Source organism: Streptomyces malachitofuscus (assembly GCF_055571035.1).
This window is the reverse complement of record NZ_JBVIGA010000020.1, coordinates 1-182,400: the sequence shown is the minus strand read 5'-3', so window position 1 is coordinate 182,400 and position 182,400 is coordinate 1. Positions and strand designations below refer to the sequence as shown.

The following is a 182,400-nucleotide window of genomic DNA, read 5'->3' as shown; positions in this document are numbered from 1 at the left end:
CAGCTCGGCCTTCGGCCGTCCCGTCCTCGCCACCCGGCCATCATGCCGAACCAGCACTGACTTACGAAGCGAATTCCCGACTCAGGACACTAGGGGGTGCGTGCCGCCCCCGGTGCCCCGGTGCCCGGGGGTGCGCGACCCCACCCGGCCGGGGGAACCCCGGCTACCGTGAACAGCCGTGAGCACCCTGACACGCGCCCGGTGCCGACTCCGGGCGCACCCGTTCGCACTGGACGCCGCCATCGCCACCGGCGTCCTCGTGTGCATGATCGCCGGATCCTTCGTCGCCCCGCACGGCTCCGACGGCGTCAGCTGGCAGCTCCGCACCCCCGACCCGCTCAGCCTGGTCCTGATGACCCTCGGCGCCGCCGCGCTCGTCTTCCGCCGCCGCGCCCCCCGCACGGTGCTCGCGCTGGCCGGCGTCGCCTCCGTGACCGAGTCCGTCACCGGCGACCCCCGCGCCCCCGTCGTCATGTGCGCCGTCGTCGCGCTCTACACCGTCGCCTCCGCCACCGACCGCCCCACCACATGGAGGATCGGCCTGCTCACCATGACCGTCCTCACCGGCACCGCGATGGCGGTCGGCCCACTGCCCTGGTACGCCCAGGAGAACCTGGCGATCTTCGCCTGGACCGGTATCGGCGCCACCGCCGGCGACGCCGTACGCAGCCGGCGCGCCTTCGTCCAGGCGATCCGCGAACGCGCGGAACGGGCCGAGCGCACCCGCGAGGAGGAGGCCCGCCGCCGGGTCGCCGAGGAGCGCCTGCGCATCGCCCGCGACCTGCACGACGTGGTCGCCCACCACATCGCCCTCGTCAACGTCCAGGCCGGGGTCGCCGCCCATGTCATGGACAAGCGGCCCGACCAGGCCAAGGAGGCCCTCGCCCATGTGCGCGAGGCCAGCCGCTCCGCGCTGGGCGAGCTGCGCGCCACCGTCGGCCTGCTGCGCCAGTCCGGCGACCCCGCGGCACCCACCGAGCCCGCGCCCGGCCTGGACCGCCTCGACGAGCTCGCGGGGACCTTCCGCAGCGCGGGACTGCGCGTCGAGGTCGCCCGCGCCGACCAGGGCACCGAACTTCCCGCCGCCGTCGACCTGGCCGCCTACCGGATCGTGCAGGAGGCCCTGACCAACGTGCAGAAACACGCCGGCACCGAGGCCCGGGCGGAGATCAGCGTCGTACGGGTCGGACCGCACATCGAGATCACGGTCCTCGACGACGGCAGCGGCGACGACCACGACCCGGCACCCGGCGGCGGACACGGCCTGCTCGGCATGCGCGAGCGCGTCACCGCCCTGCGCGGCACCCTCACCACCGGTCCCCGCTTCGGCGGCGGTTTCCGCGTCCATGCGATCCTTCCCGTCAAGACCCGCACGTCCGCAGTCGAGGACGGCCACCCGTGACCACCGCGCCGCTGGAGCCCGTATGACGATCCGTGTCCTGCTCGCCGACGACCAGGCGCTGCTGCGCAGCGCCTTCCGCGTGCTCGTCGACTCCGAGCCGGACATGGAGGTGGTCGGGGAGGCGTCCGACGGCGCTGAGGCGGTCCGGCTGGCCCGGGAGCAGCGCGCCGACGTCGTCCTCATGGACATCCGGATGCCCGGCACCGACGGGCTCGCCGCCACCCGCATGATCAGCGCGGATCCCGAACTCGCCGGGGTCCGGGTGGTGATACTGACGACCTTCGAGGTCGACGACTACGTGGTGCAGTCGCTGCGGGCCGGCGCCTCCGGCTTCCTCGGCAAGGGATCCGAACCCGACGAGATGCTGAACGCCATCCGGATCGCCGCCGAGGGGGAGGCGCTGCTGTCCCCGGTGGCCACCAAGGGCCTGATCGCCCGCTTCCTCGCCCAGGAGGGCCCCGGCGGCGACGGGGACCCGGCCCGCGCCGAACGGCTCGAGTCGCTCACCGTGCGCGAGCGGGAGGTGCTGGTGCAGGTGGCCGGCGGGCACTCCAACGACGAGATCGCCGAACGCCTCGAGGTCAGTCCGCTGACCGTGAAGACCCACGTCAATCGCGCCATGGCCAAACTGGGTGCCCGTGACCGGGCCCAGCTGGTGGTCACCGCCTACGAGTCGGGGCTGGTCCGTCCAAGGGTGGAGTGAACCCCAAGGGGAGTACTGCGGCGGGAGTATGCGCCGCATAAGGAATTGGACCTCGGGACCACGGATCGGCCCCGGGCGATGGCCCAGGGTGTAGAGCGGGCGCCCGCTTGCGCGCGCGCCCGCTCCCGGACTTCTGCCGCTCCACGGAAAAGAGACCCTGACCATGTCCTGGCTGTCCAGATTCAGCCTCGCGCAACGAGCGCTGATCGGACTGATGTCGATCATCGCGCTCGTCTTCGGGGCGATCGCGATACCCCAGCTCAAGCAGCAGCTGCTGCCGACCATCGAACTGCCCATGGTGTCCGTGATCGCGCCGTACCAGGGCGCGTCCCCGGACGTGGTCGAGGCGCAGGTCGTCGAACCCATCGAGGACAGCCTGGAGGCCGTCGACGGCATCTCCGGCGTCACCTCGACGGCGAGCGAGGGCAACGCCGTGATCATGGCGTCCTTCGACTACGGCAACAACACGCAGCAGCTCGTCGCCGACGTCCAGCAGGCCGTCAACCGGGCCGGCGCCCGCCTCCCGGACGACGTCGACCCGCAGGTCGTCGCCGGTTCCACCGACGACATCCCGACCGTGGTGCTCGCGGTCTCCTCCGACCAGGACCAGCAGGCGCTCGCCGACGAGCTGGACCGGACCGTGGTGCCCGCGCTGGAGGGCATCGACGGCGTCGGCCAGGTCTCGGTGGAGGGCGTGCGCGACCTCCAGGTCACCGTCGCCCCGAACACCGCGAAGCTGGCGAAGGCGGGTCTCACCACGCAGTCGCTGGCGCAGGCCCTCCAGGCCGGCGGGGCGACCGTCCCGGCCGGCTCCTTCGACGAGGACGGCGCCAACCGCACCGTCCAGGTCGGCGGCGGCTTCACCTCGCTGAAGCAGATCGAGGACCTGATGGTCACCGGTGAGCCCGGCAAGGGCGAGCCGGTCCGCCTCGGCGACGTCGCCACCGTGACCGAGGAGGAGGCCAGGGCCGACTCCCTCACCCGCACCAACGGCAAGCCCAGCCTCGCCGTCATGGCGACGATGGACCACGACGGCAGCGCCGTCGCCATCTCCGACGCCGTCCAGGACAAGCTTCCCGAGCTGCGCGAGGACCTGGGCGACGGCGCCACCCTGACCGTCGTCAGCGACCAGGGCCCGGCCGTGGCCAAGGCCATCGAAGGCCTGACCACCGAGGGCGCGCTCGGTCTGCTCTTCGCCGTCCTGGTGATCCTGGTCTTCCTGGCCTCGGTCCGCTCCACCCTCGTCACGGCGGTGTCCATCCCGCTGTCCGTGGTCCTCGCCCTGATCGTGCTGTGGACCCGCGACCTGTCGCTGAACATGCTGACGCTGGGTGCCCTGACCATCGCCATCGGCCGGGTCGTGGACGACTCCATCGTCGTCCTGGAGAACATCAAGCGGCACCTCGGCTACGGCGAGGAGCGCCAAGAGGCGATCATGAAGGCGGTGCGCGAGGTGGCCGGCGCGGTCACGTCCGCGACGCTCACCACGGTCGCCGTCTTCCTCCCGATCGGCCTGGTCGGCGGCATGGTGGGCGAGCTGTTCGGCTCCTTCAGCCTCACCGTCACCGCCGCGCTGCTGGCGTCCCTGCTGGTCTCCCTGACCGTCGTCCCGGTGCTGTCGTACTGGTTCCTGCGCGCGCCGAAGGGCACACCGGAGGACGCCGAGGAGGCGCGCCGCGTCGCCGAGGAGAAGGAGGCCAGGAGCCGCCTCCAGCGCATGTACCTCTCCGTGCTGCGCTTCGCCACCCGCCGCAGGCTGGCGAGCCTCGCCATCGCGGTCGTCGTGCTGATCGGCACCTTCGCCATGGCGCCGCTGCTGAAGACGAACTTCTTCGACCCGGGCCAGCAGCAGGTCCTCACCGTCCGTCAGGAGCTGGAGCCCGGCACCAGCCTGGCCGCGACCGACGCCCAGGCCGCGAAGGTCGAGAAGCTCCTCGCGGAGACCGAGGGCGTCAAGGACTACCAGGTGACGGTCGGCTCGTCCGGCTTCATGGCGGCCTTCGGCGGCGGTACGGACACCAACCAGGCCACGTACCAGGTGATGCTGGAGGACGACGCGTCCTCCGAGGACGTGACGGACGGCATCGAGAAGGGCCTCGGGGAGCTCGACGGCATCGGCACCACCACCGTCGCCGCCGGTGACGGCTTCGGGAACCAGGACCTCAGCGTGGTCGTCAAGGCGGCCGACGCGCAGGTGCTGCGCAAGGCGGCGGACCAGGTCCGGGACGCGGTCGCCTCCCTGGACGACGTGACGGACGTCACCAGCGACCTGGCGCAGAGCGTCCCGCGCATCTCCGTGAAGGCCAACGACCGGGCCGCAGAGGCCGGGTTCAACGACCAGACCCTCGGTGCGGCCGTCGCCCAGGCGGTGCGCGGCACCCCGGCCACCAAGGCCGTCCTCGACGACACCGAGCGCGACGTCGTCATCCGTTCGGCGAAGCCGGCCACCACCGTGGCCGAGCTGAAGAACCTGCGCCTCGGCCCGGTGAAGCTGAGCGACGTCGCCACCGTCGACGTGGTGGACGGCCCGGTCTCCATGACCCGCATCGACGGCCAGCGCGCGGCCACGATCACCGCGAAGCCGGCCGGGGACAACACGGGCGCGGTGGGCACGGAGCTCCAGCAGAAGATCGACGGGCTGACGCTGCCCGCGGGCGCCACGGCGGAGATCGGCGGCGTGACCGAGGACCAGGACGAGGCGTTCCTCAACCTGGGCCTGGCGATGCTGGCCGCGATCGCGATCGTCTTCATGCTGCTGGTCGGCACCTTCCGGTCGCTCGCCCAGCCGCTGATCCTGCTGGTCTCCATCCCGTTCGCGGCGACCGGCGCCATCGGCCTGCTGCTGGTCACCGGCACGCCGATGGGCGTCCCGGCGATGATCGGCATGCTGATGCTGATCGGCATCGTGGTCACCAACGCGATCGTGCTGATCGACCTCATCAACCAGTACCGCAAGCAGGGGTACGGCGTTGTCGAGGCCGTACTGGAGGGTGGCCGCCACCGTCTGCGGCCGATCCTGATGACGGCGCTGGCGACCATCTTCGCCCTGCTGCCGATGGCGCTGGGCGTCACCGGTGAGGGCGGCTTCATCGCCCAGCCGCTGGCCGTGGTGGTGATCGGCGGTCTGGTCACGTCGACGCTGCTGACCCTGCTGCTGGTGCCGACGCTCTACGCGATGCTGGAGCTCCGCAAGGAGCGGCGCGCGAAGAAGCGCGCGGCGAAGAAGGGCGGGGCGGCGCAGGGAGAGGCCTCCCAGGACCCCGCACCCGCGCAGGTCTGACACACCGGCACGGCGAAGGCCCCGCCCGCATTCACCTCGGTGATGCGGGCGGGGCCTTCCGTCATGGGGTCATGCGGTTCCCGCTACGGCAGCGCCAGCATCCGCTCCAGCGCCAGCTTCGCGAACGCCTCCGTCTCCTTGTCCACCTCGATGCGGTTGACCAGGTTGCCCTCGGCGAGGGACTCCAGGGCCCACACGAGGTGCGGGAGGTCGATGCGGTTCATGGTGGAGCAGAAGCAGACCGTCTTGTCGAGGAAGACGATCTCCTTGCCCTCGGGCGCGAAACGGTTCGCCAGGCGGCGGACGAGGTTCAGCTCGGTCCCGATGGCCCACTTGGAGCCGGCCGGGGCCGCCTCCAGCGTCTTGATGATGTACTCCGTCGAGCCGACGTAGTCCGCCGCGGCCACGACCTCGTGCTTGCACTCGGGGTGGACCAGCACGTTCACCCCCGGCATGCGGTCGCGCACGTCGTTGACCGAGTCCAGGCTGAACCGGCCGTGCACCGAGCAGTGGCCGCGCCACAGGATCATCTTCGCGCCGCGCAGCTCGTCCGTGGTCAGCCCGCCGTTCGGCTTGTGCGGGTTGTAGACGACGCAGTCCTCCAGGGACATCCCCATGTCCCGCACCGCCGTGTTGCGGCCCAGGTGCTGATCGGGGAGGAAGAGCACCTTCTCACCCTGCTCGAAGGCCCAGTCGAGGGCGCGGCGGGCGTTGGAGGAGGTGCAGATGGTGCCGCCGTGCTTGCCCGTGAAGGCCTTGATGTCGGCGGAGGAGTTCATGTACGAGACGGGGACGACCTGCTCGGCGATCCCGGCCTCGGTCAGCACGTCCCAGCACTCGGCGACCTGCTCGGCGGTGGCCATGTCGGCCATGGAGCAGCCGGCCGCGAGGTCGGGCAGGACGACCTTCTGGTCGTCACCGGTGAGGATGTCCGCCGACTCGGCCATGAAGTGCACACCGCAGAAGACGATGTACTCGGCCTCCGGGCGCGCGGCGGCGTCCCGGGCCAGCTTGAAGGAGTCGCCCGTGACGTCGGCGAACTGGATGACCTCGTCGCGCTGGTAGTGGTGGCCGAGCACGAAGACCTTGTCCCCGAGCTTCTCCTTGGCCGCGCGGGCACGCTCCACCAGGTCCGGGTCGGACGGGGAGGGGAGGTCGCCGGGACACTCCACACCGCGCTCGCTCTTCGGGTCGGCCTCACGGCCGAGGAGCAGCAGGGCGAGGGGCGTCGGCTGTACGTCGAGCTCCTGGGTCTGGGCGGTGGTCACGACACGCACCCTTTCTGTTCTGGCGACTTCTCGTCGAAATGACGCTATCTATCATAACCGGTTCACGTCACTTTGACGACGGCCATAGCGTCCATGTGACGTGAATCCCGGACGCCGCCCGTTCATTCCCCGGAGGCCCCACAAGGGCCGGTTTCCGCTCCGCACCGCGTGTGCGAGCATGAAGAGCGAGGCGAGGAAAACACGCGCCCGGCCCGGAATGAATCCGCGGTCCCGCCGGTTGCAACCGTCGGCAAGCAGTCTCCGTACAACCCGGGAGAGATGTAGATGTCCGTATCGGACGAGACCACCACCGTCACCGACGGCATCGTCCTGACCGACGCCGCCGCGTCCAAGGTCAAGGCCCTGCTCGACCAGGAAGGCCGTGACGACCTCGCCCTGCGCGTCGCCGTCCAGCCCGGCGGCTGCTCCGGCCTGCGCTACCAGCTCTTCTTCGACGAGCGCTCGCTCGACGGCGACGTGGTGAAGGACTTCGGCGGTGTGAAGGTCGTCACCGACCGCATGAGCGCCCCGTACCTGGGCGGCGCCACCATCGACTTCGTCGACACCATCGAGAAGCAGGGCTTCACGATCGACAACCCGAACGCCACCGGCTCCTGCGCCTGCGGCGACTCCTTCAGCTGAGCCGGGTCCATTCCAGGCAGCACCGCACGAAGGCGGCGGCCCCACCAGTGGGGCCGCCGCCTTCGCGTTGCTCCGTCCGCTGCTACCGGGTGGGCGGTGCCGGCAGCCGGGCACCGTCCTTGTGCAGCGGCACCGGCTCGCCGTCCGGGTCCACCACCTTCCGGTCCCCGAGCGGCGCGTCCAGCTCCACCGTCTCCTGGTACTGCTTGGCGATCAGGATGCACACCTTGTCCGGCCACGGCGTCTCGGTCACCCGCACCGTCACCCGGTCCCCGCTCCCGCGCGCCGTCACCTTGTAGTCGGCGCACACACCGCCCGTGAAGACCACGGTCAGCTCCTTGCCCTGGGCGGTGTAACCCTCGACCTCCACCTCCCGGGTCGACGGCGCCGCGGTCGGCTCGTCACCCGGCTCCGAAGGCCGCGGGCTCTCCTCACCGGACTGCGACCGTGGCGCGAGGAACTCCGGGTCGACCGCCGGATGCGTCACCGTGAACGCCTCCTGCGCGCCCGCCGGCCGCACCTCGAACAGCCACGACGGCACGAGGGCGGGCCGCCCGTCCACGGAGTGCGCGGCCAGCCCGAACACCGCGGCGTCGACCGCGACGGTGTCCCCGGCCGGCTTCGTCGCCGGACCGCACTCCTCCTGCTGCCGGTCCTCCTCCAGCGGCACGGAGGTGGCACAGCCGCCGATGTCCGCGGTACGCCCGGCGCCCGGCGCCGCGTTCATCAGCTCCAGCGCCTCCTTGGCGTCCACCACCGGGTAGACGTCCCCCTTCACCGGCTCCGCGAGCCGGCCGTTGGCCCCGACCACCTCGCCCGCGGCGCCGACGACCACGCCGGTCGTCCAGCCGTACGTCGGCAGCCCGCCGACCTCGGGATCGGCGTTCACCACCCGCTTTCCGCCCATGATCCGGCTCGCGTCCAGCTTCGCGTCGTCCTGCCCCGCGGCCTTCAGCACGGGCGCCGCGGCCTTCTTCGCGGCGGCCTCGCTCACCACGGGGCCCTCACCGCCGGACGGCTTGCACGTGGCGCCCTTGCAGTTGTCGGTGCCCGGGGTGTTCCGGCTGAACGTCCACGAACCGGGAGCCTGCCGGTCCACCCGCAGCGTGGGCCCGGAGCCGTCCTGTCCGCCGATCCGCCAGGCCGCGCCCTCCGCGACCGGCTTGCCGTCGAGCCCCAGCGCCTTCGCCAGCGTGAGGACCTGCTGCTGGGTGACCTGGCCGCGGGCCCGGTACACGGGAGCGGAGCCGGGGCCCTCCGGGAGCGTGCCGTCGGCGCGGTAGGTGGCGCCGTAGGGGTTGGGCTCACCCGGCGCGATGCCGTTCGCGGCCTCCTCGGAGGGGCCGTCGAGGGCGAGCGGCGGGGGAGTGGCGTCACCGTTGGCGCCCGGGACCGTGGAGCCGCCTCCACCGTCACCGGAGGCGCTCGCGGCCAGATAGGCCCCGCCGCCTCCGACGAGCAGCACGGCGGCGGCCACCGAGGCGATCAGCGCGGGCGAACGCCGCCGCGCCGGGCCCTCGGCGGACTCCGCACCGGAGCGGGGGCCGCCGGCCGGGTGGCCCCCGACGACGGTCTCGTCGGCATCGGACTCGGGACGGGTCTCGGGACGGGTCTCGGGATCCGCCGCGGGACCGTCCTCCGCGGGCTCCTCGGCAGCGGCTTCCGGCTCGGTCGTCTCCGGCTGGGTGGCGTCCGGCTCCGGGGTGTCGGGCTCGGTCGCGTCCGGCTTCGTCGCCTCCGGCTCCGGGGTGTCCGGCTCCCCGGTCCTGCCCGATGCGCCCCCGGTGTCGCGCGTGCTGCCGGCGGCGGCGCGCGCCTCGGCGTCGTCGTTGTCGGGTCGCTCGGTGTTCACCGCATCGCTCCTTCGGCTGCACAACTGTCCCGGTAGACCCATGCCCGGTCGTACCGGAGCTGCTGAAGGGTCGTATCCCGCATCCCCTTTACGGGGGACAGCGATGGGACGCAGCGGGGGAGCGCACGGTTCCCCGGCGTCGGCTCAGTCGCCGTACTCCGACATCGCGTCCAGCAGCCGGGCGGACGCGGGCGGCACGCTCACGCCGTGGATCAGGGACGGCGACACCGGCCGGGCCGCCGCCCGCTCCGGCACCGTCCAGTGGGGAACCATCCGGGCGCAGTCACCGCGCAGCGACGCCAGGCCGCCTTCGAGATCGGCCGGGACGGAGGCGTGGACCTTGATGTTCGTCATGTCGGCACCGTATGCACGATGAAGGTCACGAAGAAAGATCTACTATCGGGTAGTTTTGGCTGCTTCTGCGGGTCGCTCCCACCCGGTAGCGTGAAGTGTCAACCCGCCTCCCCCCAGGAGAATCCACGCCGTGCGCATCGCAGTCACCGGCTCCATCGCCACCGACCACCTCATGACCTTCCCCGGCCGCTTCGCCGACCAGTTCGTAGCGGACCAGCTGCACACGGTCTCGCTGTCCTTCCTGGTCGACAACCTCGACGTGCGCCGGGGCGGCGTGGGCGCGAACATCGCCTTCGGGATGGGCCAGCTCGGTACCCGCCCGATCCTCGTCGGGGCCGCGGGCTTCGACTTCGACGAGTACCGGGCCTGGCTGGACCGGCACGGCGTCGACACCGACTCCGTCCGCATCTCCGACACCCTGCACACCGCGCGCTTCGTGTGCACCACGGACGCCGACCACAACCAGATCGGCTCCTTCTACACGGGCGCGATGAGCGAGGCCCGCCTCATCGAGCTGAAGACCGTCGCCGACCGCGTGGGCGGACTCGACCTGGTCCTCATCGGCGCGGACGACCCGGAGGGCATGCTCCGGCACACCGAGGAGTGCCGCTCCCGGGGCATTCCGTTCGCCGCCGACTTCTCCCAGCAGATCGCCCGGATGAACGGCGAGGAGATCCGGATACTGCTGGAGGGTGCGACGTACCTCTTCTCCAACGAGTACGAGAAGGGGCTCATCGAGACGAAGACCGGCTGGAGCGACGCGGAGATCCTCGACCGGGTCGGCCACCGCGTCACCACGCTCGGCGCGCGCGGGGTCCGCATCGAGCGGGCCGGCGAGGAGACGATCGAGGTCGGCTGCCCCGACGAGGAGCGCAAGGCCGACCCGACCGGCGTGGGCGACGCCTTCCGTGCGGGGTTCCTGTCCGGGCTGGCGTGGGGAGTCTCGCTGGAGCGGGCGGCGCAGGTCGGCTGCATGCTGGCGACGCTCGTCATCGAGACGGTCGGCACGCAGGAGTACCAGCTGCGCCGGGGGCACTTCATGGAGCGCTTCACGAAGGCGTACGGGGACGAGGCGGCGCAGGAGGTGCGGGCGCACCTGAGCTGAACCGGCCGCGCGGGTGCGGGTGCGGGTGCGTGGGGGCTGGTCGCGCAGTTCCCCGCGCCCCTGGTTGGGGCGTGGGCCGTGTTGTCCTGGCGTGCGCGGTTCCTCGCGCCCCCGAGATGCGCGGTTCCTCGCGCCCCCGAGATGCGGAGTTTCCCGCGCTCCTGGTTGGGGCGTGGGCCGTGTTGTCCTGGCGTGCGCGGTTCCTCGCGCCCCCAAGGTGCGCGGTTCCTCGCGCCCCCGAGATGGGGAGAAACCCGCGGCCCCGAGGTGCGCGGTTCCTCGCGGTCCTGGTTGGGGCGTGGGTCGTGTTGTCGCGGCGTGCGCGGTTCTCCGAGCCCTCAGGGGGTCAGCCGGTCCTGCGGATCAGGTAGGCGGTGCCTTGGGGGGCCGGTTCCTCGCCCAGGTACTCCTGGCCGCGCATCTCGCACCACGCCGGGATGTCCAGCCGGGCCGCCTCGTCGTCGGACAGGACGCGGACCGTGCCGCCCACCGGGACGTCCCCGATCACCTTGGCCAGCTCGATCACCGGGATCGGACAGCGTCGGCCCAGCGCGTCCACCACCAGGACGTCGTCCCGCTCCTGCGTCACCAGGCCGCCCGCGGACACCGGCGCACCCAGCTTCTCGCGCACCCCGGCCACCAGCCCCGGCAGCACGGTCAGGAACCGCTCGACGTCCTCCTCCCGCGTCCCCGCCGGCAGCGAGACCCGGACGTTGCCCTCGCTGAGCACCCCCATCGCCCTGAGCACATGGCTCGGCGTCAGCGTGCTGCTCGTGCACGACGACCCGGAGGACACGGAGAAGTCCGCACGGTCCAGCTCGTGCAGCAGCGTCTCCCCGTCGACGTACAGACAGGAGAACGTGACGATCCCGGGCAGCCGCCGCCGCGGATCGCCGACCACCTCCACGTCCGGCACCAGCCGGGGCACCCGCACCCGGATCCGCTCCGTCAGTTCCCGCAGCCGTGCCGACTCCTCGGCCGCCTCCGCCCGCACCGCCCGCAGGGACGCCGCCGCGGCCACGATCGCCGGCAGGTTCTCGAACCCGGCCGCCCGCCCCGACTCCCGTTCGTCGCGCGGCCCCTGGGGCGCGAAGCGCACCCCCTTGCGTACGACGAGCAGCCCCACCCCCGACGGCCCGCCCCACTTGTGCGCGCTCGCCGCGAGCAGCGACCAGCCGCCCTCCACCGGCCCCCAGCCCAGCGACTGGGCCGCGTCCACCAGCAGCGGCACCCCCGCCGCCCGGCAGGCCTCGGCCACCTCCGCGACCGGCTGCACCGTCCCCACCTCGTGGTTGGCCGACTGCAGACACGCCAGCGCGGTGTCCGGCCGCAGCGCCTCGGCGTACCCGGACGGGCTCACCGCTCCCGTGCGGTCCACCGCGACCTCGGTGACCGACCCGCCGGCGACCTCGTGAACCTCCGCCGTATGGAGCACAGAAGAGTGTTCGACCGCGGACACGATCAGGTGACGCCCGGCGCGCCGCCGCCCGGCCAGCGCCCCCGCGATCCCGTCGTGCACCGCCCGGGTCCCGGACGACGTGAACACCAACTCGTCCGGCCGGCACCCCACCGCCTCCGCCGCGGCCTCCCGCGCCGCGTCCAGCAGCAACCGCGCCCGCCGCCCTTCCCGGTAGAGCCGCGCCGGATCGGCCCACCCCTCGTCCAGAGAGGCCATCAACGCCTGACGGGCAACGGGATGAAGGGGAGCACCGGAAGCAGCATCGAAGTAGGACACACAGCAACGCTAGACCCCGGTCGGAGCGGCGTCCTCAGGGGCGCGGGGCTGTTTCACCTTGCGCCTCCGCCGCGTGGGCGCGACAAGCCACATACAGCTCGCACCCGCCAAATCAGCGAACCGCCCCACCCACTAGGCCCCCCTCCCCTCAACCCCCCGGAGGGCGTCGGCTAGGGTTTGGTCCGCATAAACATCCAAACCCCTGCCCGACGCAGGGCGGCGACCGACCAGCGAGAAGGCCGCAGCCGATCCGCGCGGGCGAGACTCTCGGGAAGGCGCTACGTGAGTCCCAACGGCTCCGACCTCCCCCACGGCCCGAAGGGCGTGGGAGGTACCCCCATGCCGCGGCGCCCGATGCGGCGGAAGCTGCTGCAGGCACTGACCGCGGGCCTGGTCCTGGCGACCGCCACCGGTTGCACATGGGAGGACTTCCCCCGCCTTGGTATGCCCACCCCCACCACGGAAGAGGCTCCGCGGATCCTCTCCCTGTGGCAGGGATCCTGGGCCGCCGCGCTCGTCGTCGGCGTGCTGGTGTGGGGCCTGATCCTGTGGAGTGCTTTCTTCCACCGGCGCAGCCGCACCAAGGTGGAGGTTCCTCCGCAGACCCGGTACAACATGCCCATCGAGGCGCTGTACACGGTGGTTCCGCTCATCATCGTCTCGGTGTTCTTCTACTTCACCGCGCGTGACGAATCCGAGCTGATGAAGCTCGAGAAGAGTCCCGACGTCACCGTCAACGTGGTCGGCTTCCAGTGGAGCTGGTGCTTCAACTACGTCGAGAACGTCGACGGTTCCACGGGCGACGCCAAGACGTCCAAGGAACTCGAAGCGATTCCGGACCGCTACAAGGACGCCTTCCCGGCCGACGCCGGCGGTGTCTTCGACTGCGGTGTCCCCGGTACCCGGAACCCGCAGACCAACAACCCGGGCCCCACCCTGTGGCTGCCCGAGGGCAAGCGGGTCCGCTTCGTGCTGACGTCGCGTGATGTCATCCACTCCTTCTGGGTGGTGCCGTTCCTGATGAAGCAGGACGTCATCCCGGGCCACACCAACGCCTTCGAGGTGACCCCCAACCGTGAGGGCACCTTCCTCGGCAAGTGTGCCGAGCTCTGCGGCGTCGACCACTCCCGGATGCTGTTCAACGTGAAGGTCGTCTCCCCCGAGCGCTACGAGCAGCACCTCAAGGACCTCGCGAAGAAGGGGCAGACCGGTTACGTTCCCGCCGGCATCGCGCAGACGAGCCACGAGAAGAACCGGGAGACGAACAACCTGTGAGCATCCTCAATGAACCCCAGGGTGCCGCGGCAGCAGGGTCCCACTACGAGGACGAGCTGCCGGTACGGCGCCAGAGCCGTGGCGAGGTCGTCGTCAAGTGGCTGACGACCACGGACCACAAGACGATCGGCACGCTGTACCTGGTGACGTCGTTCGTGTTCTTCGTCATCGGTGGTGTCATGGCCCTGGTCATGCGCGCCGAGCTGGCCCGCCCGGGCCTGCAGATCGTGTCGAACGAACAGTTCAACCAGGCGTTCACGATGCACGGCACGATCATGCTGCTGATGTTCGCGACGCCGCTGTTCGCCGGTTTCGCCAACTGGATCATGCCGCTGCAGATCGGCGCGCCCGACGTGGCGTTCCCGCGGCTGAACATGTTCGCCTACTGGCTGTACCTCTTCGGCTCGCTGATCGCGGTCGGTGGCTTCCTCACCCCGGACGGCGCGGCCGACTTCGGCTGGTTCGCCTACTCCCCGCTGTCGGACGCGGTCCGCTCGCCGGGCATCGGCGCCGACATGTGGATCATGGGTCTGGCCTTCTCCGGCTTCGGCACGATCCTCGGCTCGGTCAACTTCATCACCACGATCATCTGCATGCGCGCTCCGGGCATGACGATGTTCCGCATGCCGATCTTCACCTGGAACGTGCTGCTGACCGGTGTGCTGGTCCTGCTCGCCTTCCCGGTCCTCGCCGCCGCGCTGTTCGCGCTGGAGGCCGACCGTAAGTTCGGCGCACACATCTTCGACTCGGCCAACGGCGGTGCGCTGCTCTGGCAGCACCTGTTCTGGTTCTTCGGCCATCCCGAGGTGTACATCATCGCGCTGCCGTTCTTCGGCATCGTCTCCGAGATCATCCCGGTCTTCTCCCGCAAGCCGATGTTCGGCTACATGGGTCTGATCGGCGCGACCATCGCGATCGCGGGTCTGTCGGTGACGGTGTGGGCGCACCACATGTACGTCACGGGCGGTGTGCTGCTGCCGTTCTTCTCCTTCATGACCTTCCTGATCGCGGTCCCGACCGGTGTGAAGTTCTTCAACTGGATCGGCACCATGTGGAAGGGCAGTCTCTCCTTCGAGACACCGATGCTGTGGACGCTGGGCTTCCTGGTCACCTTCACCTTCGGTGGTCTGACCGGCGTCATCCTGGCCTCGCCGCCGCTGGACTTCCACGTCTCCGACTCCTACTTCGTGGTGGCGCACTTCCACTACGTGGTGTTCGGCACCGTGGTGTTCGCGATGTTCGCCGGCTTCCACTTCTGGTGGCCGAAGTTCACCGGCAAGCTGCTCGACGAGCGGCTCGGCAAGATCACCTTCTGGACGCTGTTCATCGGCTTCCACGGCACCTTCCTCGTCCAGCACTGGCTGGGTGTCGAGGGCATGCCGCGCCGGTACGCCGACTACCTGGCGGCCGACGGCTTCACCGCCCTGAACACGGTGTCCACGATCGCCTCGTTCCTGCTCGGCCTGTCGCTGCTGCCGTTCTTCTACAACGTCTGGAAGACGGCCAAGTACGGCAAGCCGGTCGGCGTCGACGACCCGTGGGGCTACGGCCGCTCCCTGGAGTGGGCGACCTCCAGCCCGCCGCCGCGGCACAACTTCATCACCCTGCCGCGCATCCGCAGCGAATCGCCGGCGTTCGACCTGCACCACCCGGAGATCGCCGCCCTCGACGAGCTCGAGAACGCCGGTCACGGTGAGAAGGCCCTCTCCGGCGGCAAGGAGGCCGGCAAGTGAAGATCCAGGGCAAGATGTTCATGTGGCTGAGCGTCTTCTTCCTCCTCATCGCCGTGGTCTACGGCGTGTGGTCGAAGGAGCCGGTCGGGACCACCGCCCTCTTCCTGGCGTTCGGCCTGAGCATCATGATCGGCTTCTACCTGGGCTTCACCGCCCGGCGGGTCGACGTGGGCGCGCAGGACAACAAGGAAGCGGACGTCGCCGACGACTCCGGCGAGGTCGGGTTCTTCAGCCCGCACAGCTGGCAGCCGCTGTCCCTCGCCGTGGGTGGCGCCCTGGCCTTCATGGGTGTCGCGGTCGGCTGGTGGCTGATGTACTTCTCGGCGCCGCTGCTCCTGATCGGCATCTGGGGCTGGGTCTTCGAGTACTACCGCGGTGAGAACCGCACCCAGTAACACGCCGCACGGCACTTCGGGGCCCGGACACTCCGTCAGGAGCGTCCGGGCCCCGGCTTTTGCGCCCGGCCTCACCCGTTCGGGCCGTCCAGTGAGCCAAGGCCCGCGCCGCTTCCTAGCGTGAGGTCATGAGACACACGAAGTCCCCCCGTGGCGCGGGCGCCGGCCGGAGCCGCCTCGCCGGCTGCACGCTGCTGGTGATCGCCCTCGGCGCGGGCGTCACCGGCTGCTCCTCCGACGGCCACCCGCTGTCCGCCGAGCCGTACGACGCGGCCGACCAGATCTCCTTCAGCGTCTCCGCCGACGAGGGCAAGCCGGCCGACCCCGACCAGCCCCTGGAGATCGTCGCCGAGGACTCCGACGGGCGGATCACGGACGTCACCGCCGTGGACGCCGCGGGACGCCACGTGGCGGGCGAACTGGCCGCCGACGGCAGCCGCTGGCACAGCACCACCCCGCTGGCCGCCGGCGCCCAGTACACGGTCCGGGTGAGCACCGAGGACGAGGACGGGGCCCCCGGCCGCAAGGTCCTCACCTTCACGACGGGCAGGCCCGCCGCCACCAAGCGCCTGGCCGTCACCTTCGGCCCCGAGGCGGGCACGTACGGCGTCGGCCAGCCCGTCACCGCCGAGCTCAACGAACCCGTCAGGGAACCGGCCCAGCGAGCCGTCGTGGAACGCGCCCTCAAGGTCGACTCCACACCCGCCGTGACCGGCACCTGGCACTGGGTCGACGACAAGAAGCTGCACTACCGGCCGAAGGACTACTGGCCCGCCCACGCCACCATCGAGGTCCGCAGCAACCTGGAGGGCATCAAGGTCGGCGACCGGCTCCGGGGCGCCGCGTCCAAGCCGCTGACGCTGCGCACCGGCGACCGGGTCATAGCCCTCACCGACGCCGCCGCGCACCGGCTGACGGTCCTCAAGAACGGCGAGGAGATCAAGCAGCTCCCGGTCACCACCGGCAAGCCCGGCTTCGAGACCCGCAACGGCGTCAAGGTGGTGCTCGCCAAGGAACCCCTCGTACGCATGCGCAGCAGCACCGTCGGCATCGCCGAGGGCTCGGCGGAGTCGTACGACCTGGACGTCCGCTTCGCCACCCGGGTGACCTGGAGCGGCGAGTACGTGCACGCCGCCCCGTGGTCCGTGGGCTCCCAGGGTTACGCCAACGTCAGCCACGGCTGCGTCGGCATGAGCACCGCCAACGCCGAGTGGTTCTTCGACACCGTCCGTCAGGGCGACATCGTCGAGGTGGTCAACTCGGCCGGCGACACGATGGAACCCTTCGGCAACGGCTACGGCGACTGGAACCTCGACTGGCCCGCATGGCAAGCGGGCAGCGCCCTGACCACGAACAAAGCCCCGGGTGCTCGGGACACCGCACGCCTCAGGCCAACGGCTGTATAAGCCCCCTGGGGCGCGGGGAACCGCGCGACCAGCCCCCACTGCCCCGCAGCCGCCCCCGACCGGAGGGACCGAGCTCCTAGGCGCTCTGCAAATGCTTCTGCCGCAGCAGGGACGCCAACGCCGACGCAAACTCCACCGGCTCGACCGGCAAGGTCACCGCCGCCTCCGCCCGACTCCACGTCGCCAGCCACGCATCCTGCGGCCGCCCGATCAGCACCAGCACCGGCGGGGCGTTGAACACCTCGTCCTTGATCTGGCGGCACAGCCCCATGCCCCCCATCGGCACGGCCTCACCATCCAGCACACACACGTCGATGCCACCCCGCTCCAGCTCCGTGAGGACCGCGGCATGGGTGGCACACTCCACGAACTCCACTACGGGCACGTCCGGAGCCGGGCGCCGCCCGGTGGCGAGGCGCACCTGCTCCCGGGTGTTGGCGTCGTCGCTGTAGACCAGCACCGTGGCGGTCGCCTGCATTGTTCCTCCACGCGTAAGAGAGAGGGCACGGCTCTGTCGGGAACTTCGGGTACCGATGGCGCGGATGCTACCCCCTCGGACCGCTTGTCAACACTGGTTCGGACACCTCTTCGACGGCCCCCGGCGAGGGCCCCCGGTGGGCCATCCGGGCAGTCCAGGAGGGGGGAACACACCGAACGGCACCCCCGGGAGTGAGGGCGGGATAAGCGACCGACATAATGTCGGCGTGGCGACAGCAACGACAGTAGATACCGGGCACGCGCACCCGTCGGTCAACCGACCGAACCTCACCAGCGTCGGAACCATCATCTGGCTGAGTTCCGAGCTGATGTTCTTCGCGGCCCTCTTCGCGATGTACTTCACCCTGCGATCGGTGACCGGACCCGACTTCTGGTCGGAGAAGGCCGACCTGCTGAACTTCCCGTTCTCGGCGACGAACACCACGATCCTGGTGCTCTCCTCGCTCACCTGCCAGCTCGGCGTGTTCGCCGCCGAGCGGGGTGACGTGAAGAAGCTCCGGATGTGGTTCATCGTCACCTTCATCATGGGCGCCGTCTTCATCGGCGGTCAGGTGTTCGAGTACACCGAGCTGGTCAAGCACGAGGGCCTGTCCCTCTCCTCCGACCCCTACGGCTCGGCGTTCTACCTGACCACCGGCTTCCACGGCCTGCACGTGACGGGCGGTCTCATTGCCTTCCTGCTGGTCCTGGGCCGCACCTACGCGGCCCGGCGGTTCACGCATGACCAGGCGACCGCGGCCATCGTCGTGTCCTATTACTGGCACTTCGTCGATGTCGTCTGGATCGGCCTCTTCGCCACGATCTACATGATCAAGTAGCGGGCCACATCCGCGCGCGCTGCACGCAGCGCACCAACCAGAAGCATCGACGCAGAAGATCCTGACACCGGGGTAATCCGTGAAAAAGCTCTCCGCACGACGACGCCACCCGCTGGCGGCGCTCGTCGTCCTACTCCTCGCGCTGGCATGCACCGGGGGGCTCTACGCCGTGTTCGCACCCGCGGACAAGGCGCAGGCCGACGAAACCGCCCAGTCCCTCACCATCGAGGAGGGCAAGAAGCTCTACGCGGTCGGCTGCGCCAGCTGCCACGGCACCGGCGGTCAGGGCACCTCCGACGGTCCGAGCCTGGTGGGCGTGGGCGCCGCCGCGGTCGACTTCCAGGTGAGCACCGGGCGTATGCCGGCCGCCACCTCGCAGGGCGCGCAGGTCCCGAAGAAGCCGGCCGTCTACACCCAGGCCGAGATCGACCAGCTGGCGGCGTACATCGCCTCCCTGGGCGCCGGCCCGGCCGTCCCCACCGAGGAGCAGTACGGCCCCGAGGGCGCCGACAGCGCCAAGGGCGGTGAACTGTTCCGCAACAACTGCGCGCAGTGCCACAACTTCACCGGCAAGGGCGGTGCGCTCACGCACGGCAAGTACGCCCCGAGCCTTGAGGACGTCGCGCCGAAGCACATCTACGAGGCCATGCTCACCGGCCCGCAGAACATGCCCTCCTTCCCCGACAGCACGCTGTCGGAGCAGAACAAGAAGGACATCATCGCGTACCTGAACGCGGTCAACAGCGATGAGACCGACAGCCCCGGCGGCCTTTCGCTCGGCGGACTGGGCCCGGTCTCCGAGGGTCTGTTCGCGTGGGTCTTCGGACTGGGCGCGCTGATCGCGGTCGCCGTCTGGGTCGCCGCTCGGACCGCAAAGGCCAAGAAGTCATGAGTAGCCAAGACATTCCCGAAGAGAACCTGCCCGCAGCGCAGGACACCGCCCACGGCGCCGTGAAGCTGGCGGACGAGAAGAACCCGTTCGCCGACCCGGGCCTGCCCCCGCACGAGCACCGGGTCCAGGACATCGACGAGCGGGCCGCCAAGCGGTCCGAGCGCACGGTCGCCCTGCTGTTCACGCTGTCGATGCTGGCCACCGTCGGCTTCATCGCCGCGTACGTGACGATCCCGGTCGACAAGTCGGTCTTCATCTGGCCGCTCGGTCACATCAGCGCGCTGAACTTCGCGCTCGGCATGACCCTCGGTGTCGCCCTGTTCGCCATCGGCGCCGGCGCGGTCCACTGGGCCCGCACGCTGATGTCGGACCACGAGATCGCCGACGAGCGTCACCCGATCGAGGCCTCCCCCGAGGTCAAGGCGAAGGTCATGGACGACTTCCGCCAGGGTGCCAAGGAGTCCGCGCTCGGCCGCCGCAAGCTGATCCGCAACACGATGTTCGGCGCGCTCGCCCTGTTCCCGCTCTCCGGCGTGGTGCTGCTGCGCGACCTCGGGCCGCTGCCCGGGACCAAGCTGCGCCACACCCTGTGGTCCAAGGGCAAGCTGCTCGTCAACATGAACACGAACGAGCCGCTGCGGCCGTCCGACCTCATCGTGGGCTCGCTGACCTTCGCCAAACCCGAGGGCCTGGAGGAGCACGACCACGGCTTCCAGACCGAGATCGCCAAGGCCGCGCTGATGCTGGTCCGCATCCAGCCGGACAACATCAAGGACAAGCGGTCGCTCGAGTGGTCCCACGAGGGCATCCTCGCCTACTCGAAGATCTGCACCCATGTCGGTTGCCCGATCTCCCTGTACGAGCAGCAGACGCATCACGCGCTGTGCCCCTGTCACCAGTCCACCTTCGACCTCGCCGACGGTGCCCGGGTCATCTTCGGTCCCGCCGGTCACGCCCTGCCGCAGCTGCGCATCGGCGTGAACGACGAGGGCTACCTCGAAGCGCTCGGCGACTTCGACGAGCCCGTCGGTCCTGCCTTCTGGGAGCGCGGATGAGTACCACAACGACCCCCGAGTCCCGCTCGCGCGGGAAGGCACCGGCCGGCGAAAAGGTCGCCGACTGGGCTGACGGCCGACTGGGGATCTACTCCCTGGCCAAGGCCAACATGCGCAAGATCTTCCCCGACCACTGGTCGTTCATGCTGGGTGAGGTCTGCCTCTACAGCTTCCTCATCATCATCCTCACGGGTGTGTACCTGACGCTGTTCTTCCACCCGTCGATGAACGAGGTGGAGTACCACGGCAGCTACGTGCCGCTGCAGGGCCAGCTGATGAGTGAGGCCTACAAGTCGACGCTGGACATCAGCTTCGACGTCCGTGGCGGTCTGCTGATCCGGCAGATCCACCACTGGGCCGCGCTGGTCTTCCTGGCCGGCATGTTCGTGCACATGATGCGTGTGTTCTTCACCGGCGCGTTCCGCAAGCCGCGTGAGATCAACTGGCTGTTCGGCTTCCTGCTGTTCGTCCTGGGCATGTTCACCGGCTTCACCGGCTACTCGCTCCCGGACGACCTGCTCTCCGGCACCGGTATCCGCTTCATGGAGGGCGCGATCCTGTCCGTGCCGATCGTCGGCACGTACATCTCGTTCTTCCTCTTCGGCGGCGAGTTCCCCGGCGACGACTTCGTGGCCAGGTTCTTCTCGATCCACGTCCTGCTGCTGCCGGGCATCATGCTCGGCCTCGTGGTGGCGCACCTGATCCTGGTCTTCTACCACAAGCACACGCAGTTCGCGGGCCCCGGCAAGACGAACAAGAACGTCGTCGGCATGCCGCTGCTCCCGGTGTACATGGCCAAGGCCGGAGGCTTCTTCTTCCTGGTCTTCGGTGTGCTCGCGGCCGTCTCGGCGATCGCCACGATCAACCCGATCTGGTCCATCGGCCCCTACCGGCCCGACATGGTGTCCACGGGCGCCCAGCCGGACTGGTACATGGGCTTCTCCGAGGGCCTGATCCGTGTCATGCCGGGCTGGGAGATCAACTTCTGGGGTCACACGCTCGTCCTGGGTGTGTTCATCCCGCTGCTGATCTTCCCGCTGGTCCTGGTCGCCATCGCCGTGTACCCGTTCATCGAGTCCTGGATCACCGGTGACAAGCGCGAGCACCATATCCTGGACCGCCCGCGCAACGCCCCGACGCGCACCGCCTTCGGCGTCGCCTGGATCACGCTGTACTTCGTGCTCCTCGTCGGTGGTGGCAACGACATCTGGGCCACCCACTTCCACCTGTCGATCAACGCCATCACCTGGTTCGTGCGGGTCGCGTTCTTCGTTGCTCCGGTCCTGGCGTTCATCGTCACCAAGCGGATCTGCCTCGGCCTCCAGCGCCGGGACAAGGACAAGGTGCTGCACGGCCGCGAGTCGGGCATCATCAAGCGCCTGCCGCACGGCGAGTTCATCGAGGTGCACGAGCCGCTCAGCCAGGAGCAGCTGCACACCCTCACCGCGCACGAGCAGTACAAGCCGCTCGAGCTCGGCCCGGAGGTCGACGAGAACGGCGTCCGGCGCAAGGTGAAGATGACCGAGAAGCTGCGCGCCAAGCTCAGCAAGGGGTACTACGGCGAGGAGTCGCAGATCCCGAAGCCGACCGTCGAGGAGTACAAGGAGATCACGAGCGGCCACGGCCACCACTGATCGCCTTCAGCGCCTCACCTCAGTCGCCACACGACGGCGAAGGGCCCCCGTCCGTTCTGCGGACGGGGGCCCTTCGCCGTCCCCGGAGCTGGATAGGGTGGAGCCCGGGACCCCTCCGGTCCCCAGGACCCACATCCACGACCATCAGGAGCGGCCATGAGCGCTGTGACCCCCGCTGGAGGCGACACCGCGGCGGGCCGCTCCTGGCCCGCCCTGCTGAACGGACTGCTGGACGGCCGGGACCTGTCCGCCGACGACACCGCCTGGGCGATGGACCTGATCATGCGCGGCGAGGCGACCGACGCGCAGATCGCCGGCTTCGCGGTCTCCCTGCGGGCCAAGGGCGAGACGGTCGAGGAGATCACCGGCTGTGTACGGGCGCTGTACGACCACGCCAATGTGATCGAGGTGCCGGGCGCGACGGTCGACATCGTCGGCACCGGCGGCGACGGCGCCAAGACGGTCAACATCTCCACGATGTCGTCGATCGTGGTGGCCGGCACCGGCGCCAAGGTCGTCAAGCACGGCAACCGGGCCGCGTCCTCGGCCTCCGGCGCCTCCGACGTCCTGGAGAAGCTCGGCGTCAACCTCGAACTGACCCCGCGACGGGTCGCCGAGGTCGCCGAGGAGGCCGGGATCACCTTCTGCTTCGCCGTGAAGTTCCACCCGGCGCTGCGCCACGTCGCCGCCGCCCGCGGTCAGCTGGGCATCCGCACGGTGTTCAACTTCCTCGGCCCGCTGGCCAATCCGGCGAAGGTCAAGGCCCAGGCGGTCGGGGTCGCCGACCCCCGGATGGCGCCCATCATGGCGGGAGTCTTCGCCGGACGCGGACACTCCTCGCTGGTGTTCCGCGGCGACGACGGCCTGGACGAGCTGACCACCACCGCCACCTCCAAGGTGTGGGTGGTCCGCGACGGCAAGGTCGCCGAGGAGACCTTCGACCCGCGCGACGTCGGGATCGACCTCGTGCCCGTCGAGGCCCTGCGCGGCGCCGACGCCTCCTACAACGCGGAGGTCGCCCGCCGCCTGCTGGACGGCGAACAGGGCCCGGTGCGGGACGCGGTGCTGCTGAACTCGGCGGCGGCGCTGGTCGCCCTGGAGCCGGGCCCGGGCACCCTGACCGAACAGCTCCGTGCCGGGATGGCGAAGGCGGCCGAGGCGATCGACTCGGGGGCCGCCAAGCGGGTCTTGGAGCGCTGGGTGGCCGTCAGCAACGCGTGAGCCGCCCCCACGGTGTGATGTCCCGCGATCCGGACACGGGTTGCGGGACATCGATCACCTCACGTATTTTCCTGACCAGGTCATGAGCGACAGCCATCAGGCCCCGGCCGGCTGTCCGGCAACCCTCCGTCCGTGGCGGGGTGCCCCGGGTGAGGACCAGGCCGTGAGCAGCAAGGCCCACGGCAAGCGCGGACCCCTCGAAACACCAGGGGTCCTGGTCGTCGAGGAGCCTTCCGTGAGCAAGCGAATGCGTTAGGGCTGCCGAGCCCCGCCTCCGCACACCCTCTTTCCCTCTTCTCCTGCGCGCTGGAGCGACGCCCGCTCGCGCGAGGATTCCGCCTGCCCCACGGGAGTTCCGCCATGTCCGTCTCCACCGTCGCCGCCGACCCGACCGTCCGTGCCCCGCTGCCCGTCCTGGGCCGGGACGTCACCGTCCCCCTCGTCACCGGCGGCGAAGTCACCTACGCCGCCCTCGACTACGCCGCCAGCGCGCCCGCCCTCCAGCGCGTGTGGGACGACGTGGCCGCCTACGCGCCGTACTACGGCAGCGTCCACCGGGGCGCCGGCTACCTCTCCCAGCTCTCCACCGACCTGTTCGAGAACGCCCGCAGGACCGTCGCCGAGTTCCTCGACTGCCGTACCGGGGACCAGGTGGTCTTCACCCGGTCCACCACCGACTCCCTGAACCTGCTCGCCTCGGCGCTCCCCGACGGCTGCGAGGTCTTCGTCTTCGAGACCGAGCACCACGCCTCCCTGCTGCCCTGGCGCGACGCCCGCGTCACCTACCTCGACGCCCCGGACGGCCCGCGCCGGGCCGTGGAGACCCTCGAGCGCGCCCTCGCCGGCCGGGACCCGCACGGCCCGGCCCTGGTCTGTGTCACCGGCGCCTCCAACGTCACCGGTGAGCTGTGGCCGGTACGGGAACTGGCCGCCGCCGCCCACGCGCACGGCGCGCGCATCGTGCTGGACGCCGCCCAGCTCGCCCCGCACCACCCGGTGAGCGTGAGCGGCCTCGACGTCGACTGGGTCGCCTTCTCCGGGCACAAGCTGTACGCGCCCTTCGGCTCGGGTGTGCTGGCCGGACGTGCCGACTGGCTGCGGGCGGCCGAGCCCTACCTCGCGGGCGGCGGCGCCAGCCGCACGGTCACCCGGCGCGCGGACGGGGGAGTGGACGTGGTGTGGCACGACAGCGCCGCCCGCCACGAGGCCGGCTCGCCCAACGTCATCGGCGCCTACGCCCTCGCCTCCGCGTGCCGGGCGCTCACCGAGGCCGGCTTCGAGGCGCTGGCCGTGCGCGAGGAGCGGCTGATCCGCACGGTGCGCGAAGGGCTCGCGGACGTTCCCGAGGTGCGGTTCCTGTCGCTGTTCGGGGACGACGCCCCGCGCGTCGGCGTGCTGTCCTTCGTCGTCGAGGGCTGGAACAGCTCGCACTTCGCCGCCGCGCTGTCCGCCGAGTACGGCATCGGCGTACGGGACGGGCTCTTCTGCGCGCACCCGCTGGTGCGGCGGCTGCTCGGCAGCGATCCGGGGGCGCAGGGCGAGTGCGGGGCGCCCGAGGCGGCGGCGCCGGGGGAGAAGTCGCTCAACGCGATCCGGGTCAGCTTCGGTGCGGGTACGCCGGACGAGCACGTGGAGCGTTTCGTGCGGGCGGTACGGGAACTGGTCCGGGACGGGGCGCGCTGGACCTACCACACGGTCGACGGCCGCTGCGTCCCCGACCCCTCTGCCTGAGAGTTTCCTCGCCCCCGCCGCCCCTTCCCGTCCCGACCTGGGGCTCCGCCCCAGACCCCGCTCCTCAAACGCCGGAGGGGCTGGATTGTGCCGGACGGGCTGAATACTTCAGCCCGTCCGGCGTTTGAGGACGAGGCCCGAAGGGCCGAAAGGGGGGTCTGGGGGCGCAGCCCCCAGGGTCGGGACGGGAAGGGGCGGCGGGGGCGGAAGAATCAGCCGCGGGCCGGCACGGGCAGACGGGCGCCCAGGACGATCATGCGCAGGGCGCGCTCCGTCGCGTCGGTGAGCAGCTCCGCGCCGCGGACCAACGCCTCCCCCAGCGCCATCGGCGCGGGCAGAATGCCATGACAGGCATCCACCCCCGGCACCTCCCCCGCCCCCTCACCCAACGTCCCCGCCAACGCCAGCACCGGCCGCCCCGACAGTTTGGCGCGCCGCGCCACCTCCGCCGGGACCTTGCCGCGCGGCGTCTGGTGGTCCAGCGCACCCTCCGCGGTGACGACCAGATCGGCACGCGCCAGCCGGGCGTCCAGGTCGAGATGGTCCAGCAGGACGTGGAAGCGCGGCAGGAGCGACGCACCCAGGGCGGCGAGTCCGGCACCCAGCCCGCCCGAGGCGCCCGTGCCCCGCCCGAGCCGCAGATCGACGCCGGTGACGGCGAGATCGCGGGTGAGGACCCGCGCCCAGTTCTCCAGCCCCGCCGACAGCTCCTCGACCTGTGCCGGCGTCGCCCCCTTCTGCGGACCGAACACCCGGGCCACGCCCCGCTCCCCGCACAGCACGTTGTAGGGGTTGCAGGCGACCAGGAACTCCACGTCCGCGATGCGGGGATCGAGACCGGTGGGATCGATCCGCGCCAACCGGGTCAACTCACCGCCTCCCGGGCCCAGTTCGAAGCCGTCCGCGTCCACCAGCCTGGCGCCGAGCGCCTGGAGCGCCCCCGCACCCCCGTCGGAGGTGCCCGAGTCACCGCAGCCGACCAGGATCCGCCGCACGCCCTGGTCGAGCGCGGCGCGGATCAGTTCCCCGACGCCGTACGTGGTGGTGGCGCCCGGGTCGCGCCGGGTGCGGGGGACGAGGGAGAGGCCGGCGACCGCCGCCATCTCCACGACCGCCGTGTCCCGGGAGCCGAGCAGCGCGAAGTGGGTGCCGACCGGTTCGCCGACCGGGCCGGTGGCGGCCAGCGCGACCAGCCGCCCGCCGGTCGCCGAGGCCAGCGCGGAGGCCGTGCCCTCACCGCCGTCCACCAGGGGGATCCGGTCGATCTCGGCGTCCGGAAGCACCCGGCGCACGCCCGCCGCGATGGCGTCGGCGGCGGCCCGGGCGGACAGTGACTCCTTGAAGCCGCTGGGGGCGACCACGACACGGTTCAGCATGAGGGGAACTCCTTATCGAGTCACGGGGACGCCGAGCAGCGGCCACACCGCGACGGCGAACAGCAGGACCAGGGCGGCGGTGAGCGGTGCCAGCACGGCGGACAGCCGCAGCAGGTCGCGCGGCGTGTAGGTGGGGGTGCCGGGGATCTCCGCGAAGAGCGTGACCGGCTTCGCGGAGGCCGGGAGCGTGTGGCAGAAGCCCGCGGCGGCGGTGGAGGCGAGCGCCGCCGCGACCGGGTTCACCCCGGCGCCCACGGCGGCCGCGACCACCAGCGGGACCAGCACGGAGGAACGGGCGGAGCGGGACTGGAGCAGCAGATGGGCCGCCGTGCTGACCGCGACGACGACCGCCAGGAACGTCACCGGGCCGATCCCCGCCGGCAATCCGCCGACCAGCCATGCCGCCGCCCCCGACTCGGCGAGCGCGACACCCATCGCCATCGTCGCCGCCATGAACAGCAGCAGCGACCAGGGCACCGTCTTCAGCGCGTCCTTCAGCCGTACGGTGCCCAGCGCCGGCGAGGCGGCCACCACCGCGCCTATCAGTGCGACCACGGCCGGCGACACCCGGTGCAGCGGCTCGCTGCACCACAGGGCGACGACCGTGGCCAGCAGCAGGGCGCAGCGCTTCTCGGCCTGGGTCCAGGGACCGGTGACCGGACGGTCGCTGTGCCGCTGGATCTCCTCGGCGCTGATGTGCACGGGTGCCGTGCGGTCGACGCGCCGGGTGGTGGTCGCCAGCACGGCCTCCGCGGCGAGATGGGAGGAGGCCACGGCCAGTGGCAACCCCAGCAACAGCCACTCCGTGAAGCCGACCCGGTCTCCGGTGGCCTCCCACAGCACGGACACGGTGATCAGATGCGCACCCGCACCGATCAGTGTCGCCACCGCGGACAGCAGGATCACGGTCGGGAACAGCAGCGCCAGCATCACGACCAGTCGTTTCCGGTCGGCGAGCGCCTTGGCGAGGGCCAGGAACACCGGCAGGGCCAGCGCGGCCCGGCCCGAGGTGGCGGGCACCGCGAAGGCCGTGACGACGAGCGCGGCCGTCGTCAGGTGCGTCAACTGCCGCACCGTACGCGCCCCGCCGACCAGAAAGGCCGCCGCCCGGCCCGCGAGCCCGGTCCGGGTGACCGCGGCCGCCAGCACGAAGGCGCAGATCAGCAGCCACACCGTCGAGTCGCCCAGGGTGCCGAACAGGGTGTCGCTGCTGATCACCCCGGTCACCGTCAGCGCGAGTCCGGCGCCCAGCGCGATGTAGGTGTCGTCGATCGGCGTACCGATCCACGCGCAGGTCGCCAGCGCGAACACGGCGAGGGTGAACCGCGCGTCCCCGCCGAGGCCGGGGAAGTTGCCGGGGACCGCCAGCAGGGCGCACAGCGACAGGGCCGCGCACAGCACGGCGGTCAGTCGGGGATTCAGCGTCACGTCATCGACGATTCACCTGGGCCATGAGCCGTCGATGAGCCGAAGATGAAGGGAACTTCACCCAACGGCGGGAGCACTCACGCGGGAAGCCGGTAGCCCATTCCGCGGACCGTCTCCACCTTCTCCGCGCCGAGTTTCTTGCGCAGCGCCCGCACGTACACGTCCACGATGTTGGAGCCCGGGTCGAAGTCGTAGCCCCACACGTGGGAGAGGATCTGTTCGCGGGAGAGTACCTGCCCGGGGTGCCTCAGGAACAGTTCCAGGAGCACGAATTCACGGGCCGTCAGATCCACGGTGCGGTCCCCGGCGCGGGCCCGGCGGGTGCGCAGGTCCAGGCTCAGCGAACCGGACCGCAGCACCGTCACCTCCGGTGCCCGGGCCGCCGTACGCAGCCGCAGCCGTACCCGTGCGAGCAGTTCCTCGAAACGGAACGGCTTGGTCATCCAGTCGTCGGCGCCGCCCTCCAGACCGGCCACCGTGTCCCGCACGGAGTCCCGCGCGGTCAGCACGATCACCGGGGTGGTCACCCGGGACTCGCGCAGCTCGCGCAGCACCGTGAAGCCGTCCCGGCCGGGCAGCCCGATGTCCAGGACGATCAGGTCGAACCCGCCGGTGAGCGCGTACGCGTGGCCGGCCTCGCCGTCACCGACGACGGTGGTGGTGAAGCCGTTCGCGCGCAGGCCCTTCTCCACGAAGGAGGCGATGCGCTCCTCGTCCTCGACGATCAGAATCCGGTTCACCTGTGTGCCTCTTCCAGCGTCAGTACGAAGGTGGCGCCGCCGCCCTCGGTGTCGTGCAGACGGACCCGCCCGCCGTGGCCCTCGGCGATCGCCCTGACGATCGACAGGCCGAGCCCCGCTCCCGAACCCCGCGCGCCCCGCCGGGAGGTGCCGCGCCGGAAGCGTTCGAAGATCAGCTCCCGGTCCTGCGGCCGGACCCCGGGCCCGGCGTCGGCCACGTACAGCTCGATGCGCGAGCCCTCGGCGCGGGAGCCGATGCGGATGGTCTGCCCGGCCGTGGTGTGCTGCACCGCGTTCTGCGCCAGCTGCACCATCGCCTGGGTGATCCGCTGCGGATCCAGCTCCGCCTCCCGGTCGGCTATGTCCGTGAGCTGCCAGTCGCGTTCGCCCAGGGTGCGCGCCTTGACGTAGACGTCGGCGGTGAGTTCGGCGAGCTGCACCGGCTCGGGGGTGACGAAGTCGGGGCGTTCGGCCTTGGCGAGCAGCAGCAGGTCCTCCACGATGCGGCTCATCCGGTCCAGTTCGTCGGTGACGAGGCGCACCGTCTCCTCGCGCTCGGCCGGGTCGTCGCCCATCAGCTCGAGATGGCCGCGCACGATGGTGATCGGGGTGCGCAGCTCGTGTCCGGCGTCGTCGACGAACTGGCGCTGGGCGGCGAAGGCCCGCTCCAGCCGGTCGAGCATCGCGTTGAACGTCTCGGCGAGGGCCGCGATGTCGTCGTGGCCGCGCACCGCGATGCGGCGGGTGAGATCCTGCTCGGTGAGCTGTGCGGCGGCGGTGCGCACCAGCCGTACGGGCTGCAGGATGCGTCCGGCGACCGCCCAGCCGATGCCGGTGGTCAGCAGCAGGGCGACCCCGGAGATGGCGAGCAGGACGCGGAACACCTCGTTCACCCGGGCCACTTCGCGCTCGGGGTGAAAGGCCACGACGAACGCCGCCTCCGGGTCGCCGCCGCCGTGCCGGGCCACGGACACCTTGGCCCAGCGGATCTCGCCCTCGGGCCGGTGCAGCACCCCGGACGCGTCGGGGGAGGCGAAGATGCGGCGCCGGGCGTCGGGATCCCGGTGCAGGGGGAGCGCGACGGGGAGGTCGCGCGGCTGGATGATCTGCGCCGGGCCCCCGCTCCCGCGGGCCACGAGACCGATCAGCTCCTCGTCGGGGTCGGCGTACTGGCGTTCCAGGAAGACCCGCAGCAGCCGGTCGGGGGCGGTGAAGGGCGCGCCCGTCTCCGGGTCGAAGCCCCGCTGCTCGAAGTTGGCGAACTCGCCGGTCTCCTGGGTGAGCAGCCCGTTGATCCGGTCGTCGACGTCCCGCAGCAGGAAGGAACGGGTGGTCATGGCGACCGAGGCGAGCGCGACCGCCATGACGAACAGCAGCCAGAGCAGGATGCGGACCCGGGCGGAGATCCGCCGGCGGACACGGTCAGCCGTCGTCGTCCGGTCAGCCGTCGTGGTCCGGTCCGTCGTCCTGGTCCGGTCCGTCGTCGCCGCCGGGGCCGTTGTCATCGTCATCACCCGCTGGGCTGTCGGTCACCGGGGGCCGGGAGACGACCTCGTCGCTCGGCGTCGGCTCGGGGCCTGTGGAGGAGGCCGTGGGGGTCGGAGTGGGCGATCCGCTGTCCAGTTCGACCCGCGGCGGCACCTTGGGCGGTTCGGGCGAGTCGGCGAGCGCGAAGCTGGTCGCGGCGACGCCCAGCGGAATCAGCACGACGGCGGCGAGGGCCGCCATCCGGCGAGTGAAAACCATGCCCCGATCCTGCGCACCGCACCGGAGCCCCGTGATGAATCCCAGATGAAGAACTCTTCATCCCCCATTGCGTCCAGCCCCTCCGGCGAACCAGCCGCTCCGGGACGATCCAGCCCTTCTGGGGGTGCCCCCTCCGGGGGAGCTTGAGAAGCGGGGTCCGGGGCGGAGCCCCGGGTCGGGACGGGAAGGGGCGGCGGGGGCGAAGAACGACCGGGCCACCCCCCGCCGCGAGAGGCCCTAGCTGTCCAGCCCGATGGCGAACGCCGCCTCCAGGTCGTGCTGCGAGTACGTCCGGAACGCCACATGAGTGTCGGTCCCCTCGACCCCCGGAATCTTGCTGATCCGGCCGGGGATGACCTCCGCCAGATCCTCGTGCTCCCGCACCCGGACCATGGCGATGAGGTCGTACGTCCCGGTGACGGAGAACACCTCGCTGACGCTGTCCAGCGCGGCGATCTGTTCCGCGATCTCGGGGATCCGGTCCACGCTGGTCTTGATGAGGACGATCGCGGTGATCACGGCTGGTTCTCTCCCTCGGGGGCCGGAGCAGGGGCGGACGCGGACTTCACTGTAGTCGCCCTGCCGCAGCACACCCACGCACAGCCGAAGCCCAGCCCGAACCCCACCAGGTGCGCCAGATACGCCACCCCCGGCCCGCCGTCCGCCCGTCCCGCCGCCGCCCACTGCAGCGCCGCCCAGAACGGCAGCACCACCCACGCCGGCAGGCGCACCGGCAGGAAGAACAGGAACGGCAGAAGACTGGTGACCCGCGCCCGCGGGAACAGGAAGAGGAACGCGCCGAGCACCGCCGAGATCGCCCCGGAGGCACCGACCAGGGAGCGGTCGGAGTCCGCGTTGGCGGCGGCGTATCCCAGCAGTGCCAGATAACCGCACCCGGCGTAGCACAGGGTGAACCGCACCCGGCCCATCCGTGCCTCGGCCATCGCTCCGAAGACGTGGAGGAACAGCATGTTGCCGAGCAGATGCACCCAGCTTCCGTGCACGAACAGCGCCGTGGCCGGCGTGAGAACGGCCCCGGGGGATCCTTCGAACAGGTCTGCGGGGATCACGCCCCAGCGCCGGAAATAGGCCCGCTGCGCCGCCAGCAGCTCCTCCCCGGATCCGTCGGCCGGATTCAGGCCCGAGGCCGGGCCGATCAGGAAGACCAGGCAGCACAGCACGATGAGGGTGCGGGTCACCGGCGCGGAGGTGCACCGGATCGCCGTGGCGGCCGACGCGCCCCAGTTTCGGATCATGGACACAGAGCATGGCGTAACCGGGCGCAACCGCACATACTGCCTCGCCGCCGTGGACGGGCGGGCGGCGAGGACCCGCCAGGCCGTAGGGTTACGTGCCACACGCACCGGGCGGCCCGGTGCGTCACGGACACTGGAAGGAAGGCGAACAGCCACGATGACGGTTCCTCTGCCGACCGCCTCGACGCGGTGGCGCTGCACCCTCTGCGGCAACCTCACCCGCTTCGACGTGACCCGCTCGTCGAAGGTCGTCGAGTACGTCCACCTCGACCTGGCCGGAGAGCCCAAGGTCGAGGAGCGCGAGGTGCTCGACGAGACGATCGAGTCGGTGCGATGCCGCTGGTGCAACGCCGTGGACCAGGTGGAACTCGTGGACAGGCCGGGCGCCGGCTCCTGACACGGAGCGGGCCCGCTGACGGCGACCCCGCGCACGGGGCCGCACAGGCATTGGGGTGTGACGGATGGTGGAGACCACGGGCGGGGGGCCGCAGGACGGCGCCGCCGAGGTGCTCGACCGTCCGCTGCCCGACGGAGTGCGCCGCCGGGTCGTCCAGATCGTCGCCGACGGCTTCGGCGGGCTCACGGTCGCCGAGCTGCCCGCCCAGCTCCGGCAGTACGCCCGGTTCGCCCCGAACCGCCGCGCCAAGTTCGCCGGCAACGCCATGGCGGCGGCACTGGAGACCGATCCGCTGTTCCGGCAGCGCATCGGGGAGAAGCTCAGGGAAGCCCAGCCGGAACTGACCGGCGCCCTCGACTCCGGCTCCCCGCCCCCGGCCGCGGACCCGCTCGACGTGGCGGCCGCGGCCTATGTGCTCCGCCCGGCCGGCTGGGTCAAGCTGGTGACCGCCGCCGGCGAGGAGGCCCAGCGCGCCCACGCCGAACGCGCCGACGAGGAGACCCGCGCCGAGCTGGAGCGGCTGCGCGACGAACTCGCCCGGGCCCGTGAGCACACCAGGTCGGAGACCGAGCGGCTGCGCGCCGAACTGGAGGCGGCGAAGAAGGAGGCCGAGTCGCTGCACCGCAAGCTGCGCTCCGCCCACAGCGACGTCAAGCGCGGCGAGGCCGCCCTGCGCAAACTGCGGGGCGAGATGGAGTCGGTGCGCGCCGAGAGCCACGCCCAGGTGTCGGCCGCCGAGAGCGAGAGCCGGCGGCTCAAGGCGCGGCTCGGCGAGACCGAGGCCGCGCTGGAGGCCGCGCGCCGGGCCGCCCGCGAGGGCCGCAGCGTCGAGGACATGCGGGTGCGGCTGCTGCTGGACACCGTGCTGGACGCCGCCCAGGGGCTGCGGCGCGAGCTGGCGCTGCCTCCTGTCTCCGTCCGGCCCGCCGAGACCGTGGACGCCGTGGAACCGGGGCGCATGACCCCCAAGGACATCGCCGCCCGCGCGCTGTCCGAGGACGATCCGGCCATCCTGAACCAGCTGCTGGCACTGCCGCAGGCCCATCTGGTCGTCGACGGCTACAACGTCACCAAGACCGGCTACCCCCAGATGCCCCTGGAGAAGCAGCGCCTGCGCCTGCTGGGCCAGCTCGCCCAGCTCGCCGCACAGACCGGCGCCGAGGTCACCTGCGTCTTCGACGGCGCCGAACTGGCCGCGCCGGTGCTGCTGGCGCCGCCGCGCGGCGTGCGCGTGCTGTTCTCCAAGCCCGGCGTCACCGCCGACGAACTGATCCGCCAGCTGGTGCGCGCGGAGCCGCCGGGGCGGCCCGTCATCGTCGTCTCCACCGACCGGGAGGTCGCCGACGGGGTCGCCCGCGCCGGCGCACGCCCCGTCGCGTCGGCGGTGCTCCTCAAGAGGCTTTCCTAGTATCTGATTCACATCCGTCCCCCGTGCAACGTAACGGGTCTATGCCCGAATTGACGGAACCGTCACGCAACGTAGCGTCAATCGGACATCACTGCAGGTGAGTTGAGGCCAAATAAACCCGCTGTAACGGAGATTTTGTGTCCGGGGATTTGAACTGATCACAAGAGAATCACTAGGGTCTGCCTTCGAACCCGCGCTCGCGCGATCACTCTCGAGAAGGAGCTCGTCTCCGTGGCGTCCCACCGTCGTCCCAAGCAGCCGAGCCGCGCACGTGTGACCGTGCTCACCACCGCTGCCGCAGCTGCCGTCGTCATGAGCTCGCAGGCCGCCAACGCCGCTCCCAGCGAGAAGCCGAGCAAGGACGAGGTCAAGGCCAAGGTCGACAAGCTCTACGAGCAGGCGGAACAGGCCACCGAGAAGTACAACGGCGCCAAGGAGAAGCAGGAGAAGCTCCAGAAGGAGATCTCCACGATCCAGGACAACGTCGCCAAGGGCCAGCAGGAGCTCAACGACCTGCGCGACGGCCTCGGCACGATGGCCAGCGCCCAGTACCGCAGCGGCGGCATAGACCCCTCCCTGCAGCTCTTCCTCTCCGCCGACCCGGACGACTACCTCGACAAGGCGTCCACCCTCGACCAGCTGAGCACGCAGCAGGTCGACGCGCTGAAGAAGATCCAGGAGAAGCAGCGCGAACTCGCCCAGCAGCGCTCCGAGGCGTCCGAGAAGCTCAAGGACCTCGCCTCCACCCGCACCGAACTGGGCAAGAAGAAGAAGGAAGTCCAGGGCAAGCTCTCCTCCGCGCAGAAGCTGCTCAACAGCCTCACCGCCGAGGAGAAGGCCCAGCTCGCCGAGGAGCAGAACCGCGCCACCCGCGCCAGCGAGCGCGACGCCCTCTCGGTCAACGTCCCGCCCGGCTCCGGACGCGCCGCCGCGGCCTTCGCCGCCGCCCAGAGCAAGCTCGGCTCGCCCTACGTGTACGGCGCCACCGGCCCGTCCTCCTTCGACTGCTCCGGCCTCACCTCCTGGGCGTACGCGCAGGCCGGTGTCGGACTGCCGCGCACCTCACAGGCCCAGACCGGCGCCGGCACCAAGATCTACTCGACGAGCCAGCTCAAGGTCGGCGACCTGGTCTTCTTCTTCAACGACCTGCACCACGTGGGCCTCTACGCGGGCAACGGCCAGATCATCCACGCCCCCCGCACCGGCACGGTCGTGCGCTACGAGTCGATGAACACCATCGGCGGCCCGTTCATGTTCGGCGTCCGCGTCTAGCGTTCGCCCGCAGCAGGTCCCGACCCCTTCCCGGTGGCCCGGTGCGCCCGTTAGGGGGAATCGCACCGGTGCCGATCGGCCCCACGCCCCGCCTTCGACGCAGGTCACAGGCGGGGCGTCACCGTTTGTGCGTGCTCCGGCCGTTGGTCCGGGCTCCGTCGCCGACGCTACTGTCTGCCGCGTTTCCCTGTCCGCCAGCGGAAGGAGCGCGGCTTCCCGTGGGGTCCCATCGCCGTACCGCACCGTCCTCCGGATCCGACCGGAGCACCGTCGTCGCCCTCGGCCTGCTGTCCGCGGCGGCCACCACCCTCGGCGCGGTCCCGGCCGCGGCGACGCCGCACGACGACACCCGGTCCGAGGTGGACCGCCTCTACCAGGAGGCCGAGAAGGCCACCGAGGCGTACAACGCGGCCGACGAGCGCGCCGACGGACTGCGCCGGCAGATCGCCACCGCGCAGGACGGGATCGCCCGCAAGCAGCACCGCGTCAACACCATGCGCGAGTCGCTGGGCTCGCTGGCCGGCGCCCAGTACCGCTCCGGCGGCCTGGAACCCGCCGTCGCCCTGCTGCTCTCCGACGACCCGGAGGACTACCTGGAGCGGGCCTCCGTCCTCGACCGGATCACCGTCCACCAGGCCGGTGAGCTGAGCAGGCTCCGGGCGGCCCTGCGGTCCCTCGCCCAGGACCGCGCGGAGGCGGCCGGCAAGCTCCGGGCGCTGGAGAAGAGCCGCAAGGCCGTCGCCGCCCACAAGCGGACCGTCGAGAGCAAGCTCGCCGAGGCCCGCCGGCTGCTCAACTCCCTCCCGGCCGGCGAACGCGCCGCCTGGGACCGGGCCGGCCGCTCCGCCCGCACGGACCTGCTCGGCCCCGGCGGCACCTCCGCCTCGGGCCGTGCGGCAGCCGCCGTCGCCGCCGCCCGCTCCGCCCTCGGCAAGCCCTACGTGTGGGGCGCCAACGGCCCCGGCGGCTTCGACTGCTCCGGACTCACCCAGTGGTCGTACGCCCAGGCCGGGGTCGCCCTGCCGCGCACCTCGCAGGCCCAGCGGTACGCCGGCCGGCAGGTCCCGCTCTCCGAGGCGCGCCCCGGCGACCTGGTCGTCTACCGCTCCGACGCCTCCCACGTCGGGATGTACATGGGCAACGGCCAGGTGATCCACGCGCCCTACCCCGGCGCCCCCGTGCGCTACGACCCGGTCGGGATGATGCCCGTCTCGTCGGTCACCAGGGTCTGACCGGGACGGCTCCACGCCCGTACCCTCGGAAAGGTGGCTGATCGACGGCGGGTGACGGGAGCGTCCTTGGTGACGCTGTGTCTGCTGCTGGTCTCCCTGGTCTCGTGCGGCGGCGGCAGCACCGTCGACGGCGCCCGCGCGGAGGTGCAGTCGCTCCTCGACCGGCGCGCGGAGGCGGTCCTCGAACGGGACGCCACCGCCTACGCCCGCACCGGCACCCGGGCCGGGTTCGACAACCTGCGCGCGGTCCCGCTCGCGGACTGGTCCTACCGGGTCACGTCCCTGGACCGCACCGGCGACAGCGCCACCGTCTCCGCCGACCTCAGCTACCGCGTGGAGGGCCACGACCGTTCGCCGGTCGTCACCGCCCGCTCCCTCGGCCTGAGCCGGGACCGGGACGGCCACTGGACCGTCGATTCCGACCGCCCCGCGCGGAAGTCCGGCCAGCAGCTGTGGGACCAGGGCCCGGCGCGGGCCGTCCGGGGCGAACGCAGCCTGGTGCTGGGCGTCGGACAGCCCGCCGGCAAGCTGCGCGACTACGCCGCGCTGGCCGACCGCGCGGTGCCCGCCGTGTCCGACGCCTGGGGCCCGGAATGGACCGGGCGCGTCCTCGTCATGGTCCCGGAGTCCCTGGAGGGCATGGCGGGCCTGCTGGGCTCACCCGCCTCCTCCTACCGGGGCATCGCCGCCGTCACCACCGGCGCCACCGGCACGGACGGGCGGGCACCGGCGGACCGGGTCATCGTCAACCCGGACGCCTTCGGGCTGCTCGGCGACTCGGGACGGCAGGTCGTCCTCACCCACGAGACCACCCACGTCGCCACCCGCGCCCACACCTCGCCCGCGACCCCGCTCTGGCTGTCCGAGGGGTACGCCGACTGGGTCGGCTACCGCGACGGCGGCCGGGGTCCCGCCGAGGCCGCACCGGAGCTCGCCCACGCGGTGAGCCAGGGCGAGGTGCCCGGCGCCCTGCCCACCGACGAGGACTTCGGCTTCTCGGGCGACGCGGACGGCCTCGCCCGCGCCTACGAGGGCGGCTGGCTGGCCTGCCGCCTGATCGCCGACCGCTGGGGCGAGCAGCGCCTCGGCGAGTTCTACCGCGCGGTGGGCGCGCACGAGGACCGCGAGGGCGCGGTCGAGTCCGCGATGAACAGCGTGCTGGGCACCACCCCGGAGGACTTCACCCTCCAATGGCACGACTACATGAAAGCCACCCTGTCCTGACCCTCCCTCGACCGCCTGCGGGGCGGCTGCGGGGCGGCTGCGGGTAGGGGTCGTATGCCTGCGGCGCAGCAGCGGGTGGGTGCGGGCTTGGGTAGCGCCCACGGCCGGTGGGTGGTGCGGGGCCGGGTCGGGGGTGTCCGTCCTCGGACCGGCGCGACTGTGTCGCTCGGGGAGGCCGAGGGCGCGGACGCGCCGGCCACTGCGGGCGAACACCCCCGCCCCGACCCCTCCCCGCCGTAGGCGGGTTCCCACGGTCAGCCGCGCCGCCGCTCCCGCGGCTCCTGCGGTTGCCGCGGGCAGTCGTGCCTCCCCCAGTGCCTCAAGGGCCTGGGAGGTACCCCCAGGGCGGCACGGGTGGGCGCGACGGCACCCCGCATGCGCCGGGCTGCGCACGCATCCCCCCGGGTCCACCGCCACGCCGCGGCACCCACAAGCGCCGGGCCGCGCAAACCCGCACCCGGCGTCAGGACGAGACCGGCGTCTCCGCCGCACGGGCCGGTCCCGGCACCGACGGAATCTCCCGCCGCCGCGGCACCGTCGTGCACCACAGCACCCGAGCCGCGCTCACCGTCGCCACGACCAGCAACCCGTTGCGAACCACCAGCAACGAAATCCCCAGCGCGTCGCTCGCCACGACATGCGCGAACCACAACGGAAACTCCAGCACCGTCACCAGGCAGGCCCCCAGCACCAGCCCCACCGGCACCCCCATCCGGCTCCCACGGAAGCACAGACAGACCGCCCCCAGCCCCACCAGCCACACCATGTACTGCGGGCTGATCACCCGGCTCGTGGTCGTGAACATCAGCACCCCCACGAACGCGGCATCAGCGACCGTGTGCGCCTCGAAACGCTTCGCCAGCACCCGCCACAGCACCAGCCACCCCAGCGCCACCCCCGTCAGGAACAGCGCCCCCGTGCTCACCCAGTCCACATACGGCCCGAGGAACTCCACCGAGCCGTAGTTGAGCAGCACCTCGCCCTCCCAGCCGTGATGCCGCGCCACATGGAAGACCAGCGCCCCCAGCGACTCCACCTCCGTCCCCCGGTCCCGCTGGAACCCGAGGAACGCGAACGCCCCCGGCATCAGCACGGCGAACAGCACGGCCACGCCGACACCCGTCACCCCCGCCGACACCCACGCCCCGCGCCGCCGCACCGCGAGCAGGAGCAATGCCGGCCACACCTTCACCAGCGCCCCGAACGCCGCCAGCGCCCCCAGCACCCGCGGATGCCGGCCGGCGGCGAGCAGCCCGGCCACCGCCACCGCCGTCACCATCACGTCGTACCGCGCGTACACCGTCGGCCCGAGCAGCGGCACGCCCGCCACCCACACCCAGGCCCCGCGACGCGTCCGCCCGGGGCCGCGCCCGGCGTACAGCAGCATCGCCAGCGTGATCAGGTCGGCGGCGCAGGCCAGCACGAAGAACGCGGTCGCGTACTCCAGGAACGGCAGCAGAGCGGGGGAGAGGATTGCCAGCGCCGCCGCGGGCGGGTACTGCCAGGTCACGTCGTTCAGCGGAAACGTTCCGGTACGCAGGACGTCGTACCAGCCCTGGTAGATCACCGACACGTCGCTGGTGACGTCGGGGCCCGGGAAGACGATCACCTTGAGCACGCACAGCAGCAGTGCCGTTCGCGTCAGCGCCCAGATGATCAGGAGCCATGCCAGGGACCCTCGTGCGGCCGTCGTCTCCACGTGATCCCTGCCCGTTCGGTGTGCCGTCGTGAGGGGCCATGATGTCCCGGACACGGGTGTACGTGCCACAGAGCACCGCCGTGGCGTACGGCGAAAGCACCGTTCGGTAGGGTCTGCGACGATGCACAAGACCCTGATCGTGACCAACGACTTCCCGCCCCGGCCCGGCGGCATCCAGGCGTTCCTGCACAACATGGCGCTGCGGCTCGACCCGGAGCGCCTCGTCGTCTACGCCTCCACCTGGAAGCGCTCCCGGGAGGGCGTCGAGGCGACCGCCGCCTTCGACGCCGAGCAGCCCTTCACCGTCGTACGCGACCGTACGACGATGCTGCTGCCGACCCCGGCCGCCACCCGGCGGGCCGTCGGGCTGCTGCGCGAGCACGGGTGCACCTCGGTGTGGTTCGGGGCGGCGGCGCCGCTCGGCCTGATGGCACCGGCCCTGCGCCGCGCGGGCGCGCAGCGGATCGTCGCCACCACCCACGGCCACGAGGCCGGCTGGGCCCAGCTCCCGGCCGCACGGCAACTGCTGCGCCGGATAGGGGAGTCCACGGACACGATCACCTACCTCGGTGAGTACACGCGCTCCCGGATCGCCTCGGCGCTGACCCCCGAAGCCGCCGCGCGGATGGTGCAGCTGCCGCCCGGCGTCGACGAGAAGACCTTCCACCCCGGCTCGGGCGGCGACGAGGTGCGGGCGCGTCTCGGGCTGACCGACCGCCCGGTGGTCGTGTGCGTCTCGCGGCTGGTGCCGCGCAAGGGCCAGGACACGCTGATCCGGGCCATGCCCGCGATCCTGGCCGCCGAACCGGACGCCGTGCTGCTGATCGTCGGCGGCGGCCCCTACGAGAAGGACCTGCGCCGCCTCGCCCACGACACGGGCGTCGGCGCCTCCGTCCGCTTCACCGGCTCCGTCCCCTGGTCCGAGCTGCCCGCCCACTACGGCGCCGGCGACGTCTTCGCGATGCCGTGCCGTACCCGGCGCGGGGGCCTGGACGTCGAGGGCCTCGGCATCGTCTACCTGGAGGCGTCCGCGACGGGTCTCCCCGTCGTGGCCGGCGACTCCGGCGGCGCCCCCGACGCGGTCCTCGACGGCGAAACCGGCTGGGTCGTCCCCGGCGGCTCCCCGACCGACACGGCCGACCGCATCACCACGCTCCTCGCCGACGAGGAACTCCGCCGGCGCATGGGAGAGCGCGGCAGAGAATGGGTCGAACAGAAATGGCGCTGGGACCTACTGGCGGACGAACTGCGAAAGCTGCTCTGAAGCGGCTTCCCCGCAGACTCCGCCGAGGGCAGCTCCCCAGGGGCGCGGGGAACTGCGCGACAAGCCACGCGCCCTACTTCGCGTAAATCGCCTCGATCTCGTGCGCGTAATCCTTGGCGACAACATTCCGCTTCAGCTTCAGCGACGGAGTCAGATGCCCCGACTCCTCCGTGAACTGCGCCGGCAGAATCCGGAACTTCCGCACCGACTCCGCCTTCGACACCGCGGCGTTCCCGTCGTCGATCGCCGACTGGATCGCCGCGAGCAGGTCCGGGTCCTCGCTCAACGAGGCCGCCGTCGACCCGGCGGGCTTCCCGTGCTCCTCGGCCCACCGGACCAGGAACTCCTCGTCGATGGTGACCAGCGCGCCCACGAACGGCCGCCCGTCGCCCACCACCATGCACTCCGCCACCAGCGCGTGTGCGCGGATCCGGTCCTCGATGACCGCCGGGGCGACGTTCTTGCCGCCCGCCGTCACCAGTATTTCCTTCTTCCGGCCGGTGATCCGCAGATAGCCGTCCTCGTCCAGCGTGCCGATGTCCCCGGTGTGGAACCAGCCGTCGGCCAGCGCCTCGGCCGTGGCGCCCGGGTTGTTCCAGTACTCCTTGAACAGGTGCTCGCCGTGCAGCAGCACCTCACCGTCGTCCGCTATCCGGACGACGGAGCCGGGCAGCGGCTGGCCGACCGTGCCGATCTTCTGCCGGTCCCACGGGTTGAACGCGGTGGCCGCGCAGGACTCGGTCAGACCGTAGCCCTCCAGCACGCTGAAGCCGATGCCGCGGAAGAAGTGGCCCAGCCGCTCGCCCAGCGGGGCACCGCCCGAGATGGCGTACTCGCCGCGCCCGCCCAGCACCGCGCGCAGCTTGCCGTAGACGAGCCTGTCGAACACCTTGTGCTTGATCTTCAGGCCCACCGACGGCCCGGACGGCGTGTCCAGCGCCTGGCTGTAGGCGATCGCCGTGTCGGCCGCCTTGTCGAAGATCTTGCCCTTGCCGTCGGCCTGCGCCTTGGCCCGCGCCGAGTTGTAGACCTTTTCGAACACCCGGGGCACGCCGAGGATCAGCGTCGGGCGGAACGAGGCCAGTTCATCGGTGAGGTTCTTGATGTCGGGCACGCAGCCCAGCTTGATCGGCGCCATCATGGGCGCGATCTGCACCAGCCGCCCGAAGACGTGCGCGAGCGGGAGGAACAGCAGCACCGAGCACTCGCCGGTGCGGAACAGCGGACGCAGCCGCTCCACGATGTTGCCGCACTCCGCGAAGAAGCTGCGGTGGGTGAGCACACACCCCTTGGGACGGCCGGTGGTGCCGGAGGTGTAGACGATGGTCGCCGGGTCGTCCGCCTTCGCGACCGAGCTGCGCTCCTCGACCGTCTCGTTCGTGACGCCCTGTCCGAGCCGGCCCAGCTCCTCCAGGCCGCCGGCCTCGATCTGCCACAGGTTCTTCAGCGCGGGCAGCCGGTCGCGCACCGATTCCACGGTCGCCGCGTGGGCGTCGAGCTCCACGAAGCAGGCGGTGGCGCCGGAGTCGCCGAGGATCCACGCCACCTGCTCGGGCGAGCTGGTCTCGTACACGGGCACGGTGACCGCGCCGGCGCTCCAGATCGCGAAGTCCAGCAGCGTCCACTCGTAGCGGGTCCGGGACATCAGGCCCACCCGGTCGCCGGGCTGCACACCCGCGGCGATCATGCCCTTGGCGGCCGCCCGTACCTCCGCGAGGAAGGTGGTGGCCGTCACGTCCTGCCACGTCCCGCCGACCTTGCGGGCGATGACGGCCACATCGGGATGCTGCGCGGCGTTTCTGCGGACGATGTCGGTCAGATTGCCGTCCGCAGGGACCTCGTACAGGGCCGGAAGGCTGAACTCGCGCAAGACTGCTGCTCCTCTTAGGGCGCCGGCGCCACGACGTTGTGCGATGCGACGGTGCGGTCCAAGGCTCGGGCGGGTGCTCGCGAATTCACAAGTTGAAATCCCGAGCACGACTGGACTGCCCGGACGTTACCCGCCGGTATGGCTTCTACGACAGGGGGTCCCCGCCAGATGTTCGCTGCGTCACACAGGTTGGTGTTCCATTGCGCACAGTAGTCCACCCCTGAACCGACGAGCCAGTAACCGCAGGTCCGCCCGCCATTGTTCACGCCTGCCGCACACGCTTACCCTTGATCGCCATGGCAGCGACAGCAGGCGGCAACCGGCGGACCCGCGTTCACGTGGTCAGTGATGTGCACGGCAACGCCCGTGACCTCGCGCGGGCCGGCGAAGGCGCCGACGCCCTCGTCTGCCTGGGCGACCTGGTGCTCTTCCTCGACTACGCCGACCACTCGCGCGGCATCTTCCCCGACCTGTTCGGCACCGAGAACGCCGACCGCATCGTGGAGCTGCGCACCGCCCGCCGCTTCGAGGAGGCGCGCGAGTTCCAGCGCCGGCTCTGGGCCGGGATCGAGATGGACAGGGCCGCGGCGATCGAGAAAGCGGTGCGCAAGCAGTACGCCGAGCTGTTCGCCGCCTTTCCCACTCCTACGTACGCCACATACGGCAACGTCGACATCCCGCCCCTGTGGCCGGAGTACGCGGGCCCCGGCACCACCGTCCTCGACGGACAGCGGGTGGAGATCGGCGGCCGGACCTTCGGCTTCGTCGGCGGCGGCCTGCGCACACCCATGCGCACGCCGTACGAGATCGACGACGAGGAGTACGCGGCGAAGATCGAGGCCGTCGGCGAGGTCGACGTGCTGTGCAGCCACATCCCCCCGGAGGTGCCGGACCTCGTCTACGACACCGTCGCCCGCCGCTTCGAGCGCGGCAGCCGGGCCCTGCTGGAGGCGATCCGCCGCACCCGGCCCCGCTACTCCCTCTTCGGTCATGTCCACCAGCCGCTGGTGCGGCGCATGCGCATCGGCGCCACCGAATGCGTCAACGTGGGCCACTTCGCGAGCACCGGACGGCCCTGGGCGCTCGAATGGTGAGGCCGGAAGGGTGCGGACGCCCCAGGTCGGGTGAGTTCGGCCGGTCCGGCGCACGGTAGCCTTCCGCTGCACGCGCGTGTGCTGCGCGGCGACGACGACTACCGGCCCGCATCTGGAGGAGCCACGGCGATGGCGGAACACACCAGCTCGAGCATCACGATCGAGGCGGCACCGGCCGACGTCATGGGGGTGATCGCGGACTTCGCCCGCTATCCCGACTGGACGGGCGAGGTGAAGGAGGCGGAGGTCCTCGAGACCGACGCGGAGGGCCGCGCCGAGCAGGTGCGTCTCGTCATGGACGCGGGCGCGATCAAGGACGACCAGGTCCTGGCGTACACCTGGACCGGCGGACACGAGGTCTCCTGGACCCTGGTGAAGTCCCAGATGCTCCGCTCCCTCGACGGCTCCTACGTCCTCACCTCGACCGCCCCGGGCACGACGGAGGTCACCTACCGCCTCACCGTCGACGTCAAGATCCCCATGCTCGGCATGATCAAGCGCAAGGCGGAAAAGGTCATCATCGACCGAGCCCTGGCCGGCCTGAAGAAGCGCGTGGAGTCGGAAAGGTAGCCCTTGGGGCGGGCAGTCGTGCCGCAGGGCGGCACGGGTGGGCGCACCGGCACCCCGCAGGCGCCGGGCTGCGCACCACCCCCGCCCAGCGTCCACTACCGTTCACCCCCATGCGCACCCTCCTGATCACGGGCCCCGGTGGCGGCGGCCGCACCACAACCGCCGCCGCCACCGCGCTGACCGCAGCCTGCGAGGGCACCCGCACCCTGCTCCTCGGCACCGACCGCACGGACACCGTCCGTCCCCTGCTGGGCACCGACCTCCCACCCCACCTCACCGTCCGCCACGTCGACCCCGCCCCCGCCTTCCGCGCCGACCTCGCCGCCCTCCAGACCCGAGCCGCCCCCGCCCTGGACCTCCTCGGCGCCGCCCGCCTCGAACCCGACGAGATCAGCCCTCTCCCCGGCGCCGAGGAACTCGCCGTCCTCCGCGCCCTGCGCGACGCCACCCTGGCCGACGAGCCCCACGACCTCGTCGTCGTGGACCTCCCGCCGGCCCCCCGCGCCCTCTCCCTCCTCGCCCTTCCCGAGGAACTCCGCCGCCACCTGCGCCGCCTCCTCCCACCCGAGCGCCAAGCGGCCCGCGCCCTGCGCCCCGTGCTCGGCCGCCTCGCCGGCGTCCCGCTGCCCGCCGACTGGCTGTACGCGACGGCAGCCCGCCTGGACCTGCAGCTCGCCGCCGTCGAGGCCGTGCTCGCCGACCGCGGCACCGTCGTACGCCTGGTCGCCGAACCCGGCCCCGCCGGCGCCGAGGCCGTCCGCACCGCGACCCTCGGACTGGCCCTGCGCGGACTGCGCACCGACAGGCTCCTCGCAAACCGCGTCCTCCCGGAGAGCGACGGCGACAGCTGGCTCGCCGCCCCCGTCGCCCAGCAGCGCAAGACGCTGGAGGAGTGGCGCGAGTCCTACGACGTCCACCCGGTCCCCCACCTCGGCCGCGACCCGCGCGGCACGGACGACCTCGCCGCGCTCGCGGTACCGGGCGTTCCGACGGCGGCCGGCACGGTGGACTGGCCGGTCACCGACCACCTCGCCGAGGAGGGCGTCCTCGTCTGGCACCTCCCCCTCCCCGGCGCCCGCCGCGACGAACTCGACCTCATACGGCGCGGCGACGACATCGTCGTCACCGTCGGCCCGTTCCGCCGCACGGTCCCCCTGCCGTCCGCCCTGCGCCGCTGCAGCGTCGACGGCGCGGCCCTGCGCGAGGGCGAGCTGCGCATCCGGTTCCGGCCGGATCCCGCGCTGTGGCCCCGTACCCGCTGAAGCGACCAGGCCCGTTCGGGTAACGTCGATGGGGCCACCGCTGTCGAAGGAGTCCGTCATGAGCGAACAGCTCCCCCCGCCCGAAGACGCCGGGGACGAGATCGTCGACAAGCCGGTGGACGACGTACAGGCGGCCACCCCCGAAACCCACGCCGACGCCTGGGCGACCGCCGCCGCCGAGGACCTGGAGGCGGAGAGGGCCCGTCGCCGCGCCCAGCACGGCCCGCCCGCCGGTTCCGCCGCCGAGGAACTGAAGAAGCTGGTCGACGCGGTCGCCGACAAGCTCTCCGGCCTGCAGTCGCCGCTCTTCGGCGCCGTCGCCGGGCCCGCCGCGCAGCAGGTGGTGCGGCAGGTCGTCCAGCAGGCCAAGGCCGCCGTCGAACCCGTCATCGAACGCAACCCCGACGTCTTCGACCACCTGGCCGCCGCCGGCAACGAACTCCTCGCCGCCTACCGCTCCGCCGTGCAGGACCAGGAGCGCCGCTGGACCTCCCGCGACACCGATCCGCGCGACCTGGACGAGCGCCGGGACCGCGGCGACGACCCCGGTACCGCCCCCGGCGAGCACATCGACCTCGACTGACCGCACGGTCCCCGGCGGGGCCCATGATCCCCGCCGGGCCGCCCACCGTGCGGACACCGGGCTTCCCGGCCCGGCGGCTCGGGTACCGTTGGCGGTAGCGGGGCTCGACCGAACTGAGGGATTCATGGGACTCACCATCGGCGTCGATATCGGCGGCACCAAGATCGCGGCCGGAGTGGTCGACGAGGACGGCAACATCCTCTCGACCCACAAGGTGCCGACCCCGGGCACGCCCGAGGGGATCGTGGACGCCATCGCCTCCGCGGTGGAAGGAGCACGCGCCGGACACGACATCGTCGGCGTGGGCATCGGCGCGGCCGGATACGTCAACCGCCAGCGCTCCGAGGTCTACTTCGCCCCCAACATCCACTGGCGCAACGAGCCGCTCAAGGAAAAGGTCGAGGCCCGCGTGGGTCTCCCGGTGGTCGTGGAGAACGACGCCAACGCCGCAGCCTGGGGCGAGTACAAGTTCGGCGCCGGCAAGGGCCACCGCAACGTCATCTGCATCACGCTCGGCACCGGCCTCGGCGGCGGCGTGATCATCGGCAACAAGCTGCGCCGGGGCCACTTCGGTGTGGCCGCCGAGTTCGGCCACATCCGCATGGTGCCGGACGGCCTGCTGTGCGGCTGCGGCTCGCAGGGCTGCTGGGAGCAGTACGCCTCCGGCCGCGCCCTCGTCCGCTACGCCAAGCAGCGCGCCAACGCCACCCCCGAGAACGCCGAGACACTGCTGTCCCTCGGCAACGGCACCCCGGAGGGCATCGAGGGCAAGCACGTCTCCATGGCCGCCCGCCAGGGCGACCGGGTGGCCGTCGACTCCTACCGCGAGCTGGCCCGCTGGGTCGGCGCCGGCCTCGCCGACCTGGCCTCCCTCTTCGACCCCTCCGCCTTCATCGTCGGCGGCGGCCTCTCCGACGAGGGCGAACTGGTCCTCGGCCCGATCCGCAAGTCCTACAAGCGCTGGCTGGTCGGCGGCAACTGGCGCCCGGTCGCCGACGTCCTCGGCGCCCAGCTCGGCAACAAGGCGGGTCTGGTGGGCGCAGCGGACCTGGCCCGCGAACCGGACCCCATCATGTGACCCCACCCGTCACACGCACGGAAGCGCCCGCCCGATCCCCCGAGGGACGGCGGGCGCAGCCATTTCACGGGCGGCTTCGGGGGACCGGCATCCCGGCAACGTGCCCCGGCCCGTGGAGCGCGGAGCCGTGTTCCACCGGGTGGGGCGGCGTATCTTGATCCGTATGGCGACGACTCCGCTGCTGCCCGACTCCCGGACCGAGTCCGATGGTTCGGCCGTGATCCGGGTGCTGAGCTACAACATCCGTTCGATGCGGGACGACACCGGTGCGCTCGCCCGGGTGATCACCGCCTGTGCGCCCGATCTGGTCCTGCTGCAGGAGGCGCCGCGGTTCTTCCGGTGGCGGAAGAAGCTCGCGGCGCTGGCGTCCGAGTCCGGGCTGGTGATCCTCTCCGGGGGTGCCACCGCCGCAGGGCCCGCGATCCTGTGCTCGCTGCGGGCGACCGTCGAGCGGACCGAGGACGTGCTGCTGCCGCTCACCCCGGGGCAGCACCGGCGTGGGTTCGCCACCGCCGTCGTACGGTTCGGCGGGGCGCGGGTCGGGGTGCTGAGCTGTCATCTGTCGCTGCGGAAGGACGAGCGGTACGAGCAGGGCGGCATGCTGCTCGACCGGCTCGCGGGGATGGACGTCGAGCACGCCGTCGCCGGGGGCGACCTCAACGAGCGGCCGGGCGGGCGTACCTTCCGGCGGCTGGCGGAGTCGCTGACCGACTGCTGGGCCGCGGCGCCCTGGGGCGGCGAGCACACCTGGACCCGGGACGAACCGCACCGGCGGATCGACGCCCTCTTCGTCACCAAGGGCGTCGAGGTGCTGGGGTGCGGGGTGCCGCTGGAGCAGCCCGGGGTGAGTGAGCGCGATCTGGCGGCGGCCACTGATCATCTGCCGGTTCTGGCCGCTCTCCGGGTGCCGGCCGCCGCATAGCCGCCCGCGGTCAGACCACCGCGCCCCGGCCCGGGTCGTCGTCGTCCTCGTCGTCCGTGCGCATGCGCATCACCAGCGTGGCGAAGCCGCCCAGGAAGCCGCCGATGCACACGGTGGTCAGCCACCAGGTCATCTCCCAGCCGAGCAGGATCGCCACCAGGAGCAACACCGGGCCGCCGAGCACACCGAGCCAGGCGAACTTCGACGTGACGTCCGTCTCGGGCAGCGGCGGCGGCTCCGGCGGTACGAAGTGGCCCTCGTCCGTCTCGTCGAGGTCGTCGTCCGACGGCTCGGCCACGCTGTAGTCGCGCGGGCCGCCGACCCCGGGGGCGAAGGAGACGGAGCCGCCGAGCGGCTTGGCGGGCTTGTCCTCGGCCTTCCGGGGCGCCTCGGACTCCACCTCGTCGTTGTTCTCGGACTCCAGCAGCGCCAGGTCCTCGATCGACTTGAACGGCTTGGCGCCCGGCGGGTCCGGCGGCTCGTCGCCGTACCCGGCGACGATCGCCTCCCAGGCGGCGGCCTCGTCGAGGGGGACGCCCTTCTCCTCCGGCTCGCGGCCTTCTCGGTCCGAGTCGTGCTCAGCCACCTGTGGTCGTCCCTTCCTTGCCGAGACCGGGCCCCTGCTCCTTGACGGCGCCGGGCGCCAGTCGGCCGATGAACGCGGTGCTCTCCTCGAAGATCCGCTCCGCGTCATGGTCCAACGTCGCCACGTGGTAGCTCTGTTCCAGCAGGATCTCCGTGACGTCCGTCGACGACACCCGGCCGAGGATGCGCGCCGAGTCCGCGGGGGGTACCACATGGTCCTGCGGGCTGCGCATCAGCAGCAGCGGCTGCGTGACCTGGGGCAGCTCGCCGTCGACGAGACGGAAGAAGTTCCGCAGCGAGTGCGCCGCGTGCAGCGGCACCCGGTCGTAGCCGAGCTCCCTGCTCTGCGGCTTGGCGATGTCGCTCGCGATGCCCTTCGTGGCCGGGACGAGATGCCGGAGCACGGGCAGGGCGTGCGCGGCCACGCCGTGCACCTTGTTCGCAGGGTTGACGACCATCACCCCGCTCACCGCGTCCCCGTGCCGCGCGGCCAGCCGCAGCGCCAGCGCGCCGCCCATCGACAGCCCGGCCACGAAGACCCGCGCGCTGCGGTCCCGCAGCAGCCGCAGCTCGCGGTCCACCTCCGCGTACCAGTCCTCCCAGCCGGTGACCCCGAGGTCCTGCCAGCGGGTGCCGTGCCCGGGCAGCAACGGCAGCGAGACGGTCAGGCCGCGCTCGGCGAGGTGCTCCGCCCAGGGGCGCAGCGACTGCGGCGAACCGGTGAAGCCGTGGCAGAGGAGAACGGCGGTCTCCCCGCCCTCGTGGCGGTACGGCTCGGCTCCGGTCAGGAGCGGCACCTTCGGCCTCCTGTTCGTATGAGGACGCGCTTGCAGGCTCGTATGGGCTCTTCAGGGAGAGCACAGGCGGCACACGGATTGCAGGACCTTCACCGTACGCGACCGCACTGACACCGACCAGGGCCGTCGGGTCCTTTCACGGTCCTCCGGGATATGGTCTGACCAACACGCACAGGAGGCACTCGGTTGTTGTACGGCACGATGAAGGTCGCCATCGGAGGGCCGCTGAAGCTCGCCTTCAGGCCCTGGGTGGAGGGCCTGGAGAACATCCCCGCCGAGGGCCCGGCCATCCTGGCCAGCAATCACCTGTCGTTCTCGGACTCCTTCTTCCTGCCGGCCGTGCTGGACCGCAAGGTCACCTTCATCGCCAAGGCCGAGTACTTCACCACGCCGGGCGTGAAGGGCCGGATGACGGCCGCCTTCTTCAAAGGCGTGGGCCAGCTCCCGGTGGACCGCTCCGGTGCGCGAGGCGCCGGTGAGGCCGCGATCAAGAGCGGCATAGAGGTGCTGGAGCGCGGCGAGCTGTTCGGGATCTACCCGGAGGGCACCCGCTCGCCCGACGGCCGCCTCTACCGCGGCAAGCCGGGCGGCCTCGCGCGCGTGGCGCTGGCCACCGGGGCGCCGGTGATCCCGGTCGCCATGATCGACACGGAGAAGATCCAGCCGCCCGGGCAGGTCATGCCGAAGCTGATGCGGCCCGGCATCCGGATCGGCAGGCCGCTGGACTTCAGCCGTTACCAGGGCATGGAGCACGACCGCTTCGTCCTCCGCGCGGTGACCGACGAGGTCATGTACGAGATCATGAAGCTCTCCGGCCAGGAGTACGTCGACATGTACGCCACCGCAATGAAGCGGCAGCTGGCGGAGGCGGCCAAGGCGGAGAAGGAAGCGGAGAAGGCGGCGAAGGCCGCCCTCGCCCGCACGGAGAAGGAACAGGCCGAGAAGCTGAGGGCCGCGATGGAGCAGGCCGACCGGGAGCGGACCGAGAGACAGTCCGGCCCCTAGCAGAGTCTCGGGGCGGGAGTTTGGGGGGACCATGGCCAAGCGCGAGAGAGTCATGCGCATGTCGGTCGAGCAGCCGCTGTGGCGCGCGCTCGCCGGTTACCGGGTCCTCACCATGATGTACGCGGTCGGCCTGTTCGTCGCCGCGTACGACGAGTTCGCCCGCCCCTGGCTCGCCGCCGGGTTCTTCGCGGTCCTGGTGGTGTGGACCCTGGCCACCCTGCCCAAGGTCGCGAGCGCCGCCGCCTGCACCAAGGGCTTCCTGACCGCCGACCTGACCATCGCCCTCACCGGCATCCTGCTCACCCCCGTCGCCGACGCCGCCGAACGCGTTCACTCGGGCGGCCCGACCCTGCCCTCCATCTGGACCGCCGGATCGGTGCTCGCCTTCGCCATCAAGGGCGGCTGGCGCTGGGCAGCCGTCGCGTCCACCCTCGTCGCCGTCGCCAACCTGATCGAGCGCGGCAGCCCCGCCCGCGACACCGTGCACAACGTGATCCTGGTCTGGGTCGCCTCCATCGCCATCGGCTACGTCGTCGAGGTGGCCCGGGCCTCCGAGCGCACCCTCGCCCGCGCCCTGGAGATCGAGGCCGCCACCCGGGAGCGGGAACGCCTCGCGCGGGACATCCACGACAGCGTCCTCCAGGTGCTGGCCATGGTGCAGCGGCGCGGTGCCGTGATCGGCGGCGAGGCCGCGGAACTCGGGCGGCTGGCCGGCGAGCAGGAGGTGGCGCTGCGCACCCTGGTCTCCGGCGGCCTCGTACCGGTCTCCCGGGTCTCGGAGGACGCCGCGCAGGGCGCCGTCGTACGCATCGTGGACGAGGGCGGTACGGAGGAGGACGGGCCCGTGGACCTGCGCGCCCTGCTCGCCCCCCACGCCGGGGCCCTGGTCAGCCTCGCCGAGCCGGGAGCGCCGGTCCTGCTGGCACCGGCCGCCGCGCGGGAGGTCGCCGCCGCCGTCGGAGCCGCCCTGGACAATGTCCGCCAGCACGCGGGCGGGCAGGCCCGCGCGTGGATCCTGGTCGAGGACGAACCGGACGAGGTGATCGTCACCGTCCGCGACGACGGACCCGGCATCCCCGAGGGACGGCTCGCCCAGGCCGAGGGGGAGGGCCGGCTCGGCGTGGCCCTGTCCATCCGGGGCCGGCTGCGCGACCTCGGCGGCAGCGCGGAACTGGTCTCGGTACCGGGCCAGGGCACGGAGGTCGAGCTGAAGGTGCCCAAGGAGACGCAGAACGTGAACGACCCGCGGGGGAAGGCGGAACAGCGATGACGGACACCACCGGGAAGCACGGGGACCCGATCAAGGTGATGGTGGTCGACGACCACCCCATGTGGCGCGACGCCGTCGCCCGCGACCTGTCCGAGTCGGGCTTCGAGGTCGTCGCCACCGCCGGCGACGGGGAGCAGGCGGTGCGCCGCGCCAAGGCCGCCGCGCCGGACGTCCTCGTCCTCGACCTGAACCTGCCCGGCAAGCCCGGCGTCCAGGTCTGCAAGGAGGTCGTCGCCGCGAACGGCGCCGTCCGCGTGCTCGTCCTGTCGGCCAGCGGAGAGCACGCCGACGTGCTGGAGGCCGTGAAGTCCGGCGCCACCGGCTACCTGCTGAAGTCCGCGTCCACCGAGGAACTGCGGGACGCCGTACGCCGTACCGCCGTCGGTGACCCGGTGTTCACCCCCGGCCTCGCCGGACTGGTCCTCGGCGAGTACCGGCGCCTCGCCTCCGAACCGGCCGGTGCCGCGCCCGCCGACGGCGAACCGGGGACGCCCCGGCTCACCGACCGCGAGACCGAGGTGCTGCGCCTGGTCGCCAAGGGGCTGAGCTACAAGCAGATCGCCGAACGGCTCGTCATCTCCCACCGCACCGTGCAGAACCACGTCCAGAACACCCTCGGCAAGCTGCAGCTGCACAACCGCGTGGAGCTCGTCCGCTACGCCATAGAGCGCGGCCTGGACGACGCGTAGCCCCGAGGCCCGACCCAACATCCTCCGCCCGTACAGGAATTGACCGCGCCGACCATGTCGATGTGACCCGGATCACCCTTACCGTGCCAGGTGGGAACGAACGGCATGTCGGCAACCATGGCGAAGGGACTCTTCCACATGCGGGTCGGAGTACTGACCGGAGGCGGCGACTGCCCCGGGCTCAACGCCGTCATCCGGGCCATCGTCCGCAAGGGCGTCCAGGAGTACGGCTACGACTTCACCGGATTCCGGGACGGCTGGCGCGGCCTCCTCGACGGGCACACCGTCCCCCTCGACATCCCCGCCGTGCGCGGCATCCTGCCCCGCGGCGGCACGATCCTCGGCTCCTCCCGGACCAATCCGCTGAACGAGGAGGACGGCATCCGGCGGATCAAGGACAACCTCGCCGCACTCGGTGTGGACGCCCTCATCACCATCGGCGGCGAGGACACCCTCGGCGTCGCCACCCACCTCCACGACGCGTACGGCATTCCGTGCGTGGGCGTGCCCAAGACCATCGACAACGACCTCTCCGCCACCGACTACACCTTCGGCTTCGACACCGCCGTCGGTATCGCCACCGAGGCCATCGACCGGCTGCACACCACCGCGGAGTCGCACATGCGGGTCCTGGTGGTGGATGTGATGGGGCGTCACGCGGGCTGGATCGCCCTCCACTCGGGACTGGCCGGCGGTGCCAACGTCATCCTCATCCCCGAGCACCCCTTCGACGTCGACGAGGTGTGCGCCTGGGTGACGTCCCGGTTCCGCGCCTCGTACGCGCCGATCGTGGTCGTCGCCGAGGGGGCCGTGCCGAGGGACGGCGACATGGTGCTCAAGGACCAGTCGCTGGACTCCTTCGGACACGTCCGGCTCTCCGGGGTCGGCGAATGGCTCGCCAAGCAGATCGAGAAACGCACCGGCAACGAGGCCCGCACCACCGTGCTCGGGCACGTCCAGCGGGGCGGCACGCCCAGCGCCTTCGACCGCTGGCTGGCCACCCGCTTCGGGCTGCACGCCGTCGACTGCGTCCGCGACGGGGACTTCGGCAGGATGGTCGCGCTGAGCGGCACGGACATCGTGCGGGTGCCGATCGCGGCGGCCACGGCCCAGCTGAAGACGGTGAAACCGGACCTCTACGCAGAGGTGGGTGTCTTCTTCGGCTGACTCCCACGTTGACCGACTCGGTGCTGGGCGGGGGTGTTCGCGCAGCCCGGCGCCGACGGGGCGCCGTCGCGCCCACCCGTGCCTCCCCCAGGCCCTTGAGGCACTGGGGGAGGCACGGGTGCCCGCGGGAGCGGCGGCCCCGGACACTGCCCCGTTCGGCCCAGGCACCCCCACCAAGTCCCCCGTATATTCGCCGGTAAGGCAGCAAACCCGGCACAACCCCGGAGGGACCCCGTGGAGATCCTCGCGTTCGGCGTACAAGCAGACGAGAGGCCCCTGGTGCAGCGAGCCTTCGAGGGCCACCACCACGTGCACGCCGTGGACGTCTTCCTCAACACGGACACCGCCCCCATCGCCGCCGGCCACGAGATCGTCTCCACCAGCGTCAACTGCGACCTCGGCGCCGAGGTGCTCTCCGATCTCGCGGCCGGCGGCACCCGGATGGTCGCCCAACGCTCCACCGGTTTCAACAACATCGACCTGGAGGTCGCCGAGCGGCTCGGCCTGACGATCGCCCGGGTCTCGTACTACTCGCCCCACTCGGTCGCCGAGTTCGCCTGGACCCTCGCGATGGCGGTCAACCGCCGCGTCGTCCGCGCCGCCATCCGCACCCGCGACTTCGACTTCCGGCTCGACGGACTGATGGGCCGCGACATGCACGGCCGCACCGTGGGCATCCTCGGCACCGGCAAGATCGGCGAGGCGTTCGCCCGGATCGCCCACGGCTTCGGCATGCGCCTCCTGGGCTGGGACGTCGCCGAGAACCCCGCCTGCCGGGACCTCGGCATGACCTACGTCCCCAAGGACCAGCTCCTCGCCGAGTCCGACCTGGTCAGTCTGCACGTCCCGCTGCTGCCCGCCACCCAGCACCTCATCGACGCCGCCGCCCTGAAGACCATGCGGGACGACGCGATCCTGGTGAACTCCAGCCGGGGCGGTCTCATCGACACCGCGGCCCTCGTCGCCGAACTGCGCGAGGGCCGCTTCACGGGCGTCGGCCTGGACGTGTACGAGGCGGAGGCGGGCCTGTTCTTCCTCGACAAGTCGCTGGAGGCCGTCGACGACGACACCCTGGCCCGCCTGGTCACCTTCCCGAACGTCCTCGTGACCTCCCACCAGGCGTACTACACCGAGGACGCCGTCGGGCAGATCGTCGAGACGACGGTGAGCAACGTCCTCGACTACACCGCCGGCCGCCGCTCCGAGAACGTGCTGGTGCCGCGCAGCTGACCCATCAGCTCCCGCACGACCGCCGCGCCGTTCAGGGTCAGCACCGACTCGGGATGGAACTGCAGCGACGCGAACCCCGCGCCCCGCAGCGCGTGCACCTCGCCGTTGGCGGCGCGGCTCACCTCGACGCCGTGTGCGGCCAGTTCCCGCGCGGCGTCCTCGCCGCAGTGCGCCACGAAGCTGTTGTAGAAGCCGACCGTCTCCGGCCGCCCGAACAGATCGACCTCCGTCTGCGCCCCCTGGTACGGCACCTCCTTGCGTACGATCTCCAGGCCCAGCTCGGCCGCGATCAGCTCGTGGCCGAGGCAGACGCCGAGGACGCCGTGCCGGTTGCCGCCGACGACCTCGGCGGTCAGCGCGCGCAGGAACCGCATCTTCGGGTCGGCCGTGTCGGAGGGGTCGCCCGGCCCGGGACCCAGCACCAGCGGCCCCTCGTGTGCGAGCACCGTCTCCCGCAGGCCCGGCTCGTCGTACCGGCGCACGGTCACCTCCAGACCGGCGGCGCGCAGCACGTGGGCGAGCATCGCGGTGAAGGTGTCCTCCCCGTCGACGACCAGCGCATGACCGGTCAGCGTGTCGGACCGCTCCTGCATCCGCAGCCAGAACGGGGCCAGCGAGGCCCGGCGCCCGTCCAGCGCCGCCCGCACCCGCGGGTCGTCGGCGAGCCCCGGCCGTACGGACTCCGCGCGCGGCCGTCCCGGGCGCACGCCCAGCGCGGCCAGCACCCCGGCCGCCTTGGCGTGGGTCTCCGCCACCTCGCCCGCCGGGTCGGAGCCGCGCACCAGCGTGGCCCCGACCGGCACCCGCAGCCGCCCGTCCGCGTCGATGTCGGCGGTGCGGATCAGGATGGGGGAGTCCAGGGTCTGGGCGCCGCCCTCGTCGCGGCCGATGAGGGCGAGCGCGCCCGCGTAGTAGCGCCGTCCGCCGGTCTCGTGCCGCTCGATCACCCGGCAGGCGTTCTGCACCGGCGACCCGGTGACGGTCGCCGCGAACATCGTCTCGCGCAGCACCTCGCGCACATCCAGCGAGCTCCGGCCGCGCAGTTCGTACTCGGTGTGCGCGAGGTGCGCCATCTCCTTGAGGCGGGGGCCGATCACGACCCCGCCCATGTCGCCGACGGTGCACATCATCTTGAGCTCCTCGTCGACGACCATCGACAGCTCCTCGATCTCCTTGCCGTCGGCGAGGAAGTCCAGCAGGTGCTCGGGGGTCGGCCCCTCGGCCGGATAGCGGTACGTCCCGCTGATCGGGTTCATCACGACCGTCCCGCCGGACGCCCTCACGTGCACCTCGGGGCTGGCCCCGACCAGGGTCCGCTCCCCGGTGTGCACGACGAACGTCCAGTACGCGCCCCGCTCGCCTTCCAGGAGCCGCCGGAACAGCGCCAGCGCGTCGGCCCGCCCGAACCCGGGGATCTCGCCCTCGTAGGTCCGCCGGATCACGAAGTTGGCGCCCTCGCCCCGGCCGATCTCCTCGTCGAGGACCCGCCCGACGATCCGCGCGTACTCCTCGTCGCCGACGTCGAAGCCGCCGCCCTCGACGCGGACGTCGTGGGCGGGGAGCCGGTCGAGGGCCTCGGCGAGCGGGATCTCGTGGCGCTCCTCGGGCGTCAGCACCAGCAGCGGGGTGCCGTCGTCACGGACGTCGAAGCCGCGCTCGCGGATCTGCCGGAAGGGGACGAGCGCCAGCCCCTCGTCGGGCAGGTCGGCCAGGCGCTCCCGGTCGGTGACCGGTCCGATCAGCAGCTCGACCACCTCGTGGTCGTGCCCCGGGGTGCGGCGGCGCAGCAGGGCGAAGGGGCGGTCGTCGTGGGGAAGCTGTGCCAGGTCCATGGGGGGCGTTCCTCGTTTCGTCTCGGTCATGAGCGGGCGGTCGGAGCGGGCTGTCACGACCGTCGGAGGAACGACCCCGGGAAACACCGAAGGCCGCCCCTCGGGCGGCCTTCGCGAAGTCTGTGCGTACGCGCAGTCAGTGGGCCGCCGGGAGAGCGGTCCACCACCAGGTGCGGGTCGAGTGCGCGAACATGGCCCCGACACTAGCGCATCTCGGACCGATGCGGCCCTTGTCTCATTTGTTGAGCGCCGGGATGGACGACCGATCCGACCCCGTAATGTGGGTTCCGTGACCGTGAACGCTAAGACCAGCGCGAGCGCTGGCAACACCTGGCGAAACCTGCCCGCGGCGCAGCAGCCCGAGTACCCCGACGCCGAGGCTCTGCGCGCAGTGATCGCGGACCTCGAGTCGTATCCGCCGCTCGTCTTCGCGGGCGAGTGCGACCAGCTGCGCGCCCGGATGGCGGCCGTCGCCAAGGGAGAGGCGTTCCTCCTCCAGGGCGGCGACTGCGCCGAGGCCTTCGACGCGGTGTCCGCCGACCACATCCGCAACAAGCTGAAGACGCTGCTCCAGATGGGCGCCGTGCTCACGTACGCCGCCTCCGTGCCCGTGGTGAAGGTGGGCCGGATCGCCGGGCAGTACTCCAAGCCGCGCTCCAAGCCCACCGAGACCCGCGACGGCGTGACGCTGCCCACCTACCGGGGCGACTCCGTCAACGGGTTCGACTTCACCGAGGAGGCCCGGGTCCCGGACCCCGAGCGGCTGAAGCGCATGTACCACGCGTCGGCGTCCACGCTGAACCTGGTGCGCGCCTTCACCACCGGCGGGTACGCCGACCTGCGCCAGGTGCACGCCTGGAACCAGGACTTCGTGAAGTCGTCCCCGTCCGGCCAGCGCTACGAGCAGCTGGCCCGGGAGATCGACCAGGCGCTGAACTTCATGCAGGCCTGCGGCGCGGAGCCGGAGGAGTTCAAGACCGTCGAGTTCTTCTCCTCGCACGAGGCGCTGCTGCTCGACTACGAGTCCGCGCTCACCCGCGTCGACTCGCGCACCGGACATCTGTACGACGTCTCCGGGCACATGGTGTGGATCGGTGAGCGCACCCGGCAGCTGGACCACGCGCACATCGAGTTCGCGTCCCGGATCCGCAACCCGATCGGCATCAAGCTCGGCCCGAGCACGACGGCCGAGGAGGCGCTGCAGTACATCGAGCGCCTCGACCCCGAGCGTGAGCCCGGCCGGCTGACCTTCATCGTCCGGATGGGCGCGGACAAGATCCGTGACAAGCTCCCCGAGCTGGTCGAGAAGGTCACCGCGTCCGGTGCCGCCGTGGCCTGGGTGACCGACCCGATGCACGGCAACACCTTCGAGGCGGCCTCCGGCCACAAGACCCGCCGCTTCGACGACGTGCTCGACGAGGTGAAGGGCTTCTTCGAGGTCCACAAGGAGCTCGGCACCCACCCGGGCGGCATCCATGTGGAGCTCACGGGCGACGACGTCACCGAGTGCGTCGGCGGCGGCGACGAGATCTTCGTCGACGATCTGCACCAGCGCTACGAGACGGCCTGCGACCCGCGGCTCAACCGCAGCCAGTCGCTGGACCTCGCGTTCCTCGTCGCGGAGATGTACCGCGACCAGTAGCGGAACCGGCCGGTGGCACGGCGGACGGGGTGGGGCGTGTATCACACAGGATGCCGCCCCACCCCCCTTTTTTGTGTCTTCGGGTGCCGGGTAAGGTTAGGTTAGCCTCACCGATCAGGGGTCGGTACGGCTCGACCCAGCACTTCGTCGGGAGGTGACCCGCGTGTTCGTCTGCAGTTGCTTCGGCGTGACCGAGGAACAGGTGAAGGGGCACGCGGAGGCCGGAGCGTGCACGCCCCGGCAGATCGCCTCCGCCTGCAAGGCCGGCACCGACTGCGGCGGCTGCGTACGGCGCATCCAGGCGCTGCTCGGCCGCGGCGCGTGCCCCCGTCGGCAACTGATCGACCAGGGCGAGCCGCCGCTCACCACGGAGCTTCCGGAAGCCGCCTGAGCGCGTCCCGGGGGCCGTCGGTCAGTGCGTCGTGCCCGGGCCCGAGGCGTCGGGCTGGGACTGCTCGATGACCGTCGACAGGTAGAGCGCCTCGCCCAGCTTCTCGATCAGTTCCAGCTGGGTGTCCAGATAGTCGATGTGGTGCTCCTCGTCGGCCAGGATCGCCTCGAAGACGTTGGCCGACGTGATGTCGCCCTTGTTGCGCATGACCTCCACGCCGCGGCGCAGCCGGTCGATCGCCTCCACCTCGATCTCCCGGTCGGCCTGGAACATCTCGGTGACGGTCTGCCCGACCCGGACGTGGAACAGCCGCTGGTAGTTCGGCAGGCCGTCGAGCAGCAGGATGCGGTCGGTGAGCAGCTCCGCGTGCCGCATCTCGTCGAAGGACTCGGCGCGCGTGTACTCGGCGAGTTTCGTCCAGCCCTTGTGGTCCTGCAGCTTCGAGTGCAGGAAGTACTGGTTGATCGCCGTGAGCTCGGCGGTCAGCTGCTCGTTGAGGAATTCGATGACCTCGGGGTCGCCCTGCATCGCATGGGCTCCTTCCGCGCGGGGAACTGGCAGGTTGGGCCGCATGATTGCACCGGCGAGGAAGATCGTCCAGTAAGTCTTGACTTAGTAAGTAAGTACATGCTTAGTCGTTTCTGTGTTTGATTGCCCGATTGTTCCTGGCCCGGTTCAGGGGCATCACCCCCGGTCTGTCAGGATGGAGACATGGGTCAGCCGGCGGAACGCGAATCGGGGGAGCGCGCATCAGAAGGAGCGGCGCGGTTCGAGCTCCCGCCGGGGCAGCGACTGCAGAAGGGCTGGCCGGTCACGCACTACGGGCCGGTCCCCAAGTTCCGGCCCGAGCGGTGGGAGTTCCGGGTCTTCGGCGCCACCGCCGACGGTGAGAAGCACTGCTGGAACCACGAGGAGTTCACGGCCCTGCCGTACGCCACCGTCGTGGCCGATCTGCACTGCGTCACCAAGTTCAGCATGGTCGGCGCCGAGTGGGGCGGCATCCCGGCACGCACCGTCGTCGACCTCGCCCCGCCCGCACCCGACGTCACCCATGTGATGGTGTGGGCGGAGTACGGATTCAGCTCCAACCTCCGGCTCGCCGACTTCATGTCCTCGCGTGCCCTCTTCGCCACCCACAAGGACGGCGAGCTGCTGACCGCCGAGCACGGCTTCCCGCTGCGGCTCATCGTCCCCCATCTGTACGCCTGGAAGGGCCCCAAATGGGTGCGCGGCGTGGAGTACATGACCACGGACCGGCGTGGCTTCTGGGAGGAACGCGGCTACCACAACCTCGGCGACCCCTGGAAGGAACAGCGCTACTCCTACCAGGAGGGACCCGGCGACGGCCCCGAGCTCTGACCGCCGGGCGCCTCAGGCGTCCCGGAGCTTCTTCAGCCGCTCCACGTCCGCCGCGTGTCCCTCCTTGCCGCCGGGCGTCTCGATGACCAGCGGTACGCCCTCGGTCGCCGGGTGCGTCATCAGCGCCCGGAACGGGTCCTCGCCGATGTGTCCGGCGCCGATGTTCGCGTGGCGGTCCTTGTGGGCGCCCACCACATCCATGGAGTCGTTGGCGTGGATCAGCTTCAGCCGCCCCTCGCCGACGGTCTCCACCAGCAGATCCAGCGTCTGACGCATTCCGTCCGGCCCGGTCAGATCGTGCCCGGCCGCGAAGACATGGCAGGTGTCCAGGCAGACCCCCAGCTTCGGATGGGCGTCCAGCGCCTCGAAGTACGGCCCGAAGTCCCAGGTCCGTGAGCACAGCGAGGAGCCCTGGCCCGCGGTCGACTCCAGCAGCAGGAACGGATCGTCGTCCTGGGTGAGCTCCTCGAGCAGCGGCAGCATCCGCTCCCGCACCTGCCTCAGCGCCACCGACCGCTCACGTCCGCCGGTCGCGCTGCCCGTGTGGACCACCACGCCCAGCGCGCCGATCTCCCGCCCGCGCCGCAGCGAGTGCCGCAGCGACTCCACGGACCGCTCCACGGTCGCCTCGGTGTGCGAACCGAAGTTGATCAGATACGGGGCGTGCACGTACGCCGGGATCGACTCGGCGGCGCAGGCCGCGCGGAACGCCTCGTCCTGCCTGGGGTTGCCGGCCGGGGTGGCCCAGCCGCGCGGATTGGCGACGAAGACCTGCACGGTCTCGGCGCGCAGCTCACGGGCGTAGGACAGGCCGACGGAATGCAGACCGCCGGCCACGGGCACATGGCCGCCGATCGGGTTGCGGACGCGGCCGGACGGGTGACTCTTCACCCGTCAAGGGTGTCATGCGCGGGCGCGTCCCCGGACGGCCCCTCCCGTCAGCGGATCTCGATGGTGATCGTCGAACCCTTGGGTGCGGTGTCGCCGCCGTCCACGGACTGACCCTTCACGGTGTCGCCGAACAGGCCGAGCAGCCCGCGGTCCTCGTCCACCTGGAACCCGGCGCCCTCCAGCTTCTCCTTGGCCTCGTCCACGCTGTCGCCGACCACGTCCGGCACCTCGACCATCTCGGGGCCCTTGGACAGCGTCAGCGTCACGGTGTCGCCCTCGGCGGCCCGGCTGCCGGAGCCCGGATTCTGCCGGGCCACCTCGCCCGCGTCGTACTCGGAGGTGACCCGCTCGCCGGCGATCTCCACCTTCAGGCCGGCCTCCTCCAGCTCGGCACGCGCGTCCTCCGGGTCGTCGCCGGTCACATCGGGCACGTCCACGGGGCTGCCCTTGCTCACGGTCAGCGCCACCGCGGAGCCCGCCCGGACCTCGGTGCCCTTGCCCGGCTCCGTGGAGATCACCGAGCCGGCCGGCACGGTCTCGCTGAACTCCCAGGTCGCCATACCCGGCTCCAGACCCTCGTCCTTCAGCAGCGACCGCGCCTTGTCCAGCGGATAGCCGTCCAGGTCCGGCACCCGCACGGTCTGCGGGCCCTTCGAGATCGTCAGCGACACCGAGTCGTTGCTGCGGATGCGGTCGCCGGCCTTCGGATCGGTGGCGACCACCTTGCCCCGCTCCACCGTGTCGCTGTACGTCTCCTTCACCTCGCCGATGTCCAGCCCGGCGTCCGCCAGCCGGTCCCGGGCCTCCTTCTCGGTCTTCGCCAGCAGCGGCGGGACCTTGGTGAACTGGCCGGAGTTGATGTACCACACGCCCGCGCCGAGCCCGAGCACCAGCAGCACGGCCACGACGATCGCCGTCGGGCCGCGCCGCAGCGCCGTGCGCCGCCTCGGCGGCAGCGGCGGCGGGGACCGGAACCGGCTGGTGTGGTGCACCCGGTCAGAGCCCTCGTCCTCGTTGACGGGCAGCGGGCGGGGCATCGTCAGCGCGCGCGGGATGACGCTCGTACGGTCGTCCGCGTTGTCATGGCCGTCGTGCTCCGACATCAGCGCCTGCGGCGGCACCGCGTCGAGCTGCTCGTCACCCAGCCGGCCGCGCGTGTCGCGGGCCTGCGCGAGCAGCGCCACCGCGTCGTGCGGGCGCACCTCGGGGTGGCGCGCGGTCGCCGAGGCGACCAGTTCGTCCAGCTCGTACGCCATACCCGGCACGGCGGCCGAGGGCGGCGGCACGTCGTCGTGGAGATGCTTGTAGAGCACGATCGCGGGGGAGTCGCCGTCGTGCGGCTTCTCGCCGGTCAGCATCTCGTACAGCAGGATCCCGCAGGCGTAGACGTCCACGCGCGGGTCGGCGGTGCCGTGCTCGATCTGCTCCGGGGCCAGGTACGAGACCGTGCCCAGCACGGTGCCCGTGGTGTTCGTCACCGAGTCCACCGCGCGGACCAGCCCGAAGTCGGCGACCTTGACCCGGCCGTCGTCCCCGATCAGCACGTTCTCCGGCTTCATGTCCCGGTGCACGAACCCGGCCCGGTGCGCGGCACCGAGCGCGGCCAGCACCGGCTCCAGGATGTCCAGGGCGGCCCGCGGCTGGAGCGCCCCGCGCTCGCGCAGCACGTCACGCAGGGTGCAGCCGGCGATGTACTCCATCGCCAGGTAGACGTACGCGCCGTCGGTGCCCTGGTCGAAGACCTGCACCACGTTCGGGTGGGCCAGGCGGGCCACCGACTTCGCCTCGCGGATGAAGCGCTCGACGAAGGAGGCGTCGGCGGCGAGCGAGGGGTGCATCACCTTGAGCGCGAGGATCCGGTCGAGGCGGGTGTCCACGGCCCGGTAGACCGTGGCCATCCCGCCGACCGCGATCCGCGCGTCGACGCGGTAGCGGCCGTCGAGCACCTGCCCGACCAGAGGGTCCTGAAGGGTCGTGTCCACGCAGCGAGTCTACGAGGCACGACGGACACTCCCGACCGGTTGATCCCCTGTTGAAGCGGACCTGTGACGTGTGTCGCGCCGCTGTCACTGTGGGCGCTCCGCGCCGCAGCTGCGGGCAGTCGTGCCTCCCCCAGTGCCTCAAGGGCCTGGGAGGTACCCCCAGGGCGATGGGGGTCCCCGCTCATGGGGGTACCTCCCGCTCGAGCGAAGTCGAGAGTGGGGGAGAAGCCGAGAGTGGGGGAGGGTGGGCGGTGGGGGTACCTCCCGCTCATGGGGGTCCCCCCGCCCGAGCGCAGCCGAGGGTGGGGGAGAAGCCGAGAGTGGGGGAGGCACCCTGCAGCGCCGGAAAGCGATCCCACCCCCGCCCGGCCACAGCTCCGGCACCGTCAGAACGCCGGCCGCTCCGGATCCAGCACCGCCAAGCCCTCCGCGGGAGACGACGCCGTCGCGAACCACCGCCGCGGAATCCGCCCCGCCAGCCGCGCGAGCCGCCCTGCCTCCACCGCCCCCCGCATGGCGGCGGCCATCACCACCGGCTCCTGCGCCCGCGTCACGGCCGACGCCAGCATCACCCCCGCACACCCCAGCTCCATCGCCAGCGCCACGTCGGACGCCGTCCCCGCCCCCGCGTCGAGGATCACCGGCACCCCCGCCCGCTCCACGATCAGCTCGAAGTTGTGCGGGTTGCGGATCCCCAGTCCGGACCCGATCGGCGACCCCAACGGCATGACCGCCGCGCACCCGGCGTCCTCCAGCTTCCGCGCCAGCACCGGATCGTCGTTCGTGTACGGCAGCACGGTGAACCCGTCGTCGACCAGCGTCTCCGCCGCGTCCAGCAGCTCCACCGGGTCCGGCAGCAGGGTCCGCTCGTCCGCGATCACCTCCAGCTTGACCAGGTCCGTGCCGAGCGCCTCCCGCGCGAGCCGCGCCGTCAGCACGGCCTCCCCGGCGGTGAAGCACCCCGCGGTGTTGGGCAGCACCCGGATCCCGAGCTTCTCCAGCACCGACAGCACGGACCCCTGCACCGAGGGGTCGACCCGCCGCATCGCGACGGTCGTCAGCTCCGTACCGGACGCCACCAGCGCCCGCTCCAGCACGTCGAGGCTCGGCGCCCCTCCCGTGCCCATGATCAGACGGGACGTGAAGGACGTACCGCCGAGGACGAACGGATCGTCGGCCATGGTCAGCCTCCTTGGACGGCGGTGAGGACCTCCACCCGGTCCCCCTCCGCGAGGGGGGTGGTGGGCCACTGCGCGCGGGGGACGACGGTTTCGTTGAGGGCGGCGGCCACACCCGAGGGCGCCGCGGTGAGCGTGGTGACCACGGTGTCCAGGGCCGTGCCGGGCTCGATCCGCCGGCGCTCCCCGTTGACGGAGATGTTCATGCGGGCTGCTCCGTGAGGACGGCGGCGCCGAAGCGCCGGGGGGTGAAGGGACGTGCCTCCTCCGGCAGTTCACCGGTGGTGAGGACATCCGCGATGGCGTCGCCGGTGACCGGCGTCAGCAGCACACCGTTGCGGTAGTGGCCGGTTGCCAGCACGAGCCCCTCGAGCTCCGTCGGACCGAGCAGCGGCGCGTTGTCGGGGGACCCGGGGCGCAGTCCGGCCCGGGTGTCGACGAGCGGCAGTTCGGTGATCCCGGGAACCAGCTCATGGGCGTCGCGCAGCAGTGTGTACACGCCGCCCGCGGTCACCGTGGTGTCCCAGCCCAGCTCCTCGCTCGTCGCGCCGATCACCAGCTCGCCGTTCTCCCGCGGCACGAGGTAGACATGGCTGCCGCGCACGACAGCCCGCACGGTCCGGCTCAGGAAAGGGCCGTGGCGTTCGGGCATCGTCAGCCGCAGCACCTGCCCCTTCACGGGGCGCACGGGCGGCAGCACGTCCTCCGGGACGCCCGTGAGCCGTCCGCTGAGGCTGCCGGCGGCGAGGACCACCTGGCCGGCACCCAGCCCGACGCCGTCGGCGGTGACGACCCCCGTCGCGCGGTCACCCGCGACGACGAGCCGCTCGGCCCACGCGCGGTGCACGGTCACGCCGGCCCGCTCACAGGCGGTGACGAGGGCGGCCGCCAGCCGGCGTGGATCGATCTGGTGGTCGCCGTCCACCCGCAGCCCGCCGCGCACCCCCGGCGCGAGCATCGGCTCCAGGCGCCGGCACTCGCGCCCGGACAGCCACTGCGCGTCCAGGCCCGAGCGCTGCTGGAGCGCGTGCAGTTCCCGCAGATGGGCGCGGTCGTCGGCGTCCAGGGCCACCGCGAGGGTGCCGCACCTGCGGTAGCCGAGGTCGTGGCCGGTGAGTTCGGTCAGCTCGGCCGCGAAATCGGGATAGCGCCGCGCGGAGGCGAGGTTCAGACCGAGCAGGGTCTCCTCGCCGTAGTGCAGTTCCGTGACGGCGGCCAGCATCCCGGCGGCCACCCGGGCGGCGCCGCCGCCCGGCTCGGGGTCCACGACGGTCGTGGCGAGACCGCGCTGTGCGGCCCGCCAGGCGGTGACCAGTCCGATGATTCCGCCCCCGACGACGAGGACGTCTGAGGTACGCGTGGGCGACATGGGCGTCCAGCCCCTCCCTTCGCCGGCATGACCCGGATCAGGTTCGTACGGTCGGAGGCCGCCAGCCTCCCTCTCAGCCCGGTGCGTCCGGGCTCCCGCGAGTGCTTTACGTTGGCCACCCTAGCCCTCGGGACAACGCGCTTGTAAGGGAGCCTCCGCGTGGCACGATCGCTCGACGGACTCGTCCTCGCCCCCGTGGCCGACCAGGCGCCGGGCCAGGTCGGCACCCGCACCCGGTTCGTCTACCACGAGCGGGACGGCGAGATCTGGGCCGACTACGCGGGCGGCGACGTCGTGCGCGGGCACCTGGTCGGCACCCGCGCGGGGGACCGGCTCGACTTCCGTTACGTGCAGCTCAAGCGGGACGGATCCACATCCTCGGGGCACTGTGTGTCGACCGTCGTGGAGCTGCCCGACGGGCGGGTGCGGCTGGAGGAGACCTGGGAGTGGGAGTCGCAGCCGGGCAGCGGGACGAGTGTGGTGGAGGAGCTCGAACCCGTCGATGCCGGGCCGGGTGTCCAAGGTGACCGGGTGAGCGAGCAGACGCAGGAACCGGGACGTTCCCAGCCGCGGCGTGTCGTGGTGGCGGGGGCGGGCATGGCCGGTGTGCAGACGGCGGCAGCCCTGCGGGAGCAGGGCTTCACCGGCACCGTGACCCTGATCGGCGCGGAGCCCCACCAGCCCTACGACCGGCCGCCGTTGTCCAAGGCGGTCCTGCTCGGCACGGCCGAGAGTTCCGCCTTCGACGTGGACTTCGAGGAACTCGGCGTCGAACTGCGCCTCGGCTGCGAGGTGCTGGGTCTGCGTCCCGCGGACCACGAGCTGGACACGGAAGCCGGGCCCGTCCCCTACGACGTCCTGGTGATCGCCACCGGCGCGGAACCGGTCCGGCTGCCGGGCACCGACGGCGTCCCCGGTGTGCATCTGCTGCGCACCCTGGACGACGCCGAACGCCTGCGGCCGGTGCTCGCGCGGCAGCACGACATCGTGGTGGTCGGCGCCGGCTGGATCGGCGCGGAGTTCGCCACGGCGGCCCGCGGGGCGGGCTGCGCGGTCACCGTCGTGGAGGCCGAGGAACGGCCGCTGGCCGGGGTGCTGCCCGCCGAGGTGGCCGCCCCCATGACCGCCTGGTACGCCGAGGCGGGCGTCACCCTGCGCACCCGCGCGCGCGTGGAGCGCGTCGAGCCCGGTGAGGTCGTCCTGGACGACGGGACGCGGCTGCCCGCGGGTGCGGTGGTCGTCGGCATCGGGGCCCGGCCCGCCACGGCCTGGCTGGCGGGCTCCGGGGTCGAGCTCGGCGCCCGGGGCGAGGTCGTGGCCGACCGCGCTCTGCTGACCTCGGTGCCGGACGTGTACGCGGTCGGCGACTGCGCGTCCTTCCCGTCCGGCCGCTACGGCGAGCGCCTGCTGGTCCACCACTGGGACAACGCCCTGCAGGGGCCCCGCACGGTCGCCGCGAACATCCTCGGCGTACCCGCCGGCCGGGCCCCGGCGGTGTACGACCCGGTGCCGTACTTCTGGTCCGAGCAGTTCGGGCGCTTCGTCCAGTACGCGGGCCACCACGCGGACGCCGACCGGACCGTGTGGCGTGGCGACCCGGCTGAGCCGGCGTGGAGCGTGTGCTGGCTGCGCGGCTCCCGCCTGGTCGCGCTGCTCGCGGTGGGGCGGCCCCGGGACCTGGCACAGGGGCGCCGGCTCATCGAGGCGGGGACGGCCATGGACGCGGAGCTGATCGCCGACCCCGGCCGGCCCCTGAAGTCGGCGACGGCGTGAACCGTGGGCGTACGTCGCGTGGCCGACGCGTCCGCCCGGGTGGCGGGGGCTGACTTCCGACTGTCAGTGGCAGGTGGCAGGCTTGTCCCGTGACCGAGATTGACGCAAAGATCGATGCTCTCGTCCCCGCCTGGCTCACTCTCCCCGACATCGCCGAACGGTTCGGCGTCGAGGTGACGCGCGTCCGGCAGCTGGTCAAGGAGGGCCAGCTCATCGCCGTACGCCGAGGTGAGAACCGCGCGCTGCACGTTCCCGCCGCCTTCATCGACGGGGACAAGGTGGTCAAGGGCCTGAGCGGCACCCTGACGCTCCTGCGGGACGACGGCTTCACGGTCGAGGAAATGCTGGAGTGGCTCTTCACCCCCGACCCGACCCTGCCGGGCACGCCCGCGCAGGCGCTCGGCGAGAACCGCGGTACGGAGGTGAAGCGCCGGGCCCAGGCGCTCGCGGTCTGACCCGCACCCGACCGACAGACGACCGGACAGCAGCCCCGTCGGCCGGGGCACGCGCCCCGGCCGACGGGCGCCCCTGCCCGCGCGGGTGGGCGTGCCGCGGCCGGCCGGGGCGGCATAGGGTCCGTTGCGGTGTGCGCTCCCTCGCCCCTGGCGGGCGGGTGCGCCCCGACGACGCACCGGGTCCCGCCCGGTCGTGCCACACCGACATCCCGGGGGGACACCCGTATGACCGACACCGTCCGAGACCGGCTCGCCGACGCCCGGGTCTATCTCTGCACCGACGCCCGCAAGCGGCAGGGGGACCTCCCGGAGTTCCTGGACGCGGTCCTGGCGGGCGGGGTCGACATCGTGCAGCTGCGGGACAAGGGCATGGAGGCCGGTGAGGAGCTGGAGCATCTGGCGGTCCTCGCCGACGCCTGCGCCCGCCACGGCAAGCTGCTCGCGGTCAACGACCGCGCGGACGTCGCCCACGCCGCAGGCGCCGACGTTCTCCACCTCGGCCAGGGCGACCTGCCCGTTCCCGCCGCGCGGGCCCTCCTCGGCCCGGACCTCCTGATCGGCCGCTCGACCCACGCCGAGTCCGAGGCCGCCGCGGCCGCCGTCCAGCCCGGCGTGGACTACTTCTGCACCGGCCCCTGCTGGCCCACCCCCACCAAGCCGGGCCGGCACGCCCCCGGCCTCGGCCTGGTCCGCCACACCGCCGCCCTCGGCACCGACCGCCCCTGGTTCGCCATCGGCGGCATCGACCTCGGCAACCTCGACCAGGTGCTGGAGGCCGGAGCCCGACGGGTCGTCGTGGTGCGTGCCCTCACCGAGGCGGACGACCCGGGTGCCGCGGCCGCCGCCTTCGCCGAGCGCCTGCGGGAAGTCGCCCCGGACGTGGGATGACGCCCCGCCGGACCCCCGGTCGTCTCAAGTTCGTCCACACTGTGGACAGCAAGTCGGCAAATCGGACAAAATCCCTGCTTCTGGTTGGGGGACCGCCGCCCCCTGGCTAACCTGCCGGTATGGCCCTCGGAACCGCATCCACCAGGACTGATCGCGCCCGCACCGTGCGCGACATGCTCGCCGCCGGAAAGACGACGTACTCGTTCGAGTTCTGGGCCCCCAAGACGGAGAAGGGCGAGCGCAACCTCTGGAACGCGCTCCGCAGGGTCGAGGCCGTCGCCCCCAGCTTCGTCTCCGTCACCTACGGCGCGGGCGGTTCCACCCGCGCCGGCACGGTCAAGGCGACCGAGCAGATCGCCGCCGACACCACCCTCACCCCGGTCGCCCACCTCACGGCCGTCGACCACTCCATCGCCGAGCTGCGCAACATCATCGGCCAGTACGCCGACGCCGGGATCCGCAACATGCTCGCCGTGCGCGGGGACCCGCCCGGCGACCCCATGGGCGACTGGGTGCCGCACCCGCAGGGCCTTACCTATGCCGCCGAACTCGTCCAGCTCATCAAGGAGTCGGGCGACTTCTGCGTCGGCGTCGCCGCCTTCCCGGAGATGCACCCGCGCTCGGCGGACTGGGACACCGACGTCGCCCACTTCGTCGACAAGTGCCGGGCCGGCGCCGACTACGCGATCACGCAGATGTTCTTCCAGCCCGAGTCCTACCTGCGCCTGCGTGACCGAGTACACGCGGCGGGCTGCGAAACCCCCGTGATCCCCGAGGTCATGCCGGTGACCAGCGTGAAGATGCTGGAACGGTTGCCAAAGCTCAGTAATGCCTCGTTCCCCGACGCCCTCAAAGAGCGCATCCTCACAGCGAAGGACGATCCGGCGGCGGTACGCTCCATCGGTATCGACTTCGCCACGGAGTTCTGCGCGCGGTTGCTGGCCGAGGGAGTGCCGGGACTGCATTTCATCACGCTGAACAACTCCACGGCGACGCTGGAAATCTACGAGAACCTGGGCCTGCACCACCCACCGCGGGCCTAGACCGGTCGCACGGACATACGACACACTGCGTAGCGACCACTGGGAGAGGGGCGTACATGGGCTGGACGGTCCTCTACATCGCGTTCGGCATCGTCGCGCTGTGGTTGCTCGGCGAGGTGCTGCTGCAGTACAAGGCGCGCCTGCGCTGGCGGCTGCTCGCCTTCGCGGGCTTCCTCGGCGTCGTGCTCGGTGTGCTGATCCCCTCCGTGATCGTCATCGGTCTCGGCGCCGCGGCCTTCGCCGTCGGCCAGACCTACGTCACGCTGTCGTTCCGCCGCGGCTTCCAGGCGGGCTGGGCGGTCAACGCGCCGCTGCTGGCCGGCGCCAAGGGGCGTCGCGGCGACCCCGGGCGCCAGGAGCCCACCCTGGAGGTCTCCGACCTGGAGACGTCCCACGGCGGCCACGGCGACGACGAGGGCCACGACCGCGCCGCCTACGGCCCGGACGACGACTACGAGCGCGACGACGTGTTCACCCCCGCCCGGCCGACGGCGGCCGAGACCACGTCCGTCTACGAGCCGCAGCCCATGCCCGACGACACCGGCTCCTACGGCGTCTACGGCGACCAGGGGTACGCGGCCCCGTCCCAGGACCAGTACGCGGCGGCCGCCCAGGGCGCCGACCAGAACTACGCCTACGACTACTCCGGCTACGGCCAGCAGCAGGGCTACGACACCACGGGCCAGCAGTACGCCGCCTACTCCGACCCGTACATCGGCAACACGACCTACGGCGGCACGTCGTACGACACCGGGTACACCGACCAGCAGCAGTACGGCCAGCAGGGCTACACCCAGGACCCGTACGCCGCGGGCTACGGAGGCGAGACCCCGGCCGGCGGCCTGTGGGTCCCGCAGCAGCGCAGCACCGACGACCCGTACGGCGGTGAACTGCCCCCGGAGCAGCAGCAGTACCCGTACCAGGGCGACGGACAGACCCACGGCAACGGGTACGACGAGCAGTACCGTTTCTGACGGGCGCTCACTGCGACCCGCGGAACTCCGGCCCCTCCACGATCAGCCCGGCGACCAGCGCCCCCGACATCCCGGCGTGCGGCAGCCCGCCGCCCGGATGGGACCACCCGCCGACCGTGAACAGCCCCGGCAGCCGGGTGCTGTTGGACGGCTGGAGCAGCCGCCCGCCCGCGGCGGCCAGCGCCGGCACCGGCACGGCACCGCCTTCCGCGCCCGTCTCTCCGGCGATGTCGGCCGGGGTGCGCACCTCGTGCCGCAGCAGGCGGTCACGCAGCCCGGGTATCGCCCGCCCGGCGGCGGTGATCAGCGTCTCGGCATGGGCCTCCAAAGCGCCCCCGGCGCCCACGGGCACCACCGCCGTGACCGTCGCCGCCTCGTGGCCGGCGTCCGGGACCAGCGCCGGATCGTCCGGTCTGTGGACCGTCACCGTGGGGTGCGCGGGCAGTCCGCCCGACGCACCGGACAGCGACTCCAGTTCCGCCCCGCGGTCCTCCGCGTGCACCACCGTGCGGTGCGGTGTGCCCTCCGGGCGCCCGCCCCGCAGCGCCAGCAGCACCGTCACGCGGCTCGCCGGCCCGCGCCGGCCGGGAACCTCGCCGTCACCGCGCACCCGCGTCCCTGGGACCAGCCGGTCCAGAACCTCGGGCGCCACCCCGGCGACCACGAGGTCCGCCCCCGCCACCGTGCCGTCGGCGAGCTCCAGCCCCGCCGCCCTGCCGTCCTTCTCCAGCACCCCGGTGACCTCTGTGCCGAAGCGGAACTCCACCCGGCGGGCCAGACACCGCTCGTACACAGCCCGCGCCAGCTCCCGCATACCGCCCCGGACGTACCAGGTGCCGAACGCGTGCTCCATGTAGGGCAGCACGGCCGCGCTCGCCGGGGCCTCCCGGGGGTCGAGACCGTGCGCGAGCGCGTAACTCTCCAGGAGGGCGGTCAGCCGGGGATCGCGCAGCTCCCACGCCCCCACCTCGGCCAGCGTGCCCGCCGTGCGCGTGCGCAGCAGCCTCTTGTGCGGGACCGCCGGATACGGCTCGCGCTCGGCCAGGACCTGCCAGTTGGGCCACAGCGGCTCCTCCAGCAGCGGCCGGCGCGCACGGTCCCAGGCCTCCCGGGCCCGCACCAGGAAGTCGCCCCAGCGCCGGGCGGCGGCCGGGCCGAGGCTCTCCTCCAGGGCGGAGACGACGCCCGCGCGGGAGGCATTGGGCAGCGACACACGCGTACCGTCCGCGAACACGTGGTGCGACGACGGATCCACCTGGACGAGCTCGACGCACGCCTCCAGCGGCTCCTTGCCCGTCTTCACGAACAGATCGCGGTACACCGCGGGCAGCGGGAGCAGCCCCGGCCCGGTGTCGAAGGAGAACCCGTCCCACTCCACCCGGCGCAGGGCGCCGCCGTACGTCTCCGTCCGCTCGTGCACCACCACCCGGTGGCCCGCGACGGCCAGCCGGGCGGCGGCCGCCATCGCGCCCATCCCGGCGCCGATCACCGCAATCCGTGCCATGTCAGGGACTTTATCCGCCCGCACCGACAGTCCGTCCCCGAGTACCCGCGCGCCCGCCGGGGTGACCACCCGGCGACAGGGAGGGGTGGGCGCGGGTGCGCAGGAGTGAGTACCCGTACCTAGCCGCGCAGTTGAGTACGGGCGCGGATGGGGGTCGCCCCGCGGGAACGAGAGAGTGGAGACCACGGAGAGGGGCACGTCTCCGGAACCGGCGACACGGGGCGCCGGAACGGGGACGGGCCCGCGATCCGCTCCTTCCGCCGGCGCCGTCGGCGGGAGCGAGGCACGGGGGAATCCGGGGGACGACCGCAACGGGGGTCCACGGGGGACGTACGGGGGAGCAAGGAAGGCGCCGGTCCGGCCGGTGGCCCGCGGGGGACGCGGCCACCACGGGCCGGCGCTTTCGTGTGCCGGGGGCTCAGCGGCGGCCGCTGACCCGCCCCTGCAGCAGCCGGGACAGCGCCGCGTGCACGTCGTCCAGCGACCGCTCCGGCTGGAAGGACTGCCAGTCCAGCGCGGCCACCAGCACCATGCCCACCAGCGCGGCGGCCGTCAGCGGGACGTCGATCTCCTCGCTGAACTCGCCGTTCGCCACGCCCTCGCGCAGTACCTCCTCGACCACCGCCACGGCCTGCTGGCGCACCACCATCAGCGTGGACTGCCAGGCCCGGTTGGTGCGCCACAGCTCGGCCACGTACAGCTGGGTGAAGGCCGGGTAGCGGTCGATGAAGACCAGCCCCGCGCGGATCATCGCGTCCAGGGCGTCGACCCTGCTGCCGCCCTTGGCGGCGGTCGTCTCGGCCGCGTCCCGCAGCGAGGCGGTCAGCAGACCGACCCCGTGCCGCAGCAGCTCCTCGAAGAGGACCGACTTGCTCGCGAAGTTGTAGTAGACCGTGCCCTTCGCGACTCCCGCCCGTTCGGCGATCTCGTCCACGGTGGTGGCCGAGAAGCCCTGCTCGGCGATGAGGGTGACGGCCGCCTCGTAGAGCTTCTGCCGGGTGGCCTCGCGGCGGGCACTGCCGCCCGGCGTGGTGCTGCTGCTTTCCATGGCCCTGATTCTCACAGGAGCCCCGGCGCGCCCGTTCACAGGCTCAGCTCCGGGTGCAGCCGGGAAGGCGTCCACACCTGACGGCGGCGGGCCGACAGCGCGGTCAGCGCCACGGCGCCCGCGGTGAAGGCCGTCAGTACGGCGCAGGCCTGCCACACCGGTCCGAGGCCGCCGCCCGTGATGAGCCGCCGGAGCGCCTCGACGACGTGGGTCATCGGCAGGAAGGGGTGCAGCGCGTTGAAGAACGGCGGGCTCGTCTGAACGGGGTACGTGCCGCCCGCGGAGGTCAGCTGGAGCATCAGCAGCGCGAGAACGAGGATCCGGCCGGCCGCGCCGAAGCGCGCGTTCAGCCACTGCACGAGCGCCGCGAAACACGCCGCCACCAGGAACAGGAAGCCCACCGTCCCGGCCGCCCGGGCCATCTGCAGCCCGAGCGCCCAGTGCAGCACCGACATCAGCGCCAGCGTCTGCAGCACCCCGATCGCCACCACGGGCAGCCAGCCCGCGAGCGCGATCCGCCACGCCGAGGCGCCCGCCGCGAGGGCACGCCGGTTCATCGGCGCGATCAGCATGTACGCCACCATCGCGCCCACCCACAGCGACAGCGGGATGAAGTACGGGGCGAATCCGGTGCCGTAGTTGGGCGCCTTGTGCGGATCGCTCGAGACCAGCCGCACCGGGTCGGCCATCACCTCGGTGCGCAGGTCGCGGTCCTGCTTGTCGTAGTCGGGGATCTTCCCGGCGCCGTCGTGCAGGCCGCCGGCGAGGTCACCGGAGCCGTCGACGAGCTTGTACAGACCGCCCTTGAGATCGTCGGCGCCCGTCTTCAGCTCGCCGACGCCCTTGTCGAGGTCCCGGGCGCCGGTCTCGGCGGTGCCGAGCCCCTTGTTCAGCTTCTTCGCGCCCGCGGCGACCTTGCCGGCGCCCGTGTTGAGCTTGTTGATCCGGGTCACGGCATCCTCGAGGTCCTCGGAGAGGTGCGGGGCGCGGCCGGCGAGCGTCCGGGCCTGCTTCTCCAGGGTGGCGAGCCGGCCGTCGAGCTTCTTCAGGTCGTCGCGGTGGTCGGTGACCAGGGCACTGACGTCGTCGGCGACGGTCGCCGCCGCGGCCACCGCGTCCTTGGCCTTCTTCAGGTCCGCGCAGGCGGCGTCGGGCACGGCGGCATCCTCGCAGCGCGTCTTGTGGACGCCGTCCACGGTGGCGGACGCCGCGCGGGCGTCCTTCGCGGCGGCCGGTGCCCCTTCCTCGAGCGCGTCGAGATCGTCGCGGAGGTCGCCGGCCGAGTCGGCGACGAACCGCGCGGTCTCCCCGATGGCCTTCTCGTTGTCCTTCAGGAAGGGACCCGCTTCGGCGTCGACCGCGTTCACCTTCTCGGCGAGCCTCCGCGTCCCGTCCGCGACCTTCTTGGAACCGTCCTCCAGGTCGCCGGCGCCGTTGTGGAGGTCCTTGAGGCCCTTGGACAGCTTGCCGCTGCCCTTGCGGGCGTCCGACAGGCCGTCGGCGAGGTCCTTGGAGCCCTTCTCCGCCTTCCCGATGCCGCCGTTCAGCTTGTCGGCGCCCTTCGCCGCCTTCACGGTCTCGCCGTGGATGTCGGAGAACGAGACGAAGATCCGGTCGAGGAAGGACCGCGACGTCTTCGTGGACGCCGCCCGGCGCACCTCGCCGAAGACCGTCCGGGAAATCTGTCCGACGATGTAGTTGTTGGCGTCGTTCGTCCGCACCCGCAGCGCTCCGGTCTCGGGGGAGTCGCCCGAACTGGAGGCGATACGGCGGCTGAAGTCGGCCGGCAGGGTCAGCGACAGGTAGTAGGTGCCGTCCTCGACGCCTCGCCGGGCCTCCTCGGCGCTCACCTCCCGCCAGTCGAAGGTGCCGCTGTCGCGCAGCCCGTCGGCGATGTCGTCGCCCGCGGTGATGCGTTCGCCGTCGCCGGTCGCCCCCTCGTCGTCGTTCACCAGCGCCACCGGGATCCGGTCCAGACGGTCGTACGGATCCCAGAACGACCACAGGTACAGGGCGCCGTACAGCAGCGGCAGCACCAGCAGGGCGACCAGCGCCGCGCGGGGCAGCGTGCCCCGGCCGAAGCGCCGGAGCTCAAGAGCGGCCAGTTTCGGCGAGCGCATCGGCCGCCGCCTCCTTCTCCTCGTCGTGCCGGGCGGCTCCGGTGCGGACGGTCACCGCGTCGCCCGGTGCCTCGCTGCACACGGCCAGCACGGTGGTGCCGGTTTCGGTGACGGACCTCAGCAGGGCCCAGATCTCGTCCCGTTCGGCGGGGGAGAGCTTCAGGTCGGTGTCGTCCACACCGAGCAGTCCGGGGCGGCCCAGCAGCGCCAGCGCGAGCGACAGCCGCAGCGCCTCCACCCGCTCCAGGTCCCGTACGGCCGTCCGCGGGCCCTTGGGCAGGGTCGCGAGGTCGAGCCCGGCGGTGGTCAGCGCGGTGTCGAGCCGCCGCTTCTCCTCCCGCGTGCGCTCTCCGCGCCGCAGCGGGGCGAGCGGGAACGGGCCCCCGAAGCGCCGTTGCAGCAGCGCCTGTTCACGCAGGTGCTCCCCGACGGTGAGCGCCGGGTCGAGATCGGTCACGCCGGTGACGTGGGCGAGGGCGCTGCGGCGGCGGACGGCGGCCATGCGCCTGGGCAGTTCGAGCCCGCCGACCGCGGCCGCGCCCTCCGTGGGCCGCATCCGCCCGGTGAGCGCGAGCAGCAGGCAGGTGCGGCCCGAACCGGACGGCCCCTCCACCGCGATCAGCGAGCCGGGTCCCGCGTCGGCCGAGACCCCGCGGAACACCCAGCCGCGTGGTCCCTCGAGGCCGAAGCCGTCGGCCGTGACGGCAAGTCCGGGCGGACCGTCCACCAGCGCCCCCTTGTTCCCCTTTTTGAACTGACTGGTCAGTGCAAAAACTAGCTCGAACTGTCGGTCGAAGCAAAAGCGCAGGTCAGAACGGATTGTCAGTGGCATACCTCACGATGTGTACATACGGCACCCCGTCTCGGGGCGTGCCGTCACGAAGACGACAGGAGGTTCGTCATGGCCAACTCGTCCGCAGCCGCCGCCCGTCGGCGCCGCGCATCCGGCCCTGCCCCCTCACTGAACGGCCCGGCGAGCGACATCCACCCCGTGCTGCGCCGCGCCGCGGCCCCGCCCGCCGCCCTCGACCTGCTCGCCCAGGCCCGTGCCGGACTCGACGAGGCCACCGTCCTCGAGACATCGAACGAGCGCTATGCGACGGCCCACCTGGCCGCCCTGCGCACCGCCGCCGCCGTGCTCGCCGCGCGCGGCCGGCCCGAGACTTCGCCGCGCAGCCGGGCCAGGATACGGAGCGCCTGGGAAGTGCTCCCCGAGATCGCGCCCGAGCTCACCGAATGGAGCGCCCTGTTCGCCTCGGGGGCCGGGCGCCGCGCCCGCGCCGAGGCGGGCATCCAGGGCGCGGCGAGCGCCCGCGACGCCGACGACCTGATACGGGACGTGGCGATGTTCCTCCGCCTGGTGGAACGCATGCTGGTCCTCCAGCCGATCCTTCCCCCGCCCCGCACCGACCCCGAGGACCCGGGCGACATGCCGGACGCGGGCTGATTCCCCCCGGGGGCGGCCAGGTGACCGGTGCCCACGCCGCAGGCCATAGGGTGGACAGCACTGAAGCCCAACCGCCCCGCCACCACACCAGGCGGTGCCCCGCCGAGGAGTCACTACCGTGTCGGACCCGATGCGACCCCGCGCCGCTCTCCGTACCGCCGTGGTCTGGGAGGTCCTCCAGGACGCCCTGGAACGCCGGGTCAAGGCGACCGGACGCCAGGTGCTGGACGTCCTCGACACCGGCGGCGGCAGCGGTAACTTCGCGGTGCCGCTCGCCCGCCTCGGCCACCGCGTGACCGTCGTCGACCCCAGCCCCAACGCCCTGTTCGCCCTGGAGCGCCGCGCCGCCGAGGACGGCGTCGCCGACCGGGTCACGGGCGTCCAGGGCGACGCCCACGGTCTCTTCGACGTGGCCGAGCGCGGCGGCTACGACGTCGTGCTGTGCCACGGCGTCCTGGAGTACGTCGACGACCCGGCCGAGGGCGTCCGCAACGCGGTGGCGGCCCTGCGCCCCGAGGGCGTCCTCAGCCTGCTCGCCGCGGGTCTCGGCGGCGCCGTGCTCGCCCGGGCCCTCGCCGGTCACTTCTCCGAGGCCCAGCAGGCGCTCGACGACCCGAACGGCCGATGGGGCACGGGCGACCCCATGCCGCGCCGCTTCACGGCCGAGCAGCTCACCGGACTCGTGGAGGGCGCGGGCCTCAGGGTCGGCGCCGTGCACGGCGTGCGGGTCTTCGCCGATCTCGTCCCCGGCGTCCTCGTGGACACCGAGCCCGGGGCACTGGACGCCCTGCTGAAGCTGGAGGCCGCCGCGGCCGAGCTGACCGCCTTCCGCTCCGTGGCGACCCAGCTCCATGTGCTCGGTGAGACGCAGGAGACCTCCGGGGCTTGAGTGAACACAGTGACGCGCCCGCTGATCAGCGGCGCGTCCGGTGGTCCCGCGGCGCATGGAGTGCGCCACAGGCCCCCCGAATGGCGGCCGGTCGCCGTATGATCGAGGGAGACCGCCCGGCATGACGGGTCGGCCGCCGGGGAATGAGAAGCCTCAGTGGGCCGGGACGTGATGGCTGGTACCGGTTGGCCAATTGGCGTAGAGGGGCGGGTTTCACGGGGGCGATTCCCTGCCTATCCTGAAGGGACCCCCCGGGTCGCCCCGGCGACTGCACGATGAGGAGGACTCCGTGCCGCTCTCGGAGCACGAGCAGCGCATGCTCGAGCAAATGGAGCGAGCGCTGTACGCCGAAGATCCCAAGTTCGCGACGGCGCTCGAGGGAAGCGGACTGCGTACGTACACCCGGCGACGGGTCTACCAGGCGGTCGCGGGCTTCCTCGTGGGTATTGCGCTCCTCATGGCCGGTATGGTCGCCCAGCAGGTCTGGCTCAGTGTCGTGGGATTCCTTGTGATGCTGGGCTGCGCGGTACTCGCCGTGACCGGCTGGCGCAAGGCACCCAAGCCGGGCGAGCAGGGCGCCGGTGCCACAGGTACCCCACAGGCGAGTCGTCAGGGGAGACAGCGTCGCTCCATGATGGACCGCATCGAAGAGCGTTGGCAGCGGCGCCGTGACGAGCAGGGCGGCGGCCGCTAGATCCCGCTCCCACCCCACGAAGACACCGTTCAGGGGGTGACCACCGAGCTGGTGGTCACCCCCTGAGCCATGTCCACGGCCTGCTCCGAGCTCCGCGCCCTCGCGACCCCGGCCGCCCTTCGCGGGCAGTCGTGCCTCCCCCCAGTGCCTTGAAAGCCTGGCAGGTACCCCCATGGCGATGGGGGTCCCCCCCGCTCGAGCGAAGCCGAGCGTGGGGGAGGCACCCCGCCGGCGCCGGGCTGCGCGAACACCCCCCGGCCTGCAAACGAAGGGCCCCCGCAAAGCACCGGGTGGTGCAACCCACCGGCGCCTGCAAGGGCCCTGCGCCCAGCGTTCAGCCCTGCTGCCGGAACGGCCGCCGCCAGGCCGGCCGCGCCGCGAGCAGCCGGTCGCGGACACCCGACCACCACGCCGACACGGCCCAGCCGACCCGTACCACCGACCGCGGAGCGACCACCGCACGCACCCGCGCCCGCCGTCCCGCTGCCGCCCGCAGCCCCGCGATCGCCTGACGCACATCGTCCGTTGGACCCGCGGCCGGCCGCGGTCGCGGTGCGTACAGCACCTGCTCCACGGCGTCCGCGACCCGGTGCACCGATGCCGCTCCGCTCTCGTCGAGACGGCCGAGCCGCACGATTCGGGCGGCCGCCTTGCGCGGGGTCAGCGACTCGTCCGGCGAGATGCCGTGGTCCCAGGCCGAGTCGGTCAGCTCCTCCCACACGGCGAGGATGTGCGGCGCCGCGTCCGCCTCCGACCTGCCGTGCCCGCCCAGCCGCACCGCCCGGGTCCGCAGCCGCCACAGCATCGGCGACAGAGGCACCAGCAGGACGGCGAGACCGGCCAGCGCCCACAACAGCACCGTGTACCACTTCGGTCCGTCGCCACCGGTGGGCAGGGCCGCCTGCGGCGACTCGCTCCCGCACCCGTCCAGCAGCCTGCGCTGCGCCGTGCAGCTCGCACTCTCCGAGGGCGCCGTGGACGGCTCCTCGGGCGCCGCCTCGGACGGCCGGGCCGGATCGGGCGCCGTGCTGTCCGCCGGGTCCGGCACCGTGTACGGCGGTGTGGACCCACGGGTCGGGGTCGGCTCGAAGCGGGTCCAGCCGACGCCCTCGAAGTACAGCTCCGGCCAGGCGTGCGCGTCCCGCAGCCCGACCGAGATGGTGCCGTCCGCCTGCGGCGTACCGGGCGCGAAGCCCACTGCGACCCGCGCCGGTATGCCCAGCGAGCGGGCCATCGACGCCATCGCGAAGGAGAAGTGCACACAGAAGCCCTGCTTGTCCCGCAGGAACCGGGCGATCGCCCGGGGGCCGCTGCCGACGTCCACCTCGGTGTCGTACTCGAAACCGCCCTTCAGCGTGAAGTACTCCTGCAGCGCCACCGCCTGGTCATAGGCGTTGTCCGCGCCCGCGGTGACCTCACGGGCGGTCTCGGCCACCACGGCCGGCAGCGAGCCAGGCAGCTCGGTGTACTCGCGCTTCAGGGCCGGCGGCGGCTCCGGCGCACCGGCCAGCTGCTCCGCCGTCGGCTGGACGTTCAGGCTGCGCACCTGGTACGTCACACCGCGCGTGTCCTGGCCGTGGTCGCCCACCAGCGTCATGCCGACCGGTTCGTAGCGCCAGTCGCCCCGGATGCTGACCCCGCTCGGCGGGTACGGCATCGGAAGCCAGGTCTGGCCGTACCAGTCGGCCACGGAGATCGACGTGGCGACCTCCGTGCGCCCTGTGCCGGGACCGAGGCCGGGCGGGGTGGGGAAGGTGCCGTCGGGCACCGCGGTGATGGACCGCTTCGACGGCTTCCACGTGGTGCCGTCGAAGTCGTCCAGGGACACGATCCGCAGATACAGGTCCGAGGTGTCCGCCATCTCGGAGCGCACCGACAGCACCTGGCGGTCGTCTTCCACGTTCAGCGAGTCGCGCAGCGACACCAGCGGGTTCACCGCGGAGATGGTGCCGCCCCCGCCACCGCCCGAGCCGACGCCCGAGCCGGCCGGGTCCAGCAGGCCGCCGTTCATCGCGGGCAGACCGAGCGGTGCCACCAGGGCGATGCCCAGCGCGAGCACACCGATCCGCCGTCCGGTGCGCACGGGAGCCATGGCGCCCGGCCGGTCGTCGTGGGGCGCGCGGCCCGGCCCGGCGAACACCCGCCCCCACTGGGAGAGCCGGTCGCGCCCCTCGGCGAGCAGCAGCATCAGATAGCCGGCCGCCGCCAGCAGGAACCACAGCCAGTCGATGCCGTCGTCGGACAGCCCCGCGGCCACCGAGTACAGGGCGAGCAGCGGCAACCCTGCCGGGGCCGCGCTGCGGAAGGTCACCGCGAGGGTGTCCACCAGCAGCCCGATGATCAGGACCCCGCCGACCAGCATCAGCCGGATGCCGTCGGACAGCGGCGCCGGGATCGAGTACCGGCTGACGTCGTCGCCGCCCTGCTCCAGGAGCTCGGCGAAGTAGCGGAAGGCGTCCGGGCCGGGTATCAGCCCCCCGAGGGCGTGCTCCCGCGCGAAGGCCAGGGTCAGCAGCACCAGCGTCACCAGGACCTGCGCGGCCACCGTCACCGGACGCGCCAGCGGCACCCTGCGGGTGGCCGCGCCCACGCCCGACTGCACGGCCAGCAGGAACGCCGCCTGGACGAGCCACGTCGACGGTTCGACCAGCGGCAGCAGGGCACACGCCGCCAGCAGCGTCGCCGCCCAGGCACAGATGGTCAGCCTCGCCACCCCGCTGATCACGGTCCCTCCCCACCGCTCGCCGCGGCCAGGCCCGACCGGTCCCGGTCCGCCTGCCGCCACAGCTCGTCCAGCGAGGCACCGCGCGGCACGCCCAGGGCCGTCCAGCCCGCCTCGCGCAGCATCCGCAGCCGCCCCTCGCCACTGTCCAACGGACCGGACACGTCGGCCGGTTCCCGCAGCCACGTCTCACTGTTCAGCACGAAGGCCAGGGCGCCTCCGCTGCGCTGCCGCATCCGGGCGAGCACCGCGGCCTGCTCCTCGTCGAGATCGCCGAGGAAGGCCACCAACAGCCCTTCGTTCCCGCCGCGCAGCACGTCGTAGGCGCGCGACAGGCCGTCCTCGTCGGAGTGGTCCACCACGGCGAGGGTGTCCATCATCAGCCCGGCCGCGTCCGCCGACTCCTGGTTCACCCCGGCGAAGCCGTCGGAGCCCTCGCCCGGTACCGAGGTGCCGGTGTCGGTCAGCAGCCGCACCGAATAGCCCCGCTCCAGCATGTGCACCAGCACGGAGGCCGCGCCGGACACCGCCCACTCGAACGCCGAGTCCGGTCCCGCGCCCTCGTAGGCGATGGCCCGGGTGTCCAGGAGCACGGTGCACCGGGCGCGCTGCGGCTGCTCCTCGCGGCGCACCATCAGTTCGCCGTAGCGCGCGGTGGAACGCCAGTGCACCCGGCGCAGATCGTCGCCGTAGCGGTAGCCGCGCGGGATCACGTCGTCCTCGCCGGCCAGTGCCAGCGAACGCTGCCGCCCGTCGCCGTAGCCCATCGCCTCGCCGCTCAGCCGCACCGGTGGCAGCGGCTCCACGCGCGGTATCACCGTGAGCGTGTCGTACGTGGAGAAGGAGCGGCTCAGCTCGCACATGCCGAACGGGTCGGACAGCCGCAGTTGGAGGGGGCCCAGCGGATAGCGGCCGCGCAGGTCGGAGCGGACCCGGTAGGACACCTCGCGGCGGCCGCCCGCCTCCACCCGGTCCAGCACGAACCGCGGGCGCGGACCGAGCACGTAGGGCACCCGGTCCTGGAGCATCAGCAGGCCGGTCGGCAGCCGCGAGACGTTGTCCATCCGCAGATGGACCCGCGCCTCGGAGCCGGCCGGCACCCGCCCGGGGGAGAGCCGGCGGCTGCCCGCGACCCGGTAGCGGGTGCGGTACAGCACGGCCGCGCACACCAGCGGCAGCACCGCCAGCAGCAGTCCGACGCGCAGCAGATCGCTCTGCCCGAGCACATACGCGCAGATCGCGGCGGCCACGCCGGCGGCCAGGAAGGAGCGCCCGCGGGTGGTGAGCCCCGCCAGAGCGGTCCTGACACCGCTCCGGTCACCCGTGTCGCCGTCCGTGTGGACGGCGCCGGCGGTGGTCATCACAGCCTCCGGGGCGGCTGCTGGCCGTAGCCCGGACCGCCACGGCCGAGGCCCGTCCGCTGCGGGGTGTCCGCGGGCACCGCGGTGTGCTGGAGGATCTCCTGCACCACCTGCTCGGCGGTGCGGCGGTTGAGCTGGGCCTGAGCGGTGGGCAGCAGCCGGTGGGCGAGTACGGCGACGGCGAGCGCCTGCACATCGTCCGGCAGTGCGTAGTCCCGGCCGCCGAGGGCCGCCGAGGCCTTCGCAGCGCGCAGCAGATGCAGCGTCGCACGCGGCGAGGCGCCGAGTCTGAGATCGGGATGCGTGCGGGTGGCGGCGACCAGGTCCACCGCGTACCGGCGGATCGGGTCGGCCACGTACACGTCGCGCACCGCCTCGATCAGCTTCAGTATCTCGTGCGCGTGCGCCACCGGCTGGAGGCTCTCCAGCGGGGAGACGCCGCCGTGCACGTCGAGCATCTGCAGCTCGGCCTCCGCGCTCGGGTAGCCGACCGAGACGCGGGCCATGAAGCGGTCGCGCTGGGCCTCCGGCAGCGGGTAGGTGCCCTCCATCTCGACCGGGTTCTGCGTGGCCACGACCATGAACGGGCTGGGCAGCTCGTAGGTCTTGCCGTCGATGGTGACCTGGCGCTCCTCCATCGACTCCAGCAGCGCGGACTGCGTCTTCGGCGACGCGCGGTTGATCTCGTCGCCGATCACCACCTGCGCGAAGATGGCACCCGGCTTGAACTCGAAGTCACGGCGCTGCTGGTCCCAGATGGACACACCGGTGATGTCCGAGGGCAGCAGGTCCGGCGTGAACTGGATCCGCCGCACCGAACAGTCGATCGACCGTGCCAGTGCCTTGGCCAGCATCGTCTTGCCGACTCCCGGGACATCCTCGATGAGCAGATGTCCCTCGGCGAGCAGTACGGTCAGCGAGAGCCGTACGACCTCGGGCTTTCCCTCGATCACGCCTTCCACCGAATCCCGCACGCGCTCCACGACGGCGGTCAGATCAGTGAGGCTCGCTCGATCGTCATAGGTCGTCACCCGGCCCTCCTCGGCCTTTCCCCACGCTCCGCGAAGGAGCGGGGAACCCCAAATGTCCCGGGCCGACGCCTGCTGTGCGGGCCGGCCCACCCCGAATCACGGACACCACGCGGGAAAAGTTCCGCGTGGCACCACTCCCGCATTCTTGCCGCCGTTACCGATTCGTGTCACTCGCCTGTGGACAACTGACAGCGATATGTCAGGTCTTACGACCGGAAACGGCTCCGGAACTCAGATCGTCCCCGGGGCGGGCGGCCGGGTCACGCCGGGTCGACCTCGCGCAGCAGGCCCGACTTCACGTCGAAGACGAATCCGCGCACGTCGTCGGTGTGCAGCAGGAACGGCGAGGTGCGCACCCGCTGCATCGACTGGCGCACGTCCTGGTCGACGTCCCGGAAGGCCTCGACGGCCCAGGCGGGACGCTGGCCCACCTCCATCTCCAGCTCGTGCCGGAACTCCTCCGTGAGGGACTCCAGGCCGCAGTTGGTGTGGTGGATGAGGACGACGCTGCGGGTGCCGAGCGCCCGCTGGCTGATGGTCAGCGAGCGGATCACGTCGTCGGTGACGACTCCGCCCGCGTTGCGGATGGTGTGGCAGTCGCCGAGCGCGAGGCCCAGCGCGGCGTGCAGGTCCAGTCGTGCGTCCATGCAGGCCACCACGGCCACGTTCAGCACGGGGCGGGCGTCCATCCCGGGATCGGTGAAGGCGGCCGCGTACTGCTCGTTGGCCTCGACCAGACGGTCGGTGACCGTGTCGGAGGAGGTGGTGGCGTTCGTGGAGCCGGCGGGAACCGAGGCGGAAGTCGTCATACTCATGACGGTAATGGTCGTGAGGGCGACAGGCCCGTCGTGAGAGGGGACAAAGAACGCCAGTGATCGTTGTTGTGAGGCAATCCACAGGAGTGGTGTGACCCCCCTCCCAAGGGTGATTCACCCGGTACATCCCTTGACTCGCCGCGGGGGCCGCGACGCGCAGGCCGGTTGATTGACCGGGCGGGGCCGTGGACTAAAGTGACGCGAAGCGGGAGGCGAGACTGCCCGCTGCACTGATTTCTCCCCGGAGACCCCGGCCACGACCGGGGGATCTCCCCGCGTGCGCGGCGCGTACGTACGGCTCGGCCTTCTCCCGCCGCCGCTCGGCCGACGCCTCCGGCGCCGGCCGCCCCTTCACCGGGGGAGGGCGGGGACCCGGCGGTGCGTGGACGCCCGCCGAGTTTGAGAGGGCCACTTGAGCCAGAGTCGACACGTCCCGGTGATGCTCCAGCGGTGCCTGGACCTGCTGGCGCCCGCCCTGGAGCGGCCGGGATCGGTGGTCGTCGACTGCACCCTCGGCCTCGGCGGCCACAGCGAGGCCCTGCTCCGGCGGTTCCCCGAGGCGCGGCTCGTCGCCCTCGACCGTGACAAGGAGGCCCTGCGCCTGTCCGGCGAGCGGCTCGCCCCCTTCGGCGAGCGGGCCACCCTGGTGCACGCCGTCTACGACGAGCTCCCCGACGTGCTCGCCCGGCTCGGCATCGCCCGCGTGGCGGGCGTCCTGTTCGACCTCGGCGTGTCCTCCATGCAGCTCGACGAGGCCGACCGCGGTTTCGCCTACGCCCAGGACGCCCCCCTGGACATGCGCATGGACCAGACGACCGGCGTCAGCGCCGCCGAGGTCCTCAACACCTACCCGCCCGGCGAACTCGTCCGCATCCTGCGCGCCTACGGCGAGGAGAAGCAGGCCAAGCGGATCGTGTCCGCCGTGGTGCGCGAGCGCGAGAAGGAGCCCTTCACCAACAGCGCGCGCCTGGTCGAGCTGATCCGCGACGCGCTGCCCCAGGCCGCCAAGCGCACCGGAGGCAACCCGGCCAAGCGCACCTTCCAGGCCCTGCGGATCGAGGTCAACGGTGAGCTGTCGGTGCTGGAGCGGGCGATCCCGGCGGCCGTGAAGGCCCTCGCCGTGGGCGGACGGATCGCCGTGCTGTCGTACCACTCCCTGGAGGACCGCCTCGTCAAGCAGGTGTTCGCGGCGGGCGCCGCCACCACCGCCCCGCCCGGGCTCCCGGTCGTCCCCGAGCAGTACCAGCCCCGGCTCAAGCTGCTCACGCGCGGTGCCGAACTTCCCACCGAGGAGGAGATCGCGGAGAACCGCCGCGCGGCTCCCGCGCGGCTGCGCGGCGCCGAGCGGATCCGGGAGGACGTCGGGTGAGGTGCGGACGGTGAGACCCGGACGGTGAGGAACCGGCCGCGCAGGCGGCGGGTGACGGGCCGGGCGGCGTACGGGTGGGACAGGCGAACTCAGGGGAGCGTGAGTGAGTAGGAAACCCGAACTGAAGGGGCGACCTGAGCTGAAGGGGAGGGCGGCCCGGCTCGCGCGGCTCCTGCCCACCGGACGCGCCCAGGCGGCACGCACCCCGTTCGTCCTCCTCGTCGTCCTGCTCCTCGGCGGCGGCCTGATCGGCCTGCTGGTGCTGAACTCCGCGCTCAGCGAGGGCGCCTTCCAGCTCGACGACCTCAAGCGGGAGACCAAGAACCTCACCGACGAGGAACAGGCCCTGCAACGGGACATCGACGCCTACTCCGCGCCCGACGCCCTCCAGCGCCGCGCCCGCGAACTCGGCATGGTGCCCGGCGGCGACCCCGCCTTCCTCGGCCCCGACGGCAAGGTCAAGGGCGTGCCCAGCGCCGCCTCCGCCGCCCGCGCCCCCCTGGTCCTCGCCCCCGAGGCCCTGGCCACCGCGACGGTCCCGCCGCCCGCTTCGGCGCCGAGCCCCCGTCCCACCCCCTCCTCATCGACCCCCGGCAGGTGACGGAAGTGTCCGACAGGGAACCGCCCCGCCGCCGGGTGCCCGGACCCGCCAGGCCCGCCCGGCAGGGCGCCGCCCGGCGCCCGGGACCCGGCGCCCGCCCGGCCCGCAGGCCCGCCGGACCCCGTCCCGCGGCGCCCAAGGTCATCCGCCTGGGCAGCCACCGGCCCCGGCTGCGCCTGATCGGTGTCGCCCTGACCCTGGTCATGCTCGCCTTCGTCGTACGCCTGTTCCAGGTGCAGGCCGTCGACGCGAGCACCTACGCGGGCAAGGCGGAGCAGAACCGCTACGTCGGCCAGGTGCTGGCCGCGGAACGCGGGGAGATCACCGACCGCAACGGCGTGGCCCTCGCGACCAGCGAGGACGCCTACGACATCACCGCCGACCCGACGATGTTCACCCCGGACGAGCTGGAGGTCGCCGACGGTCCCGAGCAGGCCGCCGCCCTCCTCGCACCTATCCTCGGCGAGGACCAGGAGGACCTGGTCAGGAAGCTCCGGCCGGAGAACAGGACACTGCGCTACGTCAAGCTGGCCGGCCGCCAGACCCCGCAGGTCTGGAAGCAGATCAAGGACCTGAAGGCCGCCCTCGCGAAGAAGGCGGAGAGCGACGACTCCACGGCCAACGTCCTGGCCGGCGTCTTCTCCGTGCCCACCAGCAAGCGGGTGTACCCCAACAACGAACTCGCCGCGGGGATACTGGGCTGGGTCAACGCCGCGGGCAAGGGCGCCGGCGGCATCGAGCTCCAGTTGGACAAGCGGCTGGCCGGCGAGGACGGCAAGATCCGTTACGCCCAGTCCGGCGGCCGTCTGGTCCCGACCGCGGGCTCCACCGAGACCCCGGCCGTGCCCGGCAGCGACGTCGAGCTCACCATCCACCGCGACATCCAGTGGGCCGCCCAGAACGCCATCAGCAAGCAGGTGAGGGAGTCCGCGGCCGACCGCGGCTACGTCATCGTCCAGGACACCCGCACCGGCGAGGTCCTCGCGATGGCCAACGCGCCCGGATTCGACCCCAACAACCTCTCCGAGGCCGATCCGAAGGCGCTCGGCAACGCGGCCGTCCAGGACGCCTTCGAACCCGGCTCCACGGCCAAGGTCCTCTCCATGGCCGCCGTCCTCGAGGAGAACGTCGCCACCCCGGGAACCCATGTGGTCGTGCCCAACCGGCTGCACCGCGGCGACCGGCTCTTCAAGGACGACATCGACCACCCGACGTGGTACCTCACGCTCAACGGCGTGCTCGCCAAGTCCAGCAACATCGGCACCATCCTCGCCACCGGCCAGCTGGGCAGGACCCAGTCCCAGGCCAACAAGGTGCTCTACGACTACCTGCGCAAGTTCGGCCTCGGCAGCCACACCGGACTGGGCTTCCCCGGCGAGACCAAGGGCATCCTCGCCCCGCCCGGCGCGTGGTCCACCTCGCAGCAGTACACGATTCCTTTCGGCCAGGGCGTCTCCATCAACGCCATGCAGGCCGCCTCCATCTACTCGACCATCGCCAACGGCGGCGTCCGCGTCGAACCCACCCTCGTCCGCGGCTCCAAGGGGCCCGACGGACGCTTCACCCCCGCCCCGAAGCCCAAGGAGACCCGGGTCGTCAGCGAGAAGACGGCGAAGACGCTCGCCCGGATGCTGGAGTCGGTCGTGGACGACGAGGAGGGCACCGGCACCAAGGCGCGCATCCCGGGTTACCGGGTCGCGGGGAAGACCGGTACGGCGAACCGCGTGGATCCGGCCACCGGCAAGTACCACGGCTACACCTCGTCCTTCGCCGGGTTCGCGCCCGCCGACAAGCCCAGGATCACCGTCTACTGCGTCATCCAGAACGCCACCGAGGGCAGCTACTTCGGCGGCCAGATCTGCGGCCCGGTGTACAAGCAGGTCATGGCGTTCGCCCTGAAGACTCTCCAGGTGCCGCCCACCGGCGCCGCCCCCGCCGACCTCCCGGTCACCTTCAAGCCCTGACCCGTACCGAGCACCGAGCCACCAGGAACCACCTCGTGACAACGATCACCCCGGATCCCGGGAACCAGAGCACCTCCCGCACCTCGCTTGGCTCACCTGCCGGTGGGCCCGGTACGCTCACCGCCGTGCCACACGCTGATCAGTCCCAATCCACCCAGAAGGGCCACCCCGTGACATATCCGGGACCGCCCCGGCCGGTTCAGGTCTCCGCCACACCCCTCGCGGAACTCGCCGGTCAGCTGGGCACCCCCGCGCCGGAACGGACCGCCGAGGTCACGGGCATCACCCATGACTCGCGCGCCGTCCGCCCGGGCGACCTGTACGCAGCCCTCCCCGGCGCCCGCGCCCACGGCGCCGACTTCGTCACCCAGGCCGCCGGCCTCGGCGCGGTCGCCGTGCTGACCGACCCGTCCGGCGTCGAGCGCGTCGCCCGGACCGGACTGCCGGCGCTGGTGGTGGACGACCCCCGCGCGCGGATGGGCGAGCTGGCCGCCACCATCTACGGCCATCCGGGCCGCGATCTGCTCCAGATCGGCATCACCGGCACCTCGGGCAAGACCACCACCGCCTATCTGGTCGAGGGCGGCCTGAAGACCGTCCGGAGCACCGGTCTGATCGGCACCGTGGAGATGCGCATCGGCGACGAGCGCATCAAGTCCGAACGCACCACGCCCGAGGCCACCGACCTCCAGGCGCTGTTCGCCGTCATGCGTGAGCGCGGCACCGACGCGGTCGCCATGGAGGTCTCCAGCCACGCCCTGGTCCTCGGGCGGGTCGACGGCTGTGTCTTCGACATCGCCGTCTTCACCAACCTCAGCCCGGAGCACATGGAGTTCCACTCCGGGATGGAGGACTACTTCCAGGCCAAGGCGCAGCTGTTCACGCCCGCCCGCAGCAGGCTCGGCGTGGTCAACGTGGACGACGAGTACGGCCGCCGCCTCGCCAAGGAGGCAGGCGTCCCGGTCGTCACCTACTCCGCCGAGGGCCACCCCGACGCCGACTGGCGCGCCGAGGACGTCGAGGTCGGCCCGCTGGACTCGACGTTCACCGTCGTCGGCCCCAAGGACGAGCGGGTCACCGCCCGCTCCCCGCTGCCGGGCCCCTTCAACGTGGCCAACACCCTCGCCGCGGTCGTCGCCCTCGCCGCCGCCGGCCTCGACCCGCAGGCCGCCGCCGACGGCGTCGCCGCCGTGCCGGGCGTGCCCGGCCGGCTCGAGCGCGTCGACGTGGGCCAGCCGTACCTGGCGGTCGTCGACTACGCCCACAAGACCGACGCGGTGGAATCGGTGCTGCGCGCCCTGCGCAAGGTCACCGAGGGCCGGGTGCACGTCGTGCTCGGTTGCGGCGGCGACCGCGACACGACCAAGCGGGAGCCCATGGGCGCCGCCGTCGCGCGGCTCGCCGACACCGCCGTACTGACCTCCGACAACCCCCGCTCCGAGGACCCCCTGGCGATCCTCGCCGCCATGCTCCAGGGCGCGGCCTCCGTGCCCGCCCACGAGCGCGGCGAGGTGCAGGTCTTCGAGGACCGGGCCGCCGCGATCGCCGCCGCCGTCGCCCGGGCCGAGCCCGGCGACACGGTGCTGGTCGCGGGCAAGGGCCACGAGCAGGGACAGGACATCGCCGGGGTGGTGCGTCCCTTCGACGACCGCCAGGTGCTTCGCGAAGCCATCAAGAAGACCCAGGGATGAACTTGTGATCGCCCTCTCCCTCGCCGAGATCGCAGAAGTCGTCGGCGGGCAGACGCACGACATACCGGACCCGTCCGTGCAGGTCACCGGGCCGGTGGTCCGGGACTCGCGGGAGGCGGGCCCCGGCAGCCTGTTCGTCGCCTTCGTCGGCGAGCGCGTGGACGGACACGACTACGCGGCCGCGGTCGTCGAGGCGGGAGCGGCCGCCGTGCTGGCCTCCCGCCCCGTCGGCGTGCCCGCGATCGTCGTGGAGGACGTCCAGGCCGCGCTCGGGGCCCTCGCCCGGCATGTCGTCGGCCGGCTCGGCGCCACCCTCGTCGCGCTGACCGGATCGGCCGGCAAGACCAGTACCAAGGACCTCATCGCCCAGGTGCTGCGGAGCAAGGCGCCGACCGTCTTCACCCCCGGATCCCTCAACAACGAGATCGGGCTGCCGCTCACCGCGCTCACCGCCACCGAGGAGACGAAGTTCCTCGTGCTGGAGATGGGAGCGCGCGGAATCGGCCATATCCGGTACCTCACCGGTCTGACCCCGCCGAGGGTCGGTCTGGTCCTGAACGTCGGCTCCGCCCACATCGGGGAGTTCGGCGGCCGGGAGCAGATCGCCGAGGCCAAGGGCGAACTGGTCGAGGCCCTGCCCCCGGCCGAGGAGGGGGGCGCCGCGATCCTCAACGCGGACGACCCCTTCGTCAGGGCCATGGCCGCCCGTACGAAGGCGAAGGTGATCCTTTTCGGAGAGTCCGACGAAGCGGACGTCTCCGCCGAGAACGTGCGACTCACGGACAGCGGACAGCCCTCCTTCAGGCTTCACACACCCTCCGGTGCATCCGATGTGACCATGCGCCTGTACGGTGAGCATCACGTGTCGAACGCGCTCGCCGCGGCCGCCGTCGCCCACGAGTTGGGCATGTCCGCAGACGAGATCGCCCGCGCGCTCTCCGAGGCGGGCTCCCTCTCCCGCTGGCGGATGGAGGTCACCGAGCGCCCGGACGGCGTGACGGTCGTCAACGACGCCTACAACGCGAACCCCGAGTCCATGAAGGCCGCGCTGCGCGCGCTGGTGGCCATGGGCAAAGGGCGTCGTACGTGGGCGGTGCTCGGCAAGATGGCCGAGCTCGGGGACGAGGCGCTCGCCGAGCACGACGCGGTCGGACGGCTCGCCGTCCGGCTCAACGTCAGCAAGCTCGTCGCGGTCGGGGGCAGGGAAGCCGCCTGGCTGCAACTGGGCGCATATAACGAGGGTTCGTGGGGTGAGGAGTCGGTGCACGTGTCCGACGCACAGGCGGCGGTCGACCTGTTGCGCAGCCAATTGCGCCCGGGAGACGTCGTTCTCGTGAAGGCGTCCCGTTCGGTCGGACTCGAGAGCGTGGCGCAGGCGCTGCTCGAGACCGGTGCCGAGGGTGAGGTCGCAGCCCGATGATGAATCAGATCCTGTTCTCAGGAGTCATTGGCCTCTTCCTGACGCTGGTCGGCACCCCGCTGCTGATCAAGCTGCTCGCCCGCAAGGGGTACGGGCAGTACATCCGCGACGACGGCCCGCGCGAGCACGCCAGCAAGCGCGGTACGCCGACGATGGGCGGTATCGCCTTCATCCTGGCGACGGTCGCCGCCTACTTCCTGTCGAAGCTCATCACCGGCAAGCCGCCGACCTACTCCGGTGTGCTGGTGCTCGGCCTGATGGTCGGCATGGGCCTGGTCGGCTTCCTCGACGACTACATCAAGATCGTCAAGCGGCGTTCGCTGGGTCTGCGGGCCAAGGCGAAGATGGCCGGACAGCTCCTCGGCGGTATCGCCTTCGCGGTGCTCTCGCTCCAGTTCGCGGACGCCCGCGGCAACACCCCGGCCTCCACCAAGCTGTCGTTCATCACGGACTTCGGCTGGACCATCGGCCCGGTGCTGTTCGTCGTCTGGGCGCTGTTCATGATCCTCGCGATGTCGAACGGCGTGAACCTCACCGACGGTCTCGACGGTCTCGCCACCGGTGCCTCCGTCCTGGTCTTCGGCGCCTACACCTTCATCGGCGTCTGGCAGTGGCAGGAGTCCTGCGCCAACGCCGGAACCCTGACCAACCCGGGTGCCTGTTACGAGGTCCGTGACCCGCTCGACCTGGCGGTGGTCTCCGCCGCGCTGATGGGCAGCTGCCTGGGCTTCCTCTGGTGGAACACCTCGCCCGCCAAGATCTTCATGGGCGACACCGGTTCGCTGGCGCTCGGCGGTGTGCTCGCGGGTCTCGCGATCTGCTCCCGCACCGAGCTGCTGCTGGCGATCCTCGGCGGTCTGTTCGTCCTCATCACCATGTCGGTGGTCATCCAGGTCGGCTCGTTCCGGCTCACCGGGAAGCGCGTCTTCCGGATGGCGCCGCTCCAGCACCACTTCGAACTCAAAGGCTGGTCCGAAGTCCTTGTGGTGGTCCGCTTCTGGATCATCCAGGGCATCTGTGTGATCGTCGGACTGGGCCTCTTCTACGCGGGATGGGCAGCGGACAAGTGACCGACTGGCAGGGGAAGAACGTCACCGTCGCCGGACTCGGCGTCTCCGGCGTCCCGGCGGCCAAGGTGCTGCACGGGCTCGGCGCGAAGGTGACCGTCGTCAACGACGGCGACGACGCACGCGCGCGGGAGCAGGCGGCGGAACTGGAGGCGCTCGGCGTCACCGTGCGCCTCGGTGACGGCGCCACCCTGCCCGACGGCACCGAACTGATCGTCACCGCCCCGGGATGGAAGCCGGACAAGCCGCTCTTCGCGGCGGCGGACGCGGCCGGGGTGCCGGTGTGGGGCGACGTCGAACTCGCCTGGCGGCTCAGGAAGCCGGGCGCGGCCCCCTGGCTCGCGGTCACCGGCACCAACGGCAAGACCACCACCGTCCAGATGCTCGCCTCCATCCTGAAGGCGGCCGGCCTGCGCACCGCGGCCGTCGGCAACATCGGCGTCTCCCTCCTCGACGCGGTGCTCGGCGAGGAGGAGTACGACGTGCTCGCCGTGGAGCTGTCCAGCTACCAGCTCCACTGGGCGCCGTCCCTGCGCGCCCACTCCGCGGCGGTGCTCAACCTCGCCCCCGACCACCTGGACTGGCACGGCTCCATGGAGGCGTACGCCAAGGACAAGGGCCGCGTCTACGAGGGCAATCGCGTCGCCTGCGTCTACAACGTGGCCGACAAGGCCACCGAGGACCTGGTCCGCGAGGCCGACGTCGAGGAGGGCTGCCGCGCCGTCGGCTTCACGCTGGGCACCCCGGGCCCCTCCCAACTCGGCGTCGTGGAGGGCCTTCTGGTCGACCGAGCCTTCGTCGAGAACCGGCACAAGAACGCCCAGGAGCTCGCCGAGGTCTCCGACGTCAGGCCTCCGGCCCCGCACAACGTCGCCAACGCCCTTGCGGCCGCCGCCCTGGCGCGCGCCTACGGGGTGCCCGCGGGCGCCGTACGGGACGGACTGCGGGCCTTCACCCCGGACGCCCACCGCATCGCGCACGTCGCCGACCTGGACGGCGTCGCCTACGTCGACGACTCCAAGGCGACCAACACCCACGCCGCCGGGGCCTCGTTGGCCGCCTACGAGTCGATCGTGTGGATCGCCGGCGGCCTCGCCAAGGGCGCCACCTTCGACGAGCTGGTCGCGGACTCGTCGAAGCGGCTGCGCGGTGCCGTGCTGATCGGCAGGGACCGGGCCCTGATCCGCGAAGCCCTCGCGCGACACGCCCCGGAAGTACCCGTCGTCGACCTCGACCGGACCGACACTGGGGCGATGCTCCAGGCTGTCCAGGAGGCGAAGCGGCTCGCACGGCCCGGCGACACGGTACTGCTGGCCCCCGCCTGCGCCTCGATGGACATGTTCGCCAACTACAACAAGCGCGGTGACGCGTTCGCACAGGCGGTGCGCGAGCTCGGCGCCTGACCCCCGGCCGCCTGGCGCCGGGCGATCTTGGGAGGGACGCGTGGGACCGTCTAGGGCCTGTCGTTCGGATCATGCCGCAGGGAACCGGCGGTGCCCTGTCAGCACCGTGAGCGTGGCCTGGTGCGTGCGGCTGCAAGGCGGGGGAGGGCGCCGGGGCGGAGCCCTGGCAACCGACGGCAACGCGGCAGATACGCGTGCCAGGCCCCGCGTCTGCGACGTGATCCGGACGACAGGCCCTGGAGCCTGTGGTCCGGCAAGGGGCGGAGGCCGGGATGCCCGGTAGCCGTACCGGCCGCCCGCCCGTGCAGCGGGCCGCCCGGGGGTCCGTCGTCCCCGGCCCGCCGCGCGAGAACCCCGTGCGCACCCTCGTCACCAGGGCGCGCAGGGCCTGGGACCGTCCGCTGACCGCCTACTACCTGATCCTCGGCGGCAGTCTGCTGATCACCGTGCTGGGTCTGGTGATGGTGTATTCGGCCTCCCAGATCACGGCGCTGCAGATGTCGCTGCCGGGCTCGTACTTCTTCCGCAAGCAGCTCCTGGCGGCCGTGATCGGCGCCGTACTGCTGCTGGTGGCCTCCCGGATGCCGGTGAAGCTGCACCGTGCGCTGGCCTATCCCATCCTCGCGGGCGCCGTCTTCCTGATGGCCCTGGTGCAGGTGCCGGGGATAGGAGTCGCGGTCAACGGCAACCAGAACTGGATCGCCCTCGGCAGCTCCTTCCAGCTGCAGCCCAGTGAGTTCGGCAAGCTCGCGCTGGTGCTGTGGGGCGCCGATCTGCTGGCCCGCAAGCAGGACAAGCGGCTGCTGACCCAGTGGAAGCACATGCTGGTGCCGCTGGTGCCGGCCGCCTTCATGCTGCTCGGGCTGATCATGCTGGGCGGCGACATGGGGACGGCGATCATCCTCACCGCGGTCCTGTTCGGCCTGCTCTGGCTGGCTGGAGCACCGACGCGGCTGTTCGTCGGTGTACTGTCCGTCGCCGCGCTGCTCGGTGCGATCCTCATCCGCACCAGCCCCAACCGCATGGCCCGGCTCGCCTGTCTCGGCGCCACCGAACCGCAGTCGGGCCCGGTGGACTGCTGGCAGGCCGTGCACGGGATCTACGCCCTCGCCTCCGGCGGCATCTTCGGTTCCGGGCTCGGTGCGAGCGTGGAGAAATGGGGCCAACTGCCCGAAGCGCACACGGACTTCATCTTCGCCGTCACCGGTGAGGAACTGGGCCTGGCGGGGACGCTGTCGGTACTCGCCCTCTTCGCGGCTCTAGGCTATGCGGGTATCCGCGTGGCCGGACGCACGGAGGACCCCTTCGTGAGGTATGCCGCGGGAGGCGTGACCACCTGGATCATGGCCCAGGCCGTGATCAACATCGGTGCGGTGCTCGGCCTGCTGCCGATCGCCGGTGTCCCGCTCCCGCTGTTCTCCTACGGAGGGTCCGCCCTGCTGCCGACCATGTTCGCCATCGGGCTGCTGATCGCCTTCGCGCGTGAGGATCCCGCTGCGCGGATGGCGCTTGCGATGCGGCAACCCCGCTTTGGTAAAAAGCGGATCGGGGGTTCTCAGCGGCCCCGGAGATGGAACACGATGCGACGGCGCGCCCCGAGGGTGCGTTCGTCCGGAGAGCGGTGAATTTCGGTGCATGTCGTACTCGCCGGCGGAGGAACCGCGGGCCACATCGAGCCCGCGCTCGCCCTCGCGGACGCCCTGCGCAGGCAGGATCCGACCGTGGGCATCACGGCCCTGGGCACGGAGCGCGGCCTCGAGACCCGTCTCGTACCCGAGCGCGGGTACGAGCTGGCGCTGATCCCCGCCGTACCGCTGCCACGCAAGCCCACCCCCGAGCTGATCACCGTCCCGGGCCGGCTGCGCGGCACCATCAAGGCGACCGAGCAGATCCTGGAGCGCACCAAGGCGGACGCCGTGGTGGGCTTCGGCGGCTACGTCGCCCTGCCCGGCTACCTCGCGGCCAAGCGGCTCGGCGTGCCGATCGTGATCCACGAGGCCAACGCCCGGCCCGGTCTGGCCAACAAGATCGGCTCGCGCTACGCGGCCCAGGTCGCCGTCTCCACGCCCGACAGCAAGCTGCGCAACGCCCGCTACATCGGCATCCCGCTGCGCCGCTCCATCGCCACCCTCGACCGGGCCGCCGTCCGCCCGGAAGCCCGCGCCGCGTTCGGGCTCGACCCCAACCTGCCGACGCTGCTGGTCACCGGCGGCTCGCAGGGCGCCCGTCGGCTCAACGAGGTCGTCCAGCAGGTCGCTCCGTGGCTCCAGCAGGCCGGTATCCAGATCCTGCACGCGGTCGGACCGAAGAACGAACTGCCGCAGGTGCAGCAGATGCCGGGCATGCCCCCCTACATCCCGGTAAGTTACCTGGACCGGATGGATCTCGCGTACGCCGCTGCCGACATGATGCTCTGCCGCGCGGGCGCGATGACCGTCGCCGAACTCTCCGCCGTCGGGCTCCCGGCCGCCTATGTGCCGCTGCCCATCGGCAACGGCGAACAGCGGCTCAACGCCCAGCCGGTGGTCAAGGCCGGCGGCGGACTGCTGGTCGACGACGCGGAACTGACGCCGGAGTGGGTGCAGCAGAACGTGCTGCCGGTGCTCGCCGACCCGCACCGGCTGTACGAGATGTCCCGCGCCGCCGCCGAGTTCGGCCGCCGGGACGCCGACGACCTGCTCGTCGGCATGGTGTACGAGGCGATCGCCGCCCGTGCACACCGTTAGACGCGTATGACGGAAGGCAGGGAGCGTGGCCGGATCGACCACCGCGGAGCGCGGTGAACGCAAGCGGGAGTCGTCCGGCCCGCCGCCCGTCAGGCGGTTCGGGCGACGGCGTCTTCGTCGGATCATCGCATCGGCCGTTGTCCTGGTGTTCCTCGGCAGCGGGGCGTTCTGGCTGCTGTACGGGTCGGACCTGGTGCGTGTGGAGCGGGTCTCCGTGTCGGGCACCGGGGTGCTGACACCTGCCCAGGTGCGCGAAGCCGCCGACGTTCCCCTCGGGGAACAGCTGATCTCCGTCGACACCGAGGCGATCGAGGCCCGGCTCGCCAAGGCATTGCCCCGAATTGACACGATTGACGTGGTCCGTTCCTGGCCGCACGAAATCACGCTGAACGTTACGGAACGCACCCCCGTTCTCCTCATCCACAAAGCGGGAAAGTTCATCGAAGTGGATGACGAAGGTGTCCGGTTCGCCACGGTTTCCAAGGCTCCCAAAGGCGTGGCCCAGCTGAAATGGGAGGCGTCCGGCAGCGGTTCCACGGCGGCGAGTCTGCGCCGCTTCGGCGAGGACCGGCTGACGCGGGAGGCGGTGCGGGTGGCGGGCGCCCTTCCGGACTCCGTGGCGCGGGCGACGCGGAGCGTCAAGGTCCGTTCCTACGACGACATCTCGCTGGAACTGGCGGACGGCCGTACGGTCGACTGGGGAAGCAGTGAGAAGGGTGCCGCCAAGGGCCGTACTCTCACCGCGCTGATGAAAGCGGAGCCCCGCGCACGGCACTTCGACGTCAGCGTTCCCACCGCTCCGGCGTCATCAGGGAGTTGACGCGCATCAGTGCAGGCCAGCACCCTGGTTGGGCAGCGCTACGGCTGATCACATAGGGTGAAAAGAAAAACGGGAGGTTCGGCGTGTTCGTTGAACGTGCGCCACTTGTCGACTTAGTGTCCTGTTCAGAAGACTCCAGGGAACAGACACACTGGTAACCCTAAACTTCACCGTTAGGGTTCGGGTCGGCGATACGGACCGTCCCATTCGGCATCAGTCGTCGGACCGCGGCGCACCCGCGAGAAGGCGACACGTAACTCGAGGCGAGAGGCCTTCGACGTGGCAGCACCGCAGAACTACCTCGCAGTCATCAAAGTCATCGGTGTCGGCGGCGGTGGTGTCAATGCCATCAACCGGATGATCGAGGTCGGTCTCAAGGGCGTCGAGTTCATCGCCATCAACACCGACGCGCAAGCTCTGTTGATGAGCGACGCCGACGTCAAGCTCGACGTCGGCCGTGAACTCACCCGCGGACTCGGCGCCGGAGCCAACCCGGCCGTCGGCCGCAAGGCCGCCGAGGACCACCGCGAGGAGATCGAGGAGGTCCTCAAGGGGGCCGACATGGTCTTCGTGACGGCCGGTGAGGGCGGCGGCACCGGCACCGGCGGCGCGCCCGTCGTGGCCAACATCGCCCGCTCGCTCGGCGCCCTGACCATCGGCGTGGTCACCCGCCCGTTCACCTTCGAGGGACGGCGCCGTGCCAACCAGGCCGAGGACGGCATCGCCGAGCTCCGCGAAGAGGTCGACACCCTCATCGTGATCCCGAACGACCGGCTGCTGTCCATCTCCGACCGTCAGGTGTCGGTCCTCGACGCCTTCAAGTCGGCGGACCAGGTCCTGCTCTCCGGTGTCCAGGGCATCACCGACCTGATCACCACGCCCGGTCTGATCAACCTCGACTTCGCCGACGTCAAGTCGGTGATGTCCGAGGCCGGGTCCGCCCTGATGGGCATCGGCTCGGCCCGCGGCGACGACCGCGCGGTGGCCGCCGCCGAGATGGCCATCTCCTCGCCGCTGCTGGAAGCCTCCATCGACGGCGCCCGCGGCGTGCTGCTCTCCATCTCGGGCGGCAGTGACCTCGGTCTCTTCGAGATCAACGAGGCCGCCCAGCTGGTCAGCGAGGCCGCCCACCCCGAAGCCAACATCATCTTCGGTGCGGTGATCGACGACGCGCTCGGCGACGAGGTCCGGGTCACCGTGATCGCCGCCGGATTCGACGGCGGTCAGCCGCCCTCCAAACGGGACAACGTCCTTGGCTCGTCCTCGGCCAAGCGCGAGGAGCCGGCCCCGGCCCGGCAGCCCGAGAGCCGCCCGTCCTTCGGCTCGCTCGGCAGCGTCACGCCGAAGGAGGACCCGGAGCCGGTGGCCCCGGAGCCGGCGAACGACATCCCGGTCGCCCAGCCCCCGGTCCCGCCGTCGCGCAGCTACGACAGCGCGGCCGAGGAGCTGGACGTGCCGGACTTCCTGAAGTGATAGGACGGCGCGAGAGCGTGAGCGGCGCGCACTTCGCCTTCACCGACCGGTGGGGCGGGGTGAGCGCCGCTCCGTATGAGGAGCTCAATCTCGGCGGAGCCGTCGGCGACGACCCCGACGCCGTACGCACCAACCGCGACCTGACCGCCAGGTCCCTCGGCGTGGACCCGGCCCGCGTGGTCTGGATGAACCAGGTGCACGGGGCCGACGCCGTCGTGGTCGACGAACCCTGGGGCGACCGCCCGGTCCTTGAGGTCGACGCGATCGTCACCGCCCGGCGGGGACTCGCCCTCGCGGTGCTCACCGCCGACTGCGTGCCGGTGCTGCTCGCCGACCCCGTGGCCAAGGTGGCTGCCGCCGCCCACGCGGGCCGGCCCGGACTGGTCGCCGGGGTGGTTCCCGCGGCCGTACGGGCCATGACCGGACTCGGCGCCGAGCCGGCCCGGATCGTCGTCCGCACCGGACCCGCCGTGTGCGGCCGGTGCTACGAGGTGCCCGGGGCGATGCGTGCCGAGGTGGCCGCCGTCGAACCGGCGGCGCACGCCGAGACGAGCTGGGGCACGCCGGCGGTCGACGTGGCCGCGGGTGTGCACGCCCAGCTCGAACGGCTGGGCGTGCGCGACCGGGAGCAGTCGCCGGTGTGCACGCTGGAGTCGGCGGATCACTTCTCGTACCGCCGTGACCGCACCACGGGGCGGCTCGCGGGTTATGTGTGGCTGGACTGATGGGACATGACGGACCGTAAGGGCGAACTCGCCTCGAACCTGGCGAGAGTGGAGGAGCGGATCACCGCGGCGTGCGCCGCTGCCGGACGGGCGCGCGACGAGGTGACCCTCATCGTGGTCACCAAGACGTACCCCGCGAGCGATGTGCGGATCCTGTCGGAACTCGGTGTGCGCCATGTCGCCGAGAACCGCGACCAGGATGCCGCCCCCAAGGCGGCGGAGTGTGCGGATCTGCCCCTTACGTGGCACTTCGTCGGTCAGCTTCAGACCAACAAGGTGCGTTCGGTGGTCGGTTATGCCGATCTGGTGCAGTCGGTCGACCGTTCCCGGCTGGTGACGGCCCTCTCCAAGGAGGCCGTGCGGGCCGGCCGCGACATCGGCTGTCTGATCCAGGTGGCGTTCGACGCCGGCGCGAGCGGACGGGGTGAGCGCGGAGGCGTCGCGCCCGGCGGAGTCGAGGAGTTGGCCGGCCTGGTCGCCGGGGCCGAAGGGCTGCGGCTCGACGGACTCATGACCGTCGCCCCGCTCACCGGCGAGTACGCGGGACGGGAACGGGCGGCGTTCGAGCGGTTGATGGATTTGTCGACCGACCTGCGCCGGGCCCATCCGGCTGCGAACATGGTCTCGGCAGGGATGAGTGCGGACCTCGAACAGGCCGTGGCCGCCGGAGCGACACATGTGCGCGTCGGCAGTGCGGTACTCGGAGTCCGCCCCAGGCTCGGGTAACGTCGCCAAGAAGTCGGACCACAGCAGAAAATATGGTCAGTTCCGCCGAACAGCGGACGTAAAGACCTAGTGGATCGCGGGCACTTGGCGGTCGTCAGCGGATCCACCACAGAGCGGAGGACTCGGAGCATGGCCGGCGCGATGCGCAAGATGGCGGTCTACCTCGGCCTCGTGGAGGACGATGGGTACGACGGCCGCGGATTCGACCCAGACGACGACTTTGAACCCGAACTCGACCCGGAACCCGAGCGGGACCACCGGCGGCACGAACCGCCGCACCAGTCCCACGGCTCGCATCAGTCACAAAGGGACGAAGAGGTACGAGTCGTGCACCCTCCCGCGCCGCGCGAACCGGTCGCCCGATCCGCTTCGCTCGCCGCGGAATCGCCACGCCCGGCGCGGATCGCGCCCGTGGCATCCATCACACAAGAACGCGCAAGCCTGGAGAAGAACGCACCGGTGATCATGCCCAAGGTCGTGTCGGAACGAGAGCCTTACCGGATCACCACGCTTCACCCCCGGACCTACAACGAGGCCCGTACCATCGGGGAACACTTCCGTGAAGGCACTCCGGTGATCATGAATCTGACTGAGATGGATGACACAGACGCGAAGCGACTTGTCGACTTTGCGGCCGGTTTGGTGTTTGGTCTTCACGGCAGCATCGAGCGGGTGACGCAGAAGGTGTTCCTGTTGTCGCCTGCTAACGTCGATGTCACGGCGGAGGACAAGGCCCGCATCGCAGAGGGCGGGTTCTTCAACCAGAGCTGAGACGCAGGACCGGACCGAGCAGTGCACAGGGGAGAGGGAAAAGCAGGCCATGAGCGTGTTCGCGCAGGTGATCTACATCGCGCTGATGGTGTTCCTCATCGTGCTGATCTTCCGTTTGGTCATGGACTACGTGTTCCAGTTCGCCCGCTCATGGCAACCCGGCAAGGCGATGGTGGTCGTCCTGGAGGCCACCTACACTGTCACCGATCCACCGCTGAAGCTTCTGCGGCGGTTCATCCCGCCGCTGCGTCTCGGGGGCGTGGCGCTCGACCTGTCCTTCTTCGTCCTGATGATCATCGTCTACATCCTGATCTCGATCGTGGGCAATCTCGCGAGGTGACTGTGGACGATACGGTCTTGCCGACTGCCGATGACTACGTTGAGGTGAAGAGATGCCGTTGACCCCCGAGGACGTGCGGAACAAGCAGTTCACGACCGTCCGCCTCCGAGAAGGCTATGACGAGGACGAGGTCGATGCCTTCCTCGACGAGGTCGAAGCCGAACTGACGCGCCTGCTCCGCGAGAACGAGGACCTGCGCGCCAAACTGGCCGCGGCCACGCGCGCTGCTGCCCAGAACCAGCAGAACATGCGGAAGCCTCCCGAGCAGCAGGACCAGCAGCAACAGCAGGGGCCGCCGCAGGGCATGCCCCAGCAGGGGATGCCCCAGCAGGGCATGCGAGGTCCCGGCGCTCCCGTGCCCGCCGGCATATCGGGCCCGCCGCAGCAGCAGATGGGCGGCCCCATGGGTGGCCCGCCCCAGCTGCCGAGCGGTGCTCCTCAGCTGCCCGCCGGCCCCGGCGGACAGGGCGGCCCGCAGGGTCCCGGCCCCATGGGCCAGGGTCCCGGGCCGATGGGCCAGGGCGGCCCGATGGGCCAGGGCGGCCCGATGCAGGGGCAGATGGGCCCTGGCGGCCCGATGGGCGGTCCCATGGGCGGCCCCGGTCTTCCCGGTCAGGGAGGCCCCGGCGGCGACAGCGCCGCGCGGGTGCTGTCGCTGGCCCAGCAGACCGCCGACCAGGCGATCGCGGAGGCCCGTTCCGAGGCCAACAAGATCGTGGGCGAGGCGCGTTCGCGTGCCGAGGGTCTCGAGCGGGACGCCCGTGCCAAGGCCGACGCCCTGGAGCGGGACGCGCAGGAGAAGCACCGCGTCGCGATGGGCTCCCTGGAGTCCGCCCGCGCCACGCTGGAGCGCAAGGTCGAGGACCTGCGCGGCTTCGAGCGCGAGTACCGCACGCGGCTGAAGTCCTACCTGGAGTCGCAGCTGCGTCAGCTGGAGACCCAGGCGGACGACTCGCTCGCCCCGCCGCGCCAGCCCGCGAGTGCCGCGCCGTCGCTGCCGCCGTCCCCGGCGCCCTCGATGGCTCCGGCCGGTGCCGGTGCGCCGTCCTACGGCGGCAACCAGACGATGGGCGGCGGCCCCGGCGGTCCGTCCGGTCCGTCGTACGGCGGTCAGCAGCAGATGCAGCCGGCCATGACGCAGCCCATGGCGCCGGTGCGTCCGCAGGGCCCGTCGCCGATGGGCCAGGCGCCCTCGCCGATGCGCGGCTTCCTGATCGACGAGGACGACAACTGACGGCCCCTGTGGCCATGAATACGGCGTAGCAGTCGGCAGCGTTCAGGGCGGGGCCCCGGGTACACCAACCCGGGGCCCCGCCCTTTCGCTACGCGTGTTCACGGGGTTTGCGGTGTCTGTTCGGACCTGGGTGCGGTGTCCGACGTACGCAACGCCGAAGGCCCGGACCCACCAAGATTTTTCTCGGTGGGCCCGGGCCTTCGGGCAGGCGCTGCCCGGGTGTTACGCCTTGCGCAGGCGGAACGTCAGGGACAGCCCCTCGTCGGTGAACGGCGCGCCGTACGTGTCGTCCGCCTCGCCCCGGTCGAAGTCCGTGGCGAGAACCTCGTCGGCGATCAGCTGCGTGTGCTCCGTCACGGCGGAGACCGTCGCGGGATCGGTGGCCGTCCAGCGCAGGGCGATGCGGTCGGCCACGTCGAGGCCGCTGTTCTTGCGGGCCTCCTGGATCAGCCGGATCGCGTCACGGGCGAGGCCCGCCCGGCGCAGCTCCTCGGTGATCTCCAGATCGAGGGCGACCGTGGCACCGGCGTCGGACGCCACCGACCAGCCCTCGCGCGGGGTCTCCGTGATGATCACCTCGTCCGGGGCCAGGGTGATCGTCTCCCCGTCGACCTCCACCGAGGCGGTGCCCTCGCGCAGCGCCAGGGACAGGGCGGCGGCGTCCGCGTTCGCGACCGCCTTGGCCACGTCCTGGACCCGCTTGCCGAACCGCTTGCCCAGCGCGCGGAAGTTGGCCTTCGCCGTGGTGTCCACCAGCGAGCCGCCCACCTCGGACAGCGACGCCAGCGACTCGACGTTCAGCTCCTCGGTGATCTGGGTGTGCAGCTCCGGGTCGAGAGCGGTGAAGCCGCCCGCCGCGATCAGCGCGCGCTTCAGCGGCTGGCGGGTCTTCACGCCCGACTCCGCGCGGGTGGCCCGCCCCAGCTCCACCAGGCGCCGCACCAGCACCATCTGCTTCGACAGCTCCGGGTCGATCGCGGACAGGTCCGCCTCCGGCCAGGACGCCAGGTGCACCGACTCCGGGGCGCCCGGGGTGACCGGGACGACCAGGTCCTGCCAGACCCGCTCGGTGATGAACGGGGTCAGCGGGGCCATCAGCTTGGTGACCGTCTCCACGACCTCGTGCAAGGTGCGCAGCGCGGCCTTGTCGCCCTGCCAGAAGCGGCGGCGCGAACGGCGCACGTACCAGTTGGACAGGTCGTCGACGAACGCGGACAGCAGCTTGCCGGCCCGCTGGGTGTCGTAGCCGTCCAGCGCCTGGGTCACCTGGTCGGTGAGCGCGTGCAGTTCGGAAAGCAGCCAGCGGTCGAGCACGGGACGGTCGGCGGGAGCCGGGTCGGCCTCGCTCGGCGCCCAGTTCGACGTACGGGCGTACAGGGCCTGGAAGGCGACCGTGTTCCAGTACGTCAGCAGGGTCTTGCGGACGACCTCCTGGATGGTGCCGTGACCCACCCTGCGGGCCGCCCACGGGGAACCGCCGGCCGCCATGAACCAGCGGACCGCGTCGGCGCCGTGCTGCTCCATGAGCGGGATCGGCTGCAGGATGTTGCCCAGGTTCTTGGACATCTTGCGGCCGTCCTCGGCGAGGATGTGGCCCAGGCAGACGACGTTCTCGTACGACGACTTGTCGAAGACGAGCGTGCCGACCGCCATCAGCGTGTAGAACCAGCCGCGGGTCTGGTCGATGGCCTCGCAGATGAACTGCGCCGGGTAGCGGGCCTCGAACAGTTCCTTGTTCTTGTACGGGTAGCCCCACTGCGCGAACGGCATCGAGCCCGAGTCGTACCAGGCGTCGATGACCTCCGGTACGCGCGTGGCCGTCTTCCCGCAGCCGTCGTGGCGGCAGTCGAAGGTGACCTCGTCGATGAACGGGCGGTGCGGGTCGAGGGCGGACTGGTCGGTGCCGGTCAGCTCGGTGAGCTCGGTCCGGGAGCCGACGACCGTGAGGTGGTCGTCCTCGCAGCGCCAGATCGGCAGCGGGGTGCCCCAGTAGCGGTTGCGGGACAGCGCCCAGTCGATGTTGTTGTTCAGCCAGTCGCCGTACCGGCCGTTCTTGACCGTGTCCGGGAACCAGTTGGTGTTCTCGTTCTCCTGGAGCAGCCGGTCCTTGACGGCGGTGGTGCGGATGTACCACGACGGCTGTGCGTAGTAGAGCAGCGCGGTGTGGCAGCGCCAGCAGTGCGGATAGCTGTGCTCGTACGGGAGGTGCTTGAGGAGCAGGCCGCGCTGCTGGAGGTCCTCGGTGAGCTTCTCGTCGGCCTTCTTGAAGAAGACGCCGCCGATCAGGGGGACGTCCTCCTCGAACGTGCCGTCGGGGCGGACGGGGTTCACCACGGGCAGGCCGTAGGAGCGGCAGACCTTGAGGTCGTCCTCGCCGAAGGCGGGGGACTGGTGGACCAGACCGGTGCCGTCCTCGGTGGTGACGTAGTCGGCGTTGACGACGTAGTGCGCCGGCTCGGGGAACTCCACCAGCTCGAAGGGCCGCCGGTACGACCAGCGCTCCATCTCGGCGCCCGTGAACGACTGGCCGGTGGTCTCCCAGCCCTCGCCGAGCGCCTTGGCGAGCAGCGGCTCGGCGACGACCAGCTTCTCCTCGCCGTTCGTGGCGACGACGTAGGTGACCTCGGGGTGCGCGGCGACGGCCGTGTTGGAGACCAGGGTCCAGGGCGTGGTCGTCCAGACCACGAGCGCGGCCTCGCCGGCCAGCGGGCCGGAGGTGAGCGGGAAGCGGACGTAGACGGACGGGTCGACGACCGACTCGTAGCCCTGCGCCAGCTCGTGGTCGGACAGGCCGGTGCCGCAGCGGGGGCACCAGGGGGCGACGCGGTGGTCCTGCACCAGCAGGCCCTTGTTGAAGATCTCCTTCAGCGACCACCAGACGGACTCGATGTACTCGGGGTCCATCGTGCGGTACGGGTTCTGCAGGTCGGCCCAGTAGCCCATGCGGGTCGTGAGCTCTTCGAAGGCGTCGGTGTGGCGGGTCACGGACTCGCGGCACTTGGCGTTGAACTCGGCGATGCCGTACGCCTCGATGTCCTGCTTGCCGGAGAAGCCGAGCTCCTTCTCCACGGCCAGCTCCACGGGGAGGCCGTGGCAGTCCCAGCCCGCCTTGCGGGCCACGTGGTAGCCGCGCATGGTGCGGAAGCGGGGGAAGACGTCCTTGAAGACGCGGGCCTCGATGTGGTGGGCGCCGGGCATGCCGTTGGCGGTGGGCGGGCCCTCGTAGAACACCCACTCGGGGCGGCCCTCGGACTGCTCCAGGCTCTTGGCGAAGATCTTCTGCTCGCGCCAGAAGTCGAGCACCGCGTGCTCGAGCGCGGGCAGGTCGACCTGGGCTGGTACCTGGCGGTACGTCGGCGATGTCATCAGCGGGCTTCCTCCGGCGGACTTGCTGCCTTCCGTCCGGAGGGACGAGAGCTGTTTCGATCTCCACGCCGCCGTCGGCGCGCTCCCGCGGTACCACCCTCCTTGGCTCCCCGGTGCTTCGTCCGCTCCGGTGAGCCCCCTCATTGGGGTCGCGATGCCGGTTCTACCGCCCCGTACGGGGTTTCTTCCGGCGGCTCCGGGGTGATCTTCACGTCGCGCTCGCCCCCGGGCTCACACCGTCCCCGGGTCGCTCTGGGCTGCGTACGCCGCTACTCGTCCCCATCCACGCTTTTCGCTCCGCCCAGTGTACGGCGCGGCGCGGACAACGGCCGACGGTTTTTCGGTGGGCGTATGTCCTGGCATACCCCGAATGGGGAGGGTATGCGTGTTCGGATCCTCGGACGTGCGCCGGGTCGGCATACCCGGCGGGGAGCTGGGCACAACGGATGCAGGCTCGCCGCGCGGCGTCCGCGGGGCGGGGGAATCGGGCGGTGCGCCCCGTTGCCGCGGGACTCGAGTCGATTTATCGTCCCAGCACGATTCGCGTGCAAGATCACAATATGTGAAGGGGCCGCGGCCATGGTGGCGAAGAGGACCGCTGTACAGCAGTCGGCGCCGTCCGGCGAGCCCGGTCCGGCTCCGGGCGGCGACGCCCCCGAGGACATGGGAGGAAAGCCGCCCGCGGGTGTGTCGGGGGCGGGCCCCGCGAAACCGTCGCCCGGGGAGACCGCGGCCAAGAAGGCGCCGGCCAAGAAGGCGCCGGCCAAGAAGGCGGCCGCCAGGAAAGCGGCCTCGATGAGGGCGCCCGCGGGTGTCTCGGCGCAGGTGGCGCCTGCCGACGGGGCAGCACCGGAGGAGGCTCCGGCGCAGAAGTCGCCGGCCGGGAAGGCGGCGGGGGAGACGCCTGGCAAGAAGGCGGCGGGGAAGGCGCCCGGCAAGAAGGCGGCGGCGGGGAAGGCGTCCGTGAAGAAGGCGTCGGCCAAGAAGGCCGCCCCGAAGAAGACGTCGGCCAGGAAGGCCGCCTCCAAGAAGGCCCCGGCGAGGAAGACCCCCGGCCGATTGGCGGGCGCCGCTTCCGAATCGGTGGCATCCGGGCGGGGCGAGGCGCGCGAGGGGACGTCCGCGCGGGCGGTGCCGGCGGAGGAGGCGGCCGGGAAGGCGGGGGTGCGGGAGGGGGCTGCCGCGAGGCGCGGCGGCTCCGGCGGGGAGCGCGAGGGCGCTGGTGGGACCAGTGGGTCCACTCAGGATGTGGCCGGGCACAGCGCGGCCGATGACGCGGGCGCGGCCGAGGCCGCGGCGCAGACGGGAGTGACGACGGTGGGTGCGAAGAAGACCCCTGGCCCGGCGGCCACGGCGGCCACGGCGGCGAAGACCGCCGTACCCAAGGCCCGGATCGGCGCGGCGGAGCCGGGCGAGCTCGCGGTGCGCCCGGGCGAGGAGCCCTGGACTCCGGAAGAGGCCGAGGACGCCCGGGCCGAGCTGATGTCCGAGGTGCTGCGGCTGCGCGAGGAGATCGCCTCCTCCGAGCAGTCGCTGGCCGGCCTGATGCGGGACTCCGGCGACGGAGCGGGCGACGACGACGCCGACACCGGCACCAAGAACATCACGCGCGAGTACGAACTCGCGCTGGCCGCGAACGCGCGGGAGATGCTCAGCCAGTTCGAGCGCGCCCTCCAGCGCCTCGACGCCGGCACCTACGGCCTGTGCGAGAGCTGCGGCAACCCCATCGGAAAGGCCCGTATGCAGGCCTTCCCCCGGGCCACCCTGTGCGTCGAGTGCAAGCAGAAGCAGGAGCGCCGGTACTGATCGGCGGCCCCGCAGGCCGTGCCGTACCCTCGTCCTCAGTCAGGTACCTAGGCTGAGGGACTCACGTGGCAGAGGCGGAGCGCATCATCGGTACGCCGGACACCCCGGACGCGGACCGGGACGAGCAGGACCGGGACGGGCAGGGGCGGGCCGGCACCGACGGGACGGCGGCGGAGACCGAGCGGCCCCGCGGCAAGCGGCGGATCGCCGTGCTGTTCGCCGTCGCCGTCTTCGCCTATGCCCTCGATCTGATCAGCAAGATGATCGTGGTCGCCAAGCTGGAGCACCACGAGCCCATCGAGATCATCGGGGACTGGCTGAGGTTCGAGGCGATCCGCAACGCGGGCGCGGCCTTCGGTTTCGGCGAGGCCTTCACCGTGATCTTCACGGTGATCGCCGCGGCCGTGATCGTGGTGATCATCCGCCTCGCCCGCAAGCTCTACAGCCTGCCCTGGGCGATCGCGCTCGGCCTGCTCCTGGGCGGTGCCCTCGGCAACCTCACCGACCGGATCTTCCGCTCCCCGGGCGTCTTCGAGGGCGCGGTGGTCGACTTCATCGCGCCGAAGCACTTCGCCGTGTTCAACCTGGCGGACTCGGCGATCGTGTGCGGCGGCATCCTGATCGTGCTGCTGTCGTTCCGGGGCCTCGACCCGGACGGCACCGTCCACAAGGACTGAACGCGCGTACGGGGTTGCCGGACCCGTCCGGCATACTCGACGGGTGAGCACGATTCCCGAGATCCGTACCCTGCCCGTGCCCGACGGCCTGGAAGGCGAGCGCGTCGACGCCGCCATTTCCCGGATGTTCGGCTTCTCCCGCACCAAGGCCGCCGAGCTCGCCGCGGCGGGGAAGGTCACGGTCGACGGATCGGTGGTCGGCAAGTCCGAGCGGGTCAGCGGCGGTGCCTGGCTCGAGGTGGAGATGCCGCAGGCGCCCGCGCCGGTGCAGGTCGTCGCCGAGCCGGTCGAGGGCATGGAGATCGTGCACGACGACGACGACGTCGTCGTGATCGTCAAGCCCGTCGGCGTCGCCGCGCACCCCTCGCCCGGCTGGACCGGTCCCACGGTGATCGGCGGTCTCGCCGCCGCCGGGTACCGCATCTCGACGTCCGGCGCCGCCGAGCGCCAGGGCATCGTGCACCGCCTGGACGTCGGCACCTCCGGGCTGATGGTGGTCGCCAAGTCGGAGTACGCGTACACGTCACTGAAGCGCCAGTTCAAGGAGCGCACGGTCGACAAGCGCTACCACACGCTCGTCCAGGGGCACCCCGACCCCACCAGCGGCACCATCGACGCCCCCATCGGCCGCCACCCGCAGCACGACTACAAGTGGGCGGTCACCGCCGACGGCAAGCCGTCCGTCACCCACTACGACCTCATCGAGGCCTTCCGCGCCGCCTCCCTCCTCGACGTCAAGCTGGAGACCGGCCGCACCCACCAGATCCGCGTCCACATGGCGGCCCACCGGCACCCCTGCGTCGGCGACCTCACCTACGGCGCCGACCCCACGCTCGCCAAGCGGCTGAAGCTGACCCGCCAGTGGCTGCACGCGGTGCGGCTCGGCTTCGAGCACCCCGGTGACGGGCAGTGGGTGGAGTTCGGCTGCGACTACCCCGAGGACCTGCAGAAGGCCCTGGACCAGGTCCGCGAGGAGACCTACGCATGACCCGCCCGTACGCCGTCCGCGTGGCGCACGAGCCGGCGGACCGCGAGGCGTGCTTCGCCGTGCGCAAGGACGTCTTCGTCGCCGAGCAGGGCGTCCCCCAGGACATCGAGTACGACGCACACGACGCCGGCGCCGTGCATGTGCTGGCGATCCGGGAAGACGGCACGCCGCTCGGCACCGGACGGCTGCTGCACGGCGCGGCGGCCGCGGCGAAGAACGGCGGTGACCCGGCGGTCGGCTGCCTGGGCCGGCTCGCGGTGACGCGCGAGGCGCGCGGTCTCGGCGTAGGCGCGGCCCTGGTGCGGGCCATCGAGGAGGCGGCTCGCGACCGCGGGCTCACCGCCGTCGACCTGCACGCGCAGACCCACGCCCTCGGCTTCTACGAGCGGCTGGGCTACGAGGCCTACGGCCCCGAGTTCCCCGACGCGGGGATGCCGCACCGGGCGATGCGGCGCGCGCTGTAGTCCGGATCCCGTGAACGCCCTGGTGGGACGGCGGCGTGGCAGGCTGGAAGGCCGCTGACCGATCGTCGACCCCCGGGAGCGCTGACCGTGGATCAGTTGGCCCTGCTCTTCGCCTTGTTGCTCGGGGCCGTGGTGAGCGTCCCCGTCGGGGAGCGGCTCCGGCTGCCGGCGCCGGTGCTGATGACGGTCCTCGGGATCGTGCTGGCGCTGCTGGAGTTCGTCCCGAACGTCGACGTCCCGCCGGAACTGATCCTTCCGCTGGTGTTGCCGCCCTTGCTCTACGCCGCCGTGCGCCGGACGTCCTGGCGCCAGTTCGCGGCGAACGTCCGGCCGATCCTCCTGCTGGCCGTGGCGCTGGTCTTCGTCACCACGCTGTGTGTGGCCGTCGTCGCCCACGCGATCGTGCCGGGGCTGCCGCTGGCCGCCGCCGTCGCCCTGGGCGCCCTGGTCGCGCCGCCCGACCCGGTCGCGGCGACCGCCGTCGCCGGGAAGCTGGGGCTGCCGCGCCGGCTGGTGTCGATCCTGGAGGGCGAGGGCCTGTTCAACGACGTCACCGCCATCGTGCTCTACCACGTGGCGATCGCCGCCGCCGTGAGCGGCACCTTCTCGCCCTGGGAGGCCGGTCTCGACCTGGTGCTGTCGGCCGTCGTGGCGGTCGTGGTCGGGCTCGTGCTCGGCTGGGGCACCAACAAGCTGATGAGCCTGCTCGGGGACCCCACCCTCCAGGTGGCCCTGACCCTCCTCGTGCCGTTCGCCTCCTACGTCCTGGCCGAGGAGCTGCACGGTTCCGGGGTGCTCGGGGTGCTCGTCACCGCGCTGTTCCTCGTGGAGTACGCCACCGACGCCGACGACGTCATGGCCCGGCTCGCCGGGCACACCTTCTGGGACATCGTGGACACCCTCGTCACCGGCGTGGCGTTCGGACTGGTCGGGCTCGAACTGCACAACGCGGTGGACACCGCGGAGGGCCACTGGGGCGAGCTGCTCACCTGGGCGGCGGCGGTCGTGGGCGTGGTCGTCCTGGTCCGGCTGGCGTGGCTGCTGCCGGCGACCTGGCTGACGAAGCGGCTGCACACCGCGCGGGACGTCGGCGAGGACATCCCGGTGAGCTGGCGCGAGACCGTGGTGATGTGGTGGTCGGGCATGCGCGGGGTGGCCTCCGTCGCGCTGGTCCTCGCCATTCCCCTCGAGACCGACAGCGGTGCCGACTTCCCCGCCCGGGGCGAGATGGTCTTCATCGCGTTCGGCGTGGTGCTGGCCACGCTGCTGGTGCAGGGACTGTCCCTGCCGTGGCTGGTGAACCGGCTCGGCGTGCGGGGCGACACCGGGCGCGAGAAGGAGTTCGAGCGTCAGCTGGCGATCCGGGCGGCGAAGGCGGCGAAGCGGAGGCTGCGGGAGATCGAGGACGTCGAGGACCTGCCGGAGGAGCTGTCCGAGCAGATGCTGCGCAGGTCCTACGACATCGGGCTGCGGATCAGCCCGGACATGGCGGACGACGAGCGGCGGGAGGCGACCCGGCAGCGGGCGCGGCGGCTGAAGCGGGTGCGGCGCATCGAGGCGGAGATGCTGAGCGCCGCCCGGCACGAGGTGCTGACGGCCCGCAGCGAGCAGGGCGCCGACCCCGAGGTGGTGGACCGGGTGCTGCGCCATCTGGACGTGCGGAGTCTGCGGTGAGCGCGCGCAGTGACCGGCGCCGGCGGCGGTCGGTTTGTAGGGTCTGGGCATGACTCGGAACGTTGTGATCAGCGGGGGCGGTACCGGCATCGGACTGGCCACCGCGCGGGTGTTCGCCGCGGACGGCGACCAGGTGCTGCTGCTCGGCCGGCGCAAGGACGTCCTGGAGCGTGCGGAGGTGCCGGGCGCCCTGACCTACGCCGCCGACCTGGCCGATCCGGAGGCCGTCCGGGGTGTGGCGGGCTTCGTGGGCCGCGAGTTCGGGGCCGTGGACGTACTGATCCACAGTGCCGGGGGCAACGGGCTGCTGGAACCCCCGGTCGGTGGCGACGACCCGCTCGACGCGGTCGCCCGCGACTGGACGGTCAACTTCCGGCTCAATGTGCTGACCGCCGTGCTCCTCACGGAGGCCTTGAAGGACCGTCTCGCCGAGCCCGGCGGCCGGGTGCTGTTCCTCAGCTCCATCGCGGCCTACCGCGGCTCCGGACGGGGGTCGTACGCGGCGGCCAAGGCGTCGCTGCACCCGTACGCCCATGACCTGGCCCGGAGTCTCGGTCCGCACGGCATCACCGTGAACGTGGTCGCCCCCGGCTACATCGAGGACACGGAGTTCTTCGGCGACGGCATGGACGAGGAGCGGCGGGCCCGGCTGGTCGCCGAGACGTCGGACAAGCGGCCGGGGACGCCCGGGGACGTCGCGGCGACCCTGCACTGGCTCGCCTCCCCGGGCGCCGGACACATCACCTCGCAGATCATCCAGGTCAACGGCGGCGCCGAACGCGGTCACTGAGGGCCGCTGCGCTCCCTCGGATGCTGGTGCACCCGGCGGGCCGCCGGTACACCGTCGGGGGAGCGCCGGCCGTTGGACCCGGGCGGCAGCACCGCGTCGGCCGCGTTGACCCGGGGCAGGGCGTAGGGGTGCTCGGCGGTCAGCCAGCGGATCATCTGCTCGCGGACCGTGACCCGCACCGTCCAGATGTCGTCCGCGTCCTTGGCCGTCGCCAGCGCCCGCACCTCCATGGTGCTGGGGGTGCTGTCCGTCACGGTCAGGTTGTAGGCGCGGCCGTCCCACGCCGGGCATTCACGGAGGATGTCGCGGAGCTTGTCCCGCATCGCGTCCAGCGGGGCCGAGTGGTCGAGGTGCCAGAAGACGGTGCCGGTCATCTGCGGGGTGCCGCGCGACCAGTTCTCGAACGGCTTGGACGTGAAGTACGACACCGGCATGGTGATCCGGCGCTCGTCCCAGGTGCGGACGGTCAGGAAGGTGAGGGTGATCTCCTCCACCGTGCCCCACTCGCCGTCCACGATCACCGTGTCGCCGATACGGACCATGTCGCCGAAGGCGATCTGCAGCCCGGCGAACATGTTGCCCAGCGTGGACTGGGCGGCCACACCGGCGACGATGCCGAGGATGCCGGCCGAGGCCAGCAGCGAGGCCCCGGCCGCGCGCATCGCGGGGAAGGTCAGCAGCATCGCGGCCACCGCCACCACCCCGACGACCGCGGTCACCACGCGCTGGATGAGTGTCACCTGGGTGCGCACCCGGCGCACCCGGGCGGGATCCCGCTCGCGATGGTTGCTGGCGTAGCGCGAGTACGACGTCTCGACGACCGCGGCCGCGATACGGATCGCCAGCCAGGCGGCCGCACCGATCAGCACCAGCGTCAGGATCCTGCCGACGGCGACCTCGTGGTCCGGCAGCAGCCGCGCCTCCTCGTACGACCCTCTGAGCAGCGCCGCGCAGAGGACCAGCTGGTAGGGGACACGGCCGCGGCGCAGCAGACCCCACAGCGGCGTCTCGTGGTGGCGTTCGTCGGCCTTGCGCAGCAGCAGATCGGTGGCCCAGCCGAGCAGCAGCGTGAGCACGACCGATCCGCCGACCACGATCAGTGGGCGGAGCACGTCATCCATGCTCCCGAACCTAACCGGCTCCGCGCGGGCATGAACATGTGACTTCCGTACCATCCCGGGTAGTGCCACGATCCGGGCTCCTCACACCCGGCTGGCACCATGGGCTGCATGAACATCATGCTCTTTCACTCGACCTACGGTGCGCGGCCCGCGGTGGCCCGTGCCGCCGACCGGCTGCGCGCGGCGGGACACGAGGTGTGGACGCCCGACCTCTTCGAGGGCCGCACGTTCGACTCGGTCGAGGAGGGCATGGCGTACAAGGAGGAGACCGGCAAGGACGAGCTGCTGAAGCGGGCGGTGCTGGCCGCCGCGCCCTACTCGGAGCGCGGGCTGGTGTACGCCGGATTCTCCTTCGGCGCCTCCGTCGCCCAGACGCTCGCCCTCGGCGACGAGAAGGCACGGGGGCTGCTGCTCCTGCACGGCACGTCCGACATCACGGAGAACACCACGGTGGACGAGCTGCCGGTGCAGCTGCACGTCGCCGAGCCCGACCCGTTCGAGACCGACGACTGGCTCACCGCCTGGTATCTGCTGATGGGCCGGGCCGGTGCCGACGTCGAGGTGTACCGGTACGCGGGCGCGGGCCACCTCTACACCGACCCGGACCTGCCGGACTACGACGAGGAGGCCGCCGAGGCCACCTGGCGGGTGGCTCTCGGCTTCCTCGAGTCGCTGGAGAGCTGAACCGGGCGGATCGGACCGGTCAGACCGGGTCGTAGGTGCGTTCGGCCTTCTGCGTGCCGCTGCGGGTGCGGTAGGAGCGGGCCCACGCCGCCGTGGCGTCCGTCTCCGTGCGGCTGGACAGCACGTAGTAGTCCATCTGCGCCCGCTCGGCGGTGATGTCCAGTACGCCGTAGCCGTGGCGGTCGGTGTCCACCCAGTGGACGTGCCGGTTGGCGGCCCGGATGAGCGGGGAGGCGAGCGCGGTGACGGTGCCCTCGGGAACCCTGACGATGTCGTCGAGGTTGTCGGAGGTGACCGAGGTGACGACGAACTCCGTGGCGGCGGAGGGCGACAGCGGATAGGTCCCGGCGTTCACCGGCACGTCGTTGGCCCACGCCATGTGGATGTCGCCGGTGAGGAAGACCGTGTTGCGGATGGCGTTCGCCCGCAGATGGGCGAGGAGTTCACGGCGGTCGTCGGTGTAGCCGTCCCACTGGTCGGTGTTGAGGGCGAGCCCTTCCTGCGGCAGGCCCAGCAGCTTCGCCAGGGGCTTCAGCAGGCTCGCGGGGAGGGAGCCCACCGAGAACGGCGAGATCATCACCGAGGTGCCGACCAGCCGCCAGGTGGTGTCGGAGGCCGCAAGACCCGCCTTCAGCCAGTCCAGCTGGGCACGTCCGGTGAGCGTGCGGTCCGGGTCGTCGACGTCGCCGTCGCCGGTGGAGACCTGCTGGGAACGGAACGAGCGCAGATCCAGCAGGGACAGGTCGGCGAGCTTGCCGAAGCGCAGCCGGCGGTAGGTGGTGCCGGCCAGCGCGGGGCGTACCGGCATCCACTCGAAGTAGGCCTGCTTGGCGGCTGCCTGGCGGGCGGCCCAGGTGCCCTCCGCGCCCTCGGTGTGGTTCCCGGCACCGCCCGACCAGGTGTCGTTGGCGATCTCGTGGTCGTCCCAGATGGCGACGACCGGCGCCTTGGCGTGCAGTGCCTGGAGGTCGGGGTCGGTCTTGTACGTGGCGTGCCGGACGCGGTAGTCGGCGAGGGTGACGATCTCGTGGGCGGGTGCGTGCGGACGGACGGCCGAGCCGCGGGTGCCGTACTCGCCGGTGGCGTACTCGTAGATGTAGTCGCCCAGGTGCAGCCAGGCGTCCAGGTCGCTGCGGGCCGCGAGATGGCGGTACGCGGAGAAGTGCCCGGCCTCCCAGTTGGAGCAGGACACCACACCGAAGCGGAGACCGGGCACGGCGGCGTCGGCCGCCGGGGCGGTGCGGGTGCGGGCGGCGGGTGAGTCGGTGCCGCCGGAGGAGAAGCGGAACCAGTAGTCGGTGGCCGGTTGCAGGCCGCGGATGTCCGCCTTGACGGTGTGGTCGGAGGCGGCGGTGGCGAGGGTCGAGCCCTGCGCGACGACGTCGGTGAACGCCTTGTCCCGGGCGACGGTCCAGCTCACCTCGGTGTCGGGGCCGAGCCCCGAGCCGGGTATCGCTTCCGGTAGCGGGGTCACCCGGGTCCAGAGCAGGATGCCGTCCGGCAGCGGATCGCCGGAGGCGACCCCGTGCAGGAAGGCGGGGGCCTGCCGGGCCGCCCGGGCGGGCAGCGCGGCGGCGAGCGGTCCGGCCAGCGCCGCGGTGGCGGCGGCTGCCTTGACGACCGTACGGCGGCGCGGGGACAGGGAGTCGGCGTCCGCGGTGGCGGAGACCGCGCTCTCGGATGATCTGTGTCGACTGGTCACAGCCGAACAGGTTACTGACAGGTACACGCCAGAGCGGGCGAACTCGCAAAAGTTCGCCCGCTCTTCGGCAAGCCGTCGTCCGGCCGGGGTTCAGCCCTTGAGCGCCTTGTCGACCGCCGTGTTGAACTCGTCGGGTGTCATGGGCGCGTTCCGGCCGTCCGAGCCCGTGAGCTTCTTGCCGTCCATCACGAGGCTCGGCGTGCCGTTCACCTCGTCCTCGTTGGTGTTGAAGGTGTGGGACATGGCCAGGGCCCAGGCGTCGAACGTGCCCTTCCTGACCGCGTCCTGGAACTTCTTGTTGTTCTTCAGGGCGTCGACCGAGTTGCCTATCTTGATGATGTAGTCGTCGTCCTTGAGCTTGTCCTGCGACTCCTCGGGGTGGAACTCGGCCGAGTAGAGCGCTTCCTTGAACTCCAGGAACGCCTCCGGGCTCACGTTCAGTGCCGCCCCCAGGGCGCTCATCGCGTTCTTGGAGCCCTCGCCGTTGGAACCGACCTTCATCTGGTCGCCGTCCCCGGTGTCACCGTCGAGGAACGTGCCGCCGATGAACTGGATCTTGTACTTGCCGGCTTCGTAATCCTTCAGGAGGGTCGGGCCGACCGACTGCTCGAACGAGGCGCAGATCGGGCAGCGCGGATCCTCGTACAGTTTCAGAGTCTTCTTGGCGCTGTCCTTGCCGAGCACGACGGTCGTGCCGTTCTCACCCGAGGTGTTGGCCGGGGCGACGATCTTCTTGTCCAGGGCGGCCTCCCAGGCGCTGGGCTTGTTGGCCTGGACGACCGCGTAGCCGATGCCGCCGGCCGCGGCCAGGACGCCCACGACCGAGAGGGCGACCACGATCTGCCGCTTGGCCTTCGCCTGCTTCGCCTGGCGCTCGCGCTCCTGGCGCAGTCGCTCTCGGGCCGCCGTCTTCGCCGCCTGGCTGTTCCGCTTGCTCATGGTGATGTCTCCACGGGGGACGCACACGGTCGTGTGCGGGATACGTAAGGGGGACTGCTGGTGCTCGGGTCGGGCCGCCGGCCTCAGGCGCGGGCGGCGACGGAGCACGGCGGTCCGCGCCGTCCCAGGGAGTGCGCGAGCAGCAGCGTCCGGGCGACGGCGGTGCGGCGGACCGGGCGGCCCGGACGCAGCGCACCGGGGGCCCGGCGCACGGTCACCGCCGCGACCGCCAGCAGCAGCGGACGGAACGTCGTCGCGGCGACCGCGCTCAGCAGCTGCGCCAGCGCCTGTTCGCCGCGGCGCAGCCAGGCGGCGGCCAGCAGGCCCACCCCGATGTGCGCGCCGAGCAGCATCCAGGCGGTGGCCGGGTCGGCCTGGGCGAGCAGTGCCGCCAGCCGGTCGCCGCCCTCGGCCGCGGGTCCGGTGACCCGGGCGAGCGGCGCGCCCACGCTGGTGCCGTCGCCGCACAGCACATCGAAGCCGACGGAGCGCAGCGGCCCCGCGACGGGCCCGCCCAACTGGCCGTAGCAGACGTGCTGGCCGGTGGTGAAGACCGTGTCGGCGGCCAGCTCCAGCGGGATCAGCAGGGCGGCGATCCGCCCGAAGGAACGCTCCCGCCCCGCCAGGGCGTACGCCGGCAGGAACACGGCGGCGGCGACCGCGGCCACCGTGTTCACCGGCAGCGGAGCCCCGGACAGCAGCACGTGCGACGCGCTGCTGAGCGTCACGACGACTGCCGTGAACAGCGCCGCGCGGACGGCTCTGAGCTGGGTTCCGGATATGTCCATGGCGGGAACGAGTGTGTCACGTGCTCCGGTAAGGGATCCCTAAAGGGTTCCTGTGGATGCCCCGATGGTTACAGTCCCGGAATCCTGCCGTTGCGGAACAGGTCCAGGAAGATCTGGTGGTCGGCGCGTGCGCGGGCGCCGTAGGCGTGGGCGAAGTCCACCAGCAGCGGGATCAGGGAGTCCTCGTCGGCGGCGATCGCCGCGTCGATGGCGCGCTCGGTGGAGAACGGCACCAGGGACTCGCCGGAGGTGTCGTCCGCCGCCGCGTGCATCGCCGCCGTGGCACGGCCCAGGTCGGCGACGACCAGGGCGATCTCGTCCGGGTCGTCGATGTCGCTCCAGTCCAGGTCCACCGCGTACGGAGAGACCTCGGCGACCAGCTGGCCCGAGCCGTCCAGCTCCGTCCAGCCCAGCCACGGGTCGGCGTGCGCCTGGAGGGCGCGCTGGGAGATCACCGTGCGGTGCCCCTCGTGCTGGAAGTAGTCCCGGATCGCCGGGTCGGTGATGTGCCGGGAGACCGCGGGGGTCTGGGCCTGCTTGATGTAGATCACGACATCGTTCTCCAGGGCGTCGCTGTGCCCCTCCAGCAGGATGTTGTAGGACGGCAGCCCGGCCGAGCCGATGCCGATGCCGCGGCGGCCCACGACGTCCTTCACGCGGTAGGAGTCCGGGCGGGCCAGCGAGGCGTCCGGCAGCGTCTCCAGATAGCCGTCGAAGGCCGCGAGCACCTTGTAGCGCGTGGCGGCGTCCAGCTCGACGGCGCCGCCGCCGGAGGAGAAGCGGCGCTCGAAGTCGCGGATCTCGGTCATCGAGTCCAGCAGCCCGAACCGGGTCAGCGAGCGGGCGTCGCGCAGCGCGTCGAGCAGCGGGCCCTGGGCGGTGTCCAGGGTGAAGGGCGGGACCTCGTCGCTCTTCGCGCCGGTGGCCAGCGCGTGGATGCGCTCCCGGTAGGCGGCCGCGTAGATCGTGACCAGCTCGCCGATCTGCTCGTCGCTGAGCGCCTTGGCGTAGCCGATCAGCGCCACGGAGGCCGCGAAGCGCTTGAGGTCCCAGGTGAAGGGGCCGACGTAGGCCTCGTCGAAGTCGTTGACGTTGAAGACCAGGCGGCCGTTGGAGTCCATGTACGTGCCGAAGTTCTCCGCGTGGAGATCGCCGTGGATCCACACGCGTGAGGTGCGCTCGTCCAGGTAGGGCCCGCCGCGCCGCTCGGCGTCCAGATCGTGGTAGAAGAGGCACGCCGTCCCGCGGTAGAAGGCGAACGCCGACGCCGCCATCTTCCGGAACTTCACCCGGAACGCGGCCGGGTCGGCGGCCAGGAGCTCGCCGAAGGCGGTGTCGAGGACGGCGAGGATCTCCTCACCGCGGTGCTCGTCGTTGAGCTGCGGGACCGACATCGCTTTGTGCCTCCAGGTGCGGAATTCTCGGGACGGGGCTGGTCCGTCCCCTGCCTAACGTGCGACGCGTCACGGGAGTGCCCGCGCCACCGCCCGAAGGTACGTCGGGACGGGCTCGTGGTGTCAGTCCCTGGGCATAGACTTCGACGCTGACCCCCGGACCGTCCGCCCGCCCGTCACCGCCTGTTCTCCCAGGAGGCCGCACCGTGTCAAAGCCGCCGTTCACGCACCTGCACGTCCACACCCAGTACTCGCTGTTGGACGGTGCCGCGCGGCTGAAGGACATGTTCGACGCCTGCAACGAGATGGGCATGACGCACATCGCGATGTCCGACCACGGCAACCTGCACGGGGCGTACGACTTCTTCCATTCCGCCCAGAAGGCCGGAGTCACCCCGATCATCGGGATCGAGGCGTATGTCGCCCCCGAGTCCCGGCGCAACAAGCGCAAGATCCAGTGGGGCCAGCCGCACCAGAAGCGGGACGACGTCTCCGGTTCCGGTGGTTACACCCACAAGACGATGTGGGCGGTGAACAGCACCGGACTGCACAACCTCTTCCGGCTCTCCTCCGACGCGTACGCCGAGGGCTGGCTGCAGAAGTGGCCCCGGATGGACAAGGAGACCATCGCGCGGTGGTCCGAGGGCATCGTCGCGTCCACCGGCTGCCCCTCCGGCGAGGTGCAGACCCGGCTGCGGCTCGGCCACTTCGACGAGGCCCTCAAGGCGGCCGCCGACTACCAGGACATCTTCGGCAAGGACCGCTACTTCCTGGAGCTGATGGACCACGGCATCGAGATCGAGCACCGGGTCCGCGACGGTCTGCTGGAGATCGGCAAGAAGCTCGGCATCCCCCCGCTGGTCACCAACGACTCGCACTACACGTACGCGCACGAGGCGGGCGCCCACGACGCGCTGCTGTGCATCCAGACCGGCAAGAACCTCTCCGACCCCGACCGCTTCAAGTTCGACGGCACCGGCTACTACCTGAAGTCCACCGACGAGATGTACGCCATCGACTCGTCGGACGCCTGGCAGCAGGGCTGCGCCAACACCCGGCTGATCGCCGAGATGGTCGACACCACGGGCATGTTCGAAAAGCGCGACCTGATGCCCAGGTTCGACATCCCGGAGGGCTACACCGAGGTCAGCTGGTTCCGCGAGGAGACCATGCGGGGCATGCACCGCCGGTTCCCCGACGGCATCCCGGACGACCGCATGAAGCAGGTCGAGTACGAGATGGACACCATCATCTCGATGGGCTTCCCGGGCTACTTCCTCGTGGTCGCCGACTTCATCATGTGGGCGAAGAAGCAGGGCATCGCGGTCGGCCCCGGCCGTGGCTCCGCGGCCGGCTCGATCGTGGCCTACGCCCTCGGCATCACCGACCTCGACCCGATCCCGCACGGCCTGATCTTCGAGCGGTTCCTCAACCCCGAGCGCATCTCCATGCCCGATGTCGACATCGACTTCGACGAGCGCCGGCGCGTCGAGGTGATCCGGTACGTGACGGAGAAGTACGGCGCCGACAAGGTCGCCATGATCGGCACCTACGGCACCATCAAGGCCAAGAACGCCATCAAGGACTCCGCGCGCGTGCTGGGCTACCCGTACGCGATGGGCGACCGGCTCACCAAGGCGATGCCCGCCGACGTCCTCGGCAAGGGCATCCCGCTGTCCGGCATCACGGACCCGAACCACCCCCGGTACTCGGAGGCGGGCGAGATCCGCGGGATGTACGAGAACGAGCCGGACGTGAAGAAGGTGATCGACACCGCGCGCGGTGTGGAGGGCCTGGTCCGGCAGATGGGCGTGCACGCCGCCGGCGTGATCATGTCCAGCGAGACCATCACCGACCACGTCCCGGTCTGGGTGCGGCACACCGACGGCGTGACCATCACGCAGTGGGACTACCCGAGCTGCGAGTCGCTCGGCCTGCTGAAGATGGACTTCCTGGGCCTGCGCAACCTGACCATCATGGACGACGCCGTCAAGATGGTGAAGGCCAACAAGGGCGTCGACATCGACCTGCTGTCGCTGCCCCTGGACGACCCCACGACCTTCGAACTCCTCCAGCGCGGCGACACCCTCGGCGTGTTCCAGTTCGACGGCGGACCGATGCGCTCCCTGCTCCGGCTGATGAAGCCGGACAACTTCGAGGACATCTCCGCCGTGTCGGCCCTGTACCGGCCGGGCCCGATGGGCATGAACTCGCACACCAACTACGCCCTGCGCAAGAACGGCCAGCAGGAGATCACACCGATCCACCCCGAGCTGGAGGCGCCGCTCAAGGAGGTCCTGGACGTCACCTACGGCCTCATCGTGTACCAGGAGCAGGTGCAGAAGGCCGCCCAGATCATCGCCGGCTACTCGCTCGGCGAGGCCGACATCCTCCGCCGCGTGATGGGCAAGAAGAAGCCCGAGGAGCTGGCGAAGAACTTCACCATCTTCCAGGCCGGCGCCCGCAGGAACGGCTACAGCGACGAGGCCATCCAGGCGCTGTGGGACGTGCTGGTGCCCTTCGCCGGATACGCCTTCAACAAGGCGCACTCGGCCGCGTACGGACTGGTGTCGTACTGGACCGCCTATCTGAAGGCGAACCACCCCGCCGAGTACATGGCCGCGCTGCTCACCTCGGTGAAGGACGACAAGGACAAGTCGGCGATCTACCTCAACGAGTGCCGCCGCATGGGCATCAAGGTGCTCCCGCCGAACGTCAACGAGTCGGTGCACAACTTCGCCGCCCAGGGTGACGACGTGATCCTCTTCGGCCTGGAGGCCGTGCGCAACGTCGGCACCAACGTGGTCGAGTCGATCATCAAGTGCCGCAAGGCCAAGGGGAAGTACACCTCCTTCCCCGACTACCTCGACAAGGTCGACGCGGTCGTCTGCAACAAACGCACCACCGAGTCGCTGATCAAGGCAGGTGCCTTCGACGAGCTGGGGCACACCCGCAAGGGCCTCACCGCCCAGTACGAACCGATGATCGACAACGTGGTCGCGGTGAAGCGCAAGGAGGCCGAGGGCCAGTTCGACCTCTTCGGCGGCATGGGCGAGCAGGAGACCAGCGAGCCGGGCTTCGGTCTCGACGTCACCTTCACCGACGACGAGTGGGACAAGACGTACCTCCTCGCGCAGGAGCGCGAGATGCTCGGCCTGTACGTCTCCGACCACCCGCTGTTCGGCCTGGAGCACGTGCTGTCCGACAAGGCCGACGCGGGCATCTCGCAGCTCACCGGCGGTGACTTCGGCGACGGGGCGGTGGTCACCATCGGCGGGATCATCTCGGGCCTGCAGCGCAAGATGACCAAGCAGGGCAACGCCTGGGCGATCGCCACGGTGGAGGACCTCGCGGGCTCCATCGAGTGCATGTTCTTCCCGGCGACGTACCAGCTCGTCTCGACACAACTGGTCGAGGACGCCGTGGTCTTCGTCAAGGGGCGGCTCGACAAGCGGGAGGACGTGCCGCGGCTGGTCGCCATGGAGCTGATGGTCCCCGACCTGTCCAACGCGGGCACCAACGCACCCGTGGTGCTCACGATCCCGGCGACGCGCGTGACGCCGCCGATGGTCAGCCGGCTCGGTGAGATCCTCACGCACCACAAGGGCGACAGCGAGGTCCGGATCAAGCTCCAGGGGCCGACGAAGACGACGGTGCTGCGCCTCGACCGGCACCGCGTCAAGCCGGACCCGGCGCTCTTCGGCGATCTGAAGGTCCTCCTCGGACCGTCCTGCCTCGCGGGCTAGCGGATCCCGTCCGGCCCGCGCGCGCGAGGGGCGCACCCTGTGGTGGGTGCGCCCCTCGTTGCCGTACCCGGGCCGCAACGGCCCGTCACGCGGATGTCAGTTGTGGCCGAAGCGCTTCTGCCGGCCCTTGCCTCGGCCCACCTCGCCGGGCATGACCTGCGTGGTGCGCTGCTCGTCCGGCGTCTCCATCGTGGACGGCTGCGACGTGCGCGGGGTGCGCTCGGCCTGGGGCTGCTTACGGTCACGGTTCTTGTTCTTGGCCATGGTGATGCCTCCTGTGGGGGACTAGGGGCCAGGGCCGAATTCAGATTCACACAGCCCGATAACCCACGCATGTCGGACAATTACCGTGTGTGACCGCTGAAGGGTCGGGGAGGAAGTGTGGAAACGCCACGCCGAAGATCGAGTTCGGGCCGTTAACCCCGGCGTGGTCGGGCAGACTCGAAGCAAGCCCGAAGCAAACCTCCCGGAAAGAGGGTGGATCGCGTGGACCGCTGCATCGTCCTGGTGGACGCCGGGTATCTGCTGGGGGCCGCCGCCAGTCTCCTCGCCGGAGAGCCTTCGCGGTCCCGCATCACCGTGGACCACACGGCCCTCATCCAGGGGCTGCGCGACCGCGCCGAGAACGACACGCGGCAGCCCCTGCTGCGCATCTACTGGTTCGACGGCGCCCCCGACCGCGTCCCGCAGCCCGAGCACCGCAGGCTGCGCGTGATGCCCCGGGTCACCGTCCGGCTGGGGGCGCTGACCCGCAGCGACGGCCGCTGGGCGCAGAAGGGTGTCGACGCCGCGATGCACGCCGAGCTGACGGAGCTGGCCCGCAACCGCGCCTGCTCCGACATCGTGCTGGTCACCGGGGACGGTGATCTGCTGCCCGGGATGATGGCGGCCAAGGAGCACGGCGTCGCCGTCCACCTGTGGGCCGTGCAGGCCGCCGACGGCGACTACAACCAGTCCGAGGACCTGGTGGCCGAGGCCGACGAACGCCGGGTGCTGGACCGGGCGTGGATCACCCAGGCGGTACGGGCCAAGGAGTTCACCGGCGTGTGCGCACCGGCGCCCGCGCCCCGTCCCGAGATCGCCGCGATCCTCTCCGCACCGCTGCCGGACTCCGCGCTCGCCGCGGCGGCCGAGCGGACGGCGCAGGAACCGCAGCACCCGGGCGCCGCCGCGCACAATGGCACCGCCGAGCGGGCGCCCACCGCGAAGGGGGTGCCCACCCCGAAGGACCTGGCGGCGCTGCGCAGCCCCGGCCCGCACCAGCCCCAGCAGCCCTCCTCCGCGACGCTGCGCTGGTCGTCCGACAAGGGCTGGGTGGACCGGCCCGTCGCCGAGCCGCCCGACGCCGCGTCCATGCCGACGCTCGCCCAGCTGACCACGGCGGAGCAGCGGTGGGCCGACCGCGAGGAGGACATCACCACCGTCGGCGGGGACCCCTTCGAGGTGGGGCAGGTCTTCGCCCGGCGCTGGGTGGAGCGGCTCGGTGACCAGAGCCACATCCAGAAACTGTCCGCGATGTACCCGCGCATCCCGCACCGGGTCGACGGCGAGCTGCTGCGCTACGCGGCCCGCTTCGGGCTGCTCGCCCACAAGGACGACCAGATCGACGAGCGCGACCGGTACGCCATCCGGGCGGGCTTCTGGCGCGAACTGGACCTGCGTACCGGCACGGAACGGGCTCCCGCCGGGGAGTGAGGGGCCAGGGCGCGCCCCGGCGGCCCGGTTCCGCGGGCTCCGCCCCCACGCCCCTCACCAGGCGGCTCCCGCCCCCTGGACCCCTGGCCTGCGCCCGCCCACCATTCGACGTGGTGGGCTGTAGGGGCGGGCCGCGGTGCGCCCTCGGGGGCCCCGCCCCTGCGCCCCCGCCAGAGGGCTCCCGCCCCCTGAACCCCCGGGTCTCCGCCTGTCCGCCGCCCGACGCGGTGCGCCCTCGGGGGTCCCGCCCCTGCGCCTCCGTCAGAGGGCTTCCGCCCTGTGGACCCCCCGGTCTCCGCCTGTTTGCCGTCCGGCGCGGTGGGCTGTAGGGGTGGGCCGTGGCGTCGGCCTGTGTGCCGGGGGTTCCGGCGGTGGCGTGGGCTGCGGGGGTTCGGAGGGGTATGGCGTGAATGCGGGGCAGGGGTGCCCCGGAAGCCGGACCGGCCCGCCGACCCCGTAGGCTCGTCCCTTGTGAGTACGCGCGCGGCACAGGGCTTCCGGCAGGGTGGTGATGTCGTGTGTGCGGTGCGCGGGCTGACCAAGACCTACCCGGCGGTGCGCGGCCGGCGCGGGGTGCCCGCGACGCCCGAGGTCAGGGCCACCGACGACGTGGCGCTCGACATCCGGCGCGGTGAGATCTTCGGACTGCTCGGACCGAACGGCGCCGGCAAGTCCACTCTCGTACGCCAGCTGACCGGCCTGATGCGGCCCGACAGCGGCAGCGTGGACATCCTCGGCCACGACATCGTGCGCCACCCCGAGCGGGCCTCCCGCATCCTCGCCTATCTCGGCCAGGAGTCCAGCGCCCTCGACGAACTGACCGTGTCCCTCGCCGCCGAGACCACCGGCCGGCTGCGCGGGCTCGACGCGCGCCGGGCGCGGGCCGAGCGGGACGACGTCCTCGAAGAACTGGGGCTCGCCCCGCTCGCCGGGCGCCCGCTGCGGAAGCTCTCCGGGGGCCAGCGCCGGCTCGCCTGCTTCGCCGCCGCGCTGGTGGGGGAGCGCCCCCTGCTGGTGCTCGACGAGCCCACCACCGGCATGGACCCGGTGGCCCGGCGCGCGGTGTGGTCCGCCGTCGACCGGCGCCGCGCCGAGCACGGCTCGACCGTCCTGCTGGTCACCCACAACGTCATCGAGGCCGAGACCGTCCTCGACCGGGTCGCGGTCCTCGACCGCGGACGGGTCATCGCCTGCGACACACCGTCCGGGCTCAAGGAGCAGGTCGCCGGCGAGGTCCGGGTCGACCTGGTGTGGCGCGAGGCCGCGCCCCTGCACGTGCCCGAGGTCGCGGCGCTGCGCGACCGGGTCGTCGAGTCCGGCCGTCGCTGGACGCTGCGGCTGGCGCCCGAGGAGGCCCGCGCGGTCGTCGCCACCGTCACCGGCGGGGCCGCCTTCGCCGCCCTGGACGACTTCACGCTGGCCACGCCCAGCCTGGAGGACGTCTACCTGGCGCTGGGCGGCGCCGTACGGCAGGGACTGGTGAAGGCGTGAGCACACGGGCCGTGTCATCCGTAGGGAACAGGGCGACCGCCGGAGCGGATCCGGGCGAACCTCCGACCGAAGGGGAGCAGCACGACGTGAGTGTCGTACGCGCCGAAGTCCTGCCGGGAGGTGCCCTGGCCGTGGAGGAGGCCGCGCCGGAGGCGGCCGAGCTCGGCCCCCGGGCACGGCTGTGGCCGTCGCTGGCCGCCGTGTACCGGGCGCAGCTCTCCCGGGCCCGGGTCGCGCGGATCCCGCTGCTGTTCGTGGCGACGTTCCAGTCGATCGGCATCATGATCCTGATGCGTGGGGTCGTGGACGGCGGTGGCGAGGCGCAGGCCGTGGTCGCCGGGTCGGCGGTGCTGGTCGTCGCGTTCGTCGCGCTGAACCTTCTCGCGCAGTACTTCGGCCAGCTGAGGGCCAGCGGCGGGCTCGACCACTACGCCACCCTGCCCGTGCCGCCGGCGGCCGTGGTGCTGGGCGCTGCGGGCGCGTACGCGTCCTTCACCGTGCCGGGGACCGTGGTGACCGCCGTCTTCGGCTGCGCGCTGTTCGGGCTGCCGCTGGCGCACCTGTGGATCCTGATCGCGGTGATCCCGCTCGCGGGCGCCGCACTGGCCGGGCTCGGAGCGGCCCTCGGTCTGCTCGCGCCCCGGCCGGAGCTGGCCACCCTGCTCGGCCAGCTCGGCATGTCCGCGGCACTGCTGCTGGGCGTGCTGCCGCCGGAGCGGATGCCGGAGGCGGTGCGCCTCGCCCGTGACCTGCTGCCGTCGACGTACGGCGTCGAGGCCTTCGCGCGGACCTTCGGACCGCACCCCGACTGGGCCCGCGTCCTCGGTGACCTCGCCGTCTGCGGGGTGGTCGGCGTGATCTCGCTGGCCGTGGCGACGTGGGCGTACCGCAGGGCAGCCGTCCGGTGACGCGCCGCACAGCCGGGCCTGGCACGATGGCAGGGTGAGCGCTCCACTGACACCACCACCGCCCCCGCACGAGCATTCCGCGCAGGACGCGTGGGAGCCGCCGTCCGACGGGCCCGCGGCCGACTCGGCCCGGCACGCCGGCGCCTCCGCGTACCCCGGGCACCCTGGGTATCCCGGGTATCCCGGTCCCGGGGGTCCCCGGCACGGCTGGTGGCACGACCCGGACGGTCCCGGCATGAGGCAGGAACTGCGGGAGGCCGCCGTGACCGCGGTGGCGGTGGCCCTCGGCGGGGTGCTGCTCGGGGTGCTGTGGTGGTGGCTGGCACCGCGCGTTCCGCTGGTGGGTGACGTGGTCGGCGACAACTGGGCCGTCTATCTCGAGGACTCCGAGGGCGAGCAGGGCATCGGGGTGGACGGGACGTTCACGCTGCTCGCTCTGGCATTCGGTGCGGTGAGTGCGCTGGTCGTGTTCCTGGTGCGGCGGCGCGGCGGTGTGCCGCTGGTGGTGGCGCTGGCGGTGGGAGGACTGCTGGGGTCCGTGCTGGCGTGGCGGCTGGGGGTGTGGCTCGGGCCGGCACAGGACGTGATCGCGCAGGCGAAGAGCGTGGGCAAGGGGGTGACCTTCGACGCGCCGTTGGAGCTGGGTGCGAAGGGGGCGCTGCTGGCGTGGCCGTTCGCGGGGCTGGTGTTGCATCTGGGGTTGACGGCGTTGTTCGGGCCGCGGGATCCGGAGCAGTTCGCTCCGCGGGTGGAGGCGTAGGTTTCCGGGCTGCCCGGGGTGCCGCTGGGCGGGGGTGGGTCGCGCAGCCCGGCGAGTGCGGGGTGCCGTCGCGCCCACCCGTGCCCGCCCTGCGGCACGATTGCCCGCGGCGTGTGGAGGGGTCAGGCGGGGCGGTGGCCGTGGTTGGCCCGGCGTTTCTTGATGCGCCAGCGGCGTTTGCGGGTTCGCTTCGACATGTCCCTTTTCACTAGCCGAGGAAGGGACCGGCGTCGAGGGGCTGAACGCGCCCGATCGGAGCCAGGGTCGCCGCCGTCAGCTTCGCCAGGTCGTCCGGGGAGAGTTCGACCTCCAGGCCCCGGCGGCCGGCCGAGACGCAGATCGTCTCGTGCAGCGTGGCCGACGCGTCCACGACCGTCGGCAGCTTCTTGCGCTGGCCCAGCGGCGAGATCCCGCCGCGCACATACCCGGTGGTGCGTTCCGCCAGCGCCGGATCTGCCATCGCCGCCCGCTTGCCGCCGGCCGCCGACGCCAGGGCCTTCAGATCCAGTTGGCCCGCCACCGGCACCACCGCCACCGTCAGCGTGCCGTCGACGTCCGCCACCAGCGTCTTGAACACGCGGTCGGGCGGGACCCCCATCGCCTCGGCCGCCTCCTCGCCGTAGGACGGGTGGGAGGGGTCGTGGTCGTAGGAGTGCACCGTGAACGGCACCCCCGCCGCGGTGAGCGCCACCGTCGCCGGGGTTCCCCCGGACTGCTGCTTCTTGGACTTCTTCGCCATCCCGGCCGGTACCCCAGACAGTCGTACGTCAGTTGAGACTCATCGGGCCGCGCGTCAGCTCCGACGCCGGCAACGACGGCAGATTACGGATGATGGCCGTCTCCGTGCGAAGGAGTTTCAGCTCGTCCCGGAGCCGGGACGCCGTGTCCGGCGCCTGGAGCAGGCGCTGCCGCGTCGGCGTGTCCAGCATCATCGCGGCGGCGACCAGGTAGGAGACCACACCGGGCTCGTCCGGCAGCTCCGCGCCGGTCGCCAGCGAGCGCTCCCGCGCCCCCGCCAGCCGCTTCTGGTACTGGCGGAACGCCCGCAGCACCCCCTCCGCCAGGGCCCCCGACTCCTCGCCGGGTTCCTCCTCCACCGGCTCCAGTTCGGCCGTCAGAAACGGCCCCGAGGCGTCGACCGACAGCAGCCGCACCCGGTTCGTCCCGGTCGCCAGTACCTCGAAGGTGCCGTCGGCCCGCTCCCGGACGGTCGCCGCGTCGGCGATACAGCCCACCTTGTGGAAGGCGCGCAGCGGATCGGCGCCGAAGCCCGCCGCGGGGCCCCGGTCGGGCACGGCGGTCGGGTCGGGCAGCCCGGGCGCGCTCGGAGCCACTTCGTGGCCGTCGCGAATCGCCACGACGGCGAACCGGCGCGGCTCGTCCTCGGGGGTCTTCAGCAGCTCGCGCATCATGGCGCGGTAGCGCTCCTCGAAGACGTTGAGCGGGAGCACGAGCCCCGGGAACAGCACCGTGTTCAGGGGGAAGAGCGGGAGCCGGACGGTGGTCACGACGCAAAAGCCTAATGGTCGCCGGAGCCGAGTCGTCCTCCCTGCCCATTCCCCGGACGGCCGAAGGCCGGGACGGAGCCGCCGGACCCGGCCGCGGAGAAGCCGGACGCGACGGTGTCGCGCACCTTCCGACGCATCTCCAGGAACCGCCCGAGCGGGTCGTCCGTGCCCCGTTCCCAGGGGAAGGACGTGGCGTAGGGCCCGGTCAGTCGCAGCTGTTCGAGGGCGTCCTGCCAGCGCTCCAGCCGCACCAGGACGTAGGTCAGCAGGTTGCGCGGCTCGGCCGGCCAGGGCTGTCCGGCGGGCAGCCGGGCGGACAGGGCGGCGGCGCGGTCGGCCGCCGCGTCGAGCCGTTCCCGCGGCACCTCGGGACCGCAGCCGTCCGTCAGATAGCCGTACGCCGCCCGCAGCGGCAGCGCCTGCGTGAGCGAGCCCTCCGGCGCGTCCTGCGCGGCACGGTCCGCGAAGTCGAAGCACTCCCGGTGCGAACCGTGCCACGAGGACGCCAGATAGCGCAGGGCTGCCACATGACAGCCGTGGTGGTGCGGGGCGCGCCGGACCGCCGCCTCCCACAGCTCCTCGAAGTAGGTGTGGCCGGCCCGCGCGCCCCGGGCGTGGTCCAGGGCGAGCCGCCATGGCACCGGGTCCCTGCCGTCCGCCCGGGCGGCGGCCGTGATCAGCGGGCTCACCTCGCGCAGCAGCTCGGCCCGCGCCGGTGAGTCCCAGGCGCGGTCCACGGCCCGCTGGGCGTCCATCAGCAGTCCGTCCGGGTCGCGCGGGGCGAGGGCACGCCAGGTGTCCAGCCACTCCGGACGCGAGCGCGCGAACGTGGCCAGCCGCCGCACATACCGGTCCCGGTGCTCCCAGGCTGCCGTGCGCCGGGTGGCGGCGAGCAGTTCCGCGGCGGGCGCGTGGTCCCCGGCCGCGGCCCCGACCAGGGCCGGGCCCAGCGCGTCGTCGGGCGCGTCGAGGAGCACCTCGTCGTCGCCGGGCAACACCGCGGGGACGGGGGACGCGGCGCCCGTCGACTTACCTCGCACCCGGGACGTACGGGTGAACGCGTGCAGCAGAGCCATGGTGTCGACCATTGAAAGACCGCAGGTCACAGCGGCGCCAGAGGGCGCACGCAACTCGTGGAAGGTTGTACGGGGTTCGGTCAAGGCCCGGTAAAAAGCAGACAGCCCCTCACGTTGCGCCGACCTCCCGGACCTCTCCGGCCCCACGGGTCACACACGGAGGTATTACGTGCGCCGCAGCGTGCGGGTCGCGCCGGCCGCGACCGTCGTCGCCAGGATCCAGCCCAGCAGGATGAACGCCGCCGACAGCCATTGCCAGCCGCCGCGCAGCTGCCAGAAGCCGACCTGGCCCAGGTCGATCACCGGCAGCAGCAGGTCCAGCGCGAACAGCGCCGGGTTCCAGGCCGGGTGCTCACCGCTCTTCAGGGGCGGGTGGTCCGCGCGGGCGAAGGCCAGCGAGCCGGCCGCCCACAGCACCGCCATCCACACCGCGGCCCGGCCCGGCCGGTAGCCGTAGGCCACCGTCCAGTCCTGCGCGTAGCCCCACAGCTTGGCCGCGAACGGCAGGCTCTCGCGGCGGCGGCGCTGCTTGGCGAGCAGCACCTCCCGGGCATCCTCGTCCTCCCCGCCCTCCCGCAGCACCGCGGCCAGCCGCTCGTACGGCTCCGGGTTGTACTCGGCGCTCGCCGCGTCCACCCAGCGCAGCCGCAACGCCAGCGGGAACGGGCCGCGCGGCACCAGGTTCTCGTAGGTGAAACCGCCCATGTGCAGCCGGCCGGGGCCCGGCCAGCTGTCCGCGCGGTCCATCAGGTTCACCACCTTCGCCCCCGACAGCACCACCCGGCCGCGTGCCGGCCGCTCCCCGAGGAAGCGCAGCTCAGGAGTCTGCACCCGGCGCAGCGACAGTTCCTGCTCGTCGGTGAAGGTGAACCGCGCGCCCTCGAAGTCGACCGCGTCCCCGAACCGCCCGTCGTCCAGCCGCACCCCGCCCTCGCACTCGAACCGCTGGATCCGCGTCCCGCGCGCCGGGGTCATCCCGCTCCGCGCCTGGGCGCCCACCCCCGCCGGCGTCAGATACAGCGAGCGCTCGACGGTCAGCTGCGGCGCGTTCAGCGCGAGCCGGGAGTGCGGGTCGCCCAGCCGCGCCCCGCGCAGGCTCAGCGAGACGCCTATCGTCGCGCTGCGCAGGCTCAGCTCGCCGTGCGACTCCAGCATCTCCGCCTGGAGGTCCTGGCCGACGTTCATCCCGTCCGCGGCGATCGAGCGGCCGCTGCGGTCCCGGTGCACGATCGCCTGGTTGAGCAGCAGATCCGTGCCGATCCTGGCGTCCGTGAGCCGTATGCCGCCCAGGAACCGGCAGCGCGGCAGATGCAGATCCCCCTCGGTGTGCAGCCGGGCCGCCTCCAGGCGCGGTATCGAGCAGTCCACCATCCGCACGGTCGTGAAGCGGGCCTCCGGCAGCAGCACGTCCCGCTCGAAACGGCAGCCGCGCAGCTCCACGTACGGCACCACGGTGCCGCCCGCGAGGTCCAGCGGGCCGCTGATCCGCACCCCGACCAGCTTCAGCGACGAGACCCGGCCGGCCAGCGCGGGCGGCCCGTCCAGCAGCAGCCAGCACACCACGCGCGCCCGGACCGTCCGCTCCGGTCCCCACGGATGCCCTCCGTGCGGATCGTCGACGACGGTGTCGCCGCTGCTCAGGTCGTAGACGCTGCCGTTGCGGAAGGCCTGCCACATGCCGGCCTCCGTGGCGGTCAGGTCCTCGGGTGGCTCTCCGCCGCCCGGTCCCACCCGCTCGGTCACGGATCTCCCCTCCTCCTCACATACTCGCCGGTTCGTTCCTTCGTACAACCGGTGATGCCCGATGCGGTGACCCGTTGAACACGGAAAGTGAAGGAGATCTCGAAAATATGCGCGGACCGTTACCACGGCGGGCTCGTATCAGCCATTGGAACGGAAGGACGGCCCACTGTGCGGGTCTGAGAGAATTGGCCATGTGATCTCTCGTATCGATCTGCGCGGCGACGCCCTCCCCGAGGGCCCCGCCCTGCGTGACCTGCTGCCCCGAGCCGACTTCGACGTCGCGGCCGCCCTGGAGAAGGTGCGGCCCATCTGCGAGGACGTGCATCATCGGGGCGACGCGGCGCTGATCGACTTCGCCAAGAGGTTCGACGGCGTGGAGCTCGACCAGGTGCGGGTCCCGGCCCCCGCCCTCACGCGCGCCCTGGAGGAACTGGACCCGGCCGTGCGCGCCGCACTGGAGGAGTCCATCCGCCGGGCCCGGCTCGTCCACCGTGAGCAGCGCCGCACCACCCACACCACCCAGGTCGTGCCCGGCGGCACGGTCACCGAGAAGTGGGTCCCGGTCGACCGCGTCGGTCTGTACGCGCCGGGCGGCCGCTCCGTGTACCCGTCCTCGGTGATCATGAACGCCGTGCCCGCCCAGGAGGCCGGTGTCCCGTCCGTGGCGCTCGCCTCACCCGCCCAGGCCGACTTCGGCGGGCTGCCGCACCCGACGATCCTCGCCGCGTGCGCCCTGCTCGGCGTGGACGAGGTCTACGCGGCCGGCGGCGCCACCGCCGTCGCGATGTTCGCCTACGGCACCGAGTCCTGCCCGCCGGCGAACATGGTCACCGGCCCCGGCAACATCTGGGTGGCCGCCGCCAAGCGCTACTTCACCGGCCGCATCGGCATCGACGCCGAGGCCGGCCCCACCGAGATCGCCATCCTCGCGGACTCCACCGCCGACCCGGTGCACGTGGCCGCCGACCTGATCAGCCAGGCCGAGCACGACCCGCTGGCCGCCGCCGTCCTGGTCACCGACTCCGCCGACCTCGCGGACGCGGTGGAGAAGGAACTGGAGCCCCAGGTCAAGGCCACCCGGCACATCGACGACCGGATCGTCCCGGCCCTGTCCGGCCGCCAGTCCGCCATCGTCCTGGTCGACGGCCTCGACGAGGGCCTGCGCGTCGTCGACGCCTACGGCGCCGAGCACCTGGAGATCCAGACCGCCGACGCCGCCGCGCTCGCCGACCGGGTGCGCAACGCCGGAGCGATCTTCGTCGGCCCCTGGTCCCCGGTCTCCCTCGGCGACTACGCGGCCGGCTCCAACCACGTGCTGCCCACCGGCGGCTGCGCCTGCCACTCCTCGGGCCTGTCCGTCCAGTCCTTCCTGCGCGGCATCCACATCGTCGACTACACGGAGGACGCGCTGGCCGAGGTCGCGCACCACGTGGTCACGCTGGCGGAGGCGGAGGACCTGCCCGCGCACGGCGCGGCGATCAAGGCGAGGTTCGTCGGAGACGAACACATGTCGCGTGGGTGGAAGGTGCCTGAGAACAAGTGAGCTTCGGAATCGACGATCTCCCCGTACGGGACGAGCTGCGCGGCAAGTCCCCCTACGGCGCGCCCCAACTGGACGTCCCCGTTCGGCTGAACACCAACGAGAACCCCTACCCGCTGCCCGAGCCGCTGGTCGAGCGGATCACCGAGCGGGTCCGCGAGGCCGCCCGGCACCTCAACCGCTACCCCGACCGGGACGCGGTCGAACTGCGCACCAGGCTGGCCGAGTACCTGACGAAGACCGCCGGACACCCGGTCGGCCTCGAGAACGTGTGGGCCGCCAACGGCTCCAACGAGGTCATCCAGCAGCTGCTGCAGACCTTCGGCGGACCGGGCCGCAGCGCCATCGGCTTCGAACCCTCGTACTCGATGCACGGCCTGATCGCGCGCGGCACCGGCACCGACTGGATCTCCGGGCCGCGCAACGAGGACTTCACCATCGACCTCGCCGCCGCGCGGAAGGCGATCGCCGAGCACCGGCCCGACGTCGTCTTCGTCACCACCCCCAACAACCCCACCGGCAACGCGGTGCCCGCGGAGACCGTCCTCGCGCTCCACGACGCAGCCCAGTCCGCCAAGCCGTCGATGGTGGTCGTCGACGAGGCGTACATCGAGTTCAGCCACGGCGACTCGCTCCTCCCGCTGCTCGACGGCCGCCCCAACCTGGTGATCTCCCGCACCATGTCGAAGGCGTTCGGCGCGGCCGGCCTGCGCCTCGGCTACCTGGCCGCTCACCCGGCCGTCGTCGACGCCGTCCAGCTGGTCCGGCTGCCCTACCACCTGTCGGCCGTCACCCAGGCCACCGCGCTGGCGGCCCTCGAACACACCGACACGCTGCTGAAGTACGTCGAGCAGCTGAAGGCCGAGCGCGACCGGCTGGTCGCCGAACTGCGCGCGCTCGGCTACGACGTCACCGAGTCCGACGCGAACTTCGTCCAGTTCGGCAGGTTCGAGGACTCCCACGCCGTCTGGCGCAGGATCCTCGACCGGGGCGTCCTGGTCCGGGACAACGGCGTACCGGGATGGCTGCGGGTCACCGCGGGCACCCCGGCCGAAAACGACGCGTTCCTCGACGCGGTAGGTGAGTTGCAGTGCCTTGTGGGGGGCACCCCCACACCCCCGAAGGAGCAAAGTTCATGACCCGCGTAGGGCGCGTGGAGCGCACCACCAAGGAAACGACCGTCCTCGTCGAGATCGACCTCGACGGCACCGGGAAGACCGAGATCTCCACCGGGGTCGGCTTCTACGACCACATGCTCGACCAGCTCGGCCGGCACGGTCTGTTCGACCTCACCGTGAAGACCGAGGGCGACCTGCACATCGACTCCCACCACACCATCGAGGACACCGCCCTCGCGCTCGGTGCCGCCTTCAAGCAGGCGCTCGGCGACAAGGTGGGCATCTACCGCTTCGGCAACTGCACGGTCCCGCTGGACGAGTCCCTCGCCCAGGTCACCGTCGACCTCTCCGGCCGCCCGTACCTCGTGCACACCGAGCCCGAGAACATGGCGCCCATGATCGGCGCGTACGACGTGACGATGACCCGGCACATCCTGGAGTCCTTCGTCGCCCAGGCCCAGATCGCGCTGCACGTGCACGTGCCCTACGGGCGCAACGCGCACCACATCGTGGAATGCCAGTTCAAGGCGCTCGCCCGCGCCCTGCGTTACGCGTCCGAGCGCGACCCCCGCGCGGCCGGCATCCTGCCCTCCACGAAGGGCGCGCTGTAAGCCATGAACGGTCTGTCCACCGTCCTGATCGTCGTCGGCCTGTTCTTCGTCGGCGGGATCATCTCGTTCGTCAAGCAGAAGATGCCCACGAGCCTCATCGTGCTGCTCTCCATCGGCGCCGCGATGTGTCTCGTCACGGGACTTCTCCGGCTGGAGGTGTGAGGCCTTGAGCACCACCAGGAAGGTCGTGGTCTTCGACTACGGCTTCGGCAACGTCCGCTCCGCCGAGCGCGCCCTCGCCCGCGCGGGCGCCGACGTGGAGATCACCCGGGACTTCGACCGGGCGATGAACGCCGACGGGCTGCTGGTGCCCGGCGTCGGCGCCTTCGCCGCCTGCATGAAAGGGCTGAAGGAGGCGCGCGGCGACTGGATCGTCGACCGCCGGCTGTCCGGCGGCCGCCCCGTGATGGGCATCTGCGTCGGCATGCAGATCCTCTTCGCGCGGGGCATCGAGCACGGCGTGGAGACCGAAGGCCTCGACGAGTGGCCCGGCTCGGTCGAACCCCTCCAGGCCGAGATCGTCCCCCACATGGGCTGGAACACCGTGGACGTCCCGGACGGCTCCGAGCTCTTCGCCGGCCTCGACGCGGACGCCCGCTTCTACTTCGTGCACTCCTACGCCGTCCACGACTGGACACTCGAGACCACGAACCCGGCGATGCGCGCCCCCCTGGTCACCTGGTCCACCCACGGCAAGCCCTTCGTGGCCGCGGTCGAGAACGGCGCCCTGTGGGCCACCCAGTTCCACCCCGAGAAGTCCGGCGACGCCGGTGCCCAGCTCCTCACCAACTGGATCGGAACCCTGTAGAGACATGGCCAAGCTCGAACTCCTCCCCGCCGTCGACGTCCGCGACGGCCAGGCCGTCCGCCTCGTGCACGGCGAGTCCGGGACGGAAACGTCGTACGGCTCCCCGCTGGAGGCCGCCCTCGCCTGGCAGCGCTCGGGCGCCGAATGGCTGCACCTGGTCGACCTGGACGCCGCGTTCGGCACCGGCGACAACCGTGCCCTGATCGCCGAGGTCACCGGGGCCATGGACATCAAGGTCGAGCTGTCCGGCGGCATCCGCGACGACGACACCCTCGCCGCCGCCCTCGCCACCGGCTGCACCCGCGTCAACCTCGGCACCGCCGCTCTGGAGACCCCCGAGTGGGTCGCCCGGGTCATCGCCGAGCACGGCGAGAAGATCGCCGTCGGGCTCGACGTCCGCGGCACCACGCTGCGCGGCCGCGGCTGGACCCGCGACGGCGGCGACCTCTACGAGACGCTGGAACGCCTCAACAAGGAGGGCTGCGCCCGCTACGTCGTCACCGACATCGCCAAGGACGGCACCCTCCAGGGCCCCAACCTGGAGCTGCTGAAGAACGTCTGCGCCGCCACCGACCGCCCGGTCGTCGCCTCCGGCGGGGTCTCCTCCCTCGACGACCTGCGCGCCATCGCCGGGCTCGTCCCGCTCGGCGTCGAGGGCGCCATCGTGGGCAAGGCCCTCTACGCCAAGGCGTTCACGCTGGAAGAGGCCCTGGAGGCCACGTCTTGACGAAGGACACAGGCCGATGACGTCCGACGCCGTACGGCGCGTGCAGAGCGGGAATCCCTGGGAGGAGACCCTCGGCTCCGCGCGCGCCGTGGCGGCGGGCGACCGCGTCCTGGTGGCGGGCACGACCGCCTTCCGGGGCGACGTGCTCCATGGGGAGGGCGACCCCTACGAGCAGGCCAAGGTGGCCTTCACCCTCGCGTTGGAGGCGATCGGCGAGTTCGGGCTCGGCATCGAGTCCGTGATCCGCACCCGCATCCATCTCGCCCACGCGCGGGACGTCGACGCGGCCGGGCGCGCGCACAAGGAGCTCTTCGACCCGGTGCGCCCGGTCACCACCCTCCTGGTGGTCGAGGGCTTCGTCGACTCGCGCGTACTGGTCTCAGTGGAACTCGAAGCATTCAGAGGAGCCGTGGATTCATGACCCTGGCGGTCCGAGTCATCCCCTGCCTGGACGTGGACAACGGCCGGGTCGTCAAGGGCGTCAACTTCCAGAACCTGCGCGACGCGGGCGACCCCGTCGAGATGGCCAAGGTGTACGACGCCGAGGGCGCCGACGAGCTGACGTTCCTGGACATCACCGCCTCGTCCGGCAACCGCGAGACGACCTACGACGTGGTGCGCCGCACCGCCGAGCAGGTGTTCATCCCGCTCACCGTCGGCGGTGGCGTCCGCACCACCGAGGACGTGGACAAGCTGCTCCGCGCGGGCGCCGACAAGGTGGGCGTCAACACGGCGGCCATCGCCCGGCCCGACCTCATCCGCGAGATCGCGGAACGCTTCGGCCGGCAGGTCCTGGTGCTCTCGGTCGACGCCCGGCGCACCGACTCCGGCTCCTTCGAGGTCACCACGCACGGCGGCCGCCGTGGCACCGGCATCGACGCCGTCGAGTGGGCGCACCGCGCCGCCGAACTGGGCGCGGGCGAGATCCTGCTGAACTCCATGGACGCCGACGGCACCAAGGACGGCTACGACCTGGAGATGCTCGCCGCCGTCCGCAAGCACGTCACCGTGCCGGTGATCGCCTCCGGCGGGGCCGGAAAGCTCGCCGACTTCCCGCCCGCGGTCGCGGCGGGCGCCGACGCCGTGCTGGCCGCCTCCGTCTTCCACTTCGGCGACCTGCGCATCGGCCAGGTCAAGGCGACGCTGCGGGAGGCCGGCCACCCGGTGCGGTGAGGTCAGCCGACCGGCTGGGCCAGCTGGACGAGGTTGCCGACCGTGTCGTCCAGGACCGCGGAGAGCACCGGACCCTGCTCCCGCGGGTCCTGCACGAAGTGGACCCCCTCCCCGCGCAGCCGCTCGTACTCCGCGCGGAGATCGTCCACGGAGAACACGATCGCGGGCAGCCCCGCCTCCCGCACCGCCCGGCGGTACGGCTCGGCGATGGACCCCTGCCCCGGCTCCAGCAGCAGTTCGAGATCCCGCTGGGCGCCCTCGCGCGCCCCCACGGTGACGAACAGCATGCCGTCGCCCATATCCATGTGGGTACGGGTCTCGAAGCCGAGGACATCGGTGTAGAAGGCGTGCGCCTTCGCCACGTCGTCCACGTACACGCTGGTCATGGCCACTTTGATCACGAGCTGCGCCTTTCGGGTGCGGATCAGATGCCGAGCTGTTTGGTCTCCCGCAGCTTCGCGATCGCGTTCTCGTCGCCGTCCAGCTCGACCTTGGCCGCGCTCTGCCGACCGTAGGCGAAGAGCACCAGCTCGGACGGCTCCCCGGTCACCGTGACCACCGGGGCACCGCGGTGGGCCACCACCGTCTGGCCGTCCGGACGGCGCAGCACCAGTCCCGTCGGGACACCGCGGCCCATCAGGCGCGCGGAGCGTTCGAGACGCGACCACAGGGCGTCCTGGAACACCGGATCCAGCTCGCGCGGTGTCCACTCGGGCTGGGCCCGGCGGACGTCCTCGGTGTGGACGTAGAACTCCACGATGTTCGACAGCTCGTCGACCTGCTTCAGCGAGAAGGGCGAGAAGCGCGGCGGACCGGTCCGGATCAGCTGGATCAGTTCCTCGTACGGCTTGGCGGTGAACTCCGCCATCACCCGCTCCAGGCGCGGTGCGAGCTGCTTGACCAGCATTCCGCCCGCCGCGTCGGGACGGCGCTCGCGCACCACCACGTGGGCGGCCAGATCCCGGGTGGTCCAGCCCTCGCACAGGGTGGGGGCCTCCGGGCCCGTGGTCTCCAGCAGATCGGCCAGGAGAAGTCGTTCACGCTTGGCATGGGTCGACATGCAGGCCAGCCTACGACCGCGCGCCGGGTCCGCCCAGTGGACGGTGCCCCGGCCCGCGCGGCCGGGCGCGGCACAATGGTCCCCATGACCAGCAAGTCCCGGCCCAGCCGCCTCGACCCGGAGATCGCCGCGCGGCTCAAGCGCAGCCCCGACGGCCTCCTGCCCGCCATCGCCCAGCAGTACGACACCGGAGAGGTGCTGATGCTGGGCTGGATGGATGACGAGGCGCTGCATCGCACGCTGACCACCGGCCGCTGCACCTACTGGTCCCGCAGCCGCCAGGAGTACTGGGTCAAGGGCGACACCTCCGGGCACGTCCAGTGGGTCAAGTCGGTCGCCCTGGACTGCGACGCCGACACCGTGCTGGTCAAGGTCGACCAGGTCGGCGCCGCCTGCCACACCGGCGCCCGCACCTGCTTCGACGCCGACGTGCTGGTGGCGAACGCCCCCGCCGCGGATCAGTAGGGTCTGCCGCCATGGACCTCGAGACGTTCCGCAAGCTCGCCACCGACCGCCGCGTCATCCCGGTCACCCGCAAGCTCCTCGCCGACGGCGACACCCCCGTCGCGCTCTACCGCAAACTCGCCGGTGAACGGCCCGGCACCTTCCTGCTGGAGTCGGCCGATGGGGGTACCTCCCAGGCGTTCAGCACTGGGGGAGGCAGGTCCTGGTCCCGCTACTCCTTCGTCGGCGTCCGCAGCGCCGCCACCCTCACCGAACGCGACGGGCGGGCGCACTGGGAGGGCACCCCGCCCGTCGGCGTCCCCGTGGACGGCGACCCGCTGGCCGCGCTGCGGTCCACCCTGCAGGCCCTGCACACCCCCCGCGACCTCGCCCACGACCTGGGTCTGCCGCCCTTCACCGGCGGCATGGTCGGCTACCTCGGCTACGACATCGTGCGCCGCCTGGAGAAGATCGGCCCCGGCGAGCGGGACGACCTGAAGCTGCCCGAACTGACCATGCTGCTCACCAGCGACCTGGCCGTCATGGACCACTGGGAGGGCTCGGTCTGGCTGATCGCCAACGCGATCAACCACAACGACCTGGAGACCGGCGTCGACGAGGCGTACGCCGACGCCGTGGCCCGGCTCGACGCCATGGAGGCCGACCTCACCCGCGCGGTGGCCCAGCCGCCCGCCGTGCTGCCGCCCTCCGAACTCCCCGCGTACGCCGCGCGATGGGGCGGCCCCGACTTCCAGGAGGCCGTGGAGGACGTCAAGGAACGCATCCGCGCGGGCGAGGCCTTCCAGGTCGTGCCCTCGCAGCGGTTCGAGACGGAGTGCACCGCGAGCGCCCTCGACGTCTACCGGGTGCTGCGGGCCACCAACCCCTCGCCGTACATGTACCTGTTCCGCTTCGACGGCTTCGACGTGGCCGGATCCTCCCCCGAGGCCCTGGTCAAGGTCGAGGACGGGCGGGCCATGGTGCACCCCATCGCCGGCACCCGGCACCGCGGCGCCACCCCGCAGGAGGACCAGGCCCTCGCCGATGAACTCCTCGCCGACCCCAAGGAGCGCGCCGAGCACCTCATGCTCGTCGACCTGGGCCGCAACGACCTCGGACGCGTCTGCGAACCCGGCTCCGTCGAGGTCGTCGACTTCATGTCCATCGAGCGGTACTCGCACGTCATGCACATCGTGTCCACGGTCACCGGCCGCGTCACCGGCGACCGCACCGCCTTCGACGTGCTCACCGCCTGCTTCCCCGCCGGCACGCTCTCCGGTGCGCCCAAGCCCCGCGCGATGCAGATCATCGACGAACTCGAACCGTCCCGGCGCGGCCTGTACGGCGGCTGTGTCGGATATCTCGACTTCGCCGGCGACTCCGACACGGCCATCGCCATCCGCACCGCCCTGCTGCGGGACGGAACCGCCTATGTGCAGGCGGGAGCCGGGATCGTCGCGGACTCCGACCCGGTCGCCGAGGACACCGAGTGCCGCAACAAGGCGGCGGCCGTGCTGCGCGCCGTTCACACCGCGAACCGGCTGGGAAAGGCGTGAGACGAACCCCCGGGTGACGGTTCGCCCGGGGTTCAGGCGATAGTGGATGTCGTGACTGCTGTACCCACCCCCCGTTCCGGGGCCGCCGCCACCGCCAGGACCGGCCGCCTCAGCCTCGCCGCCGCCCTGCTCTCCGGCGCCCTCGGCGCCGCCGTGGTCCTCCTCGCCACCCGGCAGCAGTGGTCGGAGGGCACCACGACGGTCGCCGGCGGCGCGTTCCCCCTGACCGCCAAGGGCAGCGACGTCACCGGTGTCCCCGCCGCCCTGGCCGTCGTGGGCCTGGCCGCGCTCGTCGCCGTCTTCGCCGTGCGCCGGGCCGGCCGCTTCGCCGTCGCCGCGCTGCTCGCGCTCTCCGGCGCGGGCACGATCACGGCGGCGCTGCTCGGGGCGTCGGACCGCGCGGCGCTGAACGAACAGGCGGCCCAGGCGTCCGGCGACACAGCGGCGACGGTCGACGCCCTCAGCCACACGGCGTGGCCGTACGTCGCCGTCGCGGGCGGTGTGCTGCTGCTGGTGGCGGGGCTGCTGGCGCTGCGGTACGGGAGGCAGTGGCCCGCGATGTCCGGCCGCTACGAGCGGGGCGGGGCGGAGGCACGACCGCGCCGGAAGCAGGCCGCCACGGTCGACCCGGACCGTCCGGAGGACCTCTGGAAGGCACTGGACAGGGGCGAGGACCCCACGGGCGCGTAGCGCCCGACCGCGGGCAGGCGCAGCCGGAGCGGCCGCGCAGCACCCCCGGCCCACCCCGGGGCACGGCGGCCGCATGTGTGCGGGACAATGACGGGGAGCGTCCTGCTCAGACACGCACACAGCAACGAGGAGCAAGCAATGGCGGGCAGCAGCCACGGTCACACCCCGGCCGCCTGGACCGGTGTCATCATCGCCTTCATCGGTTTCTGCGCCGGTGGCGCCTTCATGGTGATGGACCAGCCCGTGGGCTTCTGGGCGAGCATGGGCGTGGTTCTCCTCGGCGGCGTCGTCGGCGCCGTCATGCGCTCGATGGGCATGGGCCAGCCGAAGAGCAACCACCCCGTCCACCAGGTCACCGGCGACCGCGCGCCGGCCGGCGCAGAGGGCTGAGCGGCACCACCGCACACCGCACTCAGGACAGGGGCGGCGGCCCGCACGGCGGAGCCGGAACCGCCCCTGACCCGCGTTCGGGGCACAATGCACAGCGTGAACGCCCCCAGTCCCCGCGCGCCCCGCGGCAGGGCGGCCCGGCTGGCCGTCCCCGCCGCCGTGCTCGCGGCCGTCGCCGGAGCCTTCGCCTACGTCGGGACCGTGGACCCCAACGAGCCCGGTCACTACCCCGTCTGTCCGCTGCTCCACCTCACCGGCCTGTACTGCCCCGGCTGCGGCGGGCTGCGCAGCGCGCACGCGGTCGTCCACGGCGACCTCCTCGCCGCGCTCCAGGCCAACGCGCCCGCCGTCGTCGGATACGCGGGCTGTGCCGTGCTGTGGACCGTCTGGGTGATCCGCGCGGCGCGCGGCGGGCCGCCGCCGCGGATCGATCCGCCACCGGTGCTCCTGTGGTCCATGGGAGCGCTGCTGCTGACTTTCACGGTTGTCCGGAACCTGCCGTTCGGCGGCTGGTTGCATCCTTGATCAACCGTGAACGTCCAGGTAGTGGGACCGGCGTCAACCGGATGCGAGGCATACGCCCCGCTGCGGATACCATCGCAGTGACCATCGAAGACCGACCGTCAGGAAGGGGGCCGCTCGCGTGAGTGTGCTCGACGAGATCATCGACGGAGTCCGTGCCGACCTCGCGGAGCGGCAGGCGCGCGTCAGCCTCGACGAGCTCAAGGAACGTGCGGCGAAGGCCCCCGCGGCCAAGGACGGCGTGGCCGCCCTGCGCGGCGACGGCGTGAAGGTGATCTGCGAGGTCAAGCGCTCCAGCCCGTCCAAGGGCGCGCTGGCCGCGATCGCCGACCCGGCGGGACTCGCCGCGGACTACGAGGCGGGCGGCGCCGCCGTCATCTCCGTCCTCACCGAACAGCGCCGCTTCGGCGGTTCGCTCGAGGACCTCGAGGCCGTCCGTGCGCGCGTGGACATCCCCGTGCTGCGCAAGGACTTCATCGTCACCTCGTACCAGCTCTGGGAGGCCCGCGCCTACGGCGCCGACCTCGCGCTGCTGATCGTCGCCGCCCTCGACCAGCCGGCCCTGGAGTCGCTGATCGAGCGTGCCGAGTCGATCGGGCTCACCCCGCTCGTCGAGGTCCACGACGAGGACGAGGTCGAGCGCGCGGTCGACGCGGGCGCCAAGGTCATCGGGGTCAACGCGCGCAACCTCAAGACCCTCGAGGTCGACCGCGGAACCTTCGAGCGGGTGGCCCCCGAGATCCCCGCCCACCTGGTCAAGGTCGCCGAGTCCGGCGTCCGCGGCCCGCACGACCTCATCGCCTACGCCAACGCCGGGGCCGACGCGGTCCTGGTCGGTGAGTCCCTGGTCACCGGCAAGGACCCGAAGACGGCCGTCTCCGACCTGGTGGCAGCGGGCGAGCACCCGGCCCTCCGCCACGGCCGCGGCTGATCCACCGGTAGGCTGGGCCGCGATGAAGCTCACCCGACTCGCACGAGGCTGCCGGCCCCGCGGCTGCCGTGCCCCCGCCCGCAGGGTGCACGGCCGCAGGGTCCGCTACGTCATCGGTGACGAGCCGGGCCAGGTCAACGGGCGGCGATGGCAGCGCGCCCCCCAGGGGCGCGGGGCTCTACCGATGTGCGGCTCCGCCGCGTGGGCGCGACCAGCCCCACACGGCGCGTAACCGGCCGACAGCCTCCGCCCCGAAAGGGGCGCGGGAACTGCGCGACCAGTCACATACGGCCCGCAGTCGATAGATCACCCCCGCCCCCCACGGCGCTCAGTGTTCTTCCACGCACTCACCGTGAGGTTTCCGCATGCCCAGCACCTTCTTCATCCCCGACCCGGAGGGTCAAGTCCCCAGCGCCGAAGGCTACTTCGGCGCCTTCGGCGGCAAGTTCATCCCCGAGGCCCTCGTCGCCGCCGTCGACCAGGTCGCCGTCGAGTACGACAAGGCCAAGTCCGACCCCGAATTCGCCCGGGAGCTCGACGACCTCCTGGTCCACTACACCGGCCGGCCCAGCGCGCTCACCGAGGTCCCCCGGTTCGCCGAGCACGCCGGCGGAGCGAGGATCTTCCTCAAGCGCGAGGACCTGAACCACACCGGCTCGCACAAGATCAACAACGTGCTCGGCCAGGCCCTCCTGACCAGGCGCATGGGCAAGACCCGCGTCATCGCCGAGACCGGCGCCGGCCAGCACGGCGTGGCCACCGCCACCGCCTGTGCCCTCTTCGGTCTCGACTGCACGATCTACATGGGTGAGATCGACACGCAGCGCCAGGCCCTCAACGTGGCCCGGATGCGCATGCTCGGCGCCGAGGTCATCGCCGTGAAGTCCGGCAGCCGCACCCTGAAGGACGCCATCAACGAGGCGTTCCGGGACTGGGTCGCCAACGTCGACCACACCCACTACCTCTTCGGCACGGTCGCGGGACCGCACCCCTTCCCGGCGATGGTGCGCGACTTCCACCGCGTCATCGGGGTCGAGGCCCGCCGCCAGCTCCTGGAACGCGCCGGACGCCTGCCCGACGCCGCCATCGCCTGCGTCGGCGGTGGCTCCAACGCCATCGGCCTGTTCCACGCCTTCATCCCCGACACGGACGTACGGCTCATCGGCTGCGAGCCCGCCGGACACGGCATCGAGAGCGGTGAGCACGCGGCCACCCTCACCGCGGGCGAGCCCGGCATCCTGCACGGCTCCCGGTCCTACGTCCTCCAGGACGACGAGGGGCAGATCACCGAGCCGTACTCGATCTCGGCCGGCCTGGACTACCCGGGCATCGGGCCCGAGCACGCCTACCTCAAGGACAGCGGCCGCGGCGAGTACCGCGCGGTCACCGACGACGCCGCCATGCAGGCGCTGCGCCTGCTGTCGCGCACCGAGGGCATCATCCCGGCCATCGAGAGCGCCCACGCGCTGGCCGGCGCCCTCGAGGTCGGCAGGGAGCTGGGCACGGACGGCCTGATCGTGGTGAACCTGTCGGGGCGCGGCGACAAGGACATGGACACCGCCGCGCGCTACTTCGGCCTGTACGACACCGACGCCGAGGTCGCCGCCGACGAGGCCGGCACCGCCGAGATCGAGGGGGACGCCAAGTGAGCGGGAACGTGCAGCTGCTGAACGACACCCTCGCCGCGGCGAAGTCCGAGGGCCGTGCCGCCCTCATCGCCTACCTCCCGGCCGGGTTCCCCACCGTGGACGGCGGCATCGAGGCGGTCAAGGCGGCCCTGGAGGGCGGCGCCGACGTCGTCGAGGTGGGCCTGCCGCACAGCGACCCCGTCCTGGACGGCCCGGTCATCCAGACCGCCGACGACATCGCCCTGCGCGGCGGGGTGAAGATCGCCGACGTGATGCGCACGGTGCGCGAGGCGCACGCGGCCACCAACAAGCCGATCCTCGTCATGACGTACTGGAACCCCATCGACCGCTACGGCGTCGAGCGGTTCACCGCCGAGCTCGCCGAGGCGGGCGGCGCCGGGTGCATCCTGCCCGACCTGCCCGTGCAGGAGTCGGCGCTGTGGCGGGAGCACGCGGAGAAGCACGGGCTCGCCACCGTCTTCGTGGTCGCGCCCAGCAGCAAGGACGAGCGGCTCGCCGAGATCACCGCGGCCGGCAGCGGCTTCGTCTACGCCGCCTCCCTGATGGGTGTCACCGGCACCCGCGAGTCGGTCGGCGCCCAGGCCGAGGACCTGGTGCGGCGCACCCGCGTCACCACCGACATCCCGGTGTGCGTCGGCCTCGGGGTCTCCAACGCCGCCCAGGCGGCCGAGGTCGCCGGCTTCGCCGACGGCGTGATCGTCGGTTCGGCCTTCGTCAAGCGGATGCTGGACGCCCCCGACGACGCGGCCGGGGTCGAGGCCGTGCGCGCCCTCGCCGGTGACCTGGCCAGGGGAGTGCGCGGACAGGTGTGACCGGCCGGGTGTCCGCAGGCAGTCATACGGATCCCCCGTAAGGGTGGACCTGGGACCGGGGAGGCGCTGTGCGCCTCCCCGGTTCGTTCTGCGGGGTGTGAGCGAGAAGAACCGTGAGGGAAAGCGCACCGCCAGGGAGCGGCTGGCGGTCGAGCGCGAGAAGCAGAAGGCGGCGGAGAAGCGGCGCCGCGCCCTGATCGTGGGCGCGAGCGTGGTCTGTGTCCTGGCACTCGCGGCGGTGATCGGGGTCATCGCCGCCAACTCCGGAGGGGACGAGGAGAGCGAGGCGTCCGGACCCGTCGTGGCGCCCTCGGGAGCACTGGGCAAGGACGGCCTCGCCATCCCGGTCGGCAAGGAGAGCGCCAAGGCCACGCTCACGGTGTGGGAGGACTTCCGTTGCCCGGCCTGCAAAGCGTTCGAGCAGAACTACAGTCCGACGATCCACGAGCTGACCGACACCGGTCAGCTGAAGGTCGAGTACCACCTGGTCACACTGATCGACGGGGGACTGGGCGGCTCCGGCTCCCTCAACGCGGCCAATGCCGCCGCCTGCTCCCAGGACGCCGGGAAGTTCACCGCGTACCACGACGCGCTGTTCGAGAACCAGCCGATGGAGAGCGACGACGCCTTCGCCGACAAGGACAAGCTGATCGAGCTGGCCGGCAAGGTCGACGGGCTCGACACCCCGGCCTTCCGCTCCTGCGTGGAGGACGGCACGCACAACAGCTGGGTCGTGAAGTCGAACGAGGCCTTCCAGAAGGGCGGCTTCAGTGGCACGCCGACCGTCCTGTTCGACGGCAGGAACATCTACGAGGACCGCTCGATGACGCCCGAGAAGCTGAAGCAGATGGTCGAGGAGGCCAACAAGGGGTAGCCCTCGTCTCCCAGGGAATTCCGATGTTCCTGTTATGGAGCCGTTGCCGGGCCGCCCACCGCGCGGCCGGTCCGGCACGGTAGCGTCGACCTTGCCATGGAACTTGCCTACATTCCCAGCCCGTCGAGCGGGGTGCTGTACATCGGCCCCGTTCCGCTGCGCGGCTACGCGTTCTGCATCATCATCGGCGTCTTCGTTGCCGTCTGGCTCGGCAACAAGCGCTGGGTCGCCCGGGGCGGGCGGGCCGGCACGGTGGCCGACATCGCTGTCTGGGCGGTGCCCTTCGGCCTGATCGGCGGCCGGCTCTACCACGTGATCACGGACTACCAGCTGTACTTCAGCGAGGGCCGTGACTGGGTGGACGCCTTCAAGATCTGGGAGGGCGGCCTCGGCATCTGGGGCGCGATCGCCTTCGGAGCGCTGGGCGCCTGGATCGGCTGCCGGCGCCGGGGCATCGCGCTGCCCGCCTACGCCGACGCCGTCGCGCCGGGCATCGCCTTCGCGCAGGCGATCGGCCGCTGGGGCAACTGGTTCAACCAGGAGCTGTACGGGCGGCCCACGGATCTGCCGTGGGCGGTGGAGATCACGTCCTCCGCCGACGGGCGGACCCCCGGGACGTACCACCCGACCTTCCTGTACGAGTCGCTGTGGTGCATCGGTGTGGCCCTGCTGGTGATCTGGGCCGACCGCCGCTTCAAGCTCGGGCACGGGCGGGCGTTCGCGCTGTACGTCGCCGCGTACTGCGCGGGGCGGTTCTGGATCGAGTACATGCGGGTCGACGAGGCGCACGAGATTCTCGGGCTGCGGCTGAACAACTGGACCTCGGTCCTGGTCCTCCTGCTGGCGGTGCTGTACATCGTGCTGTCTGCGCGGAAGCGGCCGGGGCGGGAGGACGTGGTGGAGCCGGGGGGCACCGGTGGGGGCGAAGTCGAGGGCGAGGGTGCTTCTTCGGTGAAGAAGGACTCCGAGTCCGCTGTGGACTCCGAGGAGTCGGAGGACTCGGAGGACTCGGAGGGCTCCGGCGATTCCAAGAACTCCCAGGGCTCCGAGGATTCCAAGGATGGGGCCGGGTCGGCGAAGAAGAGCTGACCGGTTGTCGTACTGCGGCGAGGGCGTCCGGGTTTTCCGGGCGCCCTCGGTGCGTGTGGGCCGGGGGGTGTTTGCGCAGCCCGGCGCTTGCGGGGTGCCGTCGCGCCCACCCGTGCCGCCCTGCGGCACGACTGCCCGCGGTCGGGCGGGGTGGGTCAGGGTTTTTGGGCCAGGGACAGGGTGCGGTGGGCTGCTGTGACTACTGCTGCGTCGATGAAGGTGCCGTTGGGGAGGGCCTGGGCGCCCTGGGTCGTGGCTGCGGCCTTGATGATCGTTTCCGCTTGTTCGATCTCCTGCTCCGTGGGCAGGTAGGCCTGTTCGATGACCGGGAGCTGGCGCGGGTGGATCGCCGCGCGGCCCAGGAAGCCCAGCGCACGGCCGCGGGCGCAGGAGGCCCTGAGCCCCTCCAGGTCACGCGTGTCGGGATGGACGGACTGGGTCGGCGGGGCCAGGCCCGCCGCCCGTGCGGCGACGACCACCCGGGAGCGGGACCAGTCGAGGCCCGCGTCGTCGCGTACGCCCAGGTCCGCCCGTAGGTCCGCCTCCCCGATGGCGATACCGCGCAGGGACGGGTGGGCGGTGGCCACGGCATGGGCGCGTTCGATGCCGAGGGCCGTCTCCAGGAGGGCGTACAGGGGCAGCATGCTTCCGTTGGCGGACACCGCCCGGCGTGCGACGCGTACGACGTCGGACGGGGACGACACCTTGGGGAGGCGCAGTCCGGACAGTCCGGGCGCAGGGGCGACGGCCGCGAGGTCGTCGCGGGCCCAGGGGCCGGACAGCGCGTTGACGCGGACGTGCACGGGGACCGGTTGCGGGTCGCGCAGCAGTTCGGCGGTGGCCGACCGGGCGTACGCCTTGCGGTCGGGGGCGACCGCGTCCTCCAGGTCGATCACCACGACGTCCGCCCCGGAGGTGAGTGCCTTGGCCACCACGGCGGGACGGTCGCCGGGAGCGTACAGCCAGGTCAGCGGGAAGCCCTTCACAGAGCGCCCTCCGCGCGGAGCTCCGCGAGGTCGGCGGGGGTGAGACCGAGGCCGGTCAGGATCTCCTCGGTGTCCGCGCCGTGCGGGCGGCCCGCCCAGCGGATCGCGCCCGGCGTGCCGGAGAGCCGGAACAGGACGTTCTGCATACGCAGCGGTCCCAGCTCGGGATCGTCGACGGTGGTGATCGTGTCCAGTGCCTGGTACTGCGGGTCCGCCATGACGTCCCGTACGTCCTGGACGGGTGCCACGGCCGCCTCCGCCTTCTCGAAGGCGGCCAGGACGTCGGTACGGGTGTGCCGGGCGATCCAGCCGCCGACCGCCTCGTCCAGGACGTCCGCGTGCCGGGCGCGGTCCTCGCCGGTGGCGAACCAGGGCTCGTCGATCAGGTCCGGCCGGCCCACCAGCACCATCACGCGCTCGGCGATCGACTGGGCCGAGGTGGAGACGGCGACCCAGGTGCCGTCGGCGGTGAGATAGGTGCCGCGCGGGGCGTTGTTCCGGGAGCGGTTGCCGGTGCGGGGCTGAACGTGACCGAGCTGGTCGTACCAGGTCGGCTGGGGTCCCAGCGCGGTCAGGATCGGCTCGATCAGGGCCATGTCGACGACCTGGCCCTCTCCGGTGCGGTCGCGCGCGGCGAGGGCGGTCATCACCGCGTACGCCGTGGTCAGACCGGCGATGGAGTCCGCCAGGCCGAACGGGGGCAGGGTCGGCGGTGCGTCCGGTTCACCGGTGATCGCGGCGAAGCCGCTCATCGCCTCCGCGAGGGTGCCGAAGCCCGGGCGGCGCGCGTACGGGCCGAACTGGCCGAAGCCGGTGACCCTGGCCAGGACCAGGCGGGGATTGACCGCGGACAGCTCGGGCCAGCCCAGGTCCCACTTCTCCAGGGTGCCGGGGCGGAAGTTCTCGATGACGACGTCGGCGGTCTCGGCCAGACGCAGGAGGACGGAGCGGCCGCCGGGCTTGGACAGGTCGAGGGTGAGGGTGCGCTTGTTGCGGCCGAGTACTTTCCACCACAGGCCGATCCCGTTCTTCGACGGTCCGTGGCCACGGGACGGGTCGGGTTTGCGCGGATGCTCGACCTTGATGACCTCGGCGCCGAAGTCGCCGAGCATGGTCGCGGCGAGCGGTCCGGCGAAGAGGGTGGCGAGGTCCAGCACGCGCAGCCCGGTCAGCGGGGGATCGGCGGAGGCGGTGACGGCCGGTGGGGCGGTGGTCGGGTCGGAGGGCGTCATGGGCGGGAGGCCTCCAGGTGGGTCAGACGGGCCAGGGCGTCGAAGCCGGAGCCGTTGAAGCCGGCCACGGAGGTGGCCAGACGGTTCTTCAGCGGGGCCGTCCAGCGTTCGGGCAGCGCACGGGGCGAACCCGCGAGCAGGCCGGCGATGCTGCCGGCGGTCGCGCCGTTCGAGTCGGTGTCCCAGCCGCCCGACACCGCGCGGCAGACGGAGCCGGTGAAGTCGCCGTCGGCGTGGGTGAGGGCGGCGGCGATCAGGGCGGTGTTGGGGACGGCGTGCACCCAGTGGTGGGTGGCGGCGTGGGCGGCGTGCAGCAGATCGACGACGGTGGAGAAGCCGGCGTGCTCATGGGCCAGTGCGATGGCCTGCCGGACGGCACGGGCGAGCCGGGAGCGGGGCGGGACGACGGTGAGTCCGGTGCGCAGGCAGGCGTGGACGGCGTGGGGGCCGGCGGGGGCGGTCGCGGCGGCGGCGATGACGGCAGCCGTGAACATCGCCGCGTAGACGCCGTTGGCCGTGTGGGTGAGGGTGGCGTCGCGGTGCGCCTGTGCGGCTGCGGCGGCCGGGTTGCCGGGGTTGGTCCAGCCGTGCATGTCGGCGCGGATCAGGGCGCCGATCCACTCGCGGAACGGGTTGTGGTGGCGGGCGGTCCGCGGGGGTTCCAGGCCGCTGAGGAGGTTGCGGTACGCGATGCGTTCGGCGGTGAACGTGCGGCCGGCGGGGAGTTCGTCGAGCCAGACGCGGGCCACGTCGCCGGTGGTGAAGCCGCGTCCGTGGCGTTGCAGGACGAGGAGGGCGAGGAGGGGGTGGTTGAGGTCGTCGTCCTCGGGCATGCCGTCGATGTTCTCGGCGAGGGAGGTCGGCGCGGAGCGCCGGTTCCAGGGGTGGCGGGCGAGGAGGTCCTCGGGAACGCCCCGGGCGGTGAAGTAGGTGGTCAGGGGCCAGTTGCCGGCGGCCTGGGCGAGGTCGCGGATGGCGGCGAGGGGGAGTTTCTCCACCGGTTTGCCCAGGAGGCAGCCGACCGCTCTGCCGAGCCAGGCGGCTTCCAGGGCGTCGGGGTCGGCCGGCCGCGGACCGTGGCCGCTCGAGGGGTGTGCGGGCCAGTCGGGACACAGGGACTCGATGCCGGTCAGGTCGGTCGGTTCGTCGTCGGCCAGGGGGCTGGGGAGGCCGTCGAGTTCGTCGAGGAGGTCGGTGGCCAGCCGGCGCAGGTACGGGGAGGCAGGCTCGGGGGAGGCACCTGCGGTGAGGGGGGCCTCGGGACCGCCCGCCGCCCGCCAGCGGGCGGCGATCGCCGAGGCCTCCCGGCCGTCCTGGGCGGCCTGGCGCAACTCGTGTCCGATCAGGTCCTCCGGCTGCACCCAGGTCAGCCGGAGCATTCCGTCCCTCCCAGCCGCGTGAACGCCTCCTCGTGGGCGCGGCGGCGGTCCACGTCGCGGGTGAAGATCTCGCGGGTCACGGCGGTGAGCGTCGCCGCCGGTTCCCACAGGTCCAGGCGGCTGGCCTCCGCCACCGTCTTGGCCCACTCCTCGGGGACGGGTGAGCCGAGGGCGCCGGTCACGGCGCCGGCCATCGTGGCGATGGAGTCGCAGTCGCGGCCGTAGTTCACGGCACCGAGCACCGCGTGCCGGAAGTCGCCACGGGCCATCACCACCATGCCCAGCGCCACGGGGAGTTCCTCGACGGCGTGCAGCCGGGACGGCCGCCGGGCGCCCAGGGAGGGGGAGCGGTAGTCGGGGCCCACGGTGTCGTACGGGGCCACCGCCTCCCGCAGCGGGCGCAGCGCCGACTCGAAGTCCGTGTACCGCGAGGCCACGTCGCAGACCTGCTCGATCGCCGCCCGGGTGCCGTCCTTGGCCAGGGACAGACAGGCGGCGACCACCGAGTCCGCCGTCGCGCCCGGTGCGCACGCCGCCGCCACGGCCGCCGCGAGGACACCGGCGGCCTCCCTGCCGTACGACGACTGGTGGGCGCCCGCGATGTCCAGCGCCTCGGCGTAGGCGGCGGACGGGTGGGCGGCGTTGACCAGGCCGACCGGGGCCATGTACATCGCGGCACCGCAGTTGACGATGTTGCCGACGCCCGCCTCGCGCGGGTCGACGTGGCCGTGGTGCAGCCGGGCCACGAGCCACTTCTCGGCGAGGAAGATCCGGTGCAGGGGGATCGTCTCCGCCTCCAGCTCCGGGATCCAGCGCGGGTTCGTCATCAGGTCCGGGACCAGGTGGTCGGCGACGGCATAGGCGTCGAGATGGTCACGGACCTTCGCGTACACGCGGATCAGCGCGTGCGTCATCAGGGTGTCGTCGGTGACGTGGCCGTCGCCCTTGTGGTACGGCGCGATGGGACGGGCGGTGCGCCACGCGTCGCCGTTCCACGGGCCGACGACGCCGTGCACGCGTCCGCCGTGGCGTTCGGCGATCTGCTCGGGGGAGTAGCCCTCGACCGGCCCGCCGAGCGCGTCACCGACGGCGGCTCCGACGAGGGCGCCGGTGATCCGCTCGTCCAGAGGGAGACCCCGGTTGTCGCTTTGTGGCTGTTCGCGCTTCATGCCCGCATCATCCTCCCGGGCGGGCCGGGTACGCGGCTTCCAGGAGCCCGGCGAGTTCCACCAGGTCCGTTCCGGTGAGCCGGGGGAGCACGCAGCCGGAGAGGGTGCGGCAGCTCTCCCGCCACGACGCGGGGATCCCCGCGCCGCCGCACAGCGCGCCCGTGAGGGCGCCGACCAGCGCCGGGGCGGAGTCCGCGACCCGGGACAGACACGCCGCCGCGGGGACCGCCTCCGCGATACGGCCCCGGGCGGCGACGGTGAGGGCGAGGGCGACGGGGACGGTCTCCGCGGCGGCGATGCCGTAGCTGTACACGTGGTCGACGATCTGGTGCTCCAGCGGCGGTACGAGGGCGAAGGCGCTGTCGGCGTCCGCCGCGAGCTCGAGGGCGTGCCGGGCGTTGCGGCCGATCTCCGTGTCCTCGGGCAGCTCGGCGCAGGCCGCGGCGACGCAGGCGTGCGGGTCCGCTCCGGTCAGCGCGAGCGCGACGGCGGCGGCCATGGCCCGGGCGCCGTGCACACCGTCGCCGTCCTGGGTGTAGCGGGCGTCGAACTCGGCGAGGTCGGCGGCGGCCGCGGGGGCGCCGGGATGGGCGACGGCCAGCACGCAGGCGCGTACGCAGGCCGCGTCGTCGAAGTAGTGCGGGTTGTCGTGGCCGGTGGCGGGCGGGCGCAGGCCGGTGGCGAGGTTGCCGAGGCCGGCGCGGACGGAGATGCGGGCGCGCAGGGGGAGCACGGCGGACTCCGTCTCGGGCGCGCGGTCCGCTGCCGCGGCGATCTCGCCGGCGACGGTGTTCCAGGTCAGGTCGATGGCCGCGCGGGTACGGCGTTCGCGGCTCAGGTCGCCGAAGGCGGTCTCGTCGCCGGCCCGCAGAACGGCCTCCGCGGCGAAGGCGGCCCATTCGGCGTCGTCGGAGGGGCCGAGGCGGAGGGGTTCGGAGGGCTGGTTCAGGGCGATGGGGACGGGGAGGGTGGTGGTGGCGTTCTGCTCGGCGAAGGTGTCGAGCTCGCGCGTGAGGCGTCTGGTCCACTCCGGCATGCGGGCGGCTCGGTGGCGGGCGGCGGGCCAGCCGGCGGCGTCGCCTGCGGCCAGGCCGAGCAGGAGGCCCTCGATTTTCGCCTGCGGCGCGGGGGCCTGTTCGGTGGTCTCGGCTTCGCCTTCGGCCGGGGTGTTCCCACCCGCACCACCGGTGCGGCTCTCGTTGTCGGGTGCGGGTGGCCCCTGTGGGGCGTACTCGCCGTCGGCGGGTGGGGGCGGGTTCCGTGGTGGGGTGGTCTCGGTGGCGGGGGAGGTCATGACGTCTCCGGGGCCAGGAGGTCCGCGACATCGAGGACGTGGTGGCCCGCCATGGCGGGGAGGCAGGTGCCCCGGGCCGGGGTGATGGCCGTCGCCCAGGCCTCGGGGACGGCGGCTACGCCCCGGGTCGCTCCTGCCAGCGCCCCCGCCACCGCCGCCGTCGTGTCGGCGTCGCGACCCATGTTGACGGCCGTCAGCACCGCCTGCTCGAAGTCCCCGTCCGCCGCCGCGTACGCGCCGAAGGCGAGGGCGACCGCCTCGGGGGCCAGGTCGGTCCACGGATACCCGCCGATCACCACGGCGGAGCGGACCGCGCGTTCGCCGAGGTGTGCCGCGGTGACGGCGCGACGCAGTGAGCGGGCGGTCCAGGAGTCCTCCGGCACCACCGCCAGCGCCGAGGCCACCACCGCGACCACCGGCGCCCCGGCCATCGCCGCCGCGACACCCGCCGCGACCGCCTGGCCGCCGTAGATGCCCTCGCCGTCGTGGCTGACCGAGCCGTCGATCGCCGCCAGTCGGGCCGCCTCGTCGGGGCGGCCCGCCGCGAACACCCCGTGCGGCGCCGCCCGCATCGCCAGCCCGTCGCTCCAGGCGTGCCGGTGCTGGGCGGAGATGGGCGCCGCCAGTCCCCGGCGCAGGTTCTCCAGCGTGCCGCGCTCGCTGAAGCCGGCGCCCCGGAAGGGGCCCTCGGCGCGGTCCGCGATCCACTCGTGCCAGGCGGCCTCGACGTGCGCCGGGGTGAGCGCCGAGCCGTGCCGGGCCAGCAACAGTCCCGAGAAGATCGCGTACTCGGTGTCGTCCGTGCCCGCCGGGCGGTCGGTCACGTAGCCCGTGATGCGGCCCCATCGCGCGCGGATCTCGGAGGGCTTCATGTTCTCGGCCGGGGCGCCCAGCGCATCGCCGACGGCCAGACCGAGCAGCGCGCCGCGTGCCCGCTCGCGCGGCCCCAGGGCGTCCCCGGGCGCCGGGATGGAGGGGATGCAGGCGGTCGATGCCATACGCGGCTCTCCTCTCAGGTGCGCCCCGTGAGAGGCGCGGAGCCCTTTGCGGAACTGTCCCCGGTGCGGTGTCCGGCGCAGCGTCGCCGGCCTCAGCGTCACCCGGTCGACATCTGTGGGTTCATCTACACAAACGAGCGAATCATGCAAAACCGCAGGTTAGCCCAGCCTTTCCTTGCTGGCGGGAAGGGGTGGGGAGGCGTAGATTGAGGGTTGTCGAAGAGTAGAAATTGTCCAAAGAAGACTCTGGGGGACGCAGGCATGGCCATCATCGAGACCGAGGCGACGCTGCACGAGGCGCACCGCGACAACCACACGCACCGGGACGTGAACGGCGGCTGGCTGCGCCCCGCGGTCTTCGGCGCCATGGACGGACTGGTCTCCAACCTCGCCCTGATGACCGGCGTCGCCGGGGGCGCCGTCAGCCAGCAGACGGTCGTCCTCAGTGGTCTGGCCGGACTGGCCGCCGGTGCCTTCTCCATGGCGGCCGGCGAGTACACCTCCGTGGCCTCCCAGCGTGAGCTGGTCGAGGCCGAGCTGGCCGTCGAACGGCGCGAGCTGCGCAAGCACCCGAAGGACGAGGAGGCCGAACTCGCCGCGCTCTACGAGGCCCGCGGTGTCGAGCCCGGCCTGGCCCGCGAGGTCGCCCGGCAGCTCTCGAAGGACCCCGAGCAGGCCCTGGAGATCCACGCCCGCGAGGAACTGGGCATCGACCCCGGTGACCTTCCCTCGCCCACCGTCGCCGCCGTGTCCAGCTTCGGTTCCTTCGCGGTGGGCGCCCTGCTGCCCGTGCTGCCGTATCTGCTCGGCGCGAGCAGCCTGTGGCCGGCCGTGCTGCTGGCGCTGCTCGGTCTCTTCCTGTGCGGCGCGGTGGTGGCCAAGGTGACCGCGCGCACCTGGTGGTACAGCGGTCTGCGGCAGCTCGCCCTGGGTGGCGCGGCGGCCGGTGTGACGTACGCCCTGGGCACGTTCTTCGGAACGGCCATAGGATAATGCCCCTCGTGCCTATGCGAGGAGCCGCATAAGTAGCCGTTACTTGCTGGTTTCGGCTGCATGACCACTGGGCATGAGCCGTAAGCGCTGTGGGCAATGAGGCCGGCGGCGTGCCCGCGGGACGGGCGAAGGAGCTCTTTCCCGCCATGACCGGCGGACATCGATCTGTCCGGCCCGGTCTCCATAGCTTCCACCGCCAGGCGCGGAACCCCCGCCGCGACCCGTGTGGTGTCCGCATGCTGGAACGGAGTGTCCCGGTTCCCGAGAACCGCTCCATCATGTAACCTGCACCAAATTTTGCACCTGAACGCGAGGGCCAACGTCGTCCCTCGGCACCTGCACATGCCATTTGACGACGACGGGAGAGCCGATGCGTACGCCGCGCCAGCCGTCCCAGCATTCCCCGAGCGACCGCCCGAACTGGTCGTTCATGGATGCTCGCCCTGCTGCGCAGGGTATGTACGACCCCCGCAACGAGCACGACGCCTGCGGCGTCGGCTTCGTCGCCACCCTCACCGGCGAGGCGTCCCACACCCTGGTCGAGCAGGCCCTCACCGTCCTGCGCAACCTCGAACACCGCGGCGCCACCGGCTCCGAGCCGGACTCCGGCGACGGCGCGGGAATCCTCTCCCAGGTGCCCGACGCCTTCTTCCGCGAGGTGGCCGGATTCGACCTGCCCGAGGCCGGCGGCTACGCCGTCGGCATCGCCTTCCTCCCGGAGGACGGCACCGACGCCGCCGTGGCCCGGATCGAGGAGATCGCCGCCGACGAGGACCTGACCGTCCTCGGCTGGCGCGAGGTGCCGGTCGCGCCCCAGCTGCTCGGTGCCACCGCCCGTTCGACGATGCCGGTGTTCCGGCAGATCTTCGTCGGCGCCGGGCAGAGCCGGGGCATCGAGCTCGACCGCAAGGCGTTCGTGCTGCGCAAGCGCGCCGAGCGGGAGGCGGGCGTCTACTTCCCGTCCCTGTCCGCCCGCACGATCGTCTACAAGGGCATGCTGACCACCGGTCAGCTCGAGCCGTTCTTCCCGGACCTGTCCGACCGCCGCTTCGGCTCCGCCATCGCGCTCGTGCACTCCCGGTTCTCCACGAACACCTTCCCGTCGTGGCCGCTCGCGCACCCGTACCGCTTCGTCGCGCACAACGGTGAGATCAACACCGTCAAGGGCAACCGCAACTGGATGCGCGCCCGCGAGTCCCAGCTCGTCTCGGACCTGTTCGGGAGCGAGGACAAGAACCTCGAGCGGATCTTCCCGGTCTGCACCCCCGACGCCTCCGACTCCGCCTCCTTCGACGAGGTCCTGGAGCTGCTGCACCTGGGCGGCCGTTCCCTGCCGCACTCCGTGCTGATGATGATCCCGGAGGCGTGGGAGAACCACGACTCCATGGACCCCGCGCGGCGGGCCTTCTACCAGTACCACTCCACGATGATGGAGCCCTGGGACGGCCCCGCCTGCGTCACCTTCACCGACGGCACCCAGGTCGGCGCCGTGCTCGACCGCAACGGTCTGCGTCCCGGCCGCTACTGGGTCACCGACGACGGCCTGGTCGTCCTCGGCTCCGAGGTCGGCGTGCTCGACCTCGACCCGGCGAAGGTCGTCCGCAAGGGACGCCTCCAGCCCGGCCGCATGTTCCTCGTCGACACCGCCGAGCACCGCATCATCGAGGACGACGAGATCAAGGCCGCCCTCGCCGCCGAGCACCCCTACGCGGAGTGGCTCGAGGCCGGCGAGATCGAGCTGTCCGACCTGCCCGAGCGCGAGCACATCGTGCACACCCACGCCTCGGTCACCCGCCGCCAGCAGACCTTCGGCTACACCGAGGAGGAACTGCGGGTCCTGATCGCGCCGATGGCCAAGGCCGGCGCCGAGCCGATCGGCTCGATGGGCACCGACTCGCCGATCGCCGCGCTGAGCGAGCGCCCGCGGCTGCTCTTCGACTACTTCACCCAGCTGTTCGCCCAGGTCACCAACCCGCCGCTGGACGCGATCCGCGAGGAGCTGGTCACCTCCCTGCACTCCTCGCTGGGCCCGCAGGGCAACCTGCTGGAGCCGACCGCCGCGGCGTGCCGCAGCGTCACGCTGCCCTTCCCGGTGATCGACAACGACGAGCTGGCCAAGCTCATCCACATCAACGCCGACGGGGACATGCCCGGCTTCAAGGCCGCGACCCTCTCCGGCCTGTACCGGGTCTCCGGTGGCGGCGACGCCCTCGCCGAGCGCATCGAGGCGATCTGCGCCGAGGCCGACGCCGCCATAGAGAACGGCGCCCGCCTCATCGTCCTGTCCGACCGGCACTCCGACGCCGAGCACGCGCCGATCCCGTCGCTGCTGCTCACCGCGGCCGTCCACCACCACCTGATCCGTACCAAGCAGCGCACCCACGTGGGTCTGCTGGTGGAGGCGGGCGACGTCCGCGAGGTCCACCACGTCGCCCTGCTCATCGGCTACGGCGCCGCCGCCGTCAACCCCTACCTGGCGATGGAGTCCGTCGAGGACCTGGTCCGCGCGGGCACCTTCCTGCCGGACGTCGAGCCCGAGAAGGCCATCCGCAACCTGATCCACGCCCTCGGCAAGGGCGTGCTGAAGGTCATGTCCAAGATGGGCATCTCGACCGTCGCCTCCTACCGCGGCGCCCAGGTCTTCGAGGCCGTCGGCCTGGCGGAGGACTTCGTCGAGAAGTACTTCAACGGCACCGCCACCAAGATCGGCGGCGTCGGCATCGACGTCATCGCCAAGGAGGTCGCCGCCCGCCACGCCAAGGCCTACCCCGCCTCCGGCATCGCGCCCGCGCACCGGGCGCTGGAGATCGGCGGCGAGTACCAGTGGCGCCGCGAGGGCGAGCCGCACCTGTTCGACCCCGAGACGGTCTTCCGCCTCCAGCACTCCACGCGCGCCGGCCGCTACGACATCTTCAAGAAGTACACCGAGCGCGTGAACGAGCAGTCCGAGCGGCTGATGACGCTCCGCGGCCTCTTCGGCTTCACGTCCGGCCGTGGACCGATCCCGCTCGACGAGGTCGAGCCGGTCTCCGAGATCGTCAAGCGGTTCTCCACCGGCGCCATGTCGTACGGCTCCATCTCCCAGGAGGCGCACGAGACGCTCGCCATCGCCATGAACCAGCTGGGCGGCAAGTCCAACACCGGTGAGGGCGGCGAGGACCCGGAGCGCCTGTACGACCCGGCCCGCCGGTCGTCCATCAAGCAGGTCGCCTCCGGCCGCTTCGGCGTGACCTCGGAGTACCTGGTCAACTCCGACGACATCCAGATCAAGATGGCCCAGGGCGCCAAGCCCGGCGAGGGCGGCCAGCTGCCCGGCCACAAGGTCTACCCGTGGGTGGCCAAGACGCGTCACTCGACGCCGGGTGTGGGTCTCATCTCCCCGCCGCCGCACCACGACATCTACTCCATCGAGGACCTCGCCCAGCTGATCCACGACCTGAAGAACGCCAACCCCCAGGCGCGCATTCACGTCAAGCTGGTCTCCGAGGTCGGCGTCGGCACCGTCGCCGCGGGTGTGTCGAAGGCCCACGCGGACGTCGTGCTGATCTCCGGCCACGACGGCGGCACGGGCGCCTCCCCGCTCACCTCGCTGAAGCACGCGGGCGGTCCCTGGGAGCTCGGCCTCGCCGAGACCCAGCAGACCCTGCTGCTCAACGGTCTGCGCGACCGGATCGTCGTCCAGACCGACGGCCAGCTCAAGACCGGCCGCGACGTGGTCATCGCCGCCCTGCTCGGTGCCGAGGAGTTCGGCTTCGCCACCGCGCCGCTGGTCGTCTCCGGCTGCGTCATGATGCGCGTCTGCCACCTGGACACCTGCCCGGTCGGCATCGCCACGCAGAACCCGGTGCTGCGCGACCGGTACTCGGGCAAGGCCGAGTACGTCGTGAACTTCTTCCGGTTCATCGCCGAGGAGGTCCGCGAGCTCCTCGCCGAGCTGGGCTTCCGCTCCATCGAGGAGGCCGTCGGGCACGCCGAGGTCCTCGACGTCACCCGCGCGGTGAACCACTGGAAGGCGCAGGGCCTGGAGCTGGAGCCGCTGTTCCACGTGCCCGAGCTGCCCGAGGGCGCCGTCCGCCACCAGGCGGTCGTCCAGGACCACGGCCTGGAGAAGGCGCTCGACAACGAGCTGATCAAGCTCGCCGCCGACGCGCTGTCCGCCTCCGGCGCCGAGGACGCCCAGCCGGTGCGCGCCCAGGTCGCCATCCGCAACATCAACCGCACGGTCGGCACCATGCTCGGCCACGAGGTGACCAAGAAGTTCGGCGGTGCGGGCCTGCCCGACGACACCATCGACATCACCTTCACCGGCTCCGCCGGCCAGTCCTTCGGCGCCTTCGTCCCGCGCGGTGTCACGCTGCGCCTGGAGGGCGACGCCAACGACTACGTCGGCAAGGGCCTGTCCGGCGGCCGGATCGTGGTCCGCCCGGACCGCGCGGCCGACCACCTCGCCGAGTACTCCACCATCGCGGGCAACACGATCGCGTACGGCGCGACCGGCGGCGAGATGTTCCTGCGCGGTCGTACGGGCGAGCGGTTCTGTGTCCGCAACTCCGGCGCGCTGGTCGTCTCCGAGGGCGTGGGCGACCACGGCTGCGAGTACATGACCGGCGGACACGCGGTCGTCCTCGGCGAGACCGGGCGCAACTTCGCGGCCGGCATGTCCGGCGGCATCGCCTACGTCATCGACCTGGACCGGGACAACGTCAACGCCGGCAACCTGTCCGCCGTCCACGAACTGGACGACGACGACAAGCAGTGGCTGCACGACGTGGTCCGCCGGCACCAGGAGGAGACGGGCTCCACCGTCGCCGAGAAGCTGCTCGCCGAGTGGGACACCGCCGTACAGCGCTTCAGCAAGATCATCCCCACCACGTACAAGGCAGTGCTCGCCGCCAAGGACGCCGCCGAGCGAGCCGGTCTGTCCGAGACCGAGATCACCGAGAAGATGATGGAGGCGGCGATCAATGGCTGACCCGAAGGGCTTTCTGAACCACGGCCGCGAGGTCGCCAGGACCCGTCCGGTCGAGGAGCGCAAGAAGGACTGGAACGAGGTCTACGTCCCCGGTTCCCTGCTGCCGATCATCAGCAAGCAGGCGAGCCGCTGCATGGACTGCGGCATCCCGTTCTGCCACAACGGCTGTCCGCTCGGGAACCTCATCCCCGAGTGGAACGACTACGCCTACCGCGAGGACTGGGGCGCCGCCTCCGAGCGGCTGCACGCCACCAACAACTTCCCGGAGTTCACCGGCCGCCTGTGCCCGGCTCCCTGCGAGTCGGCGTGCGTGCTCGGCATCAACCAGCCGCCGGTCACCATCAAGAACGTCGAGGTCTCGATCATCGACAAGGCGTGGGAGACCGGGGACGTCGCCCCGCAGATCCCCGAGCGCCTGTCCGGCAAGACCGTCGCGGTGGTCGGGTCGGGACCCGCGGGCCTGGCCGCCGCCCAGCAGCTGACCCGGGCCGGCCACACGGTCGCCGTCTACGAGCGCGCCGACCGCATCGGCGGCCTGCTCCGCTACGGCATCCCCGAGTTCAAGATGGAGAAGCGGCACATCAACCGCCGTATCGAGCAGATGCGCGCGGAGGGCACCAAGTTCCGCACCGGTGTCGAGATCGGCCGCGACATGCCGGCGACGGCGCTGCGCAAGCGGTACGACGCCGTGGTCCTGGCCGTCGGCGCCACGACCGCGCGGGACCTGCCGGTGCCCGGCCGTGAGCTCAAGGGCATCCACCAGGCCATGGAGTACCTGCCGCTGGCCAACAAGGTGCAGGAGGGCGACTACGTCGCCCCGCCGATCTCGGCCGAGGGCAAGCACGTCGTGGTGATCGGCGGCGGTGACACCGGCGCCGACTGCGTGGGCACCGCCCACCGCCAGGGCGCGGCCTCCGTCACCCAGCTGGAGATCATGCCCCGCCCGAGCGAGGAGCGGAACCCGGTCTCCCAGCCGTGGCCGACCTTCCCGATGCTCTACAAGGTCACGTCGGCCCACGAGGAGGGCGGTGAGCGGGTCTACTCCGTCTCCACCACCCACTTCGAGGGCGACGAGGACGGCAACGTCCAGTGGCTGCACATGAGCGAGGTCGAGTTCGTCGACGGCAAGCTCACCTCGAAGCCGGGCACCGAGCGCAAGATCCCGGCCCAGCTGGTCACCCTGGCCATGGGCTTCACCGGCACCGACCGGGACAACGGGCTGGTCGACCAGTTCGGCCTGGAGCTCGACGAGCGCGGTAACATCGCTCGCGACGCCGACTTCCAGACCAATGTGCCGGGTGTGTTCGTCGCCGGTGACGCCGGCCGCGGCCAGTCGCTCATCGTGTGGGCGATCGCCGAGGGCCGCTCGGCCGCGCGGGGCTGCGACCGCTTCCTCACCGGGGCGAGCGAGCTGCCGGCCCCGATCCGCCCGACGGACCGCGCGCTGACGGTCTGACGGAGCGGCTCACCACAGGACCCTGACGGTCCCTCATGTACGTCCCGTACAAAGGCGTACGGAACACCAGGTGGCGCCTGCCCGCCAGTCCCCGACCGGACGACTGGGCAGGCGCCCCCGCATGTCCGGCTCACGCCACCTTGTAGGGCGTCCCGTACATCGTCCACTCCAGCGGGGTGTCCAGGTCCAGGTTGCCGTCGTTGAGGAAACGGCGCTGGGCGGTGTCCACGCGGCTGGTGTCGTGGCCGGGGTGCAGCTCCCGCATCGCCTTGCGGCGGACGTCGAGGAAGGCCGACAGGTACGCCTTCTCGTCGCCGCCCTCGGCAGGCGTGTCCGCCCGCTTCATGGCCGCCGCGCGGATGCCGCCGAAGCTGGTGGGGCCGTCACCGGGGCCGTGGTAGACGATCGCGTCGTAGTAGATGAACTGGCCCAGCGCGGACAGCCCGTCCCGCTCGGCCCGTCGTACCGCCGGGCCGAAGTACTCCGTGTCCCGCTTGGCGTCCTGCGCGGCACGGAACTCGGGGCGCTTCGCCTCCGCCTTCCAGGCCGCCGTGAACCCCGGGTCCAGGCCCTCGTGCGAGTCCGTCCCGTCGACCTGGCGCAGCGCGGGCAGATAGCGGGCGAGGCCGTTGCCGGGATGGTCCTCGGTGTACTCCTCGACCAGGGTGAGCAGATCGTGCGTGCCCGTGCAGAAGCCGATGATGCCCGCGGTGTAGCCCTGGCCGTCGCCTATGTCCTCGATGTAGCCGTAGGCGCTGCGCCAGTCGAGCGTGCCGTTCTCGGCACTGGCCACTATCCGCTGCGCGAGTTCCTTCTTGGCGGGACTGGCCAGATTCGCTGCCTTCTCCTTCTTCGCGGGCGCGGGGGAGTCGGCGGACGAGCAGCCCGTCACCGCGAGAGCGACGACGGACAGGGCCACGAGCAGGGCACGTTTCATGGGGCAAGCGTACGAAACAGACGGTTCAGACAGCGCCGTCGCCCAGCGCCGCGGCCTTCCCCAGGGCCAGCACGGCCAGCAGGACCAGCAGGGCGGCACAGGCCGCCGCCTGGATCAGCACCCGGTACCTGCCCCGGGGGACGTAGGCGAAGACCAGCGCCACCGCACCGCCCGCCAGCAGCCCGCCGAGATGGCCCTCCCAGGACGTGACGACCGCCGAGATCACCAGCCACAGCAGCAGCCCCGCCATGAACCGGTTGACCTGGCCCAGGTCGGCGCCGACGCGCCGTGCCACGACGTAGTACGCGGCCCCCACGCCGAAGATCGCACCGGACGCGCCGACCACGGTGTCCCCGGGCGCGATGAGCAGCACCAGCACCGAACCGCCCAGCGCCGACAGCAGATACAGGGCGAGATGGTGCACCCGGCCCAGCATCGGCTCCACGAGCCGGCCCAGATTCCACAGCGCCACCATGTTCATCACGATGTGCAGGACACCGAACGTCCCCTCCGTGGGCGGCAGATGCAGGAACGCCCCGGTCAGCAGCCGATACCACTCCCCGTCCACCACCCCCTCGGGGGTGAAGCCCCCGGGGTACGGGTGGACCCACACATAGTGCTCGCCGTCCGGGCCGAGCAGCCCCGCGCCCACCATCGCGAACCGGTCCACCATCTCCGGTCGCACCAACTCGGCCAGATACACCAGCACATTGAGGGCGATCAGCGCATACGTCACGACGGGCACCGCCGACACGGTGCCGCCCACCACGGTGCGGGCCCGGCGTACCGAGCGCGCGCCCTCCTTCACGCACTCGGGGCACTGGTGGCCCACGGCCGCCTCCCGCATGCAGTCCGGGCAGATGTACCGCTCGCAGCGCGTGCAGCGGACGTGACACTCCACCTTGGGATGGCGGTAGCAAGTGGTGACGGTGGACTCGGAATCCACGGGCCGGCTCCTCGGGAGGGACGGGGACGGACATGAGCCGGTGGGGACGGCGGCGAACAAAATAGCGAACGCCGGTGGACGGAGTGAGGGGCGGGGTGAGGGTGCCGTACCCTCGGGGCCAGTTCCGGTGACCGAGGGGGAGTCCATGGCCGCGATCAGTCTGCGCAAGATCGAGGAGACCGCGCCCGCGCTGGTCAGCCTCTACAAGACCGCCGGAGCGTCACTCGCCGAGCACGGTATGGAGGGTCTGCGTGCCGCCGTCTACCTCGTGGTCGACTACTCCGGCTCGATGAAGCCGTACTACAAGGACGGCAGCGTGCAGGCGCTCGCCGACCGGGTGCTGGGCCTGTCGGCCCATCTGGACGACGACGGCACGGTACCGGTCGTGTTCTTCTCCACCGACGTCGACGCCGTCACGGACATCGCCCTGGCCGACCACCGGGGCCGCATCGAGCGGATCGTGGCCGGTCTGGGGCACATGGGCAGGACCAGCTACCACCTCGCGATGGACGCGGTCATCGACCACTACCTGGACAGCGGCTCCACCGACCCCGCGCTGGTCGTCTTCCAGACCGACGGCGGCCCCATCAACAAGCTCGCCGCGGAGAAGTACCTGTGCAAGGCCGCCCGGCTGCCGCTCTTCTGGCAGTTCATCGGCTTCGGCGACCCGCACAGCAAGCAGTTCGACTACCTCCGCAGACTCGACGACCTGGCCGTCCCGGCCAAGCGCCCCGTGGACAACGCGGGCTTCTTCCACGCGGGCGAGAACCCGACCAAGGTCCCGGACGCGGACCTCTACAACCAACTGGTGGCGGAGTTCCCCAAGTGGCTGGCGGAGGCCCGTTCCCAGGGAATCGTGCGGTAGAACAACTCACGCAGGGGCGCGCGGCAAGCCGCGGGGTACCCGCACCTGACGAACGAGCGACGACACCCTAGGTGTCACATTCCAGCACCGTGCGACACAACCCGCACCGCGCCCGCACACGACCCTTCACCGGAACCCGGATCCGCTGATGGCAGGTGGGGCACGGGAACGACACCCGCAACTGATCGCCGCCCGTGAAGTGGTACCCCACATCGTGCCGCCCCCCGTCCGCCACGGAGTGGTCCTGCGCATGCCGCCGGTCCCGCGCGTACCGCCTCCGCCCCGCCCACCCCGCGGAGCGCAACGGCGGCTGCTCCCCGTCCCGCCGCGCCAGCGCCATGCCCTTGCCGTACGCCGTGTACGCCTGCGGGCTGGTGAACCACACCGACGGGTCCTCCCCGAACAGCAGCGACCGCTTCGCCAGCACGTACCCGAACTCCTCCGGCGTGAGGTACCCCAGCTTCTGCGACGACGCCCCGTCCTCCCGGAACGCGTCCAGCAGCAGCCACCCCGCCCCCAGATACGTCGCCGTCGTGTCCGTCAGGATCTCGTTGTCCCGCGTCCCCGGGAACGACAGCCCCAGCCGGTGCAGATACACATGCGCCACCTCGTGCGCCAGCGCCGCCCCGATGTCCCGCCGATGCGTACGGAACCGGTCGTTCAGCTCGATGAAGTACTCCGGCCCCGCCGCGAGTTCCACATTCGCGGCATGCGTCATCTCCCGGAACCCGACGATCAGCCGGGCGTCCGGCAGCCGGTAGTGCCGCACCATCTCGCGGGCCACCCGCTGCGCACCCAGGTGAAGATCGCCCGTGTCGCAGAACGCCACGTCGGCCGGCGCCACGCTCACCGAGAAGGCACGGATTGTGTCGTACGACAGCCGTCTGTACAGCGCGGTGACGGCCTCCCGCACCGTCTCCAGATGCGGGTAGCCGTGCTCCACCGGTCCGCCGTTCGTCACGTCGCACCCCCGAGCGCGCCCAGAACCCGATTCCACTGTACGGGCCCGCCCGGGCGACCGCCCCGGCCGCGGGGACCCGGCTCCCGGCCGCACCGTAGGCTGACACCCCATGACCACCAGCAACACCGCGGGCGGTGACGTCGACCCCGCCGTCCACGAGGAACTCACCCGGCTGCGCGAGAGCATCGACAACATCGACGCGGCCGTCATCCACATGCTCGCCGAACGCTTCAAGTGCACCCAGCAGGTCGGCCGTCTCAAGGCCGAGCACCGGCTGCCGCCCGCCGACCCGGGCCGCGAGGCCCGCCAGATCGCCCGGCTGCGCGCCCTCGCCGGCAACGCCAGACTCGACCCGGCCTTCGCCGAGAAGTTCCTCACCTTCATCATCGCCGAGGTGATCCGCCACCACGAGCGGATCGCCGACGACTCCGCGGGCGGCGCCACGCCCTCAGCGAACCGGGCCACAACCTTCTCCGCCGGGGAGTGACAGGGCGGCCCGGGCGGGGCATGCTGCGCTGTGCACTCCTTGTCAGCAGACGAGCACCGCCCGTCAGCGTCCGGACCGCCGTCCGGGTCGCTCACGAGGAGGGATGTGCGCATGCCGCCCAACGCCCGGATCCTCATCGTCGACGACCACGAGGACACCCTGTACGCCCTGGAGAGCGCCCTGTCCCCGCTGGGGCACCTGCTGGGCCGGGCCACCAGCGGCGACGAGGCGCTCAAACAGCTGCTGCGGGGAAACGTGGGCCTGCTGCTCCTGGACGTGCACATGCCCGGCACCGGCGGCCTCGACGTCGTGCGCTACATGCGGCGCCTGGAACAGACCCAGCACATCCCCGTCGTGCTGCTCACCGGATTCGCCCGTGACAGGCAGCTGGGCGCCGCCGCCTACGCCCTCGGCGTGGCCGACCTCGTGACCAAGCCCGTCGACCCGTGGGCCCTGCGCACCAAGATCCGCCACCTCTACGACGCCCACCAGCGCCGGCTCGCCCTGGAGGCCGAGGTCCGCGCCCTGCGCGCCCGGCTCGAGGAACGCAACGCCACCCCCGCGCATCCCGCCCTGCCCCACCCGCACGCGCACGTGGCGCCCGGCCGGCCCGCGGGGGCGCAGTCCGGGGAGCTCGAACGAGACCGGACATAGGCCGCGTACCCGATCCGCCTCTGTGCCCCGGCAACGGCATCAGGCAGCATGGCCTGCATGTCCGTACTGACGCGCGACGAAGCGCAGAACCGAGCACAGCTCATCGACGTCCACCGCTACACGGTCGAGCTCGATCTGACCACCGGGGACGAGACGTTCGACTCCCGCACCCTGATCAGGTTCGGCGCCCGCGCGGACGCGGACACCTTCGTCGAGATCAAGCCCGCCGAACTGCACTCCGTCACCCTCGACGGACAGCCCCTGGACCCCGACACCCTCGACGGGAACCGGCTGCCGCTGAAGAACCTCACCGCGGGTGAACACGAGCTGCGCGTCGACGCGACCATGCGCTACTCCCGCACCGGCGAGGGCATGCACCGCTTCACCGATCCCACCGACGGCGAGACCTACGTCTACACGCAGCTGTTCATGGAGGACGTCCAGCGCGTCTTCGCCGCCTTCGACCAGCCCGACCTCAAGGCCGTCTTCGAGCTGTCCCTCACCGCCCCCCAGGGCTGGACCGTCCTCGCCAACGGCGTCACCGAGCACACCGGCAAGGGCGTGTGGCGGGCCGCTCCCACCCCGCCGATCTCCACCTACCTCGTGGCCGTCGCCGCCGGCCCCTGGCACTCCGTGCGCACCGAGCACCGCGGCCTGCCCTTCGGCATCCACTGCCGCCGCTCGCTGGCCCCTTACCTCGACGCCGACGCCGAGGAACTCCTCGACATCACCCGCGCCTGCTTCGACCGCTACCACGAGAAGTTCGAGGAGCCCTACCCCTTCGACTCCTACGACCAGGCCTTCGTCCCCGAGTTCAACGCGGGCGCCATGGAGAACCCCGGACTCGTCACCTTCCGCGACGAGTTCGTCTACCGCTCCGCCGTCACCGACACCGAGCGCCAGACCCGCGCCATGGTCGTCGCCCACGAGATGGCCCACATGTGGTTCGGCGACCTCGTCACCCTCAAGTGGTGGGACGACATCTGGCTGAACGAGTCCTTCGCCGAGTACATGGGCTATCAGACTCTCACCGAGGCCACCCGCTTCACCGACACCTGGACCGACTTCGGCGTCACCCGCAAGCCCTGGGGCTACGACGCCGACCAGCGGCCGTCCACCCACCCCGTGGCCCCCGAGAACGTCGAGGACACCGCCTCCGCCCTGCAGAACTTCGACGGCATCTCCTACGCCAAGGGCGCCTCCGCCCTGCGGCAGCTCGTCGTCTGGCTCGGCGAGAAGGACTTCCTGGCCGGCATCAACACCCACTTCGCCCGGCACCGGTTCGCCAACGCCACCCTCGCCGACTTCATCGACTCCCTTGCCTCCGCCACCGAACGCGACGTCCAAGCCTGGGCCGACGCGTGGCTGCGCACCACCGGCGTCGACACCCTCGTCCCCGAACCGGGCAACGGCGACAACGCCTACTGGCACCTGGACATCGCGCACCTGGGGGACCCCGGGATCCAGCGGGGACCCGACCCCGCCAAGGACCGCCCCGGGATGAAGCACGCCGGCACGCTCGTCTCCTCCGGCAGCAGGCGCCCGCACCGCATCACCATCGGCGTCTACGACCACGACCTCCACGACGCCGGCGGGCTGGTCCTGCGCGACCGCCTCGAGGCGGACATCCCCGCCGACAGGAACGTCGCCTTCAGCCCCGGCGGCACCCGCCCCGCCCTCGTCGTCCTCAACGACGGCGACCTCACCTACGCCAAGATCCGCTTCGACGCCGAGTCCCTGGACACCCTGCGCACCCGGCTCTCCGGGCTGCCCGACCCCCTCACCCGCGCCGTGGTGTGGAACGCCCTCCGGGACGCCGTCCGCGACGGCGACCTGCCCGCCGCGGACTTCCTGGACATCGCCCGCGCCCACCTTCCGCACGAGACGGACCTCGCCCTGGTCCAGGGCGTCCTCGCCTTCGCCTCCGTCCACATCGCCGACCGCTATCTCACCCCCGACCGGCGGCCGGCCGCGCTGGCCACCCTCACCGAGCTGTGCCGCGACCTCATCCGGCGCACCGAGGACGGCGACCACCCCGGGCTGCGGCTGATCGCCGTGCGGCACCGCATCGACACCGCCGCCCACCCGGACGCCCTGGCCGCCTGGCTCGCCGAGGGCACCGTCCCCGGCGGCCCCGAACTCGACCCCGAGCTGCGCTGGCGCGTCCTCGCCCGCCTCGCCGTGCTCGGCGCCGTCGACGAGGAGGCGATCGCCGAGGAACTCCGCCGCGACCCGAGTGCCGCCGGCCGGGAGGGCGCCGCCCGCTGCCGCGCCGCCCTGCCCGACGAAGAGGCCAAGGCCCGCGCCTGGGACGCCATGTTCGGCGCCGACGACCTGTCGAACTACCTGTTCACCGCCACCGCCCAGGGCTTCTGGCAGCCCGAACAGGCCGAGCTGGTACGCCCCTACGTGGCCCGCTACTACAAGGACGCCGTCGCCCTCGCCGCCCGCCGCGGACCCGCCATCGCCGCGGCCGCCGGCCGCTGGGCCTTCCCCGCCCACGCCGTCGACGCCGAGCACCTCAAGCTCGGCGAGAAGTGTCTGCGCAAGGCCGATCCGACCCCCGCCCTGCGCCGCAAGCTCGTCGACCATCTCGACGATCTGGCCCGCGCCCTGCGCGTTCGGCAGGCCTAGGTCCTGTCGTCACGTTCCCGTCGTCCGGCCGAAGGGCGCGCCGTGCGGCGTCAGGTGCGCGCTCTGGGTGCCCCCCGGCCGAAGGCTGGGGGAGTGCCGGGCCCTGAGCCTCGTCCGGATGTACTCGGGTCGGGGCCCGGTGCGGCGAGTGGGGGCACCTGACGCGCCTTCAGGGCGGCGGGGGAGCGTGCATGGCGTCGCACGGCAGACGGGAATGTGACGACAGGCCCCAGAGTCGCCCGGGGCGCCGCCGGCCGGCTCGGCGGGCGTCCCCGCTCACGCCTCGCCAAACGGGACGTACCCCCTTTTGGGTCGGTTCCCCGGGCTTTCCGGGCGCGGCACCTCATCCCCGTACAAGCTGGAGCCCTCCCGTGCACCACCCCGGAGGGCCCCATGAGCACGCCGCCACCCCTCGCCTCGGGCCCCCAAGGCCCCCTCCACCTGCGGCCGTTGCTCGACACCGTCCTCGACGCCCTGCACACCGGCAGCGGCGCGCGGAACGGACCGCTGCCCGCCGGGGGACCCGCCACCGTCACCGCGGCGGTCCTGGACGCGGTCGGCGAGGTCCTGCCCGACCAGGGCGACCCCGACGCCCTGCGCACCCTGGTCCGGGTCCTCGCCGAGGGCGCCGCCGACCCCGCCCACCCGTGGTGCGCCGCCCACCTGCACTGCCCGCCCCTCGCCGTCGCGGCCGCCGCGGATCTTGCCGCCTCGGTCCTCAACCCCTCCCTCGACTCCTGGGACCAGGCCCCCGCCGCCTCCGCCCTGGAAGCCCTCGTCACCCAGGCTCTCGCCCGCGAGGCCGGCCACACCGACAGCCTCGTCACCACCGGCGGCACCGAAGCCAACCAGCTCGCCCTCCTCCTCGCGCGCGAACTGCTCGGCGGCACCGTGCGGCTCGTCCACGCGGCCGGCGCCCACCACTCACTGCCCCGCGCCGCCTGGCTGCTCGGCCTGCCCGACCCCGTCGAGATCCCCGCCCCCGCCGGCACCCTCGACCCCGCCGCCCTGGACGACGCCCTGACCCACCTGCCCGGCCCCCACCTGGTCGCCGCCACCGCCGGCACCACCGACGCCGGCCTCATCGACCCGCTGCCCGAGATCGCCGCCCGCTGCGCCGCCCACGGCGCCCGCCTGCACATCGACGCCGCCTACGGCGGGGCCCTGCTCTTCAGCGACCTCCAACGGCCCGCGCTCGCCGGCCTCGAATCCGCCCACACCATCACCCTCGACCTGCACAAACTCGGCTGGCAGCCCGTCCCGGCCGGCCTCCTGACCGTCCGCGACCCCGGGGACGTCACGGTTCTCGGGCACCACGCCGACTACCTCAACGCCGACGACGACACCGACGCCGGACTCCCCGACCTCCTCGGCCGGTCCCTGCGCACCACCCGGCGCCCCGACGTCCTCAAGATCGCCGTCACCCTCAGGACCCTCGGCCGCGCCGGCCTCGGCGCCCTCGTCGACCAGGTCTGCGCCCACGCCCGGGAGTTCGCCCGGCTGGTCCGGGACGACCCGCGCCTCGAACTCCACGACCGGCCCGTCATCAGCACCGTCCTCTTCCGGCCCGCCGACGCCGACGACACCGGCGTCGCGGCGCTGCGCCGGCACCTCCTGACCACCGGCCGCGCCGTCCTCGGCCGCGCCCGCGCCGACGGCCGGCTGTGGCTCAAGGCCACCCTCCTCAACCCCGCCGTGCGCACCGACGACCTGACCGGCCTCCTCACCCTCGTCCACCAGGCCCACGCGGAAGGACCCCGATGACCACGCCCCACGCGACCGTCCACGACCTCGTCGGCATCGGCATCGGCCCCTTCAACCTCTCCCTGGCCGCCCTCGCCCACCCCCTCCCCGCGCTCCGCACCGCCTTCTACGACCGGCGCCCCCACTTCACCTGGCACCCCGGCCTGCTCCTCGACGACGCCACCCTCCAGGTGCCCTTCCTCGCCGACCTCGTGACACTCGCCGACCCCACCAGCCCCTGGACCTTCCTCAACCACCTCCGGGCCCGCGAACGGCTCTACCCCTTCTACTTCGCCGAGCACTTCCACATCCGCCGCACCGAGTACGACGCCTACTGCCGCTGGGTCGCCGACCACCTCCCGGCACTCCACTTCGGCCACCATGTCGACACCGTCCGCTGGAACCCCGAACGCGCTCTGTTCGAGGCGGACTTCATCCGGCCGGCTCCCGACGGCGGGGGCGTGGTGGCTGGCCGCGTCGACGCACGCAACATCGTGCTCGGCGTCGGCACCGAGCCCTTCACACCCGAGCCGTTCCGCCCGCTCGCCGGCGTCCCCGGACCGCCCGTCGTCCACTCCGACGACTACCTCTCCCACCGTGCGACGCTCCTCGCCGCGGGCCACATCACGGTCATCGGCACCGGACAGTCCGGCGCGGAGATCTACCTCGACCTGCTGCGCCACCGGCCCGCCGGACGGGAACGGCTCCACTGGATCGGCCGCACCGAGGCGTTCGCCCCCATGGAGTACTCCAAACTCGGCCTCGAACACTTCACGCCCGACCACACCCGCTACTTCCACGCCCTCCCCGAACCCGTCCGGGACCGGCTCGTCCCCGCGCAGTGGCAGCTGCACAAAGGCATCGACGCCGCCACCCTCGCCGCCATCCACGACGAGCTCTACCGGCGCACCCTCGAAGGCGGCTGGCCCGACACCGTCCTCACTCCCGCCGTCGACGTCCGCACCGCGCGCCGCACCGGCCGGGCGGGCATCGAACTCGGCCTCGAGCACACCCGGCAGCGCACCCGTACCCGGCTCACCACCGATGCCGTGGTCCTCGCCACCGGTCACCGCGCACGCCCCCTGGACCGGCTCCTCGCCCCCCTAGAACCCCACCTGCGCCGCGACCGCGCCGGCCGGCCCCGCATCGACGCACACTTCCGCCTGGTCCTCGACCGCGCCGTCACCGGCAGCGTCTACGTCCAGAACGCCGAACTCCACACCCACGGCGTCGGCACACCCGACCTGGGACTCGCCGCCTGGCGCAGCGCCACGATCCTCAACCACCTCACCGGCCGCGGCGTCTATGCCCTGCCCGCCCGCACGGCCTTCACCACCTTCGGTCTCCGCCCGCCGACGCCGGAGGTCCCGCCCGCCCGGCGGAGCACACGGCTCGGCGCCCTGGCGGACGGGACCCCACGTCACCCGTAGCGGAGGAGGACGGTCAGAACACCGGCGTGCCGTCCCGCGTCAGTTTCCAGTCCACCGACGCGAAGTCCTTCGGGTCCAGCACGGCCTTCTCCGTGACCCACTCCGCGATCCGCGTCCGGATCTCCGTGGACTCCGACCACAGTTCCTTCGCCGACGCCACGTGCGGGAACGCGCCGCCACCGTTGGCCCGGTAGTTGTTCACCGCGAAGACGAACTGCTGTCCGTCGTCCAGCGCCGCACCCTCGAACGTGACGTTCCTGATCCGGGAGCCGGCCGGCTGCGCGATGTCGATCTCGTACCGCAGGCCCGACACATAGTCGTAGTTGTAGTCCGGGCGGTCGTTCGCGTTCGTCAGCCGGTCCACGTCCACCGGCGCACCGGCCGCTGTCTGCGCGAAGTACTCCGCCGAGTACTCCAGGTACGTCCTGACCTGCGCGCCCGTCATCAGCTTCGCCACGAGCGTGTTGTCGTACACGTACAGGCTCGACAGATCCCGGATCGTCACCTCGCCCGCCGGGATCTCCGACGTCCGCGAGAACGGCGACGCCTGCGACAGCACCGGAAGCGAGGCGTACTCCGTGCCCGCCAGCGCCGCCCGGACCACGTCCTCCTGCACCTTGCTGATCAGATCGATGATCGGCGCGTCCTTGTACCGCGCCTCCACCGTCGTGAGCGTCTCGGTCGCCGACCCCACCACCTGGTTGACGTACTCCACGACCTGCGCGTGCTCGTCGCCGAGCAGCCGGGTGATCCGCGGGTCGTCCGCCACCGTCGCCGCGTTCCGCAGCGACGCCTTCACCGACTCCACCCGCCAGCGGCCCCGCTCGAAGACCAGCTCGAAGTCGAACAGCGACAGCCGCTCCGCGTAGCACAGCGGCTCCGACAGCACGACCTCCCGGCCCGTCTCCTCATTGGTCACCCGCAGTTCGGCGATCTCCTGGTGCGCGTGCCCGACCAGGATCGCGTCGATCCCCGGCACCTGCCGCGCCACGTTCGCCGCCGCGTTCTCCACGTACGGCAGCTGGTCACCGTACGACGACGTCCCCGACGACCCCGAGTGCGCCGACACCACCACGACGTCCGCGCCCATCGACCGCAGCTTCGGTACCCACTTGGCCGCCTGCTCCTCCAGGCCCGGGAACGTCAGCTTCCCCTGCACATAGGCCTTGTCCCAGATCGCGATGCCCGGGTTCGTCAGCCCCAGCACCGCCACCTTCACCGGGGGAGCGCCCTTCACGGGGAACTTCTTGATGAAGTACGGCGGGAACGCCGGCTTCAGCGTCTTCGCGTCCAGCGCGTTCGCCCCCAGCAGCGGGAAGTCGCACTGCTCCTCGAACGTGCGGAGCGTCTCGATGCCGTAGTTGAACTCGTGGTTGCCGAGCGCCACGGCGTCGTACCCGATGGCGTTCATCGCCTGCGCCATCGGATGCACCGGCCCGCCCTCGGCGGTGATCGGGTCCACCTTGGCGTAGTAGTACGTCAGCGGCGTGCCCTGGATGGTGTCGCCCGCGTCCAGGAGCAGTGTGTTGCGGCGGCCCTTCTCCTCGCGGACCTGGTTCACCAGCGTCGAAACCCGGGCCAGACCCTGCGCGTTGCCCGCGGTGTCCGTGTACTCGGCGTCCTTGAAGTAGTCCCAGTTGAAGACGTGCCCGTGCAGGTCCGTCGTCCCCATCACGGTCAGCGCGTACCGCTTCATCCGCTTCCTCCCCCGTCCCGCCTCGGCTGCCCCGGCCGCGGGAACCGCCGCCGTACCCGTCAGCGCCACCCCCGCCCCCGTCACGGCGGACCTCTTCAGAAACTTCCGGCGGTTCAACGGCATCTCAGGTTCTCCTCGCACACGACGAACAACGCGCGTAGATTCGCCCGACGATTCTGACCTGAACACGCCCACCGGAACAGCCCTCTCAGGTTGCGATCCGGTGAGCATCGCCGCGGACGCGCCGTCAGGGGCGAAGCGACCAGCCGCGTTCGCGGAGGAGCTCGCTCAGGGCGGGGGGCCGCGGCGGGGCCACCATGAGCTGCACCAGACCCGCCTGGCGGCCGGTCGCGTGGTCGATGCGCACGTCCTTGGTGTTGATGCCCGCGCGTCCGGTGTCCGCGAGGATCCGCGCCAGTTCGCCCGGCCGGTCGCTGATGAGGACGGCCACCGTCTCGTAGGAGGCGGGCGCCTCCCCGTGCTTGCCCGGCATCCGTCCCCGGCCCGCGTTGCCCCGGCGCAGCACGTCCTCGATGCAGCGACTCGACGGTCTCCTCCAGATCGGCCGCCATCCCCGCGAGCACCTCGGCCACGGGCCCGGGGTTGGCGGAGAGGATCTCGGTCCACATCCGGGGATCGGAGGCGGCGATCCGGGTCACGTCGAGGATGCCCTGGCCGCACAGCCGCACCCGCCGTCCCCTCCGCGGCCTCCAGCCGGGCGGCCACCCGGAGATGCCGGAGGGCCCGCCTCGCTCACCGCACTCGGCATCCGCGTACCGCTGTGGGTGCACGGCACCGCCATGCGGGCCAGGGCGATCGCGCAGGAGGACGGCGGCGACACCGCGCGGATCCGGATGCGCACCCGCACCGGTCGCCGGCTGGTCTGCCACGCGTCCTGCCTGCGGGGGGCCGACGGGCGGCTGGGAGTCTGCGCGGTGATCATCGAACGCGCCCCGGTCTCCGACGTCACACCGCTCGTCGTACAGGCCTACGAGTTGTCGGAACGCGAGTTCGAGGTCACCCAAGCTCGGCGTCTCCAGCCGCGGCGAGTTGGTGGGCCAGTTGTTCACCGAGTACTACGATCCCGCGCCCCTGCCCTCCTCCGCCCCCGGCCGACGGGGCTGACGGGCCTCCTCGGCCGTACCCGCTTCACCCGTGCGGCCGCCCCGGGCCCCGGGGCCGGCTCCGCATGCTCATCGGAGCGGCCCGGCGCACAATTCAACACTTGTCAATAACCCTTCAGCGGCAGGCCGTTCAGTCGTCACCCGCAACCAAATCGCTACCGACCGGTAAGGCCTAGGGTCGGAACATGCGCCGAGCGAAAATCGTCTGCACCCTGGGCCCCGCCACCGACTCGTACGACCAGATCAAAGCCCTGGTCGACGCCGGAATGGACGTGGCCCGATTCAACCTCAGCCACGGCGGTCACGCCGAGCACGAGGAGCGCTACCAGCGGGTCCGAAAGGCCGCCGACGAGACCGGCCGCAGCGTCGGCCTCCTCGCCGACCTTCAAGGCCCGAAAATCCGCCTCGGCCGCTTCACCGAAGGTCCCGTACTCCTTGAACGCGGCGACAGCTTCACCATCACCGTCGAGGACGGCGTCGAAGGCGGCCGCCACACCTGCGGCACCACCTACGCCGGACTCGCCACCGACGTCACCACCGGCGAACGCATCCTCGTCGACGACGGCAAGGTCACCCTGGAAGTCACCGCCGTCGACGGCCCCCGGGTCCGCACCACCGTCATCGAGGGCGGCATGGTCTCCGACCACAAGGGGCTCAACCTCCCCGGCGTCGCCGTGTCGGTCCCCGCGCTCTCCAAGAAGGACGAGGACGACCTCCGCTGGGCCCTGCGCACCGGCTTCGACGTCATCGCCCTGTCCTTCGTGCGCAGCGGACGCGACATCCGGGACGTCCACCGCATCATGGACGAGGAAGGCCGCCGCCTCCCCGTCATCGCCAAGATCGAGAAGCCCCAGGCGGTCGACAACATCGACGACATCGTCGCCGCCTTCGACGGCATCATGGTGGCCCGCGGGGACCTCGGCGTCGAGATGCCGCTCGAACAGGTGCCCATCGTCCAGAAGCGCGCCGTCAAACTCGCCAAGCGCAACGCCAAACCGGTCATCGTCGCCACCCAGATGCTCGACTCGATGATCGACAACGCGCGCCCCACCCGTGCCGAGGCGTCCGACGTCGCCAACGCCGTCATCGACGGCACCGACGCCGTCATGCTCTCCGGCGAGACCAGCGTCGGCAAGCACGCCGTCGACACCGTCCGTACCATGGCGCGCATCGTCGAAGCCGCCGAGGAGGACATCCTCGCCAAGGGGCTCCCGCCCCTCACCGAGCGCAACAAGCCCCGCACCCAGGGAGGCGCGGTCGCCCGCGCGGCGGCCGAGATGGGGGACTTCCTCGGCGCCCGCTTCCTGGTCGCCTTCACCCAGTCCGGCGACACCGCCCGCCGGCTGTCCCGCTACCGCTCCCCGATTCCGGTCCTCGCCTTCACACCCGATCCGGCCACCCGCTCCCAACTCAGCCTCACCTGGGGCGTGGAGACCTTCCTCGGCCCTCATGTGGAGACCACGGACGCGATGGTCGACCAGGTCGACGACCTGCTCCTGCGGTACGCCCGCTGCGCCAAGGGCGACACCGTGGTGATCACGGCGGGTTCACCTCCGGGAGTCCCCGGCTCGACGAACCTCGTCCGGGTCCACCGCATCGGTGAGGACGACAGCCCCAGGTAGGGAACCGCGGTGCGAGCACGGCGAACGGCACGCCGACGCGCGACAGAAAAGCGGATGTTCACCGAAAAGGTGGACATCCGCTGTCAAATGGTGACCTTGGATACAAAGGAAAAGTACCCCGGGTCGGATTCGAACCGACGCTGGATGGTGTTTGAGACCATTGCCTCTACCGCTGGGCTACCGGGGCGCCCTGCAAAACGAAGGTCGACGGTTACCCGCCGTGCCCCCACCTTACCGCAGCTGGGTACGCTCTTGTCAGCAGTACCGGTCTGCCCCGCACCAAGGAGCCCACGTGAGCGCCCCCGAGTCGCCCCAGCCTGTAGACGTGCCCGACGACGACAAGTCGCACGTGCCTCCGATGACGACGCGTGTCGTGATCGCCGAGGACGAGGCCCTGATCCGGCTCGATCTCAAAGAGATGCTGGAGGAGGAGGGCTACACCGTCGTCGGTGAGGCGGGGGACGGCGAGCAGGCTGTCGAGCTGGCCCGGGAGCACCGGCCCGACCTGGTGATCCTCGACGTGAAGATGCCCAAGCTGGACGGCATCTCCGCGGCGGAGAAGATCGCCGAGGAGAGCATCGCCCCGGTGCTGATGCTGACCGCGTTCTCACAGCGGGACCTGGTGGAGCGGGCACGGGACGCGGGAGCGATGGCGTACCTGGTGAAGCCGTTCAGCAAGAGTGACGTGGTGCCGGCGATCGAGATGGCGGTGTCGCGGTTCACGGAGCTCAAGGAGCTGGAGCGCGAGGTCGCGGATCTGAGCCTGCGGCTGGAGACGCGGAAGCTGGTGGACCGCGCCAAGTCGGTGCTGCAGACGCAGTACGGGCTGACGGAGCCGGCGGCGTTCCGGTGGATCCAGAAGACGTCGATGGACCGGCGGATGTCGATGCAGCAGGTGGCCCAGGCGGTCATCGACGACGCCGAGGAGAAGAAGGCGTCGAAGGGCTAGGCCCTGTCGTCACCTTCCCGTCTGCCGTCTCCCCCCAGCCTTCGGCCGGGGGACCCCCAGAGCACGCACCTGTCTCCGCACGGCCCGCCCTTCGGGCGGACGCCGGGAATGTGACGACAGGACCGAGAGCCGGCCGGCGCGAGGAGGCCCGCGTTCCCCGCACCGTGCGGGGGACGCGGGCCTCCTCGTGTGCCTCAGTCCTCGCCGAGGTAGGCCTTGCGGACCGACTCGTCGTGGAGGAGGTCCTGTCCGCTGCCGGAGAGGACGATGTTGCCGACCTCCATGACGTGGCCGTGGTCCGCCAGGGAGAGGGCCGCCTGGGCGTTCTGCTCGACGAGCAGGATGGTGGTGCCCTGGGACTTCAGCTCGGAGATGGTCGCCATGATCTTCTGCATCATGATCGGCGAGAGACCCATGGAGGGCTCGTCGAGCATGAGCAGCTTGGGCTGGGACATCAACGCCCTGCCCATGGCGAGCATCTGCTGCTCTCCGCCGGAGAGGGTGCCCGCGGCCTGCTTGCGGCGTTCCCCGAGGATGGGGAAGAGGTCGTAGGCGCGCTGGATGTCCTTCTGGATGCCGTCCTTGTCGTCCCGCAGGAAGGCGCCGAGCTGCAGGTTCTCCTCGATGGTCAGGCGCGGGAAGATGTGCCGGCCTTCGGGGGAGTGGGCCATGCCCAGGGCGACGATCTTGTGGGCGGGGACGTTGCCGAGCGGCTTCCCGTCGAAGACGATCTTCCCGGAGAGAGGCTTGAGCAGTCCGGAGAGGGTGCGCAGCGTGGTGGTCTTGCCCGCACCGTTGGTGCCGATCAGGGTGACGACCTGGCCGGCCTCGACACTGAAGGAGATGCCCTTGACGGCCTCGATCTTGCCGTAGGCGACCTTGAGGTCCTCGACCTCGAGCAGTGCGGTCACTGGACGTCCTCCGTGCGGGAGTCGGTGCTGGGTGCTGCTGCCTCCGCGGCCTCGACCTCGGCGAGCTCCTCGGCTCCGGGGGCGCCTTCGAAAGGCGTACCGAGGTAGGCGGCGACGACGCGCTCGTCGCTTTGGACCACATCGGGTGTGCCCTCGACCAGCTTCTCCCCCTGGACGAGACAGGCGACGCGGTCGCAGAGGTTGAAGATGAACCGCATGTCGTGCTCGATCACGAGGACCGCGGTGCCCTGGTCGCGGATGGCGAAGATGAGCTCTTCGGCCGCGCGGGTCTCCTGTGGGTTCATACCGGCCGTGGGCTCATCGAGGAGGAGCAGGCCGGGCTCGGAGGCGAGGGCCCGCGCGATCTCGAGCTTGCGCTGCTCGCCGTAGGGCAGGTTGCGCGCCAGGTGATCCGCCTTGTGGGCGAGACCGATGAACTCCAGGAGCTCCATGGCGCGTTCGTGCGAGGCGGCTTCGGCCTTCTTGAAGCCCGGGCCGCGCAGCAGGGCCGACCAGAGGCCTTCCTTGGTCCGGGTATGCCGTCCTACGAGGACGTTCTCCAGGACCGTCATGTTGGCGAAGAGCCGGATGTTCTGGAAGGTACGGGCGATGCCCGCCTGGGTGACGAGGTGGGGCCTGGGCGGCAGGACGGTGCCCTTGTAGCTGACCTTGCCCTCGGTGGGGACGTACAGGCCCGTCAGGCAGTTGAAGAAGGTCGTCTTGCCGGCGCCGTTGGGGCCGATGAGGCCGACGATCTCGCCACTGTTGACGGTGAGTGACACGGAGCGAACGGCGGTGAGGCCGCCGAACCGCATGGTGACGTCGCTCGCCTCGAGGACGGTCGTGGTGGTTGTGGTGGTCATGGTGTTCACGCCCCCGCCTTGGTGACGCTGACGGTGTCGCCGGGCAGCCGTTGTTCGGGTACGTCGAGTTGGTCGGTCTCGTGGTACTCCAGCTGGGCCCGCTTGTTGGCGACGAGGCCTTCGGGGCGGAAGCGCATCAGGAGGACGAGGGCGAGACCGAAGAGGAGGAGCTGCAGTTCTCCGAGGAACTGGAGCTTCTCGGGGATGAGATAGAGCAGTGCGGCGCCGATGAGGGGTCCGCTGATGGTGCCCATGCCACCGAGGATGACCGCGGCGAGCAGGAACGCGGAGTTCGGCGGGACCGAGTTGGCGAACTGGTACTGCTCGGGCGTGATGCTGTACTGCACGTGGGCCTGGACGGTGCCGGCGAGGCCGGCGAGCGTGGCGCCGAGGGCGAAGGCGATCAGCTTGACCCGGAAGCCGTTGATGCCCATGGCGGTGGCGGCCGTTTCGTCTTCGCGGATGGCGACCCAGGCGCGTCCGATGCGGGAGTCGCCGGAGCGGCGGAACACGAGGACGACCACGGCGAGGACGATCAGCATCAGCAGGAAGTAGTTGCTGGGCCGGCCGAGGGTGAAGCCGAGGATGTCGTGGCTTTCGCCGAAGTTGAATCCGAACATCTCCAGGTTGGGGATGTTCGGGATGCCGTTGGCTCCGTTGGTGACGTCCGGCCCGGTGTTCCCGTTCAGGTTGTTCATGGTGATGCGGAAGATCTCGCCGAACCCGAGGGTGACGATGGCGAGGTAGTCACCGCGCAGCCGCAGGGTCGGAGCGCCGATGACCACGCCGAAGACCAGTGAGGCGATGGCGCCGGTGAGAACGGCGGCCCAGAACGGGAAGTGGACGCCGATGCTGGACTGCGGGGAGCCGGAGACGAGGGCGGCGGCGTAGGCGCCGACGCCGAGGAAGGCGACGTATCCGAGGTCGAGCAGTCCGGCGAGACCGACGACGATGTTCAGACCGAGCGCGACGGTCGTGAAGATCAGGATGTTGGTGCCGATGAGGGCGTAGGTGTCGTCGGTCTGGGTGAACGGGAAGCAGACGGCGGCGACGAGGGCCGCGGTCAGGGTGATGTTCCGGTGCTTCGCGGTAAGGCGGTTCACGCGGGCGAGGAGCCCGGCCCGGGAGACGGCCGCGGCGCCGAAGCACACGGTGATCAGGGTGCCGATGAACAGCTCGGCCTCGGCGGCGATGCCGTACGCGAAGACATACAGGCCGATGGCGAACGCGGCGGCGATCACGAGAATCTCGAGCCAGGCGGGGAGTTCCTTGGTGGCCCGCTTGGGCTCGGGTGCCTTGGTGGCGGCGCGCAGCCGGTGCCAGATGGTGGCGTCGGGCCTTTCCTCGGCCACTTCGGTGGGCAGCCCGAGCGCGCCGATGACGGCGATCAGGGAGCCGACACCGGAAATCCAGGCTCCGGGTTCGAGGTTGACGATGCCGCCGAGCTCCGTGGAGATGGAGCCCATGGCGAAGCCGACGGTGGCGAGTGTGCCGAGGGCGAGGAGGAGGACGGGGCTGCTCTTGCCGCCCGGGGTGAGCCACCGCAGGCCCCGGATGCCAAGGCCGGCCACGGCGAACAGAGCGGTGAGCAGCGCGCCGGCGAGGCTGACGACCTGGAGTTCGGCGGGGTAACCGTAGACGGTCAGGTCGCCGGGGTATGCGCTGGTCCAGGTCCAGGGCATCATCGTGCCGGCAAAGACCGCGGCGGAGCCGACGAGCGTGCCGAGCCGGGCTGCGGCGGGTGACAGCGGAATGATCGAGCCGCGCGGGGTCGAGGTGAGTTCGGTCGTCATCGGTATCACGCCCTGTCCGCGACGCGTTCGCCGAGCAGGCCCTGTGGTCTGAACAGCAGGAACAGGATCAGCAGGATGAAGGCCCACACGTTGGCCCAGGACTGGGCGCCGAACTGCTCCATACCGGGGATCTGGTCGATGTAGCCGGTGGAGAGGGCCTCCGCGAGACCGAGGACGATGCCGCCGAGCATGGCGCCGTAGATGTTGCCGATTCCGCCGAGCACGGCTGCCGTGAAGGCCTTGAGGCCCATCAGGAAGCCCATCTTGAAGCCGATCTGGCCGAAGTGCAGGGCGTACCCGATGGCGGCGACGGCGGCGAACGCGGCACCGATGGCGAAGGCCATGACGATGATGCGGTCGGTGTTGATGCCCATGAGCTTGGCGGTGTCGGGGTCCTGCGCGGTGGCCTGCATACCGCGGCCGGAGCGCGTCTTGTTGACGAACCAGCCGAGGGTGACCATGCACAGCGGTGCGGCGATGAGGATGAAGAGGTCGTTGCGGTTGATGTTCGCACCGAGGAGGCTCAGGGACTCACCCGAGAACTGCGGGAAGGTGATGTCCTTCTTGGCGTCCGGGTACGCGTACCAGACGGCCTGCTGCAGGAAGAGGGAGAGGCCGATCGCGGTGATCAGCGGAGCCAGGCGAGGTGCCCCGCGCAGTGGCCGGTAGGCGAATCGTTCCGCTGCGACACCCACGACGACGGAGCAGATGACGCCGAAAACGAGCATCAGGGGGATGATCGCCAGCAGGGACGTGCCGTCGGGCATCCAGAGGAAGACGGTGAAGGCCCCGAAGCCCCCGATCATGAATATCTCGCCATGGGCGAAGTTGATGAGCTGGACGATGCCGTAGACCATCGTGTAGCCGATCGCGATGAGACCGTACATCGCGCCGAGGATGAGTCCATTGGCCAGCTGCTGCGGCAGTTCGTTCACCGCAAGGCCTCCGTGGAGTGGTTCGGATATGGCGCCGGGGGGGGGGGGGGGGGGGGGGGGGGGGGGGGGGGGGGGGGGGGGGGGGGGGGGGGGGGGGGGGGGGGGGTGGGGGGGGTGTCCGACGTCCTCAGGGGGCGCGACTGTCGTTGCCCCCCT

The 182,400-nt window shown here is 71.7% G+C and carries 160 protein-coding genes, 1 tRNA gene, 2 pseudogenes and 2 riboswitches; of the genes and pseudogenes, 102 read left to right on the top strand and 61 right to left on the bottom strand.

All coding sequences use genetic code 11. From position 1 onward, the window contains the following. Nucleotides 1-178 precede the first annotated feature (178 nt). The 3 genes from ACZ44S_RS27350 (at nt 179) to ACZ44S_RS27340 (ending at nt 5,385) form a co-directional block, all read left to right on the top strand. Nucleotides 179-1,402 (top strand): sensor histidine kinase, encoded by a 1,224-nt coding sequence (locus ACZ44S_RS27350; protein ID WP_466933484.1) that lies wholly within the window; start codon nt 179-181, stop codon nt 1,400-1,402. Between the two features lie 22 nt (nt 1,403-1,424). Then, nucleotides 1,425-2,105 (top strand): response regulator, encoded by a 681-nt coding sequence (locus tag ACZ44S_RS27345; protein WP_466933481.1) that lies wholly within the window; start codon nt 1,425-1,427, stop codon nt 2,103-2,105. 163 nt (nt 2,106-2,268) lie between these two features. Continuing rightward, entirely contained in the window at nt 2,269-5,385 is a 3,117-nt protein-coding gene (locus tag ACZ44S_RS27340; protein WP_466933479.1) for an efflux RND transporter permease subunit, read from the top strand. An 83-nt stretch (nt 5,386-5,468) separates the two neighbouring features. Here the strand turns inward: ACZ44S_RS27340 and nadA are convergent, their stop codons facing one another. Then, on the bottom strand, nt 5,469-6,653 hold the full coding sequence (nadA, locus tag ACZ44S_RS27335) for a quinolinate synthase NadA (protein ID WP_466933477.1): 1,185 nt from the start codon (nt 6,651-6,653) through the stop codon (nt 5,469-5,471). Nucleotides 6,654-6,938: 285 nt separating this feature from the next. On the opposite strand from nadA, the gene erpA reads away from it, so the two are divergent. Continuing rightward, on the top strand, nt 6,939-7,295 hold the full coding sequence (gene erpA, locus ACZ44S_RS27330) for an iron-sulfur cluster insertion protein ErpA (RefSeq protein ID WP_019522019.1): 357 nt from the start codon (nt 6,939-6,941) through the stop codon (nt 7,293-7,295). Nucleotides 7,296-7,377: 82 nt separating this feature from the next. Here erpA and ACZ44S_RS27325 read toward each other — a convergent pair whose 3' ends face one another. Both ACZ44S_RS27325 and ACZ44S_RS27320 read right to left on the bottom strand, forming a co-directional pair. Then, nucleotides 7,378-9,147: a hypothetical protein gene (locus tag ACZ44S_RS27325; RefSeq protein ID WP_466933475.1), complete on the bottom strand. Its 1,770-nt coding sequence runs from the start codon at nt 9,145-9,147 to the stop codon at nt 7,378-7,380. Nucleotides 9,148-9,291: 144 nt separating this feature from the next. Continuing rightward, the gene (locus tag ACZ44S_RS27320; protein WP_466933473.1) at nt 9,292-9,501 is read right to left on the bottom strand and encodes a hypothetical protein; all 210 of its coding nucleotides are present in this window, start codon (nt 9,499-9,501) and stop codon (nt 9,292-9,294) included. 130 nt (nt 9,502-9,631) lie between these two features. On the opposite strand from ACZ44S_RS27320, the gene ACZ44S_RS27315 reads away from it, so the two are divergent. Continuing rightward, nucleotides 9,632-10,606 (top strand): carbohydrate kinase family protein, encoded by a 975-nt coding sequence (locus tag ACZ44S_RS27315; protein ID WP_190162122.1) that lies wholly within the window; start codon nt 9,632-9,634, stop codon nt 10,604-10,606. A gap of 346 nt (nt 10,607-10,952) precedes the next feature. On the opposite strand, the gene ACZ44S_RS27310 is transcribed toward ACZ44S_RS27315, so the two are convergent. Next, nucleotides 10,953-12,341 (bottom strand): aminotransferase class V-fold PLP-dependent enzyme, encoded by a 1,389-nt coding sequence (locus ACZ44S_RS27310; protein ID WP_466933471.1) that lies wholly within the window; start codon nt 12,339-12,341, stop codon nt 10,953-10,955. Nucleotides 12,342-12,623: 282 nt separating this feature from the next. Here ACZ44S_RS27310 and ctaC point away from each other — a divergent pair, with 282 nt between their 5' ends. The 4 genes from ctaC (at nt 12,624) to ACZ44S_RS27290 (ending at nt 17,150) form a co-directional block, all read left to right on the top strand. After that, a complete protein-coding gene (gene ctaC / locus ACZ44S_RS27305) occupies nt 12,624-13,616 on the top strand; it encodes an aa3-type cytochrome oxidase subunit II (protein ID WP_466933469.1) in 993 nt (330 codons plus the stop codon). Continuing rightward, nucleotides 13,613-15,349, top strand: a complete 1,737-nt coding sequence (gene ctaD / locus ACZ44S_RS27300; RefSeq protein ID WP_466933467.1) for an aa3-type cytochrome oxidase subunit I — start codon at nt 13,613-13,615, stop codon at nt 15,347-15,349. Before ctaC ends, ctaD begins: the two co-directional genes overlap by 4 nt. Continuing rightward, nucleotides 15,346-15,744, top strand: a complete 399-nt coding sequence (locus ACZ44S_RS27295) for a cytochrome c oxidase subunit 4 (RefSeq protein ID WP_466933465.1) — start codon at nt 15,346-15,348, stop codon at nt 15,742-15,744. The genes ctaD and ACZ44S_RS27295 overlap by 4 nt, the downstream gene beginning before the upstream one ends. 128 nt (nt 15,745-15,872) lie before the next feature. Further along, the gene (locus ACZ44S_RS27290) at nt 15,873-17,150 is read left to right on the top strand and encodes a L,D-transpeptidase (protein WP_466933463.1); all 1,278 of its coding nucleotides are present in this window, start codon (nt 15,873-15,875) and stop codon (nt 17,148-17,150) included. A 76-nt stretch (nt 17,151-17,226) separates the two neighbouring features. On the opposite strand, the gene ACZ44S_RS27285 is transcribed toward ACZ44S_RS27290, so the two are convergent. Further along, the gene (locus ACZ44S_RS27285) at nt 17,227-17,628 is read right to left on the bottom strand and encodes a response regulator transcription factor (protein ID WP_190162116.1); all 402 of its coding nucleotides are present in this window, start codon (nt 17,626-17,628) and stop codon (nt 17,227-17,229) included. 226 nt (nt 17,629-17,854) lie between these two features. Between ACZ44S_RS27285 and ctaE the strand changes: the two genes are divergently transcribed. From ctaE to ACZ44S_RS27255, 6 genes are all read left to right on the top strand, one after another. Then, complete coding sequence (ctaE, locus tag ACZ44S_RS27280) at nt 17,855-18,466, top strand: aa3-type cytochrome oxidase subunit III (RefSeq protein WP_190162115.1); 612 nt, start codon at nt 17,855-17,857, stop codon at nt 18,464-18,466. A gap of 79 nt (nt 18,467-18,545) precedes the next feature. Continuing rightward, nucleotides 18,546-19,358, top strand: coding sequence for a cytochrome bc1 complex diheme cytochrome c subunit (gene qcrC / locus ACZ44S_RS27275; RefSeq protein WP_466933460.1), 813 nt, complete (start codon nt 18,546-18,548; stop codon nt 19,356-19,358). Continuing rightward, nucleotides 19,355-20,413 (top strand): cytochrome bc1 complex Rieske iron-sulfur subunit, encoded by a 1,059-nt coding sequence (qcrA, locus tag ACZ44S_RS27270; RefSeq protein ID WP_466933458.1) that lies wholly within the window; start codon nt 19,355-19,357, stop codon nt 20,411-20,413. Before qcrC ends, qcrA begins: the two co-directional genes overlap by 4 nt. Further along, nucleotides 20,410-22,047 carry a cytochrome bc1 complex cytochrome b subunit gene (gene qcrB, locus ACZ44S_RS27265; protein ID WP_466933456.1) on the top strand — a complete coding sequence of 546 codons (1,638 nt, stop codon included), beginning with the start codon at nt 20,410-20,412 and terminating at the stop codon, nt 22,045-22,047. Before qcrA ends, qcrB begins: the two co-directional genes overlap by 4 nt. A 156-nt stretch (nt 22,048-22,203) precedes the next feature. Beyond that, nucleotides 22,204-23,268 carry an anthranilate phosphoribosyltransferase gene (gene trpD, locus ACZ44S_RS27260; RefSeq protein ID WP_466933454.1) on the top strand — a complete coding sequence of 355 codons (1,065 nt, stop codon included), beginning with the start codon at nt 22,204-22,206 and terminating at the stop codon, nt 23,266-23,268. 78 nt (nt 23,269-23,346) lie between these two features. Continuing rightward, nucleotides 23,347-23,463, top strand: a riboswitch (SAM riboswitch). 165 nt (nt 23,464-23,628) lie between these two features. Then, a complete protein-coding gene (locus ACZ44S_RS27255; RefSeq protein ID WP_466933452.1) occupies nt 23,629-24,999 on the top strand; it encodes an aminotransferase class V-fold PLP-dependent enzyme in 1,371 nt (456 codons plus the stop codon). A gap of 212 nt (nt 25,000-25,211) precedes the next feature. Here ACZ44S_RS27255 and ACZ44S_RS27250 read toward each other — a convergent pair whose 3' ends face one another. The 7 genes from ACZ44S_RS27250 to ACZ44S_RS27220 all read right to left on the bottom strand — a co-directional run bounded on the left by ACZ44S_RS27250 (nt 25,212) and on the right by ACZ44S_RS27220 (nt 31,545). Beyond that, nucleotides 25,212-26,375 carry a glycerate kinase gene (locus tag ACZ44S_RS27250; protein ID WP_466933450.1) on the bottom strand — a complete coding sequence of 388 codons (1,164 nt, stop codon included), beginning with the start codon at nt 26,373-26,375 and terminating at the stop codon, nt 25,212-25,214. 12 nt (nt 26,376-26,387) lie between these two features. Beyond that, complete coding sequence (locus ACZ44S_RS27245) at nt 26,388-27,803, bottom strand: SLC13 family permease (protein ID WP_466933447.1); 1,416 nt, start codon at nt 27,801-27,803, stop codon at nt 26,388-26,390. A 77-nt stretch (nt 27,804-27,880) separates the two neighbouring features. Next, entirely contained in the window at nt 27,881-28,543 is a 663-nt protein-coding gene (locus tag ACZ44S_RS27240) for a response regulator transcription factor (RefSeq protein WP_190162107.1), read from the bottom strand. After that, the gene (locus ACZ44S_RS27235) at nt 28,540-29,907 is read right to left on the bottom strand and encodes a sensor histidine kinase (RefSeq protein ID WP_466933495.1); all 1,368 of its coding nucleotides are present in this window, start codon (nt 29,905-29,907) and stop codon (nt 28,540-28,542) included. Before ACZ44S_RS27235 ends, ACZ44S_RS27240 begins: the two co-directional genes overlap by 4 nt. A gap of 76 nt (nt 29,908-29,983) precedes the next feature. Further along, nucleotides 29,984-30,289: a small secreted hydrophilic protein gene (locus ACZ44S_RS27230; protein ID WP_466933444.1), complete on the bottom strand. Its 306-nt coding sequence runs from the start codon at nt 30,287-30,289 to the stop codon at nt 29,984-29,986. A 237-nt stretch (nt 30,290-30,526) separates the two neighbouring features. Continuing rightward, a complete protein-coding gene (locus ACZ44S_RS27225) occupies nt 30,527-30,808 on the bottom strand; it encodes an Lrp/AsnC family transcriptional regulator (RefSeq protein WP_006136621.1) in 282 nt (93 codons plus the stop codon). Then, nucleotides 30,805-31,545 (bottom strand): rhomboid family intramembrane serine protease, encoded by a 741-nt coding sequence (locus ACZ44S_RS27220; protein ID WP_466933442.1) that lies wholly within the window; start codon nt 31,543-31,545, stop codon nt 30,805-30,807. The genes ACZ44S_RS27225 and ACZ44S_RS27220 overlap by 4 nt, the downstream gene beginning before the upstream one ends. 157 nt (nt 31,546-31,702) lie before the next feature. On the opposite strand from ACZ44S_RS27220, the gene ACZ44S_RS27215 reads away from it, so the two are divergent. The 5 genes from ACZ44S_RS27215 to ACZ44S_RS27195 all read left to right on the top strand — a co-directional run bounded on the left by ACZ44S_RS27215 (nt 31,703) and on the right by ACZ44S_RS27195 (nt 37,078). Next, complete coding sequence (locus tag ACZ44S_RS27215) at nt 31,703-31,942, top strand: hypothetical protein (RefSeq protein WP_073936621.1); 240 nt, start codon at nt 31,703-31,705, stop codon at nt 31,940-31,942. A 64-nt stretch (nt 31,943-32,006) separates the two neighbouring features. Further along, nucleotides 32,007-33,350: an NYN domain-containing protein gene (locus ACZ44S_RS27210; protein WP_466933440.1), complete on the top strand. Its 1,344-nt coding sequence runs from the start codon at nt 32,007-32,009 to the stop codon at nt 33,348-33,350. Between the two features lie 231 nt (nt 33,351-33,581). Further along, nucleotides 33,582-34,622, top strand: coding sequence for a C40 family peptidase (locus ACZ44S_RS27205; protein WP_190162102.1), 1,041 nt, complete (start codon nt 33,582-33,584; stop codon nt 34,620-34,622). Between the two features lie 218 nt (nt 34,623-34,840). Then, nucleotides 34,841-35,854, top strand: coding sequence for a C40 family peptidase (locus ACZ44S_RS27200; protein ID WP_466933438.1), 1,014 nt, complete (start codon nt 34,841-34,843; stop codon nt 35,852-35,854). 33 nt (nt 35,855-35,887) lie between these two features. After that, nucleotides 35,888-37,078 carry a hypothetical protein gene (locus ACZ44S_RS27195; RefSeq protein WP_466933436.1) on the top strand — a complete coding sequence of 397 codons (1,191 nt, stop codon included), beginning with the start codon at nt 35,888-35,890 and terminating at the stop codon, nt 37,076-37,078. A gap of 463 nt (nt 37,079-37,541) precedes the next feature. On the opposite strand, the gene ACZ44S_RS27190 is transcribed toward ACZ44S_RS27195, so the two are convergent. Further along, complete coding sequence (locus tag ACZ44S_RS27190; protein WP_466933434.1) at nt 37,542-38,777, bottom strand: glycosyltransferase 87 family protein; 1,236 nt, start codon at nt 38,775-38,777, stop codon at nt 37,542-37,544. 121 nt (nt 38,778-38,898) lie between these two features. Here ACZ44S_RS27190 and ACZ44S_RS27185 point away from each other — a divergent pair, with 121 nt between their 5' ends. Then, nucleotides 38,899-40,041 carry a glycosyltransferase family 4 protein gene (locus ACZ44S_RS27185; RefSeq protein ID WP_466933432.1) on the top strand — a complete coding sequence of 381 codons (1,143 nt, stop codon included), beginning with the start codon at nt 38,899-38,901 and terminating at the stop codon, nt 40,039-40,041. Nucleotides 40,042-40,114: 73 nt separating this feature from the next. Here ACZ44S_RS27185 and ACZ44S_RS27180 read toward each other — a convergent pair whose 3' ends face one another. Continuing rightward, nucleotides 40,115-41,911 (bottom strand): AMP-dependent synthetase/ligase, encoded by a 1,797-nt coding sequence (locus ACZ44S_RS27180; RefSeq protein WP_466933430.1) that lies wholly within the window; start codon nt 41,909-41,911, stop codon nt 40,115-40,117. Between the two features lie 296 nt (nt 41,912-42,207). Here ACZ44S_RS27180 and ACZ44S_RS27175 point away from each other — a divergent pair, with 296 nt between their 5' ends. The 6 genes from ACZ44S_RS27175 (at nt 42,208) to ACZ44S_RS27150 (ending at nt 47,420) form a co-directional block, all read left to right on the top strand. Next, nucleotides 42,208-43,005, top strand: a complete 798-nt coding sequence (locus ACZ44S_RS27175; protein ID WP_466933428.1) for a metallophosphoesterase family protein — start codon at nt 42,208-42,210, stop codon at nt 43,003-43,005. 129 nt (nt 43,006-43,134) lie between these two features. Beyond that, on the top strand, nt 43,135-43,575 hold the full coding sequence (locus ACZ44S_RS27170) for an SRPBCC family protein (protein ID WP_466933426.1): 441 nt from the start codon (nt 43,135-43,137) through the stop codon (nt 43,573-43,575). A gap of 110 nt (nt 43,576-43,685) precedes the next feature. After that, nucleotides 43,686-44,837, top strand: coding sequence for an ArsA family ATPase (locus ACZ44S_RS27165; protein WP_466933424.1), 1,152 nt, complete (start codon nt 43,686-43,688; stop codon nt 44,835-44,837). 58 nt (nt 44,838-44,895) lie between these two features. Next, nucleotides 44,896-45,420: a DUF5304 domain-containing protein gene (locus tag ACZ44S_RS27160; RefSeq protein WP_466933422.1), complete on the top strand. Its 525-nt coding sequence runs from the start codon at nt 44,896-44,898 to the stop codon at nt 45,418-45,420. 124 nt (nt 45,421-45,544) lie between these two features. Continuing rightward, nucleotides 45,545-46,498 carry an ROK family glucokinase gene (locus ACZ44S_RS27155; protein WP_466933420.1) on the top strand — a complete coding sequence of 318 codons (954 nt, stop codon included), beginning with the start codon at nt 45,545-45,547 and terminating at the stop codon, nt 46,496-46,498. A gap of 163 nt (nt 46,499-46,661) precedes the next feature. Further along, nucleotides 46,662-47,420 carry an endonuclease/exonuclease/phosphatase family protein gene (locus ACZ44S_RS27150; protein ID WP_466933418.1) on the top strand — a complete coding sequence of 253 codons (759 nt, stop codon included), beginning with the start codon at nt 46,662-46,664 and terminating at the stop codon, nt 47,418-47,420. A gap of 10 nt (nt 47,421-47,430) precedes the next feature. Here ACZ44S_RS27150 and ACZ44S_RS27145 read toward each other — a convergent pair whose 3' ends face one another. Both ACZ44S_RS27145 and ACZ44S_RS27140 read right to left on the bottom strand, forming a co-directional pair. Then, the gene (locus ACZ44S_RS27145; protein ID WP_466933416.1) at nt 47,431-48,006 is read right to left on the bottom strand and encodes a hypothetical protein; all 576 of its coding nucleotides are present in this window, start codon (nt 48,004-48,006) and stop codon (nt 47,431-47,433) included. Beyond that, on the bottom strand, nt 47,999-48,802 hold the full coding sequence (locus ACZ44S_RS27140) for an alpha/beta hydrolase (protein ID WP_466933414.1): 804 nt from the start codon (nt 48,800-48,802) through the stop codon (nt 47,999-48,001). Before ACZ44S_RS27140 ends, ACZ44S_RS27145 begins: the two co-directional genes overlap by 8 nt. A 201-nt stretch (nt 48,803-49,003) precedes the next feature. Between ACZ44S_RS27140 and ACZ44S_RS27135 the strand changes: the two genes are divergently transcribed. The 5 genes from ACZ44S_RS27135 (at nt 49,004) to ACZ44S_RS27115 (ending at nt 54,163) form a co-directional block, all read left to right on the top strand. Next, complete coding sequence (locus ACZ44S_RS27135) at nt 49,004-49,807, top strand: lysophospholipid acyltransferase family protein (RefSeq protein WP_466933493.1); 804 nt, start codon at nt 49,004-49,006, stop codon at nt 49,805-49,807. A 31-nt stretch (nt 49,808-49,838) separates the two neighbouring features. Continuing rightward, the gene (gene macS, locus ACZ44S_RS27130; protein ID WP_466933413.1) at nt 49,839-51,077 is read left to right on the top strand and encodes a MacS family sensor histidine kinase; all 1,239 of its coding nucleotides are present in this window, start codon (nt 49,839-49,841) and stop codon (nt 51,075-51,077) included. Next, entirely contained in the window at nt 51,074-51,766 is a 693-nt protein-coding gene (locus tag ACZ44S_RS27125) for a response regulator (protein ID WP_466933410.1), read from the top strand. The genes macS and ACZ44S_RS27125 overlap by 4 nt, the downstream gene beginning before the upstream one ends. Before the next feature lie 138 nt (nt 51,767-51,904). After that, nucleotides 51,905-52,933, top strand: coding sequence for a 6-phosphofructokinase (locus ACZ44S_RS27120; RefSeq protein WP_466933490.1), 1,029 nt, complete (start codon nt 51,905-51,907; stop codon nt 52,931-52,933). 234 nt (nt 52,934-53,167) lie between these two features. Continuing rightward, nucleotides 53,168-54,163, top strand: coding sequence for a 2-hydroxyacid dehydrogenase (locus tag ACZ44S_RS27115; protein WP_466933408.1), 996 nt, complete (start codon nt 53,168-53,170; stop codon nt 54,161-54,163). On the opposite strand, the gene ACZ44S_RS27110 is transcribed toward ACZ44S_RS27115, so the two are convergent. Next, nucleotides 54,115-55,995 carry an anthranilate synthase family protein gene (locus ACZ44S_RS27110; protein WP_466933406.1) on the bottom strand — a complete coding sequence of 627 codons (1,881 nt, stop codon included), beginning with the start codon at nt 55,993-55,995 and terminating at the stop codon, nt 54,115-54,117. The genes ACZ44S_RS27115 and ACZ44S_RS27110 overlap by 49 nt on opposite strands. Before the next feature lie 136 nt (nt 55,996-56,131). Beyond that, a complete protein-coding gene (locus ACZ44S_RS27105) occupies nt 56,132-56,188 on the bottom strand; it encodes a trp operon leader peptide (protein ID WP_125510426.1) in 57 nt (18 codons plus the stop codon). Between the two features lie 96 nt (nt 56,189-56,284). Between ACZ44S_RS27105 and ACZ44S_RS27100 the strand changes: the two genes are divergently transcribed. Further along, complete coding sequence (locus ACZ44S_RS27100) at nt 56,285-57,637, top strand: class II 3-deoxy-7-phosphoheptulonate synthase (RefSeq protein ID WP_466933404.1); 1,353 nt, start codon at nt 56,285-56,287, stop codon at nt 57,635-57,637. 163 nt (nt 57,638-57,800) lie between these two features. After that, entirely contained in the window at nt 57,801-58,028 is a 228-nt protein-coding gene (locus ACZ44S_RS27095; RefSeq protein WP_125507033.1) for a (2Fe-2S)-binding protein, read from the top strand. Nucleotides 58,029-58,049: 21 nt separating this feature from the next. Here the strand turns inward: ACZ44S_RS27095 and bfr are convergent, their stop codons facing one another. Beyond that, nucleotides 58,050-58,556, bottom strand: coding sequence for a bacterioferritin (gene bfr / locus ACZ44S_RS27090; protein WP_190162084.1), 507 nt, complete (start codon nt 58,554-58,556; stop codon nt 58,050-58,052). 183 nt (nt 58,557-58,739) lie between these two features. On the opposite strand from bfr, the gene ACZ44S_RS27085 reads away from it, so the two are divergent. Continuing rightward, on the top strand, nt 58,740-59,387 hold the full coding sequence (locus ACZ44S_RS27085) for a sulfite oxidase-like oxidoreductase (protein ID WP_466933400.1): 648 nt from the start codon (nt 58,740-58,742) through the stop codon (nt 59,385-59,387). A gap of 12 nt (nt 59,388-59,399) precedes the next feature. Here ACZ44S_RS27085 and ACZ44S_RS27080 read toward each other — a convergent pair whose 3' ends face one another. The 5 genes from ACZ44S_RS27080 to thiO all read right to left on the bottom strand — a co-directional run bounded on the left by ACZ44S_RS27080 (nt 59,400) and on the right by thiO (nt 64,807). Continuing rightward, a complete protein-coding gene (locus tag ACZ44S_RS27080; protein WP_466933399.1) occupies nt 59,400-60,278 on the bottom strand; it encodes a deoxyribonuclease IV in 879 nt (292 codons plus the stop codon). A gap of 47 nt (nt 60,279-60,325) precedes the next feature. Continuing rightward, complete coding sequence (gene pknB / locus ACZ44S_RS27075; RefSeq protein ID WP_466933396.1) at nt 60,326-62,260, bottom strand: Stk1 family PASTA domain-containing Ser/Thr kinase; 1,935 nt, start codon at nt 62,258-62,260, stop codon at nt 60,326-60,328. 386 nt (nt 62,261-62,646) lie between these two features. Continuing rightward, entirely contained in the window at nt 62,647-63,441 is a 795-nt protein-coding gene (locus ACZ44S_RS27070; protein ID WP_466933394.1) for a thiazole synthase, read from the bottom strand. Between the two features lie 2 nt (nt 63,442-63,443). Further along, the gene (thiS, locus tag ACZ44S_RS27065; protein ID WP_466933392.1) at nt 63,444-63,644 is read right to left on the bottom strand and encodes a sulfur carrier protein ThiS; all 201 of its coding nucleotides are present in this window, start codon (nt 63,642-63,644) and stop codon (nt 63,444-63,446) included. Then, nucleotides 63,641-64,807 carry a glycine oxidase ThiO gene (gene thiO / locus ACZ44S_RS27060; RefSeq protein ID WP_466933390.1) on the bottom strand — a complete coding sequence of 389 codons (1,167 nt, stop codon included), beginning with the start codon at nt 64,805-64,807 and terminating at the stop codon, nt 63,641-63,643. Before thiO ends, thiS begins: the two co-directional genes overlap by 4 nt. After that, nucleotides 64,805-64,916: riboswitch (TPP riboswitch) on the bottom strand. Its footprint overlaps the gene before it by 3 nt. Before the next feature lie 50 nt (nt 64,917-64,966). On the opposite strand from thiO, the pseudogene ACZ44S_RS27055 reads away from it, so the two are divergent. The 6 genes and pseudogenes from ACZ44S_RS27055 to ACZ44S_RS27030 form a co-directional block, all read left to right on the top strand. Beyond that, a pseudogene (locus tag ACZ44S_RS27055) lies at nt 64,967-65,287 on the top strand (avidin-fold protein); the annotation flags it as partial. 51 nt (nt 65,288-65,338) lie between these two features. After that, nucleotides 65,339-66,580 (top strand): NAD(P)/FAD-dependent oxidoreductase, encoded by a 1,242-nt coding sequence (locus tag ACZ44S_RS27050; protein WP_466933488.1) that lies wholly within the window; start codon nt 65,339-65,341, stop codon nt 66,578-66,580. A gap of 89 nt (nt 66,581-66,669) precedes the next feature. Further along, the gene (locus ACZ44S_RS27045; protein WP_466933388.1) at nt 66,670-67,035 is read left to right on the top strand and encodes an Rv2175c family DNA-binding protein; all 366 of its coding nucleotides are present in this window, start codon (nt 66,670-66,672) and stop codon (nt 67,033-67,035) included. A 225-nt stretch (nt 67,036-67,260) separates the two neighbouring features. After that, nucleotides 67,261-67,923: a thiamine phosphate synthase gene (gene thiE, locus ACZ44S_RS27040; protein ID WP_466933386.1), complete on the top strand. Its 663-nt coding sequence runs from the start codon at nt 67,261-67,263 to the stop codon at nt 67,921-67,923. Between the two features lie 119 nt (nt 67,924-68,042). Beyond that, a complete protein-coding gene (gene metF / locus ACZ44S_RS27035) occupies nt 68,043-68,966 on the top strand; it encodes a methylenetetrahydrofolate reductase [NAD(P)H] (protein WP_190162073.1) in 924 nt (307 codons plus the stop codon). 56 nt (nt 68,967-69,022) lie between these two features. Beyond that, on the top strand, nt 69,023-69,940 hold the full coding sequence (locus ACZ44S_RS27030) for an SCO2102 family sporulation regulator (RefSeq protein WP_466933384.1): 918 nt from the start codon (nt 69,023-69,025) through the stop codon (nt 69,938-69,940). Between the two features lie 7 nt (nt 69,941-69,947). Here ACZ44S_RS27030 and ACZ44S_RS27025 read toward each other — a convergent pair whose 3' ends face one another. The 4 genes from ACZ44S_RS27025 to ACZ44S_RS27010 form a co-directional block, all read right to left on the bottom strand. After that, nucleotides 69,948-71,444 carry a phytoene desaturase family protein gene (locus ACZ44S_RS27025; RefSeq protein WP_466933382.1) on the bottom strand — a complete coding sequence of 499 codons (1,497 nt, stop codon included), beginning with the start codon at nt 71,442-71,444 and terminating at the stop codon, nt 69,948-69,950. 418 nt (nt 71,445-71,862) lie between these two features. Further along, nucleotides 71,863-72,492 carry a TetR/AcrR family transcriptional regulator gene (locus ACZ44S_RS27020; RefSeq protein ID WP_466933381.1) on the bottom strand — a complete coding sequence of 210 codons (630 nt, stop codon included), beginning with the start codon at nt 72,490-72,492 and terminating at the stop codon, nt 71,863-71,865. A gap of 35 nt (nt 72,493-72,527) precedes the next feature. Then, on the bottom strand, nt 72,528-74,612 hold the full coding sequence (locus ACZ44S_RS27015) for a YhgE/Pip family protein (RefSeq protein WP_466933379.1): 2,085 nt from the start codon (nt 74,610-74,612) through the stop codon (nt 72,528-72,530). Then, complete coding sequence (locus ACZ44S_RS27010; RefSeq protein WP_466933377.1) at nt 74,584-75,339, bottom strand: ATP-binding cassette domain-containing protein; 756 nt, start codon at nt 75,337-75,339, stop codon at nt 74,584-74,586. The genes ACZ44S_RS27015 and ACZ44S_RS27010 overlap by 29 nt, the downstream gene beginning before the upstream one ends. A 174-nt stretch (nt 75,340-75,513) precedes the next feature. Here ACZ44S_RS27010 and ACZ44S_RS27005 point away from each other — a divergent pair, with 174 nt between their 5' ends. From ACZ44S_RS27005 to ACZ44S_RS26995, 3 genes are all read left to right on the top strand, one after another. Next, a complete protein-coding gene (locus ACZ44S_RS27005; RefSeq protein ID WP_466933375.1) occupies nt 75,514-76,059 on the top strand; it encodes an SAV_6107 family HEPN domain-containing protein in 546 nt (181 codons plus the stop codon). A gap of 118 nt (nt 76,060-76,177) precedes the next feature. Further along, nucleotides 76,178-76,948 (top strand): methyltransferase, encoded by a 771-nt coding sequence (locus ACZ44S_RS27000; RefSeq protein ID WP_466933373.1) that lies wholly within the window; start codon nt 76,178-76,180, stop codon nt 76,946-76,948. 289 nt (nt 76,949-77,237) lie between these two features. After that, the gene (locus ACZ44S_RS26995; RefSeq protein WP_190162065.1) at nt 77,238-77,642 is read left to right on the top strand and encodes a DUF3040 domain-containing protein; all 405 of its coding nucleotides are present in this window, start codon (nt 77,238-77,240) and stop codon (nt 77,640-77,642) included. A 334-nt stretch (nt 77,643-77,976) separates the two neighbouring features. Here ACZ44S_RS26995 and ACZ44S_RS26990 read toward each other — a convergent pair whose 3' ends face one another. The 4 genes from ACZ44S_RS26990 to ACZ44S_RS26975 all read right to left on the bottom strand — a co-directional run bounded on the left by ACZ44S_RS26990 (nt 77,977) and on the right by ACZ44S_RS26975 (nt 83,565). Beyond that, nucleotides 77,977-80,367, bottom strand: a complete 2,391-nt coding sequence (locus tag ACZ44S_RS26990; protein ID WP_466933370.1) for a transglutaminase TgpA family protein — start codon at nt 80,365-80,367, stop codon at nt 77,977-77,979. Next, nucleotides 80,364-81,725: a DUF58 domain-containing protein gene (locus ACZ44S_RS26985; protein WP_466933368.1), complete on the bottom strand. Its 1,362-nt coding sequence runs from the start codon at nt 81,723-81,725 to the stop codon at nt 80,364-80,366. Before ACZ44S_RS26985 ends, ACZ44S_RS26990 begins: the two co-directional genes overlap by 4 nt. After that, nucleotides 81,725-82,756 carry an AAA family ATPase gene (locus ACZ44S_RS26980; protein WP_190162063.1) on the bottom strand — a complete coding sequence of 344 codons (1,032 nt, stop codon included), beginning with the start codon at nt 82,754-82,756 and terminating at the stop codon, nt 81,725-81,727. Before ACZ44S_RS26980 ends, ACZ44S_RS26985 begins: the two co-directional genes overlap by 1 nt. A gap of 260 nt (nt 82,757-83,016) precedes the next feature. Beyond that, nucleotides 83,017-83,565: a beta-class carbonic anhydrase gene (locus ACZ44S_RS26975; RefSeq protein WP_466933366.1), complete on the bottom strand. Its 549-nt coding sequence runs from the start codon at nt 83,563-83,565 to the stop codon at nt 83,017-83,019. Between the two features lie 418 nt (nt 83,566-83,983). Here ACZ44S_RS26975 and rsmH point away from each other — a divergent pair, with 418 nt between their 5' ends. The 16 genes from rsmH to ACZ44S_RS26895 all read left to right on the top strand — a co-directional run bounded on the left by rsmH (nt 83,984) and on the right by ACZ44S_RS26895 (nt 101,901). After that, complete coding sequence (gene rsmH, locus ACZ44S_RS26970) at nt 83,984-84,940, top strand: 16S rRNA (cytosine(1402)-N(4))-methyltransferase RsmH (protein WP_466933364.1); 957 nt, start codon at nt 83,984-83,986, stop codon at nt 84,938-84,940. Nucleotides 84,941-85,043: 103 nt separating this feature from the next. Next, nucleotides 85,044-85,541: a cell division protein FtsL gene (ftsL, locus tag ACZ44S_RS26965; RefSeq protein WP_466933361.1), complete on the top strand. Its 498-nt coding sequence runs from the start codon at nt 85,044-85,046 to the stop codon at nt 85,539-85,541. A 5-nt stretch (nt 85,542-85,546) separates the two neighbouring features. Then, a complete protein-coding gene (locus ACZ44S_RS26960; RefSeq protein ID WP_466933359.1) occupies nt 85,547-87,505 on the top strand; it encodes a peptidoglycan D,D-transpeptidase FtsI family protein in 1,959 nt (652 codons plus the stop codon). A gap of 170 nt (nt 87,506-87,675) precedes the next feature. Next, on the top strand, nt 87,676-89,196 hold the full coding sequence (locus tag ACZ44S_RS26955; protein ID WP_466933357.1) for a UDP-N-acetylmuramoyl-L-alanyl-D-glutamate--2,6-diaminopimelate ligase: 1,521 nt from the start codon (nt 87,676-87,678) through the stop codon (nt 89,194-89,196). 4 nt (nt 89,197-89,200) lie between these two features. Continuing rightward, on the top strand, nt 89,201-90,616 hold the full coding sequence (locus ACZ44S_RS26950; protein WP_466933355.1) for a UDP-N-acetylmuramoyl-tripeptide--D-alanyl-D-alanine ligase: 1,416 nt from the start codon (nt 89,201-89,203) through the stop codon (nt 90,614-90,616). Then, nucleotides 90,613-91,686, top strand: a complete 1,074-nt coding sequence (gene mraY, locus ACZ44S_RS26945) for a phospho-N-acetylmuramoyl-pentapeptide-transferase (RefSeq protein ID WP_466933353.1) — start codon at nt 90,613-90,615, stop codon at nt 91,684-91,686. Before ACZ44S_RS26950 ends, mraY begins: the two co-directional genes overlap by 4 nt. Further along, on the top strand, nt 91,668-93,086 hold the full coding sequence (gene murD / locus ACZ44S_RS26940; RefSeq protein ID WP_466933351.1) for a UDP-N-acetylmuramoyl-L-alanine--D-glutamate ligase: 1,419 nt from the start codon (nt 91,668-91,670) through the stop codon (nt 93,084-93,086). Before mraY ends, murD begins: the two co-directional genes overlap by 19 nt. A gap of 272 nt (nt 93,087-93,358) precedes the next feature. Beyond that, a complete protein-coding gene (gene ftsW, locus ACZ44S_RS26935) occupies nt 93,359-94,711 on the top strand; it encodes a putative lipid II flippase FtsW (RefSeq protein WP_466933349.1) in 1,353 nt (450 codons plus the stop codon). Between the two features lie 6 nt (nt 94,712-94,717). Next, a complete protein-coding gene (murG, locus tag ACZ44S_RS26930; protein ID WP_466933347.1) occupies nt 94,718-95,812 on the top strand; it encodes an undecaprenyldiphospho-muramoylpentapeptide beta-N-acetylglucosaminyltransferase in 1,095 nt (364 codons plus the stop codon). Nucleotides 95,813-95,837: 25 nt separating this feature from the next. Next, on the top strand, nt 95,838-96,632 hold the full coding sequence (locus ACZ44S_RS26925) for a cell division protein FtsQ/DivIB (RefSeq protein ID WP_466933344.1): 795 nt from the start codon (nt 95,838-95,840) through the stop codon (nt 96,630-96,632). A 279-nt stretch (nt 96,633-96,911) separates the two neighbouring features. Continuing rightward, on the top strand, nt 96,912-98,105 hold the full coding sequence (gene ftsZ / locus ACZ44S_RS26920; RefSeq protein ID WP_466933342.1) for a cell division protein FtsZ: 1,194 nt from the start codon (nt 96,912-96,914) through the stop codon (nt 98,103-98,105). Further along, complete coding sequence (gene pgeF / locus ACZ44S_RS26915) at nt 98,102-98,830, top strand: peptidoglycan editing factor PgeF (RefSeq protein ID WP_466933340.1); 729 nt, start codon at nt 98,102-98,104, stop codon at nt 98,828-98,830. Before ftsZ ends, pgeF begins: the two co-directional genes overlap by 4 nt. Before the next feature lie 6 nt (nt 98,831-98,836). Continuing rightward, a complete protein-coding gene (locus ACZ44S_RS26910; RefSeq protein ID WP_466933339.1) occupies nt 98,837-99,556 on the top strand; it encodes a YggS family pyridoxal phosphate-dependent enzyme in 720 nt (239 codons plus the stop codon). A 129-nt stretch (nt 99,557-99,685) separates the two neighbouring features. Continuing rightward, nucleotides 99,686-100,327, top strand: a complete 642-nt coding sequence (locus tag ACZ44S_RS26905) for a cell division protein SepF (protein WP_190162050.1) — start codon at nt 99,686-99,688, stop codon at nt 100,325-100,327. Nucleotides 100,328-100,376: 49 nt separating this feature from the next. Then, a complete protein-coding gene (locus ACZ44S_RS26900; protein WP_004932337.1) occupies nt 100,377-100,667 on the top strand; it encodes a YggT family protein in 291 nt (96 codons plus the stop codon). Between the two features lie 52 nt (nt 100,668-100,719). Continuing rightward, nucleotides 100,720-101,901, top strand: coding sequence for a DivIVA domain-containing protein (locus ACZ44S_RS26895; RefSeq protein ID WP_466933336.1), 1,182 nt, complete (start codon nt 100,720-100,722; stop codon nt 101,899-101,901). A 222-nt stretch (nt 101,902-102,123) separates the two neighbouring features. On the opposite strand, the gene ileS is transcribed toward ACZ44S_RS26895, so the two are convergent. Next, the gene (gene ileS / locus ACZ44S_RS26890; protein ID WP_466933334.1) at nt 102,124-105,267 is read right to left on the bottom strand and encodes an isoleucine--tRNA ligase; all 3,144 of its coding nucleotides are present in this window, start codon (nt 105,265-105,267) and stop codon (nt 102,124-102,126) included. 579 nt (nt 105,268-105,846) lie between these two features. Here ileS and ACZ44S_RS26885 point away from each other — a divergent pair. The 6 genes from ACZ44S_RS26885 to ACZ44S_RS26860 all read left to right on the top strand — a co-directional run bounded on the left by ACZ44S_RS26885 (nt 105,847) and on the right by ACZ44S_RS26860 (nt 111,666). Continuing rightward, a complete protein-coding gene (locus ACZ44S_RS26885; RefSeq protein WP_466933332.1) occupies nt 105,847-107,073 on the top strand; it encodes a TraR/DksA family transcriptional regulator in 1,227 nt (408 codons plus the stop codon). A gap of 65 nt (nt 107,074-107,138) precedes the next feature. Next, nucleotides 107,139-107,750, top strand: a complete 612-nt coding sequence (gene lspA, locus ACZ44S_RS26880; RefSeq protein WP_466933330.1) for a signal peptidase II — start codon at nt 107,139-107,141, stop codon at nt 107,748-107,750. A gap of 43 nt (nt 107,751-107,793) precedes the next feature. After that, on the top strand, nt 107,794-108,738 hold the full coding sequence (locus ACZ44S_RS26875; RefSeq protein WP_466933328.1) for an RluA family pseudouridine synthase: 945 nt from the start codon (nt 107,794-107,796) through the stop codon (nt 108,736-108,738). Continuing rightward, nucleotides 108,735-109,202 (top strand): GNAT family N-acetyltransferase, encoded by a 468-nt coding sequence (locus ACZ44S_RS26870; RefSeq protein WP_466933326.1) that lies wholly within the window; start codon nt 108,735-108,737, stop codon nt 109,200-109,202. Before ACZ44S_RS26875 ends, ACZ44S_RS26870 begins: the two co-directional genes overlap by 4 nt. 87 nt (nt 109,203-109,289) lie before the next feature. Continuing rightward, nucleotides 109,290-110,876 (top strand): Na+/H+ antiporter, encoded by a 1,587-nt coding sequence (locus tag ACZ44S_RS26865; RefSeq protein ID WP_466933324.1) that lies wholly within the window; start codon nt 109,290-109,292, stop codon nt 110,874-110,876. A 49-nt stretch (nt 110,877-110,925) separates the two neighbouring features. Then, nucleotides 110,926-111,666 carry an SDR family NAD(P)-dependent oxidoreductase gene (locus ACZ44S_RS26860; protein ID WP_466933322.1) on the top strand — a complete coding sequence of 247 codons (741 nt, stop codon included), beginning with the start codon at nt 110,926-110,928 and terminating at the stop codon, nt 111,664-111,666. On the opposite strand, the gene ACZ44S_RS26855 is transcribed toward ACZ44S_RS26860, so the two are convergent. Further along, on the bottom strand, nt 111,660-112,787 hold the full coding sequence (locus ACZ44S_RS26855) for a mechanosensitive ion channel family protein (RefSeq protein WP_466933320.1): 1,128 nt from the start codon (nt 112,785-112,787) through the stop codon (nt 111,660-111,662). The two genes, ACZ44S_RS26860 and ACZ44S_RS26855, sit on opposite strands and share 7 nt — an antisense overlap. 108 nt (nt 112,788-112,895) lie before the next feature. Between ACZ44S_RS26855 and ACZ44S_RS26850 the strand changes: the two genes are divergently transcribed. Then, entirely contained in the window at nt 112,896-113,471 is a 576-nt protein-coding gene (locus tag ACZ44S_RS26850; protein WP_466933318.1) for a dienelactone hydrolase family protein, read from the top strand. 19 nt (nt 113,472-113,490) lie between these two features. Here the strand turns inward: ACZ44S_RS26850 and ACZ44S_RS26845 are convergent, their stop codons facing one another. The 4 genes from ACZ44S_RS26845 to ACZ44S_RS26830 form a co-directional block, all read right to left on the bottom strand. Further along, complete coding sequence (locus ACZ44S_RS26845; protein ID WP_466933316.1) at nt 113,491-115,173, bottom strand: alkaline phosphatase D family protein; 1,683 nt, start codon at nt 115,171-115,173, stop codon at nt 113,491-113,493. Nucleotides 115,174-115,263: 90 nt separating this feature from the next. Further along, nucleotides 115,264-116,112 (bottom strand): thioredoxin domain-containing protein, encoded by an 849-nt coding sequence (locus ACZ44S_RS26840; RefSeq protein ID WP_466933314.1) that lies wholly within the window; start codon nt 116,110-116,112, stop codon nt 115,264-115,266. A gap of 83 nt (nt 116,113-116,195) precedes the next feature. Beyond that, nucleotides 116,196-116,900, bottom strand: coding sequence for a hypothetical protein (locus ACZ44S_RS26835; RefSeq protein ID WP_466933312.1), 705 nt, complete (start codon nt 116,898-116,900; stop codon nt 116,196-116,198). Nucleotides 116,901-116,968: 68 nt separating this feature from the next. Further along, nucleotides 116,969-118,294, bottom strand: a complete 1,326-nt coding sequence (locus tag ACZ44S_RS26830; protein WP_466933310.1) for a DUF2252 domain-containing protein — start codon at nt 118,292-118,294, stop codon at nt 116,969-116,971. Nucleotides 118,295-118,500: 206 nt separating this feature from the next. Here ACZ44S_RS26830 and dnaE point away from each other — a divergent pair, with 206 nt between their 5' ends. Then, the gene (gene dnaE / locus ACZ44S_RS26825) at nt 118,501-122,040 is read left to right on the top strand and encodes a DNA polymerase III subunit alpha (RefSeq protein WP_466933308.1); all 3,540 of its coding nucleotides are present in this window, start codon (nt 118,501-118,503) and stop codon (nt 122,038-122,040) included. A gap of 96 nt (nt 122,041-122,136) precedes the next feature. Here the strand turns inward: dnaE and ACZ44S_RS26820 are convergent, their stop codons facing one another. Continuing rightward, a complete protein-coding gene (locus ACZ44S_RS26820) occupies nt 122,137-122,304 on the bottom strand; it encodes a hypothetical protein (protein WP_190162036.1) in 168 nt (55 codons plus the stop codon). Between the two features lie 222 nt (nt 122,305-122,526). Between ACZ44S_RS26820 and ACZ44S_RS26815 the strand changes: the two genes are divergently transcribed. From ACZ44S_RS26815 to ACZ44S_RS26800, 4 genes are all read left to right on the top strand, one after another. Then, nucleotides 122,527-123,735 carry an NYN domain-containing protein gene (locus ACZ44S_RS26815; protein WP_466933306.1) on the top strand — a complete coding sequence of 403 codons (1,209 nt, stop codon included), beginning with the start codon at nt 122,527-122,529 and terminating at the stop codon, nt 123,733-123,735. A gap of 516 nt (nt 123,736-124,251) precedes the next feature. Beyond that, nucleotides 124,252-125,226, top strand: coding sequence for an ABC transporter ATP-binding protein (locus ACZ44S_RS26810; protein ID WP_466933486.1), 975 nt, complete (start codon nt 124,252-124,254; stop codon nt 125,224-125,226). An 86-nt stretch (nt 125,227-125,312) separates the two neighbouring features. Next, a complete protein-coding gene (locus ACZ44S_RS26805) occupies nt 125,313-126,134 on the top strand; it encodes an ABC transporter permease (protein WP_466933304.1) in 822 nt (273 codons plus the stop codon). A gap of 34 nt (nt 126,135-126,168) precedes the next feature. Then, nucleotides 126,169-126,894, top strand: a complete 726-nt coding sequence (locus tag ACZ44S_RS26800) for an AAA family ATPase (protein ID WP_466933302.1) — start codon at nt 126,169-126,171, stop codon at nt 126,892-126,894. A 208-nt stretch (nt 126,895-127,102) separates the two neighbouring features. Here ACZ44S_RS26800 and ybaK read toward each other — a convergent pair whose 3' ends face one another. The 4 genes from ybaK to ACZ44S_RS26780 all read right to left on the bottom strand — a co-directional run bounded on the left by ybaK (nt 127,103) and on the right by ACZ44S_RS26780 (nt 131,221). Then, nucleotides 127,103-127,633: a Cys-tRNA(Pro) deacylase gene (ybaK, locus tag ACZ44S_RS26795; protein ID WP_466933300.1), complete on the bottom strand. Its 531-nt coding sequence runs from the start codon at nt 127,631-127,633 to the stop codon at nt 127,103-127,105. A 28-nt stretch (nt 127,634-127,661) separates the two neighbouring features. Further along, on the bottom strand, nt 127,662-128,402 hold the full coding sequence (locus tag ACZ44S_RS26790; RefSeq protein ID WP_466933298.1) for an LON peptidase substrate-binding domain-containing protein: 741 nt from the start codon (nt 128,400-128,402) through the stop codon (nt 127,662-127,664). Between the two features lie 11 nt (nt 128,403-128,413). Beyond that, entirely contained in the window at nt 128,414-129,490 is a 1,077-nt protein-coding gene (locus ACZ44S_RS26785) for a hypothetical protein (protein ID WP_466933296.1), read from the bottom strand. Nucleotides 129,491-129,643: 153 nt separating this feature from the next. Next, nucleotides 129,644-131,221 (bottom strand): oxidoreductase, encoded by a 1,578-nt coding sequence (locus ACZ44S_RS26780; RefSeq protein WP_466933294.1) that lies wholly within the window; start codon nt 131,219-131,221, stop codon nt 129,644-129,646. A gap of 193 nt (nt 131,222-131,414) precedes the next feature. On the opposite strand from ACZ44S_RS26780, the gene hisD reads away from it, so the two are divergent. The 8 genes from hisD to hisF are packed head-to-tail and all read left to right on the top strand — an operon-like array spanning nt 131,415 to nt 137,198. After that, a complete protein-coding gene (gene hisD, locus ACZ44S_RS26775) occupies nt 131,415-132,764 on the top strand; it encodes a histidinol dehydrogenase (RefSeq protein ID WP_466933292.1) in 1,350 nt (449 codons plus the stop codon). Next, a complete protein-coding gene (locus ACZ44S_RS26770; protein ID WP_466933290.1) occupies nt 132,761-133,900 on the top strand; it encodes a histidinol-phosphate transaminase in 1,140 nt (379 codons plus the stop codon). Before hisD ends, ACZ44S_RS26770 begins: the two co-directional genes overlap by 4 nt. Beyond that, a complete protein-coding gene (gene hisB / locus ACZ44S_RS26765) occupies nt 133,897-134,490 on the top strand; it encodes an imidazoleglycerol-phosphate dehydratase HisB (protein WP_190162026.1) in 594 nt (197 codons plus the stop codon). Before ACZ44S_RS26770 ends, hisB begins: the two co-directional genes overlap by 4 nt. Nucleotides 134,491-134,493: 3 nt before the next feature. Then, nucleotides 134,494-134,652 carry a hypothetical protein gene (locus ACZ44S_RS26760; protein WP_164555741.1) on the top strand — a complete coding sequence of 53 codons (159 nt, stop codon included), beginning with the start codon at nt 134,494-134,496 and terminating at the stop codon, nt 134,650-134,652. Nucleotides 134,653-134,656: 4 nt separating this feature from the next. After that, the gene (hisH, locus tag ACZ44S_RS26755) at nt 134,657-135,298 is read left to right on the top strand and encodes an imidazole glycerol phosphate synthase subunit HisH (RefSeq protein WP_466933287.1); all 642 of its coding nucleotides are present in this window, start codon (nt 134,657-134,659) and stop codon (nt 135,296-135,298) included. Nucleotides 135,299-135,302: 4 nt separating this feature from the next. Then, nucleotides 135,303-136,025 carry a bifunctional 1-(5-phosphoribosyl)-5-((5-phosphoribosylamino)methylideneamino)imidazole-4-carboxamide isomerase/phosphoribosylanthranilate isomerase PriA gene (gene priA / locus ACZ44S_RS26750; RefSeq protein WP_190162024.1) on the top strand — a complete coding sequence of 241 codons (723 nt, stop codon included), beginning with the start codon at nt 135,303-135,305 and terminating at the stop codon, nt 136,023-136,025. A gap of 16 nt (nt 136,026-136,041) precedes the next feature. Then, nucleotides 136,042-136,446 (top strand): Rid family hydrolase, encoded by a 405-nt coding sequence (locus tag ACZ44S_RS26745; RefSeq protein ID WP_190162023.1) that lies wholly within the window; start codon nt 136,042-136,044, stop codon nt 136,444-136,446. Then, nucleotides 136,443-137,198 (top strand): imidazole glycerol phosphate synthase subunit HisF, encoded by a 756-nt coding sequence (gene hisF, locus ACZ44S_RS26740; RefSeq protein WP_190162022.1) that lies wholly within the window; start codon nt 136,443-136,445, stop codon nt 137,196-137,198. Before ACZ44S_RS26745 ends, hisF begins: the two co-directional genes overlap by 4 nt. Nucleotides 137,199-137,200: 2 nt before the next feature. Here hisF and ACZ44S_RS26735 read toward each other — a convergent pair whose 3' ends face one another. Beyond that, the gene (locus ACZ44S_RS26735; RefSeq protein WP_190162021.1) at nt 137,201-137,599 is read right to left on the bottom strand and encodes a VOC family protein; all 399 of its coding nucleotides are present in this window, start codon (nt 137,597-137,599) and stop codon (nt 137,201-137,203) included. Nucleotides 137,600-137,622: 23 nt separating this feature from the next. Next, on the bottom strand, nt 137,623-138,258 hold the full coding sequence (locus ACZ44S_RS26730; protein ID WP_466933285.1) for a TIGR03085 family metal-binding protein: 636 nt from the start codon (nt 138,256-138,258) through the stop codon (nt 137,623-137,625). Nucleotides 138,259-138,333: 75 nt separating this feature from the next. Here ACZ44S_RS26730 and hisI point away from each other — a divergent pair, with 75 nt between their 5' ends. From hisI to lgt, 11 genes are all read left to right on the top strand, one after another. After that, nucleotides 138,334-138,723, top strand: coding sequence for a phosphoribosyl-AMP cyclohydrolase (gene hisI / locus ACZ44S_RS26725; protein ID WP_466933283.1), 390 nt, complete (start codon nt 138,334-138,336; stop codon nt 138,721-138,723). A gap of 11 nt (nt 138,724-138,734) precedes the next feature. Next, a complete protein-coding gene (locus tag ACZ44S_RS26720; RefSeq protein ID WP_466933281.1) occupies nt 138,735-140,258 on the top strand; it encodes an anthranilate synthase component I in 1,524 nt (507 codons plus the stop codon). Between the two features lie 42 nt (nt 140,259-140,300). Further along, nucleotides 140,301-140,948 carry a TIGR02234 family membrane protein gene (locus ACZ44S_RS26715; protein WP_466933278.1) on the top strand — a complete coding sequence of 216 codons (648 nt, stop codon included), beginning with the start codon at nt 140,301-140,303 and terminating at the stop codon, nt 140,946-140,948. A 138-nt stretch (nt 140,949-141,086) separates the two neighbouring features. Continuing rightward, a complete protein-coding gene (locus ACZ44S_RS26710) occupies nt 141,087-141,338 on the top strand; it encodes an HGxxPAAW family protein (RefSeq protein WP_190162016.1) in 252 nt (83 codons plus the stop codon). A gap of 87 nt (nt 141,339-141,425) precedes the next feature. Further along, nucleotides 141,426-141,863, top strand: a complete 438-nt coding sequence (locus ACZ44S_RS26705) for a DUF2752 domain-containing protein (protein WP_466933275.1) — start codon at nt 141,426-141,428, stop codon at nt 141,861-141,863. A gap of 118 nt (nt 141,864-141,981) precedes the next feature. Beyond that, a complete protein-coding gene (trpC, locus tag ACZ44S_RS26700; protein ID WP_466933273.1) occupies nt 141,982-142,791 on the top strand; it encodes an indole-3-glycerol phosphate synthase TrpC in 810 nt (269 codons plus the stop codon). Beyond that, on the top strand, nt 142,697-143,023 hold the full coding sequence (gene trpM, locus ACZ44S_RS26695; protein ID WP_466933271.1) for a tryptophan biosynthesis modulator TrpM: 327 nt from the start codon (nt 142,697-142,699) through the stop codon (nt 143,021-143,023). Before trpC ends, trpM begins: the two co-directional genes overlap by 95 nt. A gap of 133 nt (nt 143,024-143,156) precedes the next feature. Then, complete coding sequence (gene trpB, locus ACZ44S_RS26690) at nt 143,157-144,440, top strand: tryptophan synthase subunit beta (RefSeq protein WP_466933269.1); 1,284 nt, start codon at nt 143,157-143,159, stop codon at nt 144,438-144,440. Next, complete coding sequence (trpA, locus tag ACZ44S_RS26685; RefSeq protein ID WP_466933267.1) at nt 144,437-145,252, top strand: tryptophan synthase subunit alpha; 816 nt, start codon at nt 144,437-144,439, stop codon at nt 145,250-145,252. Before trpB ends, trpA begins: the two co-directional genes overlap by 4 nt. Before the next feature lie 97 nt (nt 145,253-145,349). Next, on the top strand, nt 145,350-146,126 hold the full coding sequence (locus tag ACZ44S_RS26680; RefSeq protein ID WP_466933265.1) for a DsbA family protein: 777 nt from the start codon (nt 145,350-145,352) through the stop codon (nt 146,124-146,126). Nucleotides 146,127-146,222: 96 nt separating this feature from the next. Next, nucleotides 146,223-147,215, top strand: coding sequence for a prolipoprotein diacylglyceryl transferase (gene lgt, locus ACZ44S_RS26675; protein WP_466933263.1), 993 nt, complete (start codon nt 146,223-146,225; stop codon nt 147,213-147,215). Nucleotides 147,216-147,370: 155 nt separating this feature from the next. Here the strand turns inward: lgt and ACZ44S_RS26670 are convergent, their stop codons facing one another. The 6 genes from ACZ44S_RS26670 to ACZ44S_RS26645 are packed head-to-tail and all read right to left on the bottom strand — an operon-like array spanning nt 147,371 to nt 154,273. Further along, nucleotides 147,371-148,201, bottom strand: a complete 831-nt coding sequence (locus ACZ44S_RS26670) for an HpcH/HpaI aldolase/citrate lyase family protein (RefSeq protein ID WP_466933262.1) — start codon at nt 148,199-148,201, stop codon at nt 147,371-147,373. Then, on the bottom strand, nt 148,198-149,433 hold the full coding sequence (locus tag ACZ44S_RS26665) for a CaiB/BaiF CoA transferase family protein (protein WP_466933260.1): 1,236 nt from the start codon (nt 149,431-149,433) through the stop codon (nt 148,198-148,200). Before ACZ44S_RS26665 ends, ACZ44S_RS26670 begins: the two co-directional genes overlap by 4 nt. Then, on the bottom strand, nt 149,430-150,812 hold the full coding sequence (locus ACZ44S_RS26660; protein WP_466933258.1) for an ADP-ribosylglycohydrolase family protein: 1,383 nt from the start codon (nt 150,810-150,812) through the stop codon (nt 149,430-149,432). Before ACZ44S_RS26660 ends, ACZ44S_RS26665 begins: the two co-directional genes overlap by 4 nt. Continuing rightward, nucleotides 150,800-151,981, bottom strand: a complete 1,182-nt coding sequence (locus ACZ44S_RS26655; protein ID WP_466933256.1) for an ADP-ribosylglycohydrolase family protein — start codon at nt 151,979-151,981, stop codon at nt 150,800-150,802. The genes ACZ44S_RS26660 and ACZ44S_RS26655 overlap by 13 nt, the downstream gene beginning before the upstream one ends. 7 nt (nt 151,982-151,988) lie before the next feature. Beyond that, entirely contained in the window at nt 151,989-153,275 is a 1,287-nt protein-coding gene (locus ACZ44S_RS26650) for an ADP-ribosylglycohydrolase family protein (protein ID WP_466933254.1), read from the bottom strand. Beyond that, nucleotides 153,272-154,273, bottom strand: a complete 1,002-nt coding sequence (locus ACZ44S_RS26645) for an ADP-ribosylglycohydrolase family protein (RefSeq protein ID WP_466933252.1) — start codon at nt 154,271-154,273, stop codon at nt 153,272-153,274. The genes ACZ44S_RS26650 and ACZ44S_RS26645 overlap by 4 nt, the downstream gene beginning before the upstream one ends. 261 nt (nt 154,274-154,534) lie before the next feature. Between ACZ44S_RS26645 and ACZ44S_RS26640 the strand changes: the two genes are divergently transcribed. The 3 genes from ACZ44S_RS26640 (at nt 154,535) to ACZ44S_RS26630 (ending at nt 161,694) form a co-directional block, all read left to right on the top strand. Next, entirely contained in the window at nt 154,535-155,266 is a 732-nt protein-coding gene (locus ACZ44S_RS26640) for a VIT1/CCC1 transporter family protein (protein WP_466933249.1), read from the top strand. A 370-nt stretch (nt 155,267-155,636) separates the two neighbouring features. Further along, the gene (gene gltB / locus ACZ44S_RS26635; RefSeq protein WP_466933247.1) at nt 155,637-160,238 is read left to right on the top strand and encodes a glutamate synthase large subunit; all 4,602 of its coding nucleotides are present in this window, start codon (nt 155,637-155,639) and stop codon (nt 160,236-160,238) included. After that, nucleotides 160,231-161,694, top strand: a complete 1,464-nt coding sequence (locus ACZ44S_RS26630) for a glutamate synthase subunit beta (RefSeq protein WP_466933246.1) — start codon at nt 160,231-160,233, stop codon at nt 161,692-161,694. Before gltB ends, ACZ44S_RS26630 begins: the two co-directional genes overlap by 8 nt. A gap of 130 nt (nt 161,695-161,824) precedes the next feature. Here the strand turns inward: ACZ44S_RS26630 and ACZ44S_RS26625 are convergent, their stop codons facing one another. Both ACZ44S_RS26625 and ACZ44S_RS26620 read right to left on the bottom strand, forming a co-directional pair. After that, complete coding sequence (locus ACZ44S_RS26625; RefSeq protein WP_466933244.1) at nt 161,825-162,631, bottom strand: chitosanase; 807 nt, start codon at nt 162,629-162,631, stop codon at nt 161,825-161,827. Nucleotides 162,632-162,656: 25 nt separating this feature from the next. After that, the gene (locus tag ACZ44S_RS26620; RefSeq protein ID WP_466933241.1) at nt 162,657-163,577 is read right to left on the bottom strand and encodes a rhomboid family intramembrane serine protease; all 921 of its coding nucleotides are present in this window, start codon (nt 163,575-163,577) and stop codon (nt 162,657-162,659) included. Nucleotides 163,578-163,722: 145 nt separating this feature from the next. On the opposite strand from ACZ44S_RS26620, the gene ACZ44S_RS26615 reads away from it, so the two are divergent. Continuing rightward, on the top strand, nt 163,723-164,442 hold the full coding sequence (locus tag ACZ44S_RS26615; RefSeq protein WP_466933239.1) for a vWA domain-containing protein: 720 nt from the start codon (nt 163,723-163,725) through the stop codon (nt 164,440-164,442). A 67-nt stretch (nt 164,443-164,509) separates the two neighbouring features. Here the strand turns inward: ACZ44S_RS26615 and ACZ44S_RS26610 are convergent, their stop codons facing one another. Next, the gene (locus tag ACZ44S_RS26610) at nt 164,510-165,403 is read right to left on the bottom strand and encodes a hypothetical protein (RefSeq protein WP_466933237.1); all 894 of its coding nucleotides are present in this window, start codon (nt 165,401-165,403) and stop codon (nt 164,510-164,512) included. 109 nt (nt 165,404-165,512) lie between these two features. On the opposite strand from ACZ44S_RS26610, the gene ACZ44S_RS26605 reads away from it, so the two are divergent. The 5 genes from ACZ44S_RS26605 to ACZ44S_RS26585 all read left to right on the top strand — a co-directional run bounded on the left by ACZ44S_RS26605 (nt 165,513) and on the right by ACZ44S_RS26585 (nt 172,351). After that, the gene (locus tag ACZ44S_RS26605; protein WP_466933235.1) at nt 165,513-165,890 is read left to right on the top strand and encodes a chorismate mutase; all 378 of its coding nucleotides are present in this window, start codon (nt 165,513-165,515) and stop codon (nt 165,888-165,890) included. Between the two features lie 111 nt (nt 165,891-166,001). Continuing rightward, the gene (locus tag ACZ44S_RS26600) at nt 166,002-166,544 is read left to right on the top strand and encodes a response regulator (protein ID WP_466933233.1); all 543 of its coding nucleotides are present in this window, start codon (nt 166,002-166,004) and stop codon (nt 166,542-166,544) included. Nucleotides 166,545-166,592: 48 nt separating this feature from the next. Then, complete coding sequence (gene pepN / locus ACZ44S_RS26595; protein ID WP_466933231.1) at nt 166,593-169,178, top strand: aminopeptidase N; 2,586 nt, start codon at nt 166,593-166,595, stop codon at nt 169,176-169,178. Between the two features lie 393 nt (nt 169,179-169,571). Beyond that, nucleotides 169,572-170,942: a pyridoxal phosphate-dependent decarboxylase family protein gene (locus tag ACZ44S_RS26590; protein WP_466933229.1), complete on the top strand. Its 1,371-nt coding sequence runs from the start codon at nt 169,572-169,574 to the stop codon at nt 170,940-170,942. Beyond that, nucleotides 170,939-172,351 carry a lysine N(6)-hydroxylase/L-ornithine N(5)-oxygenase family protein gene (locus ACZ44S_RS26585; protein WP_466933227.1) on the top strand — a complete coding sequence of 471 codons (1,413 nt, stop codon included), beginning with the start codon at nt 170,939-170,941 and terminating at the stop codon, nt 172,349-172,351. Before ACZ44S_RS26590 ends, ACZ44S_RS26585 begins: the two co-directional genes overlap by 4 nt. Nucleotides 172,352-172,364: 13 nt before the next feature. On the opposite strand, the gene ACZ44S_RS26580 is transcribed toward ACZ44S_RS26585, so the two are convergent. Together ACZ44S_RS26580 and ACZ44S_RS26575 are read right to left on the bottom strand one after the other, a co-directional pair. Continuing rightward, on the bottom strand, nt 172,365-174,170 hold the full coding sequence (locus ACZ44S_RS26580) for a bifunctional metallophosphatase/5'-nucleotidase (RefSeq protein WP_466933225.1): 1,806 nt from the start codon (nt 174,168-174,170) through the stop codon (nt 172,365-172,367). 124 nt (nt 174,171-174,294) lie between these two features. Continuing rightward, nucleotides 174,295-174,773, bottom strand: a pseudogene (locus ACZ44S_RS26575) (prephenate dehydrogenase dimerization domain-containing protein); the annotation flags it as partial. Between the two features lie 583 nt (nt 174,774-175,356). On the opposite strand from ACZ44S_RS26575, the gene pyk reads away from it, so the two are divergent. After that, complete coding sequence (gene pyk / locus ACZ44S_RS26570) at nt 175,357-176,793, top strand: pyruvate kinase (RefSeq protein WP_466933223.1); 1,437 nt, start codon at nt 175,357-175,359, stop codon at nt 176,791-176,793. Between the two features lie 114 nt (nt 176,794-176,907). Here the strand turns inward: pyk and ACZ44S_RS26565 are convergent. Continuing rightward, nucleotides 176,908-176,980 (bottom strand) — tRNA-Leu (locus ACZ44S_RS26565). A 105-nt stretch (nt 176,981-177,085) separates the two neighbouring features. Between ACZ44S_RS26565 and ACZ44S_RS26560 the strand changes: the two genes are divergently transcribed. Further along, nucleotides 177,086-177,742, top strand: a complete 657-nt coding sequence (locus tag ACZ44S_RS26560; RefSeq protein ID WP_125507220.1) for an ANTAR domain-containing response regulator — start codon at nt 177,086-177,088, stop codon at nt 177,740-177,742. Between the two features lie 194 nt (nt 177,743-177,936). On the opposite strand, the gene ACZ44S_RS26555 is transcribed toward ACZ44S_RS26560, so the two are convergent. Genes ACZ44S_RS26555 through ACZ44S_RS26540 form a run of 4 tightly spaced genes read right to left on the bottom strand, consistent with a single transcriptional unit; the run spans nt 177,937 to nt 182,244 of the window. Continuing rightward, complete coding sequence (locus tag ACZ44S_RS26555) at nt 177,937-178,653, bottom strand: ABC transporter ATP-binding protein (RefSeq protein WP_466933221.1); 717 nt, start codon at nt 178,651-178,653, stop codon at nt 177,937-177,939. Beyond that, a complete protein-coding gene (locus ACZ44S_RS26550) occupies nt 178,650-179,525 on the bottom strand; it encodes an ABC transporter ATP-binding protein (RefSeq protein ID WP_466933219.1) in 876 nt (291 codons plus the stop codon). Before ACZ44S_RS26550 ends, ACZ44S_RS26555 begins: the two co-directional genes overlap by 4 nt. Then, on the bottom strand, nt 179,522-181,309 hold the full coding sequence (locus ACZ44S_RS26545; protein WP_466933216.1) for a branched-chain amino acid ABC transporter permease: 1,788 nt from the start codon (nt 181,307-181,309) through the stop codon (nt 179,522-179,524). Before ACZ44S_RS26545 ends, ACZ44S_RS26550 begins: the two co-directional genes overlap by 4 nt. A gap of 5 nt (nt 181,310-181,314) precedes the next feature. Further along, the gene (locus ACZ44S_RS26540; RefSeq protein ID WP_466933214.1) at nt 181,315-182,244 is read right to left on the bottom strand and encodes a branched-chain amino acid ABC transporter permease; all 930 of its coding nucleotides are present in this window, start codon (nt 182,242-182,244) and stop codon (nt 181,315-181,317) included. Nucleotides 182,245-182,400 lie beyond the last annotated feature (156 nt).

Excerpts from the sequence above, each read along its gene's own strand:
- ACZ44S_RS27250 (WP_466933450.1), bottom strand. The coding sequence starts at position 26,375 with ATGCTGAACCGTGTCGTGGTCGCCCCCAGCGGCTTCAAGGAGTCACTG.
- ACZ44S_RS27175 (WP_466933428.1), top strand. The coding sequence starts at position 42,208 with ATGGCAGCGACAGCAGGCGGCAACCGGCGGACCCGCGTTCACGTGGTC.
- ACZ44S_RS26870 (WP_466933326.1), top strand. The coding sequence starts at position 108,735 with ATGACCCGCCCGTACGCCGTCCGCGTGGCGCACGAGCCGGCGGACCGC.
- ACZ44S_RS26655 (WP_466933256.1), bottom strand. The coding sequence starts at position 151,981 with ATGAAGCGCGAACAGCCACAAAGCGACAACCGGGGTCTCCCTCTGGAC.
- ACZ44S_RS26590 (WP_466933229.1), top strand. The coding sequence starts at position 169,572 with ATGAGCACGCCGCCACCCCTCGCCTCGGGCCCCCAAGGCCCCCTCCAC.
- metF (WP_190162073.1), top strand. The coding sequence starts at position 68,043 with ATGGCCCTCGGAACCGCATCCACCAGGACTGATCGCGCCCGCACCGTG.
- ACZ44S_RS26985 (WP_466933368.1), bottom strand. The coding sequence starts at position 81,725 with ATGACCACCGCCGGCGCCGTCCACACGGACGGCGACACGGGTGACCGG.
- ACZ44S_RS26900 (WP_004932337.1), top strand. The coding sequence starts at position 100,377 with ATGAGCGTGTTCGCGCAGGTGATCTACATCGCGCTGATGGTGTTCCTC.
- ACZ44S_RS26905 (WP_190162050.1), top strand. The coding sequence starts at position 99,686 with ATGGCCGGCGCGATGCGCAAGATGGCGGTCTACCTCGGCCTCGTGGAG.
- ACZ44S_RS26730 (WP_466933285.1), bottom strand. The coding sequence starts at position 138,258 with ATGTCGACCCATGCCAAGCGTGAACGACTTCTCCTGGCCGATCTGCTG.
- hisB (WP_190162026.1), top strand. The coding sequence starts at position 133,897 with ATGACCCGCGTAGGGCGCGTGGAGCGCACCACCAAGGAAACGACCGTC.
- ACZ44S_RS27125 (WP_466933410.1), top strand. The coding sequence starts at position 51,074 with ATGACGGACACCACCGGGAAGCACGGGGACCCGATCAAGGTGATGGTG.
- qcrB (WP_466933456.1), top strand. The coding sequence starts at position 20,410 with ATGAGTACCACAACGACCCCCGAGTCCCGCTCGCGCGGGAAGGCACCG.
- ACZ44S_RS27320 (WP_466933473.1), bottom strand. The coding sequence starts at position 9,501 with ATGACGAACATCAAGGTCCACGCCTCCGTCCCGGCCGATCTCGAAGGC.
- ACZ44S_RS26625 (WP_466933244.1), bottom strand. The coding sequence starts at position 162,631 with ATGAAACGTGCCCTGCTCGTGGCCCTGTCCGTCGTCGCTCTCGCGGTG.
- trpB (WP_466933269.1), top strand. The coding sequence starts at position 143,157 with ATGCCCAGCACCTTCTTCATCCCCGACCCGGAGGGTCAAGTCCCCAGC.
- hisI (WP_466933283.1), top strand. The coding sequence starts at position 138,334 with ATGGTCCCCATGACCAGCAAGTCCCGGCCCAGCCGCCTCGACCCGGAG.
- ACZ44S_RS27160 (WP_466933422.1), top strand. The coding sequence starts at position 44,896 with ATGAGCGAACAGCTCCCCCCGCCCGAAGACGCCGGGGACGAGATCGTC.
- ACZ44S_RS26705 (WP_466933275.1), top strand. The coding sequence starts at position 141,426 with ATGCACAGCGTGAACGCCCCCAGTCCCCGCGCGCCCCGCGGCAGGGCG.
- ACZ44S_RS27120 (WP_466933490.1), top strand. The coding sequence starts at position 51,905 with ATGCGGGTCGGAGTACTGACCGGAGGCGGCGACTGCCCCGGGCTCAAC.
- ACZ44S_RS27165 (WP_466933424.1), top strand. The coding sequence starts at position 43,686 with ATGCGCACCCTCCTGATCACGGGCCCCGGTGGCGGCGGCCGCACCACA.
- ACZ44S_RS26720 (WP_466933281.1), top strand. The coding sequence starts at position 138,735 with ATGGACCTCGAGACGTTCCGCAAGCTCGCCACCGACCGCCGCGTCATC.
- ACZ44S_RS27110 (WP_466933406.1), bottom strand. The coding sequence starts at position 55,995 with ATGGACCTGGCACAGCTTCCCCACGACGACCGCCCCTTCGCCCTGCTG.
- ACZ44S_RS26975 (WP_466933366.1), bottom strand. The coding sequence starts at position 83,565 with ATGACGACTTCCGCCTCGGTTCCCGCCGGCTCCACGAACGCCACCACC.
- mraY (WP_466933353.1), top strand. The coding sequence starts at position 90,613 with ATGATGAATCAGATCCTGTTCTCAGGAGTCATTGGCCTCTTCCTGACG.
- ACZ44S_RS27135 (WP_466933493.1), top strand. The coding sequence starts at position 49,004 with ATGAAGGTCGCCATCGGAGGGCCGCTGAAGCTCGCCTTCAGGCCCTGG.
- ACZ44S_RS27210 (WP_466933440.1), top strand. The coding sequence starts at position 32,007 with ATGGTGGAGACCACGGGCGGGGGGCCGCAGGACGGCGCCGCCGAGGTG.
- ybaK (WP_466933300.1), bottom strand. The coding sequence starts at position 127,633 with ATGGCGAAGAAGTCCAAGAAGCAGCAGTCCGGGGGAACCCCGGCGACG.
- ACZ44S_RS26820 (WP_190162036.1), bottom strand. The coding sequence starts at position 122,304 with ATGGCCAAGAACAAGAACCGTGACCGTAAGCAGCCCCAGGCCGAGCGC.
- ACZ44S_RS27285 (WP_190162116.1), bottom strand. The coding sequence starts at position 17,628 with ATGCAGGCGACCGCCACGGTGCTGGTCTACAGCGACGACGCCAACACC.
- priA (WP_190162024.1), top strand. The coding sequence starts at position 135,303 with ATGGCCAAGCTCGAACTCCTCCCCGCCGTCGACGTCCGCGACGGCCAG.
- pepN (WP_466933231.1), top strand. The coding sequence starts at position 166,593 with ATGGCCTGCATGTCCGTACTGACGCGCGACGAAGCGCAGAACCGAGCA.
- ACZ44S_RS26630 (WP_466933246.1), top strand. The coding sequence starts at position 160,231 with ATGGCTGACCCGAAGGGCTTTCTGAACCACGGCCGCGAGGTCGCCAGG.
- ACZ44S_RS27030 (WP_466933384.1), top strand. The coding sequence starts at position 69,023 with ATGGGCTGGACGGTCCTCTACATCGCGTTCGGCATCGTCGCGCTGTGG.
- ACZ44S_RS26745 (WP_190162023.1), top strand. The coding sequence starts at position 136,042 with ATGACGTCCGACGCCGTACGGCGCGTGCAGAGCGGGAATCCCTGGGAG.
- ACZ44S_RS26835 (WP_466933312.1), bottom strand. The coding sequence starts at position 116,900 with ATGGACATATCCGGAACCCAGCTCAGAGCCGTCCGCGCGGCGCTGTTC.
- ileS (WP_466933334.1), bottom strand. The coding sequence starts at position 105,267 with ATGACATCGCCGACGTACCGCCAGGTACCAGCCCAGGTCGACCTGCCC.
- ACZ44S_RS26615 (WP_466933239.1), top strand. The coding sequence starts at position 163,723 with ATGGCCGCGATCAGTCTGCGCAAGATCGAGGAGACCGCGCCCGCGCTG.
- ACZ44S_RS26850 (WP_466933318.1), top strand. The coding sequence starts at position 112,896 with ATGAACATCATGCTCTTTCACTCGACCTACGGTGCGCGGCCCGCGGTG.
- ACZ44S_RS27155 (WP_466933420.1), top strand. The coding sequence starts at position 45,545 with ATGGGACTCACCATCGGCGTCGATATCGGCGGCACCAAGATCGCGGCC.
- ftsW (WP_466933349.1), top strand. The coding sequence starts at position 93,359 with ATGCCCGGTAGCCGTACCGGCCGCCCGCCCGTGCAGCGGGCCGCCCGG.
- ACZ44S_RS27255 (WP_466933452.1), top strand. The coding sequence starts at position 23,629 with ATGTCCGTCTCCACCGTCGCCGCCGACCCGACCGTCCGTGCCCCGCTG.
- ACZ44S_RS26860 (WP_466933322.1), top strand. The coding sequence starts at position 110,926 with ATGACTCGGAACGTTGTGATCAGCGGGGGCGGTACCGGCATCGGACTG.
- ACZ44S_RS26910 (WP_466933339.1), top strand. The coding sequence starts at position 98,837 with ATGACGGACCGTAAGGGCGAACTCGCCTCGAACCTGGCGAGAGTGGAG.
- ACZ44S_RS26640 (WP_466933249.1), top strand. The coding sequence starts at position 154,535 with ATGGCCATCATCGAGACCGAGGCGACGCTGCACGAGGCGCACCGCGAC.
- ACZ44S_RS26580 (WP_466933225.1), bottom strand. The coding sequence starts at position 174,170 with ATGCCGTTGAACCGCCGGAAGTTTCTGAAGAGGTCCGCCGTGACGGGG.
- ACZ44S_RS27015 (WP_466933379.1), bottom strand. The coding sequence starts at position 74,612 with ATGCGCTCGCCGAAACTGGCCGCTCTTGAGCTCCGGCGCTTCGGCCGG.
- ACZ44S_RS27025 (WP_466933382.1), bottom strand. The coding sequence starts at position 71,444 with ATGGCACGGATTGCGGTGATCGGCGCCGGGATGGGCGCGATGGCGGCC.
- ACZ44S_RS26785 (WP_466933296.1), bottom strand. The coding sequence starts at position 129,490 with ATGGTCGACACCATGGCTCTGCTGCACGCGTTCACCCGTACGTCCCGG.
- ACZ44S_RS27020 (WP_466933381.1), bottom strand. The coding sequence starts at position 72,492 with ATGGAAAGCAGCAGCACCACGCCGGGCGGCAGTGCCCGCCGCGAGGCC.
- gltB (WP_466933247.1), top strand. The coding sequence starts at position 155,637 with ATGCGTACGCCGCGCCAGCCGTCCCAGCATTCCCCGAGCGACCGCCCG.
- ACZ44S_RS26895 (WP_466933336.1), top strand. The coding sequence starts at position 100,720 with ATGCCGTTGACCCCCGAGGACGTGCGGAACAAGCAGTTCACGACCGTC.
- hisF (WP_190162022.1), top strand. The coding sequence starts at position 136,443 with ATGACCCTGGCGGTCCGAGTCATCCCCTGCCTGGACGTGGACAACGGC.
- ACZ44S_RS27215 (WP_073936621.1), top strand. The coding sequence starts at position 31,703 with ATGACGGTTCCTCTGCCGACCGCCTCGACGCGGTGGCGCTGCACCCTC.
- ACZ44S_RS27170 (WP_466933426.1), top strand. The coding sequence starts at position 43,135 with ATGGCGGAACACACCAGCTCGAGCATCACGATCGAGGCGGCACCGGCC.
- ACZ44S_RS26885 (WP_466933332.1), top strand. The coding sequence starts at position 105,847 with ATGGTGGCGAAGAGGACCGCTGTACAGCAGTCGGCGCCGTCCGGCGAG.
- ACZ44S_RS27220 (WP_466933442.1), bottom strand. The coding sequence starts at position 31,545 with ATGATCCGAAACTGGGGCGCGTCGGCCGCCACGGCGATCCGGTGCACC.
- thiE (WP_466933386.1), top strand. The coding sequence starts at position 67,261 with ATGACCGACACCGTCCGAGACCGGCTCGCCGACGCCCGGGTCTATCTC.
- ACZ44S_RS26545 (WP_466933216.1), bottom strand. The coding sequence starts at position 181,309 with ATGACGACCGAACTCACCTCGACCCCGCGCGGCTCGATCATTCCGCTG.
- ACZ44S_RS26665 (WP_466933260.1), bottom strand. The coding sequence starts at position 149,433 with ATGACGCCCTCCGACCCGACCACCGCCCCACCGGCCGTCACCGCCTCC.
- ACZ44S_RS27150 (WP_466933418.1), top strand. The coding sequence starts at position 46,662 with ATGGCGACGACTCCGCTGCTGCCCGACTCCCGGACCGAGTCCGATGGT.
- ACZ44S_RS27230 (WP_466933444.1), bottom strand. The coding sequence starts at position 30,289 with ATGGTTTTCACTCGCCGGATGGCGGCCCTCGCCGCCGTCGTGCTGATT.
- thiO (WP_466933390.1), bottom strand. The coding sequence starts at position 64,807 with ATGTCGCCCACGCGTACCTCAGACGTCCTCGTCGTCGGGGGCGGAATC.
- ACZ44S_RS26760 (WP_164555741.1), top strand. The coding sequence starts at position 134,494 with ATGAACGGTCTGTCCACCGTCCTGATCGTCGTCGGCCTGTTCTTCGTC.
- ACZ44S_RS26585 (WP_466933227.1), top strand. The coding sequence starts at position 170,939 with ATGACCACGCCCCACGCGACCGTCCACGACCTCGTCGGCATCGGCATC.
- ACZ44S_RS26710 (WP_190162016.1), top strand. The coding sequence starts at position 141,087 with ATGGCGGGCAGCAGCCACGGTCACACCCCGGCCGCCTGGACCGGTGTC.
- ACZ44S_RS26645 (WP_466933252.1), bottom strand. The coding sequence starts at position 154,273 with ATGGCATCGACCGCCTGCATCCCCTCCATCCCGGCGCCCGGGGACGCC.
- ACZ44S_RS27185 (WP_466933432.1), top strand. The coding sequence starts at position 38,899 with ATGCACAAGACCCTGATCGTGACCAACGACTTCCCGCCCCGGCCCGGC.
- ACZ44S_RS27340 (WP_466933479.1), top strand. The coding sequence starts at position 2,269 with ATGTCCTGGCTGTCCAGATTCAGCCTCGCGCAACGAGCGCTGATCGGA.
- macS (WP_466933413.1), top strand. The coding sequence starts at position 49,839 with ATGGCCAAGCGCGAGAGAGTCATGCGCATGTCGGTCGAGCAGCCGCTG.
- ACZ44S_RS27290 (WP_466933463.1), top strand. The coding sequence starts at position 15,873 with ATGAGACACACGAAGTCCCCCCGTGGCGCGGGCGCCGGCCGGAGCCGC.
- ACZ44S_RS26605 (WP_466933235.1), top strand. The coding sequence starts at position 165,513 with ATGACCACCAGCAACACCGCGGGCGGTGACGTCGACCCCGCCGTCCAC.
- pyk (WP_466933223.1), top strand. The coding sequence starts at position 175,357 with ATGCGCCGAGCGAAAATCGTCTGCACCCTGGGCCCCGCCACCGACTCG.
- ACZ44S_RS26650 (WP_466933254.1), bottom strand. The coding sequence starts at position 153,275 with ATGACCTCCCCCGCCACCGAGACCACCCCACCACGGAACCCGCCCCCA.
- ACZ44S_RS26660 (WP_466933258.1), bottom strand. The coding sequence starts at position 150,812 with ATGCTCCGGCTGACCTGGGTGCAGCCGGAGGACCTGATCGGACACGAG.
- murD (WP_466933351.1), top strand. The coding sequence starts at position 91,668 with ATGGGCAGCGGACAAGTGACCGACTGGCAGGGGAAGAACGTCACCGTC.
- ACZ44S_RS26830 (WP_466933310.1), bottom strand. The coding sequence starts at position 118,294 with ATGTCGGTCCCGCAGCTCAACGACGAGCACCGCGGTGAGGAGATCCTC.
- ACZ44S_RS27070 (WP_466933394.1), bottom strand. The coding sequence starts at position 63,441 with ATGGCCGACGATCCGTTCGTCCTCGGCGGTACGTCCTTCACGTCCCGT.
- ACZ44S_RS27345 (WP_466933481.1), top strand. The coding sequence starts at position 1,425 with ATGACGATCCGTGTCCTGCTCGCCGACGACCAGGCGCTGCTGCGCAGC.
- lgt (WP_466933263.1), top strand. The coding sequence starts at position 146,223 with ATGGAACTTGCCTACATTCCCAGCCCGTCGAGCGGGGTGCTGTACATC.
- ACZ44S_RS26855 (WP_466933320.1), bottom strand. The coding sequence starts at position 112,787 with ATGGATGACGTGCTCCGCCCACTGATCGTGGTCGGCGGATCGGTCGTG.
- trpD (WP_466933454.1), top strand. The coding sequence starts at position 22,204 with ATGAGCGCTGTGACCCCCGCTGGAGGCGACACCGCGGCGGGCCGCTCC.
- ACZ44S_RS27235 (WP_466933495.1), bottom strand. The coding sequence starts at position 29,907 with ATGGCGGTCGCGCTCGCCTCGGTCGCCATGACCACCCGTTCCTTCCTG.
- ACZ44S_RS26600 (WP_466933233.1), top strand. The coding sequence starts at position 166,002 with ATGCCGCCCAACGCCCGGATCCTCATCGTCGACGACCACGAGGACACC.
- erpA (WP_019522019.1), top strand. The coding sequence starts at position 6,939 with ATGTCCGTATCGGACGAGACCACCACCGTCACCGACGGCATCGTCCTG.
- bfr (WP_190162084.1), bottom strand. The coding sequence starts at position 58,556 with ATGCAGGGCGACCCCGAGGTCATCGAATTCCTCAACGAGCAGCTGACC.
- thiS (WP_466933392.1), bottom strand. The coding sequence starts at position 63,644 with ATGAACATCTCCGTCAACGGGGAGCGCCGGCGGATCGAGCCCGGCACG.
- ACZ44S_RS27005 (WP_466933375.1), top strand. The coding sequence starts at position 75,514 with ATGGCCAACTCGTCCGCAGCCGCCGCCCGTCGGCGCCGCGCATCCGGC.
- qcrA (WP_466933458.1), top strand. The coding sequence starts at position 19,355 with ATGAGTAGCCAAGACATTCCCGAAGAGAACCTGCCCGCAGCGCAGGAC.
- ACZ44S_RS26840 (WP_466933314.1), bottom strand. The coding sequence starts at position 116,112 with ATGAGCAAGCGGAACAGCCAGGCGGCGAAGACGGCGGCCCGAGAGCGA.
- ACZ44S_RS27085 (WP_466933400.1), top strand. The coding sequence starts at position 58,740 with ATGGGTCAGCCGGCGGAACGCGAATCGGGGGAGCGCGCATCAGAAGGA.